At 61.4% G+C, this 230686-nt stretch carries 189 protein-coding genes, 2 tRNA genes, 3 pseudogenes and 1 riboswitch (1 of these 195 running past the window's edge); of the genes and pseudogenes, 87 read left to right on the top strand and 107 right to left on the bottom strand.

Annotated features, from left to right (window positions below; translation table 11 throughout):
• On the top strand, positions 1 to 424 hold the end of the coding sequence (locus ACEN93_RS19710) for a LysR family transcriptional regulator (RefSeq protein WP_074689648.1). The gene continues 482 nt to the left of window position 1, outside the view; only the last 424 of its 906 coding nucleotides appear in the window; the start codon falls outside the window, past its left edge; the stop codon is at positions 422 to 424.
• Between the two features lie 42 nt (positions 425 to 466).
• Here the strand turns inward: ACEN93_RS19710 and ACEN93_RS19705 are convergent, their stop codons facing one another.
• On the bottom strand, positions 467 to 1276 hold the full coding sequence (locus tag ACEN93_RS19705; RefSeq protein WP_074689647.1) for a helix-turn-helix domain-containing protein: 810 nt from the start codon (positions 1274 to 1276) through the stop codon (positions 467 to 469).
• Positions 1277 to 1450: 174 nt separating this feature from the next.
• On the opposite strand from ACEN93_RS19705, the gene ACEN93_RS19700 reads away from it, so the two are divergent.
• The 5 genes from ACEN93_RS19700 to nadE all read left to right on the top strand — a co-directional run bounded on the left by ACEN93_RS19700 (position 1451) and on the right by nadE (position 5676).
• Positions 1451 to 2902 carry an alanine/glycine:cation symporter family protein gene (locus tag ACEN93_RS19700; RefSeq protein WP_495610407.1) on the top strand — a complete coding sequence of 484 codons (1452 nt, stop codon included), beginning with the start codon at positions 1451 to 1453 and terminating at the stop codon, positions 2900 to 2902.
• 146 nt (positions 2903 to 3048) lie between these two features.
• Positions 3049 to 3318 (top strand): hypothetical protein, encoded by a 270-nt coding sequence (locus ACEN93_RS19695; protein ID WP_074689645.1) that lies wholly within the window; start codon positions 3049 to 3051, stop codon positions 3316 to 3318.
• Positions 3311 to 3541 (top strand): hypothetical protein, encoded by a 231-nt coding sequence (locus tag ACEN93_RS19690; RefSeq protein WP_085667731.1) that lies wholly within the window; start codon positions 3311 to 3313, stop codon positions 3539 to 3541. The genes ACEN93_RS19695 and ACEN93_RS19690 overlap by 8 nt, the downstream gene beginning before the upstream one ends.
• 79 nt (positions 3542 to 3620) lie before the next feature.
• Complete coding sequence (gene pncB, locus ACEN93_RS19685; protein WP_085648080.1) at positions 3621 to 4844, top strand: nicotinate phosphoribosyltransferase; 1224 nt, start codon at positions 3621 to 3623, stop codon at positions 4842 to 4844.
• 4 nt (positions 4845 to 4848) lie between these two features.
• Positions 4849 to 5676, top strand: a complete 828-nt coding sequence (nadE, locus tag ACEN93_RS19680; protein WP_039766691.1) for an NAD(+) synthase — start codon at positions 4849 to 4851, stop codon at positions 5674 to 5676.
• A gap of 55 nt (positions 5677 to 5731) precedes the next feature.
• Here the strand turns inward: nadE and azu are convergent, their stop codons facing one another.
• Complete coding sequence (gene azu / locus ACEN93_RS19675; protein WP_007950684.1) at positions 5732 to 6178, bottom strand: azurin; 447 nt, start codon at positions 6176 to 6178, stop codon at positions 5732 to 5734.
• A gap of 340 nt (positions 6179 to 6518) precedes the next feature.
• On the opposite strand from azu, the gene ACEN93_RS19670 reads away from it, so the two are divergent.
• Together ACEN93_RS19670 and ACEN93_RS19665 are read left to right on the top strand one after the other, a co-directional pair.
• Entirely contained in the window at positions 6519 to 7106 is a 588-nt protein-coding gene (locus ACEN93_RS19670; protein ID WP_039766689.1) for a cytokinin riboside 5'-monophosphate phosphoribohydrolase, read from the top strand.
• A gap of 68 nt (positions 7107 to 7174) precedes the next feature.
• Positions 7175 to 7357: a hypothetical protein gene (locus tag ACEN93_RS19665; protein ID WP_495610406.1), complete on the top strand. Its 183-nt coding sequence runs from the start codon at positions 7175 to 7177 to the stop codon at positions 7355 to 7357.
• 72 nt (positions 7358 to 7429) lie between these two features.
• Here the strand turns inward: ACEN93_RS19665 and ACEN93_RS19660 are convergent, their stop codons facing one another.
• The 5 genes from ACEN93_RS19660 to ACEN93_RS19640 all read right to left on the bottom strand — a co-directional run bounded on the left by ACEN93_RS19660 (position 7430) and on the right by ACEN93_RS19640 (position 17254).
• Positions 7430 to 7807 carry an NUDIX hydrolase gene (locus ACEN93_RS19660; protein WP_085667729.1) on the bottom strand — a complete coding sequence of 126 codons (378 nt, stop codon included), beginning with the start codon at positions 7805 to 7807 and terminating at the stop codon, positions 7430 to 7432.
• Between the two features lie 66 nt (positions 7808 to 7873).
• On the bottom strand, positions 7874 to 8764 hold the full coding sequence (locus ACEN93_RS19655; RefSeq protein WP_074689641.1) for a transglutaminase family protein: 891 nt from the start codon (positions 8762 to 8764) through the stop codon (positions 7874 to 7876).
• A complete protein-coding gene (locus ACEN93_RS19650; protein ID WP_495610405.1) occupies positions 8764 to 11250 on the bottom strand; it encodes a circularly permuted type 2 ATP-grasp protein in 2487 nt (828 codons plus the stop codon). The genes ACEN93_RS19655 and ACEN93_RS19650 overlap by 1 nt, the downstream gene beginning before the upstream one ends.
• A gap of 88 nt (positions 11251 to 11338) precedes the next feature.
• Positions 11339 to 14614: a transglutaminase family protein gene (locus ACEN93_RS19645; RefSeq protein WP_495610404.1), complete on the bottom strand. Its 3276-nt coding sequence runs from the start codon at positions 14612 to 14614 to the stop codon at positions 11339 to 11341.
• Between the two features lie 336 nt (positions 14615 to 14950).
• Complete coding sequence (locus ACEN93_RS19640) at positions 14951 to 17254, bottom strand: YgiQ family radical SAM protein (RefSeq protein ID WP_007950699.1); 2304 nt, start codon at positions 17252 to 17254, stop codon at positions 14951 to 14953.
• A 352-nt stretch (positions 17255 to 17606) separates the two neighbouring features.
• On the opposite strand from ACEN93_RS19640, the gene ACEN93_RS19635 reads away from it, so the two are divergent.
• The 3 genes from ACEN93_RS19635 to ACEN93_RS19625 all read left to right on the top strand — a co-directional run bounded on the left by ACEN93_RS19635 (position 17607) and on the right by ACEN93_RS19625 (position 26535).
• Positions 17607 to 20066, top strand: a complete 2460-nt coding sequence (locus tag ACEN93_RS19635; protein ID WP_495610403.1) for a hypothetical protein — start codon at positions 17607 to 17609, stop codon at positions 20064 to 20066.
• Between the two features lie 63 nt (positions 20067 to 20129).
• The gene (locus tag ACEN93_RS19630; protein ID WP_495610402.1) at positions 20130 to 23945 is read left to right on the top strand and encodes an NEL-type E3 ubiquitin ligase domain-containing protein; all 3816 of its coding nucleotides are present in this window, start codon (positions 20130 to 20132) and stop codon (positions 23943 to 23945) included.
• Positions 23946 to 23952: 7 nt separating this feature from the next.
• Positions 23953 to 26535 (top strand): hypothetical protein, encoded by a 2583-nt coding sequence (locus tag ACEN93_RS19625; RefSeq protein WP_495610401.1) that lies wholly within the window; start codon positions 23953 to 23955, stop codon positions 26533 to 26535.
• 96 nt (positions 26536 to 26631) lie between these two features.
• Here ACEN93_RS19625 and dnaB read toward each other — a convergent pair whose 3' ends face one another.
• The 7 genes from dnaB to rnr all read right to left on the bottom strand — a co-directional run bounded on the left by dnaB (position 26632) and on the right by rnr (position 33928).
• Complete coding sequence (dnaB, locus tag ACEN93_RS19620; RefSeq protein ID WP_011332193.1) at positions 26632 to 28029, bottom strand: replicative DNA helicase; 1398 nt, start codon at positions 28027 to 28029, stop codon at positions 26632 to 26634.
• Positions 28030 to 28149: 120 nt separating this feature from the next.
• On the bottom strand, positions 28150 to 28596 hold the full coding sequence (gene rplI / locus ACEN93_RS19615) for a 50S ribosomal protein L9 (RefSeq protein ID WP_003221136.1): 447 nt from the start codon (positions 28594 to 28596) through the stop codon (positions 28150 to 28152).
• A gap of 19 nt (positions 28597 to 28615) precedes the next feature.
• Entirely contained in the window at positions 28616 to 29506 is an 891-nt protein-coding gene (locus ACEN93_RS19610) for a YybS family protein (protein WP_039766674.1), read from the bottom strand.
• 36 nt (positions 29507 to 29542) lie between these two features.
• Complete coding sequence (rpsR, locus tag ACEN93_RS19605; protein WP_002551829.1) at positions 29543 to 29773, bottom strand: 30S ribosomal protein S18; 231 nt, start codon at positions 29771 to 29773, stop codon at positions 29543 to 29545.
• 28 nt (positions 29774 to 29801) lie between these two features.
• A complete protein-coding gene (gene rpsF, locus ACEN93_RS19600) occupies positions 29802 to 30230 on the bottom strand; it encodes a 30S ribosomal protein S6 (protein WP_007950702.1) in 429 nt (142 codons plus the stop codon).
• A gap of 306 nt (positions 30231 to 30536) precedes the next feature.
• Positions 30537 to 31301, bottom strand: coding sequence for a 23S rRNA (guanosine(2251)-2'-O)-methyltransferase RlmB (gene rlmB / locus ACEN93_RS19595; protein ID WP_039766671.1), 765 nt, complete (start codon positions 31299 to 31301; stop codon positions 30537 to 30539).
• A complete protein-coding gene (rnr, locus tag ACEN93_RS19590; protein ID WP_495610400.1) occupies positions 31298 to 33928 on the bottom strand; it encodes a ribonuclease R in 2631 nt (876 codons plus the stop codon). Before rnr ends, rlmB begins: the two co-directional genes overlap by 4 nt.
• Before the next feature lie 224 nt (positions 33929 to 34152).
• Between rnr and ACEN93_RS19585 the strand changes: the two genes are divergently transcribed.
• The 4 genes from ACEN93_RS19585 to ACEN93_RS19570 all read left to right on the top strand — a co-directional run bounded on the left by ACEN93_RS19585 (position 34153) and on the right by ACEN93_RS19570 (position 37273).
• Positions 34153 to 34239: transfer RNA gene (locus ACEN93_RS19585), tRNA-Leu, on the top strand.
• A gap of 180 nt (positions 34240 to 34419) precedes the next feature.
• Positions 34420 to 34506: transfer RNA gene (locus ACEN93_RS19580), tRNA-Leu, on the top strand.
• 191 nt (positions 34507 to 34697) lie between these two features.
• Positions 34698 to 35708 carry an extracellular solute-binding protein gene (locus tag ACEN93_RS19575; protein ID WP_495610399.1) on the top strand — a complete coding sequence of 337 codons (1011 nt, stop codon included), beginning with the start codon at positions 34698 to 34700 and terminating at the stop codon, positions 35706 to 35708.
• Positions 35708 to 37273 carry an ABC transporter permease gene (locus ACEN93_RS19570; protein ID WP_495610398.1) on the top strand — a complete coding sequence of 522 codons (1566 nt, stop codon included), beginning with the start codon at positions 35708 to 35710 and terminating at the stop codon, positions 37271 to 37273. Before ACEN93_RS19575 ends, ACEN93_RS19570 begins: the two co-directional genes overlap by 1 nt.
• 40 nt (positions 37274 to 37313) lie before the next feature.
• Here the strand turns inward: ACEN93_RS19570 and ACEN93_RS19565 are convergent, their stop codons facing one another.
• The 12 genes from ACEN93_RS19565 to ACEN93_RS19510 all read right to left on the bottom strand — a co-directional run bounded on the left by ACEN93_RS19565 (position 37314) and on the right by ACEN93_RS19510 (position 52299).
• Positions 37314 to 39248, bottom strand: a complete 1935-nt coding sequence (locus ACEN93_RS19565) for a methyl-accepting chemotaxis protein (RefSeq protein WP_039766777.1) — start codon at positions 39246 to 39248, stop codon at positions 37314 to 37316.
• Positions 39249 to 39387: 139 nt separating this feature from the next.
• The gene (locus ACEN93_RS19560) at positions 39388 to 40677 is read right to left on the bottom strand and encodes an adenylosuccinate synthase (protein WP_039766659.1); all 1290 of its coding nucleotides are present in this window, start codon (positions 40675 to 40677) and stop codon (positions 39388 to 39390) included.
• Between the two features lie 54 nt (positions 40678 to 40731).
• Entirely contained in the window at positions 40732 to 41919 is a 1188-nt protein-coding gene (locus tag ACEN93_RS19555; protein WP_011332186.1) for an ATP phosphoribosyltransferase regulatory subunit, read from the bottom strand.
• A gap of 313 nt (positions 41920 to 42232) precedes the next feature.
• Positions 42233 to 43102 (bottom strand): protease modulator HflC, encoded by an 870-nt coding sequence (gene hflC, locus ACEN93_RS19550; protein ID WP_495610397.1) that lies wholly within the window; start codon positions 43100 to 43102, stop codon positions 42233 to 42235.
• The gene (gene hflK, locus ACEN93_RS19545; RefSeq protein WP_039766653.1) at positions 43102 to 44271 is read right to left on the bottom strand and encodes an FtsH protease activity modulator HflK; all 1170 of its coding nucleotides are present in this window, start codon (positions 44269 to 44271) and stop codon (positions 43102 to 43104) included. The genes hflC and hflK overlap by 1 nt, the downstream gene beginning before the upstream one ends.
• Before the next feature lie 96 nt (positions 44272 to 44367).
• Positions 44368 to 45669 (bottom strand): ribosome rescue GTPase HflX, encoded by a 1302-nt coding sequence (hflX, locus tag ACEN93_RS19540; RefSeq protein WP_039766650.1) that lies wholly within the window; start codon positions 45667 to 45669, stop codon positions 44368 to 44370.
• A gap of 12 nt (positions 45670 to 45681) precedes the next feature.
• Positions 45682 to 45942: an RNA chaperone Hfq gene (gene hfq, locus ACEN93_RS19535; RefSeq protein ID WP_007902656.1), complete on the bottom strand. Its 261-nt coding sequence runs from the start codon at positions 45940 to 45942 to the stop codon at positions 45682 to 45684.
• Between the two features lie 93 nt (positions 45943 to 46035).
• On the bottom strand, positions 46036 to 47007 hold the full coding sequence (gene miaA / locus ACEN93_RS19530; protein ID WP_039766645.1) for a tRNA (adenosine(37)-N6)-dimethylallyltransferase MiaA: 972 nt from the start codon (positions 47005 to 47007) through the stop codon (positions 46036 to 46038).
• On the bottom strand, positions 47007 to 48914 hold the full coding sequence (gene mutL, locus ACEN93_RS19525; protein WP_074689632.1) for a DNA mismatch repair endonuclease MutL: 1908 nt from the start codon (positions 48912 to 48914) through the stop codon (positions 47007 to 47009). Before mutL ends, miaA begins: the two co-directional genes overlap by 1 nt.
• Positions 48911 to 50290 carry an N-acetylmuramoyl-L-alanine amidase gene (locus ACEN93_RS19520; RefSeq protein ID WP_371855323.1) on the bottom strand — a complete coding sequence of 460 codons (1380 nt, stop codon included), beginning with the start codon at positions 50288 to 50290 and terminating at the stop codon, positions 48911 to 48913. Before ACEN93_RS19520 ends, mutL begins: the two co-directional genes overlap by 4 nt.
• A 51-nt stretch (positions 50291 to 50341) precedes the next feature.
• Positions 50342 to 50812 (bottom strand): tRNA (adenosine(37)-N6)-threonylcarbamoyltransferase complex ATPase subunit type 1 TsaE, encoded by a 471-nt coding sequence (gene tsaE / locus ACEN93_RS19515; RefSeq protein WP_007950729.1) that lies wholly within the window; start codon positions 50810 to 50812, stop codon positions 50342 to 50344.
• Complete coding sequence (locus ACEN93_RS19510) at positions 50800 to 52299, bottom strand: NAD(P)H-hydrate dehydratase (RefSeq protein WP_134333962.1); 1500 nt, start codon at positions 52297 to 52299, stop codon at positions 50800 to 50802. The genes tsaE and ACEN93_RS19510 overlap by 13 nt, the downstream gene beginning before the upstream one ends.
• A 63-nt stretch (positions 52300 to 52362) precedes the next feature.
• Between ACEN93_RS19510 and queG the strand changes: the two genes are divergently transcribed.
• Positions 52363 to 53442, top strand: a complete 1080-nt coding sequence (gene queG / locus ACEN93_RS19505) for a tRNA epoxyqueuosine(34) reductase QueG (protein WP_074689629.1) — start codon at positions 52363 to 52365, stop codon at positions 53440 to 53442.
• Here the strand turns inward: queG and ACEN93_RS19500 are convergent.
• Positions 53424 to 54035, bottom strand: a complete 612-nt coding sequence (locus ACEN93_RS19500) for a trimeric intracellular cation channel family protein (protein ID WP_039766632.1) — start codon at positions 54033 to 54035, stop codon at positions 53424 to 53426. The genes queG and ACEN93_RS19500 overlap by 19 nt on opposite strands.
• 83 nt (positions 54036 to 54118) lie before the next feature.
• The gene (orn, locus tag ACEN93_RS19495) at positions 54119 to 54661 is read right to left on the bottom strand and encodes an oligoribonuclease (protein ID WP_065258764.1); all 543 of its coding nucleotides are present in this window, start codon (positions 54659 to 54661) and stop codon (positions 54119 to 54121) included.
• A 107-nt stretch (positions 54662 to 54768) separates the two neighbouring features.
• On the opposite strand from orn, the gene rsgA reads away from it, so the two are divergent.
• On the top strand, positions 54769 to 55800 hold the full coding sequence (rsgA, locus tag ACEN93_RS19490; protein WP_134333963.1) for a small ribosomal subunit biogenesis GTPase RsgA: 1032 nt from the start codon (positions 54769 to 54771) through the stop codon (positions 55798 to 55800).
• 56 nt (positions 55801 to 55856) lie between these two features.
• Here rsgA and motB read toward each other — a convergent pair whose 3' ends face one another.
• Positions 55857 to 56921 (bottom strand): flagellar motor protein MotB, encoded by a 1065-nt coding sequence (gene motB / locus ACEN93_RS19485; protein WP_163973914.1) that lies wholly within the window; start codon positions 56919 to 56921, stop codon positions 55857 to 55859.
• Between the two features lie 3 nt (positions 56922 to 56924).
• Positions 56925 to 57776 (bottom strand): flagellar motor stator protein MotA, encoded by an 852-nt coding sequence (gene motA, locus ACEN93_RS19480; protein ID WP_007952169.1) that lies wholly within the window; start codon positions 57774 to 57776, stop codon positions 56925 to 56927.
• A 167-nt stretch (positions 57777 to 57943) separates the two neighbouring features.
• Here motA and ACEN93_RS19475 point away from each other — a divergent pair, with 167 nt between their 5' ends.
• From ACEN93_RS19475 to asd, 3 genes are read left to right on the top strand one after another with little or no spacing between them, the layout of a single operon-like run.
• The gene (locus ACEN93_RS19475) at positions 57944 to 59482 is read left to right on the top strand and encodes an HDOD domain-containing protein (protein ID WP_495610396.1); all 1539 of its coding nucleotides are present in this window, start codon (positions 57944 to 57946) and stop codon (positions 59480 to 59482) included.
• Positions 59483 to 59521: 39 nt separating this feature from the next.
• A complete protein-coding gene (locus ACEN93_RS19470) occupies positions 59522 to 60337 on the top strand; it encodes a rhodanese-like domain-containing protein (protein ID WP_039766622.1) in 816 nt (271 codons plus the stop codon).
• A gap of 18 nt (positions 60338 to 60355) precedes the next feature.
• A complete protein-coding gene (asd, locus tag ACEN93_RS19465) occupies positions 60356 to 61216 on the top strand; it encodes an archaetidylserine decarboxylase (RefSeq protein ID WP_007952166.1) in 861 nt (286 codons plus the stop codon).
• Between the two features lie 60 nt (positions 61217 to 61276).
• On the opposite strand, the gene ACEN93_RS19460 is transcribed toward asd, so the two are convergent.
• A complete protein-coding gene (locus tag ACEN93_RS19460) occupies positions 61277 to 61678 on the bottom strand; it encodes a lectin OAA family protein (RefSeq protein WP_039766619.1) in 402 nt (133 codons plus the stop codon).
• A 222-nt stretch (positions 61679 to 61900) separates the two neighbouring features.
• Between ACEN93_RS19460 and ACEN93_RS19455 the strand changes: the two genes are divergently transcribed.
• Positions 61901 to 63655: a cyclic-di-GMP receptor FimW-related protein gene (locus ACEN93_RS19455; RefSeq protein WP_163973913.1), complete on the top strand. Its 1755-nt coding sequence runs from the start codon at positions 61901 to 61903 to the stop codon at positions 63653 to 63655.
• A 39-nt stretch (positions 63656 to 63694) separates the two neighbouring features.
• Here the strand turns inward: ACEN93_RS19455 and serB are convergent, their stop codons facing one another.
• Positions 63695 to 64909 carry a phosphoserine phosphatase SerB gene (gene serB, locus ACEN93_RS19450; protein WP_039766615.1) on the bottom strand — a complete coding sequence of 405 codons (1215 nt, stop codon included), beginning with the start codon at positions 64907 to 64909 and terminating at the stop codon, positions 63695 to 63697.
• A gap of 134 nt (positions 64910 to 65043) precedes the next feature.
• Here serB and ACEN93_RS19445 point away from each other — a divergent pair, with 134 nt between their 5' ends.
• The gene (locus tag ACEN93_RS19445; RefSeq protein WP_490843044.1) at positions 65044 to 66552 is read left to right on the top strand and encodes an AhpA/YtjB family protein; all 1509 of its coding nucleotides are present in this window, start codon (positions 65044 to 65046) and stop codon (positions 66550 to 66552) included.
• 375 nt (positions 66553 to 66927) lie between these two features.
• Here ACEN93_RS19445 and ACEN93_RS19440 read toward each other — a convergent pair whose 3' ends face one another.
• The 9 genes from ACEN93_RS19440 to ACEN93_RS19400 all read right to left on the bottom strand — a co-directional run bounded on the left by ACEN93_RS19440 (position 66928) and on the right by ACEN93_RS19400 (position 76235).
• Entirely contained in the window at positions 66928 to 67638 is a 711-nt protein-coding gene (locus ACEN93_RS19440) for a PqiC family protein (protein ID WP_495610395.1), read from the bottom strand.
• A gap of 177 nt (positions 67639 to 67815) precedes the next feature.
• Positions 67816 to 70080, bottom strand: coding sequence for a DNA topoisomerase IV subunit A (gene parC / locus ACEN93_RS19435; protein ID WP_039766608.1), 2265 nt, complete (start codon positions 70078 to 70080; stop codon positions 67816 to 67818).
• A 7-nt stretch (positions 70081 to 70087) separates the two neighbouring features.
• On the bottom strand, positions 70088 to 70612 hold the full coding sequence (locus ACEN93_RS19430) for a retropepsin-like aspartic protease family protein (protein WP_039766607.1): 525 nt from the start codon (positions 70610 to 70612) through the stop codon (positions 70088 to 70090).
• Positions 70609 to 71598 carry an esterase-like activity of phytase family protein gene (locus ACEN93_RS19425; RefSeq protein ID WP_039766604.1) on the bottom strand — a complete coding sequence of 330 codons (990 nt, stop codon included), beginning with the start codon at positions 71596 to 71598 and terminating at the stop codon, positions 70609 to 70611. Before ACEN93_RS19425 ends, ACEN93_RS19430 begins: the two co-directional genes overlap by 4 nt.
• Positions 71598 to 73505: a DNA topoisomerase IV subunit B gene (gene parE / locus ACEN93_RS19420; protein ID WP_039766602.1), complete on the bottom strand. Its 1908-nt coding sequence runs from the start codon at positions 73503 to 73505 to the stop codon at positions 71598 to 71600. The genes ACEN93_RS19425 and parE overlap by 1 nt, the downstream gene beginning before the upstream one ends.
• A gap of 42 nt (positions 73506 to 73547) precedes the next feature.
• Positions 73548 to 74156 carry a YqiA/YcfP family alpha/beta fold hydrolase gene (locus ACEN93_RS19415; protein WP_039766600.1) on the bottom strand — a complete coding sequence of 203 codons (609 nt, stop codon included), beginning with the start codon at positions 74154 to 74156 and terminating at the stop codon, positions 73548 to 73550.
• A gap of 96 nt (positions 74157 to 74252) precedes the next feature.
• The gene (gene cpdA, locus ACEN93_RS19410) at positions 74253 to 75068 is read right to left on the bottom strand and encodes a 3',5'-cyclic-AMP phosphodiesterase (RefSeq protein WP_495610394.1); all 816 of its coding nucleotides are present in this window, start codon (positions 75066 to 75068) and stop codon (positions 74253 to 74255) included.
• 106 nt (positions 75069 to 75174) lie between these two features.
• Positions 75175 to 75627: a DUF1249 domain-containing protein gene (locus tag ACEN93_RS19405; RefSeq protein ID WP_039766596.1), complete on the bottom strand. Its 453-nt coding sequence runs from the start codon at positions 75625 to 75627 to the stop codon at positions 75175 to 75177.
• The gene (locus ACEN93_RS19400; RefSeq protein WP_007952223.1) at positions 75618 to 76235 is read right to left on the bottom strand and encodes an NUDIX domain-containing protein; all 618 of its coding nucleotides are present in this window, start codon (positions 76233 to 76235) and stop codon (positions 75618 to 75620) included. The genes ACEN93_RS19405 and ACEN93_RS19400 overlap by 10 nt, the downstream gene beginning before the upstream one ends.
• Positions 76236 to 76456: 221 nt before the next feature.
• On the opposite strand from ACEN93_RS19400, the gene ACEN93_RS19395 reads away from it, so the two are divergent.
• The gene (locus tag ACEN93_RS19395) at positions 76457 to 77203 is read left to right on the top strand and encodes an RsiV family protein (RefSeq protein ID WP_074689622.1); all 747 of its coding nucleotides are present in this window, start codon (positions 76457 to 76459) and stop codon (positions 77201 to 77203) included.
• Here ACEN93_RS19395 and cytX read toward each other — a convergent pair.
• Both cytX and thiC read right to left on the bottom strand, forming a co-directional pair.
• Positions 77172 to 78464: a putative hydroxymethylpyrimidine transporter CytX gene (gene cytX, locus ACEN93_RS19390; RefSeq protein WP_039766592.1), complete on the bottom strand. Its 1293-nt coding sequence runs from the start codon at positions 78462 to 78464 to the stop codon at positions 77172 to 77174. The two genes, ACEN93_RS19395 and cytX, sit on opposite strands and share 32 nt — an antisense overlap.
• Positions 78465 to 78573: 109 nt before the next feature.
• A complete protein-coding gene (gene thiC / locus ACEN93_RS19385) occupies positions 78574 to 80463 on the bottom strand; it encodes a phosphomethylpyrimidine synthase ThiC (protein ID WP_085648060.1) in 1890 nt (629 codons plus the stop codon).
• Positions 80464 to 80609: 146 nt separating this feature from the next.
• Positions 80610 to 80715: riboswitch (TPP riboswitch) on the bottom strand.
• A gap of 196 nt (positions 80716 to 80911) precedes the next feature.
• Between thiC and ACEN93_RS19380 the strand changes: the two genes are divergently transcribed.
• The gene (locus ACEN93_RS19380) at positions 80912 to 82345 is read left to right on the top strand and encodes a TolC family outer membrane protein (protein ID WP_039766588.1); all 1434 of its coding nucleotides are present in this window, start codon (positions 80912 to 80914) and stop codon (positions 82343 to 82345) included.
• Positions 82346 to 82376: 31 nt separating this feature from the next.
• Here the strand turns inward: ACEN93_RS19380 and waaA are convergent, their stop codons facing one another.
• Positions 82377 to 83657 carry a lipid IV(A) 3-deoxy-D-manno-octulosonic acid transferase gene (gene waaA / locus ACEN93_RS19375; RefSeq protein WP_039766585.1) on the bottom strand — a complete coding sequence of 427 codons (1281 nt, stop codon included), beginning with the start codon at positions 83655 to 83657 and terminating at the stop codon, positions 82377 to 82379.
• 11 nt (positions 83658 to 83668) lie between these two features.
• Complete coding sequence (locus ACEN93_RS19370) at positions 83669 to 84571, bottom strand: LysR family transcriptional regulator (protein ID WP_414881416.1); 903 nt, start codon at positions 84569 to 84571, stop codon at positions 83669 to 83671.
• 103 nt (positions 84572 to 84674) lie between these two features.
• Between ACEN93_RS19370 and ACEN93_RS19365 the strand changes: the two genes are divergently transcribed.
• The 4 genes from ACEN93_RS19365 to ACEN93_RS19350 all read left to right on the top strand — a co-directional run bounded on the left by ACEN93_RS19365 (position 84675) and on the right by ACEN93_RS19350 (position 88114).
• The gene (locus ACEN93_RS19365) at positions 84675 to 85007 is read left to right on the top strand and encodes a DMT family transporter (RefSeq protein WP_085654394.1); all 333 of its coding nucleotides are present in this window, start codon (positions 84675 to 84677) and stop codon (positions 85005 to 85007) included.
• 122 nt (positions 85008 to 85129) lie between these two features.
• Positions 85130 to 86305, top strand: a complete 1176-nt coding sequence (locus ACEN93_RS19360; RefSeq protein WP_495610393.1) for an NAD(P)/FAD-dependent oxidoreductase — start codon at positions 85130 to 85132, stop codon at positions 86303 to 86305.
• The gene (locus ACEN93_RS19355) at positions 86302 to 87114 is read left to right on the top strand and encodes an aldo/keto reductase (protein WP_103386579.1); all 813 of its coding nucleotides are present in this window, start codon (positions 86302 to 86304) and stop codon (positions 87112 to 87114) included. The genes ACEN93_RS19360 and ACEN93_RS19355 overlap by 4 nt, the downstream gene beginning before the upstream one ends.
• Before the next feature lie 31 nt (positions 87115 to 87145).
• Positions 87146 to 88114, top strand: a complete 969-nt coding sequence (locus tag ACEN93_RS19350; protein WP_495610392.1) for a metal ABC transporter ATPase — start codon at positions 87146 to 87148, stop codon at positions 88112 to 88114.
• A 66-nt stretch (positions 88115 to 88180) separates the two neighbouring features.
• Here ACEN93_RS19350 and hldE read toward each other — a convergent pair whose 3' ends face one another.
• The 4 genes from hldE to msbA all read right to left on the bottom strand — a co-directional run bounded on the left by hldE (position 88181) and on the right by msbA (position 93052).
• Positions 88181 to 89605 (bottom strand): bifunctional D-glycero-beta-D-manno-heptose-7-phosphate kinase/D-glycero-beta-D-manno-heptose 1-phosphate adenylyltransferase HldE, encoded by a 1425-nt coding sequence (gene hldE / locus ACEN93_RS19345; RefSeq protein ID WP_039766576.1) that lies wholly within the window; start codon positions 89603 to 89605, stop codon positions 88181 to 88183.
• 102 nt (positions 89606 to 89707) lie between these two features.
• Entirely contained in the window at positions 89708 to 90319 is a 612-nt protein-coding gene (gene cysC, locus ACEN93_RS19340) for an adenylyl-sulfate kinase (RefSeq protein WP_495610391.1), read from the bottom strand.
• Entirely contained in the window at positions 90312 to 91016 is a 705-nt protein-coding gene (locus ACEN93_RS19335; protein WP_074689613.1) for a sulfotransferase family 2 domain-containing protein, read from the bottom strand. Before ACEN93_RS19335 ends, cysC begins: the two co-directional genes overlap by 8 nt.
• 233 nt (positions 91017 to 91249) lie before the next feature.
• Complete coding sequence (msbA, locus tag ACEN93_RS19330) at positions 91250 to 93052, bottom strand: lipid A export permease/ATP-binding protein MsbA (RefSeq protein WP_039766570.1); 1803 nt, start codon at positions 93050 to 93052, stop codon at positions 91250 to 91252.
• A 154-nt stretch (positions 93053 to 93206) separates the two neighbouring features.
• Between msbA and ACEN93_RS19325 the strand changes: the two genes are divergently transcribed.
• A complete protein-coding gene (locus ACEN93_RS19325; RefSeq protein WP_085667714.1) occupies positions 93207 to 95069 on the top strand; it encodes a bifunctional O-antigen ligase/aminoglycoside phosphotransferase family protein in 1863 nt (620 codons plus the stop codon).
• Positions 95069 to 96286: an acyltransferase family protein gene (locus ACEN93_RS19320; RefSeq protein WP_085667713.1), complete on the top strand. Its 1218-nt coding sequence runs from the start codon at positions 95069 to 95071 to the stop codon at positions 96284 to 96286. Before ACEN93_RS19325 ends, ACEN93_RS19320 begins: the two co-directional genes overlap by 1 nt.
• A gap of 18 nt (positions 96287 to 96304) precedes the next feature.
• On the opposite strand, the gene ACEN93_RS19315 is transcribed toward ACEN93_RS19320, so the two are convergent.
• The 16 genes from ACEN93_RS19315 to ACEN93_RS19240 form a co-directional block, all read right to left on the bottom strand.
• Positions 96305 to 97189 carry a glycosyltransferase gene (locus ACEN93_RS19315; protein WP_039766775.1) on the bottom strand — a complete coding sequence of 295 codons (885 nt, stop codon included), beginning with the start codon at positions 97187 to 97189 and terminating at the stop codon, positions 96305 to 96307.
• 14 nt (positions 97190 to 97203) lie between these two features.
• Positions 97204 to 98358, bottom strand: a complete 1155-nt coding sequence (locus ACEN93_RS19310) for a glycosyltransferase family 4 protein (RefSeq protein ID WP_039766564.1) — start codon at positions 98356 to 98358, stop codon at positions 97204 to 97206.
• Positions 98355 to 99800, bottom strand: a complete 1446-nt coding sequence (locus ACEN93_RS19305) for a PIG-L deacetylase family protein (protein ID WP_495610390.1) — start codon at positions 99798 to 99800, stop codon at positions 98355 to 98357. The genes ACEN93_RS19310 and ACEN93_RS19305 overlap by 4 nt, the downstream gene beginning before the upstream one ends.
• Before the next feature lie 8 nt (positions 99801 to 99808).
• The gene (locus ACEN93_RS19300) at positions 99809 to 100705 is read right to left on the bottom strand and encodes an antimicrobial resistance protein Mig-14 (protein WP_039766559.1); all 897 of its coding nucleotides are present in this window, start codon (positions 100703 to 100705) and stop codon (positions 99809 to 99811) included.
• The gene (locus ACEN93_RS19295; RefSeq protein WP_103386572.1) at positions 100705 to 101835 is read right to left on the bottom strand and encodes a glycosyltransferase; all 1131 of its coding nucleotides are present in this window, start codon (positions 101833 to 101835) and stop codon (positions 100705 to 100707) included. Before ACEN93_RS19295 ends, ACEN93_RS19300 begins: the two co-directional genes overlap by 1 nt.
• Positions 101819 to 103576 carry a carbamoyltransferase family protein gene (locus ACEN93_RS19290; RefSeq protein WP_007952261.1) on the bottom strand — a complete coding sequence of 586 codons (1758 nt, stop codon included), beginning with the start codon at positions 103574 to 103576 and terminating at the stop codon, positions 101819 to 101821. Before ACEN93_RS19290 ends, ACEN93_RS19295 begins: the two co-directional genes overlap by 17 nt.
• Before the next feature lie 172 nt (positions 103577 to 103748).
• The gene (locus ACEN93_RS19285) at positions 103749 to 104084 is read right to left on the bottom strand and encodes a YceK/YidQ family lipoprotein (RefSeq protein ID WP_490841926.1); all 336 of its coding nucleotides are present in this window, start codon (positions 104082 to 104084) and stop codon (positions 103749 to 103751) included.
• 159 nt (positions 104085 to 104243) lie between these two features.
• A complete protein-coding gene (locus tag ACEN93_RS19280) occupies positions 104244 to 105695 on the bottom strand; it encodes a lipopolysaccharide kinase InaA family protein (protein WP_495610389.1) in 1452 nt (483 codons plus the stop codon).
• The gene (locus ACEN93_RS19275; RefSeq protein ID WP_103386570.1) at positions 105695 to 106447 is read right to left on the bottom strand and encodes a lipopolysaccharide kinase InaA family protein; all 753 of its coding nucleotides are present in this window, start codon (positions 106445 to 106447) and stop codon (positions 105695 to 105697) included. The genes ACEN93_RS19280 and ACEN93_RS19275 overlap by 1 nt, the downstream gene beginning before the upstream one ends.
• Entirely contained in the window at positions 106444 to 107178 is a 735-nt protein-coding gene (locus ACEN93_RS19270; RefSeq protein WP_039766546.1) for a lipopolysaccharide kinase InaA family protein, read from the bottom strand. The genes ACEN93_RS19275 and ACEN93_RS19270 overlap by 4 nt, the downstream gene beginning before the upstream one ends.
• Positions 107178 to 107984 (bottom strand): lipopolysaccharide core heptose(I) kinase RfaP, encoded by an 807-nt coding sequence (gene rfaP / locus ACEN93_RS19265; RefSeq protein WP_495610388.1) that lies wholly within the window; start codon positions 107982 to 107984, stop codon positions 107178 to 107180. The genes ACEN93_RS19270 and rfaP overlap by 1 nt, the downstream gene beginning before the upstream one ends.
• Complete coding sequence (locus tag ACEN93_RS19260; RefSeq protein ID WP_039766540.1) at positions 107985 to 109106, bottom strand: glycosyltransferase family 4 protein; 1122 nt, start codon at positions 109104 to 109106, stop codon at positions 107985 to 107987.
• A complete protein-coding gene (gene waaC / locus ACEN93_RS19255) occupies positions 109106 to 110167 on the bottom strand; it encodes a lipopolysaccharide heptosyltransferase I (RefSeq protein WP_495610387.1) in 1062 nt (353 codons plus the stop codon). Before waaC ends, ACEN93_RS19260 begins: the two co-directional genes overlap by 1 nt.
• 1 nt (position 110168) lies before the next feature.
• Positions 110169 to 111203, bottom strand: coding sequence for a lipopolysaccharide heptosyltransferase II (waaF, locus tag ACEN93_RS19250; protein WP_039766536.1), 1035 nt, complete (start codon positions 111201 to 111203; stop codon positions 110169 to 110171).
• A gap of 51 nt (positions 111204 to 111254) precedes the next feature.
• Positions 111255 to 114194, bottom strand: coding sequence for a bifunctional [glutamate--ammonia ligase]-adenylyl-L-tyrosine phosphorylase/[glutamate--ammonia-ligase] adenylyltransferase (glnE, locus tag ACEN93_RS19245; RefSeq protein ID WP_495610386.1), 2940 nt, complete (start codon positions 114192 to 114194; stop codon positions 111255 to 111257).
• Positions 114191 to 114316: a hypothetical protein gene (locus tag ACEN93_RS19240; protein ID WP_256574488.1), complete on the bottom strand. Its 126-nt coding sequence runs from the start codon at positions 114314 to 114316 to the stop codon at positions 114191 to 114193. Before ACEN93_RS19240 ends, glnE begins: the two co-directional genes overlap by 4 nt.
• A 262-nt stretch (positions 114317 to 114578) precedes the next feature.
• Between ACEN93_RS19240 and aceE the strand changes: the two genes are divergently transcribed.
• The 5 genes from aceE to msrA all read left to right on the top strand — a co-directional run bounded on the left by aceE (position 114579) and on the right by msrA (position 124576).
• The gene (gene aceE, locus ACEN93_RS19235) at positions 114579 to 117224 is read left to right on the top strand and encodes a pyruvate dehydrogenase (acetyl-transferring), homodimeric type (protein ID WP_039766531.1); all 2646 of its coding nucleotides are present in this window, start codon (positions 114579 to 114581) and stop codon (positions 117222 to 117224) included.
• Positions 117225 to 117235: 11 nt separating this feature from the next.
• Positions 117236 to 119194, top strand: coding sequence for a dihydrolipoyllysine-residue acetyltransferase (gene aceF, locus ACEN93_RS19230; protein ID WP_495610385.1), 1959 nt, complete (start codon positions 117236 to 117238; stop codon positions 119192 to 119194).
• A 278-nt stretch (positions 119195 to 119472) separates the two neighbouring features.
• On the top strand, positions 119473 to 120870 hold the full coding sequence (locus ACEN93_RS19225; protein WP_495611561.1) for an alkaline phosphatase D family protein: 1398 nt from the start codon (positions 119473 to 119475) through the stop codon (positions 120868 to 120870).
• Between the two features lie 238 nt (positions 120871 to 121108).
• Positions 121109 to 123805, top strand: coding sequence for a putative bifunctional diguanylate cyclase/phosphodiesterase (locus tag ACEN93_RS19220; protein WP_039766525.1), 2697 nt, complete (start codon positions 121109 to 121111; stop codon positions 123803 to 123805).
• A gap of 105 nt (positions 123806 to 123910) precedes the next feature.
• A complete protein-coding gene (msrA, locus tag ACEN93_RS19215) occupies positions 123911 to 124576 on the top strand; it encodes a peptide-methionine (S)-S-oxide reductase MsrA (RefSeq protein WP_103386566.1) in 666 nt (221 codons plus the stop codon).
• A gap of 145 nt (positions 124577 to 124721) precedes the next feature.
• Here msrA and ACEN93_RS19210 read toward each other — a convergent pair whose 3' ends face one another.
• The 6 genes and pseudogenes from ACEN93_RS19210 to putP all read right to left on the bottom strand — a co-directional run bounded on the left by ACEN93_RS19210 (position 124722) and on the right by putP (position 132364).
• Complete coding sequence (locus ACEN93_RS19210) at positions 124722 to 125561, bottom strand: 23S rRNA (adenine(2030)-N(6))-methyltransferase RlmJ (protein WP_074689600.1); 840 nt, start codon at positions 125559 to 125561, stop codon at positions 124722 to 124724.
• A gap of 239 nt (positions 125562 to 125800) precedes the next feature.
• A complete protein-coding gene (locus ACEN93_RS19205; protein WP_074689599.1) occupies positions 125801 to 126121 on the bottom strand; it encodes a hypothetical protein in 321 nt (106 codons plus the stop codon).
• 331 nt (positions 126122 to 126452) lie between these two features.
• The gene (locus ACEN93_RS19200; protein ID WP_371855304.1) at positions 126453 to 127196 is read right to left on the bottom strand and encodes a DUF4123 domain-containing protein; all 744 of its coding nucleotides are present in this window, start codon (positions 127194 to 127196) and stop codon (positions 126453 to 126455) included.
• Positions 127197 to 127202: 6 nt separating this feature from the next.
• The gene (locus ACEN93_RS19195; protein WP_074689598.1) at positions 127203 to 127592 is read right to left on the bottom strand and encodes a hypothetical protein; all 390 of its coding nucleotides are present in this window, start codon (positions 127590 to 127592) and stop codon (positions 127203 to 127205) included.
• A 1052-nt stretch (positions 127593 to 128644) separates the two neighbouring features.
• Positions 128645 to 130651 (bottom strand): annotated as a pseudogene (locus tag ACEN93_RS19190) (type VI secretion system Vgr family protein); the annotation flags it as partial.
• 228 nt (positions 130652 to 130879) lie between these two features.
• The gene (gene putP, locus ACEN93_RS19185; protein WP_039766513.1) at positions 130880 to 132364 is read right to left on the bottom strand and encodes a sodium/proline symporter PutP; all 1485 of its coding nucleotides are present in this window, start codon (positions 132362 to 132364) and stop codon (positions 130880 to 130882) included.
• A gap of 456 nt (positions 132365 to 132820) precedes the next feature.
• Here putP and putA point away from each other — a divergent pair, with 456 nt between their 5' ends.
• Positions 132821 to 136774 (top strand): trifunctional transcriptional regulator/proline dehydrogenase/L-glutamate gamma-semialdehyde dehydrogenase, encoded by a 3954-nt coding sequence (gene putA, locus ACEN93_RS19180; RefSeq protein WP_495610384.1) that lies wholly within the window; start codon positions 132821 to 132823, stop codon positions 136772 to 136774.
• A 278-nt stretch (positions 136775 to 137052) separates the two neighbouring features.
• Entirely contained in the window at positions 137053 to 138855 is a 1803-nt protein-coding gene (locus tag ACEN93_RS19175; protein ID WP_074689596.1) for an acyl-CoA dehydrogenase, read from the top strand.
• A gap of 144 nt (positions 138856 to 138999) precedes the next feature.
• Here ACEN93_RS19175 and ACEN93_RS19170 read toward each other — a convergent pair whose 3' ends face one another.
• The 4 genes and pseudogenes from ACEN93_RS19170 to ACEN93_RS19155 all read right to left on the bottom strand — a co-directional run bounded on the left by ACEN93_RS19170 (position 139000) and on the right by ACEN93_RS19155 (position 141566).
• Entirely contained in the window at positions 139000 to 139731 is a 732-nt protein-coding gene (locus ACEN93_RS19170; RefSeq protein ID WP_428997876.1) for a methyl-accepting chemotaxis protein, read from the bottom strand.
• 135 nt (positions 139732 to 139866) lie between these two features.
• Positions 139867 to 140892 (bottom strand): annotated as a pseudogene (locus ACEN93_RS19165) (cache domain-containing protein); the annotation flags it as partial.
• A gap of 144 nt (positions 140893 to 141036) precedes the next feature.
• Positions 141037 to 141339, bottom strand: a complete 303-nt coding sequence (locus ACEN93_RS19160) for a cell division protein ZapA (RefSeq protein ID WP_064592966.1) — start codon at positions 141337 to 141339, stop codon at positions 141037 to 141039.
• Complete coding sequence (locus tag ACEN93_RS19155; protein WP_007952320.1) at positions 141336 to 141566, bottom strand: hypothetical protein; 231 nt, start codon at positions 141564 to 141566, stop codon at positions 141336 to 141338. Before ACEN93_RS19155 ends, ACEN93_RS19160 begins: the two co-directional genes overlap by 4 nt.
• A 279-nt stretch (positions 141567 to 141845) precedes the next feature.
• Between ACEN93_RS19155 and ACEN93_RS19150 the strand changes: the two genes are divergently transcribed.
• From ACEN93_RS19150 to selO, 4 genes are all read left to right on the top strand, one after another.
• Entirely contained in the window at positions 141846 to 143471 is a 1626-nt protein-coding gene (locus ACEN93_RS19150; protein ID WP_495610383.1) for a methyl-accepting chemotaxis protein, read from the top strand.
• Between the two features lie 262 nt (positions 143472 to 143733).
• The gene (locus ACEN93_RS19145) at positions 143734 to 145476 is read left to right on the top strand and encodes a potassium/proton antiporter (protein ID WP_210709987.1); all 1743 of its coding nucleotides are present in this window, start codon (positions 143734 to 143736) and stop codon (positions 145474 to 145476) included.
• Positions 145477 to 145510: 34 nt separating this feature from the next.
• Complete coding sequence (gene mscK, locus ACEN93_RS19140) at positions 145511 to 148864, top strand: mechanosensitive channel MscK (RefSeq protein ID WP_495610382.1); 3354 nt, start codon at positions 145511 to 145513, stop codon at positions 148862 to 148864.
• Between the two features lie 48 nt (positions 148865 to 148912).
• Entirely contained in the window at positions 148913 to 150376 is a 1464-nt protein-coding gene (selO, locus tag ACEN93_RS19135; protein WP_074689593.1) for a protein adenylyltransferase SelO, read from the top strand.
• A 132-nt stretch (positions 150377 to 150508) separates the two neighbouring features.
• Here selO and ACEN93_RS19130 read toward each other — a convergent pair whose 3' ends face one another.
• Both ACEN93_RS19130 and ACEN93_RS19125 read right to left on the bottom strand, forming a co-directional pair.
• Positions 150509 to 150910 carry a helix-turn-helix domain-containing protein gene (locus ACEN93_RS19130; RefSeq protein ID WP_495610381.1) on the bottom strand — a complete coding sequence of 134 codons (402 nt, stop codon included), beginning with the start codon at positions 150908 to 150910 and terminating at the stop codon, positions 150509 to 150511.
• Positions 150907 to 151203, bottom strand: coding sequence for a type II toxin-antitoxin system HigB family toxin (locus ACEN93_RS19125; RefSeq protein ID WP_074689592.1), 297 nt, complete (start codon positions 151201 to 151203; stop codon positions 150907 to 150909). Before ACEN93_RS19125 ends, ACEN93_RS19130 begins: the two co-directional genes overlap by 4 nt.
• Before the next feature lie 195 nt (positions 151204 to 151398).
• Between ACEN93_RS19125 and trxC the strand changes: the two genes are divergently transcribed.
• Entirely contained in the window at positions 151399 to 151833 is a 435-nt protein-coding gene (trxC, locus tag ACEN93_RS19120) for a thioredoxin TrxC (protein ID WP_064592954.1), read from the top strand.
• A gap of 7 nt (positions 151834 to 151840) precedes the next feature.
• On the opposite strand, the gene ACEN93_RS19115 is transcribed toward trxC, so the two are convergent.
• Complete coding sequence (locus ACEN93_RS19115) at positions 151841 to 152611, bottom strand: ParA family protein (protein ID WP_007952339.1); 771 nt, start codon at positions 152609 to 152611, stop codon at positions 151841 to 151843.
• A 369-nt stretch (positions 152612 to 152980) separates the two neighbouring features.
• Here ACEN93_RS19115 and ACEN93_RS19110 point away from each other — a divergent pair, with 369 nt between their 5' ends.
• From ACEN93_RS19110 to ACEN93_RS19010, 21 genes are read left to right on the top strand one after another with little or no spacing between them, the layout of a single operon-like run.
• On the top strand, positions 152981 to 153706 hold the full coding sequence (locus tag ACEN93_RS19110; RefSeq protein WP_064592952.1) for a beta-ketoacyl synthase chain length factor: 726 nt from the start codon (positions 152981 to 152983) through the stop codon (positions 153704 to 153706).
• The gene (locus ACEN93_RS19105) at positions 153682 to 154491 is read left to right on the top strand and encodes a lysophospholipid acyltransferase family protein (RefSeq protein WP_163973893.1); all 810 of its coding nucleotides are present in this window, start codon (positions 153682 to 153684) and stop codon (positions 154489 to 154491) included. The genes ACEN93_RS19110 and ACEN93_RS19105 overlap by 25 nt, the downstream gene beginning before the upstream one ends.
• Entirely contained in the window at positions 154472 to 154732 is a 261-nt protein-coding gene (locus tag ACEN93_RS19100) for a phosphopantetheine-binding protein (protein ID WP_007952344.1), read from the top strand. The genes ACEN93_RS19105 and ACEN93_RS19100 overlap by 20 nt, the downstream gene beginning before the upstream one ends.
• A gap of 9 nt (positions 154733 to 154741) precedes the next feature.
• Entirely contained in the window at positions 154742 to 154996 is a 255-nt protein-coding gene (locus ACEN93_RS19095) for an acyl carrier protein (protein ID WP_007947135.1), read from the top strand.
• Complete coding sequence (locus ACEN93_RS19090) at positions 154993 to 155538, top strand: COG4648 family protein (RefSeq protein WP_011332105.1); 546 nt, start codon at positions 154993 to 154995, stop codon at positions 155536 to 155538. Before ACEN93_RS19095 ends, ACEN93_RS19090 begins: the two co-directional genes overlap by 4 nt.
• Positions 155535 to 157214, top strand: a complete 1680-nt coding sequence (locus tag ACEN93_RS19085; RefSeq protein WP_495610380.1) for an ApeI family dehydratase — start codon at positions 155535 to 155537, stop codon at positions 157212 to 157214. The genes ACEN93_RS19090 and ACEN93_RS19085 overlap by 4 nt, the downstream gene beginning before the upstream one ends.
• The gene (locus ACEN93_RS19080) at positions 157207 to 157941 is read left to right on the top strand and encodes a glycosyltransferase family 2 protein (protein ID WP_039766475.1); all 735 of its coding nucleotides are present in this window, start codon (positions 157207 to 157209) and stop codon (positions 157939 to 157941) included. The genes ACEN93_RS19085 and ACEN93_RS19080 overlap by 8 nt, the downstream gene beginning before the upstream one ends.
• Positions 157938 to 158885: a lysophospholipid acyltransferase family protein gene (locus ACEN93_RS19075; RefSeq protein WP_039766474.1), complete on the top strand. Its 948-nt coding sequence runs from the start codon at positions 157938 to 157940 to the stop codon at positions 158883 to 158885. The genes ACEN93_RS19080 and ACEN93_RS19075 overlap by 4 nt, the downstream gene beginning before the upstream one ends.
• Complete coding sequence (locus tag ACEN93_RS19070; RefSeq protein WP_495610379.1) at positions 158866 to 160410, top strand: HAL/PAL/TAL family ammonia-lyase; 1545 nt, start codon at positions 158866 to 158868, stop codon at positions 160408 to 160410. Before ACEN93_RS19075 ends, ACEN93_RS19070 begins: the two co-directional genes overlap by 20 nt.
• Positions 160403 to 160828: an acyl-CoA thioesterase gene (locus tag ACEN93_RS19065; RefSeq protein WP_011332100.1), complete on the top strand. Its 426-nt coding sequence runs from the start codon at positions 160403 to 160405 to the stop codon at positions 160826 to 160828. Before ACEN93_RS19070 ends, ACEN93_RS19065 begins: the two co-directional genes overlap by 8 nt.
• The gene (locus tag ACEN93_RS19060; protein ID WP_495610378.1) at positions 160825 to 161427 is read left to right on the top strand and encodes an outer membrane lipoprotein carrier protein LolA; all 603 of its coding nucleotides are present in this window, start codon (positions 160825 to 160827) and stop codon (positions 161425 to 161427) included. The genes ACEN93_RS19065 and ACEN93_RS19060 overlap by 4 nt, the downstream gene beginning before the upstream one ends.
• Positions 161411 to 163750 carry an MMPL family transporter gene (locus ACEN93_RS19055; protein WP_495610377.1) on the top strand — a complete coding sequence of 780 codons (2340 nt, stop codon included), beginning with the start codon at positions 161411 to 161413 and terminating at the stop codon, positions 163748 to 163750. Before ACEN93_RS19060 ends, ACEN93_RS19055 begins: the two co-directional genes overlap by 17 nt.
• Positions 163747 to 164907, top strand: coding sequence for a cation:proton antiporter (locus ACEN93_RS19050; RefSeq protein WP_085667696.1), 1161 nt, complete (start codon positions 163747 to 163749; stop codon positions 164905 to 164907). The genes ACEN93_RS19055 and ACEN93_RS19050 overlap by 4 nt, the downstream gene beginning before the upstream one ends.
• Positions 164894 to 166141 carry an NAD(P)/FAD-dependent oxidoreductase gene (locus tag ACEN93_RS19045; RefSeq protein ID WP_495610376.1) on the top strand — a complete coding sequence of 416 codons (1248 nt, stop codon included), beginning with the start codon at positions 164894 to 164896 and terminating at the stop codon, positions 166139 to 166141. The genes ACEN93_RS19050 and ACEN93_RS19045 overlap by 14 nt, the downstream gene beginning before the upstream one ends.
• The gene (locus ACEN93_RS19040; protein WP_495610375.1) at positions 166138 to 166863 is read left to right on the top strand and encodes a class I SAM-dependent methyltransferase; all 726 of its coding nucleotides are present in this window, start codon (positions 166138 to 166140) and stop codon (positions 166861 to 166863) included. The genes ACEN93_RS19045 and ACEN93_RS19040 overlap by 4 nt, the downstream gene beginning before the upstream one ends.
• Positions 166863 to 167345 carry a hypothetical protein gene (locus tag ACEN93_RS19035; protein WP_495610374.1) on the top strand — a complete coding sequence of 161 codons (483 nt, stop codon included), beginning with the start codon at positions 166863 to 166865 and terminating at the stop codon, positions 167343 to 167345. Before ACEN93_RS19040 ends, ACEN93_RS19035 begins: the two co-directional genes overlap by 1 nt.
• Positions 167342 to 168538: a beta-ketoacyl-[acyl-carrier-protein] synthase family protein gene (locus tag ACEN93_RS19030; protein ID WP_495610373.1), complete on the top strand. Its 1197-nt coding sequence runs from the start codon at positions 167342 to 167344 to the stop codon at positions 168536 to 168538. The genes ACEN93_RS19035 and ACEN93_RS19030 overlap by 4 nt, the downstream gene beginning before the upstream one ends.
• On the top strand, positions 168535 to 169014 hold the full coding sequence (locus ACEN93_RS19025; protein ID WP_039766461.1) for a hotdog family protein: 480 nt from the start codon (positions 168535 to 168537) through the stop codon (positions 169012 to 169014). Before ACEN93_RS19030 ends, ACEN93_RS19025 begins: the two co-directional genes overlap by 4 nt.
• A complete protein-coding gene (fabG, locus tag ACEN93_RS19020; RefSeq protein ID WP_085648023.1) occupies positions 169007 to 169735 on the top strand; it encodes a 3-oxoacyl-ACP reductase FabG in 729 nt (242 codons plus the stop codon). Before ACEN93_RS19025 ends, fabG begins: the two co-directional genes overlap by 8 nt.
• Positions 169735 to 170970 carry a beta-ketoacyl-ACP synthase gene (locus ACEN93_RS19015; protein ID WP_085611127.1) on the top strand — a complete coding sequence of 412 codons (1236 nt, stop codon included), beginning with the start codon at positions 169735 to 169737 and terminating at the stop codon, positions 170968 to 170970. Before fabG ends, ACEN93_RS19015 begins: the two co-directional genes overlap by 1 nt.
• A gap of 20 nt (positions 170971 to 170990) precedes the next feature.
• Positions 170991 to 171431 (top strand): excinuclease, encoded by a 441-nt coding sequence (locus ACEN93_RS19010; protein ID WP_495610372.1) that lies wholly within the window; start codon positions 170991 to 170993, stop codon positions 171429 to 171431.
• A gap of 49 nt (positions 171432 to 171480) precedes the next feature.
• Here ACEN93_RS19010 and ACEN93_RS19005 read toward each other — a convergent pair whose 3' ends face one another.
• Both ACEN93_RS19005 and ACEN93_RS19000 read right to left on the bottom strand, forming a co-directional pair.
• Entirely contained in the window at positions 171481 to 171768 is a 288-nt protein-coding gene (locus tag ACEN93_RS19005) for an addiction module antidote protein (RefSeq protein WP_011332089.1), read from the bottom strand.
• Complete coding sequence (locus ACEN93_RS19000; protein WP_039766452.1) at positions 171765 to 172070, bottom strand: type II toxin-antitoxin system RelE/ParE family toxin; 306 nt, start codon at positions 172068 to 172070, stop codon at positions 171765 to 171767. Before ACEN93_RS19000 ends, ACEN93_RS19005 begins: the two co-directional genes overlap by 4 nt.
• Positions 172071 to 172188: 118 nt before the next feature.
• Between ACEN93_RS19000 and ACEN93_RS18995 the strand changes: the two genes are divergently transcribed.
• Positions 172189 to 172626, top strand: coding sequence for an excinuclease (locus tag ACEN93_RS18995; protein WP_074689573.1), 438 nt, complete (start codon positions 172189 to 172191; stop codon positions 172624 to 172626).
• Here the strand turns inward: ACEN93_RS18995 and ACEN93_RS18990 are convergent, their stop codons facing one another.
• Complete coding sequence (locus tag ACEN93_RS18990; RefSeq protein WP_039766450.1) at positions 172627 to 173523, bottom strand: LysR family transcriptional regulator; 897 nt, start codon at positions 173521 to 173523, stop codon at positions 172627 to 172629.
• Between the two features lie 118 nt (positions 173524 to 173641).
• Here ACEN93_RS18990 and ACEN93_RS18985 point away from each other — a divergent pair, with 118 nt between their 5' ends.
• Positions 173642 to 174916 carry an MFS transporter gene (locus ACEN93_RS18985; protein ID WP_039766449.1) on the top strand — a complete coding sequence of 425 codons (1275 nt, stop codon included), beginning with the start codon at positions 173642 to 173644 and terminating at the stop codon, positions 174914 to 174916.
• Between the two features lie 70 nt (positions 174917 to 174986).
• Here the strand turns inward: ACEN93_RS18985 and hemE are convergent, their stop codons facing one another.
• From hemE to ACEN93_RS18930, 11 genes are all read right to left on the bottom strand, one after another.
• Positions 174987 to 176054 carry a uroporphyrinogen decarboxylase gene (gene hemE / locus ACEN93_RS18980; RefSeq protein ID WP_495610371.1) on the bottom strand — a complete coding sequence of 356 codons (1068 nt, stop codon included), beginning with the start codon at positions 176052 to 176054 and terminating at the stop codon, positions 174987 to 174989.
• A 246-nt stretch (positions 176055 to 176300) separates the two neighbouring features.
• Positions 176301 to 177719, bottom strand: a complete 1419-nt coding sequence (locus ACEN93_RS18975; protein ID WP_007909438.1) for an FAD-dependent oxidoreductase — start codon at positions 177717 to 177719, stop codon at positions 176301 to 176303.
• A gap of 33 nt (positions 177720 to 177752) precedes the next feature.
• Positions 177753 to 182198 carry a glutamate synthase large subunit gene (gene gltB, locus ACEN93_RS18970; protein ID WP_495610370.1) on the bottom strand — a complete coding sequence of 1482 codons (4446 nt, stop codon included), beginning with the start codon at positions 182196 to 182198 and terminating at the stop codon, positions 177753 to 177755.
• Between the two features lie 349 nt (positions 182199 to 182547).
• On the bottom strand, positions 182548 to 184149 hold the full coding sequence (locus ACEN93_RS18965; protein ID WP_495610369.1) for an AAA family ATPase: 1602 nt from the start codon (positions 184147 to 184149) through the stop codon (positions 182548 to 182550).
• A 10-nt stretch (positions 184150 to 184159) separates the two neighbouring features.
• The gene (gene aroB / locus ACEN93_RS18960) at positions 184160 to 185260 is read right to left on the bottom strand and encodes a 3-dehydroquinate synthase (protein ID WP_285413085.1); all 1101 of its coding nucleotides are present in this window, start codon (positions 185258 to 185260) and stop codon (positions 184160 to 184162) included.
• 152 nt (positions 185261 to 185412) lie between these two features.
• Positions 185413 to 185931 (bottom strand): shikimate kinase AroK, encoded by a 519-nt coding sequence (aroK, locus tag ACEN93_RS18955; RefSeq protein ID WP_011332081.1) that lies wholly within the window; start codon positions 185929 to 185931, stop codon positions 185413 to 185415.
• 4 nt (positions 185932 to 185935) lie between these two features.
• Complete coding sequence (locus tag ACEN93_RS18950; protein ID WP_039766429.1) at positions 185936 to 188014, bottom strand: type IV pilus secretin PilQ; 2079 nt, start codon at positions 188012 to 188014, stop codon at positions 185936 to 185938.
• A gap of 14 nt (positions 188015 to 188028) precedes the next feature.
• On the bottom strand, positions 188029 to 188553 hold the full coding sequence (locus tag ACEN93_RS18945) for a pilus assembly protein PilP (protein ID WP_074689563.1): 525 nt from the start codon (positions 188551 to 188553) through the stop codon (positions 188029 to 188031).
• Positions 188550 to 189173 carry a type 4a pilus biogenesis protein PilO gene (gene pilO / locus ACEN93_RS18940; protein ID WP_064382837.1) on the bottom strand — a complete coding sequence of 208 codons (624 nt, stop codon included), beginning with the start codon at positions 189171 to 189173 and terminating at the stop codon, positions 188550 to 188552. Before pilO ends, ACEN93_RS18945 begins: the two co-directional genes overlap by 4 nt.
• On the bottom strand, positions 189170 to 189736 hold the full coding sequence (locus ACEN93_RS18935; RefSeq protein ID WP_074689559.1) for a PilN domain-containing protein: 567 nt from the start codon (positions 189734 to 189736) through the stop codon (positions 189170 to 189172). Before ACEN93_RS18935 ends, pilO begins: the two co-directional genes overlap by 4 nt.
• Positions 189736 to 190800, bottom strand: a complete 1065-nt coding sequence (locus tag ACEN93_RS18930; protein ID WP_007952389.1) for a pilus assembly protein PilM — start codon at positions 190798 to 190800, stop codon at positions 189736 to 189738. The genes ACEN93_RS18935 and ACEN93_RS18930 overlap by 1 nt, the downstream gene beginning before the upstream one ends.
• A 220-nt stretch (positions 190801 to 191020) precedes the next feature.
• Here ACEN93_RS18930 and ACEN93_RS18925 point away from each other — a divergent pair, with 220 nt between their 5' ends.
• The gene (locus ACEN93_RS18925) at positions 191021 to 193465 is read left to right on the top strand and encodes a penicillin-binding protein 1A (RefSeq protein WP_371855321.1); all 2445 of its coding nucleotides are present in this window, start codon (positions 191021 to 191023) and stop codon (positions 193463 to 193465) included.
• Positions 193466 to 193686: 221 nt separating this feature from the next.
• Here ACEN93_RS18925 and ACEN93_RS18920 read toward each other — a convergent pair whose 3' ends face one another.
• The 3 genes from ACEN93_RS18920 to rpmE all read right to left on the bottom strand — a co-directional run bounded on the left by ACEN93_RS18920 (position 193687) and on the right by rpmE (position 196185).
• Positions 193687 to 194955, bottom strand: coding sequence for a malic enzyme-like NAD(P)-binding protein (locus tag ACEN93_RS18920; RefSeq protein ID WP_007952395.1), 1269 nt, complete (start codon positions 194953 to 194955; stop codon positions 193687 to 193689).
• Positions 194956 to 195139: 184 nt separating this feature from the next.
• The gene (locus tag ACEN93_RS18915; protein WP_495610368.1) at positions 195140 to 195922 is read right to left on the bottom strand and encodes a thermonuclease family protein; all 783 of its coding nucleotides are present in this window, start codon (positions 195920 to 195922) and stop codon (positions 195140 to 195142) included.
• 41 nt (positions 195923 to 195963) lie between these two features.
• Positions 195964 to 196185, bottom strand: coding sequence for a 50S ribosomal protein L31 (gene rpmE, locus ACEN93_RS18910; RefSeq protein ID WP_039772434.1), 222 nt, complete (start codon positions 196183 to 196185; stop codon positions 195964 to 195966).
• A 181-nt stretch (positions 196186 to 196366) separates the two neighbouring features.
• Here rpmE and ACEN93_RS18905 point away from each other — a divergent pair, with 181 nt between their 5' ends.
• From ACEN93_RS18905 to ACEN93_RS18860, 10 genes are all read left to right on the top strand, one after another.
• Positions 196367 to 198586 carry a primosomal protein N' gene (locus tag ACEN93_RS18905; protein WP_103386957.1) on the top strand — a complete coding sequence of 740 codons (2220 nt, stop codon included), beginning with the start codon at positions 196367 to 196369 and terminating at the stop codon, positions 198584 to 198586.
• Positions 198587 to 198794: 208 nt separating this feature from the next.
• Positions 198795 to 200531, top strand: coding sequence for an arginine--tRNA ligase (gene argS / locus ACEN93_RS18900; protein ID WP_039772437.1), 1737 nt, complete (start codon positions 198795 to 198797; stop codon positions 200529 to 200531).
• Position 200532: 1 nt separating this feature from the next.
• Entirely contained in the window at positions 200533 to 201249 is a 717-nt protein-coding gene (locus tag ACEN93_RS18895) for an SPOR domain-containing protein (protein ID WP_039772438.1), read from the top strand.
• Positions 201250 to 201506: 257 nt separating this feature from the next.
• On the top strand, positions 201507 to 202037 hold the full coding sequence (gene hslV, locus ACEN93_RS18890) for an ATP-dependent protease subunit HslV (protein ID WP_039772440.1): 531 nt from the start codon (positions 201507 to 201509) through the stop codon (positions 202035 to 202037).
• Positions 202038 to 202092: 55 nt separating this feature from the next.
• On the top strand, positions 202093 to 203430 hold the full coding sequence (hslU, locus tag ACEN93_RS18885) for an ATP-dependent protease ATPase subunit HslU (RefSeq protein ID WP_039772441.1): 1338 nt from the start codon (positions 202093 to 202095) through the stop codon (positions 203428 to 203430).
• Between the two features lie 77 nt (positions 203431 to 203507).
• A complete protein-coding gene (locus ACEN93_RS18880) occupies positions 203508 to 203879 on the top strand; it encodes a gamma-butyrobetaine hydroxylase family protein (protein ID WP_039772444.1) in 372 nt (123 codons plus the stop codon).
• Positions 203880 to 204137: 258 nt separating this feature from the next.
• Positions 204138 to 205817 (top strand): class II poly(R)-hydroxyalkanoic acid synthase, encoded by a 1680-nt coding sequence (gene phaC, locus ACEN93_RS18875; RefSeq protein WP_039772445.1) that lies wholly within the window; start codon positions 204138 to 204140, stop codon positions 205815 to 205817.
• Positions 205818 to 205885: 68 nt separating this feature from the next.
• On the top strand, positions 205886 to 206740 hold the full coding sequence (phaZ, locus tag ACEN93_RS18870; protein WP_007952412.1) for a poly(3-hydroxyalkanoate) depolymerase: 855 nt from the start codon (positions 205886 to 205888) through the stop codon (positions 206738 to 206740).
• Positions 206741 to 206891: 151 nt separating this feature from the next.
• Entirely contained in the window at positions 206892 to 208574 is a 1683-nt protein-coding gene (gene phaC, locus ACEN93_RS18865; protein ID WP_039772447.1) for a class II poly(R)-hydroxyalkanoic acid synthase, read from the top strand.
• Between the two features lie 27 nt (positions 208575 to 208601).
• Positions 208602 to 209222, top strand: a complete 621-nt coding sequence (locus ACEN93_RS18860; protein WP_007952414.1) for a TetR/AcrR family transcriptional regulator — start codon at positions 208602 to 208604, stop codon at positions 209220 to 209222.
• Between the two features lie 70 nt (positions 209223 to 209292).
• On the opposite strand, the gene ACEN93_RS18855 is transcribed toward ACEN93_RS18860, so the two are convergent.
• From ACEN93_RS18855 to ACEN93_RS18845, 3 genes are all read right to left on the bottom strand, one after another.
• On the bottom strand, positions 209293 to 210159 hold the full coding sequence (locus tag ACEN93_RS18855) for a phasin family protein (RefSeq protein ID WP_039772449.1): 867 nt from the start codon (positions 210157 to 210159) through the stop codon (positions 209293 to 209295).
• A 10-nt stretch (positions 210160 to 210169) separates the two neighbouring features.
• The gene (locus tag ACEN93_RS18850; RefSeq protein WP_039772451.1) at positions 210170 to 210592 is read right to left on the bottom strand and encodes a phasin family protein; all 423 of its coding nucleotides are present in this window, start codon (positions 210590 to 210592) and stop codon (positions 210170 to 210172) included.
• 161 nt (positions 210593 to 210753) lie between these two features.
• On the bottom strand, positions 210754 to 211029 hold the full coding sequence (locus ACEN93_RS18845; protein WP_007952417.1) for a polyhydroxyalkanoic acid system family protein: 276 nt from the start codon (positions 211027 to 211029) through the stop codon (positions 210754 to 210756).
• Positions 211030 to 211194: 165 nt separating this feature from the next.
• Between ACEN93_RS18845 and ubiE the strand changes: the two genes are divergently transcribed.
• The 11 genes and pseudogenes from ubiE to ACEN93_RS18790 all read left to right on the top strand — a co-directional run bounded on the left by ubiE (position 211195) and on the right by ACEN93_RS18790 (position 219254).
• The gene (gene ubiE / locus ACEN93_RS18840; RefSeq protein WP_007952418.1) at positions 211195 to 211965 is read left to right on the top strand and encodes a bifunctional demethylmenaquinone methyltransferase/2-methoxy-6-polyprenyl-1,4-benzoquinol methylase UbiE; all 771 of its coding nucleotides are present in this window, start codon (positions 211195 to 211197) and stop codon (positions 211963 to 211965) included.
• On the top strand, positions 211965 to 212588 hold the full coding sequence (locus ACEN93_RS18835) for a ubiquinone biosynthesis accessory factor UbiJ (RefSeq protein WP_039772453.1): 624 nt from the start codon (positions 211965 to 211967) through the stop codon (positions 212586 to 212588). The genes ubiE and ACEN93_RS18835 overlap by 1 nt, the downstream gene beginning before the upstream one ends.
• Positions 212585 to 214189, top strand: coding sequence for a ubiquinone biosynthesis regulatory protein kinase UbiB (gene ubiB / locus ACEN93_RS18830; RefSeq protein WP_039772455.1), 1605 nt, complete (start codon positions 212585 to 212587; stop codon positions 214187 to 214189). The genes ACEN93_RS18835 and ubiB overlap by 4 nt, the downstream gene beginning before the upstream one ends.
• An 80-nt stretch (positions 214190 to 214269) precedes the next feature.
• Complete coding sequence (gene hisI, locus ACEN93_RS18825; protein ID WP_007909357.1) at positions 214270 to 214671, top strand: phosphoribosyl-AMP cyclohydrolase; 402 nt, start codon at positions 214270 to 214272, stop codon at positions 214669 to 214671.
• Complete coding sequence (locus tag ACEN93_RS18820; RefSeq protein WP_007952422.1) at positions 214664 to 214996, top strand: phosphoribosyl-ATP diphosphatase; 333 nt, start codon at positions 214664 to 214666, stop codon at positions 214994 to 214996. Before hisI ends, ACEN93_RS18820 begins: the two co-directional genes overlap by 8 nt.
• A 25-nt stretch (positions 214997 to 215021) precedes the next feature.
• A complete protein-coding gene (locus tag ACEN93_RS18815) occupies positions 215022 to 215300 on the top strand; it encodes a twin-arginine translocase TatA/TatE family subunit (protein WP_007952423.1) in 279 nt (92 codons plus the stop codon).
• 10 nt (positions 215301 to 215310) lie between these two features.
• The gene (gene tatB / locus ACEN93_RS18810; RefSeq protein WP_210710002.1) at positions 215311 to 215757 is read left to right on the top strand and encodes a Sec-independent protein translocase protein TatB; all 447 of its coding nucleotides are present in this window, start codon (positions 215311 to 215313) and stop codon (positions 215755 to 215757) included.
• Positions 215754 to 216542, top strand: a complete 789-nt coding sequence (tatC, locus tag ACEN93_RS18805) for a twin-arginine translocase subunit TatC (RefSeq protein ID WP_007952425.1) — start codon at positions 215754 to 215756, stop codon at positions 216540 to 216542. The genes tatB and tatC overlap by 4 nt, the downstream gene beginning before the upstream one ends.
• Positions 216539 to 217246, top strand: a complete 708-nt coding sequence (locus tag ACEN93_RS18800; protein WP_495610367.1) for a 16S rRNA (uracil(1498)-N(3))-methyltransferase — start codon at positions 216539 to 216541, stop codon at positions 217244 to 217246. The genes tatC and ACEN93_RS18800 overlap by 4 nt, the downstream gene beginning before the upstream one ends.
• Positions 217247 to 217337: 91 nt before the next feature.
• Positions 217338 to 218399: pseudogene (locus ACEN93_RS18795) on the top strand (methyl-accepting chemotaxis protein); the annotation flags it as partial.
• On the top strand, positions 218382 to 219254 hold the full coding sequence (locus ACEN93_RS18790; protein WP_371850981.1) for a methyl-accepting chemotaxis protein: 873 nt from the start codon (positions 218382 to 218384) through the stop codon (positions 219252 to 219254). The pseudogene ACEN93_RS18795 and the gene ACEN93_RS18790, both read left to right, overlap by 18 nt.
• A 190-nt stretch (positions 219255 to 219444) precedes the next feature.
• On the opposite strand, the gene ACEN93_RS18785 is transcribed toward ACEN93_RS18790, so the two are convergent.
• The 9 genes from ACEN93_RS18785 to ACEN93_RS18745 form a co-directional block, all read right to left on the bottom strand.
• Positions 219445 to 220179 carry an amino acid ABC transporter ATP-binding protein gene (locus tag ACEN93_RS18785; protein ID WP_064592877.1) on the bottom strand — a complete coding sequence of 245 codons (735 nt, stop codon included), beginning with the start codon at positions 220177 to 220179 and terminating at the stop codon, positions 219445 to 219447.
• Positions 220172 to 221131 carry an amino acid ABC transporter permease gene (locus ACEN93_RS18780; RefSeq protein ID WP_007952431.1) on the bottom strand — a complete coding sequence of 320 codons (960 nt, stop codon included), beginning with the start codon at positions 221129 to 221131 and terminating at the stop codon, positions 220172 to 220174. Before ACEN93_RS18780 ends, ACEN93_RS18785 begins: the two co-directional genes overlap by 8 nt.
• A 141-nt stretch (positions 221132 to 221272) precedes the next feature.
• Positions 221273 to 222070, bottom strand: a complete 798-nt coding sequence (locus tag ACEN93_RS18775) for a transporter substrate-binding domain-containing protein (RefSeq protein ID WP_011332057.1) — start codon at positions 222068 to 222070, stop codon at positions 221273 to 221275.
• Between the two features lie 372 nt (positions 222071 to 222442).
• Positions 222443 to 225013: a glucans biosynthesis glucosyltransferase MdoH gene (gene mdoH, locus ACEN93_RS18770; protein WP_039764737.1), complete on the bottom strand. Its 2571-nt coding sequence runs from the start codon at positions 225011 to 225013 to the stop codon at positions 222443 to 222445.
• Complete coding sequence (locus ACEN93_RS18765; RefSeq protein ID WP_011332055.1) at positions 225006 to 226820, bottom strand: glucan biosynthesis protein G; 1815 nt, start codon at positions 226818 to 226820, stop codon at positions 225006 to 225008. The genes mdoH and ACEN93_RS18765 overlap by 8 nt, the downstream gene beginning before the upstream one ends.
• Before the next feature lie 321 nt (positions 226821 to 227141).
• Positions 227142 to 227579 carry a D-aminoacyl-tRNA deacylase gene (dtd, locus tag ACEN93_RS18760; RefSeq protein WP_064592873.1) on the bottom strand — a complete coding sequence of 146 codons (438 nt, stop codon included), beginning with the start codon at positions 227577 to 227579 and terminating at the stop codon, positions 227142 to 227144.
• On the bottom strand, positions 227576 to 228547 hold the full coding sequence (gene pip / locus ACEN93_RS18755) for a prolyl aminopeptidase (protein ID WP_007952436.1): 972 nt from the start codon (positions 228545 to 228547) through the stop codon (positions 227576 to 227578). Before pip ends, dtd begins: the two co-directional genes overlap by 4 nt.
• Before the next feature lie 104 nt (positions 228548 to 228651).
• On the bottom strand, positions 228652 to 229569 hold the full coding sequence (locus ACEN93_RS18750) for an alpha/beta hydrolase (protein ID WP_495610366.1): 918 nt from the start codon (positions 229567 to 229569) through the stop codon (positions 228652 to 228654).
• Complete coding sequence (locus tag ACEN93_RS18745; RefSeq protein WP_495610365.1) at positions 229569 to 230516, bottom strand: choline ABC transporter substrate-binding protein; 948 nt, start codon at positions 230514 to 230516, stop codon at positions 229569 to 229571. Before ACEN93_RS18745 ends, ACEN93_RS18750 begins: the two co-directional genes overlap by 1 nt.
• Between the last annotated feature and the right edge of the window lie 170 nt (positions 230517 to 230686).

Genomic DNA, 230686 nt, shown 5'->3' with positions numbered 1-230686 from the left:
GAAGCTGTTCGGCGAAGAACTGGTGCCGGTCTGCGCGCCGAGTAGCCTGCCGGACATTCCGTTGACTGATCCAACGCAACTCACCGATCTGGTCCTGCTGCAGAATGCTTCGCGCCCGCAAGCGTGGCACGACTGGTTCGACAGCCAGGGCTATCAGACCGAACACAGCTACCACGGCCCGCGCTTCGAAACCTTTTATATGTGCATCCGCGCCGCGCAGGTCGGTTGCGGCGTCGCCCTGCTGCCGAGGTTTCTGGTGGAAGAGGAATTGGCCGACGGCAAACTGGTCATTCCCTGGCAGCATGCGATGCCCAGCACCGACGCCTATTACCTGGCCTATCCGGAACACGCGGCAGAAGTGCCCAAGGTGCGGGATTTCGTGAAGTGGATGCTGGAGCAGATCGATAGTACTAATGCCGACTGACCTGAGTGAAAACGCGTTGTATTGCGCCGGCTCGGCGAATCGTCACGCAATTACAAACAGGCCATCAACAAACTTGGTTTGAGTGAGTCGCGCGCGCAGGTCGTCATCGATAACCGGATCATCAACGTCATAAAGTCGCACCCGGCGATAAGCATCGATCCGATTGATTTCCTGCCCCAGATACTCCCAAACGACTCGCGAACAAGCCGGAGCCCGATGGTCAGCGGCGGACACACCCATTTTCAGACCGTTGAGCCGTGTGATGCAGCTCTTGAAGCTTGGTATGAGAATGGTCTGGCTGATCTCGTTCGAGGTCAGTGACTCGTAGTCGATAAGAAACAGGCGATCTCTGAGGTAGTAAGCGAACCCGATGTATCGATACCTTTCAAACTCACCTTCGGCACCCGCAATCTGTAAGCACTCGTTTCGCTCATAGACGATGTCTGATCCATCTTCACAGACGTGCACCAGCGAGCACAGAATCGAGCCAGGCTCCGTCATAGCGTGATAGTACTCATAGTAGTAACCAGTGTGCGCCTTGAGCTCCGGCGAGGAGTGTTGACGCAGGTGTCCAAGCATTCTCTGCGGTGCAGTTTGTTCTTCGACTGTGCCGGGTTTCCTAGACCTCATGCCGATCAGTGTGATGAATTGCTCTGTCGGAAGGGCTATTTCAAACGCCTCGACCCCGAAAAAATCGCAGATTCTTTTCAAGTTGAAAGCTGTAGGTACACTATTCCCACACAGATACTTATTGAATTGCCCGCGATTAATTCGAATCTTCCTACAGACTTCCGCGACAGATCTGTAGTGACTGCACAGAAGTCTTAAGTTAGCTGGAAGAAACTCCCACATAAATATCCTTGAAACAGTTTTAGAAGACGCAACCATAGCAGCAACTCGCATCACTTTTAAGCAACTTGCGAAATTGCGGCCTGCGAAATATGGCTGGATATTACGAGCCCTGATATTTCAGGACTTAACCAGCTAATAAAAAACGCCAGCACTTTCAATAGCAAGGAGCTTTGAATGCTAGACATCATCAACGACTTTCTTACGGGAAAGGTTTTGATCCCTGTAGTCCTTGGACTGGGTAGCTATTTCACCATCCGATCAAGGTTTGTCCAGTTCAGATATTTCCTGCACATGTTTACCGTTTTACAGGGCAGTTGGCGCAGCGGCAGTCGCCATCTGAGTTCGCTTCAGGCATTGACCCTCAGCCTCGCCGGGCGGGTGGGCACGGGCAACATCGTCGGGGTAGGGATTGCAGTGAGCATGGGAGGACCCGGCGCCGTGTTCTGGATGTGGATGACAGCCTTGCTCGGCATGTCGAGTAGCTTCTTCGAATGCACACTGGGCCAACTCTACAAACGTAGCGATGGGAATGGCCTGTTTCGAGGCGGCCCCTCTTGGTACATCGAGCACGGTCTGGACAAACGCTGGCTCGGAACAATTGCAGCGCTTCTACTGCTGGTGACGTTTGGATTTGCAATCAATGGTCTCGAATCGCATGCAGTCTCACATTCGCTGAAAGACGCTTTCGGTCTGGCGCCCATGTGGTCAGGACTCACATTGTCCCTGCTGCTCGGGGCAGTTTTTATTGGTGGGATAAAACGAATAGCTGCCGTAGCCGACTTGTTGGTGCCGTTGAAGGTTCTCGCTTACATCGGCGTTACGAGCTATGTGATCGTGCTGCAGTTCGATCAGGTTCCGCCAATGCTGATGACCATCATCCGAAGCGCATTCGGTCTGGATCAGGCCTTTGGTGGATTGGTCGGCAGCGCAATAGTCATGGGTGTGAGACGCGGTGTGTTTTCCAATGAAGCGGGGCTGGGCAGCGCTCCCAATGTTGCTGCCGTGGCGAAAACCGACCATCCCGTGGCACAGGGCGTGGTGCAGGCATTCAGCGTATTCATCGACACGTTCGTGATTTGTACGTGCACGGCATTACTCATTTTGCTTTCGGGTTTCTACTCGCCTGGATTTGAGGGCGACGGTGTTGCGTTGGCACAAAACTCGTTGGCAGCCGTGGTCGGTGAATGGGGGCGAATGTTCATCAGTGTGGTGCTGGCGCTGTTCGTCTTCACGGCGATGCTCTACAACTATTACCTCGGGGAAAACAGCCTTCGGTTCATGTTTGGCGAGCCTCGAAAAACGCTGTTCTTCTACCGATCGCTGGTATTGGTTTTGGTGTTATGGGGGGCGGTAGAGGATCTTTCGACCGTGCTTGCTTTCGCCGACATCACCATGACGTTGCTGGCGCTGGTCAACCTTGTAGCCATGGCACTGCTGTTTAAAGTTTGCCTCCGGATCTTGCGAGATTACGACGAGCAGCGTCGTATCGGAATCAATACGCCCATTTTCGATTCCAGCAAGTTTCTTGATCTTGATCTCGACCCGTTGGCCTGGCCGCCGCGACCAAGAAAACTACAAACAATAAATCGCAGTTCGTCATCGGCAACCAACGAAGTAACTACATGATCAGTTTAAACAATTAAGCCGAGTGCTAAGCCATTCGACCCCGCAATGGCTCAGCAAACCAATATATAAGAACCTCATCAAATCGACTTGAAGAAGAAAAAACTCTTCTACTCATTAAGCCAAAAACAATTATCAGGACGCCCCCGATGAATCGTTATTTCCCACTTAAAGCCAATGCGACCAACAGTCCAACTTACTTGATAGATACACACTCCGCACCCGGCCAGCTGTTCGAAGATGCCTGCTTCAGAATCCGCGCTGCTGTCAGCCTTCTGGAGACCCTGACATCCGTAACCATCAAGGACATCAATGACTCAGATCTGTACCGACTGATACTTCCCGTTTATGTATTACTTCAAGATGGCGTTGACACACTCGACCAGGTTTCCTTCAAGGGAGACTTCACTCATGGCTGAGAAAGCAACCTATGCAATGCTCAGGGCAGCAATGATCAAAGCGGTTGAAACCAACCTCATCCCTAGGCATTCGCGTCTCGCAGAGTACATAAAAAGTTGGGAACGACTTGAGCTGGTCATTCAAGCCTCCCTCGATGTGTATCCCGAACAAAAAGCGGCTGCAGGAAAAAAAAAGCAAAAGCCGTCAAAAACAAAAGCAGGCCACCGAACAAAAAATCGCTAGCAATCTTCATCCAGGATATGCGCCACTAGCGCCATTGATTGATACCGCGCCAACGCGCGGCCCGCCTGGAGACCCCGTTATGAGCGAGAGTGTGTTTGCCGATCGCATCGTGCAGAACCTGCTCGACACCGACTTCTACAAACTGACGATGATGCAGGCGGTGCTGCACAACTACCCCAACGTCGAAGTCGAATGGGAGTTCCGTTGCCGTAACAGTGAAGATCTGCGCCCGTACCTGGCGGAGATCCGCTTCCAGGTCGAGCGTCTGGCCGAGTTGAGCCTGAGCGCCGATCAGTTGAGTTTTCTCGAGCGCATCTCGTTCCTCAAGCCGGATTTCCTGCGCTTCCTTGGTCTGTTCCGTTTCAACCTGCGCTACCTGCACACCGGCATCGAGAACGGCGAGTTGTTCATCCGCCTGCGCGGGCCGTGGCTGCACGTGATTCTGTTTGAAGTGCCGCTGCTGGCGATCGTCAGCGAAGTGCGCAACCGCTATCGCTACCGTGAAACGCTGCTGGAACAGGCCCGCGAACAGCTTTACCGCAAGTTCGACTGGCTCACCGCCAATGCCTCGGCGGAAGAACTGTCGCAGTTGCAGGTCGCCGATTTCGGCACCCGTCGCAGGTTTTCCTACCGCGTGCAGGAAGAAGTGGTGAACGTGCTCAAGCACGATTTCCCCGGGCGTTTCGTCGGCACCAGCAACGTGCACCTGTCCCGCGAACTGGACATGAAACCGCTGGGCACTATGGCTCATGAGTGGATCATGGCCCACCAGCAACTCGGCCCGCGACTGATCGACAGCCAGATCGCCGCCCTCGATTGCTGGGTTCGCGAATATCGCGGCCTGCTGGGGATCGCCCTGACCGACTGCATTACCACCGACGCTTTCCTCGGCGATTTCGATCTGTTCTTCGCCAAGCTGTTCGACGGTCTGCGCCACGACTCCGGGGACCCGGTGCTGTGGGGCGAAAAATGCATCGCCCACTATCACAAGCTCGGCATCGACCCGATGAGCAAGACGTTGGTGTTCTCCGACAGCCTGACCCTACCCAAGTCGCTGGAGATCTTCCGGGCCCTGCGCGGCCGGATCAACGTCAGCTTCGGCATCGGCACCAACCTGACCTGTGACATTCCGGGTGTCGAACCGATGAGCATCGTGCTTAAAATGACCGCCTGCAACGGCCAACCGGTGGCGAAGATCTCCGACGAGCCGGGCAAGACCCACTGCAAAGACCCGAATTTTGTCGCCTACTTGCGACACGTTTTCCAGGTTCCTGCCGTTTCCAGCCTTTCCAGCAAGGAGTGAATTCATGCAAGCCGTACAGCGTGAGATTGCTGAACAGCTCAACGTTCAGCCGCCGTTCGCCGATCACCAGGCCCTCGAAGCGGAAGTCGCCCGCCGCATCACCTTCATCCAGGATTGCCTGACCAATTCCGGACTCAAGACCCTGGTGCTGGGCATCAGCGGCGGCGTCGATTCGCTGACTGCCGGCCTTTTGGCCCAGCGCGCCATGCGTGAACTGCGCGAGCGCACCGGCGATGAGGCCTACAAGTTCATCGCAGTGCGCCTGCCGTACGACGTGCAGTTCGATGAACACGACGCCCAGGCCTCGGTAGACTTCATCGCCCCGGACGAGCGCCACACCGTCAACATCGGCCCGGCGGTCAAATCCCTGGCCAGCGAAGTCGCAGCCTTCGAAGGCAAGCACGCGGTGTCGGTGGATTTCGTGCTCGGCAACACCAAGGCGCGGATGCGCATGGTCGCCCAGTACACCATCGCCGGCGCGGCCCATGGCTTGGTGATCGGCACCGACCACGCGGCGGAAGCGGTGATGGGATTCTTCACCAAGTTCGGTGACGGCGCCTGCGACCTGGCCCCGCTCAGCGGTCTGGTGAAAAACCAGGTCCGGGCCATCGCCCGCAGCTTCGGCGCACCGGAATCGCTGGTGGAAAAAGTGCCGACCGCGGATCTGGAGGACCTGTCGCCGGGCAAACCGGACGAGGCGTCCCACGGTGTGACCTACGCCGAAATCGACGCGTTCCTGCACGGCGAGCCGGTGCGTCAGGAAGCGTTCGACATCATCGTCAACACCTACAAAAAGACTCATCACAAGCGGGTCATGCCGTTTGCGCCTTGAATCCAGGGCATAAAAAAAGCGTCCTTCGGGACGCTTTTTTTTGACCTTGTGTTGCTTACTTCAGGGTCACGGTGCCTTTCATCATCGAGATGTGGCCCGGGAACGAGCAGAAGAAGCCGTATTTCTCGTCAGCCTTGAGCTTGGACACGTCGATGGTCAACGAATCGGTTTCCTTGGCGCCGATGATCTTGGTGTGAGCGATCACGCGTTCGTCACCGTCCTTCAGGTAGTTCTTGTCGATGCCGGCGGCCAGGCCGTCGGTGGCGATCGGCTGCATGTCGGCTTCTTTGCTGATCACCAGGTTATGGCCCATGACGTTCTTCGGCAGGCTGCCGGAGTGGGTCAGCTCGACGGTGAAGGTCTTGCAGCTCTTGTCGATTTCGATGGCCTTGGTGTTGAAGGACATCTGGTCGGTGGAATCAACGGTGGTTTTGCACTCGGCAGCCATCAATTGGCTGCTGGCCAGCGCCAGCAGGGATACCGCAACAACTTTGGAAAACATGGTGAATCTCCAAGGCAGGGTTAACAAAACACGAATGGTTGGAAGACTGCCTGAAATCTTCGCAAGTTCCTATGACTTGAGTCAAAAATTGTATACAACTTTCAGGCTATGACACTCATCGAAACAATCTAACAGCCAGACGTATGGCCGGGTCGTATCTTCAGGGCTCAACACTCATCTGGAGCATCCGTCATGTCCTTCAACAGCCTGTTGTGCAGTCTGCTCGCTGCTTACGCCTGTGGCGCCAGCGGCACCTGTGAAACCCCGAAACGCGAAGTCTAGCCCTTGGATCAAGGCGTGCCAGCCATTACCCTGTGACCGATTGACCCAGGAGGAAGGCATGTCTCTCACATCCGTTTGTGTATTTTGCGGTGCCAACGCCGGCACCACCCCGGCGTACACCGAAGCCGCCATTGCCCTCGGCACAGCTATTGCCGAGCGTAAGCTGACGCTGGTCTACGGCGGTGGCGCCGTCGGCCTGATGGGGATTGTCGCCGACGCCGCGCTGGCGGCCGGTGGCGAAGTGATCGGCATCATCCCGCAGAGCCTGATGGACAAGGAAATCGGTCACAAGAGCCTGACGCGTCTGGAAGTGGTCGACGGCATGCACGCGCGCAAGGCGCGGATGGCCGAACTCAGCGATGCGTTCATTGCCCTGCCAGGTGGCCTTGGCACCCTGGAGGAGCTGTTCGAAGTCTGGACCTGGGGCCAGCTCGGCTATCACGGCAAGCCACTGGGCCTGCTCGAGGTGAACGGTTTCTACAGCAAACTCACTGCATTTCTCGATCACATCGTCGGCGAAGGCTTCGTTCGCGCGCCGCACCGTGACATGCTGCAAGTGAGTGAATCGCCGCAAACGCTGCTCGAAGCCCTCGACAACTGGAAGCCCACCGTCACCCCAAAATGGGTCGACCAGAAACCCGGTTAACCGCCGGGCACCGATACAGGGCAGAATACGCGCCGCTCAACCTCACCTTCGACCCCAGAGGATCGCCCATGGCCAAACCCAATTACTCCTTCGCCAAACGTCAACGTGACCTGGCCAAGGAACAGAAGAAAGAGGAAAAGCTTCAGCGCAAGAAACAGATGGCTGAAGAGGCGGCACTGAACCCTGAGGGTGAAGTGGCGACTGAAGATGATGATGTTGAGACACCGAAAGACCAGGCGCCCGACGCCTGAGCCACATCGGGCTTGATGATCGAATCAGGCTCCATTGATCCGTGACGGGGCTGGCGGCTTCATTGCCGGCCCTTACAGACCCAGCGCTTTGGCAATCGACTCACGATAGCCCCCAGGCAGGTTAACCGGCAGTTGTGCCGGGTCGAACAGGCCAATCTTCTTGTGCTCGTGACTGATGGTCGGCTTGAACTCGCCCAGCAGCTGGCAGCGATAGGTCGAGATAAAGACATGCTTGCCCGGGATGACTTCAAACAGGTAGGAGTCCACCGGCGTCCTCACTGCCACGTTCACGTCCAGCTCTTCTGCAATTTCCCGAGCCAGACATTCCTGCGCCGTTTCACCCAACTCAATCCGTCCCCCGGGTAATTCCCATTCGTCACGCTCGTTGAGCATCAGCACAACCTTACCTTCCGGGTTTTGCAGAACACCTTTGATTGAAACCGGAAACATTGGAAATCCCTCATCAGCCGTTACAACACAGAACCATTAAGGAGCGGGCCACATTTCTGAACTCCGTTATTCCAGTGGCATCACCGTGACCCGCACCTCCGGATCATGGCTCCCTCCCCCCAGAATCACCCCGCGCAACGGCGAGACATCGGAAAAATCCCGGCCCCAGGCCAGGGTGATGTGCTCCAGTGCCGGCTGCACATTGTTTGTCGGATCAAAATCCACCCAGCCCAGCACCGGGCAAAACACCGAGACCCAGGCATGGGATGCATCGGCGCCGATCAACCGTGGCTGCCCCGGTGGCGGCTGGGTCAGCAGGTAGCCGCTGACGTAACGCGCCGCCAGACCGCGTGATCGCACACAGGCGAGCATCAGGTGCGCGAAGTCCTGACAGACCCCGCGCCGCCGCTCCAGCACCTCCACCAGCGGCGTCGCGACTTGGGTCGCTTCGGCATCAAAGGTGAATTCGCTGAAGATCTTCTGCATCAAGGCCTGCACACCCAGCATCAACGGTCTGCCGGCCGGGAAACAGCTCTCCGAGAACTCGACGAAGCTGCGTTTGAGATGCACGTAGGGCGACTGAAATCGGTAGCGACAGGCTTCCAGCAACGAGGCGGACAGCGGCTGGCTGCTGTAGGTCAGCGCGTTGCGGGTCAATTCCCAGGCCGGCGACTGCTGGAAATCCACCACGGGCCGCGCCAGCACTTCGACCGTCAGCCGTGCGTTGACCTGCAATTCATCGTGGGGCCGTTCGAAGGCCAGGCGGGTCAGCGGATTGCCGAAGACATCCTGCTCGTCACGGCGAGTGGTCGGCTCCGGACTGATCAGCAATTGTTGTTCGGTGCAGCGCTGCCAGTCGCATTCGCGCGGCCACAGATGCGCCAGTTGCTGGGCCAGGGACACCGGGCTGTCGTAGCGATAGCAGGTGTCGTGAAAGATCTGGTAATGGGCGCTCATCAGACGGACACCGTACGCTGGCTGACATCATCGACATGGGCGAAATGGCGCAGGGCCAGACGGTCCGACACCTGACTGCTGGCGTCGGCGATCTCCTGCAGCAGATCCGCCAGACCATCGAGGGCCGCGCGCACGCTGGATTCGCCGAACAGCGGATTCTCCAGACAGCTCAGGTCGAAACGCGCCAGACGCTCGACCAGCGGCGGCAATCCTGCCTCCCTCGGCGCACCGAAGTCATCATTCAGCCGCTTGAGGGTGCGGGTCACCAGCTTCAACTGGAACAGCACCGCATGGGGGTTCTGCTCGTCCAGCAGTAACAGGTCGAGCACCGGAATCAACTGCGCCACCGCCAGATAACGCGAGCGATAGGTGATGCTGCTGTTGCCCAATTCCAGCAACCACTCAAGCCCGGCCTGATCGAACGCCCCGGCGCCACGCAAGAAACCCGCGAGGCTGCTGCTGAGAAATTGCAGGCGCTCGATCCGCCGGCCGATCATCAGGAAGCGCCACCCTTCGTCACGGGTCATGTCGTCGAGGGCAAACCCGGACAGCGCCGCGAGCGACATCACCAGCCGGTTGAGAAAATCCAGCAACTCGCCGAAGTCCGGTTCGTCGGTGTCCAGTTCCGCAGCCTCACGTTGCAGCTCCACCAGCGCCTGCCAGTTTTCCCGGGACAACTTGCCGCGCACTTGCGAAGCCGCCCACTGCAAGCGCTGCAGGTTGGAGCGCAGGCTGAACGACCAGTCCTCGCCGAGCAGCGCCGCAAGCAAGCGTTCCGGCAGTTCGCCTTCATCCGGCAGCAGCATCAGCCGCTCGCCCAGATCCACCGCAGCCTGCAGGGCTTGCGGGTCATCGCCGTCGACGTAGCGCGCGAGCATGATCCGCAGCAGCCGCGCGCTGTCGTCGCAGCGCTCGCAGTAACGGCCGAACCAGAACAGGTTTTCAACCACCCGCGACGGCAGATACGGATCGCGTCGCACCAGATCAGGTACGCCGATATTGCGCTGGGCTTTCCACTGCTCACCGCTCGGCGGCCGATCCCCCAGCACCCAGGTGTCCTTGCTCGCACCACCGCGCTGCATCGACACCACTTCGGCATCGGCTTCGGCCGCGACCCGGGTCAGGCCACCGGGCAGCACCCGATAACCATCGTGACTGGCCACCGCGTACATGCGCATGCCGATTGCCCGGGGCTGCAGTTGCCCGTCCTCGGGCTGCCAGATCGGCGCCTGGGACAACTGGGCGAGTTCTTGCGCAACATACGCATAAGGGCGTGCCTGCATGCGCGCAGCGAGACTTTCACGCTGTTTTTCGCTCAGATCCCGGCCAAAAACCGGAGCGAAGCTTTGCGACGGGAACGCCGGTTTGATCAACAGCTCCGGCAGTTTCTCCAGGGCCTGGGCCAACACTGGCGCTTCGCCGCACCACCACGTGGCAATGGACGGCAGAATCAGCTCTTCGCCGAACAGGTACTGATTGATCTTCGGCAGAAAACCCAGCAGCCCCGGCGACTCCAGCACGCCGCTGCCCAGCGCGTTGGCCACCAGCACCCGGCCCTGACGCACCGCGTCCAGCAATCCGGGAACGCCCAGCGCGGAATCGGTGCGCAACTCCAGCGGATCGCAGAAGTCATCGTCGAGCCGACGCAGGATCGCGTGCACCCGGCGCAGGCCGCTGAGGGTTTTCAGGTAGACCGTGGCATCACGCACCGTCAGGTCACCGCCCTCCACCAGCGGATAACCGAGCTGGCGGGCCAGATAAAGATGTTCGAAATAGCTTTCGTTGAAGCGCCCCGGGGTCAGCAACACCACCAGCGGCGCGTCATCGTCGCAGGGTGCCTGACGGGCCAGGGTTTCCTGCAAGGTGCGGAAGAAGCCGGCCAGGTGCTGCACTTTCAGATCCCGATACAACTCGGGGAAGGCGCGGGACACGATGGTGCGGTTTTCCAGCGCGTAACCGGCACCCGATGGCGCCTGGGTACGATCCGCCGTCACCCACCAGCGCCCGTCCGGCGTGCGCGCCAGATCCACGGCATACAGATGCAGAAAGGCACCGTCCGGCGGCGCAATGCCCTGACAGGGCCAGAGAAAGTTGTTGTGGCCGAACACCAGCTCCGCCGGCAGTAAGCCTTCGCGGATCAACCGCTGCGGGCCGTACAGATCTGCCAGCACCGCATTGAGCAGCCGCGCGCGCTGGGCGATTCCGGCGGACAGCTGTTGCCACTCATCGGCGGCGATCACGTGGGGCAGCAGATCCAGTTCCCACGGACGGTCCGCCCCCTTTGGGTCGGCATAGACGTTGTAGGTAACGCCGTTTTCCTGAATCTGCCGGGTCAGCAACGCCTGACGCTGCACCAGTTGCGCCGGGGTGCTGCGCTGCAATTGGTCGACGAGCCGCCGCCAGTGCGGGCGCACCGCTCCGCTGTCGTCGAGCAGTTCGTGATAGGTGCCCGCCGTCAGCGGGTAGCGGTCAAGCAGGTCAGGCATGGAAAGCTCGGCAGCCGGCAAGGAACGGTCAGACTAACGCAGGCACATGACGCCCGGATATACGAAAAATCCGGGGGTCGTGTACGAATCAAAAACGTCGTAAATCGAGAGTCATCGGTAGCTCGTCGGAGATTGTCAGGTTCGGTATCGGAAGTTTCCCCGGCGTGTGTCCGATGCGGAAGAACCGCGCCATGCGCCGGCTCTCCGCTTCGTTGGCATTGACCGGCAGCGTCTCGTAATTGCGCCCGCCCGGATGCGCGACGTGGTACTGGCAACCGCCCAGCGAGCGCTGCATCCAGGTATCGAGCAAGTCGAACACCAGCGGCGCATGCACCGGGATCGTCGGTTGCAGGCAATTGGCCGGTTGCCACGCGCGGAAACGCACACCCGCGACAAACTCGCCAACCCGTCCGGTCGGTTGCAGCGGCACCGGGATGCCGTTGCAGGTCAGCAAATAACGTTGCGGTGGCAGTCCCGTGAGTTTGACCTGCAAGCGCTCCAGCGATGAGTCAACGTAGCGCACCGTGCCGCCCGCCGCGCCCTCCTCGCCCAGCACGTGCCAGGGTTCAAGGGCCTGGCGCAATTCCAGCTCGATACCGTTGACGGCGTAATCGCCGACCTTGGGAAAACGGAACTCAAGGTGCGCCGCGAACCATTCAGCGCGCAGGGGGTAACCGGCATTGTTGAGTTCGACGATGACGTCGGCGAAGTCCTGCTCGATGAAGTGCGGCAGCATGAAGCGGTCGTGCAGCTCCGTACCCCAGCGCGCCAGTTTCGGCGGCGCATAGGGCTCGCGCCAGAACCGCGCCACCAGCGCTCGCAACAACAGCTGCTGCGCCAGGCTCATGCGCGCATGGGGTGGCATCTCGAAACCACGCAACTCCAGCAACCCGAGGCGCCCGGTGGCGCCGTCCGGTGAATACAGCTTGTCGATGCAGAACTCGGCGCGGTGGGTGTTGCCGGTGACGTCGATCAGCAGATTGCGCAACAGGCGATCGACCAGCCACGGCGGGCATTCCTCTCCCGGCGCCGGCATTTGTGCGAAAGCGATTTCCAGTTCATACAGCGCGTCGTTGCGCGCTTCGTCGACCCGCGGCGCCTGAGAGGTCGGGCCGATGAACAGACCGGAAAACAGGTACGACAATGAAGGATGGTTGTGCCAGTAACTGATCAGGCTACGCAGCAGGTCCGGACGGCGCAGAAACGGTGAATCGCCCGGCGTCGCGCCGCCGAGCACGAAATGGTTACCGCCGCCGGTGCCGGTGTGCCGCCCGTCGACCATGAATTTCTCGGTGGACAGTCGGGTCTGGCGCGCTTCTTCGTACAGAAACTCGGTGCGTTCGACCAACTCGTCCCACGTCGCCGACGGCTGCACGTTGACCTCAATCACGCCGGGATCCGGGGTGATGCGGAAATTGCTCAGGCGCGGATCGCTCGGCGGCTCGTAGCCTTCGAGCAACACCGGACAATGCAGCTCTTCGGCGGTGGCTTCGATGGCCGCGACCAGTTCCAGATAATCCTCGACCCGCTCCAGCGGCGGCATGAACAGGTACAACCGGCCTTCCCGGGCCTCGGCGCACAAGGCGGTGCGGGTCAGCCAGTCGGCGGACTCATCGATCTTCGGTACACGCTCGTCTGCCGGAGCCGGCTCACGGTGGTCGTTGAGCTGCGAGGTTTCGGGCAGCTCGGGGAAATCCTGGTTCGGGTCGTTCGGATGAATGAACGGATACTCCGCTGCCTTCACCCAGGGCTGCGAGCCCAGCGGCAGGCGATAGCCCAGCGGTGAATCCCCCGGCACCAGCCGGCAATGTTCATCGCGCAGATACCAGCGCCCGCTCTGCCATTGATCGCCCTTGGCGGTGCGCGCCAGCGGCAACACCTGGCCGATAACCTTGTCCAGCCCCTGACTGAACACCTTGCGCAGCCGCGCACGTTCCAGCGGCTCCTCCAGACGCGAGTCTTCGGCGCTGACGTTGCTCGGCAAGGCGCCCTCGCGCCAGAGGTAATAGAAGTTGTCTTCGTAGGCCGGGAACACGAAGCGTGTCGGCAGTTTCAGGCGCTCGGCGACACTCGCCAGAAAGCGCCCGGCCAGCTCACCCGTAGCGCCGTAATCCTGCTGCTCATCGGCGATCAGTGCGTTGTTGTGCCAGATCGGCACACCGTCCCGGCGCCAGTAGCAATTCAGTGACCAGCGCGGCAGTTGCTCACCCGGATACCATTTGCCCTGACCGAAATGCACCAGCCCTTTGGGCGCGTAATGTTTGCGCATGCGCTGGAACAGTTCGGCGGAGAGCCGGCGCTTGTCCGGACCCAGCGCGGCGGTGTTCCACTCGGCGCCGTCGGGGTCGTCGATGGACACGAAGGTGGGTTCGCCGCCCATGGTCAGGCGCACATCGCCTTCCAGCAGGTCGGCATCGATCTGCCGGCCCAGCGCCTGGATCGCCAGCCATTGCTCATCGGTGTAGGGCTTGGTGACCCGCGGTGCTTCCCAGATCCGCTCCACGGACATTTCGTGGCTGAACTCGCACTCGCAAGGCTCCACCAAGCCACTGATCGGCGCGGCCGAGGACGGATCAGGACTGCAGGCCAGCGGGATATGCCCTTCACCGGCGAACAACCCCGACGTCGCATCGAGACCGATCCAGCCGGCGCCGGGCAGATACACCTCGCACCACGCGTGCAGGTCGGTGAAGTCCACTTCGGTGCCGGACGGGCCGTCGAGGCTTTTCACGTCGGCGGTCAGTTGAATCAGGTAACCGGAGACAAAACGCGCCGCCAGCCCGAGGTTGCGCAGCAGTTGCACCAGCAGCCACGCCGAATCCCGACAGGAGCCGGAGGCGTGTTCGAGGGTGTGTTCCGGGGTCTGCACACCCGGCTCCATGCGGATCAGGTAATTGATGTCTTCGCTCAGACGCTGGTTGAGCGCCACCAGAAAATCCACGGCCGGCAATGGTGTGCGGTCGATGGCGTCCAGATAGGCCTGGAATTTCGGCGTCAGCGGCAGGGTTTCGAGGTACGGCGCCAGTTCTTTTCGCTCATCGGCGGCGTAGGCGAAGGGGATTTTCTCGGCGTAGGGCTCGAGGAAAAAGTCGAACGGGTTGAACACCGCCATCTCGGCCAGCAGATCGACCTCGATCCGCAGTTCGGCGGTTTTCTCGGGGAACACCAGCCGTGCGAGGTAGTTGCCCTGAGGGTCCTGCTGCCAGTTGATGAAGTGCTGCTCGGGCGAGACTTTCAGTGAATAAGACAGAATCCGCGTGCGGCTGTGGGCAGCCGGGCGCAGACGCACGATCTGCGGGCCGAGTTCGACAGCGCGGTCGTAGCGGTAATGCGTGACGTGATGCAATGCGACATGAATCGACACGGCGTGCCTCCTGCGAGCCCAAGCGTATTCGAAAGCGCGCAAGACTTATGCCATGCAGAGGCTTGGGCGCTTTCCCGGAATGCTTAGGGCAGTACAGCACCAAAATCGGGCGATGCGGTGAAATGGTTTGGCACAGTTGCACGCAAATGTTGCAAAGAGCCCCTTCCCCTGACCCTCTCCCGTGATCGTTCCCACGCTCCTGCGTGGGAATGCAGCCCGTGACGCTCTGCGTCACTGGACGCGGAGCGTCCCTAGAGGCATTCCCACGCATAGCGTGGGAACGATCAGCAAAACGCCAACCCGAAGGTTGGCGTTCTGTTTTGGCTCAAGTGCGTTTCAGCGCGGTACGACCGGCTTGCGTGCCGGTTTCGGACCTTTGCCTTTCGCGGCTTCCTTGCGTTCCTTGGCGGCCTGCTGGTTGCGGGCGAATGCCGCGGCCTTGGCCTGCTCACGCTTGTCCCAAGGATTGCCGCCATCGCTGGCGCGTGGAGGAAGACCGGTGTGCTGGGTGAGGATCTTGGTGGTCTTCTCTTTCGCGACCTTGTGGCTGCCGGCCGGTGTCGAGTTCTTGCGACGGGCACTCTGGTAGCTGTCGGTGGCCGGCTGGTGCAGCGGGATCAACTGGTTCTTGCCCGGCCCGATCAGGTCGGCGCGACCCATGCGGGTCAGCGCTTCACGCAGCATCGGCCAGCCCTTCGGGTCGTGATAACGCAGGAACGCCTTGTGCAGACGACGCTGCTCTTCGCTCTTGACGATGGTCACGCCGTCGCTCTTGTAGGTGACCTTGCGCAGCGGGTTCTTGCCCGAGTGGTACATCGCGGTGGCGGTGGCCATCGGCGACGGATAGAACGCCTGCACCTGATCGGCGCGGAAGCCGTTGCCCTTGAGCCACAGGGCCAGGTTCATCATGTCTTCGTCGGTGGTGCCAGGGTGCGCGGCGATGAAGTACGGGATCAGGTACTGCTCTTTCCCCGCCTCCTTGGTGTACTTCTCGAACATGCGCTTGAAGCGATCGTAGGTGCCGATCCCCGGTTTCATCATCTGGTTGAGCGGACCTTCCTCGGTGTGTTCCGGGGCGATCTTCAGGTAACCGCCGACGTGGTGGGTCACCAGCTCCTTAACGTACTCCGGCGACTCGACCGCAAGGTCGTAACGCAGGCCGGAGGCGATCAGGATCTTCTTCACACCCGGTAACGCACGGGCGCTGCGGTACAGCTGAATCAGCGACGAGTGGTCGGTGTTCAGGTTCGGGCAGATACCCGGGAACACGCAGGACGGCTTGCGGCACGCGGATTCGATTTCCGGGCTCTTGCAGGCGATGCGGTACATGTTTGCGGTCGGGCCACCGAGGTCGGAGATGACGCCGGTGAAGCCCGGCACCTTGTCGCGGATCTCTTCGATTTCGCGAATGATCGACTCTTCGGAGCGGTTCTGGATGATCCGGCCTTCGTGCTCGGTGATCGAGCAGAAGGTGCAGCCACCGAAGCAGCCACGCATGATGTTCACCGAGAAACGGATCATGTCGTAGGCAGGGATTTTTTCCTTGCCGTACGCAGGGTGCGGAACACGTGCGTAAGGCATGCCGAACACGTAGTCCATTTCTTCAGTGGTCATCGGAATCGGCGGCGGGTTGAACCAGACGTCGATCTCGCCATGCTTCTGCACCAGCGCACGGGCGTTGCCCGGGTTGGTTTCCAGGTGCAGCACGCGGTTGGCGTGGGCGTACAGAACCGGGTCGTTACGCACCTTTTCCATCGACGGCAGGCGGATCACGGTCTTGTCGCGGGTCATTTTCGGGCTGGCCAGGATCTGTACGACCTTGGCTTCTTCCGGGTCTTCAACCGGCCCCTTCTCCTGCTCGATCGCGCAAGCCTGAGTGTCCTGAGTGTTGACGTACGGGTTGATGATCTTGTCGATCTTGCCCGGACGGTCGATGCGCGTGGAGTCGACTTCGTACCAGCCCGCCGGCGTGTCACGACGGATGAACGCGGTGCCGCGCACATCGGTGATGTCTTCGATCTTGTGCCCGTAGGACAGACGCTGGGCGACTTCGACAATCGCTCGCTCGGCGTTGCCGTACAGCAGGATGTCGGCGCTGGCGTCGATCAGGATCGAGTTGCGCACGCGATCCTGCCAGTAGTCGTAGTGGGCGATGCGGCGCAGGGAGGCTTCGATGCCGCCGAGCACGATCGGCACGTGCTTGTAGGCTTCCTTGCAGCGCTGGCTGTAGACCAGGCTCGCGCGGTCGGGACGCTTGCCGGCCATGCCGCCCGGGGTGTAGGCGTCGTCGGAACGGATTTTCTTGTCGGCGGTGTAGCGGTTGATCATCGAATCCATGTTGCCGGCCGCGACGCCAAAGAACAGGTTCGGCTCGCCGAGCTTCATGAAGTCGTCTTTGGACTGCCAGTTCGGCTGCGCAATGATCCCGACGCGGAAGCCTTGGGACTCCAGCAGCCGGCCGATGATCGCCATGCCGAACGACGGGTGATCGACGTAGGCATCCCCCGTAACAATGATGATGTCGCAGGAATCCCAGCCAAGCTGATCCATCTCCTCCCTGCTCATCGGCAGGAATGGCGCCGGCCCGAAACATTCGGCCCAGTATTTTGGATAGTCAAATAACGGCTTGGCTGCTTGCATGTCGACGACCGGTGTTGAGATGAAAAATCGCGGGCGCGGAATATAGCACAAATTTTGACCAATTCCGACGACCGTGGTCGGTTTCTCCAATTGCCGTTTCCCGCTCCCGGTCCGCTCCCGATTTGTCGCACCTTTCGGGTTCGCAGCAAAACAAGGCAATGACGCCGACAACTGAATCAGTATTCAAGGATGAAAAGACATGCCCGTAAAACCGCCTCCAAGGGGGATTACTACCGCTGAAGTACATGCTCCGCCCTCGCGCCCGGTCAAAGACCCTCTCTTCAGGAGTGACACTGCCTCGCGATTGCCCCCGATCAACCAACCTCCCGTTCCCGACCAGAAACCGGCCAGATTGCCGACCGTCGGTGACCTGGATGCAATAACACCGGCACCGCCGTTGACTGTCAGCGAAATCCCGAATTCGGCAATACCGGTGATTCCAGCGCCGCTTTCATTGGCGGACTATCGCATCCGTCCTGGCGGCTCGCTGCCGGATCCCGACGATCAGGGTCTCATCCAGCTGAAAGGTCGACTTTTCGTCAATACCGAGGATGGCCACGTCCTGCATGTGGGCCAGGACCCTGACAACGGGTTGTTCCGCGCCAAACTGCCCGGCGAATTGAAACCTTCCGGGCCGATCCTGCTGCAGGATCCATTCAGCCTGCGCTGGTTTTCGCCCGACGACGCTGACCTGATCGGTTACCCGTTGCCACAAAAACGTCTGGAAGGCTTTCGCACCCCCCTGGATTTCGCCGGTGCATCGCCAGACAGCGACGGACTACACGGCTTTGAAGGCAAGCGATACGCGGTCATTGAAGGGCATGCCTATCAGGTCATGCGCGACATCGACGCTTCCTCTCCCGCCAGGAAGGTCTGGCGCATCGTCAATTCGAAGGATCCGGTCGCCCACGATGCCGAGAACACTTATCGCGCAAGCCGTGCCGGTGAAACCCTGGCCATTGTTCGAGACACCGATCACGGCTGGGTTTCGAGCCGCTATGGCCTTCTGGGTGGAATGCCCCGGACCGCCACTGCCCGAGCCAACATTGCGCATTTGCTGCAGCGGTACGAGCCCATCAGGGAAGCCTTTGCTGCGCTGCAAGCCTCGGACGCGCGCTTCAATGAACTCTGGGACGTCGCCAAACATTTGCCGGAAGGCAGCGACCTCGAAAGAGCGGAGCTGATCGGACTTGAAGTCCACACCCTCAAACATATCCGCCTTCAGACCGAGTTCGTCCAGTCACTCATCGACAACAAGGACTGGCTGGTCATGATGAAAGCCGGCGGCGTCTACAAAACCGAGCTGCATGAGCAACAGCTGGCCAGGGTCGACTATTTAAACAAACTGCTCGCCATCATGGATCGCCGGGTTTATCCCTCGGTTGCACTGATGACGGTTGATTCGCTGAAAGGCAACCTCGCTCACATGAACAAAAAACTGCGGGTCCTCGATGACCGCCAGGCCGTGATGGATCAGGTACGCAAGGTATCCCGCAGCGCCACATCCGAAATCGAAGAGCTCAACCGGGGAATACCCGGCGTTGATCAGATCAACTGCGCCCGATACAACCTCTGCCTGCGCCTGCTCGCCGATGATCCGACCATCCCGCCGCCGTTCGGAATGCGCAGCTACATGGCCGTCAACCTGTTTGTAGAAGAGCTGCACAACGTTTCCGGACAGTCCCGGCCAGTTGTCCTGCAATTGGCACTCGATGAAATCAGACTGGAAAAAGGCCGTTTCGAAGAGCTGTTGCCGGCTTTGCCCGCCACGAAGACACCCTACCTGCACGAAGCGATGTCCGTACTCGGAACATTCGAGTCGAGGATCGACGGCCAGCTGAACGATATCTACGCCAGGGTCGACAGCAACACCGAATGGCCCGCACTCGATCAGGACGTCGACCTGGACTTCGTGCCGCAGCAGTCCGTTCCGACCGCCACCCCGAGCGCCCCGCGAAAGATCTTCCGGACCCGCCAGCATGGGACTTATCGGGTTCTGGTAGGGGTCAGGCAAGTCGATCCGGACGGTAGCGTCACCATTGACGTTCCAGACCCGTTCAAACCGGAAGATCCGCCTCAACGCTACGAGAAAAGACAGGGCGAATGGCGCCCCATGCGCTCTGCGTCACCAGCGGCTTCCCCTCCCCAACTGCTCGGCCAGGCAACTCAGCTGCTGGCCAGGATCGATGGATTACTGGACGAGGGACTGGCGATGGAAAGCCGCAAGTCCAATCCGACCAGTATTCGGGAATCACTGGACGAAAGCGCCGACGAGCTTCACGGATTGGCCAGCCGTCTGGAGAGCATCGAGGGTATTGCCAGCGATGCGCAGGCCGCCAGCGTCATCGCTCGCCTGAAAGCAGCCGGTGATTCGCTCAGTACAGCGGGACGCGACATCATGGTCCGCATGTACAAGGACAAGGCAGTACTGGACGTGTTGCGACTGAACTACCTGCTCGAACATTCGCAGCTCAATGTCATCAAGATCGTTGCCCGCAAGCAGCTGGGCAAGGGTAAGGACAAATCATTTCTCGACGTCTATTCGATCAATGACCGCTCCGCCAATACCCCGCTATGGGAGGCCCACTTCCATTACGACCGACAGGATCGCCCGGCGCTGGATTACACGGTCAGGGGAGCACACATGAAAACACTCGCCCAGGCCGGAGTGGGCAGCGCATTTCAGCAACGCCAGGAGCAGGCGGGCCTTGCCCACCAGCCCATCTGGCGGGAATACATCAGCCCGAAAGTTGCGCAAAAGCTCTTCGACTGCGCAAGCGAACCGGCCGCCGGTACACCGGTTCGGCAATAGCCGCCAATGCGCATCACTCCGACCAAGGGAGCTGATGCAACCATGATTCAAGGATGAATAACCATGCCAGTAAAACCGCCCTCCAGGGGCAACACTACCGTAGACGTACATACACCTCCTTCACGCCGAGCAAACGAGTCGCTTCCCGGAGCCGATCCGACTCGGTTCTCCTCGCCGGTGATCCATCATCGCGAACGCCTCGGCGGGTCGGGCAGAACGCAGGCGGATATCGATCTGGATGCCATCGCACCCGCGCCGCAAGTGAACATCAGCGAAATACCTTCCACAACGCAAAACATGCCAGCGACGCGGCCCTCTCTGGAGGAATACCGGATCGCGTCTGATGTCCAGTTGCCTCAGCCCGATGCCCAGGGATTCAGGTGGTTCAAGGGACGGCAGTTTGTCGACATGCTCGACGGCAGCATCTTTCTGGTCGGCCTGGACAGCGAGAGCGGCCTGTACCGCGCCAGGCTGAGCAGTGAGCGAGTCCCGTCCGGCCCGCTGCTTCTGCAAGACCCCGACAGCAGGCTCTGGTACCCGATGGTCGATCTGGAGTCGATGACCTTCAGTCTGAGCAGCCGTCGCCTGGAAGACTTCCGTACCTCTCTGGACTTTTCTAACCAGGTGCCTGACAGCGATGGATTGCATCGTTTCGAAGGCAAGCTCTACCTGGTCATCGACAATCAGGCTTATCAGGCCATGCATGATGTGGAGGCATCCTCGCCGAACCTTCAGGTGATGCGCATCGTCCGGCCCCAGGATGCGGTGGCCCGGGACGAGCACAACCGATATGTCGCCACGCGCCCGGGCAGGTCGGAAGCTGTTTTCTATGATGAGCGGATCGGCTGGAGCGGACTGGTCGTCGGCGGCGCAGGGGGGATGTTTCCGGGACGGGGAAACACCTCAGGCAATCCGTCCGGCGCTCAACTGAACGCCGCGCTCGGCCGGTTCCTGCAAACGCATCTGGGGCGTCTTCGCAAGCTTTACCCGGCCCTTGATGAGCCGGGGCTCAGAGCCGCCATGGATTCACTGGGAAAGGATGTCGAAGGTGGACTGAAACGACTGGAGGCCGAATTAGCGACTCTGAAAGAGGATCTGGTGGCCTGGATCCAGCAAACCGCCGAGGCTTCACAGGCCCACAAGCACTGGGCAGTTCGTGTAAACGATCACATCCTGCGTTGCTGGCGCCGAGAATCAGGCACGATTCTCTGGCTGCCGGAGGGCGGAGGAGGAGCACTTCCGCCCCTGAAGGTGAGTTTTGGGCATATCGAGGTTTTGAAAATCAAAGGCATAGCCTGGCCAGGCACCGGCGATGACTTTCTGACACATTTCCCACGACTTACCCGCCTGAGCATTGTCGAATCGGGGCTCACCGCAGTTCCTGACTCGATCCGCGCGATGCCCGAACTGACCATGCTCGATCTGCACTCCAACCGGATTGTGCTGGATCAAAAAGGTGCGCAAGCACTCGGCAGCATGGTCAGGCTCAAGCAACTTGATCTGTCGGGTAACCCCCTGGGCATGACACCTGACTTCAGCAACATGTCCGAGCTGAGAAATCTCAATCTCAGCCATACAGGAATCGATCAGTGGCCAGCGGGATTACGGACTCAAACCGAAATGGACCAGATCGACCTGCGCTCCAACCGATTGCGCGAGGTCCCGCCCGAGCTGCTCGACCCAAGCGGTGAACAAGGGCTCACCCAAGTCCGGATCAATGCCGTCACACTGCTGGACGGCAATCAGTTCTCCGAGGGCTACTGGCAGCATTTCGACCGCTTCTGGGAGCTCGCCTCGAATCGATATCCCATCAACGAGATCTACACCGTCAAAGATGCCTTCATTCTTCCCAGCCCGTTGGTAAAGCGACTTCAGAACATCCACCCCCATAAAAGCATCCACGAGGCCCGAGAATTCCTGAGCGGCCTGGGGCCGGATACGGAAGCCACAATTACACGGCTCGAACGAGAGTTTCAGACCCTGGAAAGTCAGTTGAATGCCTGGTCGTTTTCCGGTGGCGGTTCCCGGCAGCGCTACGTGCGGGCAAACCAGATGCAACTCGATCCCGACAGACTGGGCGATCGTTACAGGGCGAAAACACGAATACTCGCTTGCTGGAGACGTGAAACACCGCAAAAGTACGCCGCCGATGGAACGCCCATAGGCCTGGAACTGAAACTGAACGGTTTACGCCTGGACAGCGTACCGGATCTGAACGACGTTGATTTCAGTCATGTCGGTTCACTGAAACTGAGCGGCATGAACCTGAGCGTTTCCCCGGATGGTTTCCTGGCGAGGTTTCAGCATGTCCGCTGGCTGGACATGTCGAACAACCAGTTACGCGAGCTTCCTGCCGCGATCGGACAAATGCATGCCATGACGCGGCTGTCCCTGCAAAACAATCGGATCACGCTGACGCCGGAAACAGCTCGCATACTCTCCGAACGCGTAACGCTGCGAGCATTGATGCTCAACGATAATCCACTGGGCATCACTCCGGACTTCAGCGCAATCACGGATATGCGCTCGCTGAACCTGGGCAACACCAGCATTGATACCTGGCCGCCCGGGCTATTGGCACAACCGGCGCTGGAAGACATCCTGCTGTACGACAATCGGATCACGACAATTCCGGACGCAATCATCGACCCTCCCGATGCACTGCTGCTCCAGCAGCTTCGAGTAAACAGTGTGACCGACGTGAGTGGCAACCCGCTGTCAGAAGTCTCCCTGGAGCGCATCCAGCGTTTCCGCGACCGTGTCGCTGCTCAGAGACTGGTCTCGGGTGACTTGAGTCGCTTGCTCTCGATAACTCGCGCCCAGCCGTCGCTGAATACACAAGCATTCCTGGAAAACACTCTTCTCAGAAACGCACTTCCGTCAGCGCATTCACCTTCGGACGGGCTCTTGCGCTGGACTCAAGGCATGCCTGCACAGCAGGTTGCGCTGAAACGGGAACAGTGGCAAAGATTGATCAGCCAACAGGGGGCGCAAGCTTTCTTCACCGTGTTGCAACGCCTGAACGCCGGCCCGGTCGCACACCCGGATTTGCAGCGCAGGGTCTGGAACGTTCTGGATTCGATCAGTGAAAACAGCGCTGAATCGGATCAATTGCGTCGGGATCTTTTCGATCGTGCCGGCGAACCGGCCTGCTGCGATCGAGCGGCCTTCTCCTTTGGCAATCTCGAGGTTCTGACCATGGTCTACAGCGCCCGCAAACAAGCCGGGGATCACGCGCTGGGCCCGCAACTGGTGCATTTGTCGCGCCGTCTGTTCCGTTTGCAGGAAGTCGACAGACTCGCTGCGGAAGATATTCAGCGCAGCGAAGCAATCGTCAGGGATCCGCAGGTTTCCGAGGAGGAAAAACGACCGCACGTCCTGCGTTTGCAGGAAGAGGTCGAAATCAGACTGGCCTATCGATTCGGGCTCAAGGACTCCCTTGAACTTCCGGGCCAGCCAGAAAACGTCAGTTTCATCGGGATGGGTCGCGTTACCCGCGAAATGCTGAGCGGGGTTTATAAAGCCGTGATTGACCTGGATAACTCGCCTGCGGAACGCCAGGCTCTGCTTTCACGCGAATTCTGGAAAGACTACCTGACGAGCAAGTATCGACAGCAATTCGAAGAGCAGCGCGAGCCTTATCAGGCCCGACTCGCCGAGCTGCATGAAAGCCTCGAAGCCAAACAACTGACCATGGAGCAATACCAGGCGAAAAGCGATGATCTGCAAGGACAACTGGCAATAGATGAAGCGACATTGATGCAGACCCTGACCCGTCAGGAGCTGGACCAACCCGCTGCTCCCGATGATTCGCACGTTTCGGGTTCGCAGCCAAACAAGGCAATGACGCCGACGACTGAATCAAGTATTCAAGGATGAACACCCCATGCCAGTAAAACCGCCCTCCAAGGGCAACACTACCGTAGAAGTACATACACCTCCTTCACGCCGAGCAAACGAGTCGCTTCCCGGAGCCGATCCGACTCGGTTCTCCTCGCCGGTGATCCATCATCGCGAACGCCTCGGCGGGTCGGGCAGAACGCAGGCGGATATTGATCTGGATGCCATCACCCCTGCGCCGCAAGTGAACATCAGCGAAATACCTTCCACAACGCAAAACATGCCAGCGACGCGGCCCTCTCTGGAGGAATACCGGATCGCGTCTGATGTCCAGTTGCCTCAGCCCGATGCCCAGGGATTCAGGTGGTTCAAGGGACGGCAGTTTGTCGACATGCTCGACGGCAGCATCTTTCTGGTCGGCCTGGACAGCGAAAGCGGCCTGTACCGCGCCAGGCTGAGCAGTGAGCGAGTCCCGTCCGGCCCGCTGCTTCTGCAAGACCCCGACAGCAGGCTCTGGTACCCGATGCTCGATCCGGAGTCGATGACCTTCAGTCTGAGCAGCCGTCGCCTGGAAGACTTCCGTACCTCTCTGGACTTCACTGACGCGGTGGCGGATGACAACGGGATATACGCGTTCGAAGGCAAGCGTTACGTCGTCATTGAAAATCAGGCCTATCAAGTCATGCAGGATATCGATGCATCCTCTCCTCAACAGAAGGTCTGGCGCATTGTCAAACCCACGGATCCCGTGGCAAACGACGATACAAATATCTACAACGCGAGTCGGCCCGGTGAAACCCTGGCGATTTCCCGCGGCGAGGCGAACGCCTGGTTTGCAGTATCCGTGGGTCTGAAGGGAGGAATGCACCGTCGTCGGGGAGTTCAGATACCCCAGGTCCAACATGTGGGATGGGAACCCTTCGAGGCGGCTCACGCAGCAATCAACCAGTCAACCGATGTCGCCAATGCTCTCTGGGTAAAGGCTTTTGCCCTCCCCGTTGGAAGTGCCGAACGTACCTTGAGCTTTGCCGAACTTGAATTGCTCCTGTTCAAGCACACCCGACTGCATGATGACTTTGCAAAAAGGTTCATCGACCACGAGGACTGGAAGCATCAAATCAAAGAAAGATTCACCACACAGAGCTTGCAGAAAATCTGGATGGACAGAGTGGTGGCCCTGAACAGCCTCCTGCAAATAATGGATTTGCGAATCAAGCCCAGCGTACAGGCCTACAACCTCGATAGTTACAGGAAACTCATTGGGCATTACAACAGGAAGCTCAAGCTGCTCGACATCCGTCAAACGGTGGTGGATCAGATCAAACAAGTTGCACCGAGGCGATCAGTTGAACTGGACGAAATGAACCGCAGCGTTCACGGAGCCGACGAGGTCAATTGCAACAAGCTGATAGCCTACCTGTACCTGTTTGCGAACAACCCCGAAAACCCTGCCGGCACAGGTATGCAATCGGCGCGGGCTGCCCGCCTGTTCAGCGAAGACCTGGAAAATGTGCCCAGGCGAGAGCAACCGCCCGCGCTGCTGTTGGCCCTCGATCAGATCAAGGCAGAGAAGATCCGTTTTGAAGCGCAAGTGGCCTCCGAGACGCCTGAAAACACTGCTCACCTCAGAGAAATCATCGCGCTGACCGATTTGTTCGAGAAGAGAATCGAGAGCACGCTGACCGAGATCTTTGCCACCTTTGACCGCAATACCGAGCTTCCCCGTCTTGATCAGGAGATCGATTTCGATTTTGTTCCTGCACAACCGGTCCATGCGGAAGCGGCGCCTCCCCCTCCTCCAAGGAAAATATTTCGAACCCGCCAGCGCGGCACCTACAAGGTACTGGTGGGAGAACAGGAAATTGCCCCAGACGGCAACGTCACCCTCAAGGTGCCTGATCCTTTCCACCCGAACAATCTGCCTCAGCGATACGAAAAACGCGAAGGTGAATGGTTGCCCGTACGCCCGCCGATTGGCGCAACGACCAGGCTACAGCTGCTTGGCGAAGCGAACCGCTTGTTGGCCGAAGTCAAAACTCATCAGGACGAAGCAAGAGCCAAGGAAACCGGAAAAACCAACCCGACGGAAATCATCGAGTTTCTGGGTACCGAGGCGGACCGACTCAACGAGCAGGCACGTTTGCTTGAACACCACAGCAAGGGAACCGAGGACCGCGAGATCACGGGGCTGGTCGGTCGTCTGCGAAACGCTGGCAATTTATTGACCGCCGAAGGACAGAAGATCCTGATACGGATGTACAAAGATCGGGACGTGCTGGACATACTGCGCCTGAACTATCTGCTGGATCACGCGGAGCTCGGCGCGACCAGGACTGTTGATCGCCAGCCGGTAGGCAAAGGCCAGAACAAATCATTTCTGGACGTTTATTCCATCACTGATCGATCCGACGGTTCACCTTTGTGGGAAGCCCATTTTCACTACGACAGGAAGAACAGCGTCGCGCTGAACTTCACGGTCAAGGGTGCCCATCTCAAAAAGCTTGATCAGGCCAGACGGGGCGCATCGTCCCAGCGCCAGGATGAGCAGGCCGGCTTGCCGCACATCCCGATCTGGCGTGAATCGTTCGACGGCAAAACGGCACGAAAAATATTTGAACTGGCGAAATAGGACCGCCCTTCTCTGACAATTCAGCCGACCTGTAGCAACGATTGTCGGAAGCATCCGTTTCAACCGGCTGATGCAGTCGGTTGAAACGCTTAGTCCTTACTCGTCATCGTCGAAGTTATAGCTACCCGGGGCAAGGTTCTCGAAACGGGTGTATTTGCCGATGAACGCCAGGCGGATGAAGCCGATCGGGCCGTTCCGCTGCTTGCCGATGATGATCTCGGCGATGCCCTTGTGCTCGGTTTCCGGGTGATACACCTCGTCCCGGTACACGAACATGATCACGTCGGCGTCCTGCTCGATCGCTCCGGATTCCCGCAAGTCGGAGTTCACCGGGCGCTTGTTGGGACGTTGTTCCAGGGAACGGTTGAGCTGCGACAGGGCGACTACCGGGCAGTTGAATTCCTTGGCCAGGGCTTTCAGGGATCGGGAGATCTCGGAAATCTCGTTGGTCCGGTTGTCACCGCTGGAACCCGGGATCTGCATCAGCTGCAGGTAGTCGATCATGATCAGGCCGATGTCGCCGTGCTCGCGCACCAGACGCCGGGTCCGGGCACGCATCTCCGACGGGCTGATGCCGGCGGTGTCATCGATGAACAGCTTGCGGTCGTTGAGCAGGTTGACTGCCGAGGTCAGGCGCGGCCAGTCGTCATCTTCCAACTGGCCGGAACGCACCTTGGTCTGGTCGATACGGCCGAGGGACGACAGCATACGCATGATCAGCGATTCGCCTGGCATCTCGAGGGAGTACACCAGCACGACCTTGTCGCTGCGCAACACGGCGTTTTCCACCAGGTTCATCGCGAAAGTCGTCTTACCCATCGACGGACGGCCGGCGACGATGATCAAGTCGGCCGGTTGCAGGCCGCTGGTCTTCTCGTCGAGGTCGGTGTAGCCGGTGGACAGGCCAGTGATCGAGTCGGCGGTGTTGAACAGGGTATCGATGCGGTCGATGGCCTTGGTCAACAGGTCATTCACACCCACCGGGCCGCCGGTTTTTGGCCGGGCTTCGGCAATCGCGAAGATCTGCCGCTCGGCTTCGTCGAGGATTTCCTCGGCTGTGCGACCTTCGGGATTGAAGGCGCTGTCGGCAATTTCGGTACTGATACCGATCAACTGACGCAACGTCGCACGTTGGCGGACGATCTGCGCATAAGCCTTGATGTTGGCGACGGACGGCGTGTTTTTCGCCAGTTCGCCAAGGTAACCGAGGCCGCCGACCTGCGAAGTCTGACCTTCCTTGTCCAGTTGCTCGGCAAGGGTCACGACATCGATCGGCAAGTTCTGATCGGCCAGTTTGGCGATCGCACGGAAAATCAGACGGTGGTCATGTCGGTAGAAATCGCCGTCGGAGACTTGATCGAGCACGCGTTCCCAGGCGTTGTTGTCCAGCATCAGACCACCGAGTACAGCCTGTTCGGCCTCGATGGAATGCGGCGGCACCTTCAGCGCGGCAGTTTGCAGATCGTATTGCTCGGGAGCGGAGATTTCGTTCATGGCCACTTTTTAATCAGGAAAAGCAGGGAGTGCAGAAAGACAAAGGGCACGACCTGTAAACAGGATCGTGCCCGATGTTAACCGTCTGACGGACAGGCCGCCAGTCGATCAGGGTGTTGCTTAAGCTGCTACCACGACAACGCGCACGGTGGCTTCAACTTCGGCGTGCAGGTGCACGGCCACGTCGAATTCACCCACGTTGCGGATGGTGCCGTTCGGCAGACGAACTTCGCTCTTCTGCACTTCAACGCCGGAGGCGGTCAGTGCGTCAGCGATGTCGTGCGTACCGATCGAACCGAACAGCTTGCCTTCGTCGCCAGCGGTGGCAGTGATGGTCACTTCCAGCTCGGCCAGTTGGGCAGCACGGCTTTCAGCCGATGCTTTACGGTCTGCGGCGGCTTTTTCCAGCTCAGCGCGACGCTCTTCGAACGCGGCCAGGTTGGCAGCGGTCGCAGCGGTGGCTTTGCCGAAAGGCAGCAGGTAGTTACGGCCGTAACCGGCCTTAACGTTTACTTTGTCGCCCAGGTTGCCCAGGTTGGCGATTTTTTCCAGAAGGATCAGTTGCATGTGGAAATCCTCTTAACTTTTAACCTTCACCGTTCGCGTTATCGGTGTCTTTCGACACCCGACCGCGAAAATCAATCAGGCTGTCGACAATGGCCAGAACCACGAGCAACGGATAGATCAGCTGCATGAACAGCAACAGCGTCACGTACAACCCCACCAGCCAGAAACCGGCCAGTCGCCTTTGCGCCACCAGCCCGTGAATCAGGGCCAGCCCGGCGAACACCAGCGGTACACTGCACAACGGCGTCAACATGGCCATCTGTGCACCGAGATTCGGGCCCAGAAGCATCAACGCCAGCAGCAACATCGCCGGCCCCAGCGGGATCCGGATGGCGCGAAACTCGCGACCAAAACCACCCGGGTTGTACAACAACGCCTGCCAATAACGCCCGACAATCAGGCTCAGCACGCTGACGATCTGCAACAAGGCCGCAATCAGGCCGGTCAGGACCGGTGCGATCAGCGACGCGAAACGCGCCTGCTCGTCTACCGACAATTGTTGGTAGGCATCACCGAGAAGCGCGGGCATGACCTTTACCAAGGCCTGCGCCAGCATCTCGATCTGGGGCGCGAACGCCGCCCCGAGCACCACTGAAAACACCAGCCCCATGGCTACGCTGACCAGCAGCGTACGGACCCAGGACTCGCTTGCGCGCAACACCAGCGCAAGCCCCGAAGACCCCAGCAGCACCAGAAGTGCCCGTGGGTCATCGGCATACAACCACCAGATCAATGCCGGCAGCAGTCCCAGCGACACGACGCCCAGGGCGTCGGTCAATCCGCGCCGCAGAAGCACCAGGCTCCCGGCGGCAGCACCCAACCAATACAACAACGGCAATGTTGCACACCCGGCCACTACGAGAGTGGCCTGCATACGGCCGCGCATGATGAACTCAGCTAAGGCACGCATGCATTCAATCCTTTGCTACTTGTCGACTGCCCGGTCTCAGCGGCCGTGGCTGTCGGTGTAGGCCAGCAGGGCCAGGAAGCGGGCGCGCTTGATAGCGGTGGCCAGCTGACGCTGATAACGAGCTTTGGTACCGGTGATGCGGCTTGGAACGATTTTGCCGGTCTCGGATACGTAGGCTTTCAGAGTGTTGAGATCTTTGTAATCGATCTCCTTCACGTCTTCAGCGGTGAAGCGGCAGAATTTACGACGACGGAAGAAACGTGCCATTTGATAGGCTCCTTAAAAGGTCCGTGGATTACTCGTCAGCGTTATCGCTGTTGTCGCTGTCGCTATCGCTGTCATCGCCATCGGCGCTGCCATCGTGCTCAGGACGTTCGCGACGCTCACGGCGCTCACTGCGGTTTTCTTCAGCCTTGAGCATCTCGGACTGGCCGGTAACGGCTTCGTCGCGACGGATGACCAGGTTACGGATCACAGCATCGTTGTAGCGGAAGTTGTCTTCCAGCTCGGCCAGGGCCTTGCCAGTGCACTCAACGTTCAGCATCACGTAGTGAGCCTTGTGAACATTGTTGATTGCGTAGGCCAGTTGACGACGGCCCCAGTCTTCCAGACGGTGGATTTTGCCGCCGTCTTCTTCGATCAGCTTGGTGTAACGCTCAACCATGCCGCCGACTTGCTCGCTCTGGTCAGGGTGGACCAGAAAGATGATTTCGTAATGACGCATGAATGCTCCTTACGGGTTGTAGCCTGCCGCTCAAAAACGGTCAGACAAGGAGTGAATGACACTTATGGACTTGCTGGCGCGGGGCACATGCATGCCTGCCGCCACAGCAAGGGGCGCAATTGTAGAGAAGGGACTGAAGAGGTGCAAGGCAATTGGTGATTATTTGAACAGTCGCACTTTCTGCCACACCAGAAAACACTGTGGGAGCGAGCCTGCTCGCGATGACGGCTTAACATCCAACAATGATGCTGAATGTAACTCCGCTTCGCGAGCAGGCTCGCTCCCACATTTATGACGCCGTGAGGCTTAAGCCTTTTTAGCCGCCTTGGCCTTGGCACCGCGCTGACGCTGGGCCTCGAACAGGCACACGCCGGTCGCAACCGAGACGTTGAGACTGCTGACGCTACCGGCCATCGGCAGGTGCACCAGATAATCGCAATGTTCACGGGTCAGACGACGCATGCCTTTGCCTTCGGCACCCATGATCAGGATGGTCGGACCAGTCAGATCCTGGTCATAGATGCTGACTTCGGCCTCACCCGCCGTGCCGACAATCCACAACCCGCGCTGCTGGAGTTTTTCCAGGGTGCGAGCAAGGTTGGTCACCGCCACCAGAGGAATCACCTCCGCCGCGCCGCAAGCCACTTTACGCACCACAGGGGTCAGGGTGGCCGACTTGTCTTTTGGCACGATGACCGCCAGCGCACCGGCGGCATCCGCCGAACGCAGGCAGGCGCCGAGGTTGTGCGGGTCGGTCACGCCGTCGAGCACCAGCAACAGCGGCGCGCCTTCGGTGCGATCGAGCAGCTCGTCCAGCATCGCCTCGCCCCAGACCTGGCTCGGACTGACGTCCGCCACCACGCCTTGGTGCACGCCTTCGACCCAGGCGTCCATTTCGCGGCGCTCGGCCTGACCGATCTGGACCCGGTTTTCGTTGGCCAGCTCGATCAGCGTCTGCACCCGCGGATCGTTGCGACTCTCGGCCAGCCAGATCTGCTTGACGCGTTTAGGGTGGTGACGCAGCAACGCTTCTACCGCGTGAACGCCGTAGATTTTTTCCAACTGACTCATGACTTCGCCTTCGGTTTACGCGCCCCGCCACTTTTGGCTGGAGCGGAACCCGCTTTCGGCGGGCCTTTACGGTGTTTGCTCGGTTTGGCTGGCTTGCCGCCGGAAGCCTTGTCAGGCACCGACCGTCCGGTCTTTCCCCCGGACGCCGCTTTACCACCGTTTTTGGCGTCGGCCAGCAAGGCCTTCTTCATTTCACGGCTTTTGCGCAGTTCGGCGTTTTTCGCCACGGCATCGCTCGGACGATAAGCCTCGACGGCTTTTTCCTTGGCCGGGCGACGGCTGGCGGATTTTGCCGGAGCCTTCTCTTCCAGAACCTTCGCTGCAGGAGCGGTCGTCTCGGTGCCACGCTTTTTGCGGCCGATCGGCGCGCTGATGGTTTTTTCAGCCATCTCGAAGTCGATCTTGCGCTCGTCGAGATCGACGCGCATCACCCGCACCTCAACGGTATCGCCAAGACGGAAGCTGCGACCGGTGCGCTCGCCCGCCAGGCGGTGGTGCACAGGGTCGAAGTGGTAGTAGTCACCCGGCAACGCCGTAACATGCACCAGACCTTCGACGTAAATATCGGTCAGTTCGACGAACAGCCCGAAACCGGTCACGGCAGTGATCACGCCCGGGAACGATTCGCCCACGCGGTCTTTCATGAACTCGCACTTGAGCCAGTTCACCACGTCGCGGGTCGCTTCGTCGGCACGGCGCTCGCTCATCGAGCACTGCTCGCCGAGTTGCTCCAGCGCTGCTTCGTCGTACGGATAGATGCGCGCCTTCGGAATGGTCATCGCACCGGCACGGCGAACGTGCGGGGTGTCCTGTTTCGAATGGATCACGCTGCGGATCGCCCGGTGCGTGAGCAGGTCCGGGTAACGACGGATCGGCGAGGTGAAGTGGGTATAGGCTTCGTAATTCAGGCCGAAGTGGCCTTCGTTCTGGGCGCTGTACACCGCCTGGCTCAGGGAGCGCAGCATCACGGTCTGGATCAGGTGGAAATCCGGACGATCCTTGATGCTGGCCAACAGTGCCTGATAGTCCTTCGGCGACGGACCATCCTTGCCTTTGTGCAGGGACAGGCCGAGTTCGCCGAGGAACGCGCGCAGCTTTTCCAGACGCTCCGGTGGCGGGCCGTCGTGGACGCGGTACAGTGCAGGGATTTCGTGCTTTTTCAGGAACTCAGCGGTGGCCACGTTGGCCGCCAGCATGCATTCCTCGATCAGCTTGTGCGCGTCATTACGGGTAGTCGGACGGATTTCGGCAATCTTGCGCTCGGAACCGAAGATGATCCGGGTTTCCTGCGTTTCGAAATCGATCGCGCCACGCACATGACGGGCAGCCAGCAATACCTTGTACAGCGCGTAGAGTTGCTTGAGGTGCGGCAGGACGTCGGTGTATTCACCGCGAAGCTTGCGCCCTTCGGTCGCCTTCGGCGTTTCCAGCATCGCACTGACCTTGTTATAGGTCAGACGGGCGTGGGAATGGATCACCGCTTCATAGAAGCAGTAGTCGGTCATTTCGCCGGACTTGGAGATGGTCATCTCGCAAACCATGGCCAGACGATCGACGTGCGGGTTCAGCGAGCACAGGCCGTTGGAGAGCTGCTCCGGCAGCATCGGCACCACGCGCTCGGGGAAGTACACCGAGTTGCCGCGCACCTGGGCTTCGTTATCCAGAGCCGAACCGATCTTCACATAGCTGGAAACGTCGGCAATCGCCACGTACAACTTCCAGCCGCCGGAGAACAGGCGCAGCTTGCCTGGCTTGGCTTCGCAGTAGACCGCGTCGTCGAAGTCGCGGGCATCTTCGCCATCGATGGTGACGAACGGCAGATGGCGCAGGTCGACGCGCTTCTCTTTGTCTTTTTCTTCGACTTCCGGCTTGAGCTTGCCGGCTTCCTTCAGAACGGCTTCAGGCCAGACGTGCGGAATGTCGTAGGTGCGCAGGGCGACATCGATTTCCATGCCCGGCGCCATGTAGTTGCCGACCACTTCGATCACATCACCTTGCGGCTGGAAGCGCGGCGTCGGCCAGTGGGTGATTTTCACCTCGACGAACTGACCGATCTGGGCGTTGGCGTTACGGCCCGGCGTCACCAGCACTTCCTGCTGGATCTTCGGGTTGTCCGCGACGACGAAGCCGATACCGCCTTCTTCGAAGTAGCGGCCGACGATGCTTTCGTGGGCACGGGACACCACTTCGACGATCACGCCTTCGCGACGACCGCGACGGTCCAGGCCGGAAACACGCGCCAGGGCACGGTCGCCGTCGAACACCAGACGCATTTGCGCCGGGCTCATGAACAGGTCGTCGGAGCCGTCATCCGGCACCAGGAAGCCGAAGCCGTCCCGGTGACCACTGATGCGACCGAGGATCAGGTCGAGCTTGTCGACCGGCGCATACGTGCCGCGGCGGGTGTAGATCAGTTGAGCGTCGCGCTCCATGGCGCGCAGGCGGCGGCGCAGGGCTTCGATCTGGTCTTCTGTGGTCAGACCAAATTCTTCGACCAGTTGCTCGCGGGCAGCAGGCGAACCTCGATCAGCAAGGTGCTGAAGGATCAGTTCGCGGCTGGGAATAGGGTTTTCATATTTTTCCGCTTCACGAGCGGCCTCGGGATCGAGGGACTGCCAATCGGCCATTAGAGAGTTTTCACCTTGTCTATATGCGGGTTAGTTTGGCATAGGCGCCATCAAACGGGAAATTTCAGACTATAAAGGCCTTTCTAAAGCCCTCTATCGACGTTCGAAAGCCGTTTTGAACACCGCTGGTAAAAAAAATCATTTTTTTTGCCGGCAGGGGTTTACAGTTAAAAAGTCGCTCCGTATAGTGCGCGCCATCGACGACGCACACACGTTGACGAGATGCCCAGGTGGTGAAATTGGTAGACACGCCAGCTTCAGGTGCTGGTGACCTTACGGTCGTGGAAGTTCGAGTCTTCTCCTGGGCACCAATTTCGAGTTTGAGACTAGATCAGTTTCAAGACTCACACAAAAACCCGCGAAAGCGGGTTTTTTGCATTCTGCGCCCCGCTTTTTCTGAAATTGATTTATTAAAATCAAATCAGGGGTTTACAGATCAAAAGGCGCTCCGTATAGTGCGCCACATCAACAGCGGCGACGCTGAAGATGAAGCCCAGATGGTGAAATTGGTAGACACGCCAGCTTCAGGTGCTGGTGACCTTACGGTCGTGGAAGTTCGAGTCTTCTTCTGGGCACCAATTCAAATTCAAGATCACGATCTTGAATCTCACAAAAACCCGCGAAAGCGGTTTTTTGCGTTTCCGGGGTTTGGAAAACCTGAATCCCAACGCCTATCAGACCCACCCCCTCCCCGCAAGGCGCACTTGAGAAACAATATCGTTTATCATTGTTGCAAGTTTTTGCAATGCGACAGTGAGGAACCCTGCGAATGATGTTTCGAAATACCCTGCGCCGCGGCTTGACCTTCACCCTGCTCGGCCTGGCACTCGCCACTCCCCTCACCCAGGCTGCCGACAAGGTTTCCCTGACGCTCTACAACGGTCAACACAAGGAAGTCGGCGACGCGATCGCCAAAGCCTTCGAAGCCAAGACCGGCATTCACGTGAATGTGCGCAAGGGCAGCAGCAACCAGCTGGCCAGCCAGATCATTGAAGAAGGCGACCGCTCGCCCGCCGACGTCATCTACACCGAAGAATCCCCGCCGCTGAACAACCTCGGCAAGCAAGGCCTGCTGGCCAAGGCTGACGATGCGACCCTGGCCGTTCTGCCGAAAAAATACGTCGCCGGCAACGGCACCTGGATCGGCGTCACCGCCCGGGTTCGCGTGGTGGCCTTCAACCCGAAACTGATCGACGAAAAAGACCTGCCGAAATCGGTGCTGGATTTCGCCGATCCGCAGTGGCAAGGCAAGGTCGGCTTCGTCCCGACCAGCGGCGCATTTCAGGAACAGGCTGTCGCCATCATCAAAAAGCACGGTCGCGAAGCCGCCGAAGAATGGCTGACCGGTCTGCGTGCCTTCGGCAAGACCTACAGCAACAACATGGTCGCCCTCAAGGCTGTGGAAAACGGCGAAGTCGCCACCGTGCTGGTGAACAACTATTACTGGTTCGCCCTGCAGCGGGAGAAAGGCCAGCTTGATTCCAAACTGCATTACTTCACCGGCGGCGATGTCGGCGGCCTGATCACCGTATCCAGCGCAGCGGTGCTGAAATCCAGCAAACATCCAAAAGAAGCCCAGCAATTTCTCGCCTACATGGCCAGCGAAGAAGGCCAGCGCGTGATCACCCAGACCACCGCCGAATACCCGCTGCACAAAGGCATGGAATCGGATCGCGGCCTCAAGCCGTTCAGCGAACTGGAAGCGCCGGACGTCACGCCGGCCGATCTGGGCAACGCCGAAGAAGCGCTGGAGCTGGAACGTGAAGTTGGCCTGAACTGATGACCGCATCGTTATCCGCCCCCTCTACACGCGGGGGTTACGTGCCACGGCGCAAGCGGCCGTCGATCTGGCTGGTGCTGCCGGTGTTGTTGCTGGTGGTCATGAGCCTGTTGCCGCTGGCCTACGTCGGGCTCAAAGCCTGGCAGGCGGGCTGGACCGAAGCGCTGCATTTACTGTGGCGCCCCTATGTGTTCGGCCTGCTGCGCAACACGCTGGCGCTGATGGTTGGCGTGACCGTGACTTGCGGCGTGATCGGTCTGTCGCTGGCGTGGCTGCTGGAGCGCAGCAACTTGCCGGGGCGACGGCTGTGGGGCGTGATTCTTTGCCTGCCGTTCGCGGTGCCGGCATTCGTCAGCAGCTTTACCTGGGTTTCGCTCAGCGCACAGTTCGAAGGACTCGGCGGGGCGATCCTGGTGATGAGCCTGTCGAAGTACCCGCTGATCTTCCTACCGGTAGCCGCCACGCTGCGCAATCTTGATCCTTCTCTTGAGGAGTCCGCTCGCACCCTGGGACAGAATCGCTGGGGCGTGTTTTTCCGCGTCACCCTGCCGCTGCTCTGGCCTTCGCTGCTGGCCGGCTCGTTGCTGATCGCATTGCACATGCTCGTGGAGTTCGGCGCACTGTCGATCATTGGCCTGCAAACCTTCACCACTGCGATCTATCAGCAATTCGAACTGGAATTCAGCAATGCCAACGCGGCGATGCTGTCGGCAGTGTTGCTGGCGCTGTGCCTGATGCTGTTGTGGCTGGAGTTGCGGGTGCGCGGCAAGGGACGACATGTACGTACCGGCCAAGGTGCGGCGCGTCGAGCTGAACAAGTGCGACTGGGCCCTTGGGCGATTGCCGGTCAGCTGTATTGCCTGATGCTGGCGATTGTCGGCAGCGGGATTCCGCTGGGCATGCTGGCCTACTGGCTCGCCGTGGGATCGTCAGCGGCATTCCCGGTTGCGGCGATCACTGAAGCCTTGCTGTCCTCATTGGCACTTTCGCTCGGTGGCGCTGGATTGTGTCTGGTGCTGGCGGTGCCGGTCGGACTGCTGGTGGTGCGCTACAAGGGCCAACTGGCGATCTGGGCCGAACGCCTGCCCTATCTGCTGCACGCCCTGCCGGGATTGGTAATCGCGTTGACGCTGGTGTATTTCGCCCTGCATTACGTGCCGGCGCTGTACCAGACTTCCGCGCTATTGCTGATTGCGTATGCACTGCTGTTTCTGCCGCTGGCTCAGGCGCCGATCCGCACGGCGTTGAACAAGGCTGCCCCGCAACTCGAAGAAGCCGCCCGCACCCTCGGCGCCTCTTCGTTCACGGCGTTCTGCCGGGTGACTTTACCGATCATCTTCCCGGCACTGGGCGCAGCGTTTGCGCTGGTGTTTCTGGATGCCATGAAAGAACTGACGGCTACATTGCTGCTGAGTCCGACCGGGCTCAACACATTGGCGACTGAAGTCTGGGCGCATACCGCAAATGTCGAGTTCGCAGCGGCGGCGCCTTATGCGGCGTTGTTGATTGTGGTGTCGGGATTGCCCGTCTACCTGCTGACAACTCGGATGTATTTGAGCCGATAAAAAAATCGCAGCCGAAGCTGCGATTTTTTTGCCCGCTACATCAAGCTCGGAACTGCCCCAGACTGGCCTTGAGTTGCGCCGCCAGACCATCCAGCACCTTGCCGCTGGCCGTGGTCTCGACGACCGCCTGTGCGGCTTTCTCGGCCTGGGCATGAATCGTTTCGACGCGCCCCCGCACAGCCTGCGCGCCTTGCGCCTGATGCGCCGCTGCCTGAGTCGCCAGGCCAATCGCCGCATGCACCTGCTCGACCGACGCCTGCACCGATTGCTGCAACCGCGCACTGTCACGCAGCACCAGCAAACCTTCGCTGGCCTGACGCCCGGCCTGACCGATCGCCTCGACCGCTTCACGGGCGCCCTGCTGCAGAGCCACGATGTGCGCTTGAATGTCTCCGGTGGAGCTTTGGGTCTTGCTCGCCAGCGCTCGGACTTCGTCCGCCACCACTGCAAACCCGCGACCGGTCTCGCCGGCCCGGGCCGCTTCGATGGCAGCGTTTAGCGCCAACAGGTTGGTTTGCTCGGCGATGCCGTGAATCACGGTCAGCACCACTTCGATCTGTTCGCTCTGCTGCGCCAGCCGCTCGATGACTTTCGCCCCGGTGTCGACCTGCCCCGCCAGCGCCTCGATCAGGCTGCCGACCTTGGCCGAGGTGCGAGTGTTCTCGTCAGTGGCCTGACGAATATCGACCACCTGCTTCAACGCCGCCTGCATCGCATGGCTTTCCGACTGAGCCTCATCGGCCATTTGCGACAGCGCCCGCAGACTTTCGGCCACTTCATCACGCTGCATCCCGGCCGCTGCGTCGGCCCCGGCGTTGCGCAGGGTCATGGCGCCGATTTCCACACCGGTGCGCTGAGCCACATCCCCGGCCTCGCGCACGATCGGCTGCAACTTGTCCACAAAGCGATTGACCGCCGAAGCCATGTCGCCGATTTCGTCCTTGCTGTTGATCTGCACGCGCTTGGTCAGATCGCCCTCGCCGGCTGCCAGATCATCCATGGCAGCGTTGAGCATTTTCAGGCGATTGACCACTCGATGACCGAGCACCACCGCCAGCAGCAACAGCACCCCGGCACCGACCAGCGCCAGGCCCATACCGATACGCCAGCGCAGAGTTGCTGCAGCGTCCTGTACGGTACTGGTGGTGTTGGCCTTCATTTCGGCAGCCGTGGACTGCGCCGATTGCAGGCGAGCCTGCATGGCGGTGGCACTGTCGGCAGCAGCGCCTTTGAGGCTGTCGCCGACCAGTTGATCGCTGCTGGCAATCAACGCCGTGAAGCGCTGATCGAGCGCCGCCAGATCGGTTTCAACCGAGGCGGTCGAGACGCCCATCAGCACTTTGCCGATTTCCACGCCATTGGGATTGATCGAAGCTTCAAGGTAGTAGACCGACGGATCGTTCTTCGCCGCATCCAGCACTTTATCCAGCGCCCGCTCGCCCTGACCCTTTTCCAAAAGGGCCTTGTTGATCGGGTTTTCGCGGTTGAGGTAGCGAGTCAGATGCTGGCCGGTGGCGTCGTCATACACCACGAACAGCACGTTGGGATTACGCTGGGCCCGGCGGGCGAATTCGGAAAGGGTCGGTACGTCGCTGTCCCACATGGCACGGGGCGCCACGGAGGCCAGCAACTGAGCCATGTCATTGGCCGAATCCTTCAGGTCTTTTTCCAACGTCGCACGCAGTTGCGCCTGCTCTTCCTTCAGACGCGAGGAAAGACCGGCGGTAAGACGCTGACGGGTACTCGAGGAGAGGTTGTCGAGACTCGACGTGACTTCGCGCCCGGCCTGCTCCAGCTCACCGGACAACTTCTGGCTATCGGCGCCCAGGCGAGTGCCGAGATCGGCTTCCAGCGCGGTCACGGTGCTCCGCGTCAGGGCGACGGCCACCAGCACTTGCACCAAAAGAGCGATACCAAGGGTAACGAACACGGGCCGCAACAGACGGCTTTGTAACAGTGAGAGAACGGCTGACACTTTGAATCCCTCTACGTCTGACGCCATTAATTTGATGGCACTCTTGTAGACAGAATCACAGCAAAGGTCATGCCGTCCAACAGGCATAAACGACAAAGGCCCCGATGAAGGGGCCTTTGTTTTTTACATCAACGACTTATCAAGCGAACGGATGACGCAGAACGATGGTTTCGTTGCGGTCCGGCCCCGTCGAAATAATGTCGATCGGCGCGCCGATCAACTCTTCAACGCGTTTGATGTAGGCACGAGCGTTAGCCGGCAGCTCTTCCAGGGTCTTGGCACCCACGGTCGACTCGCTCCAGCCTGGCACTTCTTCGTACACAGGCTGCAGGCCCACGTAGCTGTCAGCGTCAGTCGGAGCAACGGCGTTGCCTTGTGCATCCTTGTAGCCGGTGCAGATGTTGATGGTTTCCAGACCGTCGAGTACGTCCAGCTTGGTCAGGCAGATGCCCGAGATGCTGTTCACATCGATAGCGCGACGCAGGATAACGGCGTCAAACCAGCCGCAACGACGGGCACGGCCGGTGGTAGCGCCGAATTCGTGACCTTGCTTGGCCAGGTGCGCACCGACTTCGTCGAACAGCTCGGTCGGGAATGGGCCCGAACCTACGCGAGTGGTGTAAGCCTTGGTGATGCCCAGGATGTAGTCCAGGAACATCGGACCAACGCCCGAACCGGTCGCCACGCCACCCGCGGTGGTGTTGGAGCTGGTCACGTACGGGTAGGTGCCGTGGTCGATGTCGAGCAACGAACCCTGGGCGCCTTCGAACATGATGTCTTTGCCGGCGCGACGCAGGTCGTGCAGCTCGGCAGTCACGTCCAGCATCAGCGGCTTGAGCAGCTCGGCGTATTCCTTGCACTCGGCCAGAGTCTTTTCGTACTCGATGGCAGCCTCTTTGTAGTAACCGACCAGCATGAAGTTGTGGTAGTCCACCAGCTCACGCAGCTTGTCTTCAAAGCGCGGCATGTTGAGCAGGTCGCCGACACGCAGACCGCGACGTGCAACCTTGTCTTCGTAAGCCGGGCCGATGCCGCGACCGGTCGTACCGATCTTCAGCTCGCCGCGGGCCTTTTCACGGGCCTGGTCCAGCGCCACGTGGAAGGACAGGATCAGCGGGCAGGAAGGGCTGATGCGCAGGCGCTCGCGCACCGGTACGCCTTTCTCTTCCAGCTTGGTGATCTCGCGCAGCAGGGCGTCAGGTGCAACCACCACGCCGTTGCCGATCAGGCACTGCACGCCTTCGCGCAGCACGCCCGACGGGATCAGGTGCAAGACGGTTTTTTCACCGTCGATCACCAGAGTGTGACCGGCGTTGTGGCCACCCTGGTAGCGCACTACGGCGGCAGCATGTTCGGTCAGCAGATCAACGATCTTGCCTTTGCCCTCATCACCCCATTGGGTGCCCAGGACTACGACATTCTTACCCATAACACTTGTCCTCATTCGCGCAAACTTGGTGCCGGCGTCAGCCGGCAGGAAAACTCAAGAAGCCAGTGGCGATACTTGCCAAAGCCCGTTCTGCTGGATCAATTGCCGGTCGCAGTCCGCATCACGGGCGGCGGCCAAAGGTTGTCCAGGCAACGCCTGAACGACACGCTGACCCTCACTGCGCAACTGGCAAACCTGCTGCCAGAGTGCCGCATCCGTACTGTCAGGCATCCAGATACCGCCAGACGGTAGCTCGATCTCAGCACGCCCCAGGGTCACCAGGGTTTTCAAATCGGTGGAGAAGCCCGTAGCCGGACGGGCGCGACCGAAGTCGGCGCCGATGTCGTCGTAGCGACCGCCCTGGGCGATGGACTGGCCAACACCTGGCACGAACACCGCGAACACCACACCGGTGTGGTAGTGATAACCGCGAAGCTCGCCGAGGTCGAAGTACAGCGGCAGCTCCGGGAAGCGCACCGACAGACGCTCGGCGATCGCCAGCAAATCTTCCAGCGCCGCCAGTACCGGTGCCGGCGCATTGGCCAGACGCTCGCGGGCAGCGCTCAGCACCTCACGGCCGCCGCACAGGTCGACCAGCGCACGCAGCATGCCGGACAGATCGGCCGGCAGGCCTTCGGTCAGGGTAATGACCTCGTCGATGGCCTTGCGTTGCAACGCATCGAACAACTGCTGCTCGACTTCACCCGAAAGGCCAGCCGCCTGGGCCAGACCGCGATAGATGCCGACATGCCCGAGGTCCATGTGCACGTCCGGCACATCGGCCAGTTGCAGCATGGCCAGCATCAGGCTGATGACTTCGACGTCGCTGCTCGGGCTGGCATCGCCGTACAACTCGGCGCCCAACTGGATCGGGCTGCGCGAGGACGACAAGGCACGCGGCTGGGCATGCAGCACGCTGCCGGCGTAGCACAGACGGCTCGGGCCTTCGCGACGCAGGGTGTGCGCATCGATGCGCGCCACTTGCGGCGTGATGTCGGCACGGAAACCCATCTGCCGGCCCGATTGCGGGTCGATGACCTTGAAGGTACGCAGATCCAGGTCCTGGCCCGCGCCGGTCAACAGGGATTCCAGGTACTCGATATGGGGAGTCACGACAAACTCGTAACCCCAGCTCTGGAACAGATCCAACACCTGACGACGCGCAACTTCAATGCGCGCCGCTTCCGGTGGCAGTACTTCTTCGATGCCATCTGGCAGCAGCCAGCGGTCTACCGTTGCCATTACGCCATTCCCCTTAGATCCGGGCGGCCAGCCCGAGGGCGAGCCTTGAGTGAAGCAGAAAATGACCGGCCCGTTCAAAACGCACGCGCATGAACGACGCGGCGAAAGGCCTGTTACCGGCTTCGCCCATCACTTTCCTCGAAAAACTGTCGGGCCATTCAACCCGATCTTCTGCAACAAAAACAGCAATCAAACGTGCAGACGCAAAAAAGCCGGGAATTTCCCGGCTGCCGCATCATACACACGTTTTCCCAAAGGATCACCCCGCCCGAGATATTAGCCGCCGGGCGGAATGATTCAGGTCAACGTCGTATCAAGGCTTGGACTTTTCCAGGTAACGGAAGAAGTCGCTGCTTGGGTCGAGGACCAGGACGTCGGATTTGTTCGCGAAGCTTTCACGGTAGGCACGCAGGCTACGGTAGAAACCGTAGAATTCCTGATCCTGGCCGTAGGCCTTGGAGTAGATCGCAGCGGCCTGGGCATCACCGTCACCGCGAATCTCTTCGGATTCACGATAGGCTTCAGCCAGCAGCACACGGCGTTGACGATCGGCGTCGGCACGGATGCCTTCGGCCAGCTCGTTACCCTTGGCGCGGTGCTCGCGAGCTTCACGCTCACGCTCGGTGCTCATACGTTCGAACACGCTGCGGTTCACTTCTTTCGGCAGATCGATGGCCTTGACCCGGACATCGACCACTTCGATACCCAGCTCTTTTTCCGCCATCTTGTTCAGCGATGCGGTGATGTCAGCCATCAGTGCATCACGCTCACCGGACACGACTTCGTGCAGGGTGCGCTTACCGAACTGGTCACGCAGACCCGATTCCAGTCGACGGGACAGACGCTCGTCGGCGATCTGCTTGAGGCCGGACGTTGCGGTGTAGAAGCGCTCGGCATCTTTCACGCGCCACTTGGCGTAGGCATCGACCATCACGGCTTTCTTTTCCAGCGTCAGAAAACGCTGTGTCGGTGCATCCAGCGTCATCAGACGTGCGTCGAATTTACGCACCTGGTTAACGTAAGGAACCTTCACATGCAGACCTGGCTGAACATCAGCCTGAACCACGCGACCGAATTGCAGCAACACCGCGCGCTCGGTCTGAGCGACGATGTAGAAGCAGTTCCAGCCAACCAATACCACAAAAACGCCAACGATCAGGGCGATCAGCGATTTATTGCTCATCAGCGGGTCTCCCTTGTACGCGACTGCGGCACGTCAGTGACATGCGGCGTGACGTCCGTGTTGTTACTGGCGGCAGCCGAACCGGTGACCGGTGCATTGCTGCCCGAGCTGTTCTGAATCATCTTGTCCAGCGGCAGGTAAAGCAGGTTGCTCTGGCCGTTCTTGTTGCCGGTCACGAGCACCTTGCTGGTGCTGCTGAAGACTTCCTGCATGGTGTCCAGGTACAGACGCTGGCGAGTGACCTCGGGCGCCTTGCGATACTCGGCAACCAGTTTGGTGAAACGATCTGCCTCACCCTTGGCGCGCGAGACCGTTTCGTCACGGTAACCGTTGGCATCTTCAAGGATACGCTGGGCCTGACCACGGGCTTCCGGCACCACGCCGTTGGCGTAGGTTTCAGCCTGGTTGCGCGAACGCTGCTCGTCTTCACGGGCGCGGATCACGTCATCGAAGGCTTCCTGCACTTCACGCGGTGCCGCTGCGCTCTGTACGTTGACCTGGGTGACGGTGATACCGGTGCGATAGGTATCGAGGAAACGTTGCAGACGCTCCTTGATCTCGCTGGCCATCAGCTCACGACCTTCGGTCAGCACCTGGTCCATTGCAGTGGAGCCCACCACATGGCGCAGCGCACTGTCGGTCGCATGTTGCAGGCTGATTTCCGGCTGGTCGACGTTCAGCACGAAGTCCTGCAGGTTGCTGATCTTGTACTGCACGGTCAGCGGCACTTCGACGATGTTCTCGTCTTCGGTCAGCATCTGGCCCTGCTTGGTGTAGGCACGCTCACGCGTGACGTTCTCCATGTACTTCTTGTCGATCGGCGGGAAGTAGATGTTCAGGCCGGGACCGACAGTCTCGTAGTACTTGCCGAAGCGCAGCACCACGGCCTGCTCCTGCTCGTCCACGACGTACACCGCGCTGTACAGCCAGACGGCCGCCAGCACGACCAGGCCGATGCCGAGCAGGCCGCCGAAGCCGCCGCTCTTGCCCGAGCCACCACCGTCATCACCGCGTTTTTTTCCACCACCGAACAACCCGTTCAGGCTTTCCTGCAGCTTTCGGAAGGCCTCGTCGAGATCCGGCGGTCCCTTGCGGTCGCCGTTGTTGCGACGCTTGCCACCCCAAGGATCCTGATTGTTCGAGTTGCCACCCGGCTCATTCCAAGCCATAGCGCTCTCCATCTGATAAAGCAAAGACGCACCCACGGCGCGCCGACCAATGCTACAGAATGCCTGCCGTTGCGGCACAACCGCTTTGTCAGGCTTTTATTGCAAAGTGTGTTGCTCGATGAACTCCGTCGGCACAACGCCTTCACGACTGACCAGTCGATTGAGCTCCGAGCGTGGCAATCGAACGGCCAGCAAGCTGACACCTTCTTCGTCGTATTCTTCTTTCTGTACCGCGCCCAACTCGAAAAACTGTGCACGCAGACGCGCAAACCGCTGAGGCAAACGCAAGGTACCCACGAACAAATCGCTGCCGAGCAATTCGGCAATGGCTTGCTCAAGCAATTCCAGACCGGTGCCATCACGGGCTGACAACCAGACCCGCTGGGGCTTGCCGTTTTCATCGCGCTGGATTTGTGGCTCAACGCCTTCAAGCAAATCGAGTTTGTTATAGACCTCGAGGATCGGCAAGTCCTGGGCACCGATCTCGCCCAGTACCACCATCACCTGCTCGATCTGCAACATGCGATCCGGTTCGGCCGCATCGATCACGTGCAACAGCAGGTCGGAGTTGCTCGACTCTTCGAGCGTAGACCGAAATGCCTCGACCAGTTTGTGCGGCAAATGGCGAATGAAACCCACGGTGTCGGCCAGGACAATCGGCCCCAGGTCGTCCAGATCCAGACGGCGCAGGGTCGGGTCGAGCGTGGCGAACAGCTGGTCAGCAGCGTACACGTCGGACCTGGTCACGTTATTGAACAGCGTGGATTTACCGGCGTTGGTATATCCCACCAGAGACACGGTAGGGATATCCGCACGCGAGCGGCCGCGACGCGACTGTTCGCGCTGGCTGCGCACTTTTTCCAGTCGGCCCTTGATCTGGCGCAGGCGTACCCGCAGCAGTCGCCGGTCGGTTTCGAGCTGGGTTTCACCCGGGCCGCGCATGCCGATACCGCCACCCTGACGCTCAAGGTGAGTCCAGCCGCGGACCAGCCGGGTGCTCATGTGGTCAAGCTGGGCCAGTTCTACCTGGAGCTTGCCCTCATGGGTACGGGCGCGTTGGGCGAAAATATCGAGAATCAGACCGGTACGGTCGATCACGCGACACTCGAAAACACGTTCGAGGTTACGTTCCTGACTGGGCGTGAGGACGTGATTGAAGATCACCAGATCGGCTTCTTCGGCGTGGACCAGGTCGCGCAGTTCCTCGACCTTGCCGCTGCCAATCAGGTATTTGGCGGTTGGCCGATGACGCGGCACGTTAAAAAACGCAACGGTCTCGGCGCCAGCCGAATTTGCCAGTTCCTGAAACTCCTGCGGATCTTCGCGCGCCTCAGGGTCCTGTCCATCCAAGTGAACGAGGATGACTCGTTCACCACCACCGTGGCGCTCAAAGAACAAAGGAGACTCCTATCAGGCGTTACCTGGCTCAGCGTCACCTGCTTCGGATTCGGTTGCGCTTGGCAGACGAATTGGACGAACCGGCACCACTGTAGAGATAGCGTGTTTGTAAACCATCTGGCTGACGGTGTTCTTCAGCAGGATAACGAACTGGTCGAACGACTCGATCGTGCCTTGCAGTTTGATCCCGTTCACCAGGTAGATGGAAACCCCCACTTTCTCTTTACGTAAAGTATTCAAGTAAGGGTCTTGTAGCGAATGCCCTTTTGACATGTGCCGCACTCCTTTAAGGATTCAATATAAAAAATAGGTAAACAGATGGCTTTTGCCGCCACACCCCCAAGGATAGACGGCAATTGCAAGGACTCAGCTCAATATGGAGATCGTCCCAAGGTATTTCAAGGCGCGTGGCAGATTGTCGCAATCCAGACTGTCGAGCCAGTGTAAATCTTTCCAGCTGCGCAGCCAGGTGAACTGGCGTTTGGCCAATTGGCGCGTGGCGATGATGCCCCGCTCCTGCATCTCGGCCGACGTCAGCTTGCCATCCAGGAAGTCCCAGACCTGGCGGTAGCCTACCGCACGTATAGACGGCAACCCGGCATGCAGGTCACTTCTATTACGCAGGGCTACGACCTCGTCGATGAATCCCTGTTCCAGCATACTTGTGAATCTTTGTTTAATGCGCTCGTGCAGTACCTGGCGATTAGTTGGTGCAATCGCCAGGTTCGCGACAGTATAGGGCAATTGTTGCAGTCCCGATGCGGCCGCTTCAGCACTTTGCGCAGATTGTTGCAGGCGTAGCGCAGTCATGCTCTGACCGCTGACCCGGTAAACTTCCAGCGCACGACTCAGTCGCTGTGGATCGTTCGGATGGATGCGTGCCGCCGACTCGGGATCGATGACCGCCAGTTGCTCGTGCAGGGCTTGCCAGCCAAGGCGTGCAGCCTCTTCTTCAATCTGCGCGCGAACCTCGGGATCGGCCGCCGGCATGTCCGCCAAACCGTCGATCAAAGCCTTGTAATAGAGCATCGTGCCGCCCACCAGCAGCGGAATTTTTCCGCGTGCGGTGATCTCGGCCATGGCCTCCAGCGCATCACGACGGAAATCCGCTGCCGAATAGGCTTCGGCCGGATCGAGAATGTCGATCAGTCGATGAGGGAATTCGGCCAGCAGTTCTTTGGAAGGCTTGGCGGTGCCGATGTCCATGCCGCGATAGACCAGCGCCGAATCGACGCTGATCAGCTCGCACGGCAGCACCTTGGTCAGCTCGATGGCCAGGTCGGTCTTGCCCGCAGCGGTCGGGCCCATCAGGAAAATCGCTGGAGGAAGCTGGCTCATCAACGACCGCGCAGGAACAGTTTGTCCAGATCGTCCAGGCCCAGTTGGGTCCAGGTCGGTCGGCCATGGTTGCATTGACCGCTGCGTTCAGTGTTTTCCATGTCACGCAGCAGGCCGTTCATTTCCGGCAGGGCCAGACGCCGGTTGGCGCGGATCGCGCCGTGGCAGGCCATGGTGCCGAGCAGTTCGTTCAGATGCGCCTGAATCCGGTCGCTGGTGCCGTATTCCATCAAGTCCGACAGCACATCGCCCACCAGTCGGTTGGCTTCGGCCTGTTTGAGCAAGGCCGGGATCTGCCGGATGGCCAGGGTTTCCGGGCCAAGGCGCTGCAATTCAAAACCGAGGCGCTGGAACCATGCCGCATGTTCTTCGGCGCAATCGGCCTCGCGCTGACTGACCGCCAGCGATTCCGGCACCAGCAGCGGCTGGCCGCTCAGGCCTTCGCTGGCCATGGCAATCTTCAGGCGCTCATACATGATCCGCTCGTGAGCGGCGTGCATGTCCACCAAAACCAGGCCCTGGGCGTTCTCGGACAGAATATAGATGCCCTTGAGCTGCGCCAGCGCATAACCCAGCGGCGGGATGTCTTCCTGACCGGCCGGCAGCGCGTTGGCATTCGCTTCAGGCAGCGGCGCAAAAAACTCGCGATACGCGGCCTGGGCCTCGGCAACCGGCACGGTCGATTGCGGACGCGGCGTGTATTGATACTGATAAGCGCCGCCCGCACTGGCGCCCGACGAGGTATTGAACGCCGGCTGCGCTTGCGGCTGCTCCAGCAACGCATTGGCCGCCAGACGCATTTCGCCCTGCGGTCCGAATTCACCGGCTTCAAGGCCGGTCGGCCGGACGATCGCGGTGGTCACCGCACCGGCAAGCTGATCTTCCGGGCGCACATCACCGAGGGCCCGGTGCAAGGTGCCATACAGGAAGTCATGCACCATGCGCCCGTCACGGAAGCGCACTTCGTGTTTGGTCGGGTGCACGTTGACGTCGACCGCTGCCGGATCAACCTCGAAAAACAGTGCGAACGTCGGATGCCGGCCGTTGAACAGCACATCGCGATAAGCCTGACGCACCGCGTGGGCCACCAGCTTGTCGCGCACCGCACGGCCATTGACGAAGAAATACTGCAAGTCCGCCTGACTGCGGTTGAAGGTCGGCAGACCGACCCAGCCCCACAAATGCAGGCCATTGCGTTCGATTTCGATCGGCAACGCCTGCTCGAGGAAGCCCGAACCGCAGATCGCCGCTACACGCCGGGCGCGGGCCGCGTCATCGTGGGCTTCGTGCAGGCTGAGGATGGTCTTGCCGTTGTGGCGCAGATGGAACGCCACGTCGAAACGCGCCAGCGCCAGACGCTTGATCACTTCCTGCAGGTGATCGAATTCGGTTTTTTCAGTCTTGAGGAATTTGCGGCGTGCCGGGGTGTTGAAGAACAGGTCACGGACTTCCACCGACGTGCCGACCGGGTGCGCCGCTGGCTGCACGCGAGGCGCCATGTCGCGGCCTTCAGTCTCGACCTGCCAGGCCTGATCGGCGTCGCGGGTACGCGAGGTCAGGGTCAGACGCGCCACGGAGCTGATCGAAGCCAAAGCCTCGCCCCGGAAACCCAGGCTCATCACCTGTTCGAGGTCTTCCAGGTTACGGATCTTGCTGGTGGCGTGACGGGCCAGGGCCAGCGGCAGGTCATCAGCGGAAATGCCGCTGCCGTCGTCACGCACTCGCAGCAGTTTGACGCCGCCCTGCTCGACATCGACGTCGATACGCTTGGCGCCGGAGTCGAGGCTGTTTTCCAGCAGCTCCTTGATCACCGAGGCCGGGCGTTCGACTACCTCACCGGCGGCGATCTGGTTCGCCAGCCGCGGGCTGAGCAGTTCAATGCGGGCAGCGTTCAGGACCTGGTTCATTCTTTGGACGCCAGTTCGGTGCCGGGAATGGTCAGGTGCTGACCGACTTTCAGATCATCGCTTTTCAGATTGTTGGCACTACGCAGTGTGGCCGGCGAAATCTGATAACGCACGGCAATCATCGCCACGGTCTCACCCGGACCTACCCGGTGATCACGCGGTCCCTGAGCGATCTTGCCCGAATCACGCAGCCAGGCGATGTAAGTGCCCGGTGGCGGATTCTGCTGGAAGAACTGGCGCACGCCGCTGCTGATCGAGCGCGCCAGCGCCTGCTGGTGGCTCGCTGCCGAGAGTTTGCTCGCTTCGTTGGCGTTGGAGATGAAGCCGGTTTCCACCAGGATCGACGGGATGTCCGGCGATTTCAGCACCATGAATCCGGCCTGTTCCACGCGCTGCTTGTGCAGCGGGGTGACCCGGCCAATGTTGGTCAGGACTTTCTGACCGACGTTGAGGCTGGAGGTCAGCGAGGCGGTCATCGACAGGTCGAGCAGAACGCCGGCCAGCATCCGGTCCTTGTCGTCGAGGCTGACGTTGCCGGCACCACCGATCAGGTCGGAACGGTTTTCGCTGTCGGCCAGCCAACGGGCGGTTTCCGAGGTGGCTCCACGATCAGACAGGGCAAACACCGACGCACCGAACGCGGCCGCAGACGGCGCAGCGTCAGCGTGGATCGAGACGAACAGGTCGGCGCCCTTCTTGCGGGCAATCTCGGTACGACCGCGCAGCGGGATGAAGTAGTCGCCGGTACGGGTCAGTTCGGCGCGGAAGCCTTTCATGCCGTTGACCTGACGCTGCAACTCGCGGGCGATCTGCAGTACCACGTCTTTTTCGCGCTGGCCGCGAGAACCCGATGCTCCCGGGTCTTCACCGCCGTGACCGGCGTCGATGACCACGATGATGTCGCGCTTTCCGGCCGGGGCCGGTGGCAGTTTGATCGCAGGTTCAGCCGGCGTGACAGGCACCGCCGGTACGGTAGCGACCGACGGCGTCGGCGCAGGCGGTGGTGCCGCGTCTGCCGGGTTGTCGAACAGGTCGACCACCAGACGGTTGCCATACTGGGCGTTCGGCGCCAGCGAGAAGCTTTTCGGAGTGACCGCTTTTTTCAGGTCGATGACCACCCGCAGGTCGGTCGGCGTGCGCTGGGCCGAACGCATCGCAGTGATCGGCGTGTTGGCGGTCTGCACATTCAGCGGCGCGCCGAGGGTGGCGCCGTTGATGTCGATCACCAGACGATCCGGCGCGGTCAGCGTGAAGACGCTGTGCTGCACCGGGCCTGTCAGGTCGAACACCAGTCGCGTGTTGTCCGGCGCCCGCCACAGGCGCACGCTGTTGACCTTCGTCTCGGCCACAGCGTTGACGGTTACTGCCATCAACATCAGTCCAGCGGCAGCCACCAACGCGCGAAAGCGCATACCTAACCCCATCATTCAATTGGTTTCCAATGCCAAAGCGGCACACCAGGCCTCGCCGCGCGAGCCCTGGGATAAAATGGTCAGCGAACGTCCGCTGTCTTGCGGGCTAATGGTAATGGTCAGGTCAGGCTTTGGCAAAAAGCCTGCACCTTTATCGGGCCATTCGATCAGGCACAGGGCGTCGTCTTCGAAATAGTCGCGGATGCCGAGAAACTCCAGTTCCTCCGGATCGACCAGACGATACAGGTCGAAGTGAAACGCCCGGACGTCACCGATCTCGTAGGGCTCGACCAGGGTGAAGGTCGGACTTTTCACCGCCCCCACGTGCCCCAGACCGCGAATGATGCCCCGCGACAGCGTGGTTTTGCCCATCCCGAGATTGCCTTCGAGAAAGATCAGGCCATGGCCCTGGGTGATACGGGCGATGCGTGCGCCAAAGTCGCTCATGGCCTGTTCATCGGCCAGGTACAGGGTTACTTCAGACACGGTGCATGCTCCTCCAACAACTGACGAATGGCTGGAATAAGATCACTGGCCGCCAGCCCACGGCCGAATTTACCTTGTTGCAGACCGGCGTTGGCGTGCAGCCAGACTGCCAGACTCGCGGCGTCAAAACCGTCCATGCCCTGGGCCAGCAGTGCGCCGATCAGGCCCGCCAGCACATCGCCGAGCCCGGCAGTGGCCATCGCCGGATGGCCTTGATGACACAGCGCCAGACGACCATCGGGATGAGCAATCAGACTGCCCGCGCCTTTGAGCACCACCACCGCTGTATATTTTTTGCTCAACGCCAGCGTGGCCGCCGGACGATCAGCCTGCACTTCGGCTGTACTGATCCCCAATAAACGCGCTGCCTCCCCCGGATGCGGCGTGATCACGCAATCCTTGGGCAAACTGACAAAACCCGAGGCCAGCAGGTTCAGCGCATCCGCGTCCCATACTTGAGGCAGCGCTGCATTGGCAGCGGCCGACAACAGCGCTCGCCCCCAACTGGCCTGCCCAAGCCCCGGCCCGACCACCAGCACGGACACCTTGTCCAGCAGCCCCATCAGTTGATTGGCCGAAGAAGTGCCCAGCGCCATGGCTTCCGGTACCCGGCTCAGCGCCGCCGGCACATGTTCCGGGCGAGTCGCGACCGAGACCATCCCGGCACCACTGCGCAACGCGCTTTCGGTGCTCAGCAGGATCGCCCCGCCAAAGCCGTGATCGCCGCCGATCAGCAGCACATGGCCGAAACGCCCCTTGTGGGCAGCCGGCGCACGGGCAGCCGGACGCGGCAGGTTAATCGCGTTGAGCCGTTGAGCGACGGCAGAAATGTCACTGAAATTTTCGGCCGTGGCCTGCAGGTCGTTAAACAGCAGTTCGCCGACATGATCCACCGCCTCGCCCGTGAACAGCCCGAGTTTCAGCCCGATAAAAGTCACGGTGAGGTCGGCGTGCACCGCTTCACCCAGCGCATGGCCGGTGTCGGCGCATAATCCGGAAGGGATATCGACCGCCACCACTGGCAGCCCGCTGGCATTGATCGACGCAATCGCAGCGGCATAAGGCTCACGCACCTCGCCGCTCAGGCCGGTGCCGAGCAACGCGTCAACGACGATGCCGCGCAACTCACAGGACAGATCCCATGGGGCAATCGATACACCCTCGGCCACAGCTTCGGCGTGCGCCACAGCGGCATCGCCCTTCAAACGCTGCGGCTCACCGACAGCCAGCACCTGAACCTGCCAACCCGCCCGATGGGCCAGCGCCGCCACCAGATAACCATCGCCGGCGTTGTTGCCGTGTCCGGCCAGCACCGTCATTTCATTCGCGGCCGGCCATTGGCGCACCAGCGCGCGCCACGTGGCATGGGCGGCACGCTGCATCAATTCGAAGCCCGGCGTGCCGGCGGCGATCAGCCGAGCATCGAGTTCGCGCACTTGCGCGGCACGGTACAGCACGTCGGGTAATTGATCTTTAGTGTGCGGCATGCGTCTTCGGGCTCCGATGTCTGGCAGAATTATACGCACCTCAGCTCCGGTTTCTCTCGCCTCATGTCCGCCATCACCACCGATCTTCCCGCCCTCGCCCAATCCATCAAGGACTGGGGCCGCGAGTTGGGCTTCCAGCAAGTCGGCATCAGCGGTCTGGACCTGGCCGAGCATGAACAGCACCTGCAACGCTGGCTCGAGGCCGGCTACCACGGCGAAATGGAGTACATGGGCGCCCACGGCAGCAAACGCTCGCACCCCGAAGAACTGGTGCCGGGCACCCTGCGTGTGGTGTCGCTGCGCATGGACTACCTGCCGGGCGACACACAAATGGCGCAATTGCTGGGCAAACCGGAAAAAGCCTACATCTCGCGTTACGCCTTGGGCCGCGATTATCACAAGTTGATCCGTAAACGCGTTCAACAACTGGCGGACAGGATTCAGTCCGAAATCGGCCCGTTCGGTTTCCGAGCCTTCGTCGACAGCGCCCCGGTGCTGGAAAAAGCCATCGCCGAGCAGGCCGGGCTGGGCTGGATCGGCAAAAACACTCTGGTGCTCAATCGCAAGGCCGGCAGTTATTTCTTTCTCGCTGAACTGTTCGTCGATCTGCCGTTGCCGGTGGATGAACCGCATAGCACCGAACATTGCGGCCGATGCACCGCATGCCTCGACATCTGCCCGACCAACGCTTTCGTAGGCCCGTACGTGCTGGACGCGCGACGCTGCATTTCCTACCTGACCATCGAACTGAAGAACGCCATCCCCGAAGATCTGCGACCGCTGATCGGTAACCGTGTGTTCGGCTGCGACGATTGCCAGATCTGCTGCCCGTGGAACCGCTTCGCCCGCCCGTCCGGCGAAAGCGATTTCAAGCCACGGCACAATCTGGACAACGCAGAACTGGCCGAACTGTTTATGTGGGATGAAGACAAATTCCTCAGCAGCACCGAGGGTTCGCCGCTACGTCGGGCCGGTTACGAGCGCTGGCTGCGAAATCTGGCGGTGGGACTGGGAAATGCACCGTCAAGCATTCCAGTGCTGGAAGCACTCAAGGCGCGGCGCGAATACCCGTCAGAGCTGGTGCGAGAACATGTGGAATGGGCTTTGAAACAGCACGCCGACCGTCAAGGCGCGTCGTTATAGACGAACTTCGGCATTTCCCAATGGAAGCGAATCGCCAACAGCCGCAATAGAAAGCCACCGAACAACGTGATCAGAATCGCCTGCTCGCTCGGCACATTGAGGAACAGACAGAGCATGTAGCACCACGCCGCAGCGAACGAGACACTGGCGTAGAGTTCGCGGCGGAAGATCAGCGGGATGTCGTTGCAGAAGATATCGCGCAGGATGCCGCCGAACACACCCGTGATCACGCCGCTGACCGAAGCCACCAGCATGCCGTGGCCCATTTCCAGGGCGGTCATGCAGCCGATCAGGGTGAATGCCACCAGACCGACCGCGTCGAGCACGAGAAACAGCGAGCGCAGGTGACGCATCCAGCGTGCGGTAAACACGGTGATCATCGCCGCAATCGTCGTCAGTACCAGATATTCCGGATGTTTGACCCAGGTCAGCGGGTAATGCCCGAGCAGCACGTCGCGCACCGAACCGCCGCCCAATGCGGTGACGCAGGCGATCAGCACCACGCCGAACCAGTCCATGCCGCGACGGCCCGCAGACAGGGCGCCGGTCATGGCTTCGGCAGTAATGGCGACGAGGTAGAGCATCAGCAACATGGTGGCGATCCTGGCAGGAAGGCGCGCAGTCTACTCACTTCACCGAGGCACCAAAAGAGGGCACCCCGGCGTAGGTGCCGATCTCAGAACTTGATGAAATGCTTACGGTAATGCTGCAGCTCGGCAATGGATTCGCGGATGTCGTCCAGCGCCAGGTGAGTGCTGCCCTTCTTGAAACTGTCACGCACGTCCGGCGCCCAGCGCGCGGCCAGTTCCTTGAGCGTGGAGACGTCGAGGTTGCGGTAGTGGAAGTAGCTTTCCAGCGACTTCATGTGGGTATAAAGGAAGCGCCGATCCTGGCAGATGCTGTTGCCACAGATCGGCGACTTGCCCTTCGGCACCCACTTTTCCAGGAAGGCAATGGTCTCGGCCTCGGCCTCGGCCATGCTCACGCGGCTTTCACGTACGCGCTGGGTCAGGCCGGAGTTGCCGTGGGTGCGGGTGTTCCACTCGTCCATGCGGGCGAGGACTTCGTCGCTGTGGTGGATGGCGATCACCGGGCCTTCGGCCAGGGTGTTCAGGTCACTGTCGGTGACGATGGTGGCCATTTCGATGATGACGTCGTTTTCCGGATCGAGACCGGTCATTTCCAGGTCGATCCAGATCAGATTCTGCGGGTTTTGCATTTTTCGGCTCCTGAGCAATGCTGCGCAGTTTAGCCTAGGCAGCCTGCCGGGCGTGCTAAACTCGCGGCCGTTTTACCTAATCGCTGCATTCTTCAGACGGAACACCCATGGCCAAACGCCAACTCAATCGTCGTCAAAACTGGCGCATCGAAAAGATTCAGGGCGAGCGCGCCGCCCGCGCCGCCAAACGCGAGTCCTCGGCTGTCGAGGCGCTCGAAGGCGGCGACCTCGGCCCGGAACAGCACGGCCTGGTGATCGCCCACTTCGGTGTGCAGGTCGAGGTCGAGGCCGTTGACGGTGAGCTGGCCGGCCAGGTCTTCCGCTGCCATCTGCGGGCCAACCTGCCGGCGCTGGTCACCGGCGACCGGGTAGTATGGCGCGCCGGCAACCAGGGCATCGGCGTGATCGTCGCGCAACTGCCGCGCACCACCGAGCTGTGCCGTCCGGACAGCCGTGGCCAGCTCAAGCCGGTGGCCGCCAACGTCGACATGATCGTCATCGTCTTCGCCCCGCTGCCCGAACCTCATGCGAACCTGATCGACCGTTATCTGGTCGCCGCCGAACATGCCGGCATCCGCCCGTTGCTGCTGCTGAACAAATTCGACCTGATCGACGAGCAGAACGCCCCGGCGCTGAATGCGCTGCTGGAGGTCTACCGCACACTGGGTTATCCGGTGCTGGAAGTCTCGGCGCACCACGGCAACGGCATGGAGCAATTGCAAAAGCAGCTCGACGGACGCATCAGCGTGTTCGTCGGCCAGTCCGGTGTCGGCAAGTCGTCGCTGGTCAACAGTCTGCTGCCGGAAGTCGAAACCCGCGTCGGCCCGCTGTCCGAGCTGTCGGGTCAGGGCACCCACACTACGACCACCGCACGCCTGTTCCACTTCCCCGGCGGCGGTGAACTGATCGACTCCCCGGGCATCCGTGAATTCGGCCTCGGCCACGTCAGCCGCGCCGACGTCGAAGCCGGTTTCATCGAGTTCAACGACCTGCTCGGCACCTGCCGCTTCCGCGACTGCAAGCACGATCGCGAACCCGGTTGTGCACTCCTCAAGGCCTTGGAAGACGGCCGCGTGCAGCAGCAGCGAATGAACAGCTACCGCTCGATCATCGCCAGCCTGCCGGAAAACGGTTACTAGACTTTCAAGTAACCAGACACAAAAAAGCCGCGATCATCTCGCGGCTTTTTTGTGGGTCACTGTTTCGGCGCGGGGGCCGGTGCAGGCGCCGGAGCTGGTGCCGCTGCGCCCGGCTCGGTCGGTTTCGGCAGCGGGTCATCGAACAGGTTCAGCCGTTCGCGCAACTCGTGGGCCGGTACCGGTTGCTGATCCGCCGGCAAGGCGTTCGGGTCGACCGGGGTAGCCGGCGCGGCGCCGTTCTGACCTTGATCCGTCGGTTTCGACGGGTCGGCGCCTTGCGCACCTTCGATGGCTGCCTGGGCTTTCTTGGTCAACACCACGATGTCGATGCGGCGGTTGACCGGGTTGAACGGGTTCTCCTTGTCGAACAGCGCCGACGAGGCGTAACCCACCACACGCGCCACTTGCGAGTCCGGATAACTGCCCGCCACCAGCGCACGCCGGGCGGCGTTGGCACGGTTGGCCGAAAGCTCCCAGTTGCCGAAGTCGCCATTGCCTACATAAGGCTTGGCATCGGTGTGGCCGCTGATACTGATCTTGTTCGGCACCGCTTTGATCGTGTCGGCCATGGCCAGCAGGATGTCTTCGAAGTACGGCTTCAGCCGTGCGGAACCTGAGTCGAACATCGGCCGGTTCTCGGCGTCCATGATCTGGATGCGCAAGCCGTTCGGCGTGATCTCGAAGAGGATCTGGTCCTTGAACTTCTGCAGTTGCGGGTTCTCGTCGACCTTGTTCTGCAGTTCTTGCAGCAGCAGTTCCAGGCGTTCCTTCTCGACCTGTTCGGCCATGCCTTCAACCTGTTCGGTGTCGACCGTGACCTTGTCCGGTTGCGGTTGCGACTTCACTTCAGGGTTGAGGGTGTTTTCCGGCGCCAGGGTCGGCGTACCGCCCAGGTCGATGATGTACGGCGTGCCGCTCTCGGAGAAACCGACCGGGTCCTTGAAGTAACCGGCGATGGCGATCTTCTGTTCCGGGGTCGCGGTGGACAGCAGCCACAACACCAGGAAGAACGCCATCATCGCCGTCGCGAAGTCGGCGAAGGCGATCTTCCACGCCCCGCCGTGATGCCCGCCGGCGATGCGCTTGACGCGCTTGATGATTATCGGCTGGTTATTTTCCATGACTTAGCGACCGCGAACGGCTTGTTCCAGCTCGGCAAAGCTTGGACGGTGAGCCGGGTACAGAACCTTGCGACCGAACTCGACAGCCAGTGACGGCGGCATGCCGGAAGCCGAAGCCACCAGCGAGGCCTTGATGGCTTCGTAAACGTTCAGCTCTTCCTTGGCATCGTGGGCCAGGGAGTGCGCCAGCGGGCCGAAGAAACCGTACGCCGCGAGAATACCGAAGAAGGTACCCACGAGTGCCGCACCTACGTGCAGACCGATGGATTTCTGATCGCCTTCACCCAGGGAGGCCATGGTCACCACGATACCCAGTACCGCCGCAACGATACCGAAACCCGGCATGGCGTCGGCAATGCCGTTCACCGCGTGGGACGGATGCTCGAGGTCTTCCTTCAGGCTGTACAGTTCCATGTCGAACAGGCCTTCCAGCTCGTGGGGAGCCATGTTGCCGGACGACATGATGCGCAGGTAGTCGCAGATGAACGCGGTCATGCGCTCGTCTTTCAGTACCGCCGGGTACTTGGCGAAGATCGGGCTCGCGGCGGCATCTTCGATGTCGCCCTCGATGGCCATCATGCCTTCGCGGCGGCTCTTGTTGAGGATCTCGTAGATCAGGCCCAGCACTTCCAGATAGAACGTGTGGCTGAAACGCGAACTGAACATGCTCAGGGATTTCTTGAGCACGTGCATCGTCATGTAGCCGGGGTTGGCCTGGAGGAATGCACCGAGTGCAGCACCACCGATGATCATTACCTCGAAAGGCTGGATCAGGGCGGCAATCTTGCCGTGGGAGAGCACGTATCCGCCGAGCACGCTCGCGAATACGACGATGATGCCGATAATTTTAGCCATAGGTAGAAAGGTACTTGTTTAAGTCGGGTTCAAGGTCATATTCGGAAGTTAAAAAATCTCTTCTTCTACTTATCGGCAAAACTGCGCCAGACTATAGCCAGTTCAGGCGAAAAGCCAATTTAGCCCATGCCGGGCGCGTCTACAGTCAGTGAAGATCTCGTCCAGACATGGCTAATGAAACGAACGTCCCACACGTGAAACCGACCACACTCGATGGTTGGGTGAAGCTGCTCGACAGCGTTCGCCTGCCGGTGCCGCAAGACGCCCATGACCGGGTCTGCCGGGCGATTCGCGATGACCGCAGCTCGTTGCGCGACATCGCCGACCTGATGCAGGACAGCCCGGCGCTGGCCCTGAGCATCATCCGCGAAGCCAACCGCCACACCCACGGCAACATGAGCGCGCCGGCGGAAAACCTCGAAGTGGCGATCAATCGCCTCGGCCTTGCCCGCACCGAAGAATTGCTGGCTCGCCTGCCCGCCGAACCTGCCGCGCAGATCCCCCAGCCCCTGCGCCAGTTGCAGATGATCAGCCAGCACGCCACGCAACAGGCCAACGGTTTTTTCGCCAGTCGCCTGGCGCGACTGTGGCAGGACATTCATTGGGGCAGCCTGCTGTTTCTGTCGCCGCTGTGGCCGTTGGCGCTGACCTTTCCCAAATTGCTTGAAGAGTGGGAACTGCGGGTTATCCACAAAGGCGAATCAGCGCGAGTCGTGGAAAAGCAGCTGTTCGGTGTATGCCTGCTGAAAATCGGCGAAGCACTGGTGGAAGCCTGGCGTCTGCCGATCTGGGTCCAGCAAGGTTACCGGCTGCTGCTGACCGAACAGCGCGAACTGGTCAAGGTCCTGCGTATCGCCCGCGACGTCGATCATCCGCTGCGCCAGCAAAACCGCCTCGACGACGATCCGACCCTGCGCCGCTGGCTCAACCAGCCGGCCAACACCGTGTTGCTGGCCAACGGCCTGGCACTCTCGGCGCAACAGGCCTGGGACAGTCCGCACAGTGAGCGCTGGCAATACCTGACCAGCCTCTACCTGCAAATCTCGATGGACGAGGTGCAACAGCAGTTGCACCAACAGGCCGCCGTCAGCGCTCGCCATCATTCCATGCCGGACCTGTGGCACCCGGCGGTTTCGCTGTTGTGGCCTTGGGGCGCCCGACGCCTGCCCGCCGGAATGCTGCCGGCTGCGGCGCCTTCCGCTGACGACCTGACCCAGTGGCGCCGGCAATGCGCCGAGCTGCTGGCCGTGCCAAGCCGCTTCACCAACGCCATGAGCCTGACCGTCGCCGCCCGCGATGCGCTGGTCGCCAGTGGCATGCGCCGGGTGATGATCCTGATGGCCGACCGCAGCCACGCCAATCTGCGCGTCCATCAAACCTCGGGGTTGCCGAAGGAAGCCGCTGCGCTCAATTTCGTCGTCAGCCAGAGTTCGGTGCTGCAACGCTTGCTCACGCAGCAGGCGCAAGTGCGGATCACCCCGGACAACAACGCCCAGTTTTCCGCCCTGTTGCCGCCCTCGCTGCGCACGCTGTTTCGTGGCGAACACCTGTTCCTGCGTTCACTGGTGAACAACGGCCGGGTGATCATGATCGTGGTCGCCGACCAGGGTGGCGGGCCGTTCGCCGACATCACTGTGCAAGCCTTCGGCAAAACCGCGCAGTGCATCGAGAAAGCCCTGCACAGTTTTAGCCAGCGCGGCCAATGACAGCTACAATCCTTCCCCTTTGTGCTCTGGAGACCTCACATGTCTGATTTCTCTGGCCTGGCCCTGGTGATCGAGCCGAGCGACCTGCTGCCGCGCCTCGAATCCCGCGATCTGATTCTGGTGGATCTGACCAGTGCCGCCCGCTACGCCGAGGGACACATTCCCGGCGCACGTTTTGTTGATCCGAAACGCACCCAGCTGGGTCAGGCGCCGGCTCCGGGGCTGTTGCCGAGCAAGGAAAAACTCGAAGAACTGTTCGGTGAGCTGGGTCATCGCAAAGATGCGGTCTACGTGGTCTATGACGACGAAGGCGGCGGCTGGGCCGGGCGCTTCATCTGGCTGCTCGACGTGATCGGCCACGACAAGTATCACTACCTCGACGGCGGACTGCCGGCGTGGCTGGCGGAAGGTTCGCCGATGTCGATCCAGATTCCTCCGGCGGCGGGTGGCCCGGTTGCCCTGACCCTGCACGAGGAACCGACCGCCACCCGCGAATACCTGCAAAGCCGTCTCGGCGCCGCCGACCTGGCAATCTGGGACGCTCGCGGGCCGCTGGAGTATTCCGGCGAGAAGGTCCTGGCAGCCAAGGGCGGGCACATCCCCGGCGCGGTCAATTTCGAATGGACGGCGGGCATGGATCAGGCGCGCCAGTTGCGCATCCGCACCGACATGCCGCAGATCCTGGAAAGCCTCGGGATCACCAAAGACAAAGAAATCATTACCCACTGCCAGACCCATCACCGGTCCGGTTTCACTTATCTGGTGGCCAAGGCCCTCGGTTATCCGCGGGTCAAGGGCTACGCCGGTTCCTGGGGCGAATGGGGCAACCACCCCGACACCCCCGTCGAGCTTTAAGGATTTTTAAGGACAGTCATGAAAGAGCGTTTGTTTATCATCAGCCAGTACCTGCTGCCTCATCACCTGCTGTCGCGCCTGGCCGGCTGCGTCGCAGAGTGCCGCGTGCGCTGGTTCAAGAATGCCTTCACCACCTGGTTCGCCAAGCGTTATCAAGTGGACATGTCGCAGGCACTGGTTGAAGACGTCACCGCTTACGAGCACTTCAACGCCTTCTTCACCCGTGCCCTGAAAGACGGCGCACGTCCACTGGACCAGACTCCGGGCGCGATCCTCAGCCCGGCCGACGGTGCGATCAGCCAGCTCGGCCCGATCGAACACGGCCGAATTTTCCAGGCCAAGGGCCACAGCTTCAGCGTGCTGGAACTGCTGGGCGGCGACGCGGCCAATGCGGCGCCGTTCATGGGCGGTGAATTCGCCACTGTTTACCTGTCGCCGAAGGACTACCACCGCGTGCACATGCCGCTGGCCGGCACCCTGCGCGAAATGGTCTACATTCCGGGCCGGATCTTCTCGGTCAACCAGACCACCGCGGAAAACGTTCCGGAACTGTTCGCCCGCAACGAGCGCGTAGCGTGCATCTTCGACACCGAGCGCGGGCCGATGGCCGTGGTGCTGGTGGGCGCGATGATCGTGGCATCGATCGAAACCGTGTGGGCCGGTCTGGTCACGCCGCCGAAGCGCGAACTGAAAACCTTCCGTTACGACGAAGCCGCCCGTGCGCCGATCCATCTGGAAAAAGGTGCGGAACTGGGGCGCTTCAAACTGGGTTCGACCGCGATCGTGCTGTTCGGGCCGGATCAGGTGAAGTGGGTTGAAGAACTGAAGGCCGGCTCGCCGGTACAGATGGGCCAGGCCCTGGCACTGTCGAACGCCTGAACCGGTTGATCCGCCCTTTCGCACGTCTGCGAAGGGGCGGACACGACCTGGGTGGCGCCGTTACTCTATCTGCCCACGGAAGCCGATCGGCCCTTCGTTGGCGTAGGTATTGGTGCCACTGAGGTTTTTCCCGCCGTCACTCGACGTGACGCTCAACGCGATAACGTTCTGGTTATCCCGCCCGCCGATCACCCACTTGCCACCTGGATGCCAGGGGGCATCGTTGCCACCCCACTGATTCTCGACGTTGTACTGGTTCTGGCCAGTGCGCTGAGCCTTGAAGCCAATAGGGCCTTCACCGGCGTAGGTCATGGTGCCGGTAAAGGTTTTGCCACCGTCGCCGGACTTGATCTCGATCGCGACGACGTTCTGGTTGTCCCGCGCGCCCAGCACCCAGGTTCCACCCGGATGCCAAGGTGCCGAACTACCGCCCCATTGATTTGCCACTGCGTATTTAGACATGAACCTCATCTCCTTGAAGTTTCGGGAGACCTGCCCCGACGTTGACGGCAGGCCGTGCAACCGTGCGTTTCCGATCGCACGTCTGAGAGACTAGTAGCGCCTGCGGGAATGGCACCAGGCCAGTAGACCAACGGTAAAAAACCCTGACAAACACCTGCGAAACAGACCACAACTGCTAGAGTTTTGGGCATTGCCCTATTCGCCGCCGGAGCTTGTCACGGCATGAGTGAGCCACGATCCCGACCACCACTGAGCGCCCCGACGCCCACGCAGTTGCGCCTGTCCTTCTGTGAAGCCACCCCGCGCGACCTCAAACGCTGGATCGCCGACCTGCCCAAGGCCAACATCGGCGAAACCGCGCGCCTGCTGTATCAAGGCCTCAACGAACTCAATCAACTGCTGACCCCCAGCGACAACCGCCTGCATCTGTTGGAGCTTCTGCGGCCCGAGGTGTATTTCGTCTGCCAGCATCTGGAACGGCATTTTCTGCATCAGGCGATCATGCTCGATGAGCGCTCACGCAAGATCAGCAATCTGTGCCAGGCCCTGCAAAGTCAGCTGGCCATCGGTTACAAACACATCATTCTGCGGATCGCGCCCAAGTACTCCCGGGATCGCGCAGCCCTGGTGAGCGAAGCGTTGCAGCGGGCGGCCCACGCGCTGAAAGGGCAACTGGTTCGCGCCACGCAGTTGTACAGCCCGGCGCCGGAACAGCTGTGGTTCGAACTGCATCAATTGTTTCGCTGCGCCTGCGAGCTGCAACTTCAGCATCGCCGGGTACGCGACGACCTCGCCAGCCTGACCGCAGAGCTGAGCGTCGAGCAGACCTACCTCGCGGCCCTGTTGCTGGGCAGCGCCCGCTGCAATCAGTTGCGACAGAATCAGATCGCGCGCCTGGCCCAGGTGGTGGAACCCTGGAGCGCGTGGCTGAAGCTGCAGCCCGCCAATCCGGGCGCGGGCTTGTTCGCGGTCTCGGCAGACATCGACGCCGGCCCGCGTTACCGCTCGCAGTTTCGCAGCGAGCAACAGGCAGGGTTGCTCGGTTTTGATCCGCAACCGCTGGTGAATGCCATCGAGGCGCACCTTCAGCATCAGGACACAACGACGCCGCTGCCCGTGCCGGCCGGCCTGACCCTCGACACCCTGCAACACCTGCACGCGACCTGGGGCGAAACCGCCGAGCGCAGCTTTCAGCGCACCGTCGGCCAGGGCAACCTGACCGTGTGCGTCGGTATGAGCGCCCTGCACTTCTACCTCGGCGGCGAACGCACTTTCAGCGAATTGCTCAAGCACCCCGGCGCCCGTGCGGCGAATTTCAGCCGCGCGGTGGTTCAGGGGGAAAAGGACAGCTGGAGCCAGGCGTTCGATGCCGCGCCACAGGGTACGTCCGAGGAATTGCTGCCCTACGAGGAAATCCGCTACGAACCGCTGGCCGACGACGAAAGCGGCACCGACAGCCCGCCGCATTATCCGACCTATGCCTTGCCCGTCATCAACCACAGCCCCGGCGGTTACTGCCTGGCCTGGCCAAAAGAAGTACCTGCCGAATTGCAGGCCGGGGAAATGGTCGGGATTCAGGACAGCCTCAATCAGGGCTGGAGCATTGCCGTGGTGCGCTGGATCCGCCAGGTGCGCGGCGCCGGTACGCAAATGGGCATCGAACTGGTGGCGCCCCACGCTCAGCCCTGCGGCTTGCAGCTGGTGCGCACCCGGGATGATCACAGCCATTACCTTCGAGGGTTGTTATTGCCGGAAATCAGTGCGATCGACTTGCCGGCGACGTTACTGGCGCCACGGCTGCCGTTTCAGGAAGGCAATAAAGTGCTGATCAACACCCAGGGTGAAGAGCACCGCGCCGGGCTGGATCGGCGGGTGGCAAGCACTCACAGTTTCAATCAGTTTGCCTATCGCTCGCTGGAGGCCGCGCAGAATGGCGGAAGCGAGGAAGATTTCGACTCGTTGTGGAAATCCCTTTGAGCCAGGACCGCAGCCGAGGGCTGCGATCCTGCGCCGACGTCAGAGCTGTCCGTCGCGATCGCGGAAGCCCAGCAGGTACAGCACGCCATCCAGCCCCAGGGTCGAGATCGCCTGCTTCGCCGACTGCTTGACCAGCGGCTTGGCGCGGAACGCCACGCCCAGACCGGCAATCGCCAGCATCGGCAGGTCGTTGGCGCCGTCGCCCACGGCGATGGTCTGCTCCAGACGCAAACCTTCTTTTTCAGCCAGCTGTTTCAGCAGATCGGCCTTGCGCTGGGCATCGACGATCGGCTCGATTGCCACGCCGGTGCACTTGCCGTCGACCACTTCCAGTTCGTTGGCGAACACGTAGTCGATACCGAGTTTTGCCTGCAATTGCTTGGCGAAGTAGGTGAAGCCGCCCGACAGAATCGCGGTCTTGTAGCCCAGACGCTTGAGTTCGGCGAACAGGGTTTCGGCGCCCTCGGTCAGGCGCAGCGAGGCGCCGATCGAATCGAGCACGCTGACATCCAGGCCCTTGAGCAACGCCAGGCGCTCTTTGAAGCTGGCGCGGAAGTCCAGCTCGCCGGCCATTGCCCGCTCGGTGATTTGCGAAACCTGATCGCCGACGCCGGCGGCTTTGGCCAGTTCGTCGATGACTTCGGCTTCGATCAGGGTCGAGTCCATGTCGAACACCGCCAGACGACGGTTGCGACGGAACAGCGAATCTTCCTGGAAGGCGATGTCGACGTTCAGCTCCTGAGCCACGCTGAGGAATTCGGCGCGCAGGGCCTGCGGGTCGGCCGCTTCGCCTCGTACGGAGAACTCGATGCAGCCCTTGCCCTTGTCAGCCGGGGTGTCCAGCGGCATGCGACCCGACAGACGGTCGATATGGTCGATGTTCAGGCCGTATTTGGCGGTGATCGAGCTCACGGCCTGCAACTGGCCGGCGGTGACCTTGCGAGTCAGCAGGGTAACGATGTGGCGTTTCTTGCCCTGATTGCCCACCCATTGCTGGTAATCCTCTTCGGACACCGGGGTGAAACGCACCTGCTGGTCAAGCTCATAGCCCTTGAACAGGATATCCTTGAGCACCGACTTGCCTTGCTCGGAATCGGGGATTTCCACGAGGATGCCGAACGACAGCATGTCGTGGATCACCGCCTGACCGATGTCGAGGATATTCACACCACCCTGGGCCAGAACACCGGTAATGGCCGCCGTCAGACCCGGACGGTCGACTCCCGTGATGTTAATCAGGACGATTTCGCGCAACGCGCACCCCCGCAACTGGAAAAAAACCGCATTCTACCCACTTTCAGTGACCATCGGGCACCGCCAGCGCTTTGCCGGTCTAGGGCCTGTCGCTATACTGCGCGTCAACTTCACGGACAAAAGAGCCGAGCTCAGTGAACCGGCCCACGCCAGTTAAAACCGATAACTTCTTTCTGCTGATCTTCCGTGCACTGCGCCACCGCCGTGTACCGATTGCATTGCGCATCGCCAGCCATAACGTGATCCTGGTCGCCCTGGCCCTGGTGATCTATGCCTGCGTGATGGGCCTGCAGTTCAAGCAGGCCATGCACGAGCAGGCCGATGCGCTGGGCGAAAGCCTGACTACGCAGACCGCCACCTCTGCCACCGAACTGCTGGTGTCCAACGACATCCTCAGCCTCAACGTGCTGCTCAACAACCTGACCAAGAACAAACTGGTGGCCCACGCCGCCATCTACAGTGTGGACAACCGCATCCTCGCCGAGTCCGGTCAGCGGCCCAAGCACGGCCTGCTGGGCGAAGCCGAGGGCATGTACGAGAGCAAGATCACCTTCCAGGACGTGACCGCCGGACAACTGCGCATCAGCCTGGACATGGATCAGTTCCAGCAGCCGATGACCATCAGCCTGCAAAGCATGGGCATCCTGAGTGCAATCCTGCTGGCACTGTCCCTGGCCCTGAGCCTGCGTCTGGGCCGGCACATCTCCACGCCGCTGCTGCAATTGCGCGTGTGGCTGCGCCGGATCGACGAATACACGCCGGGTATCGAGCGTCAGGACGAGATCGGCGATCTTGCCCGCCAGTTGCACGCCAACTACGCCCCGGAGCCGGCCGAACCGGAGCCGGAACCGGAACCCGAGTTCGAGGACGACGAGCCGGAATTCGAAGTGCGCAACCTGCGTGATCCGAGTTTCGACGAAAGCCGCCCGATGGCTGCGCAGAAGCCTGCGCCACGCCATGTGGTCAGCACCGTTGAAGACGACGATGACGAAGACCCGTTCGCCGATCTGCGTGACGAATCGCTGAGCGATACCGCGCAACCGGCCGTGCGCCGACCGACCCCGAGCGTGCCGCAACACACGGCGGTGCTGGCGGTGCAATTGGGCTCGCAGGAACAACTGCGCCGTTTGCCGCGCGCACGTCTGGATGAGTTGCAGGATCGCTATCGCGACTGCCTGGAGCAGGCCGCTTCGCTGTATCAGGGCGAAATCGAAACCCTGAACGACGGCAGCACGCTGATGCTGTTCCACACCGAAGACAGCGGCGACGATTACCTGACCAACGCCATCTGCTGCGGCGAGCTGCTGCGGGCGCTGGGCCATCAGTTGCAGATCGAAGTCGCCGACAGCGGCATCACCCTGCAATTGCAGTTGGGCCTGACCCTCGGCGACGAGCTGTTCGGCCTGAGCCAGATCGACCTGTTGCTGACCGACTCCGCCCAGGACGCCCTGGCTCTGTCGCAACACAGCCGCAACCTGCTGCTGGTGGAGCGCAAGATCGGTGACGACGCGCTGATTCGCCAGCGCGCACGAATCCGGCCGATTGCCAGCCCTGAGGGGGCTTGCTGCGTGGAGCGGTTGATGGAGCCTTATCCGTCAATGCTTGAGCGGCAACTGGCGCGGATGCATGAGCGTCGGGCCTGAGGCCCTGCCCTTGATGTGAAGAAGCCCGCAGACGAGTGATTGTCTGCGGGCTTTTTTGTGCGTGGGGTTTTCGTGATTGCGCCAGGCTTTGGAGCCCCCTCACCCTAGCCCTCTCCCAGAGGGAGAGGGGACTGATAGGAGAATATTGGGTATCTACACCGACCTGAACGTGCCGTGCCGAATCCACAATCGTAAGACCGCACTGCGCCAAATCCATAATCGCCAAGATCTTTCAGGTCGATGGATAACGCCAGACACCTCGGTCGGCCCCCTCTCCCTCCGGGAGAGGGCGGGGGTGAGGGGCTTTTGACTTTTCACCGCTCTAGACACAACAAAGCCCGCACAAGGCGGGCTCTGTCCTGACTCATTCCAGCCTTAGAAGCGAAACACTTCCATATCCGTACGAATCGGCGAAGCCATCGGTATCTTCGGCTGTTTCTCGGCTTCCGACGCCGGCGCTGCCGGTTTCGGTGCCGACTTGCGTGGCGCCTCGGCGACCGGTGGCTGATTGGCCAACGGTTTGAGCGCTACCGACAGTTGCTCGGCCAGACGCTGCAACAACACGCCCTGCGCCTGCACCTGTGCGGCGGTGGTACCGGCATGTTGCTCCTGCAGATGGACGATGCGGTTGTCACGCACCTGGCCACGGCGGTCGATCAGGCGCCATTGCGCGTCCAGAATCGCCGGTTGCTTGGCACCGGAATCCAGACGAGTGATGGTCAACAGCACCTGCACATCCGGGGTGAAGCCCAGGGTCGCTGGCGCCAGCACCACGCGCTGACTGTCCAGATGCCCGGCAACCTGACGCAACAGCAACTGATCGATGTCCGATGAAAGGCTACCGGCCCAGCGACCATCGGTCGAGGCCTGCAGGCTGCCGTCCGGCTGACGCTGCAACAGGGTTTCCCGTTGCAGGTAATCGGCAACGATCACAGGGCCCAGCAAAACTGCCATGCCCGCGCTTTGCGCAGGCTGGGCCGGACTTCCGCTGTCCAGCTGATACAGCGACACCGGCTGGTGAACGCTGCAACCCGCCAGACCAAGAACGCCGGCGAGCAGGAAAATAAGGGGGCGCAGAGAAGTCATCATCCCGTCCAGGTGGCCGCCACAAGGCTGACCACAGTGAAAATACTCAATAAATATGAATAACGCTCGGCCACGCCGGCGCTTGGAAAGGCCATATCATCCGTGAATATGCGTTCCGACTCCAGCGCCAAAGCGCCGATCTACGGGTTAAATCGTAGATCGGAGCGTCTAGGACGCCTAATTGAGGTTTTCGACGAGCAGCGCATCCACTCGCTGGAAGCCACGTGGCAGTTTGTTACCACGGCGACCACGTTCACCTTTGTAGTGTTCGAGGTCGTCGGCCTTCAGCGACAAGGTGCGTTTTCCGGCCTGCAGCACCAAGGTGGCGCCTTCCGGAAGAACGGCGATGTCCGTGACATATTCTTCGCGACTGGCCACACGCTCACCGGAAATACCGATGATCTTGTTGCCTTTGCCCTTCCCTAATTGTGGCAGATCGCTGATCTTGAAGATCAGCAGGCGACCCTCGGTCGTTACCGAAGCCAGCCAGTTGTGTTCGCGATCGGCAACCGGACGCGGCGCGATCACCTTGGCGTTGTTCGGCAGGCTCAACAGGGCCTTGCCGGCTTTGTTCTTGGCTTGCAGGTCTTCGCCTTTCACCACGAAACCGTAGCCGGCGTCGGAGGCGATCACGTACAGCGAGTCCTCTTCAGGCATCAGCACGCATTCGAACGTTGCGCCCGGCGGTGGCGTCAGACGGCCGGTCAACGGCTCGCCCTGACCCCGTGCCGATGGCAGGGTGTGGGTGGCCAGCGAGTAACTGCGGCCCGTGGAGTCGATGACCACGGCCGACTGGTTCGAACGCCCCGCCGCCGAAGTCTTGAAGCCGTCGCCGGCCTTGTACGACAGGCCGGTGGCGTCGATATCGTGGCCCTTCGCCGAACGGATCCAGCCTTTTTCCGACAGCACAACGGTCACTTTCTCGTTCGGCAGCAGATCGTGCTCGGTCAGCGCCTTGGCTTCGGCGCGCTCGACGATTGGCGACCGACGGTCATCGCCGTAAGTTTCGGCATCTTTCAACAGTTCGCTGCGCACAAGTTTCTTCAACTTGGCTTCGCTGCCCAGCAGGGCTTGCAGCTTGGCCTGTTCCTTGAGCAGTTCGTCCTGCTCGTCGCGCAGCTTCATCTCTTCCAGTCGCGCCAACTGACGCAGACGGGTGTCGAGGATGTAGTCGGCCTGGATTTCGCTGAGGGCAAAACGCTCGATCAGTTTGGCTTTCGGATGCTCCTCGGTACGGATGATGTGGATCACTTCATCCAGGTTGAGGTAGGCAATCAGCAAACCGTCCAACAGGTGCAGGCGACGCTCGACCTTGTCGAGGCGAAATTGCAAGCGGCGACGCACGGTCAGCACGCGGAATTCCAGCCACTCCACCAGCAACGCACGGAGGTTTTTCAGCTGCGGCTTGCCGTCCAGACCGATGATGTTGACGTTGACCCGGTAGGTCGACTCCAGCTCGGTGCTGGCGAACAGGTGCTGCATCAGCGCTTCGTGATCGACACGGCTGTTGACCGGGATGATCACGATGCGGCACGGGTTTTCGTGGTCGGATTCATCACGCAGGTCGGCGATCTGCGGGGCTTTCGATGGTTTGGCCTGCATCAGCGCGGCGATCTGTTCCAGCACCTTGGCCCCGGAGACCTGGTGCGGCAGCGCGGTGACGATGATGTCGCCGTCCTCGACGTGGTACACGGCGCGCATGCGCACCGAGCCCTTGCCGGTTTCGTACATTTTCAGCAGGTCGGCGCGCGGGGTGATGATTTCCGCTTCGGTCGGGTAGTCCGGGCCCTGAATGTGTTCGCAGAGCTGTTCGACCGTGGCTTTCGGCTCATCGAGCAGGCGCACGCAGGCGGTGGCGACTTCGCGCAGGTTGTGCGGCGGCACGTCGGTGGCCATGCCCACGGCGATCCCGGTGGTGCCGTTGAGCAGGATGTTCGGCAAACGTGCCGGCAACACCAGCGGTTCCTGCAGGGTGCCGTCGAAGTTCGGGCCCCAGTCTGCGGTGCCCTGGCCCAATTCGCTGAGCAGCACTTCGGAGTAACGCGACAGCCGCGCTTCGGTGTAACGCATGGCGGCGAAGGACTTCGGATCGTCCGGCGCACCCCAGTTGCCCTGGCCGTCCACCAGCGTGTAGCGATAGCTGAACGGCTGGGCCATCAGCACCATCGCTTCGTAGCACGCCGAGTCGCCGTGCGGGTGGAATTTGCCGAGCACGTCGCCGACGGTACGCGCCGACTTCTTGTGCTTGGAATCGGCATCCAGCCCCAGCTCGCTCATGGCGTAGACGATACGCCGCTGTACCGGTTTCAGGCCGTCGCCGATATGCGGCAGGGCGCGGTCCATGATCACGTACATGGAGTAGTTGAGGTAGGCATTTTCGGTGAAGTCAGCCAGCGAGCGGCGTTCTACACCGTCCAGGCTGAGATCAAGGGAGTCGCTCATGCGGGCCTCATCGGTTCGTTGTCTGGCGCAGCAGCATGGTGCCACCGCGCTGGGTAAATTCAAGTTTGTTCAGGGCGCTCATGCCGAGCAGCACCTGATCGCCATGCAGGCCGGGCGCCACCAGTGCGCGGACATCCCGCAACACGATGTCGCCCAGTTGCAGGCGGTCGATACGGGTGCGATAGCCCTGGCTCAGGCCATTGGCCGTGCTCAGGGTCACACCGAAACCTTCTTCCAGCCTGAGGTCTTTCGCCACCTCGGCCGGGATTGCCACATCGGTCGCGCCGGTGTCGAGCATGAACTCCACCGGCCGACCGTTGATCAGGCCGCTGGCGACAAAATGTCCCTGGGCGTTGCCGATCAATTTCACTTCGATAAAGCCGTTGCCCTGCTGCGAAGCCACTTCCACATTGGGATTACGCTGGCGTTCTTCCCACTGGCTGAAAAACCGCGTGGCCAGAAACAGCGCCGCGCACCACGCCAGAATCATCAGCACCCGACCGGCGCGCTTGCCCGGCGGTTGCTGGCTCACGGCTTGGCGCTCCAGCCACCCTCAGGCGCGGCGAAACGCCAGATGATCGGGCGAACCTCGCCGTCGGCGCGAGGGCCGAAATTGTTGTCGACGCCGATCCAGGCGCCTTGAGCATCGACCACCAGCGCCTCTTCCAGGCCGAAGTTCTGTGAATAACGCCGATTGGCCTGCAACAGCTCGGCCGCATACGACCAGCAGAGCTCGACCCTGGCCGTCTGCGCATCGCGACGACAGATCTGGTACGCGTTGCGCTCAAGGGTAAACAGCTTGCCGTTGAACAGGGAGATATCGGAAAAATCCCGATTGACCGGACGGGCTTTCGGGAACTGCGGCGGTTGCATTTCCATGCCGCCTTCACTGAGCAGCACGCAGCGACCGTCACAATCCCACACCGTCTGCTGGCGTTTGATCAGCAACAAACCGCGACTTTGCCGCTCGGCAGCCAGCCACATCTGATCGCCCGCCGGGTTGATCGCCAGCCCTTCGAATAACGCGTTGAATTGCAGCAGCATGCCGCTGGCCCGCGCCTCGCGAACCATCATCGGCGAGATTTTCAGCCACGACGACGGCCCCTGCGGCGGCACTTGCAGCACGGCCGCGTGGGCTTCGCTGACGATGTAGCGGTTGCCTGCGCTGTCACAGCTGATGCCTTCGAAATCCAGATCCCCGCCCCGAATGAACGACGCCGCCCAGGTGCGCGAACTGATGCCCCACGGCAAGCCGCTGTCCGGCACTTTCGGCGGATCGATGCGTACGGCCGTAGCCTGCCAGACCCGGTCGCGGATATCGAGACGGTAGATCTGATCATCGTCGCGGTCCGAAACGGTCCACAGGTCATTGCCGCACAAGGCCAGCCCCGACAGGTTGCCGCCGCGCATGCCTTCGACCGGGTGTTCGGCGAGCACGCGCAATTCTTGCACAGGCTCCGCCGACACCGTCATCGAACCCAGCAGCAATGCACCCGCCAAGGCCCAGCCAAACCGCATCAGGCCAGAACCTCGGCAAGGTTACCCTTGGATTCGAGCCAGGTCTTGCGGTCGCCGGCGCGTTTTTTCGCCAGCAACATGTCCATCATTTCCGAGGTCTGGGCGAAGTCGTCCCCGAGGGTCAACTGCACCAGGCGCCGGGTGTTCGGGTCCATGGTGGTTTCGCGCAGTTGCGGCGGGTTCATTTCACCCAGGCCTTTGAATCGGGTGACCTGCGGCTTGCCGCGCTTCTTCTCGGCCACCAGACGGTCGAGGATCCCGTCGCGCTCGGCTTCGTCGAGGGCGTAGTAGATTTCTTTGCCCAGATCGATGCGGTACAGCGGCGGCATTGCCACGTAGACATGACCGGCATCCACCAGTGGGCGGAAATGCTGGACGAACAAGGCGCAGAGCAAGGTTGCGATGTGCAGACCGTCGGAGTCGGCGTCGGCGAGGATGCAGATCTTGCCGTAGCGCAGCTGGCTCATGTCCTCGGCGCCCGGATCGACACCGATGGCCACGGCGATGTTGTGCACTTCCTGGCTGGCCAGCACTTCGCTGCCGTCGACTTCCCAGGTGTTGAGGATCTTGCCGCGCAACGGCAGGATCGCCTGAAATTCCTTGTCTCGCGCCTGCTTGGCCGAACCGCCGGCGGAATCACCTTCCACCAGGAACAGCTCGGAACGCATCGGGTCCTGCCCGGCGCAATCGGCCAGCTTGCCCGGCAATGCCGGGCCCTGGGTGATGCGCTTGCGTTCAACTTTCTTGCTGGCTTTCAGGCGCCGGCCAGCGTTGCTGATCGCCAGTTCCGCCAGGGCCAGACCGGTTTCCGGGTTGGCGTTGAGCCACAGGCTGAACGCATCCTTGACCACGCCGGAGACAAACGCCGCCGCTTCACGGGACGACAGACGTTCCTTGGTCTGACCGGAGAATTGCGGTTCCTGCATCTTCATCGACAGAACGAAAGCGATGCGCTCCCAGACGTCTTCCGGTGCCAGCTTCACGCCGCGCGGCAGCAGGCTGCGGAATTCGCAGAACTCGCGCATCGCGTCGAGCAGACCCTGACGCAGACCGTTGACGTGGGTACCGCCCTGCTCCGTCGGGATCAGGTTGACGTAGCTTTCAGTGACCGAGGTGCCGCCTTCCGGCAGCCAAAGCAGGGCCCACTCGACCGCTTCCTTGGTGCCGGCCAGGTTGCCGCAGAACGGCGCATCCGGCAGACGCTCGAATTCGCTGACCGCATCCACCAGATAGGAGCGCAAGCCATCCTCGTAATGCCACTCGACCTTTTCGCCGGTGCCTTTGTCTTCGAAGCTGATCAGCAGCCCCGGGCACAGAACGGCCTTGGCCTTGAGCACATGCTTGAGGCGGCTGATGGAGAATTTCGGCGAGTCGAAGTATTTCGGGTCCGGCGCGAAGTACACGCTGGTCCCGGTATTGCGCTTGCCGACGGTGCCGATCACTTGCAGATCGGTGGCCTTGAAGCCGTCGGCAAAGGTCATTTCATATTCGTTGCCGTCACGCTTGACCCGCACCCGCACCTGGGTCGACAAGGCGTTGACCACGGAAATACCCACCCCGTGCAGACCGCCGGAGAACTGGTAGTTCTTGTTGGAAAACTTGCCGCCCGCATGGAGCTTGGTGAGGATCAGTTCAACGCCCGAAACACCCTCTTCCGGGTGGATGTCAACCGGCATGCCACGGCCATCGTCGCAGACTTCCAGCGAGTGGTCGGCGTGGAGGATGACCTGGATCGATTTGGCGTGGCCGGCCAGGGCTTCGTCGACACTGTTGTCGATGACTTCCTGGGCAAGGTGGTTCGGCCGACTGGTGTCGGTGTACATGCCGGGGCGTTTGCGCACCGGGTCGAGGCCCGAGAGGACTTCGATGGCGTCGGCGTTATAGGAGCTAGCGCTGGGAGTGGCCATAGGGTCTCGTCGTCAGTGATTCAATGAAAATGGGGCAAGACTTCACAGTGCGGTGAAATCGATTGCCTGATAGGTATCGGCGCCAATCCCGGCAAAGCCGAGCAATGCCGGCAATCGTGTAACAAATCCCTGGAAACTGTGGTCGCCGCCGGCCTGAATGCGCAAGGCACAGGCCCGGTAATACTGCTGGGCAAGGCGATAATCCAGCGTTTCATCCCCGGTCTGCAACCATACCTGATATCGCTGCGGATCCTGCGGCGCCGGCACTTCCAGCTCGGCCAGGGCCGTCACGTGGTCGTGGGTCAGCTCCCAGGTTTCGTCGGTGTACAGGTTTTTCTGGGTGCCCAGGTGTCCGTCGAACATCCGGTGCGGGCTGACGGCCGGGTTGACCAGCAGGGCTTTCAGGCCATGGCGCTCGGCCAGGTGAGTCGCATAGTAGCCGCCGAGCGAGCTTCCCACCAGCAATGGCCGGCCGAGTTCGGCGATTGCCTGTTCCAGCTGACCGATGGCTTCGCGTGGGTGGTGATGCAGCGCCGGCACACGCAGTTGGTCGCTCAACCCCAGCCGCTCCATCACCTCGACCAGCTGACAGGCCTTTTTCGAGGCCGGCGCGCTGTTGAAACCATGGATATAGAGAATCGAACCGGACATTTGAGCTCCCTGGGCGTCGGCTGAAGAAAGCGGAGTTTACAGGGAGTCAGGGGATGTTGGGCCAGCACCCGAGGAAATCAGCGCTGCATCCGTCAATCAGTAACCGTTGGAGCCGTAATCCACCTGAAAATCAAAACCGGTGACACGCTCCACGCCGGTCTCCAGCCGCCCATCCGGCAACAAGCGCAACCAGCGATACCCCGGTGCCTGCTCGCCGACCTTGAAATCTTCACTGCCTGGCTCGAACTGAATGCAGGTCGACGGCGAGGCAATCAGCCTTACGCCGTTGCGTTCGCGGTCGATTTCCTGATGGACATGTCCCCACAGTACGGCGCGGGCCTGCGGGAAACGGTCGAGCACGTCGAAAAACGCTTCCGGATTGCGCAAGCCGATCGGCTCCATCCAGGCGCAACCGATCGACACAGGATGATGGTGAAAGCACACCAGATGATGGCGATCCGGCGCTTCACTCAGGGAGCGGGCGAGCAATTGCAGTTGGTCATCCTGCAAATACCCCGGCACCGATCCGGGCACCGCCGAATCGAGCAGGGTCACACGCCAGTTGCCGACATCCACCACAGACTCCAGCAATGCACTCTTCACCGTCGCCTGCGCCATGATTTGCGGTTCGTCGTGGTTGCCGGGGATCCAGCGGGCCGGCGCGTCGATCTGCGCCGTCATCTGCCGGAATTGCTGGTAGGACTCCAGCGTACCGTCCTGGGACAGGTCGCCGCTGGCCACGATCAGGTCGATCCGCGGTTGCTGCTCGAGCACCAGCTCGATGACTTTTTGCAGACTCTCACGGGTGTTCATGCCCAGCAGCGTTCCTTCCGCCTCGGCGAACAGATGGCTGTCAGAGAGTTGCACCAGCAACGCCGTGTCGGCGGTGGTCAAAGTCGATACGCTCGGCAAGGCGTTCTCCCCCGGGATCGCGGGACTGGATAGGTGCGGCAATTATGCGGGGGGGACACCACAAAGAGAAACCGGCGAACCGGACGCAGTTCACAACTTGCGCTGGTTATCGGACTGCCGCGTATTCGTGTCCGCACGCCAGACAATGACTCAGCCATTCACCCAGGAACAGATTGAGCTGGGCTTTTTCGTCCGGCTGGTGCATGGCCGCATTCGGGTAAGGATAGACGCCGCGAAAGCGTCGCGCATGCTCGGCACTGATCACCTCGGCCATACGCGCGTCGTGATAGACCTGCACCTCCAGTTGCGGCACCGGCAGCCATGGCAGGCTGTGTTCCTGACGCACCTGCAGAGTCGTGGTGTACGGACAGGCCTGCAGCACTTCCAGAGTCAGCACGCCGAGCATCTGGTCGCCCTGGGTTACCGCGATGCGCCGCGCTTCGGGGTCGCTGCGCATGTCCGGCAAGAGTCGCATCAGGCGCGCGTAGTTCGCCTCGCAGGCGGCTTGCAGCCCTGCGAGGTCGACGCGGTAGCGATCGCGCAACTTGTTTACGACCATAGCCCCCTCACTTCGGCGCGATTGAGCGCCAGCCACTGCAAGGCGATGATGCTCGCCGCATTGGCAATCCGTCCGTCACGTACGGCCTGCAAGGCATCTTCAAAGGCCCAGACCGTGACGCGAATATCTTCGGCTTCTTCCTCCAGCCCATGCAGGCCGCCCGCGCCTTCGGTGCTGCAACGCCCCAGATACAAATGTACGAACTCGTTGCTGCCACCCGGCGATGGAAAGTATTTGGTCATCGGCCACAGGGCTTTGATGTCCAGCCCAGCTTCCTCCTGCGCCTCGCGGTGAGCAACTTCTTCCGGCTGTTCGTCCTTGTCGATCAGACCGGCGACCAGTTCCACCAGCCACGGGTTGTCCGCCTTGCCCAGAGCCCCGACGCGAAACTGCTCGATCAGCACCACTTCATCGCGCTGCGGATCGTAGGGCAGCATGCACACCGCATCGTGGCGCACGAACACTTCACGATTGATTTCGCGGCTCATGCCACCGGCGAACAGTTCGTGGCGCAAGTGCAGACGGTCGAGCTTGTAGAAGCCCTTGTAGCACTGCTCGCGTCGCACGATATCGACGGCGGTCGGAATGGCTTTGGCAAAATCGGTCATGAGCATCCTCTTTACTGCAAATCCAATACGAGGCGCCTTACCTGCGACCTCGACTTCGCGCCATCCTAACGCGCCGGTGACGTTTGATGCAGCCCCTTTGCTGTCAGCGGGATGGACGGTGGAGGCGAAACCCACTCTAATTAGCTTAGTGGCGAACTGACCGCTTCGTTGAGAGTCGAAGCGGTAACTTTTTGCCTTCCCCTGCTTCAGAAAGGACGCCCATGTCGCTTTTCAAAATTGCCTCCGTGGCCGCCATCGCCCTGACCCTGGGCGCCTGCGCCAGCCTGTTCCAGCCCAACCTGCGCACGCCGCTGGAAACCACCCGCGACGCCTCGGAAACGCTGAAACCCGGTTGTTCCAACCAGGACTGTCCGTTGGTAAACATCGATACGTTGCGCTTCCCGGCAGAACCGGCGCTGGACGGCATCATCGAAAAACGCCTGCTGCAAATGACCCGCACCGCACCGAACGCCCCGGTGGCGCCGACGCTGGCAGCGTATCGCGAGCAGTTCCTGGCCAACGCCGGCCCGCGCAACAGCAGCTATTTGCAGGCGAAAGTACGCGAGCAGCATGACGGTCTGGTGATCATCGAAACCTCGAGCTACCTGGACACCGGCGGTGCCCACGGTACGCCGGGACGCGGTTTCATCAACTATTCGCGTCAGCAACACAAGGTGCTGACCCTGGCGGACATGCTGCTGCCGGGTCAGGAAGAGGCATTTTGGAAAGCGGCGCAAGTGGCGCACAACAGCTGGCTGATCAGCACCAAGCTCGATCAGGAACCGGAATTCGTGAAGAGCTGGCCGTTCGTCAAAACCCCGAACGTGGCGCTGACCTACGGCGGCGTGATCCTCAAGTACGACGTGACCACCATCGCGCCTTATGCGCTGGGCCACGTCGAACTGAAGATCCCTTACCCGCGCCTGAACGGCATTCTCAAGCCCGAGCTGTTTCCCGGCCGTAACTGAAAGCCCGGCCGAGCACCAGTTGCAGCAGCCCTGCCAGCACCAGCGCCGGCAGGGTCGCGCCGACATCCGGATACAGATTGGCCAACAAGTGATAGGTGCTGATGCCACCCAGCCAGGCCAATAGTGCCGGCCAGCGCAACGCGGCCGGCGCCACTTGGGCACTGCGCTTGCGCAGGATGAAGTGATCCACCAGCACCACGCCGAACAGCGGTGCGAACACCGAGCCGATCAGCAACAGGAAGTTCTGGTACTGCGCCAACGGCGCGAGCAAGGCGATCAGGGTGCAGATCACCCCGATGGCCAGCGCCAGATGCTCGACTTTCAGACGCAACAGAATCCCACTGGAAACCGCTGCCGAGTGAATGTCGGCGAAAGCGTTCTCCGACTCGTCCAGCAGAATCAGCAACAGCGGAATCCCCAGACCGGCGCCGGCCAGTGCCAGCAGCAGCGCGTTGACTTCACCGCTCGGCGCGAATGCCAGCGTGTAGGCCACGCCGAGGCTCATCAGCCAGAAGTTGCCGATGAAGAAACCGATCGCCGTACCACCGAACACGTTCTTCGCCTTCTTGCCGAAACGCGAGTAGTCGGCAATCAGCGGCAGCCACGACAGCGGCATCGCGATGGCGATGTCGAAGCCCACGGCGAGCGGCATCGAGCCATCCCCGGCCTGTGCCCACAAGGCGGCGAGATCGGCCTTGGCGAACAGATTCCAGGTCAGCCAGATGCACGCGGCCAGAATCAGCCAGATGCCCCACTTGCGCAGAATCTTGCGCACGAACGTCAACGGCCCGCTGACCGCGAGCAATGTCGCCAATGCGCCGAAGCACAGCGTCCACAGCATCGGACTGGCCCACAGCGAACCTTCGCTGAACGCACGGGTGCCGAGCAGGCTGGCCGCATCGCGCATGACGATGATTTCGAACGAACCCCAACCGATCAGTTGCAGCAGGTTGAGCAGCGCCGGCAGGCTCGCGCCTTTGCTGCCGAGGCTGAGTTTCAGCGCGGCCATCGACGACAGGCCGGTGTCACTGCCGATCACGCCAACGGCGGCCAGCAACAGAACGCCGACCAGGGTGCCGAGAAAGATCGCCAGCAGCGATCCCGACAGGCCCAGCCCCGGCGCCAGCAACGCACCGGTCTGCAACACCATCAGGCCGATGCCGAGGGAAAACCACAGGGAAAACAGATCGCGACCGCCGAACACACGCTGGTTGGCGGGCACGGCGAGGTCGGGGGAATAAGTACCGGGTTGAATGCTCAAGGACGTTTCTCACAGAGAAGCAGAAAAAAAGCTGCAAGCTGCAAGCTACAAGTCAGAAGCGATATGCGGACTGCTTCTCCTCTTGTAGCTTGTAGCTTGCCGCTCGTGGCTAGACTTTCTTGTACAGCTGACTGCCTTCCTTCCTGAACCGCTCGGCCTGTTCCGCCAGGCCCTGGGCGACATCCACGTCGACCGCGTCGATCCGCTGGTTGGCCGCGTATTCGCGGACTTCCTGAGTGATCTTCATCGAGCAGAATTTCGGCCCGCACATCGAACAGAAATGCGCGACCTTCGCCGAGTCCTTCGGCAGGGTTTCATCGTGATACGAACGGGCGGTGTCCGGGTCCAGACCGAGGTTGAACTGGTCTTCCCAGCGGAATTCGAAACGCGCCTTGCTCAAGGCGTTGTCGCGGATCTGCGCGCCCGGATGTCCTTTGGCCAAGTCAGCTGCGTGAGCGGCGATCTTGTAGGTGATGATCCCGGTCTTCACGTCATCCTTGTTCGGCAGACCCAAGTGTTCCTTCGGCGTCACGTAGCAAAGCATCGCGCAACCGAACCAGCCGATCATCGCCGCACCGATACCCGAGGTGATGTGGTCGTAACCCGGTGCGATGTCGGTGGTCAGCGGGCCGAGAGTGTAGAACGGCGCCTCGTCGCAGCACTCCAGCTGCTTGTCCATGTTCTCTTTGATCAACTGCATCGGCACGTGGCCGGGGCCTTCGATCATGCATTGCACGTCGTGCTTCCAGGCGATCTTGGTCAGCTCGCCGAGGGTCTCCAGTTCGCCGAATTGCGCTTCGTCGTTGGCGTCGGCAATCGAGCCCGGACGCAGACCGTCGCCCAGCGAGAAGCTGACGTCGTAGGCCTTCATGATTTCGCAGATTTCGTCGAAGTGGGTGTAGAGGAAGTTCTCTTTGTGGTGCGCCAGGCACCACTTGGCCATGATCGAACCGCCACGGGACACAATGCCGGTCACACGTTTGGCGGTCAGCGGCACGTAGCGCAGCAACACGCCGGCGTGGATGGTGAAGTAGTCGACGCCCTGCTCCGCCTGCTCGATCAGCGTGTCGCGGAACAGCTCCCAGGTCAGGTCTTCGGCGACGCCATTCACTTTTTCCAGCGCCTGATAAATCGGCACGGTGCCGATCGGAACCGGCGAGTTGCGGATGATCCACTCGCGGGTTTCGTGAATGTGTTTGCCGGTGGACAAGTCCATCACGGTGTCCGAGCCCCAGCGAATGCCCCAGGTCAGTTTCGCCACTTCTTCTTCGATGGACGAACCCAGCGCGCTGTTGCCGATGTTGCCGTTGATCTTCACCAGGAAGTTACGGCCGATGATCATCGGTTCCAGTTCGACGTGGTTGATGTTGGCCGGAATGATCGCGCGGCCACGGGCGATTTCTTCGCGCACGAACTCAGGGGTGATTTCTTTCGGAATGCTCGCACCGAAGCTGTGGCCGGCGTGCTGCTGTTTCAACAGGCCGGCAGCGCGGGCTTCTTGCAGCTTCATGTTTTCGCGGATGGCGACGTATTCCATCTCGGCGGTGATGATGCCTTTGCGCGCGTAGTGCATCTGGCTGACGTTGGCCCCGGCCTTGGCGCGGCGCGGGTTGTTGACGTGGGCGAAACGCAGTTTGGTCAGCTCAGGATCGGCCAGACGCTCCTGACCGAAATTCGAGCTCAGGCCTGGCAGGCGCTCGGTGTCGCCACGGTCGTCGATCCACGCCGAACGCACGTCGCCCAGACCTTTGCGCACGTCGATCACCACGTTCGGATCGGTGTACGGGCCGGAGGTGTCGTAGACGGTGACCGGCGCGTTGATTTCGCCGCCGAAGTCGGTCGGGGTCACATCGAGGGTGATTTCGCGCATCGGCACGCGGATGTCCGGGCGGGAGCCCTGAACGTAGACTTTTTGCGAACGGGTGAACGGTTGAACCGACTGCTCGTCGACCTTGGCCGAGTCACTCAGGTTGATCGCGCTTTTAGATTTTGTAGTCATCACGGGCTCTCCAGACAGCATCCAGGCAGTGGATTGTCGGAGCAGAACCTGAAAGGCACGGACGCACCAGGACTGGTGCTGTGCATCGTCGTCGAGCGTTCGATTGTCGAACAATTTCCCGGACGAAGCACAAGAGGACTCGCCGGGTGACGAGAAATCTTGTTCCCTACGCAGGCGCTAACCTGATCAGGTTCAACGGGATCCGAAATTATTCGATCTCAGCCTCATAGCAAGGCACCCCGACAAGAACCCGGCCAGTCTAGACACAACCGGCAAAGAACGCCAACACCGTGGCAAACACCATGATGAATGGCGCAATTGGCAGATTGTTGCCTGCCGCCGGCGCTACTACACTCGCTACGCCATGCTGCGCCTTGACGCTGCATGGGCCGCGCCTTACCTTTGGCGCCCGGATTATTTCCATAATATTCATGCTAGGGATCGCCTCATGCTGCGCAAACTCTCACTGGCTGTCGCCGTGTCTTGTGCGTCCACCGCAACGGCCTGGGCAGCAGAAGCGCCTTTATCGACCAGGACCGATCTGGTCAGCGTTTATCAGGAAGCCGTCGACAACAACGCCGACCTGGCCGCCGCCCGCGCCCAGTACGGTGCGCAGAAAGAAGTGGTGCCCCAGGCCCGCGCCGGGCTGCTGCCGAACCTGTCGGGCGGCGCTGAAGTCGCCAATGTGCGCACCTCGATCGACCAGCCCTCGGCCATCGCCAATCGCAGCGCGCACTCCTATCAGGCGACGCTGGCGCAACCGCTGTTCCGCGCCGATCGCTGGTTCCAGTACCAGGCCGCCAAGGACGTCAATGAGCAGGCCGCGCTGCAACTCTCGGCCACCGAGCAGAACCTGATCCTGCAAACCGCCGAAAGCTACTTCAACGTGCTGCGCAGCCAGGACAACCTGGCCTCGACCAAGGCCGAGGAAGCCGCGTTCAAGCGCCAGCTCGACCAGTCCAACGAGCGCTTCGATGTGGGTCTGTCGGACAAGACCGACGTGCTGCAATCGCAAGCCAGCTACGACACCGCGCGGGCCAACCGGATCGTCGCCCAGCGTCAGGTCGATGATGCGTTCCAAGCGCTGATCACCCTGACCAACCGCCAGTACAACTCGATCCAGGGCATCGTCCACACGTTGCCGATCCTGCCGCCGGCGCCGAACGACGCCAAGGCCTGGGTCGATACCGCCGCGAAACAGAACCTCAATCTGCTGGCCAGCAACTACGCGGTCAGCTCCGCCGAACAGACCCTGAAACAGCGCAAGGCCGGCCACCTGCCGACCCTCGACGCCGTGGCCAAATACGAAAAGGGCGACAACGACGCCCTCGGCTTCTCCAACCCGAACGCGTTCGGTACGCCGTACAGTGGCAACGTCGAGCAGAGCACCGTGGGCCTGCAACTGAACATCCCGATCTACAGTGGCGGATTGACCAGCTCCCAGGTGCGCGAGTCCTACTCGCGGCTGGACCAGACCGAGCAGCAGCGTGAAGGCCTGCGCCGGCAAGTGGTGGAGAACACCCGCAACCTGCACCGCGCGGTGAACACCGACGTCGAGCAGGTGCAGGCGCGCCGCCAGTCGATCATCTCCAACCAGAGCGCGGTGGAAGCCACGGAAATCGGTTACCAGGTGGGGACGCGCAACATCGTCGATGTGCTCGACGCCCAGCGTCAGCTCTACACCTCGGTGCGCAACTACAACAACACCCGCTACGACTACATCCTCGACAACCTGCGTCTGAAGCAGGCAGCGGGGACATTGAACCCAGGCGACCTGCAGGATCTGACGCGTTATCTGAAGGCCGACTACAACCCGGACAAGGATTTCCTGCCGCCGGATCTGGCCAAGGCTGCGGAAGCCCAGCTCAAGGCCCGGCCTTAAACAAAAAACGCAGCCCCGAGGCTGCGTTTTTTTATGCGCGGTCGATCAACCTTCCCAGGCCATCGAGCAAGCGCTGCAACGCGCCCTGATTACGGCGCATCACGCTCAGCCCGGCATCGGCCATGCGCTGTGCGTCGCGCGGCAGTTCGAACAGACGCTGCACTTCTGTCGCCAGACCTTCAGCGTCATCGACCTCGGCCAGCGCCCCGGCGCTGCGCAGTTGCGCGGCGATGTCGAGGAAGTTGAACAGGTGAGGGCCGCTGATCACCGGTTTCGCCAAGGCTGCCGGTTCCAGCAGATTGTGTCCGCCGTTGGGCACCAGACTGCCGCCAACAAACGCGCTGTCGGCCAGGGCGTAGAGAAACAGCAACTCGCCCATGGTGTCGCCGAGCAGCACCGAAGTCTGCGCATCGACGCTCGCGCCGGTGGAACGGCGCACCGTGGCAAAGCCTTCACGCTGGCACAACTCGAACACCGAGTTGAAACGCTCGGGGTGACGCGGCACCAGAATCAGCAGTGCATCGGGATGGTTGGCCAGCAAACGGCGATGGGCATTCAGCACCACTTCGTCTTCGCCTTCATGGGTGCTGGCGGCGATCCATACCGGCCGTTCCAGCGCCTGCCATTGGCCGCGCAGTTCAGCGGCGCGTTGCAGCAGTTGCGGGTCGATGGTCAGGTCGAACTTGATCGAGCCGGTGACTTCAACTGTCTCCGCACGCGCACCGAGATCACGGAAGCGCTGGGCTTCGGCCTCGGTCTGCACGGCGAACAGGCTCATCTCGGCGAGCATCGGCGCGGTCAGTTTGCTGAAGCGGCCATAGCCTTTGGCCGAACGCTCGGACAGGCGTCCGTTGGCCAGCGCCACCGGAATCCCGCGTTTGGCGCATTGGTGAATGTGGTTGGGCCAAAGCTCGGTTTCCATGATCACTGCCAGTTTCGGCTGCACGCGATCCAGAAAACGCGCCGCCGCGCAGGGCAAGTCGTAAGGCAGGTAGCAATGCTGGATGCGCGGCTCGTTGGCGAACATTGCGTGAATGCGTTCCGACCCGGTCGGCGTCATGCAGGTCACGGTGATCGGCAGTTGTGGATAACGTTGCAGCAGCGCACGGATCATCGGCGCAGCCGCGATGCTCTCGCCCACCGAGACGGCGTGAACCCAGATACCTCCGGGCTGCAAGGTCGGCAGGCCATAGGAGAAACGTTCGCCAATCCGCTTGGCATACGCCGGCGCCTTGCGCGAACGCAGCCACAGCCGAATCGCCACCAATGGCAGCCCCAGGTAAAACAGCGCGGTGTAGAGAGTTCTATTCATGGCGGCGGAGTTTATCGGCTTTTGCCGCCGATCGCCCGCAGGTGTATGGCAAATCGCTCCGCCAGCCAGCGCGCCGCCGGTCCAAGCGGTTCATCACGGCGCCAGACCAGTTCCACCACCAGCGCCGGCGGCGTCCATTCGCTGTCCAGTTCCACCATCAGGCCCTGATACGCCGAGTACTGCACCACGTGGCGCGGCAGCCAGGCCCAGCCGAGGTCACGCACCAGCCATTCGGCCATCACGTAGAAACTGTCAGCGCGCCATACCTGCGGACTGGCCGGTTCGTTGCCGGGATAAATGCTGGTCTGGGTCGACATCAACAACTGCCGATGCTGCGCCAGTTGCTGGCAGGTGACGTAAGCCTGCGCTGCCAAGGGATGGTTGACGCCGCAGACCGTGACCATTTCCACACTGCCCAGCACCCGGCGCTCCAGCGCTTCAGGGATTTCATCGTGATAGAACAGCAGCCCGAGATCGGCCCGGCGCTCCACCAGTTTGCGTGAAACCTCACCTTGGGCGGCGCTGGTCAGTTGGACTTCCAGACTGGGAAACTGCTCGGCCAGGGCGGCGAAGCTTTCCACCAGCGCCTGATAGGGCATCGCCTCATCCTGGGCCACCCGCAGCTGCGCTTCCTGCCCGCGCATCATGGCCACGGCCCGGCCGTTCAGGCGCTCGCACTGGCGTAACACTTCACGCGCCTCCTCCAGCAACGCCTCCCCTGCTTCGGTAAGAATCGGCTGGCGACCACTGCTACGCTCGAACAGGCTGACACCGAGGTCGTCCTCGAGCATGGCAATCGCGCTGCTGATCGCCGACTGCGCCTTGCGCTGCTGACGTGCCACGGCGGAAAACGAGCGCTGCTCGGCAACGCCGACAAACACCCGCAACTGCTCCAGATTCCATTGCATGCTCATCAGGCCAACCCATCTTTTAAACAGATAGGTAATGACTTTACCCCATCTGGGGAGTCACTAGAATGCCGCCTCAGCAAGCAATGCTACACACGAGGATTTGAACATGAACGCTTACGTCTACCTGGCCATCGCCATCTGTGCCGAAGTGATCGCGACCGTTTCGATGAAAGCCGTCAAAGGCTTCAGCACGCCTTTGCCGCTGCTGCTGGTCATCGTCGGTTATGGCATCGCGTTCTGGATGCTGACCCTGGTGGTACGCAGCGTGCCGGTGGGCGTGGCCTACGCGGTGTGGGCCGGCATGGGCATCGTGATGGTCAGTGTCGCGGCGCTGTTCATCTACGGGCAGAAGCTGGATATCCCGGCGATGCTCGGAATGGCGCTGATCGTGCTCGGCGTGGTGGTGATTCAACTCTTCTCGAAAACCGCCGGCCATTAACAGCAGCGACAGGCTTCAAGCCACAAGCTGCAAGCCAAGCCAAGCCGATTTTTCCCCTTCGGGTTGCAGCTTGCAGCTTGAAGCTTGAAACTTGCGGCTTATTTGAGCCTTGAGGTCGTTGCATGCCATCTCCAATTTCCACCGACGTGCTGATTGTCGGCGCGGGTGTCGCCGGTCTCTGGCTGAACGCGCGCCTGCGTCGCCAGGGTTTCTCGACCGTGCTGGTGGAAAGTGCCAGCCTCGGCGGCGGGCAGAGTGTGAAGTCCCAGGGCATCATCCACGGCGGCGCCAAGTACGCGCTGCACGGTGCGCTGACCGGTGCCTCGGAAGCCATCGCCGACATGCCGCGCCGCTGGCGTGAAGCCCTGGCCGGCAACGGCGAACTGGACCTGACCGGCGTGCGCCTGTTGTCCGAAGCCCATTACCTGTGGTCGCCGGGCACACTGGCCGGCAATCTGACCAGTTTCTTCGCCAGCAAAGCGGTGCGTGGCCGGGTCGATCAGGTCAAGGGCGATCAACTGCCGCCGGCCCTGCAAGACAAACGCTTCAAGGGCAAGGTCTACCGTCTCGCCGAGCTGGTGATCGACGTGCCAAGCCTGATCCAGCGTCTGGCGGATTTGTCGGGTGACGGTCTGCTCGCCGGCCACGACATCGAGCCGTTACTGGAAAGCGGTGTGCTGGTCGGTCTGAAAGTCGATGGCCGCGAGATTCGTGCCCAGCGCATCGTCCTCAGCGCCGGTGCCGGTACCGCCGACCTGCTGACTGCTTTGGGCCTGACTCATCCGGCCATGCAACGCCGGCCGCTGCACATGATCATCGCCAAGGGCCCGGGCCTGAAGCCGCTGTACGCGCACTGCCTCGGTGGCGGCACCAAACCGCGCATCACCGTGACCACCCACCCGGCCGCTGACGGTCAGTGGGTCTGGTATCTGGGCGGCGACATTGCCGAATCCGAAGGCGTGGCCCGTGAGCCGGCCGAACAGATCGCCACCGCCCAGAAAGAACTTGGCCAGTTGTTGCCATGGATCGACCTGAGCACCGTGCAATGGGCGACCCTGCGCGTCGATCGCGCCGAACCGCTGCAAACCGGTCTTACCCGCCCGGACAACGCGTTCCTCGCCGAAGAAGGTCGCCTGCTGGTCGGCTGGCCAACCAAGCTCGCATTGGCCCCGGACTTCGCTGACCGGGTGATTGCCTCCCTGGAACGCGACGGCATCCAGCCAAGCCACGTAGCTCCGTTGCCCGAGCTGCCAAAACCACCGATGGGCGTTCCCGCCTGGGAGCAACTGCTGCCATGAGCCTGCCGACCCTGCACGATCTGCATCGCCCGCTGGGCAGCACAGGCCTGCTGGTTTCGCCGCTGGGCCTGGGCACCGTCAAACTTGGCCGCGACCAGGGCGTGAAATATCCCAACGGCTTCCAGATCCCCGACGACGACGCTGCGCGCATGCTGCTCAAGCAGGCGCGGGAGCTGGGCATCAACCTGATCGACACCGCCCCGGCCTATGGCCGCAGCGAAGAACGCCTCGGCCCACTGCTGCGCGGTCAGCGTCAGGACTGGGTGATCGTCAGCAAGGTCGGCGAAGAATTCGTCGACGGCCAGTCGAGTCACGACTTCAGCGCCGCTCACACGCGGATGTCGGTGGAGCGCAGCCTGCAACGTCTTGAAACCGATTTTATCGATCTGGTGCTGGTGCACTCCGACGGCAACGATCTGGCGATTCTCAACGACAGCGAAGTCTACGCAACCCTCGCGGCACTGAAGGCCGAGGGCAAGATTCGCGGCTTCGGTTTCTCCGGCAAGACGGTCGATGGTGGTTTGAAAGCACTGGAGCAAGGCGACTGCGCGATGGTCACCTACAATCTGAACGAACAAAACGAGAAGGCGGTCATTGACTATGCTGCTGCCCACGGTAAAGCCATTCTGGTGAAGAAGGCCCTGGCCAGCGGTCATGTGTGCCTGAGTCCCGGCGTGGATCCGGTGCGCGCCAGCTTCGAATTGCTGTTCGCCCAGCCCGGCGTGGCCAGTGCCATCGTCGGGACAATCAATCCGCTGCACCTCGCCCATAACGTTGCGACCGTTGCCCAGGTCCTTCGTGGTCACTGACGCCGCCTCGCGGCCTTAAGCAGGAGCCGACATGCCGCGTACGCTCATCAGAAAGAACCCGAGCAACTTCAAGACGCTGCCGCTGTTCGTCGAAGCCACGCCGGAAGGCCTGACCTACCAGAGCGTGGGCATGCCGTTGAATTTCGCCCAGACCCTGCAGCGGCGCAAGCCGGTCAGCGTGGCCGATGCCGAGCGCTTTGCGCTGGAGCTGGCCAACCTCGGCGTCTCGGTGCGCCTGACCCTGCACTGGCAGAATCGCGATTATTGGGTGCTGGTACGCCAGCGGCGGCAGGATCGCGGCGATGTGGTGCTCAAGCTGATCTCCGGCTACGTGCCGGCCCATGAGCTGAACATTCCGCTGCACACGGCGATCCAGGAAATTGCCGAAGAATGCCTGCTGGAAACACCGGAAGGCTGGCTCGGCGGGCGTTTCAACGACACCTGGCTGCCGGCGCCGTACTCATCGGCGCTGCATTATCGCGAGGCCCTGCCCTTTCGCCTGACGCCGCTGTCCGGCTCGGCGCGGCCGGTGCGCTGCGCCAATCTGCAATTGCTCGAACGGCCGAGGGCTTACGTGCACTTGCCGACCGCGTCCCTGCAATTGATCTACGACCTGCGGCTGGACGTGCCCAAGGAAGCCAAGAACCTCAGCCTGTTCCATGTCGATGAACGGCTGGAAGGCGATCAATTGGTCGCCCGGCTCGACCGCAAGCGCCCCGATCTGTACTTGATGCCGTTGCAGGACGGCGAACCGCTGCCTGAGTTGTATACGCTGAAGAAAGGTCAGTTGTACCCGGCGGGCACTCGCGGTCTTTATCTGGCGGAAAGTTTCGCCCGGCAGGACGGCTGGCTGGTGCGCGATGAGCGGATTCGCTGGAAAGACTGGTTGCGCCAGCAGGGTTTGACGCCGCCACCCAAGGACTCGGGGCTCGCGCGGTTGCGCGGCAAGGCGAAGCAGCTGCTGAAGAAAATCGTGCCGCGCAAGAAAGTGAATTCCTGAACGGCAAAAGACCGCGCCTGCGAGTAACTCCGGAGAGTCGTCGCAGGCGCGGTCTTTATGTTTGCATCACTCGGACTTGCGGATTTTTTCCACAATCGCCGTGGTCGAGCTGTTTTCCACCAGCCCCAGCACTTTAACGGTGCCGCCATAGGCTTTGACGATATCGGCGCCGACCACTTGATCGATGCCGTAATCGCCACCCTTCACCAGCACGTCCGGCTTGACCTCGCGCAGCAGGTTTTCCGGGGTGCCTTCGGCGAAGCTGATCACCCAGTCCACCGCGCCGAGACCGGCGAGAACCGCCATGCGCCGGTCAACACTGTTGATCGGCCGGCCCGGCCCTTTCAGGCGGCTGACCGAAGCATCGTCGTTGATCGCGACGATCAGCCGATCGCCCTGCGCTCGCGCCTGCTCGAGGTAGGTCACGTGGCCGGCGTGCAGGATGTCGAAGCAGCCATTGGTGAACACGATCCGCTCGTTGTGCGCCCGGGCATCGGCAACTGCCAGCAGCAGTTGCTCCAGACCCAGCACGCCACGCTCGGAACCTTCTTCACGCTGAATGGCGCGACGCAGTTCCGGGGCGCTGATCGCCGCAGTACCCAGCTTGCCGACCACGATGCCCGCTGCCAGGTTGGCCAGCGCTACCGCGTGCGGCAATTCTTCGCCAGCGGCAATCGCGGCTGCCAAGGTAGAAATCACCGTATCGCCAGCACCGGTCACGTCGAACACTTCACGGGCCCGCGCAGGCAGATGCAGGGCCGGATGATCCGGACGCAGCAGGGTCATGCCGTGTTCGCCACGGGTCACCAGCAGCGCGCCGAGATCCAGGTCATGCATCAGCGTCGCGCCCTTGGCCACCAGCTCGTGCTCATCGGCGCAACCGCCGACGATGGCTTCGAATTCGCTGAGGTTCGGGGTGATCAGGCTCGCGCCACGGTAGATCGAGAAATCCTTGCCCTTCGGGTCGGCCAGCACCGGAATGCCTTTGGCACGAGCGGCCCGGATCAGCGCCTGATGGTTTTTCAGGGCACCTTTGCCGTAGTCGGACAGCACCAGCACCTTGATGCCTTCGAGCAGATCATCGACCTGCGCGCCGAGGGCCAGGGCGTCGGTGGCGAACGGTTCTTCGAAGTCGATACGCAGCAATTGCTGGTGCCGGCTCATGACCCGCAGCTTGACGATGGTCGGCTGGTGCGCGATGCGTTGAAACAAGGCTCGCACGCCCGCACCCTTGAGGCTGTTGCTCAGGCTGTCGGCGGCTTCGTCGTCACCGGTCACACCGACCAGCGACGCCGGCGCACCCAGCGCGGCAATGTTCAAGGCAACGTTGGCGGCACCGCCCGGACGGTCTTCGATTTGCTCGACTTTAACGACAGGAACCGGCGCCTCAGGGGAAATCCGTGAGGTACCACCATGCCAGTAACGGTCGAGCATGACATCGCCGACCACCAAGACAGGGGCTTGATCGAATCGCGGCATGGACAACTTCATGGAGCAACCCACATACAAAATGAACAGGGGCGCGATATTAACACAGGGTTGGCGAAGGCTTGTGCGGTGGCTGCAACAGGATGAAACAGCTGGCTTTTTTGCTCATTTTTTAAGCAGAAAAGTTGCCAACCGCTCGCAGGCTTCGCTCAACTCGAGGGCTTGCGTGTCGATCCGGCACTCCGCCGCCAACGGCGCCTCGTAAGGGCTGTCGATACCAGTGAAATGCTGGATACGGCCCTGACGTACGGCCTGATACAAGCCTTTAGGATCACGACGCTCACACTCTTTGAGCGAAGTGCTCACATGCACTTCGATGAAGTCGCCCTTGGCAAACAGTTGCCGCGCAGCGTCTCGCTCGGCACGAAATGGCGAGATCGCTGCGACGATGACAATCAGGCCGGCATCGACCATCAGCCGGGCGACTTCCGCCATGCGCCGGATGTTTTCCCGGCGGCCGGCATCGTCCATGCCCAGATCACGACACAATCCGTTGCGTACGTTGTCGCCATCGAGCAGAAATGTGTGCAGCCCGAACTGATGCAAGTGCAGGTCCAGCGAATTGGCCAGGGTCGACTTGCCGGCGCCGGACAGTCCGGTCAGCCACAGGCAACGCGGCCGCTGCCCCTTGAGCGCGGCTCGCGCCTGGCGAGACAGCGCAAGGCTATAGGGGCTGATGACAGGCAATGTCGCCAGACTGCGCAGAGCCTCATTCATAACCGAGCAACTCGTAGTCACGCTGATAGGCCCGACGCACCAGCCGACGGGTTCGCGCCGTGCAGAACTCCCGCGCCTTCAGCGGTTGGCGCTGCCGGGAGCTGTTGACGTGCGGCAACTGACACACCATCCCCAAGCGCTCGCAGACCTGTTTGAAATCCTGCTCGAGATGCTCCTGGTAACCGATGAAGTCCAGGGCCAGATGCCCCAGTGAATCGGTGAGAAAGTCGGTTTGCGCAGCAAAGTGCAGTTGCCGCGAGATCGTCTCCGGGTGCAGCCAGCGTGCGACAAAGTCATCAAAATCCCGATACTGGCGAACCATTTGCTGAGCGGCGTGATCGCGCCCGCTCAAGGTGTTGCCATGCAAAAAGGCGTAAGCCGAATAGGCGCGCTCCAGCGGGTCGCGCACAAAGGCGAACTTGTAGGCGGCGGCATATTGCTCGGGAAATTGCTCTTCGTACCAGTACAACGGCAAGTGTCCCGGACGCCAGCCGTCGAACATCGCCGCACACAAGCTGCTGCCGGCGCATTTGGGCACGTGGATAAACAGACAGTCGCGCTGCTCGAAGGCAGCGGGAAACGCCAGACTGGCCGACATCGACTTGTTCACCACTTGCCGGTCGACCACCGACAGGCGCCCCAGCAGAAAGGCCCGCTGCGGCTTGGGCAGCAATTTCCACAGATAACGTTGCAGCATGCCAGCACCCGCGCGAAGAGGATGGCCCCTTCGATTGAAGTCAGAGTTCGTTCAGGAACCTTAACAAGCGCGACGGCCGGTTTTATGCCGGTTTGGTCAAGAAGGGTAAAGGACTGGATACAAATGAATGTGGGAGCGAGCCTGCTCGCGATGACGCATGCACCTTCAACATTGATGTTGACTGTTGCACCGCTGTCGCGAGCAGGCTCGCTCCCACAAGGTTTTCCGGGGGATCAGGCGATGTCTTCGGCCGGGGCGTCAAGGCCCATGGCGTTGAGACGCGCGTAATAGCCGTTCTGTGCCAGCAGGTCGTCGTGAGTGCCGCGCTCGACGATCCGACCCTGATCCATGACCAGAATCAGGTCGGCTTTCTCGATGGTCGACAGACGGTGAGCGATCACCAGCGTGGTACGGCCCTTCATCACTTGATCCAGGGCAGCTTGAATGTGTCGCTCGGATTCGGTGTCGAGGGCCGAGGTGGCCTCGTCGAGAATCAGCAGCGGCGCGTTCTTGAGCAAGGCCCGGGCAATCGCCAGACGCTGGCGCTGGCCGCCGGAAAGCAGCACGCCGTTCTCGCCGACCTGAGTGTCCAGGCCTTCGGGCAGTTGCGAAATGAAGTCCATCGCGTAGGCATCACGCGCTGCTTTTTCGATGTCTTCGCGCGGTGCCCCTGCCAGATCGCCATAGGCGATATTGTTGGCCACGGTGTCGCTGAACAGCGTGACGTGCTGGGTGACCTGAGCAATGTGGCGACGCAGATTGAGCAGCTTGTATTGCTCGACTTCCACACCGTCGATCAGGATCTCGCCCTTGTCGTGGTGATAGAAGCGCGGGATCAGGTTGGCCAGGGTCGACTTGCCGCTGCCCGAACGCCCCACCAGCGCCACCATCTGCCCCGGCTCGACCGAGAAACTGATGTCATCGAGCACCTGACGCTCGGTGCCCGGATAGGTGAAGCTCAGGTTGCGTACATCGAGGCGACCGCTGACCGAGTCGCGCTCGACCGTGCCGGTATCGACTTCCGGCTCGACGTCCAGTTGCTCGAAAATGCTTTCGGCCCCGGCCACGCCTTTCTGGATGGTCGAACTGACTTCGGACAACTGACGGATCGGTTTGGGCAGCAGGCCCGCGAGCGTGATGTAGGCGACCATGTCACCGGCCGAGGCGTCGCCGCGAAGGTACAGCACGAGGAACATCAGGATCGCCATAGCGCTGTAGATCACCAGTTGCAGCAGCGGCGTGTAGATAGCCCCGGTGCGGGTCATGCGCAGCTGCTTGTCGGTATTGCCCTGGCTGGCATCGAGGAAGCGCTTTTCCTCGTAGGCTTCGCCGCCAAAGCTGCGTACCACGCGATAGCCCTGGATGGTTTCCGACGCCACGTGGGTCACGTCGCCCATGGCCAGCTGGATTTTCTTGCTCTGCTTGCGGAATTTCTTGCTGGCGGTGCGCACCATCACGGCGATCAGCGGCAGGATCGCAACCATCACCAGCGTCAGCTTCCAGTTCATGAACAGCAGGGAGGCGAACAGGAAGATCACCGTCATGCCTTCACGGATTACGACCTTGATCGCATCTGTTGCCGCCCCCGTGACCATTGTCACGTTGAAGGTGATGCGCGAAATCAGGTGACCGGAGTTATGCTTGTCGAAATAACGGTTGGGCAGGACCAGCAGGTTGTTGAAGAGCTGTACCCGCAGGTCATGCACCAGGCCCAGGGAAACCTTGGCCAGGAAATAGTTGCCCAGATAAGATCCCAGCCCCTGCCAGGCGGCGATCAGGATGATCAGCAGCGGTACGGCCTGCAGCAGTTGCAGGTCGCGCAGGTAAGGCACGGTGGGAAACAGTACTGCCTCGGGATTGGACAGACCGTCGACAAAGTACTTGAGGATGTAGCCGAGCATCGGCTGGGTCGAGGCAAAAATCAGAAAACCGACGATGCTGATCAGGAACAGACTGATGTACGGCCGGACATAGCCGAGCAGGCGGAAGTAGATTTTCAAGCTCGAAGGGCTTGCGGCGGGACTGGAGTCGGTCATATCACGCGAAAGTCGATAAAAAGGACGCTGACTTTAGCACAGCTTCTTCAGGGTTCTGGCAATCGGCCAAAGGCTGTTATTGTTATGCGTCTTTTTCAGCGTCAAATAGCCATCATCGAAATGGCCGATCAACTTCAGGATTGAATCTCTCAGCATGCAACTTCGCGGCTTCAGCAGTACGTCCAATCGAATTTTCGATTTCATCAGCCTGTGGATACTTCCCGTCGGCTACTTCCTGCTCTTGTGCGCGCTGTTTTTCCTGCCGGGTCGCAGTATTCATCACAAGCTGTTTTACGGTTTGTTCAGCATTCCGACGCTGATTGCACTGTGCCTGCGCCCCAGGGAACTCAAGGAAATGCTGCGTGAGCCAGTATTCATTGCGTTGCTGCTGTTTGCCGCCTGGGCACTGCTGAGCCTTTGCTGGGGGCCGCAGGGGGAGCCGATAGGCGGCATGTTCAAACCCCCGCTGCATACCCTGATGCTGTTCGCCGGGTGTTTCCTGCTGGTTCGTTACCGCAGCGACATTCTTTCGCCATTACTGTTCGGCGCCGCGCTGGTGGCCCTGGTCGCAACGATCATTTTCCTGATTCCATTCGTGCTCCACTCTGCACCCGGCGAGCGCCTGATCGGCGGCGGCGCGTTTGACAACCCGTTGCTCAGCTCCCATCTGTTCGGATTTTTCTGCGCCTACTGGCTCAGCCTGAGCATGACCTGCAAGAATCGCCGGCTGTACTGGCTCAGCATCCCCGCGATGCTGATCATGTTCATGGCCGTGATCGGGACCGGCTCGCGCACCCCGCTGGTGGCGCTGACCATGGCGGCATTGTGGCTGAGCCTGATTTGCTGGAACCGACGCTCGCTGGTGCTGCTGGGGACATTGGCGGTCGCTGGTGCAGCCGTGTCGGTGCTGTTCTCGAAGATGATCATCGAACGCGGTGACTCCTACCGTTTCGAAATCTGGCAGCAAGCCCTGGAAAAAATCGCCGAACACCCATGGATCGGCCACGGCTACAACGCAGCACTGGCGATTGACCCGGGTGTCGGTTACAACTTTCAGGAACCGCACAGTTTTGCGCTGGGCGTGCTTTATTACGTCGGCATCCTCGGCATGCTGCCCTGGCTGTTTTTTCAGGCCTGGGGGTTGCTGAGCAGTTGGCGCCAGCGCGTGCAGCCGCTGCTGATCATCGCCTCGACCTGGCTGGTCTTCGGCATCGGTGCCGGACTGACCGAGGGTGGCGGGATCATCTCGAGACCCAAGGAGCACTGGTTCCTGCTGTGGATTCCGCTGGCACTGATTGCAGCCCTGAGCATCAATCAGCGTGCCCGACGCCTTTTGACGATGCCGGTCCGGAAGCTTTCGGCATCCGCGCTGCAACAGCTGAGTACTGACGCTCAGGTGATTGAAGAGGACGGTCTGGGGCCGAAGGTGCTGCGCCTGTCCGATGGCAGCTTTCTCAAGCTGTTTCGCCGCCGCCGCTGGTATACCTCGGGCAGTTTCAATCCGTATTCCGAGCGGTTTGCCGTCAACAGCGAGCAATTGCGCCGGATGGGCATTCCCACGCCCCAGGTGCTGAACCTGTATCGCCTCGACGACGGCAGCAGTGCCGTACATTACACGCCGCTGCCAGGCCATACCCTGCGCCAGGTCTTGCAGGGAATCACCGCGCCGGCCGTGCGACAGGCGCTGGTGGAGCGTTTTGGCAAATTCATGGCCGGCCTGCATGAGCAGGGTGTGTATTTCCGCTCGCTGCATCTGGGCAATGTGCTGGTGCTGGAGGATGGCGAGTTCGGGCTGATCGATCTGGCCGACCTGCGGATCTACCCTTCACCCCTCAGCCTGTCACTGCGCCAGCGTAATCTGCGCCACATGCAACGCTACACCGTCGACAAACGCTGGCTGTTCGAGGATCACCTCGAAGCGCTGCTCCAGGGGTACGCCGTAACGGCGTCGAAATCCGCCGTAGACAATCTGCACAGGCAAGTGCTGGCCGGCAACACGCCGGCTCGGGTTCATTGATGATTCAGACCAGTCCGTTCATTGCGCCGGCCGCCTATCTGCTGGCCACCGTCACCGCCGCGTTGCTGCTGCGGGCCGTGCCGAAAATCGCACGCCATCTGCAGCATTCGGGTGAAAGCCGCTATGCCAGCATCGATGGCCTGCGCGGCTATCTGGCATTCGGTGTATTCGTGCATCACTCGATCATTACCTGGATCTTTCTGCGCACGGGCGTGTTCGAATTTCCGCCGAGCAATTTCTACTCGATGCTGGGCCAGGGCAGCGTGGCCCTGTTCTTCATGATTACCGGTTTTCTGTTCTGGAGTCGTCTGTTGGCCCAGGGCCGTCAGCACGACTGGCTGGCCTTCGGTATTTCGCGAGTGTTCCGGTTGTATCCGCTGTATCTGCCATTGATGCTGGCGGTGTTCGTCACCGTGTTCTACCTGCAGGACTGGCAACTGAAGGAGCCGGTGTCACAGCTGTTCAAACAGGGCCTGCTGTGGCTGACGTTCGATCGCCCCGACGTCAACCAGTACCCGCAAACCGGCATGCTGATCTCCAACGTCACCTGGACGCTGGCCTATGAAGTGTTTTTCTATCTGGCGCTGCCACTGGCGGCCCTGGTATTCGTCTATCGCGGCAACTGGCTGCAAGTAGTGCTGTGCCTGATCGGGATTTACGCGCTGTACCAGTTGGTCGGCTGGGAGCATTCGCTCAAGAAGCATTTCCTGGCCAGTTTTCTCGGCGGAATTGCCGCCGCCTATTGGGTCCGGCGCCCGCAGCTGGTGGCCTGGAGCCGCACGACGCTGGCCAGCGTAATTGCCCTGGTGGCGCTGGCATTGGCGTTCACCGTGTTCAACCGGGCGTTCAAAACCGCTCCGCTGTTTCTGCTGTCGCTGTTTTTTGTGATCGTGGCTTCGGGCAACACCCTGTTCGGCGCCTTGAAACCGCGCAGCATCCGCTGGCTGGGGGAGATCAGCTACAGCACTTACCTGCTCCATGGTTTCGTGCTCTGGCTGATGGTTCAGCGCCTGCCGCTGGCGCTGGACCTCGATGCCCGTGAGACCTGGGTTTACCTGCCGTTGATGGCTGCCTGCACGTGCCTGTTGATTCTGATCAGCAGCGCGACATTCCTTTACATCGAGCAACCCGGCATGAATGCGGGCAGGAACGTGGTGCAATGGATTCGCCAGCGTCAGAAAGGCAGCAAGAAACTGTCGGAAAAAGTCGCTCGCTGACCGCGAGCGACAACGACCTCAGTCCTTTTCCAGCGGCGAGAACAGCAACCGGCCCAAACCGCGCCAGGTCTTCTTGTTCCAGGCCTTGAAAGGAATCTGCGCCAGCAGCTCCCGCGCCAGTTTGCGATCGCGGTTGGCGGTTTTCAGGAACATCGAGTTGAGCGACTTGTAGCGCACTTCGTCGTACAGCGGATGATCGCTGAACAGCGCATAGGTGCGCAGAATGTTTTCGATCATGAAACGGTGGTTCTTGTAGGAATTGGTGGCGTGCTTGCGATAGCGCGCCATCACCACGTTCAGGCCATCGATGAAGTACCCGGCGCGGGTCACTTTCAGCTCGATGTACAGATCTTCAAGACGAATCGTCGGGTCGAACCCGCCCACCTTGTCCAGCGCCTCACGGCGGATCATCAGGGTCGGCGCCGGCGGATACGGTTTGCGCTCCAGGAACATGTCATCAAAATCCAGGCGCCGGAACGGCACGTCCCGGCGCTGACGCTTTTCCGGATAGAGATTGCCGTCGGCGTCCATCAGCTCGATGTTGCCGGCGCAGATGCCCACTTCCGGTTTGCCGTCCATATAGGCGACCTGGGTGGCGATCCGGTCCGGGTACATGATGTCGTCGGAGCCGAACGGTACGATCAGGCTGCCCTTGGCCCGCGCGATGGCGCCGTTGAGCGTATTGGTCAGGCCCTGGTTCTGCTGCACACGAAAATCGAAGCCGTGCTTTTCCTGCAGGGCCTTGATGCGCTCAACGCTGTCGTCCTTGGAACCGTCGTCGACCACCAGCAGCTCGATGTTCCGGTAGGTCTGATTGATGACACTGAGGATGCTTTCCTCGATGTACGGCCCGTGGTTGTAGGACGCGATGATGACGGTGACGAGGGGCTGGGCACCGCTCAGGGCACTTGTATCGCTCATGGCTGTTCCTTGCGGGCCTGCTCCAGGCCGGAGTCGATCAGGTTCAGGTATTCCTGGCGGAAGACCTCGATGTCGTGCTGTTCCTGCAAATAGCGGTAGGCCTGCTCGCCCTTGGCCTTGAGCTCGTCATCCGACAGCGCGAGGTAGGTGTCCAGCGCCGCCACCAGGCTCGGTACGTCCTTGGGGGTGATAGACAGGCCACCGGCACCTTCGATCAGCGGCAGCATGGCCGGCACGTTCGAGGCGATCACCGGCAGATGCCCGCTCATGCCTTCCAGCAAGGCCAGGCCCAGACCTTCGGCCAGCGACGGCATGGTCCAGATATCGAACGCGCGCACGTATTGCAGGGCGTTTTCCTTGAAGCCCAGCAGGTGCGCCCGGCCGCTCAGTCCCAACTGTTCGATCTCGGCCGCCAGCGGCGCCTGCAGGCGTCCGGCACCGATGATTGCCAGTTGGGTGTTCGGGTATTTGTCCTTGAGTTGGGCGAAGGCCTGCAACAGGTAAGTGTGGCCCTTGACCGACACCAGCCGCCCCAGCGCACCGATCAGGCGCACCTTCGGATCGATCCCCAGCAATTCGCGCGCACGTTCGCGGCTGTGCTGCAAACCCTCGGCCTGCTCGATGTCGATGGCATTGGTGATCGCGTACGTGTTCTGGTCAGTGAAACCGCAATCGCAGTCCAGCAGGTACTGTTTGACCGCCGGCGAAACGCCGACGAAACGCCAGTGGCGGTCGATCAGGCGCTGAGTCTGGCGACGACGGTAGAAGCGGTCGTACTCGCCGAAGCCGTGGGAAATACCGATGCACAACGGCACTTTCAACCAGCGGTTGAGCGTCAGCATCATGTTCACCGGTTTGAAGCGGTTGCAGATCACCACGTCGAACTTTTCCCGGCGGCAGAACTTGTACAGCTGCCACATCGCCCGCAGGCGCATGCCTTTGAGGGACTTGTCGGAAAACTCGAAATACACCGAACGGTCGGCACGGCTGACCGCCTCGCCCGGTCCGGGTTTACCGCGCAGGAAGGCGGCGGTCACTTCGTAACGATCGGTCGGCAGCGCCTTGACGATTTGCTCGGCAAGGTCGGCGAAATCATGGGATTTGACGTTGTAATCGGGCTGCAGCTGCAGCACCTTTGCGCGTTGACTCATACCTCTCCCCGGTGCGATCCCGTCGCGCCTGTTTCGCTCTGCTTCAGTACCCAGAACAACTCCTGGCGTCTGACCGCTTTGCGGAAAAATTCGTTCTCGCCGTAGACCGATGGACGCCGACCAGCCAGCAGTCGCTGAAACAGCCGGCGCAGGCGACGCTTGAACGGCGCCGGTGGCTGCAGGTCATGCATCATGCCCAGCGCCATGGCCTTGTCCCGCTGCAGTTCGATCGACAGCGGCAGGCACAGCGGCTGCATCGCGAGGGTCGCATCGAACGTCGGCGGCAGGGCAATGCCCTGCCCGCTGTCGCCCATCGGCCAACGGTCGTTGTCGTGCAAGTGGTTGGCGTAACCGAGCAGCGTCGGTTGGTAATCGAGACCGCGCAAGGCTGCCAGCACCGCCTCTTGGGCGCAGATATGGTCGGGATGCGGATCGAGCGTTGGGTGCGGCAGCACGATCACATCCGGGCGCGCACGCAACAGCACATCACGCAGGTCGGCCAGCAGATTGTTCCAGGTCGGCGCGCCGTCGGCATCGCCGGGCAAGGCAAACGGATTCAGCTGACGGAACAGGCGTGTGTCGCTCAGATCGGCTTCCCGCGAGCCAACGGGTTGATTCGGCGCAGCCTGCATCGCCGCCAGTTGCAGGCAGAAATACCCGAGTTGCACGCAATGCTCCTGCGGCACCCCGGCCCAGCGCGGTACGGCAAGACTGTCCCAGGCACGCAAGCGGCCCTTGAGCCGTGCCGCGTCGACCTTGTTCAGGCCCATCTGTTGATAATGTTCGGCTTCGATCTCGCCGGCGGTCAGGGTCACGATCCAGGCTTCTTTGGCCTGGCTGTACAGTCCGTAGGCGGCCAGTTCGGCATCGTCGGCGTGAGGGGCGATGACCATCACCCGCTGCTGACGGTAGTCCGGTTGCTCCAGCGCCCACAGCACCGGCTCGCCGGAGACCCGGCAAAAGCGCCCGCGCAGACGCAACTGGCCTTGCGACAGCGCCTGCGCCTGTCCACTGAGGTTCAGATAACGCAGACCGTTGACGCCGCGCTCGAACGTCTGCACGTCGGGATGGGCGCCATCGGCCAACTCGACCCGAGGATCGAAGAAGCGTCCCAGGAAGCTGCTTTTGACCTTCACGGCGAGGATCAGTGTGGCGTCGTCCACCAGCATCACGCCCTCGTCGAGGCGCAATTGCTCACCGTTCAAATGCACTTTTGGCTGCGGAGTGAACGGCGGAAAGCTGTATTGGTAATCGTCTTTCGGCGAATAGAACAGGTGATCGGCGAACCACGCTTCGTGGGCAATCCAGCCGACCACCGCCAGCACCAGCGGCAACCACCAGGCCACCAGCACGCCGAGGATGATCAACACGATCAGTGCGATCAGCAGGCCGATGCGTTTATTGCGCCGGTGACGTTTGAGCAGTTGCTGTTTGCGGCTCATGGGCTGACTCATACGGTGAAGACCGGCACAGGATTGCACCAGCGATCCTTGTATTCACGGTCGGCGCGACCGAAGGAAAAGCGCAGCGGCTTGTTCAGTGCCCGCGCCTGCTCCCAGGCACTTTGCGTATTGAGAAAACTCAGGACGCTGCCGGGGCTGAATTCACGGGTTTCGGGGTCGACGCCGCCGTTGATGTACTCGACGCTGATCCACTCCGGGGCTTCGACGCGGTACACCAGTTGGATGGCGATCGGTGCGTCGTTGAGGAAGATCACCGAGCCGATCAACAGCTCGCGCAACAGTTCGATGACTTCGGCCATGCGTGCCGCGCCAGTGGCCGGGAAACCCCAGCGACGCTGGAACAGGTCGCAGTAGATCGCCGCCAACTCCGCACTGGAGAAGTCGCTGACCGGCCGCACCACGCCGCCCGCCTCTTCCAGCAGGCGCAGTTCACGGCGCTGGTTGTAGCGAAACTTCTTCGACAGTTCTTCGGGGGTACGGGCCATAGCCAGTTGTTCGGGCTGCAACTTGAGGCCGCTGAAGCGGTTTTCGTTGAGCGCCGACAGGTAGCGCCCACGATGGCGCAGCGGGGCCTGAGCATCGGCGGCGGCCGGCAGGATCAGCTCGGCGTTGCCCAGGTCGAACAGGCCTTTCTTGCCGTTGCGCTTGAGCACGTCCTTGGACAAGGCCAGGTCGCGGCCCCAGGTCGGGATCGCGGCTTTGATTTCGCCCTGCTGCTCCCAGGCCAGATAGCGCACCGGGATGCCGGCCAGATCCGCCAGACGCTCGACGACCATGGGATGAGTCGCGACGCTGCCGCCAAATCGCTGCCAGGCCTGTGCATAAGTTGAGGCGTCAACGGGCGACCAGCCACGTTCGCGCCAGCCTTGAAATCGGTTGAGCATCAGCCCCTCGGTGCCAGATCGGTAACTTGCGGCAAATGCCAGAAGGTGTCGCGTACGGCGCGGTCGGAGAAGCGCTCGCGCAGGCGGTCGAACATCATCTCGGCGCACTGACGACGCTGCTGCTCGTCCATACCGGCCAGATGTTTCAGGCCCTGGGCCAGATGCTCGGCGTCACCCAGCGGAAACAGGATCCCGACGCCTTCGACCACTTCCTTCGCCCCGCCGCACGCCGTGGCCAGCAACGGCACGCCGGCGGCCATGGCCTCCAGCAGCACCATGCCGAACGGTTCGTGGTCGGAACTCAGGGCAAACACATCGAACGCCCGGAAGTAATTGCGTGCGTCCGGCACCTGGCCGAGGAACAACACGCGATCACCGATGCCCAGTTCACGGGCCAGTTCCTTGAGGTCTTGTTCCAGACGCCCTTTGCCGAGAATCACCAGTTGGCTGTTGGCCGGCAGACCGGACAATGCCGCAGCAAAACCGTGCAGCAGCGTGGCCTGATCCTTGTCCGGGTGCAGACGACCGACGTTGCCGACAATGAACGCATCCGCTGACAGACCGAGGGTCTCGCGGGCTTCACGGGCCGACACCTGACTCATCTGCAACGCCGAGACATCGATGCGGTTGTAGAGGGTCTGGATGCGCGCCGCCGGCCATTTCGGCAGGCAACGGCGCATGTCGTCGCGCACTGCATCGGACACGCCGAGCAGGCTCAAACGCTTGCGGAAAATCTGCGCAAAGAGTTTGCGCGAGCCGCGTTTGTAATCGCCAAACGCGTGATGCACGCCAATCACCGGCAGCGAAGTGCCGAGCAAGGCGATGTAGATCGGCTTGAAGCGATGGGCGATGCAGAAACTGAAATTGCGTGAAGCGGCGATCTTGCGCAGATCGCCGATGGCGCCCAGCTTCAGGCCACGAATGGCCTTGGAGCTGTATTCCATGAACAACACTTCATCGGAGGCGCAGGCTGCGGCCACCTCGCTATCGGCAGCCCCGGTCAAAAAAACCGTGGTGACCCGATAACCGGTGCCCGCGAACAGGCTGGCGTACTGCCGCGCGCAGTCGAGGAACGGCCCGTCATAGCCGTGACAGAACTGCAGCACATGGCGTTCAGCCGAGCGTGTCATAAGCGTTTGCGCCTTCTTTGACCACCAGGATGTCTTCCATGATCAGGTACTGCAGATCCGAGCCGAAGAACATGTTCAGGGCATCGGTCGGCGAGCAGATCATCGGTTCACCGCGGCGGTTGAGCGAGGTGTTCAGGGACACGCCGTTGCCGGTCAGCACTTCCAGCGCCTTCATCATGTCGTAGTAGCGCGGGTTGTATTCGCGCTTGAGCACCTGAGCCCGGGACGTACCGTCTTCGTGGACGACTTCCGGCACGCGGGTCTTCCACTCTTCCGCCACTTCGAAGGTGAAGGTCATGAACGGCGCCGGGTGATCGATCTTGATCATCTGCGGCGCAACGGTGTCGAGCATCGACGGGCAGAAAGGCCTCCAGCGCTCGCGGAACTTGATCTGGTGGTTGATGCGGTCAGCCACGCCAGCCACGCTCGGGCAGCCGATGATCGAACGACCGCCCAGTGCACGCGGACCGAACTCCATGCGGCCCTGGAACCAGGCCACCGGGTTGCCATCGACCATGATTTTGGCGATCTGCTCCGGCATGTTGTCGAGCTTGCGCCAGGTCGGCTTGTTCTCGTGACGGGCGCACGCGGCGATCACGTCTTCGTTGCTGTACGACGGGCCGAGGTAGACGTGTTCCATCTTCTCGACCGGCACGCCACGGGCGTTGGACACGTAAGCTGCTGCGCCGACTGCGGTGCCAGCATCGCCGGAGGCAGGCTGTACGAACAGTTCCTTGACGTCATCACGGGCGATGATTTTCTGGTTGAGCTTGACGTTCAACGCACAGCCACCGGCATAGGCCAGTTTGCCGGTTTCCTTGAGCACGTCGCCCAGGTAGTAGTCGATCATCTGCAGCGCGATTTTTTCGAACAGCGCCTGAATGCTGGCGGCGTAATGGATGTACGGCTCGTCGGCAATATCGCCTTCGCGCTTCGGACCCAGCCACTCGATCAGCTTCGGCGAGAAGTAGTAACCCTTGCCCTTCTCTTTATAGCGACGCAGGCCGATCACGTTGGCGTAGTCGGTGTTGATCACCAGCTCGCCGTTCTCGAACGAAGCCAGGCGCGAGAAATCATATTTGCTGGCGTCACCGTACGGCGCCATGCCCATGACCTTGAACTCGCCGTCGAGCATGTCGAAACCGAGGAACTCGGTGATCGCACCGTACAGGCCGCCGAGGGAGTCCGGATCGAAGAATTCCTTGATCTTGTGGATCTTGCCGTTCTCGCCATAACCGAAGAAGGTCGTGGCGTACTCGCCCTTGCCGTCGATGCCGAGGATCGCGGTTTTCTCTTTGAAACCCGAGCAGTGGTAGGCGCTGGAAGCGTGGGCCAAGTGGTGTTCAACCGGCTCGATCTTGATTTTCTTCGGATCGAAGCCCAGTTGCTCCAGACACCAGACGATCTTGTTGCGATAGCGCTTGTAGCGACGGTTGCCCATCAGGATCGCGTCGAGTGCACGGTCCGGGGCGTACCAGTAACGCTTGGCGTACTGCCAGCGGGCCTTGCCGAAAATGCTGATCGGAGCGAACGGAATCGCGACCACGTCTACGTCGGACGGTTTGATGCCTGCCTGCTCCAGGCAGAACTTCGCCGATTCGTAGGGCATGCGGTTCTTTGCATGTTTATCGCGCACGAAGCGCTCTTCCTCAGCCGCCGCGACCAGCTTGCCGTCGATGTACAAGGCTGCTGAAGGATCATGGCTAAGGGCGCCGGACAGGCCAAGAATCGTCAATGCCACAGGGGTCTAGCCTCTTTAGTCTGCATTCAGGCGCGATGCGCCTTGAAAAATGATGTGCCCTCGCACCGGGCGAGAGACAGCTAAAGGGCGGGATTATAGCGTAAACGTGGCGGGAATGACCCTGCGCGAATTGCCCCATGTCGTTCAACCCACAGAACCCTTGTCCATGGGACTATCCACGGCTTGATCGCCAATAAACACTGATATTCCCGTCCACCGCCTGGCGATAGATCGTGTACGGCAGGAAAGCCGTGTCGAAGACGCCGGACAGGGTCAGGTCGAGCAGGACGACCGGTACCAGAATGCCGGTAGGATCGGGCGGCGCGTGCAGCAGGCAGAAATCATGGGCAAGCCCGCTGTAGATGCGCGGAATCGACTGACAGTAGGTCTTCTGTTTGCGCAGGCCGCGCGTGGCGCCGTCGTCGTCCTGCAACACCGTGACGGCGGTGCCGCAGCCGGACAGTGCCAGGGATAATGCGCCGATCGTGATAGCGTTTTTGATGGTCAAGATTTGCCCTCCGGGAACGTCGGGGCAAACTAGCATCGGGGTTTTGCGAGGGGCAGTTCATGGCTTCCGGAAAGGCCGTAGGACAAATCACAAGGATTTGTCGCCACATGCCTTACCCGAATTCAACTGCAGAAACGTCTTACGCGCTGGCGAAAATAATCACGCAGCGCCCGCTACATCCCTGGGCAAGCGCTGATCAATTACCTGATACAGCGCACTGCTCTCAGGCCAGTTGCGCATGAACCGCGCACGATCCCGGGCATAGGCCGGAGCGAAGCTGCTCACCGAGCCGTGCTGGCACATCGAGTCCAGATCGATCAGCGCCCAGCGGTCTTCCTGCCAGAACAGGTTATGACCCTTGAAGTCGCCATGGCTGATGCGTTCGGCGATCAACCGTGCAAACAGCTGATCCAGCGCCTGCAACTCGCTTTCCGGCGCCGCACCGCTTTCAACATACGGCGCAAAACGCTCGATGATGTCCGGTCCGGCCAGGTACTCGGTGATCAGATAAGCCTTGCTGCGCAGCCAGAGAAAGCGGGTTTCCAGCACTGCCAGCGGTTTTGGTGTGGCAATGCCGAGAAACGCCAGGCGATTGCCTTCGCGCCAGGAATGCCAGGCGCGGCTTGGACGCCAGAAGCGCTTGAGCCAATGGGCAAAATTCTTGATGTTGTAACGCTTGATCACCAGAGGACGCCCGGCAACCTCGACCTTGCCGACACTGGCCGCGCCGCCGGTCTTGTACAGATGGCCCTGATCGAGCAAGGCATCGGCCTGTTCCAGCACCGGCAGCATCGCGGGCTCTTCCTCGCGGCGAATCGACCGCAGACCGAACGCGCCGCGCTTGACGCTGAACAGCGTGCATTCACGACCGACCTTGATCAGGAAGTCCTTCAAGCGCCAGGCGCGCACCTTGTCGATCTGCTTTTGCAAGGCCTCCAGCGGCAGCGCGTGTTCACTGTTGCTCAGCAGGTAATACACCAGCAATTCTTCGGTGAACGGCTCGAGCGACTTGGGCAACTGGGCGAAAAACACCCCGAGGTTTTCCAGCACTTTCTGCCGGGACAATGGCTGGCCGGCACTTTCTGCACAGATGCCGGCGCCATCGATCAGATACAGCTGACCACCGTGGCGCAACAGGTTGTCCAGGTGCAGGTCTTCCTGCCACAAACCTTTGCCGTGTAACTGACCAATGGCACCAAGCGCTTCGGCCAGCACCGCCGATTGTTCGTCGGCCAGCACCGGCAAGGATTCGACCTTGTTCCAGGCATCGCCCAGGCTTTCGGCACCTTCGAGGAACTCGAACAGCAGCCAGCCACCCTCGCCCTCCGTCAATCCATCAGCCAGCAGCAACGGCGTGGTCATGCCCTGAGCAGCGAGCAGTTTCACCCCTTCCAGCTCACGCTGAAAATGCCGCGCAGCCTTGTTGCCGACCAGTAACTTGGCCAGCACCGGACGCCCGCGCCACACACCGGCACCGACGTAACGCTGCCCCGGCAACACCCGCAACAGACTGAGCAACTGCAAATCGGCGGCGCCCGCCGCATCGGCCAGCGAAACCGTGAGCGGCAGACTCGGCGTGCGCCCGGCATTTTTCAGGTCGGACAGCTGCATCAGCGGGTCTCCTTGCGACTGCGCCGCGCGGTCAGCCGCGTGACCCAGGCATCCACCAGCGAACTGCCCGTCGGCTGATCGAGATACGCCGCCAGCAACTCACGCAATTGCGCGTCACTCCACTCCGGCGCTCGGCGCAGCAGTGGTTCCAAGTCCTTGACCCGGTCACGCAGACCGAACAGCAACGGCCGGGTCTTTTCCAGGTCGATCAACTGCGCCTGATAGCCGTCGCCCTCGGCGCGCAGGAAAATGTGCTTTGGATAGAAGCAGCCGTGCACCTGACGCATGCTGTGGAGATGGCGCGCCAACAGGCCGCAAGACTTGAGAATCGCCGATTGCTGCGCGGCATCGAGGTCCGACCAGCGCTGCAACAGCGAATCGAGATCGTCCCAGCCATCCAGCGCCCGGGTCAGCAGGATCGCACGGACTTCGCCGTTGACCTTGCGCTCACCGAAGAACGCCGCCTGCAACGCCGGGATGCCGAGCTTGTTGTAACGACTGATGTTGCGAAATTCCCGGGCGAACGTCGGCTCGCCGAAGGGCGCGTGCAGGGTGCGGGTCAGGTAATTGCACTGGCGCTTGAGGTAATAGCCATGCCCCTCCAGCTCCAGACGAAACACGCTGCTCCAGCCCCCGCCATCGGTGTTGGGCTCATCCACGGCGTCGAGCTGCTTGGACCACAGCGCATCGAACGTGCCGAGACCGTGGCGTTCCAGCAGCGCACGGTCTTCAGCGGCCAGAAAATCAGTCATTCGCGTCCCTCGAAAAATCTCACCACGTGGCGAATCCGTTGCTTGTCGGCGGCATTCAGCCGGTCACGCTGGCGGTATTGCAGGTAGAAGCGCAGGCGCTGGGTGTTCGACAGGTGATACTTGGCCACCTTGTCGAGACAGGCCAGATCCTTGGTGATCCGGTATTTGAGCCAGAAACCGCGCCAGAAATCGCCGTTCGGGCAGTCGATCAGATACAACTGCGCCTGATCGTCGATCAGCAGGTTGCGCCACTTCAGATCGTTATGGGTAAAGCGGTGGTCGTGCATGACACGTGTATAACCGGCCAGTTGCCGGCTGACGCCGTCGACCCAGGCACGATCCCTGAGCTTCGGATCGTTGCGTTCGGCCAGTGCCGACAGGTCTTCGGTGCGCGGCAGTTCACGGGTGATCATCGCCCCGCGATCGTAGGCCATGCCGTTGCGCTCCAGACCCCACGCCACCACTTCGGCGGTGGGAATGCCCCACTTGGCGAAGCGCTTGAGGTTCTGCCATTCCATCTTCACCCGGGGCTTGCCCAGATAACGCCGCAGGCCCTTGCCGGCACCGCTGTAGCGCTTGACGTAATAGTTGACGCCGTTGAGCTGCACGCGAATGACTTCGGACAAGGGATCGCGGGTCAGGCGCTCGCCCTGCAGAGCAAATACCGCTTCGAGGCTACCGAAATACTGCGCAAGTTCACTGTACTCAGGCTCCAGATTCCAACCCGCCATCAGAGCGCATCCCCGTAACGTTGCTTGCGTGCGTAGAGCTTGTTGGCCTTGCCTTCGAGCCAGCTCAGCAACGGCGCTTCTTCGGCCAGGATCTGGCGCAGCGGTTGCTGGAAATAGCCTTTGAGGAAGCGCAATTTGTCGCGGCGGGTCAGACCGATGTCCAGCGCGGAAAAGTACAGCGCCGCCAGGTCCTTGTTGCGCCAGCGCTGGGTGATCGCCGGGCGGGTCTGGGCACGGTGCAGGTCGATCACCGAGAGTTTGAAGTCTTCCGGGGTCACCGGTTTGTCGGTGTGCAGCAGAAAGTGGCAGATGTAGCAATCGCGGTGGTTGACCCCGGCGCGGTGCATCATGCCGGTCATGCGCGCGACCTCGGCGATCAGCGCCCGCTTGAGTTTCGGCTCCGGCGGTTGCTTGACCCAGTCGATGCTGAAGTCTTCGAGACTGATGGTCGGCGCCAGCTCTTCGGTGACGATGAACGAATGCTGATCCGCCGGGTTGCTGCCCTTCTCGCCGTACGCGACGGCGGTCATGGTCGGCACGCCGACTTCCTGCAAGCGCTGGATGGCTCTCCATTCCTGGCCCGCGCCGAGTACCGGCAGCTTGGCGGTCAGCAGGTTCTTGAAGATCTCTCCCCAGCCGATACCGCGGTGAATCTTGACGAAAAAGCCATTGCCGTCGACTTCCGTGCGCAACGTCCGGCGGGCTTCCAGCTCGCGGTACACCTCACCCTGCAAGCCCTCGACCTCGGCGAACGGGTCGCGTCCGGCCCACAGGCTCTTGAACGGTTCAGCCAGCATCAACTTCATTTAAGCGTGCTCCGCCAGAATCACATCGGCCGCGTGCTGCGGCATGCTGTAGAGGTCGGCCGTCTCGGCGAAGGCCAGACCGTTGCGGCTCCAGGCCGCCCGTGCAGCGTCGTCGTTCAACATGTCAGTCAGGTATTGCGTCAGTTGCGCCTGATCGAACGGCTCGTCCAGCACTCGTCCGGCGTCGGCCTCGGCGATGTAATGGGCATAACCGCAGACCGCGCTGACCAGCACCGGCAACCCGGCGACCAGCGCTTCAAGCAGCACCGTACCGGTGTTTTCGTTGTACGCCGGGTGGATCAACAGGTCGGCGCCGAGCAGGAAACGCGGGATATCGCTGCGCCCCTTGAGGAACGTCACGTTGTCACCCAGGCCCAATGTTGCACTCTGCATCTGGAACAATTTGGGGTCATCCTGGCCGATTACAAACAGCCGGGTGCGTTTCTTCAGCTCGGCGGGCAATGCGGCCAGTGCTTTGAGGCTGCGATCGACACCTTTGGTCTTGAACCCGGAACCGATCTGCACCAGCAGCAGTTCGTCGTCCTTGAGGTTGAATTCGGCGCGGAAACCGGCGCGAATCTGGTCGGCATCCGCCGGACGGCGGCGATCCTGGGCGATGCCAGGCGGCAGCAGGTGGAAGCGCTCAAGTGGCGTGTCGTAATACTTGATGAACAGCGGCTGCTGCACTTCGGAAATCATCAGCACTTCGGTCTTCGCGTCTTTGGCGAACACCGCACGCTCGTATTCGGCGAAGTGGCGGTAGCGGCCCCAACGGCGATACAGCGAATGGCGCAGGTTCTGCGCCTTGTCTTCGAAGCAACCGTCGGCGGCGTAGTAGACGTCCAGCCCCGGCATCTTGTTGAAGCCGATCAGGCGATCCACCGGACGCTTGGCCAGGTCCGCTTCCATCCACGCGCTGAGCTTTTCGTTGCGCCGGTGATTGAAGAACGCCTTGACCGGCGCCACCAGCACTTCGAAGCCGGGTGGCACGTCGCCTTCCCAGATCAGGGTGTAGACGCGGATCTGGTGCCCGCGCTTCTGGCATTCGAGGGCGATGCGCATGAAATCGCGCTGCAAACCGCCGAACGGGAAATATTTGTACAGGACAAAAGCCAATTGCATCAGCGCAGCTCCTCAGCCATCAACAACGTGCTCAGTCGGCTGGCAACACGCTCGGGATTCAGACGCGTGAAGCACAGGGGCCACTCGCGTTTCAGGTCAAACTGACGGGCATCCTGCGCGGTCGGTTGATACGTACATTTCTTTTGCAGGCACGGCGCGCACGGGAAATCGCTGCCGAGGTGAATCTGCAGCTTGCCGTAGGCGCCGGTCAGGCCCGGATTGGTCGGGCCGAACAGGGAAATCGTCGGCACATACAAAGCGGCGGCAAGGTGACCGAGGCCGGTGTCCACCGCGACGCAGGCCTGGGCGCCGGCCAATACCTTGCCGACCCCGGCCAGGTTCAGCTTCGGCAGCACTTCGGCGTGCTTGAAACCGGCGGCGATGCGCTCGGCCCGGGCCTTCTCCAGCGGATTGCCCCACGGCAGCTTGATCCCGACGCCGAGGTAGCCGACCCGTTCGGTCAGCTCGCGCCAGTAGGCTTCCGGCCAGTGCTTGGTGTCCCAGGTGGTGCCGTGGAGGAACACCACGTAGGCATTCTTGCGCGGCAGCTCGACCAGACGCTCGACGTTGAGGCCGTAATCGCCCAGGCCTTTGGGCAAGTCGTAACCCAAAGCAATCGCAAACAACTGGCGCACGCGCTCGACGGCGTGCTGCCCACGGGCCACCGCCAGTTTGCGGTCATAAAAACGCGCGGCGATCGGCTCGCGGGCCGAGCCCTTGTCGAGACCGGCCACCGGGGCTTTGACGTAGCGGGTCAGCCAGGCGCTTTTCAGCAGGCCTTGAGCGTCGATCACCAGGTCATATTTGTTCGCCCGAACGGATTGCTTGAAGCGTTTCCACTCGCCGCTGGTGATGGTTTTCCAGATGTTTTTGCGCCAGCGGCGGATCGCCACCGGAATCACTTTGCCTACGGCCGGGTGCCAGGTCGGAATCTCGGCGAAGCCTTCTTCCACCACCCAGTCGAACTTGATCCCGGGAATCGCCCGGGCGGCGTCGCTCAGCGCCGGCAACGCGTGAATCACGTCGCCCAGCGATGAAGTCTTGATCAGCAATACCCGCAAGTTAATGGACCTCGACCACAGAGCCCTGCAAACGCTGCAAGGCATCGTTGACCGCGTCCGGCATCAGCTGGCGCAGGCAGTTGTAATGGCCGAAACGGCAGGTGCGATCGAAGCAAGGGCTGCAATCGAGACCCAGGCGGACGATTTCCACATGCTCGGCCAGCGGCGGGGTGAAACCCGGCGAGGTCGAACCGTAGACCGCCACCAACGGGCGATTGAGCGCAGCGGCCACGTGCATCAGACCGGAATCGTTCGAGACCACCGAGTCGGCGCAGGACATCAGGTCGATGGCCTCGGCCAGCGAAGTGCCGCCACTGAGATTCACGGACTCTTCGCGCAGGCCCGGAATCAGCCGCGCGCGAATGTCTTCGCCCACCGCGTGATCGTTCTTCGAACCGAACAGCCAGACCTGCCAGCCTTCACGGATGCGCGCCTCGGCGACCTTGGCGTAATGCTCGGACGGCCAGCGTTTGGCTTCACCGAATTCGGCGCCGGGGCACAGCACCAGCACCGGGCGGTCGAGGGTCAGGCCGAACTTGGCCAATGCGGCCTCGCGGGTCACCGGATCGATCTGCAGGCTCGGGCGCGGATAAGGTTTTGGCAGCTCGGCGTTCGGCTCGTAAGCCAGCGCCATGAAACGCTCGATCATCAGCGGATAACGCTCTTTATCCAGCGTGCGCACGTCGTTGAGCAGGCCGTAGCGGAATTCGCCGCGCCAGCCGGTGCGTTTCGGGATGCCGGCGAAGAACGGCACCAGCGCCGACTTCAACGAGTTCGGCAGCAGGATCGCCTGGTCGTACTGACCGGCCAGGGATTTGCCGATTCGCCGACGGGTCGCCAGCTCCAGCGCGCCGTGGCCGAGCGGGAAGCTCAAGGCCTTGCGCACTTCGGGCATGCGTTCGAGGATCGGCCGGCTCCACTCCGGGGCCAGCACGTCGATTTCGCACTGTGGGTGGCGCTGCTTGAGACACTGAAACAGTGTCTGCGCCATCACCATGTCACCGACCCAACTGGGCCCAACGATCAGAATATTCATGTGGTTTCCATAAACGAACCGGGGAGGCTTCACGCCTCCCCGTCTCGAGAATCAGCTTAGCCCCAGCTCACGCCAGATCCGCATCACCTGCCGCCGTTCGTCCGCGAACTGATCGCCCGGTATCACCCCGGCGTCCTTCTGCAAGGCCTGCCGGTGGGCGGCGGAACGATAGGCCTTGTAGGCCTCGCGCAACAGGCTGGCGTCTTCGGCCGGCATCAGCCCTTCGTGTTCCAGCTCTTCCAGAATGCGGATATTGTCCGTCCAGCGCAGCAACGGCGGGTGGGTCTGCGACCACGCCAGGGCCGCGTATTGCACCATAAATTCAATATCGACGATACCTCCGGCGTCCTGCTTGAGGTCGAACGGCGCCGTGGCCTCGAAGGCATTCGCCCCGGTACCGGCGGCGGTGCTCTTGCTGCCGAGGTTGTCGCGCATCTTGGCGCGCATCTCGCTCACTTCCTGTTGCAGTTTCACCAGATCCCGCGCCTTGCCCAGCACCTGGGCCCGCACGCTCTCGAACGCCTGGCCGACATCCTTGCTGCCCACCAGCACCCGCGCCCGCACCAGCGCCTGATGCTCCCAGGTCCAGGCTTCATTTTCCTGATAGCGGGCAAACGCGCCGAGCGAACTGACCAGCAGCCCGGACGCCCCGGACGGACGCAGGCGCATGTCCACTTCGTACAGCTGGCCGGAGTTGGTCTGCGCCGTCAGCAAGTGAATGATCCGCTGGCCGAGCCGGGTGAAAAACTGCGTGCCATCGATGGGTTTCGGGCCATCGGTTTCGGCCTGCTGATCGCCATCGTGGATGAACACCAGATCCAGATCCGAACCATGCCCCAACTCGATCCCGCCGACTTTTCCATAACCGACAATGATGAAGCCGGGATCGCACAGCGTGCCATCGGTGCGCAGTGGCGTGCCGTATTTGGCCACGGTCTGGCGCCAGGCCAGGGCCAGCACTTGCTCAAGAATTGCTTCGGCCAGCCAGGTCAGGTAATCGCTGACTTTCATCAATGGCAGGCTGCCGGCGATTTCCGAGGCGGCGACGCGCAAGCGGTGCGCCAGTTTGAAATGACGCAGCGCTTCCATCTGTTGTTCGAGGTCGTCTTCCGGGATCCGCGTCAAACGCTCACGCAACTCGGCGGCCAGCTCCGGCGCCAACGGCGGCTTGAACAGCCGGCCCTCGTTGAGCAGTTCATCGAGCAGCAGCGGGAAACGGGTGATCTGCTCGGCGATCCACGGGCTGGCGGCGCACAGCGTCAGCAAGCGCCGCAGTGCCCCGGGGTTTTCGGTCAGCAGCACCAGATAAGCCGAACGCCGGGCCACCGCTTCCACCAGCGGCAGCACCCGCTCCAGCACCAGATCGGGATTTTCGTGCTCCACCGCCTGAGCCAGCAGGCGCGGAATAAAGGCATCGAGACGTTCGCGCCCCAGACGCTGCATCGCTCGCAACTGCGGGCTGGCGCGCAGGCTCGCCAGCGCCTTCAGGGCCTTGGTCGCGTCGGCGAAACCGCCCTCCTCCAGCTGGCGACAGGCCGCTTCTTCGTCTTGAGCCTCTTCCCACAGCGGCAGCCATTCTCCGCCGACCACCACTTCACTCTCGGCGCCTTCGTCCTCATCCGGATCGGCGATCACCTGCGCGAAGTGCCAGGCTACTCGGCCGCGCCAGAACATCAGCTTCTCGTGGAACGCTTCCCAGTCGGCGAAACCAAGCATGAATGCGATACGCGCCTGATCCTGAGCGCTGTCCGGCAGCATCTGGGTCTGGCGGTCGGCAATCGCCTGGATCGCGTGTTCGGTGTAACGCAGGAATTCGTAGCCTTCGCGCAGCTCGCTGATGACCGCTGGCGGCAGATAGCCCTGCCCTTCGAGCGTGCTCAACACCTTTAATAGAGGGCGCTGTTGCAGACTCAGGTCGCGACCACCGTGAATCAATTGAAAAGCCTGGGCGATGAACTCGACTTCACGGATACCGCCGGAACCCAGCTTGATGTTGTCGGCCATGCCCTTGCGCCGCACTTCCTGCTGGATCAGCTGCTTCATGGTGCGCAGCGCTTCGATCGCCGAGAAGTCCAGATAGCGCCGGTAAACGAACGGCCGCAGCATTTCCTGCAACTGCTCGCCCGCCACCTGATCGCCGGCCACCACCCGCGACTTGATCATCGCGTAGCGTTCCCAGTCGCGGCCCTGATCCTGGTAATACTGCTCCAGCGCATTGAAGCTCAGCACCAGCGCGCCGGACGAGCCGTACGGGCGCAGACGCATGTCGACGCGAAACACGAAACCGTCGACGGTGATCGGGTCGAGGGCCTTGATCAGGCGCTGGCCGAGACGAATGAAAAATTCCTGGTTGTCCAGCGGGCGCTTCACGCCGACGGTTTCGCCGCCCTCGGGGTAGGCGAAGATAAGGTCGATGTCCGACGACAGGTTCAGCTCGACCGCGCCGAGCTTGCCCATGCCGAGGATGACCATTTGCTGTGGTTCGCCGCTGCGCCGGCCGGTCGGCGTGCCGAACTGCTCGCAATGGCGGCGGTACAACCATTGATAGGCCTGATCGATGCTGGCGTCGGCCATGTCCGAGAGATCGCGGCAGGTCTGCACCAGATCGGCCTGACGGTTGAGGTCGCGCCAGATGATCCGCACCTGATGCCGGGTGCGCTGACGGCGCAGGACGCGGCCCAATTCGTCTTCGGTCTGCGCGGTGGCGACCGCATCCGCCATCTGCCCGCACAACTCACCGGGAGCGAATGCCCGGTCGAGTTCGCCGGACTGCACCAGCGACAACAACATCAAAGGGTCACGAACGCTCTGTTCAATGACGAAATCGCTGGCGGCGCTGACGCGGGCGAACTGCGCCCAGCGTTCCGGCGTCCAGGACGAGAAGCCGTGATCGTCTTCCAGTTGCGCGACGGCCGCACGGAACGACTGCTCCGATCGGCTGACCAACGGCAGGAGAATGGCGGGCAGTTCGGCAAGCGCGGGCAGGGTCATGGTCTATCCTTGATCGGCGTGTAAATGGCCGCTTGTAGTGATGAATGAAAAACCGCTACGCGAAGGACTGTCGAACAAAAGTGAGAAATAGCTGAAATTTCTTTTTCTTTGGCAGCCAGCATCAAACTTTCACCTTTTTCGGATGGCTAAAGACCAACCTTAACGATTATTCTCACAACGCAGTCGGAGGCCACAAGCCTTTCATCTGTAGTTTTACTACTCGTCTATACATTCGAAAGGCTGAAATGCCGGATGATTTGTAGTAAAACTACACGCCGCCGGAACAACCTGTCGGCAATCCAAGAATTTTAAATCGTCTGCCCACAAGGCCAGTCGCAAACTCAGGCAACCGATTCTGGAAGCCTTTCCGCCCTGGAGCAAGCCATGCAAGACCTCGATCCCGTCGAAACCCAGGAATGGCTGGACGCCCTGGAATCGGTTCTCGACAAAGAAGGCGAAGACCGTGCTCACTATCTGATGACCCGTATGGGTGAACTGGCAACCCGCAGCGGTTCGCAGCTCCCTTACGCCATCACCACGCCTTACCGCAACACGATCCCCGTTACCCACGAAGCACGCATGCCTGGCGACCTGTTCATGGAACGCCGCATTCGCTCGCTGGTACGCTGGAACGCGATGGCCATGGTAATGCGTACGAACCTGAAAGATTCTGACCTGGGTGGTCACATCTCCAGCTTCGCTTCCAGTGCGACCCTGTACGACATCGGCTTCAACTACTTCTTCCAGGCCCCGACCGACGAACACGGCGGCGACCTGATCTACTTCCAGGGCCACACCTCGCCAGGCGTCTACGCCCGCGCATTCATGGAAGGCCGCATCACCGAAGACCAGATGAACAACTTCCGCCAGGAAGTCGACGGTCAGGGCCTGTCGTCCTACCCGCACCCTTGGCTGATGCCTGACTTCTGGCAGTTCCCGACCGTATCCATGGGTCTGGGCCCGATCCAGGCGATCTACCAGGCACGCTTCATGAAGTACCTGGAACACCGCGGCTTCATCCAGCCGGGCAAACAGAAAGTCTGGTGCTTCCTGGGCGACGGCGAGTGCGACGAGCCGGAATCCCTGGGCGCGATCTCCCTGGCCGGCCGCGAGAAGCTGGACAACCTGATCTTCGTCATCAACTGCAACCTGCAGCGCCTCGACGGCCCGGTTCGCGGCAACGGCAAGATCATCCAGGAACTCGAAGGCGTGTTCCGCGGTGCTCAGTGGAACGTGACCAAAGTCATCTGGGGCCGTTTCTGGGACCCACTGCTGGCCAAGGACACCGACGGCATCCTGCAACGTCGCATGGACGAAGTCATCGACGGCGAGTACCAGAACTACAAAGCCAAAGACGGCGCGTTCGTGCGTGAACACTTCTTCAACACGCCAGAACTCAAGGCGATGGTTGCTGATCTGTCCGACGACGAGATCTGGAAACTCAACCGTGGCGGCCACGACCCGTACAAGGTCTACGCGGCGTACCACGAAGCGGTCAACCACAAAGAACAACCGACCGTCATCCTGGCCAAGACCATCAAGGGTTACGGTACCGGTGCGGGCGAAGCGAAGAACACCGCGCACAACACCAAGAAAGTCGACGTCGACAGCCTGAAGCTGTTCCGCGACCGCTTCGACATCCCGGTGAAAGACGAAGAGCTGGAAAACCTGCCGTTCTTCAAGCCGGAGCCAAACAGCGCCGAAGCCCGTTACCTGGCCGAGCGTCGTGCCGCACTGGGCGGTTTCGTGCCTCAGCGTCGCGCCCAGAGCTTCAGCGTACCGACTCCGGATCTGGACACCCTCAAGGCAATCCTCGATGGTTCCGGCGACCGTGAAATTTCCACCACCATGGCGTTCGTGCGGATCCTCGCGCAACTGGTCAAGGACAAGGAAATCGGCCCGCGCATCGTTCCGATCATCCCGGACGAAGCCCGTACCTTCGGTATGGAAGGCATGTTCCGTCAGCTGGGCATCTACTCGTCCGTCGGCCAGCTCTACGAGCCAGTCGATAAAGACCAGGTGATGTTCTACAAGGAAGACCAGAAAGGTCAGATCCTTGAAGAAGGCATCAACGAAGCAGGCGCCATGAGCTCCTTCATCGCCGCCGGTACTTCGTACTCCAGCCACAACCAGCCAATGCTGCCGTTCTACATCTTCTACTCGATGTTCGGCTTCCAGCGTATCGGCGACCTGGCATGGGCCGCTGGCGACAGCCGTACCCGTGGCTTCCTGATCGGCGGCACCGCCGGCCGTACCACCCTGAACGGTGAAGGCCTGCAGCACGAAGACGGTCACAGCCACCTGCTGGCTGCCACCATCCCGAACTGCCGCACCTACGATCCGACCTACGGCTACGAGCTGGCGGTGATCATTCAGGACGGCATGAAGAAGATGACCGAAGAGCAACAGGACATCTTCTATTACATCACCGTGATGAACGAGTCCTACCAGCAGCCAGCCATGCCGGCCGGTGCCGAAGAAGGCATCAAGAAAGGCATGTACCTGCTCGAAGAAGACACCCGCGATGCGGCGCACCACGTACAGCTGATGGGCTCCGGCACCATCCTGCGTGAAGTCCGTGAAGCGGCGAAGATCCTGCGTGAAGAGTTCAACATCGGCGCCGATGTGTGGAGCGTCACCAGCTTCAACGAACTGCGTCGCGACGGCCTGGCCGTAGAGCGCAGCAACCGTCTGAAACCTGGCCAGAAGCCTCAGCGCAGCTACGTCGAAGAATGCCTGAGCGGCCGTAAGGGTCCGGTCATCGCATCGACCGACTACATGAAGCTGTTCGCCGAGCAGATCCGTCAGTGGGTACCGTCCAAGGAATTCAAAGTCCTGGGCACCGACGGTTTCGGCCGCAGCGACAGCCGCAAGAAACTGCGTCATTTCTTCGAAGTCGACCGTCATTTCGTGGTGTTGGCAGCCCTGGAAGCACTGGCTGACCGTGGTGATATCGAACCTAAAGTCGTGGCCGAGGCCATTACCAAGTTCGGCATCGACCCGGAAAAACGCAACCCACTGGACTGCTGAGGAGAAACTCTGTGAGCGAACTCATTCGCGTACCTGACATCGGCAGCGGTGAAGGTGAAGTAATCGAACTGTTTGTGAAGGTCGGCGACCGTATCGAAGCCGACCAGAGCATCCTGACCCTGGAATCGGACAAGGCCAGCATGGAAGTGCCGGCCCCGAAAGCCGGCGTCATCAAGAGCCTGAAAGTGAAGCTGGGCGATCGCCTGAAAGAAGGCGACGAACTGCTGGAACTGGAAGTCGAGGGTGCCGCAGCTGCGGCCCCTGCTCCGGCTGCTGCGCCTGCCGCCAAGGCTGAAGCTGCACCGGCTGCCGCTCCTGCACCGGCTGCTCCAGCTGCTGCCCCTGCTGCCGCTTCGGTTCAGCAAGTGCACGTGCCGGACATCGGTTCGTCGGGCAAGGCCCAGATCATCGAGATCCAGGTCAAGGTCGGCGACACTGTCGAGGCTGATCAGTCGCTGATCACCCTGGAATCCGACAAGGCGAGCATGGAAATCCCGTCGCCTGCCGCTGGCGTGGTCAAGGCCATCAGCGTCAAGTTGAACGACGAAGTCGGCACCGGCGACCTGATCCTGGATCTGGAAGTGGCGGGTGCTGCGGCCCCTGCTGCGGCCGCTCCGGCCCAGGCTGCTGCTCCGGCCGCTGCGGCCGCACCAGCACCGGCCGCCGCGCCAGCTGCCCCGGTTGCCGACAGCGTTCAGGACATCCACGTTCCGGACATCGGTTCGGCCGGCAAGGCCAAGATCATCGAAGTGCTGGTCAAGGCTGGCGACAGCGTTGAAGCCGACCAGTCGCTGATCACCCTGGAATCCGACAAGGCGAGCATGGAAATCCCGTCGCCTGCCGCTGGCGTGGTGGAAAGCGTTTCCATCAAGCTGGACGACGAAGTCGGCACCGGCGACCTGATCCTCAAGCTGAAAGTCAAAGGCGCCGCTCCAGCTGCTGCCCCGGCTCCAGCTGCCGCTGCTGCTCCGAGTGCTCCGGCGCCAGCCGCTGCTCCGGCTGCCGCTGCACCTGCTGCCGCTCCGGTTGCTGCTCCAGCCAAGCCTGGTGCGAAAGTTCACGCCGGCCCTGCCGTGCGTCAACTGGCTCGCGAGTTCGGCGTCGAGCTGAGCGCTGTCGGCGCCAGCGGTCCGCACGGTCGCATCCTGAAAGAAGACGTGCAGGTTTACGTCAAAGCCATGATGCAGAAGGCCAAGGAAGCACCGGCCGCTGCTGCTGGCGCAACCGGTGGCGCGGGCATTCCGCCGATTCCGGTCGTTGACTTCAGCCGTTTCGGCGAAATCGAAGAAGTGCCGATGACCCGCCTGATGCAGGTCGGCGCCGCCAACCTGCACCGCAGCTGGCTGAACGTGCCGCACGTAACGCAATTCGACTCGGCGGATATCACCGAGCTGGAAGCGTTCCGCACCGCACAGAAAGCTGTCGCAGAGAAGGCCGGCGTCAAGCTGACCATCCTGCCGCTGCTGCTCAAGTCCTGCGCGCACCTGCTCAAGGAACTGCCGGACTTCAATAGCTCGCTGGCACCAAGCGGCAAGGCGATCATCCGCAAGAAATACGTGAACATCGGCTTCGCCGTCGACACCCCGGATGGCCTGCTCGTACCGGTCATCAAGAACGTCGACCAGAAGAGCCTGCTGCAACTGGCCGCCGAGGCCGCTTCCCTGGCTGAAAAAGCCCGGACCAAGAAGCTCTCGTCGGACGAGATGCAAGGCGCCTGCTTCACCATTTCCAGCCTCGGTCACATTGGCGGCACCGGCTTCACGCCGATCGTCAACGCGCCGGAAGTGGCGATCCTCGGTGTTTCCAAGGCAACCATCCAGCCAGTCTGGGACGGCAAAGCCTTCCAGCCGAAACTGATGCTGCCACTGTCGCTGTCCTACGATCACCGTGTGATCAACGGCGCCGCTGCTGCACGCTTCACCAAGCGTCTGAGCGACCTGCTGGCGGACATCCGCACCATTCTGCTGTAAAGCGTTCGGCCCTCCGGCAACGGAGGGCCGACTGCGTTCCACGTTTTCGAGCGCCACACGCTCGTACCTCAACCCCGTCAGTTTGGCGGGGCTTTTTTTTGCCTGAAATAACTGCCACCTGAACTTTTCCCACAACTTGCGCTGAGATAGGCCACGACTCTAGTCCACTTCCTGTCAATATTTTCCAGCGACAGGCAACTAACCTTGGCGCATCAAAGTTGCACCAACAAGCCAGGCAACTTTATTACTCACCAACACTTATTCGAATGGATTCGAACATGCTTAAACCTACTGTCGGCCCGATCATTGGCCACACCACAACTAACCAGGCGCGAATTTTCATTCGTGGCGGACTGCAACATAATGCGTCCGTATTTGCCGGCATTCGTTACCGCCCCCTGGATTCGAAACAATGGCAACCCGCCCAGTTTGTCAAACTTGATTCAACCCGCGACATGACGGAAGTATTCGTAATCGATCATCTGAAGGCAGACACCGAATACGAATACCAGACCGGCTGGTTCAGCCCGATGAGTCCCGTCCACACCATCCACAGCGTGGCGGAGTTGCCGCTGCAATGGCCACGGGAGATTTACCGCCTGCGCACCCGCAGCAGCCAGCCTTTGCAGCCGCGCGCTTACATCCTCGGCTCCTGCCGTTACCTGCGCATGACCGCCGGCGTCCCGGTGCTCCCGCATCTGGGCGACCGGATCTTCGCGTCCATCAGCCAGTTGATCGAGGGTGCACAACCGGCAATCAGCGCAATCATGATGTGTGGCGATCAGATCTACGCCGACGACTTGAACCTGTTCGCCCCGGATCGCGACTATGACGAGTTCATTGCAAAGTATCGCGCGGCGTTTTCCCTGCCTAATATTCGACGATTGATGTCCGGCACTTCGACCTACATGATCCTGGACGATCACGAAATAGAAGATAACTGGCCAATGAACGCCCATGAGTCCGATAAAACGCTCTATCGCAACGCAATGGCGACTTACGATATTTATCAAGCGAGTCATAGCCCGATCTGTTCAACAACAACTAGCGGAACAATTGATCGCACGACACTGAAGCACTATTGGTATCAATTCAGCGATGGCGATATCGAATGGTTTGTGACGGACAGTCGAACTTGCCGCAACTTGTCGAATGACAACCGGCGCATCCTCGATGAAGAACAGGAACAGGTGCTGTGCAAGTGGTTGATCAATAGCCCGGCGCGGGTCAAGTTTGTAGTCACCAGCGTCATGTTCTATCCCGACCGCAAAATGAACGGCGATGATGCCTGGATGGGCTTTCCCGAACAGCGTCTGCGCCTGCTGGAAACCATCCGCCAGCATCGGATCAGGAACGTCGTGTTCATTTCCGGTGATGTGCATGGCTCGCTGACTGCACGCCTGACACACAGCGAAGACCCAGAGTTTGAAGTGCACACGGTCGTTTCCTCACCGCTGAGCAACAGCAAACTGCTGCCCTACGCCACCGCCGCGACCTTCACGCTCGACCAGGCGCTGGCGCAAACCGAGTCAGGCGAATACCGGCACGAACTGACCAGCGAGGTCGTCAGCCAGGACAACTTCGCGCACATGGTGGTTGAAGCCGGGCGAATCCAGGTCAACTATCACGATCGGGATGGCAGGCACCTGCAATCCATCGATATTCCGTTGCGATAAATCCAGCGGTACGAACGTTCCGGATGCCGGAAGGCTCTGGAACGGCCATTTTCACGCTTGGTAGCATTAGTTTCCGGCGGGTGCTGGAGAAATGTTCACTGCAGCCGACATATTCTTATAGCACTTGGCCTTCATGTCTCTTGTCAGTCAGTGCCGCAATGATGCAACCTTGCCGCAGGCAACAGTAAAGAGGGCGCGAGCCCGGCGCGTTCAGCAAATTTCCAAGCGAGTTCCCTTCATGAAGAGCCAACCCGATGCCGCCAGCCGTATGGTGGCCGAGGTAGTGACGCAGTTGCCTGTGCCCTCGCGGCTCGGCATGCTGCGTTTCGAGCGCTTGAATGAAGCCAGTTGGGCCATGTTGTTTCTCGATCCCAACTGTGAACGCCAGTTCGGCCAGCCCGCCGTCGAACTCTGCGCTCTGGTCGGCTCGCCCTATGCCAGCCTGATGGAACCCGAAGCGCGTTATCAACTGCACGACGCGATCCAGCAACAACTCGGTCACAGCCCGCATTATCTGGTGCGCTACACCCTGCACACCGCCGCTGGTGCGCTGAGCATTCTCGAACTCGGCGAAGCCTACAGACAGCACAACCGCCACTTGCTGCGCGGTTACCTGCTGGCGGTCGACAACGTGTTTGACGAGGCACCTTCGCTGCCGTCCGTCGACCTTGAAACCCAGAATTCACGCCTGCAAATCGCCCTGGAGCTCAATCAGCGCGCCCAGCAGGAACAACTGCAGCATCTGGAGCGGGTGCGCGCCCAGCAGGACCTGATCCTGTTGCTGGCCCGCCAGCGCTACAGCAGCCAGAACTCCCTGCAGGAAGCTGCCGAGCTGATCACCCGCTGCGCCTGCGATATCTACGAAATCGACTGTGCCAGCCTGTGGAACCTCGAAGGCCAGAAGCTGGTGCCGATTTCGGCCTACCACCGCGCCACCCAGGAATACATCCTGCCGGAGGTGATCGACGTCAGCGGCTTCCCCGATTACATGGAAGCCCTGCACGGCAGCCGTGCCATCGACGCGCACAACGCGATGCGCGACCCGCGTACCCGGGAAATGGCCGAAGCCCTTCGCCCGCGCGACGTCAACGCCATGCTCGACGCCAGCATCCGCGTCGACGGCCAGGTGGTCGGCGTGTTGTGCCTGGAGCAGACCGGCGTCACCCGCGCCTGGCAGTCCGACGAAATCGCCTTTGCCGGCGAGCTGGCCGACCAGTTCGCCCAGGTCATCAACAACCACAACCGCCGCACTGCCACCAGCGCCCTGCACCTGTTCCAGCGCGCGGTCGAGCAGAGTGCCAACGCCTTCTTGCTGGTCAACTGCGACGGCGTGGTCGAGTACGTCAACCCGAGCTTCACCGCGATCACCCAGTACACCACCGAGGAAGTCCACGGCCAGCGCCTGTCGGAGTTGCCAGCCCTGGAAAACTTAAGCGAGCTGCTGTTCGACGCGCCGTCGGCGCTGGCCAAGAGCAACAGCTGGCAAGGCGAATTCAAGAGCCGCCGCAAGAACCTCGAACCCTACTGGGGCCAACTGTCGATCTCCAAGGTCTACGGCGACAACCGTGAGCTGACGCATTACATCGGCATCTACGAAGACATCACCCAGACCAAGCTGGCGCAGCAGCGCATCGAGCGCCTGGCGTATACCGACAACCTGACCAACCTCGGTAACCGGCCTGCATTTATCCGCAATCTGGATGAACGCTTCGCCCGGGATAGCGATACCCCGATCAGCCTGCTGCTGGTGGACATCGACAACTTCAAGCGGATCAACGATAGCCTCGGCCACCAGACCGGCGACAAACTGTTGATCAGCCTGGCCCGGCGCCTGCGCAACAGCCTGAGCCCGAGCGGCAGTCTGGCGCGGTTCGCCAGTAACGAATTCGCGGTGTTGCTCGACGACACTGACCTTGCCACCGGGCAGCAGATCGCCAACCAATTGCTGGCGACGCTGGATAAACCGATGTTCGTCGACAACCAGCTCATCAGCGTCACCGGCTCCGTGGGCCTGGCCTGCGCGCCGCTGCACGGCCGCGACCCGCAGACCCTGATGCGCAACGCCGGCCTCGCTCTGCACAAGGCCAAGGCCAACGGCAAACACCAGGTGCAGGTGTTCACCGAAGCGCTGAACGCCGAGGCCAGCTATAAGCTGTTCGTCGAGAACAACCTGCGCCGCGCCCTGACCCAAAACGAGCTGGACGTGTTCTACCAGCCCAAGCTGTGCCTGCGCAGCGGTCGTCTGCTGGGCATGGAAGCGCTGCTGCGCTGGAATCACCCGGAGCGCGGCATGATCCGCCCGGACCAGTTCATCAGCGTCGCCGAAGAAACCGGTCTGATCATTCCGATCGGCAAGTGGATCGCCCGCCAGGCCTGCCGCATGAGCAAAGCGCTGACCGCTGCGGGCATGGGCAATCTGCAGGTGGCGATCAACCTGTCGCCCAAACAGTTCTCCGACCCGGATCTGGTGGCCTCGATCGCCAACATTCTCAAGGAAGAAGCGTTGCCGGCCAATCTGCTGGAACTGGAGCTGACCGAAGGCCTGCTGCTGGAAGCCACCGAAGACACCCACTTGCAGCTCGACCAGCTCAAGCGTCTGGGCCTGACCCTGGCCATGGACGACTTCGGCACCGGCTACTCGTCGCTCAGCTACCTGAAGAAATTCCCGATCGACATCATCAAGATCGATCGCAGCTTCATCCATGAAATCCCGGACAACCAGGACGACATGGAAATCACTTCCGCCGTAATCGCGATGGCCCACAACCTGAAACTCAAGGTCGTGGCCGAAGGCATCGAGACCGCCGAGCAGCTGGCGTTCCTGCGTCGGCACCGCTGCGACGTCGGCCAGGGCTACCTGTTCGACCGGCCGATTCCGGGCGGCGAGCTGATCCAGGCGCTCAAGCGCTACCCGCGCGGTCCGCTCTCTCTGTAACCCACAGGACACTATCCGCACATTTTGCCTGGTGATTAACCGGGCATCATTGGGCACACTGTGGGTCAGCTTATAGACATCCCATCCTGACTGAGAGGAACGATCATGGTTCTGCGCTCGGAAATTCTGGTGAACAAAAACGTGCTACCGACTAAAGAACAAGCTCTGCCTGGCCGCGAAACCGCAATGACCCTGCCTGAAAAACACTTTGTTTTCACCGAAACGCCGTTGCTTGGTCCGTTCTTTCAGGACGTCGACTTCGCGATCTTCGGCCTGGGCTGCTTCTGGGGTGCCGAGCGCCGCTTCTGGCAGCGCGAAGGCGTGGTCAGCACCGTGGTCGGTTACGCCGGCGGTTACACGCCGAACCCGACCTACGAAGAAGTCTGCTCGGGCCTGACCGGCCATGCTGAAGTGGTGCTGGTGGTGTTCGACAAGGCCAAGGTCAGCTACGAAGAGCTGCTGGCGATGTTCTGGGAATTGCACAACCCGACACAGGGCATGCGCCAGGGCAATGACATCGGCACCCAGTACCGTTCGGTGATCTACGCGACCCATCCGGAGCAACTGGAGGCGGCGTTGAAGAGCAAGGCTGTTTATCAGGCGGAATTGTCGAAGGCGGGTCTGGGTGAAATCAGCACCGAGATTGAACAGGCGCCGACCGTTTACTTCGCCGAGGCCTATCACCAGCAGTATCTGGCGAAAAATCCGGAAGGCTACTGCGGGATTGGCGGCACGGGCGTTTGCATGCCACCGAGTCTGGCGGGTAACTGACCGCGGCCACTGATCGTTCCCACGCTCCGCGTGGGAATGCAGCCCGGGACGCTCCGCGTCCCAATAGCGGACGCAGAGCGTCCATTGAGGCATTCCCACGCGGACGGTTCGACGCCTCGACGTGGGAACGATCATTGACGGTTGATCAGCTTTCGGCGATCAACCAGTCCATCTGCCACCCACCCTGGGTCTGCCCAAGTTTCCTGGACAGCCACGGCAGCAGCTCACGCAATTCTTCCTCCAGCCCCCACGGCGGATTGGCAATCGCCAGCCCGGAGCCGTTCAGGCTGTTCGGCGTATCCAGCGGATGCACCAGCAGCTCGACCCGCAACAACTTCGGCGCACCGGTGCCGGCCAGATCCTGATAGAAACGACGCAATGCGCGCTGATCCTTCACCGGATACCAGATCGCCGCGACGGTCTGGCGCATCCGGCCGATGGCCTCTTTCATCGACGCCGCACAACGCTGCATTTCATCGAGCTGTTCGAACGGCGGATCAATCAGCATCACCGCGCGTTTCTCCTGCACCGGCAACATCGCCCGGGCGACATGCCAGCCCTCGCCCAGATGCACTTTGACCCGACGATCACCGGCCATGTTGTCCTTGAGCAGGACGCCGTCTTCGGGGTGCTTCTCGTTGAGCATCACCCGATCCTGGGAACGAGTCAGACGCCGCGCCAGCTCCGGCGAACCCGGGTAATAACGCAACTGGCCATCCGGGTTCATCTCGTGCAGCACTTTCATGTAGTCGGCAGTCAGCGCCGGCAGATCCGGCTGATCCCACAACCGCGCGATGCCTTCCAGGTACTCGCCGGTACGGTTGGCCTGATCGCCCTGCAGGTCATACAGACCGATGCCGGCGTGGCTGTCGAGATAGGCAAACGGCTGCTCCTTGCGCGACATCAGGGCGATGAGGCGGGTCAAGGTCAGGTGTTTGAACACATCGGCGTGATTGCCGGCATGGAAGGCGTGACGATAATTCATGGCTGCTCCTGCGAGGGCCGTGAAGTTTACCTTTTACCGGGCGGCAAGTCAGGGGCTCGCAGCTGAGTGGCGTGCCGCTGCACTAATGATCGTTCCCACGCTCTGCGTGGGAATGCAGCCCGTGACGCTCCGCGTCCATGGGGTATCAGCCCCAATTGCGGTGGACGCCTGGAACGCGGTGCATCCCTGGAGGCATTCCCACGTAGACGGTTTGACGCCTCGACGTGGGAACGATCGAGTCAGGACGGTATGGCGTGTAGGCGTTTGCCAATCACATCCAAGACATCACAGCCGTCACGCAGCGGAATTACGCAGAGTTGGGCGAAGTCGCTGAGGATGACCGAGTCGCACTCGACCGAGCCGCGCATGCACATGTTTTCTAGGACCTGAATCACGGCGCGGATGCGGTAGTTGGCGGCGTCCATCAGGATGTCGAGCGGGGCGTGGGTGTCGATGAACAGGGTGGGCATGTCGTTGCAGTTGCTGGTCAGCGCCATGAGGCGGTTGTCGGGGTGGGGGATGAAGGGTTCGTAGGGTGGATCTGGATGAAGCGTGCTCATTGTTTAATCCTCTGGTAGTGAAAGAGGCGCACACCGTTTCCCTCCTACAGGATTGGGTGGCAGCCATGCGCGGGGTAGGAGGACTGAGACCAGAGCACTCAGCCACGCCGAAGCGTGCCCGCGCATAACCGCCGCAAAAGATCTTACGGTCGAGCGAAGACTGCCGCAAATCGGGCAACGACGCTTATGCACTGCTCTGAAATCAGGGCTCCTACGCCCTGTCTCCACACTTGCGGAGACAACCAAAGACTATCCCCGCACCACCTCGCCCACCAGTTCACGCAAACCGCCGCAACTCGCAGGAAACGTCCGAAGCCTTTGCCCGGAAATTTCACTCTGACTCGTCCCGCAAGTAGTCCAGCAATGCCGAAGCCGACGATTCGTCCGACGCTGAAACCGCAAAAAACCTGACAACCTTGCAGCGCAAGACATCGGCGGGAAGCGCCTCGAACAACGCCGGTTGTTCCTCGCTCAACCACTGCAAGGCATTGTTGATTCGGGCATCACTACCGAATTGCGCCAGCAGCTTTTCCGGCACCGACCACCAGGGAAACTCCCGACCCGAGACCCGCGCCCTGCCCCCGATCTCGACGGCCTGACCGTTGATCAAGCCTCGCGTGAGAACCGGCAGCAATTGCCCGGCATCCACCTCGGACGACTCAAGGATCGGCAACAAAAACCGCCCATCCCAAAAGCGGAAGAACACCGCTTTCCCGTCCGGCATCAGCACCTGGGTCAAACTGCGAAAGTGCTCGACCACCGCCTCAAGCCCCGCCGAAGAAACCGCCAGCCAACCCCAGTCGCGAGACTCCGTGGTCGCCACCCAATCCAGAAACTCACTGCCCGCGTCGACGATTCCCACGTAGGGCATCACCGCATCCCACTCGGTATAGATCGTATCCGCCCAAACAGGGCTAGGTGCCGACGCAAACTTCGAGCGTTGCCAAACTTTGAACGGCTCGGCGATGCTCGCATTGCAGAAGATGGCGAAGAGTTGTTCAGCACTGTCAAGGGGGTGGGTTTGAAGCCAATTTCTAACAGAATCGTCTCTCATAAACCTATAACTGCCAGTCATTCAATTTCATTCAATCCACCCCATAAAGTTCGTAACCAATAAAAAAACAACCATCACTACGAAACTTCCAAATGCCGATAAATACACAAAGCGAATCAAACGCAACAAACCCTTCGGAAAATTCAGTAAGTCACTCCCATCCAAAGCCCCCCCCTTGATTGCCCGGGATGGCAGGAGCAGGTACGAGCCTATGCACGCCAACATGAAATAAGCACCCAAAACCCCACCACTCAGAGGCTTACGCACTGACACGCCTTGCGAATTACTGAGAAAACGAAAAATCGCCTCCTTTCTGAATAGAGCCAGATAGACCTGACCGACAACAGATATGAAAGCAAGACCAAAGAACACTCCGCCAAAAGTCAAAACGAACCAGATTTCATCAGCCTTCGTCATGTGCCGACTCCCTCATAAATGACCTCACCAACCTTTTCACCCAAAATCTCGCCACCCACTCCCCCTCCAAAAGTTCCAGCCCCGACCAGAACCAATGAGCAAAGCACCCCACCTGTTCCTGCAGTACCCAGGCCAATGCCAACGCATACAAGAGAGCCCGCGATACCACCACCGAGGCTTCCCCCAAATGCACCGGCAAATTTCGCCGTCTCGGTGAACTTCACTTTCCTGCAAGCTTCCTCCGTACCTAGCCGGCAAGTCTCCCTGACCTTTAACCCCGAAGCCGTCGCCCCCAGACCAACCCCAACCCAACCACCTAACTTGATCACCTTGCTGGCCTTACTTACGCCTTGAATATGCGTTGCGTATCCGGGAATCTCACCCGCAATACCAGCCTTGCTCCAATGGTGAACGAGACTCCGGCTGGAAATACCCAACGTTTTTTTCAGGTTTGGATGATCGGGCAAACCAGCCGTTTTACGCACTAGCGGGCTAAGACTGCCATCCAGCTGCGCCATCAACTTTTTGCGCTTGGAAAAGAAATCAGCGCCCTGAAGCTTTCCGTGTTTATCAAAGGTTTGCTTATGCAGTATCTCCAGCTCTGCCAGCGTCTTGCCAAGATTGTCCAGATGATTACTGAACATCGCCGAGCCGATCCCCACGGCCGTCGAACCCTGAGATAAAAACGACTGAATCTCACCGTGATGTCGAACCATAAACTCAGCCTCCGCATCACTCATTGGCGTCAGCGCCGCATCAACCTTCTGCGCCGCCTCCATCAACAACGCTTCTTCGCGCGTGCACTGCGTATTACGTGGATCACTCAGGACAATAAGTTGACCGGGTTTTGCGTATTGCGTGAGTTGTGGATTAAGACTGCGGAATTTATCCAGCACGGCAGGATCCGGCTGCGGGAACAACGTTGATTCAAGCGCTGCCCGAGACATTCCCTGTTCAACAATATGAAAGCCCGGCTCAACGCCGGAAGGCGTCGGCCGGGCCGAGGGCTTTGGGGAGTCGGTCAAGCTACTCGGGGGCAGAGTCGGAGTTGGGCACACACCGTCCTTGCAGCGCTCGCATTCTTCGCAGAACGGCGCATCACCTTTAAGGCTCATGATTTGCGCGGCAGTCAGAATCGCAGCCGGGGCCGCCACCAGTTTCTCCGGCAACCCCGGCACTGTCGGCGCCGCACTCATCGCCGCCATCGGCGCACCACCCACAACGATCGGCACGCTGCTGAAGATCCCGCCGGGGCCGATGTTGATCCACTGCCCGCCCGCCTGAATCGTCGCGCTCGCACCGCCGTCGATCACCACTTGCTGGCCGGCGCTGACGTGGAATTGAGCACTGGCGTTGATCGCCTGATTGCTCACACGGATGTGCCGGTCGCCGGTCACCGTGAGATGGTCGTCCTGCCTCACCTCGGTCTGGCGCTGGCCGTGGGTGATGCGCTGCTCATCGGCTTTCAGCTCGTGTTTGGCGAGGCCGGTGACGACAACACTGCGCTGGTTATCCACCTGTACCTGTTGATCATTCAGTACATGCTGCGTCCAGTTTCGCTGGGCGCGCAGGTAGATTTCCTCGGCGCCCTTGCGATCTTCGATACGCAATTCGTTGTAGCCCCCACCACCGGGACTACTCTGGCTGCGGAAAATACTGCGGGTCTTGTCGGCCGGCAGATCCAGCGGCACCGGAGTGGCGGCGTTCGGCAGGCAACCCATGACCAACGGTTTGTCGGCATCCGAATCGATGAACCCCACCAGCACTTCCATGCCGACCCGCGGGATCAGCACGCTGCCATAACGATCATGGGCCCAGCCGCTGGCGACCCGCAGCCAGCAGCTGGAATGCTCATTGAGCTCACCGTCGCGATCCCAGGCCAGTTGCACCTTGACCCGGCCATACTCGTCGCAATGGATTTCACTGTCTTGCGGGCCGGTGACCACGGCCGGTTGATAGCCGAGCATCCGTGGTTTTTCCGGGCCCATCGGCGGGCGGAAGAACACGTCCCACGGCGTGGCGAGAAAGGTATTACGGTAACCCTGGAATTCATCACCGTCGCTGGTGACCGATTCCTCCAGCACTTGCGGCTGTCGGCCATGGTGTTCGAGAGAGGTCAGCAGCCAGAGGTCGTTCAAATCCTGGCGCGGATGCTCGGTCAGTTGCAGGAAATGTCCACTGACCAAGGCAGATTGATCGCTGCGGCCCTCGGCCTGACGATAGTCGGCGACATGCCGCTCAAGGGTGCGCTGGGCCAGTTGCTTGCCGGTTTCGCGCTCGGTGAACTGGCCGGGAAAGTGGTAATCCTCCAGCACCGGGCGCTGCTCGCTTTCGGCGCGACTTTGCAGCGCCAGCCGGGGTTTGGTGAAGTCGTAATCACGCCGGGTGACCACACTGGTGCGGGTTTCCACTCGAACGGTGAAGCGCTTGATCGCCGGCGCCGCCGCAGCCATGCCACTGCCCGGCAGGTACAGCGTCGGCTCGGCCAGACGGGGGAATACCGTTTGATCGTCGCCGAATACGAGTAGATGCCCATCGGGACTGTGCTGAAAATGGAAATGAATGCCGACTTCGGCACACAGCCGCTGGATGAACGCCAGATCGCTCTCGGCGTACTGCACGCAATATTCACGCGCCGGGTAATCACTGCCGAGGCGAAATTCAAAGGCATCGCGCAGGATCGCGTGATCCTTGAGGATCTGCGTCACGATCTGCGGCACGCTCTGATGCTGGAAAATTCGCTGATTGATCCGGTGACCCAAATAGGCCAGACGCGGAACAAGACTGACGTGATAGCGGGTCAGACGCTTGCCGGAATCCCCCTGCCCAACCCGATAGATCTGACCGTGGATACCGGAACCGTCTTCATCAAAACTCAGAAAAGCCTGACAGTGCAGCAGGCTTTCCAGATCCAGGTCCGGCCGCTCACTGACCAGCTCCAGGTCAAAGCGGAAGGGTTGGCTGATGGCTTCCTTGCCCGTGAACTCAAGGACTTTGAGGTCAAACTGGGCGCCTTCGACGGTCAACGTGAAACGCGGTTGATTGGCAGGCGCGAACATCCGATGTCTCTCTGCAGATTGAGGGCGGGCGATTCTGCATGAGGGGCAAGGGATGCAGGTTGGGTGACTGAAAAATCAGATTTTCCCTACTTGAAACTTCGATCTCCCCTTCAAGAATCGGCGCATTCGACTACAGACTTTTCCTTCGGAAAAATCGCAGGCAATAAAAAACGGCCCGCTTCCTGGCAGGAAGCGGGCCGTTTTCTTGTGAGCCTCAGCTCATTCCCATCACTTGTTCAAATGGAAGTCCTTCTCGGCCGCTTCAAAGCGCTGAACCATGCCGGCGCTCGGCTGGCCCATCAGGCTGACCAGGTAGATCGCCAGGCTGGCGAAGATGAAGCCCGGGATGATTTCGTACAGACCCAGCAGCTCGAAATGCTTCCACACGATCACGGTGATCGCGCCGACCAGGATGCCGGCCAGAGCGCCGTCACGGGTCATCTTCTTCCAGATCACCGAGATCAGCACCACAGGACCGAACGCTGCACCGAAACCGGCCCAGGCGTAGGACACCAGACCCAGCACACGGTTGTCCGGGTTGGCGGCCATCGCGATGGCGATCAGTGCAACCAGCAACACCATGGCACGACCGACCCAGACCAGCTCAACCTGGGAAGCGTTTTTGCGCAGGAAAGCCTTGTAGAAGTCTTCGGTCAGGGCGCTCGAGCACACCAGCAACTGGCAGCTCAGGGTGCTCATCACGGCAGCCAGAATGGCCGACAGCAGTACACCGGCGATCCACGGGTTGAACAGCAGCTTCGCCAGTTCGATGAACACACGCTCGTGGTTCTCGGTCACTGGACCCGCGACTTCCGGGTGCGCCGAGAAGTAGGCGATACCGAAGAAGCCCACGGCCACGGTGCCGCCCAGGCACAGGATCATCCAGGTCATGGAGATGCGACGGGCGTTGGCGATCGATTTCACCGAATCAGCGGCCATGAAGCGCGCAAGGATGTGCGGCTGGCCGAAGTAGCCCAGACCCCAACCCATCAGCGAGATGATGCCGATGAAAGTGGTGCCTTTGAGCATGTCGAAGTTGCTCGGGTCCTGTGCTTCGATGGCCAGGAACGTGGTGTCGACGCCGCCGGTAGCCAGCAGCACGATGATCGGCGTCAGCAGCAGGGCGAAGATCATCAGGGTGGCTTGTACGGTATCGGTCCAGCTCACCGCGAGGAAACCGCCGACGAAGGTGTAGGCAATCGTCGCCGCAGCACCGGCCCACAACGCGGTCTCGTAGGACATACCGAAGGTGCTTTCGAACAGGCGGGCACCGGCCACGATGCCGGAAGCGCAGTAGATGGTGAAGAACACCAGAATCACTACCGCCGAAATGATGCGCAGCAGACCGCTTTTATCTTCGAAACGGCTGGAGAAGTAGTCCGGCAGGGTCAGCGCATCGCCGTTGTGCTCGGTTTGAACACGCAGGCGACCGGCAACGAACAGCCAGTTCAGGTAGGCACCGACGATCAGGCCGATGGCGATCCAGCTTTCGGACAGGCCGGACATGTAGATGGCGCCCGGCAGGCCCATCAGCAACCAGCCGCTCATGTCGGAAGCGCCGGCGGACAATGCCGTCACCACGCTGCCCAGGCTGCGGCCACCGAGAATGTAGTCAGAAAGGTTGTTGGTGGAGCGATAGGCCATGAAGCCGATCAGCACCATTGCTGCGATGTAGATCACGAACGTGATCAGGGTTGGATTGCTTGCGCTCATTACGTACGTGCCCTGGCTTTGTTTTTATGTAGCGGCGGCGGTTGCACCGTTTGCAGACTGATGCCTGACAGACGATTCGCACGGCCGCGCATTTATGACCAATGTTTCCCCAGGAAAGCCATTGGCCGGTGCGTCGGGTTTCCCCGGTTGCACCTTGGGCGCGAATCCTATGCAACAAAGCAAAACAGGTGCAACCAGTTTCTTGAGAATTAGTTGCACCCAGTCGGATTTATCCTACGGAAGTGGCTTTTTGCTCCCTTTTAACGCAGTGACAACGCTTTTCTAGAAGCAAAAGCACCAAGCAAGAGCAGCACTTTCGTACCAGAAATTATTTCCTGACGAGCTGCAGAATATTCCGACAAAAAAGGGTTGCACCCGGTTGCACCTGTTTCGGCTCGCGGCTAATCTTGCCGCCAGCTGTTGTCGCGCAACTGCGGCACCTATGAGGATAAAAATATGGCTACCACCACCCTTGGGGTCAAACTTGACGACCCGACCCGCGAGCGCCTGAAGGCCGCCGCAACCTCGATTGATCGCACACCGCACTGGCTGATCAAGCAGGCAATTTTCAATTACCTGGAAAAACTCGAGGGTGGTGCAACCCTGACCGAGCTGAACGGTTTGTCCGCCAAGGACACCGACGACGCAGGTGAAGTCCACACCGATCACGCTCACCAATGCTTCCTCGAATTCGCTGAAAGCATCCTGCCGCAATCGGTGCTGCGCGCCTCGATCACCGCCGCTTACCGTCGCCCCGAGCCGGAAGTGGTGCCGATGCTGATCGAGCAGGCGCGCCTGCCGGCGCCGATGGCCGAAGCCACCAACAAACTCGCCGCAACCATCGCGGAAAAACTGCGTAACCAGAAGAGTGCCGGCGGTCGTGCAGGCATTGTTCAAGGCCTGTTGCAGGAATTTTCCCTGTCGTCCCAGGAAGGCGTGGCGCTGATGTGCCTGGCCGAAGCGCTGCTGCGGATCCCGGACAAAGGCACTCGCGATGCGCTGATCCGCGACAAGATCAGCACCGGCAACTGGCAGCCGCACTTGGGCAACAGCCCGTCGCTGTTCGTCAACGCTGCGACCTGGGGCCTGCTGCTGACCGGCAAACTGGTATCCACCCACAACGAAGCCGGCCTGACTTCGTCCCTGAGCCGCATCATCGGCAAGAGCGGCGAGCCGATGATCCGCAAGGGCGTCGACATGGCCATGCGCCTGATGGGCGAGCAGTTCGTCACCGGCGAAACCATCGCCGAAGCCCTGGCCAACGCGAGCAAGTTCGAAGCCAAGGGCTTCCGCTATTCCTACGACATGCTCGGTGAAGCGGCGCTGACCGAACACGACGCCCAGAAGTACCTGGCCTCGTACGAACAAGCCATTCACTCGATCGGCAAAGCGTCCCACGGCCGTGGGATTTATGAAGGCCCGGGCATCTCGATCAAACTGTCGGCCCTGCACCCGCGTTATAGCCGTGCCCAGTACGAGCGCGTGATGGACGAGCTGTACCCGCGCCTGCTGTCGCTGACCCTGCTGGCCAAGCAATACGACATCGGCCTGAACATCGACGCTGAAGAAGCCGACCGCCTGGAGCTGTCGCTGGATCTGCTCGAGCGCCTGTGCTTCGAGCCGCAACTGACCGGCTGGAACGGCATCGGTTTCGTGATCCAGGCTTACCAGAAGCGCTGCCCGTACGTGATCGACTACGTGATCGACCTCGCTCGCCGCAGCCGTCATCGCCTGATGATCCGCCTGGTGAAAGGCGCGTACTGGGACAGCGAAATCAAGCGTGCCCAGGTCGAAGGCCTGGAAGGCTATCCGGTCTACACCCGCAAGGTGTACACCGACGTTTCCTACATCGCCTGCGCACGCAAACTGCTGTCGGTGCCGGAAGTCATCTACCCGCAGTTCGCCACGCACAACGCCCACACCCTGTCGGCGATTTATCACATTGCCGGTCAGAACTATTACCCGGGCCAGTACGAATTCCAGTGCCTGCACGGCATGGGCGAACCTTTGTACGAGCAGGTTGTAGGCAAAGTTTCCGAAGGCAAGCTGAACCGTCCGTGCCGCGTGTACGCTCCGGTCGGCACCCACGAAACCCTGCTGGCGTACCTCGTACGTCGCCTGCTGGAAAACGGCGCCAACACTTCGTTCGTCAACCGCATCGCCGACCAGTCGATTTCGATTCAGGAACTGGTGGCCGATCCAGTTGCGCAGATCGAGCAGATGGCAACCGTGGAAGGTGGTTTCGGCCTGCCGCACCCGCGCATTCCGCTGCCGCGTGACCTGTATGGTTCCGAGCGCGCCAACTCCGCCGGCATCGACATGGCCAACGAACATCGTCTGGCCTCACTGTCCTGCGCCCTGCTGGCGACTGCGCACAACAACTGGAAAGCCGCGCCGATGCTCGGTTGCGCCTCCAGCAACGAAGCGCCGGCACCGGTGCTGAACCCGTCCGATCTGCGTGACGTGGTCGGCCACGTGCAGGAAGCCACGGTCGAAGACGTCGACAACGCCATTCAATACGCCCTCAACGCCGCGCCGATCTGGCAGGCCACCCCGCCCGCCGAACGTGCCGCGATTCTGGAACGTGCCGCTGACTTGATGGAAGGCGAGATCCAGCCGCTGATGGGCCTGCTGGCCCGCGAAGCCGGCAAGACCTTCGCCAACGCCATCGCCGAAGTCCGCGAAGCGGTCGACTTCCTGCGTTATTACGCGGTGCAGGCACGCAACGATTTCAGCAACGACGCCCACCGCCCACTGGGCCCGGTGGTGTGCATCAGCCCGTGGAACTTCCCGCTGGCGATCTTCAGCGGTCAGGTTGCCGCCGCACTGGCCGCCGGTAACCCGGTGCTGGCCAAACCGGCCGAACAGACTCCGCTGGTCGCCGCACAAGCCGTGCGCCTGCTGCTCGAAGCCGGGATTCCGGAAGGCGTGCTGCAACTGCTGCCGGGTCGCGGTGAAACCGTCGGCGCCGGTCTGGTGGGCGATGAGCGCGTCAAAGGCGTGATGTTCACCGGCTCCACTGAAGTCGCCCGTCTGCTGCAACGCAACATCGCCGGTCGCCTCGACAACCAGGGCCGTCCAATCCCGCTGATCGCCGAAACCGGTGGCCAGAACGCGATGATCGTCGACTCTTCGGCACTGACCGAACAGGTGGTGATTGACGTGGTGTCGTCGGCCTTCGACAGCGCCGGTCAGCGTTGCTCGGCCCTGCGCGTCCTGTGCTTGCAGGAAGATTCCGCCGATCGCGTCATCGAAATGCTCAAAGGCGCGATGGCTGAAAGCCGTCTCGGCAACCCGGAGCGTCTGTCCGTGGACATCGGCCCGGTGATCGACGCCGAAGCCAAGGCCGGCATCGAGAAGCACATCCAGGGCATGCGCGACAAAGGTCGCAACGTGTACCAGGTGGCCATCGCCGACACGGAGGAAGTCAAACGCGGCACCTTCGTCATGCCGACCCTGATCGAGCTGGAAAGCTTCGACGAGCTGCAACGCGAGATCTTCGGCCCGGTGCTGCACGTGGTGCGCTACAAGCGTAAAGAGATCGACCAGTTGATCGCCCAGATCAACGCCTCCGGTTACGGCCTGACCCTCGGCGTGCACACCCGCATCGACGAGACCATCGCCAAGGTGATCGACAACGTCAACGCCGGTAACGTCTACGTCAACCGCAACATTGTGGGTGCGGTGGTCGGCGTCCAGCCGTTCGGTGGTGAAGGCTTGTCGGGTACGGGCCCGAAAGCCGGTGGCCCGCTGTACCTGTACCGTCTGCTGTCGACGCGTCCTACCGATGCCATCGAACAGTCCTTCGCTCGCGGTGATGCTGCCGTGGCGCCGGACGTTCGTCTGCGCGATGCGATGAGCAAACCGCTGACCGCCCTGAAAGCCTGGGCCGACAGCAATAAGTTCGCCGACCTGAGCACCCTGTGCGTGCAGTACGCGGCGCAGTCGCAAAGCGGTATCACCCGCGTACTGGCCGGCCCGACCGGCGAGAAGAACAGCTACGCGATCCTGCCGCGCGAGCACGTGCTGTGCCTGGCGGACATCGAAGGTGATCTGCTGACCCAACTCGCGGCGGTACTGGCGGTGGGCGGTTCGGCGGTCTGGCCGGAATCCGACACCAGCAAGGCATTGTTCGCACGCCTGCCGAAGGAAATTCAGGCGCGGATCAAACTGGTTTCCGACTGGAACAAGGACGACGTGGTGTTCGATGCGGTTCTGCATCACGGCCACTCCGACCAGTTGCGCGCAGTCTGCCAGCAGATCGCCAAGCGTGCCGGAGCCATCGTTGGGGTTCAGGGTCTGTCCCAGGGCGAGACCAACATTGCGCTGGAGCGTCTGGTGATCGAGCGCGCGTTGAGCGTCAACACCGCGGCAGCAGGCGGTAACGCCAGCCTGATGACCATCGGCTGACTCTCGCGAGATCGTTCCCACGCTCCGCGTGGGAATGCAGCCCGGGACGCTCCGCGTCCCATCGGTGTCAGACTTGAAGTTGGCAGCGCGGCTGGAACGCGGAGCGTCCCTTGAGGCATTCCCACGCAGAGCGTGGGAACGATCAGCACAGGAACATAGAAATGGGCGCCCTCACCGGCGCCCATTTTTTTGGCCTCTCCATCACCGTTATCAATCTTCCTGTTCAGGCTTTATTCGCACGCCTAGACTCGGCCCATTCCAAAAAAAGGTAGGCCGCCATGTCCGAGACGCTGCTCAGTTCCCGCAATCTGGCTTTCGAGCTGTACGAAGTCCTCGATGCCGAGGGCCTGACCCGGCGCGAGCGGTTTGCCGAGCACAATCGCGAAACCTTCGATGCCGCCATCGGCACGGCACGCAACATTGCCGAGAAGTACTTCGCGCCGCACAACCGCAAGGGCGACGAGAACGAACCGCGCTACGAGAACGGTCAGGCGATTCTTATTCCCGAGGTGAAACCGGCGGTGGATGCCTTCCTCGAGGCCGGATTCCTCAACGCGGCGCGCAGTTTCGACGCTGGCGGCATGCAACTTCCTACACTGTTGTCCCAGGCCTGCTTTGCCCACTTTCAATCGGCCAACGCGGCGTCGACTTCCTATCCGTTCCTGACCATGGGCGCGGCCAACCTGATCGAAAGCTTCGGCACCGAAGAGCAGAAACAGCGCTTCCTGCAACCGATGATCGACGGCCGCTTCTTCGGCACCATGGCCCTGACCGAGCCCCACGCCGGCTCGTCGCTGTCGGATATTCGTACCCGCGCCGAGCCTGCGTCCGACGGCACTTATCGCCTCAAGGGCAACAAGATCTTCATTTCCGGCGGCGATCACCCGCTCTCGGAAAACATCGTGCACATGGTGCTGGCCAAACTGCCGGACGCACCGGCCGGGGTGAAAGGCATTTCGCTGTTTATCGTGCCGAAGTTTCTGGTCAACGATGACGGCAGTCTGGGCAAACGTAATGACGTGTTGCTGGCCGGGCTGTTCCACAAGATGGGTTGGCGCGGCACCACGTCAACGGCGCTGAACTTCGGCGATAACGGCGAGTGCGTCGGTTATCTGGTGGGCAAGCCGCATCACGGCTTGAGCTACATGTTCCAGATGATGAACGAGGCGCGGATCGGCGTCGGCATGGGCGCGGTGATGCTCGGTTATGCCGGTTATCTGTACTCGCTGGAATACGCTCGCGAACGTCCGCAGGGCCGAGTGCCGGACAGCAAGGATCCGACGACGGCGCCGGTAGCGATCATTCAGCACGCGGATGTCAGACGCATGCTGTTGACGCAGAAATCCTACGTCGAAGGTGCGTTCGATCTAGGCCTGTATGCGGCGCGATTGTTCGATGACACCACCACGCTGGAAACCGAGACCGAGCGCAAACAGGCCCATGAACTGCTGGATTTGCTGACCCCGATCGTCAAATCCTGGCCATCGGAGTTCTGCCTCAAGGCCAACGAACTGGCGATCCAGATTCTCGGCGGCCACGGTTACACCCGCGAATACCCGGTGGAGCAGTACTACCGCGACAACCGTTTGAACCCGATCCACGAAGGCACCCACGGCATTCAGTCGCTGGACTTGCTGGGACGCAAACTGGCGCAGAACGGCGGCGCCGGACTCAAGCAACTGATCCGCCTGATCGCCGACACCGCCGAGCGCGCGGTGGCGTACGAATCGTTGACCGCATTGCGTGAGCCGCTGGAGAAACTGGTGGCGCGCCTACAGACGGTGACCATCGGTCTGCTGACCGATCTGGCACAGGGCAAGGTCAACAGCAGTCTGGCGAACTCGGCGTTGTACCTGAAGGTGTTCGGGCATGCAGTGATTGGCTGGCGCTGGCTGGAGCAGGCGATTCGCGCCGAGGAAGGGTTGGCCAAAGGGAATGCGGCGGATGCCGACTTCTATAAGGGCAAGTTGCAGGCGGCGCGTTATTTCCTGACGTGGGAAGTGCCGGGGTGCCAGCATGAACTGGCGTTGCTGGAGGCGCGGGATGATACGTGTCTGGCAATGCAGGATGCGTGGTTCTGACCTCTTAATGATCGTTCCCACGCTCTGCGTGGGAATGCAGCCCGGGACGCTCCGCGTCCCTTTGAGATCGTGACGCAGAGCGTCACAGGAGGCATTCCCACGCGGAGCATGGGAACGATCGGTGCCTCGACAGGGAACGATCAGTCAGCTCAACTTGAACCCACCCATCTGCCGCGCCAGATCATCCGCCAGCCGCTGCAACATCTGACAATCCTCACGACAGGCGCGGACCTCCCCCGCCGTCGCCCGTGCCAGATCGGAAATGCCCTGCACGTTGCGGTTGATCTCCTCGGTCACCGCCGACTGTTCCTCAGTCGCCGTCGCCACCTGATGGTTCATGTCGCTGATGCGCTCGACCTGCCCGGTAATCGCAGTCAAAGACGCCCCGGTACGCTGGCTCGATTCGACTCCGGTGCCCGTCGCGGCCTGCCCGGTGCGCATCGACGACACCGCATTCTCCGCCCCCTGCTTGAGGCTGCCGATCATCTGCTGAATTTCGTCGGTAGACGCCTGAGTCCGGCGCGCCAATGTCCGCACCTCGTCGGCCACCACTGCAAAACCACGCCCCATGTCCCCGGCCCGCGCCGCTTCAATCGCCGCGTTCAGCGCCAGCAGATTGGTCTGCTCGGACACCCCGCGAATCACCGCCAGCACCTGATCGATCGACGCCACCTGGTGCGCCAGCTCACCCACCGCGCCGGCCGCGACGCCAATTTCATCGGACATGCTTTCGATATGGCGAATCGAACCGCCGACCACTTCCCGCGCCTGCAGCGCTTCATCGCGGGCGGTTTGCGAGGCGAGCGCGGCGTTGCCAGCGTTCTGCGCGATCTCCTGCACGGTCAGGCCCATTTCGTGGACGGCAGTGGCGACCATGTCGGTCATTTCCTGCTGGCGACCGGAGCGTTCGGCGGTGTTATCCACAACCCTGGCCACCTGGCCGACGGCAATGCGCAGACGTTCGCTGGTGGTCAGCACTTCGCCGATCATCCCGCGCTGGCTGTCGAGGAAACGGTTGAAGCCCCGCGCAAGGTCGCCCAGTTCATCGGCGCGGCTGGAATCTAACCGATGGGTCAAATCTCCACCACCGCTACCGATTGCTACCAGCGCCGCTGTTACCTGACGAATCGGTCGCACCAATCCCTGAGCCAGCCAGATCACCAGCGCCAGGCAAACCAGCGCCACCACCAGGCCGATGCCGCTGCTCATCCACATCGCCCGGCGGGCTTCGGCGTAGATCTGCGACTGTGGCACTTCGGCCACCAAGGTCCAGCCGAGGTCGCGCAGGGGCAGACTGAAGGCGAGAAAATCTTCGCCGTCGCGCTGGAAGCTGCTGTTGCTCGCCGCTTTATGGCCCATGACTGCTTGTGCTGCCGAGGAGCCGATCTGCTCGCTCAAGGTGCGCTTGCCGCTGAACTGCGCCTCGGGATGGACCTGGATCAAGCCGTCGGAACGCACGAGATAGACCTTGCCGCGCTCCCCGAAGCTGAAGTTGTGGATCAGCTCCGACAGCTCTTTCATGCTCAGCCCGAGCCCCGCGACACCGACCACTTTGCCGGCCTGCTGCACTTTCAAATCGATAAACAGCGCCAGCTCTCCGGTGGCCCCGTCGTTGTCGATGTTCAGGGTTCGCTGCTGATTACTGTCGAGGAAAGAGTAAAACCACGCATCGGCCGGCTTGGATCGACTGAGGGTGCGATCCAGGCCTTTTTCGGTGATGTAGTGATTGGATTCAGTACCGATGATCAGCGCAGTGAACGCCTTGTGTTCGGCGCGGATGCCTTCCAGATACTGCGCAAAGCCTGCCGTTTTGCCGGAGTCTTCACCGTTGGCCAGCCAGTCGCGGACCATGGTGTTACTGGCGATGTCTTTAGCAGCGGTGAGGGGTTGAACGAGGATTCGTTCGATGTCGTTGCGCGTCGCTTCGATGCTCGACGGCAGCGCCTGTTCGACCAGATAGCTCTGGGCGAGGCGGTTGACCACCAGGGTATAAATGCCAACCACGATCAGAATGCTGACCAGCAGGGCGGTGCCCATACCGAGGATCAGCTGCCATTGAATACTGCGACGCCAGAACTGCATGGAGCACCCCCAAAGAATAAGAGGCTGAAACACTGCAACAGCCGTGCCGATTGTATACAGCGAAATCGACAATCTTATTCTTTGGTTGTGCGCAATCCATCAACCCTGATTGATGGTCTTGGCGATGGTCTCGACCGTGGCGCTGACTTGCTCTTGGTAACGCTCGAGTTCTTCCTGATGCTGCTTCTTCATTTCAATCTGCTGCGAGCACAGATTCATCGCCGCCAGCACCAGCAGGCGGTCACCGATCAGGGTCGGGTATTTCTTCTTGGTGTCGGCCAGTGCGGCCTTGAGCATCAACGCAGCGTCCAGCAGGGTCTGTTCTTCCCCGGCCGGTGCCTTGATCGAATAGTCCTCCCCCATGATGGAGATGACTTTTACCCCTGCTGTGCCGTGGTTCATGCGCTGACAGGACCTGCGTTGACGCGATCAACCAGGGCCTGGATGCGCGCGGCGGTGGCGCCGTGCTTTTCTTCCTGTTCCATCAGGCTCAGTTGCAGGCTTTCGTTTTCATCCTTGGCCTGGGCCAGTTCCGTGGACAGGGTCTGGTTGGTTTCCGACAGGGTCTGGTTCTGTTGCACCAGGTCGCTGACGAGCTGTTCCAATTGGCTGAGGGATGCTTCCAACATTTTGATCTTCCAGGGCTTTTTCAAAGGGCGCGTACGATAAAGAAAAGTCATCGTTGACGCCAGGGTTAAACCGGCGCAAGGCCTTGATTTTCCTGGCGGCCGACCGTTCTTGCGAGTGTTAGAGACTGTGATCTGCCGATCTGGTTCCTGCACTTCGTCGCCCGACGCCCCGTGCGACAAATACGCACACCGCCTCAAGACTTTAGTCGTATGACCGATAAGTCACCCAACAGCAGTCTCAGCCCGCACGGATGCGGCCCTTCCCTGGTATCCGCCTCCATGTCCCTTCGCAATATGAACATCGCCCCCCGGACGTTCACCGGTTTCGCCCTGATCGGCGGCCTGATGCTGATTCTCGGCGTGTTCGCCCTGAATCAGATGAGCAAGATCCGCGCAGCAGGCGAAGACATCGCCACCGCCAGCGTGCCTTCGATCAAGGCCCTCGACGAATTCACCCAGTTGACCCTGCGCCTGCGCGTGCTGTCGTATCGGTTGCTGATCAACCGAGAGCCAGACGTCCAGCAAAAAACCATCGAACTGTTCGATTTGCGCAACCGGCAGATCGCCGACGCGCAACGCGCCTACGAGCCGCTGATCGATGGCCCGCAAGAACGCGCCGCTTACGATCAGTACGTGCAGTTGCTGGCGCAGTACCGTCAACTCGAAGACCGCATGAAAACCCTGTCGCGCAACAATCAGGTCGACGAACTGCGACAGATGCTCAACACCGATTTGCTCGCCAACTCCGAAGCGGTGAATACCGCCCTCGCGCGTTTGCTGGAGATCAACACCCAACAGATCGCCGAGACCAATCAGGGCGCCACTGATCAGTATTCGATGTCGTTCAATCTGGTGGTGACCCTGTTGGTGATTGCCACCGGCCTGACCTTGCTGTTCGCCTGGCTGTTGACCAGCAGCATCACCAAGCCGATCGCCAAGGCGCTGGATGCAGCGGAAACCATCGCCGAGGGCAACCTGACCCAGCCAATACACGTGGATGGCACCGACGAAGCCGGACGCCTGCTGGCGGCCATGGCCAAGATGCAGTCGAAGCTGCGCGACACCCTGCAACGGATTTCCGGCTCGGCCACGCAACTGGCCTCCGCCGCCGAAGAGCTGAACAGCGTCACCGACGAAAGCGCCCGTGGGCTGACCCAGCAGAACAACGAAATCGAACAGGCTGCCACCGCGGTCAACGAGATGACCAGCGCCGTGGAAGAAGTCGCGCGCAACGCGGTCAGCACCTCGGAAGCCTCGAAGAACGCCACCACCTCCGCCGGCGACGGTCGTGATCTGGTGCAGGAAACCGTCAGCGCCATCGAACGCATGAGCGCCGACGTGCAGAGCACTGCGACCCTGATCGGCGATCTGGCCAACGAATCCCGCGACATCGGCAAGGTGCTGGACGTGATCCGTGGCCTGGCTGACCAGACCAACCTGCTCGCGCTCAACGCCGCCATCGAAGCCGCCCGTGCCGGTGAAGCCGGTCGTGGTTTTGCCGTGGTGGCTGACGAAGTCCGTGCACTGGCGCACCGCACTCAGCAATCGACCAGCGAAATCGAGCGCATGATCGGCAGCATCCAGAGCGGCACCGAACACGCCGTGGATTCGATGCGCAACAGCACCGAGCGTGCAGAGTCGACCCTGAACATCGCCCGTGGCGCCGGTCTGTCGCTGGACACCATCAACACGGCCATCGTCGAAATCAACGAGCGCAACCTGGTGATCGCCAGCGCCGCTGAAGAGCAGGCGCAAGTGGCGCGGGAGGTGGATCGCAATCTGGTGAACATCCGCGATCTGTCGGTGCAATCGGCGACCGGAGCGAATCAGACCAGTGCGGCGAGTAACGAGCTGTCGCGCCTGGCGCTGGATCTGAACAATATGGTTGGGCGGTTTAGCCTCTGAGATAGAAGCCCCCTTTTGATCATTCTCACATCGAGAGGTTGATCGTTCCCACGCTCCGCGTGGGAATGCAGCCCGGGACGCTCCGCGTCCCAAAAGCGGACGCAGAGCGTCCATTGAGGCGTTCCCACGCGGAGCGTGGGAACGATCGCCTCCTCTGGTGCAAAAGCTTTTTGACAGCATCACATTTCAACAGGTTAGAATCGCTGGCACGCAGACTGCATGGTCAGTTTGTGCCCGTCTTTCCGCTTCTGGAGTACTGCCTTTGAATGCGACGACCATCAACAGCCTGTTCTTGATCGGCGCGTTGCTGGTAGGCGCAAGTATTCTTGTCAGCTCCCTGTCTTCCCGTCTCGGCATCCCGATTCTGGTGATCATCCTCGCGGTCGGCATGACTGCCGGGGTCGATGGCGGCGGCATCATTTTCGATAACTACCCGACGGCCTATCTGGTCGGCAACCTCGCGCTGGCGGTGATCCTGCTCGACGGCGGCTTGCGCACCCGGGTGTCCAGTTTCCGTGTGGCCCTGTGGCCGGCCTTGTCGCTGGCGACGGTCGGAGTTCTTATCACCACCGGCCTCACCGGCATGGCCGCCGCCTGGCTGTTCGACCTCAATCTGATTCAAGGCCTGCTGATCGGCGCCATCGTCGGTTCCACGGACGCCGCGGCGGTGTTCTCGTTGCTCGGTGGCAAGGGCCTGAACGAACGGGTGACCGCCAGCCTGGAAATCGAATCCGGCAGCAACGACCCGATGGCGGTGTTCCTCACCGTGACCCTGATCGACATGCTCGCCAGCGGCCAGACCGGCCTGCACTGGAGCCTGCTGACCCACCTGATCCGCGAGTTCGGCATTGGCGGTGTGATCGGTCTGGGCGGTGGCTGGCTGATGCTGCAACTGGTCAACCGGATCAATCTGGCCGCCGGCCTGTATCCGATTCTGGTGATCGCCGGCGGTCTGGTGGTGTTCGCCCTGACCAACGCCCTGCACGGCAGCGGTTTCCTCGCCGTGTACCTGTGTGGTCTGGTGATCGGCAACCGCCCGGTGCGCAGCCGTCACGGCATCCTGCACATGCTCGACGGCATGGCGTGGCTGGCGCAGATCGGCATGTTCCTGGTGCTGGGTTTGCTGGTCACTCCTCACGACTTGCTGCCGATCGCCCTGCCTGCTCTGGGCCTGGCACTGTGGATGATTCTGTTCGCGCGGCCGCTGTCGGTGGTGGTCGGGTTGCTGCCGTTCAAGGCCTTCCACGGTCGCGAGAAAGCCTTCATTTCCTGGGTCGGCCTGCGTGGCGCGGTACCGATCATTCTGGCGGTGTTCCCGCTGATGGCCGGGCTGCCGAATGCGCAGCTGTACTTCAACCTCGCGTTCTTCATCGTGCTGGTGTCGCTCCTGGTGCAGGGCACGAGCCTGCCGTGGGTGGCCAAGCTGCTCAAGGTGACGGTGCCGCCGGAGCCGGCGCCGATCTCCCGCGCGGCCCTCGAAGTCCACGTCACCAGCGAGTGGGAGCTGTTCGTCTACAAGCTCGGCGCGGAAAAATGGTGCATCGGTTCGCCCCTGCGCGAGCTGAAAATGCCCGAAGGCACACGTATCGCTGCCCTGTTTCGCGGTCAACAACTGCTCCATCCGTCGGGTAGTACGGTGCTGGAAGTCGATGATTTGCTGTGTGTTATCGGCCATGAACACAACCTTCCGGCCCTCGGAAAACTGTTCAGCCAGGCGCCGCAACGCGGCCTCGATCTGCGCTTCTTCGGCGACTTCGTACTCGAAGGAGACGCCCAGCTCAAAGCGGTTGCCGCCCTGTACGGCTTGCCCGCCGAAGGCATCGATCCGGACATGACCCTGGGCCACTTCATTGCCCAGAAAGTCGGCGGTGCACCGATCGTTGGCGACCAGGTGGAATGGAACAACACCCACTGGACGGTTGCGGTCATGGACGGGAACAAGATCGCCAAAGTGGGCGTCAGATTCCCCGAAGGAAGTCGCCCGGGCCCCGGACTCTTCCTCTAAACTGCGTCCACTCTCACTTGCTTGACCGGTCTCTATGCCTACCCTGCGCTCCTTTTTCCTCGCGGCCCTGCTGGGCCTGAGTCTTTCCGTCGGCCCGCTGCAAGCCGCCGAACCGCCGTCCAGCGACGCCGTGCAGGCCAGCCTGAACAAGCTCACCGACAGCAAACTGCCCGAAGCCGACAAGAAGGCCCTGCAGACAGTCCTGCAAAACACGCTGAACCAGCTCAACAACCGGCGTGACTACGAGCAGAAGCTGATCGACCTCAAGCAGCAACTGGCCACTGCGCCGAAGCAGACCATCGAGAATTCGCGCGAACTGACCCGCCTCAAGGCCAGCGCCGTGGTGCCGGTGGCGCAGCGCTTCCCCAAGGAAAACATCCAGCAGCTGGAGCAGATGCTCACCGAGCGCTCGACCCAGCAAAGCGATCTGCAAAAAGCCCTGGCCGACGCCAATAGCCTGATCATCACCGCCCAGACCCGTCCCGAGCGTGCCCAGGCCGAGATTTCCAGCAGCCAGACGCGCATCCAGCAGATCAATAACATCCTCAAGACCGGCAAGGACGCCGGCAAAACCGTCAGCGCCGAGCAGCGCGACCTGCTCAACGCCGAACTGGCCGCCTTGAACGCGCTGATCCCGCTGCGCCGTCAGGAACTGGCCGGCAACAACCAGTTGCAGGATCTGGGCAACAGTCAGCATGACCTGCTTTCGGAAAAATCCGACCGTCTGGACCGCGAGATCCAGGAACTGCAAACCCTGATCAACCAGAAGCGCTTGACCCTGTCGCAGGAAACCGTGACGCAGCAGTCGATCGAGGCCCAAAAGTCCGGCAGCAGCGCCCTGCTCGCCACGGAAAGCGCGGCCAACCTCAAGCTCTCCGACTACCTGCTCAAAAGCACCGACCGTCTCAACGAACTGACCCAGCAGAACCTGCAGACCAAGCAGCAACTGGACAGCGTGACCCAGAGCGACTCGGCCCTCGACGAGCAGATCAACGTGCTCAAGGGCAGCCTGCTGCTGTCGAAGATTCTCTATAAGCAGAAGCAAGCGCTGCCGCGCCTCAAGGTCGACCGCGATCTGGCGGACCAGATCGCCGACATTCGCCTGTACCAGTTCGAAATCAACCAACAGCGCGAACAGCTGAGCAATCCGGCGACGTACGTCGACAACCTGCTGTCCACCCAGCCGCCGGAGCAAGTCACGCCACAACTGCGCAAAAGTCTGCTGGAGCTGGCCAACACCCGCGTCGATCTGCTGGAACGACTGAGTCGCGAACTGAGCGCGATGCTCAACGAGTCGATCACCCTGCAACTGAACCAGAAGCAACTGCTGAGCACCGCGCAAAGCCTGCGCGCGACCCTCGACGAGCAGATGTTCTGGATTCCGAGCAACAAGCCGCTGGACACCGAATGGATGCGCGGCGTGCCGGAGCGCCTGAAGCGTCAGATCGACACCTTGCCGCTGGCCTCAAGCCTCAGCGAACTGACCGACGGCCTGACCCAGCGACCGCTGTTGTTCCTGCCGCTGGCGCTGCTGATCGGCGCGCTGCTGTGGCGGCGCAAGCAACTCTATTCGCGCCTGAACAAGGTTCACCAGGACATCGGCCACTTCAAGCGTGACAGCCAGTGGCACACGCCGCAGGCGATCCTGATCAATATTCTGCTGGCGATGCCGGTGGCGCTGGGCCTGGCCCTGTGCGGGCTGGCGTTGCAGATCGACGCCCGCGGGCAGAACGCGAACATGGGCGCGGCGCTGCTGCAAATGGCCCAGGCGTGGCTGGTGTTCTACACCGCCTATCGGATCCTCGCGCCGGGTGGCGTGGCCGAATTGCACTTCCGCTGGGAGAAGCCGCAGGTCGAATTCCTGCAAGGCTGGGTGCGTCGCCTCGGACTGGTGGTCATGGCGTTGGTGGCGGTGGTGGCGGTTGCCGAACTGCAACCGGCGGCACTGGCCGACGATGTGCTGGGCATGCCGGTGGTGCTGACCTGCTATGCGCTGATGGCGTGGCTGCTCAGCCGCTTGCTGATCAGCAGCCCGACCCACGAAAACGCCTCGCTGTTCCGCAAGGCCGTGGGCGTGATGTTCACCCTGCTGCCCATCGCGCTGTTCGTCGCCGTGTGCTTCGGCTACTACTACACCGCGCTGAAGCTCAGCGACCGCCTGATCAACACGTTGTACCTGCTGATGTTCTGGCTGGTGATCGAAGCCACCTTCGTCCGTGGCCTTGCGGTCGCGGCACGTCGTCTGGCTTACCAGCGCGCCCTGGCCAAACGTCAGGCAGCCAAGGAAGCCGGCGACGGCGAAGCGGTGATCGAAGAACCGACCCTGGACATCGAAAAGGTCAACGAACAGTCTCTGCGCCTGATCCGTCTGGCACTGCTCGGCGGCTTCATCGCCGCGCTGTACTGGGTCTGGGCCGACCTGATCACGGTGTTTTCGTACCTCGACAACATCACCCTCTACGAATACACCAGCGGCACCGGCGCCAACATGAGCATGGTGCCGATCAGCATCGGCGACATGCTCGGCGCGCTGATCATCATCGGCATCACCTTTGCCCTCGCCCGCAACTTGCCGGGCCTGCTTGAAGTGTTCGTACTGTCGAAACTCAATCTGGCCCAGGGCAGTGCCTACGCGACGACCACGCTGCTGTCGTACGTGATCGCCGGGGTCGGTTTCGTCTCGACCCTGTCGACCCTCGGCGTCAGCTGGGACAAGTTGCAGTGGCTGGTGGCGGCGCTGTCGGTGGGTCTCGGCTTCGGTATGCAGGAGATCTTCGCAAACTTCATCTCCGGTATCATGATCCTGTTCGAACGCCCGGTGCGGATCGGCGACACCATCACCATCGGCAACCTCTCGGGTACGGTGAGCAAGATCCGCATCCGCGCCACGACCATCACCGACTTCGACCGCAAGGACATCATTGTCCCGAACAAGACGTTCATCACCGGGCAACTGATCAACTGGTCGCTGACCGACACCATCACCCGGGTGACCCTGAAACTGGGCGTCGATTACGGTTCGGATCTGGATCTGGTCAAGGAACTGCTGCTCAAGGCCGCCCGGGAAAACCCGCGCGTGCTCAAGGAACCCGAGCCGCATGTGTACTTCCTCAATTTCGGCGAAAGCACCCTCGACCACGAACTGCGCATGCATGTGCGTGATCTCGGCGACCGCAACCCGGTGCTCGATGAGGTCAACCGCTTCATCAACCGCGAGTTCAAGAAGCAGCACATCAACATCTCGTTCCGCCAGATGGAGGTTTACCTGAAGAACCTGCACGGCCAGGAATACAAGATGGTGCCGATCGAGCCGGAAACCAAAACCATCGTGCCGGTCAGCGACGACCAGAAACCGTTGCAGGAACCGCCGCCGGCCAAACTCGACTAACCCGGCTAATCCCAGCAGAATGCTCGGACATTCTGCTGGAGCCGGTCCTTGAAAGCCCTCGACGAACTGACCTTCGACAACCGCTTCGCCCGCTTGGGCGATGCGTTCTCGGCCCACGTGCTGCCCGAACCGATCGACAATCCGCGGCTGGTGGTGGCCAGCCCTGCGGCCCTGGCGCTGCTGGATCTCGACCCGGCGGTGGCCGACACCCAGGAATTTGCCGAGCTGTTTGGCGGCCACAAGCTGTGGGCCGACGCCGAGCCGCGGGCGATGGTCTATTCCGGACATCAGTTCGGCGGCTACACCCCGCAACTGGGCGATGGGCGCGGACTGTTGCTGGGCGAGGTCTACAACGCAGCCGGCGAGCACTGGGACTTGCATCTGAAGGGCGCCGGGCAGACACCGTTCTCGCGCATGGGCGACGGTCGCGCGGTGCTGCGTTCGTCGATCCGCGAGTTTCTCGCCTCCGAAGCGCTGCATGCGCTGAACATTCCTTCGTCACGCGCCGCCTGCGTGATCGGCTCCGACACTCCAGTCTGGCGTGAGAAACAGGAGCGCGCCGCGATGGTGCTGCGCCTGGCGCCGAGCCACATCCGTTTCGGCCACTTCGAATACTTCTATTACACCAAGCGCCCCGAACAGCAGAAGCAACTCGGCGAACACGTGTTGGCGATGCACTACCCCGAGTGTCTGGAACAGCCGGAACCTTATCTGGCGATGTTCCGCGAAATCGTCGAGCGCAACGCCGAACTGATCGCCAAGTGGCAGGCCTACGGTTTCTGCCACGGGGTGATGAACACCGACAACATGTCGATACTCGGCATCACCTTCGACTTCGGCCCGTTCGCCTTCCTCGACGATTTCGACGCGAACTTCATCTGCAACCACTCCGACGATCAGGGCCGCTACTCCTTCAGCAATCAGGTGCCGGTCGGCCAATGGAACCTCAGCGCCCTGGCCCAGGCCCTGACGCCGTTCATCAGCGTTGAAGCCCTGCGCGAAACCCTCGGCCTGTACCTGCCACTGTTCCAGGCCCATTACCTCGACCTGATGCGCCGCCGCTTCGGCTTCACCACCGCCGAGGACGACGACCAGCAACTGTTGGAACAACTGCTGCAACTGATGCAGAACAGCGGAGTCGATTACACGCTGTTCTTCCGCCGCCTGGGCGAAGAGTCAGCCGAACAGGCCGTCGCCCGCCTGCGCGATGACTTCGTCGATATCAAGGGTTTCGATGCCTGGGGCGAGCGCTATGTCGCCCGCGTCGCACGCGATGGCGCGGCCGATCAGGAACAGCGCCGTGCGCGCATGCATGCGGTGAATCCGCTGTACATCCTGCGCAACTATCTGGCGCAGAAGGCGATTGATGCTGCCGAGCAGGGTGACTATTCAGAAGTGCGCAGATTGCATGCGGTGTTGAGCAATCCATTCGAGGAACAGTCTGGAATGGAGAGTTACGCGCAACGGCCGCCGGAGTGGGGCAAGCATTTGGAGATCAGTTGTTCCTCATGAAGCGCACGGTCTCCTGTCTTGGAGCCGTGCACCCTCCCGTCAGGCAACCTGCTAGATGACAGCGCCGCCTGAAAAAGCCGCGCGACATGCTCAGAGTGCAAATGCCACGACTCTGAACACACTGGTTTCCTTTCAGATAAACACGTCCACAGGTAGCTTGAAGTGCTCGGCCAGCCAGCGGACCTGCCGCAGATTCAACTGGCGCTTTCCACTGAGGATTTCCGAAACAACAGACTGAGTGCCCACACCCGGCAAATCGCTCTGGGTCAAACCATGCTCACGCATCAAATACCCCAGTACTTCAAAACCGGGCGGTTTAGGCGTCGGGTGATGCACGCGATCCCATTCGTCAATCCAGTCACCGATGATATCCACCAGACTCATTAAAGGATGAGACTCATCATCGCCCGTCATTTCGAGCAGCTCGTCAAGGGCTTGAACGAGCCTGTCGTAGTCGTCTTCGCTTTTCGGCTTGCGCAGCAAAGGCGAAACGAACTCCCAGTGCTCAGCGGCTTTTTTGATCAGAACACTCATGCCTTAGCCTCCTTCCATTTACCGCGGTCATATTCGCGATGATCCAACACATGTCTGATGTACAACTTTTGAGGTCGATATCTGACATAGGCGATCAACCTGAGCTTGTTACCGCCAATATCGAAAACATGAAAGTCACCCACTTTGTCGACAGCTGGAAACAAGGCCTTCAGCGCCGCAAAATCTGGCGATTTGCTTCCTTTCGCCACTTCAAACCAGTGGTCCAGTGCTGTAGCTGCGCTGGGCCATTTGGCCTTCGCTTCTCGTATTCGTTTTCCGGTGATGACATGCATGCAACATCCTTATCGCATTCTGCTATGGGGAGTTAATCACAAATCAAAATTATCGCAAGTTGCGATATGACCGAGCAGACCAACGGGTCTCGACCGATCGATCTCAGCCTAGGCTCACAGCCAAACACTGCACGATTGAAAATATGAGCAAACGTCTCCAACTAGGAGATATCAGCTTTCCACTGGATCCCGATCATGACCGACCCACTCCTCATCCCCTGCCCCTCCTGCAACGGCCTCAACCGCATCCCCGCCGAGCGCCTCAACGACCACCCGAAATGCGGGCGCTGCAAGTCCGAGGTGCTGTTGAACAAGCCGTTTGAGCTCAAGCAAGGCGATTACGCCAGTCAGATCAAGGGTGATCTGCCGTTGCTGGTGGACGTTTGGGCGGACTGGTGTGGGCCGTGCAAGTCATTTGCGCCGGTGTTCGAGCAGGCGGCTGCGCAGTTGGCGGGCAAGTGCCGGCTGGCCAAGCTGGACAGCGAAGCCAATCAGCAATTATCGGCACAGTTGGGGATTCGTTCGATTCCGAGCCTTATTCTGTTCCGCAACGGCCGGGAAGTGGCCCGTCAGAGTGGGGCCTTCCCGTTGCCGCAGTTGATGGCCTGGCTGCGCAGCCAGGGCATCTGACAAGGTTTCAGGCGTCTTCGAGCAGGTTATGCAGTTCGACGAACTGCTGCGTCAGCTTGTGCCGTGGGTCGAGGTGTATCAGCGGCGTGTTGGCCTGATGCGATTCGCGCATGCGCACTGAACTGGCGAGGTAGACCGGCAGTACCGGCAGGCCCTCGGCGATCAGTTCGTCGAGGATTTGCTGCGGCAGGCTGGCCCGGGCCTGGAACTGGTTGACCACAATGCCTTCGACTTCCAGGCCTTCGTTGTGGTCTTCCTTCAACTCGTCGATCTCGGCGATCAGACCGTAGAGGGCCTGACGCGAGAAGCTGTCGCAGTCAAAGGGAATCAGTACCCGATCGGCGGCAATCAGTGCCGAGACCGCATAGAAATTCAGCGCCGGCGGCGTATCCAGATAGATCCGGTCGTAATCCTCCGACAACTCGTCGAGCAGCTTTCGCAGCTTGTTGATCTTGTGTTTGGCCTCGAGCTTGGGCTGCAGGTCGGCCAGTTCGGCAGTGGCGGTAATGATGTGGAGGTTGTCGAAAGGCGTTTCGTAGATATCCGCCTGGTTCTTTTTCGAGAACGGTCCGGAAGACAGGGTCTGCTTGAAGAAATCGGCAATGCCCATCGGAATGTCATCACCCGTGAGCCCGGTCAGATACTGAGTGGAATTGGCCTGGGCATCGAGGTCGACCAACAGCGTGCGATAACCCTCGCTGGCGCTTACCGCCGCCAGATTGCAGGCAATGCTGGATTTGCCCACGCCACCTTTCTGATTGAACACCACGCGCCGCATGACAAAACCTCCGTGTATCAAAGAATGACCGAGTGTAGTGGTGCCCGGTGCCGGTTCGCTACCTCGATGGACGCGGACTACAAAGTCAGGCGCCAATCTCCCAATGAATACGGCGGAAAGAGACCCGTTGATCGCGGATTCGCCTGACAGACAGCCACCCGACAATCTGGATAATGGCCAAGTGACAGCTCTTGCTGCGTACCATTCGGTTCATTTCGTCGTTCAAAACGTAACCAGCATTTGCTACACACTCGTCGCACCGGGATAATGCGCGCCACCCGGCGCCACGCGCCATGCCATTTCAGGCTAAATCAGCTCAGCGGCGACGTTGGCGAAACCGCGTCAACTCAGCCCGCAGGGGCGGGATAAATGTCCGTGATCAACTTCAACATCGCCCAATGGCGCGCCTGGGCTCCCGGGCTCGACAGTGTGGAAGCCTGGCAAGCCTGGAGCCGACAGCCGGTCGTGCTCGAAGGCAGCGATGCCGCACCCGATGTTTCGTTTCTGCCGGCCATGCAGCGCCGTCGTCTCAGCCGTCTGGCGCGGATGGCGTTCAGTGTCGGCTGGCCGCTGGCCGACGGTCGGGAAAACCTGCCGCTGGTGTTCGTCTCCCGGCACGGCGAAACCCCGCGCACCTTTGAAATTCTCAGTGATCTGGCCAACGAACAGCCGCTGTCGCCCACCCAGTTCAGCCTGTCGGTGCACAACGCGATCATCGGCCTGTGGTCGATCATGCGTGGCGAAACCAGCGAAATGACCGCGCTCGCCGCGGCCGGCGACGGCCTCGAACACGGCATGCTCGAAGCGGCGACGTTGTTGAACGAAGGGGCCCCCGCCGTGCTGCTGGTGATCACCGAGGAACAACCGCCCGAAGCCTATTCGACGTGGATCGACGACGTACCGTTTCCCTACGCGGTCGGGCTGTTGCTCACCCCCGGTACCGACTGGCGGCTGACCCTGAACAGCGCCCCGCAAGCACGGTCAAAACCGCAGTGGCCCCACGCACTGAATCTGCTGCGAACCCTGCTCGGTCAGCAACCCCATTGCCAACATGCCTGGAAGAATCGTCTATGGACCTGGCAACGCAACCCGTGATCGGAAAAAACCGCGACGCCTATTACTGGCGTCTGCTGGCCACTGCCACCAGCTTCGCCCTGTTCGGGCTCGGTGGTCTGTGCCTGCGCCTGCTGGTATTTCCATTGCTCGGTTGCCTGCCGGGCGACGCCATTACGCATCGCGAGCGGGCACGCCAGACCGTCAGTCGGCTGTTCTGGTTTTTCGTCCGGTTCATGGCCCGTACCGGCGTGCTGACCTACGACATCCAGGGCGCCGAACGGCTCGGCCGTCCGGGGCAGATGATCATCGCCAACCACCCGTCGCTGATCGACGTGGTATTCCTGATCGGTCTGGTGCGCGGGGCCAATTGCGTGGTGAAGAAAAGCCTGTGGGAAAACCCCTTCACTCGCGGCCCGCTGCGCAGCACCGAATACATCAGCAACGACGGCAGCATGGACATGCTCGACGCCGCCGCCGGCGCATTGCAGAGCGGGCAGACCCTGATCATTTTTCCCGAAGGCACCCGCACCCAGCCAGGTCAGGCGCCGGCCTTTCATCGGGGCGCGGCGGCCATCGCGCTGCGCGGTGCGAAAATCCTCACCCCGGTGGTGATCAAGGTCAATCCGACCACCCTGACCAAAGCCGAGCCCTGGTATCGCATTCCCAGTCGCCGCGTGCACTTCAGTTTTCACGTCGGGGCCGATATAGACCCACAGACTTTCGCCGCGCAGGGGCCAGCGCCACAGGCTTCGCGCAAGCTCAACGACTATTTGCACCAATTCTTTATCAAGGAGCTCGCCGAAGATGAGCGATCTAAACCGTGACATCAAAGAGCTGATCATCGACGCCCTGGGCCTCGAAGACATCAGCGCAGAGGACATCGGCGACGACCAGACGCTGTTCGGCGAAGGCCTGGGCCTGGATTCCGTCGACGCCCTGGAGCTCGGCCTGGCGATCCAGAAAAAGTACGGCATCAAGATCGACGCCGACGCCAAGGACACCCGTAACCATTTCTCCAACGTGGCGAGCCTTGCGGCGTTCGTCACGGCAAAACAGGCAGCTTGAGACCGGACCATGCAAACTCGTGACGACATTTTCAACACCCTGCGCGATGCCCTGGTCGAGCTGTTCGAACTGGACCCGGCCCGCGTGAGCCTGGAATCCAACCTGTATCAGGATCTGGAAATCGACAGCATCGACGCCGTCGACCTGATCGATCACATCAAGCGCCAGACCGGCAAGAAAATCGCTGCCGAGGAGTTCAAGTCGGTGCGCACCGTCAGCGACGTGGTCGAGGCGGTCTACCGTCTGGTTCAACCGGCCGCATGAGCCGACTGATCGGCCTCGGCCTGCTGCTGGCAGGCCTGCTTTACCCCTTTGCGGTGTATTTCGGCATGGAGCATTTCGCACCATGGCAGTTCGGCCTGCTGCTGGGCGGCCTGTGGCTGGCCCGGGCGCTGACCGGCGAACGCAAGCCCGGCAGCCTGTGGATGGCCTTCGTGGCGATCGTGTTCTGCCTGCTGCTGGCAGTGTTCGACAGCCCTTTGCTGTTGCGCTGGTACCCGGTGCTGATCAGCGGCTTCATGCTGGTGCTGTTCAGCCTGAGCCTGAAATACGGCCCGCCGATGGTCGAGCGTCTGGCGCGCCTGCGTGAACCGCAACTGCCGCCCAAGGCGATTCGTTACACCCGCCAGGTCACCGTGGCCTGGAGCGTGTTTTTCTTTTGCAACGGTTTGTGCGCCGCCCTGCTGACACTGTGGGCGCCGCTGAACTGGTGGATGTTGTACACCGGCCTGATCTCCTACGGATTGATCGGCCTGATGTTTGCCATTGAATGGCTGATACGACAACGGGTAAGAGGTCGCCCATGAATTGGATAAAACTTGAGCAGCTGTTGCTCAAGGCCCTGCCGGCGCGTGCTGTAACAAGCGCACCGGCACTCGATCACGCACAACTGCGCGAACAGGCCCTGGGCCTGGCCGCCGGTCTGCAAGCCAAGGGCGTGCAGCGTCTGGCCGTGCATCTTGAAGATGCCGCCGATCTGGCTATCGCCCTGCTCGGTGCCTGGCGCGCCGGGGTCAGCGTATTGCTGCCTTCGGATCTGCAAGCGCAAACCCGCCAGCGCTGGTCGAACGACGTCGATCTGTGGCTGACCGATCAGGCCGGTGACGCTCGCCTGAGCGATCTGCTGCAACCGGCCCTGCCCGCCGCCGAACTGGATCTCGACCAGTGCCGCCTGAGTCTGTGCACCTCCGGCTCCAGCGGCGAACCAAAGCGCATCGACAAATCCCTGCGGCAACTGGCCAACGAAGTCGAAGCCCTTGAGCAACTCTGGGGCGCCGATCTCGGTGAGGCCTGCATTCTTGGCAGCGTCGCCACCCAGCACATTTACGGTTTGCTGTTCCGCGTGCTGTGGCCGCTGTGCGCCGGGCGTCCGTTCCTGCGCAAGCAACTGGCTTTCCCGGAAGACCTGCAACGCGCCAGCCGCGAGCACCCGACCTTTGCCTGGGTCGCCAGCCCGGCGCTGCTCAAACGTATGGGCGACAACCTCGACTGGCCGGCCCTGAGCGCCGTGCGCCGGGTGTTTTCCTCCGGCGGCGCACTGCCGGCAGGCGCCGCACAAAGCCTGCATCAACGCCTGGGACAATGGCCGACGGAAATCCTCGGCAGCTCGGAAACCGGCGGCATCGCCTGGCGTCAGGGCGAATCGTTGTGGCAGCCGTTTGCCGGCGTCGAGTTGAGCCAGGACAGCGACGGTGCCTTGCTGATCGCATCGCCCTATCTGCCCGCCGGGCATGTCGAACACACCGCCGATGCGGCGCGCATTCAGGCCGATGGCCGCTTTGAATTGCTCGGTCGGCTCGACCGGATCGTCAAACTCGAAGAAAAACGTATTTCCCTGCCGATGCTTGAACAGGCGCTGGTGGCTCACGACTGGGTTGCCGAAGCGCGTCTGGGCGTGGTGCAGGAAAACCGCGCATCCCTCGGCGCTCTGCTGGTGCTCAGCGAATCGGGCCTGTTTGCCCTGCGCGAACACGGTCGCCGCAGCCTGACCGAAACCCTGCGCCGTCATCTCGGCGACCACTGCGAAGCCCTGGCCCTGCCCCGCCGCTGGCGCCTGCTGCGACAGTTGCCGCTGAACTCGCAGGGCAAGTTGCCTCAGGCCGACGTCGAAGCCTTGCTGCTGGCACCACGGCCGAAAGCGCCGGAGATTCTGGAACAGGCCGAAACCGAGGGCGAATGGAACCTGCAATTGAGCGTTCCGCCGGACCTGGCCTACTTCAGCGGCCACTTCCCCAAGGCCCCGGTGCTGCCCGGCGTGGTGCAGGTCGAATGGGCGCTGAACCTGGGTCGGCAACTGCTGAACCTGTCCGGCGCGTTCGCCGGCATGGAAGTGCTGAAATTCCAGCAACTGGTGCGCCCCGGCGATGAAATCCAGTTGCACCTGCGCTTCGACCCGGAGCGCGGCAAATTGTATTTCGCCTATCGCAACGACACCGCCACCTGCTCCAGCGGGCGGATTCTGCTGGGGGCTGGCGATGCATAACCCTTGCGCCGTGATCCCGGTCTACAACCACGAAACCGCCATCGGCACGGTGGTCGACGCCCTGCTCGCCGAGGATCTGCCGTGCATTCTGGTGGACGATGCCAGCAGCAAATCCTGCGCGGCGGTGCTGGACGCGCTGGCCGAGCGCGAGCGGGTTTATCTGGTGCGCCTCACTGCCAATCAGGGCAAGGGCGGCGCGGTGATGACCGGTCTGCGTGAAGCGGCGCGGCTGGGCTTCAGCCATGCCTTGCAGGTCGATGCCGACGGTCAGCACGACTTGCAGGATGTCGCGCGGTTCATCGAAGAATCCCGCGCCCACCCCGAGTCACTGGTCTGTGGTTATCCGCTGTACGACGCCAGCGTGCCCAAGGGCCGTTTGTATGCGCGTTATCTGACCCACGTGATGGTGTGGATCAACACCCTGTCGCTGCAGATCCGCGACTCGATGTGCGGCTTCCGGGTGTATCCGCTGGAACCGACGCTGGGCGTGATCGACTCGGCGCGGATCGGCAAGCGCATGGATTTCGACTCGGACATTCTGGTGCGCCTGGCCTGGCGCAATCAGCCGATGCGCTGGTTGCAGACCAGCGTGCATTACCCGCTGGACGGCGTGTCGCACTTTCGCCTGTTCCACGACAACGTGCTGATCTCGAGCATGCACACGCGCCTGTTCTTCGGCATGTTGCTGCGCTTGCCCGTGATCCTCTGGCGACGGTGGCGCGCATGACCGTCGAGACCGACAAGAAGCACTGGGCCGACCGCGAAGAGCGCGGCAGTTTCCTGCTGATGAAATTCACCGCGTTCGCCGCCAAGGTCCTTGGCCGACGCCTGCTGAGCCCGTTGCTGTACGGCATCGTCCTGTACTTTTTCCTGTTCGGCCGCACCGCCCGGCGCAGTGCCTGGCAGTATCAGCAGCGCCTCGCCGACTGGAGCGGTCGCCACGAATTGCGTCCGACCCGCTGGCGGGTATTCCGCCAGTTCATGGCATTCGCCGATTCGCTGCTCGACAAGCTCGACGTGTGGAACGGCAAGCTGAAGATCGAGCAGATCGAAATCATCGACCCGGCGCTGTTGCGCAATCAGTTGCGCGGCAGTCGCGGGCAAATGCTGGTGGGCGCGCATCTGGGCAACCTCGAAGTGTGCCGGGCGCTGGCGGAGCTGGGCGAAAAGGTCACCATGAACGTGCTGGTGCACACCAAGCACGCCGAGCAATTCAATCGCCTGCTGGGCGAGGCCGGGGCGACCAACCTGCGACTGATTCAGGTCAGCGAGCTGGACCCGGTGATCATGCTGCAACTGCACGAACGGCTGGAGCGCGGCGAGTGGCTGGCGATTGCCGGCGACCGCGTGCCACTGCATGGCGGGCGCAGCGTGACCGTGGACTTTCTCGGTCACCCGGCGCCGTTCCCGCAAGGGCCGTGGCTGCTGGCCGGCCTGCTGAAATGCCCGGTCAACCTGCTGATGTGCCTGAAACAGCCCGACGGCCACTATCGCCTGACTCTCGAGCCGTTCGCCGATGCCGTGGTGTGGTCACGCCGCGAGCGCGAACAGGTCATTCATCAGTGGGCCACCCGCTATGCGCAACGCCTGAGTCACTATTGCCTCGAAGCACCGTGCCAATGGTTCAACTTTTACCCATTCTGGAAAACCGATGACAACGCCAACTCCTGAGCCGGTCACCTTCGGCGAACGCCCTTTGCGCATCGAAGACGTGCTGGCCCTGGCCAACCGTCAGGCGCCCGTGCAGTTGCAGAGCGACGCGCCTTATCGCGAACGCATCGCCAAGGGCGCGCGGTTCCTCGATTCGCTGCTGGACAAGGAAGGCGTGATCTATGGCGTGACCACCGGTTACGGCGATTCCTGCGTGGTCGCGGTGCCGCTGCATCACGTCGAGGCGCTGCCGCGTCATCTCTACACGTTCCACGGTTGCGGACTGGGCAAATTGCTCGACGCCCAGGCCACCCGCGCGGTGCTGGCGGCGCGTTTGCAGTCGCTGTGCCACGGCGTGTCCGGGGTGCGCATCGAACTGCTGGAACGCCTGCATGCGTTTCTCGAGCACGACATTCTGCCGCTGATCCCCGAAGAGGGTTCGGTGGGCGCCAGCGGCGATCTGACGCCGTTGTCCTACGTCGCCGCGACCCTGTCCGGCGAGCGTGAAGTGATGTTCCGTGGCGAACGCCGCCAGGCTGCCGACGTGCACCGCGAACTGGGCTGGACGCCGTTGGTGCTGCGCCCGAAAGAAGCGCTGGCACTGATGAACGGCACCGCCGTGATGACCGGTCTGGCCTGCCTGGCTTACGCCCGCGCCGATTACCTGCTGCAACTGGCCACCCGCATCACCGCGCTGAACGTGGTGGCGCTGCAAGGCAATCCGGAGCACTTCGACGAGCGCCTGTTCGCCGCCAAGCCGCATCCGGGGCAGATGCAGGTCGCCGCGTGGCTGCGCAAGGATCTGGCGATCGACGCGCCGACCGCGCCGCTGCACCGTTTGCAGGATCGCTACTCGCTGCGCTGCGCACCGCACGTGCTCGGCGTGCTGGCCGACAGCCTGAACTGGCTGCGCTCGTTCATCGAGACCGAACTCAACAGCGCCAACGACAACCCGATCATCGACGCCGAAGCCGAGCGCGTGCTACACGGCGGGCACTTCTACGGCGGACATATCGCGTTCGCCATGGACAGCCTGAAAAACCTCGTGGCCAACGTCGCCGACCTGCTCGACCGACAACTCGCGCTGCTGGTGGACGAACGTTACAACCACGGCTTGCCGAGCAACCTGTCCGGCGCCAGCGTCGATCGCGCGATGCTCAACCACGGCTTCAAGGCCGTGCAGATCGGCGCCAGTGCCTGGACTGCCGAAGCGTTGAAAAACACCATGCCGGCCAGCGTGTTCTCGCGCTCCACCGAGTGCCACAACCAGGACAAGGTGAGCATGGGTACCATCGCCGCCCGCGACGCCATTCGCGTGCTGGAGCTGACCGAACAGGTCGCCGCCGCCACGTTGCTGGCGGCCAATCAAGGCGTGTGGCTGCGTGGTCGCGATGCAGACGCGCGTCCGCTGCCGCCATCGCTGGCCACCATGCACGAACAACTGGCCCAGGACTTCCCGCCGGTGATCGAAGACCGCGCCTTGGAAGGCGAATTGCGCCTGTGCCTGCAACGCATCGCCGAGCAACACTGGAGGCTGCATGCGTAGTGCCGGAGTGCTTCACGCCGATACGGAAATCCTCGTGCCGTTCTTTGACGTCGACACCATGCACGTCGTCTGGCACGGCCATTACGTGAAATACCTGGAAGTGGCGCGTTGCGCATTGCTCGACAAGATCGGCCACAACTACAACCAGATGGTCGACTCGGGCTATGCCTGGCCGGTGATCGACCTGCAACTGCGATACGTGCGCGGCGCGGTGTTCGGCCAACGGCTGAACGTGCGCGCCAGTCTGGTGGAGTGGGAAAACCGCCTGAAGATCCACTACCTGATCACCGACGCCCAGACAGGCGAACGCCTGACCCGCGCCAGCTCGGTGCAGGTCGCCGTCGAAGTGAGCAGCCGCGAGATGCAACTGGCTTCGCCAAAAGTCTTCACCGATGCCGTGGAAAGGATGCTGCGATGAATGTGTGGTTGAAATCCCTTGGGGCCGTGGCGCTGCTGACGCTGTCGTCGCTGGCCGACGCCTTCGACCTGCAACAGTTGAGCGAGCAACTGGCGAAGCCGGACGTGATCCACGGCCGGTTCATCCAGGAAAAACACCTGCGCGCCCTGCCCCAGCCGCTGATCAGCAAGGGCAGTTTTGTCCTTGCCAAAAACCACGGCTTGCTGTGGCTGCTGAAAACCCCGCTGCAACAGGATTACCGGATCAGCGCCAAGGGTATCGCCCGGCGTGATGCCACCGGCTGGCAACTGCTGCCGAACAAGAGCGCCGGGGCCGAGCAGAACCGCTTGTTCCTGGCGGTGCTGCAAGGCGACAGCAGCGGTCTGCAACGGGATTTCGAACTGGCCCTGAGCGGCGATGCGCAGCAATGGCAACTGACCCTGACCCCGCGCTCGGTGCTGCTCAAGCAGGTGTTCAATCAGATCAACATCAGCGGCGGCGCGTTGGTGAACACCATCGAACTGCTGGAAACCCAGGGTGACAGCACCGTGCTGCGCATGCAGGACAGCACTGCCGGCCAACCTCTGAGCGACGCGGAGCAACATGACTTTGCCGAGTGAACGCAGGCTGCCCTGGCTGTTCCTGATCCTGCTGCTGGCGGTTGTCGCACTGGGCGCCTGGCAGTGGCGCGACGGTGCGCCGCTGTCGGCCAACCTGATGGAACTGGTGCCCGGCACCCACCCGGACGCCCTCGAACTGCGCGCCGAACAACGCATGCAGGAACCGCTCAACCGCGACATGCTGGTGCTGGTCGGCCACGCCGATCGCCAGCAAGCCGTCGCCATGGCCCAGACCCTGGGCGAGCAATGGCAGGCCAGCGGGTTGTTCGAAAAGGTCCAATGGAATCTGCAAGCCGATCTGCCGGCCCTGCGCACGCAACTGCTGCAAGGACGGCTGGCGATGCTCTCGGCGGATGACCGACAACTGCTGATCGAACATCCCGACGCCTTTATCCAGCAACGGGTACAGGCGCTGTTCGACCCGTTCACCGGGTTCAGTCTGGTGCCGAGCCAGGACGACTGGCTGGGCCTGACCGGACGCATCCAGAACAGCCAGCCGCAACATGGCGCGGTGCAACTGGACATCGGCAGCGGCGCGTTGATCGCCGACGCCGATGGCAAGAGCTGGGTGCTGCTGCGCGCACGCACCACCGGCAGCGCCTTCGACATGAATCAACCGCTGCAAGTCGCCGCCCTGTTGCAACACAGCCGAGAGCAAGCGGCTCGCGCGGACGTGCAATTGCTGGCCGCCAGCGGCCTGCTGTACGCCGCCAACGGTCAGCAGCAGGCGACCCGGGAAATGACCTGGGTCGGCGGCGGCGCCACCATCGGCATCCTGTTGCTGTTGCTGCTCGCCTTCCGCCGCTGGCGGGTGCTGCTGGCGTTCATTCCGGTGCTGGTCGGCATGCTGTTCGGCGCAGTGGCCTGTGTCGCGCTGTTCGGGCACATGCACGTGATGACCCTGGTGCTCGGTTCCAGCCTGATCGGCGTGGCAGTGGATTACCCGCTGCACTACCTGTCCAAGAGCTGGAGCCTCAAGCCGTGGCACAGCTGGCCGGCGTTGCGCCTGACCCTGTCCGGGCTGACATTGAGCCTGATCACCAGCGCCATCGGTTACCTGGCACTGGCCTGGACGCCCTTCCCGGCCCTGACCCAGATCGCCGTGTTCTCCGCCGCCGGTTTGCTCGGCGCCTACCTGTCGGCGGTGTGCCTGTTGCCGGCGCTGCTGAAAAACGTCGAACTGCGCCCGGCGCAATGGCCGCTGCAACTGGCCGAGCGCTTGGTGCGGTTGCGGGAAAACCTGCTCGACCACGTCAGAACGCCGGTATTGCTGGCCCTGCTGATCGCCTTCTGCGTCGGTGGCCTGCTGCAACTGGAGAGCAGGAACGACATCCGCCAGTGGGTCGGTGCGCCGCAACGTCTGACCGATGAGGCGCAGACCATCGCGCGGATTACCGGCTATCAGCCGACCAGCCAGTTCTTCCTGGTGCGCGCCGCCGATCAGCAGCAATTGCTGGAACGGCAAGCAGCCCTGAGCGAGCGGCTGGATCAACTGGTCAACCTCGACAAGTTGCAGGGTTATCTGGCGCTCAATCAACTGGTCAGCCCGCCGTCTCAGCAGCAACAAGTGCGTGAGGCGCTGAGCAAGTTGCCGCAGTTCTGGCAGCCGTTGCTGGAGGTCGGCGTGCCGCTGGCGGCGCTGCAAACCGAGCTGCAACAGTTGCAGGCCCTGCCCGCCGAGGACATCGATGCAGCACTGGCCGGACCGCTCGGCGAGCCCTACCGCACGCTGTGGCTCGGCCCGACCGAGGACGGCGTGGCAGCGATGGTCAGCCTGCAAGGCCTGAACAATCCGTCGCTGCTGCGGGTGCAGGCGCTGGACCTGCCCGGCGTGATGCTGGTGGACCGGCTCGGCGATCTGAACAAGGTGTTCGCCCAGACCCAGATCAGCGCTGCTGAGCTGAAACTCGCGTCCTGCGTATTGATCGTGCTGGTGCTGATGCTGCCGTTCGGTCTCGGCGGCGCGCTGCGGATCGTCGCCCTGCCGCTGCTCGCTGCGCTGTGCAGCCTCGCAAGCCTGGGCTGGCTCGGCCAGCCGCTGACCCTGTTCAGCCTGTTCGGCCTGTTGCTGGTAACGGCGATCAGCGTCGACTACGCGATCCTCATGCGCGAGCAGGTCGGCGGCGCAGCCGTCAGCCTGCTCGGCACCTTGCTCGCGGCCGCCACCACCTGGCTGTCGTTCGGCCTGCTGGCGGTGTCGAGCACCCCGGCGGTGAGCAACTTCGGTCTGTCGGTGAGCCTCGGTCTGGCGTTCAGCTTCATGCTCGCGCCGTGGGCCGGGCGTCAGGCCCATGCGGTTGCCGTCACGGAGCCTGCAGCATGATGGTGATGATTTTCTGGCTGATGGCCCTGGCACTGTTCTTCGTCGCCACCCGGGTCGGCCGGCATTTCGGGCTGATCCCGATCGTCAGTCAATTGCTGCTGGCCAGCTTCGGCCTGCCGCTGCTGATGTACTTCTGGATCGAACCCGGCTGGCAACTCAACGGCGCCGAACTGATCGCGCCGGGCTGGCTGAAAAACCTCTACAGCCTGAGCTTCGCCCTGTTGCTGGGGCACATCCTCAGTGACGTGATCGACCTGCGCCTGGACCGTCAGAGCGTGAAGATCGCCCTGCCGAGTTTCGCCGTGCCGTTCGCCTGCGGTCTGGCGACGGCGTACTGGCTGTTGCCGACGCAGCCGTGGATCAACTCGCTGGCGATCGGTCTGGTGTTCGCCATCACTGCGATCCCGGTGTTGTATCTGTACCTGCGTCACATCGACTACCCGCCCGCCGCCACTCGGCGTCTGGTGCAGACCGCGATCCTGATCGACCTGACCTGCTGGACCCTGTTCGGCCTCGCTCAGGGCAGCCTGCACCTGAGCAGTCTGTTGCTGCCGCTGGGGATGGCCTGCGTACCCGTGCTGCTGCGGGTGTTCGGCATCCGCCGTCCATTGACCTACAGCCTCGGCTTCTTTGCGCTGTTGGTGCTGGCCGAACACTACAAACTCAACGCACTGATTTTCGGCATCGGTTATCTGCTGTGCATGGCCGCGCTCAAGGTGCCATTGGTGTTGCCGCTGCCGGCGCACTGGATGAACCGCTTGCAGACGTGGGTCGCAATTCCGCTGATCCTGACTTTCGGCATCGTCCAGATCGACGTGCACAGCGCCCTTGCCAGCCTCGGTACCGTGCAATGGGCGGCGCTGCTGCTGTTGCCGGTCGCCAGCAAAATCCTGGGCAACTGGCTCGGCCTCGGCTGGGCCGGCGCGTCATTCGCAGGCGCCAGCCGCTGGCGCGAAAGCGTGCTGCTGAATATTCGCGGCTTGAGCGAAATCGTTTTTCTCAACCTGCTGTTGCAACAACAACTCATCAGCCCGGCGCTGTACTTTGCGCTGATGCTGATGGGTCTGATCGCGACGCTGTTGCCGGCCTTCATCGGCCTGCACCGGGCGTCACTGAACCCTATTGCCGTACCCAGGAGCTCACGTGCCAATCGTTGAAATGGAATCCCGTCAGGTCGTGATCATCGGCGCCGGCCCCTCCGGCGCCATCGCCGCCGCATTGCTCAAGCGCAAGGGGCACGACGTGCTGGTGATCGAGCGTCAGCATTTCCCGAGGTTCTCCATCGGTGAAAGCCTGCTCTGCCATTGCCTGGATTTCGTCGAAGAGGCCGGCATGCTCGAGGCGGTGAATGCCGCCGGTTTCCAACACAAGAACGGTGCGGCGTTCGCCTGGGGCGAGCGCTACAGCGCCTTCGATTTTGGCGACACCTTCACCGCCGGCAAGCCCACGACGCTGCAGGTGCAACGCGCCGACTTCGACAAGTTGCTGGCCGATCAGGCGGCATTGCAGGGCGCGGAAATCCGCTACGGCGACGCGATTGTCAGCGTCGACTTCGAACGTCCGCGACCACAGCTGAATGTGCGCCGCGAAGACGCCAGCGAGTACCGCGTCGAAGCCGATTTTGTCCTCGATGCCAGCGGCTACGGCCGCGTGCTGTCACGCCTGCTCGACCTGGAAGCGCCGTCGAATTTCCCGGTTCGCCAGGCCGTGTTCACTCACGTCGAGGACCACATCGATCACCCCGGTTTCGACCGGGAAAAAATCCTCATCACCACCCACCCGCAGCACCGCGATATCTGGTTCTGGTCGATCCCGTTCAGCAACGGTCGCTGCTCCGTCGGCGTGGTGGCTGCCGCTGAACATTTCGCAGGTCGCGATGCCGACCTCGACGCCTGCCTGCGCGGTTTCATCGCCGAAACCCCGAGCCTGGCCAAGGTGCTGAACAACGCCGTGTGGGACACCCCGGCGCGCACTCTCGGCGGCTATGCGGCCAACGTCAAAACCCTGCACGGCCCGGGTTTTGCGCTGCTGGGTAACGCGGCGGAATTTCTCGACCCGGTTTTCTCTTCGGGCGTGACCATCGCCATGCGTTCGGCGAGCATGGCCGCCGCTGTGCTGCATCGACAGTTGCAGGGCGAAACGGTGGACTGGCAACGGGAATTCGCCGAGCCGCTGAAACGCGGGGTCGACACGTTCCGCTGCTACGTCGAAGGCTGGTACGCCGGCACTTTCCAGGACGTGATTTTCCACGAGCAAGGCTCGCCGGAAATCCGCCGCATGATCTGCTCGATCCTCGCCGGCTACGCCTGGGACGAACGCAACCCGTTCGTCAGTGAAGCGCGCCGTCGGTTGAAGACGATCTCCGAACTCTGTGCAAGGGACGACACATGAATTACCTGAGCGACAACTACGTCGAGGAAACCCGCTTCGGCTTCTGGTTCCTGCGCAGCCACACTTGGCAGCACCATGTGCTGCGCGTGGCAATCAACGATCTGCGCGGGCTGTTCAGCGAATCGTTGCCAGACAATCCGGTGCTGCTGGATGCCGGCTGCGGTCAGGGCAAGTCGTTCGGTCACCTGCGCCAGACCTTCGCGCCACAGCGCCTGATCGGCGTCGATGCCGACCCGCACAGCCTTGAACTGAGCGCCGCCGAGGCGGCGCGTCTGGGCTTCGACGTCGAGCTGATCGGCAGCGACTGCGCGACCCTCAATGTCCCGGACGCCAGCGTCGACCTGCTGTTCTGTCACCAGACCTTCCATCATCTGGTGGAGCAGGAAAAGGCCCTGGCCGAGTTCTATCGGGTGCTCAAGCCGGGTGGTTATCTGCTGTTCGCCGAGTCCACCGAGGCTTACATTGATACGTGGGTGATTCGCTGGCTGTTCCGTCATCCGATGCACGTGCAAAAGAGCGCGGCGCAGTACCTGGAGATGATTCGCCAGCAGGGTTTCGAGTTCGGCGAACAGAACGTTTCGTACCCGTATCTGTGGTGGAGCCGGTCGAAGGATTTCGGTCTGCTCGAACGTTTCGGTCTGCGCCAGCCCAAGCCCTTTGGCCAGCGGGAAGAAACCCTGGTCAACGTGGTGGCCCGCAAATCCTTGAACGAGGCTGTCTGATGTTGCGTGTTCTGCTGCTCGCCTGCGTCCTGCTGCTCGGTGCCTGCGCCAGTCAGGCGCCGCTGCCGGCCGGCAACCCGAACCTGCCGCTGCCGATGCAATTGCATATCGAACGTCACCTGGCCGGGCAACAGCAAGACTGGTTGCTGGTGATCCAGCGCGAAGGGCCCGGCATCCGCTGGTCGATGATGGATCCGCTGGGCATTCCCCAGGCCCGTCAGCAATTGATCGACGGACACTGGCAGGCCGACGGCCTGCTGCCGCCCAACCCGGAAGCCCGGGAGCTGTTCGCCGCGCTGCTGTTCGCCCTGACCCCGGCGGGCGAGCTGTCGCGCAACTACCCCGACGCGCAGCAACAGGACGGCCAACGTTCCCTGCCGGCGCGCTGGGACATCCGTTACACCCAACCCTTGAGCTTCGAATTGAACCTGCCACAAGGCCCGCACTATCGCGTAACGCCACTCGGTGAACCGACGTCATGACCGCCTACCTCAATGCCCTCGGCGTGATCTGCGCCCTGGGGCGCGACAAGCCAGCCGTGGCACGCAACCTGTTTGCCGGCGACTGTTCAGGCATGCGCCGCGAGTCCGGCTGGGTGCCGGAGCGCGAGCTGCCGGTGGCCGCCGTGCACGGCGATCTGGCGCCGATTCCCGATGCATTGGCCGACCAGCGCAGCCGCAACAACCAACTGCTGCTGGAAGCCGCGTTGCAGATTCGCGATGACATCGAGCAGGCGATCCAGACTTACGGCCGCGACCGCATCGGCGTGGTGCTCGGCACCAGCACTTCCGGTATCGACGAAGCCAGCCGTGGCCTGGCGCACTACATTCGTGACCACCAGTTCCCGGCGGATTACGACTACCGGCAACAGGAGCTCGGCGCACCGGCGAACTTCCTCGCCGACTGGCTGCAACTGAGCGGCCCGACCTATGTGATTTCCACTGCCTGCACCTCCAGCGCACGCGCGCTGATGAGCGCCCGACGCCTGCTCGATCTGGGCCTGTGCGACGCGGTGCTGTGCGGCGGTGTCGACAGCCTGTGCAAACTGACCCTCAACGGTTTCAGTGCGCTGGAAGCGGTGTCGGACGAGCGCTGCAATCCGTTTTCCGCCAACCGCAACGGCATCAACATCGGCGAAGCGGCGGTGCTGTTCGTGATGAGCAAACAGCGCGGTGCTGGGCCGGGCATCGCCCTGCTCGGCGCCGGCGCCAGCTCCGACGCGCACCACATTTCCGCACCGGAACCGACCGGCCGTGGCGCCCTGCAATCGATGCAGAAGGCGCTCGACCAAGCCCATCTGCAAGCCGGCGACATCAGTTACCTGAACCTGCACGGCACCGCGACCCAGCACAACGACGCGATGGAAAGTCTGGCCGTCGCCGCGCTGTTTCCCGAAGGCGTACCGTGTTCCTCGACCAAACCGATGACCGGCCACACCCTCGGCGCCGCCGGCGCACTGGAAGCGGCGTTCTGCTGGTTGAGCCTGAGTGCCGACAACCCCGACCACGCCTTGCCGCCGCACGTCTGGGATGGCCAGCCAGATCCCGACCTGCCAGCGCTGAAGTGGGTGACCGCAAGCGAACGCCTGGCGTCCATTGCTCCCCGCTACCTGATGAGCAACTCGTTTGCCTTCGGTGGCAATAACGTCAGCCTGATTATCGGAGATGCCCCATGAGCCACTGGCCGCTCGCCGAACTGCTGCCCCACGCTGGCGACATGATCCTGATCGACCGGATCCTGAGCTTTGACGACGAACAGATCCACACCACCCTCACCGTCCGCCCCGGCGGCCTGTTCAGCCTGCCCGACGGCAGCCTGCCGGCGTGGGTCGGCATCGAGCTGATGGCGCAAAGCGTCGCCGCGTTCGCCGGCTGCCATGCGCGGCAGAAAGGCAACCCGGTGGAGCTGGGCTTTCTGCTCGGCACACGCAAGTTCGAATGCAATGTCGCGGCCTTTCCGGTTGGCAGCGAACTGACCATCCATGGCCTGCGCTCGCTGGAAGACGACAACGGCATGGGCGTATTCGAATGCCATATCAACGCGCCCGGCATCGAGGCCAGCGCCCGGCTGAACGTGTTCCGCCCGCCCCATGCGGCGGACTATCTGGAACAAACCCGCGACGAAACCAACAAGGAGTCGAACGATGACTGAATCAATACTGGTCACCGGCTCCAGCCGTGGCATCGGCCGCGCCATCGCCCTGCGTCTGGCTCAGGCCGGGCATGACATCGTCGTGCATTGCCGCAGTGGTCTGAGCGACGCGCAGGCGGTGCAGGCTGAAATCCAGGCCCTGGGCCGCCAAGCGCGCATCCTGCAATTCGACGTGGCTGACCGCGAAACCTGTAAAGCCATCCTCGAAGCCGATGTCGAAGCCCACGGCGCCTACTACGGCGTGGTGCTCAATGCCGGCCTGACCCGCGACGGCGCCTTTCCGGCTCTGAGCGACGACGACTGGGACGTGGTGCTGCGTACCAACCTCGACGGTTTCTACAACGTCCTGCACCCGGTGATGATGCCGATGATCCGCCGCCGCGCCGCGGGTCGCATCGTGTGCATTACCTCGGTGTCGGGGCTGATCGGCAACCGTGGCCAGGTCAATTACAGCGCCTCGAAGGCCGGTGTGATCGGCGCCGCGAAAGCCTTGGCGATCGAACTGGCCAAGCGCAAGATCACGGTCAATTGCGTCGCGCCGGGCTTGATCGACACGGCGATGCTCGATGAAAACGTGCCGGTGGAAGAACTGCTGAAAATGATCCCCGCACAACGCATGGGCACGCCTGAAGAGGTGGCCGGTGCGGTGAATTTCCTGATGTCGGCGGAAGCGTCGTACATCACCCGCCAGGTGCTGGCGGTCAACGGAGGCTTGTGTTGATGAAGCGCGTCGTCGTCACCGGCATGGCCGGCATTACCTCGCTGGGCAGCGACTGGGACACCATCGCCGGCAATTTTGCCGCCAACCGCAGCGGCATCCGCCGGATGGACGAGTGGGATCGCTTCAGCGAACTCAACACCCGTCTGGCCGGGCCCATCGACGATTTCCAGGTGCCGGCGCACTGGACTCGCAAACAATTGCGCAGCATGGGCCGGGTCTCGCGCCTGGCTGTCGGCGCGGCGGAAAAAGCGCTGGCCGATGCCGGCCTGCTCGGCGACGAGTCGATCAAGGACGGGCGCATGGGCGTGGCCTGCGGTTCGTCCACCGGCAGCACCGACGAGATCAAGGCGTTCGGCAACATGCTGCTCAACTCGGTGGCCGAAGGCCTCAACGCAAACTCCTATGTGCGGATGATGCCGCACACCACGGCGGCGAACATCAGCATCTTCTTCGGCCTCACCGGCCGCTTGATCCCGACCTCCAGCGCCTGCACCAGCGGCAGCCAGGGCATCGGTTATGCCTACGAGGCGATCAAGTTCGGTCGTCTGCCACTGATGCTCGCCGGCGGCGCCGAAGAGCTGTGCCCGACCGAAGCCATGGTGTTCGACGCGCTGTACGCCACCAGCCTGAAAAATGATGCACCGCACACCTCGCCACGCCCGTACGACAAGGGCCGCGACGGTCTGGTGATCGGCGAGGGCGGCGGCATGCTGGTGCTCGAAGAGCTGGAACACGCCCTGGCTCGCGGTGCGCACATTCACGCCGAGATCGTCGGTTTCGGCAGCAACGCCGACGGCCAGCACACCACCCGCCCCGAACAAGTCACCATGCGCCGGGCAATGGAACTGGCGCTGGAAGACGCAGGCCTTGCGCCGGACGTCATCGGCTACGTCAACGGCCACGGCACCGCCACCGAACAGGGCGATGTCGCCGAAACCCTGGCCACCAGTGCCCTGTTCGGCGAACGCATGCCGATCAGTTCGCAAAAGAGCTTCCTGGGCCACACCCTCGGCGCCTGCGGGGCGCTGGAATCGTGGTTCAGCATCGAGATGCTCAACCGCGACCTGTATGTGCACACGCTCAACCTCGACGAGGTCGATCCGCACTGCGGCAAGCTCGACTACCTGCGCGGCGAGTTCCGCCAGATGAGCCACGAATACGTGATGAACAACAACTTCGCTTTCGGCGGGGTCAACACCTCGCTGATTTTCCGTCGCTGGCCACAACCGAATTAATCCAGGTCAAGGAGACCTCCATGCACTTCAAGAAACTCGCTGCCACCCTGCTCATCTGCGCCATGCCGGCCGTCAGCCAGGCCCGTGACACGGCGGTCGACCTGCCGTTCGACAAGGCCGTCGCCGAAGCGACCCGCACCGGCAAGATCGACGGCAGCGTGAAGTTCTATCTGGCGGGCAATGCCCCGGCCGGCAAAGTCACCGTCGTCAGCCCCGGCGCCGTGACCAACAAGAAGACCAACGCCTTCAACAAGACCGACCAGGAAGCCTGCGAGTGGGTCGTGCAATCGGCGATCATCAGCCTGCACCAGGCCGCAAAAAACGCCGGCGCCAACGCCGTGACCAACATCGTCAGCTTCTACAAGAGCAACGAGCGCAAGGATGCGAAAACCTACGAATGCCACGCGGGCGCCATCATGGCCGGCGTAGCGTTGAAGGGCGATCTGGCGACGGTTCAGTAACGGCCGGAAACGACATAAGGGCGCCTTTCGGCGCCCTTTTCAATTCAGATCATGTGCTGGCATGCAACTTCAGCCCCAGCGCTTTCATGACTTTGAGGATCGTTCCAAACTCGGGATTTACCTCGCCTGACAGTGCGCGATAAAGACTTTCCCTTGATAGCCCCGCATCCCGCGCGACCTGGGTCATGCCACGCGCCCGAGCAATTGTGCCAAGTGCCTTGGCAATAAAAGCCGGGTCATCCCCCGCCTCTTCCATGCAGGCATCCAGATAGTTGGCCATGTCCTCTTCTGTCTTGAGGTACTCGGCTGAGTCCCAACGAGTGAATTGTTCGGTCATGGGTTTTGCTCCTGCCAGGATTCCGCGATGAGCCTGGCTTGCTTGATGTCTCGAGATTGACTGCTCTTGTCTCCACCACAAAGGAGGATGACCAGCTGACGACCTTGCTGCATGAAATAGACCCGATATCCCGGGCCATAGTCAATTCGGGCTTCGCTGATCCCTTCGCCAATGGCTTTGACATCACCGAAGTTTCCCTCAGCCATACGATCAATTCGCACCTGAATACGCATCCTGGCGCGACTATCAGCCAGCTTCACAAGCCAGCTCGAGAATGTGGAGCTTCGAAGTATCTCAGTCATGGTTGCAAGTGTAGCCGTTGAGCTACACGCACTCTACATGGACTTCTCTCTGTCCGATATACGGCGTCTACACTCGTCATACCCATGATTTGCTGCGCGTTACGTCAAGGAGACGACCATGCAAGCGAAAGCCCTGATCGCTGCCGCCCTTTTCAGCCTGCTCCCCAGCGCCAGCCACGCCACCAATCTGATGTACATGCCGTTCGAAACCGTTGTGTCGGATGCGATGCGCGCCGGGCGGCTGGATGGCAGTGTGAAGTTTTATCTGGTCGGCAACGGGCCTCAGGGCACTCAGCGGTTGTTGCGGCGCGGGGTGGTCAGCGATCTGAAGACCAACGGCTTCAACAAGAGCGATCACGACTCCTGCGAGTGGGTGTTGCAGTCGAATCTGATTGCGCTGCAGGCCGAGGCCAAGCGTGTCGGGGCCAATGCGGTAACCAATATCGTCAGCTACTACGACCAGCATGTGCGCAAGGATCTGAACACTTACGAATGTCGGGCCGGCATCTTTGTCACGCGGGTGGCGTTGAAGGGTGATCTGGTACGGCTGCCCTGATCAACCGGCTTCGACCTTGCGCGTGAGCAGTTCGACAAACGCCTTGGCCATCGGCGATTTCTGGTCCTTGCGCTGCACCAGCCACACCGCCGTCACGGCCTCGGGATCGAGCAGCGGTCGATAGACCACGCCGTCGATGCGCATCCGCTGATACGACGCCGGCATCACTGACACGCCCAGACCCGCTGCCACCAGACCGATGATGGTCATGGCTTCGCCGGCTTCCTGGGCGAAGTGCGGGCTGAAACCCGCGTCTCGGGCCAGGCTTATCAACTGCGAATACAGCCCACTGCCGTAGCTGCGCGGGAAGAACACGAACGGCTCAAGTGCCAGCGCCGAGAGGAATAGTCCCTCTTCAGAGCCCTGCGCCAGCGGATGTTTGGAGCTGAGCACAGCCACCAAAGGCTCGCGCATCAGTTCGACCACGCTGAGCGAATCCGGCAACCCCAGCGGTCGCATGATGCCGACTTCGATCGATTCGTCCACCAACGCGTCGGCCACCATGGTGCTGCTCATCTCGCGCAGGTTCAGGTGCACGGCCGGAAAGCGCTGGCGAAAAGAGAAGATCGCCTGGGGAATGGTCGAGTTGAAAGGCGCCGACGAGGTGAAGCCGATCTTCAACTCCCCTAGTTCACCGAGTTGCGCCCGGCGGGCCACGTCCGCCGCTTTGTCGACTTGCGCGAGCACCAGCCGCGCTTCCTCCAGAAACAGTCGCCCGGCCTCGCTGAGCTCGACCCGACGATTGGTACGCTCGAACAGTCGCGCGCCGACTTCCTGTTCCAGCGCCTGAATCTGCTGGCTCAGCGGTGGCTGGGAGATGCCCAGCACCTGTGCGGCGCGGCCGAAGTGCAGTTCTTCGGCAACGGCGATGAAGTAGCGCAGATGACGCAATTCCATGAACACCCCATTAGGTCGTGAAAGCTATCAAACAGGTCGAACAATATATTGGATAGAAATATTAGCCAGCTATATGATTTTTTCATTGCCTGCCTGCCCGCGCCCTCCGAGGTCTGATGTGAAAACCGCCGTCGCTCCACTGGCCCATGAAGTTCCGCCCGCTGCGGCGGACGATGTACTGACCGAACTGCAAGAGATCTACATCGAGAAAGGCACGCCCGCGTTCATGCGCACGGTACTCGCGCTGTTCAGCGGCGGCTTCGCCACCTTCGCCCTGCTGTACTGCGTGCAGCCGATGATGCCGCTGCTGTCCCACGAATATTCGATCAACGCCGCGCAGAGCAGCCTGATCCTGTCGGTGGCCACCGGCATGCTGGCGTTCGGTCTGCTGATCACTGGCCCGATTTCAGATCGGGTCGGGCGTAAACCGGTGATGGTCGCCGCGCTGTTTGCCGCGGCGCTGTGCACCATCGCCAGTTCGATGATGCCGAGCTGGCACGGCGTATTGATCATGCGCGCGCTGATCGGATTGTCATTGAGCGGTCTGGCAGCGGTGGCAATGACTTATCTCAGCGAGGAAATCCATCCGCAGCACATCGGCCTGGCGATGGGTCTGTACATCGGCGGCAACGCGATTGGCGGCATGAGCGGGCGGTTGATCACCGGTGTGCTGATCGACTTCGTCAGCTGGCACACGGCGATGATGGTGATTGGCGGCCTGGCGCTGATCGCAGCGGCGGTGTTCTGGAAAATCCTGCCGGAGTCGCGCAACTTCCGCTCCCGCTCGCTGCACCCGCGCAGCCTGCTCGACGGCTTCACCATGCACTTTCGCGATGCCGGCCTGCCATTGCTGTTCCTTGAGGCGTTTGTGCTGATGGGCGCGTTCGTCACCCTGTTCAACTACATCGGTTACCGCCTGCTGGCCGAGCCGTACCACATGGATCAGGTGTTTGTGGGGCTGCTATCGGTGGTGTATCTGTCGGGCATCTACAGCTCGGCGAAAATCGGTTCGCTGGCCGACAAACTGGGCCGTCGCAAAGTGCTGTGGGCCACCATCGCCCTGATGTTCGCCGGCCTCGCCCTGACGATGTTCACACCGCTGCCGCTGGTGATCATCGGCATGCTGATCTTCACCTTCGGCTTCTTCGCCGCCCACTCGGTCGCCAGCAGCTGGATCGGCCGCCGGGCGCTCAAGGCCAAGGGCCAGGCGTCGTCGTTGTACCTGTTCAGCTATTACGCCGGGTCGAGCATCGCGGGGACGGCGGGCGGGGTGTTCTGGCACCTGGCGGGATGGAACGGGATCGGGTTGTTCATCGGCGCGCTGTTGCTGGTGGCGCTGTTGGTGGCGTTGAAGCTGGCGAAGTTGCCGCCGCTGGGTGGCGTCAAAGCCTGATTCGCGCCCACAAAAAACGCCCGGCATAAGCCGGGCGTTTTTGTTTTCTACCCTTAGAGCTGAGCGCCGATTACTCGTGATACTGCGCCGACAACTCGTGCACCGCACGCAGGAACGCGCCAGCGTGCTCCGGATCGACTTCCGGGGTGATGCCGTGGCCGAGGTTGAAGACGTGGCCGCTGCCCTTGCCGTAGCTGGCGAGGATGCGCCCGACTTCGGTGCGGATCGCTTCAGGTTTGGCGTAGAGCACGGTCGGGTCCATGTTGCCTTGCAGCGCGACCTTGTCACCCACGCGGGCGCGGGCGTTGCCGATGTCGCAGGTCCAGTCCAGGCCCAATGCGTCAGCGCCGGCGTCGGCGATGCTTTCCAGCCACAGGCCGCCGTTCTTGGTGAACAGGATCACCGGCACTTTGCGACCGTCGTGCTCGCGGATCAGGCCGCTGACGATTTTCTTCATGTAGGCCAGGGAGAACTCTTCGTACGCCGCCGCGGACAGGTTGCCGCCCCAGGTATCGAAGATCTGCACCGCTTGCGCACCGGCCTGGATCTGGCCGTTGAGGTACGAAGTCACCGACTGTGCCAGCTTGTCCAGCAGCAGGTGCATGGCTTGCGGGTTGTCGTAGAGCATCGCCTTGGTCTTGCGGAAGTCTTTCGACGAGCCGCCTTCGACCATGTACGTGGCGAGGGTCCACGGGCTGCCGGAGAAACCGATCAGCGGCACGCGGCCGTTCAGTTCGCGGCGGATGGTGCTGACCGCGTCCATCACGTAGCCGAGGTCTTTGTGCGGATCCGGGATCGGCAGGGCTTCGATGTCGGCCAGGGTGCTGACGACTTTCTTGAAGCGCGGACCTTCACCGGTCTCGAAGTACAGGCCCTGGCCCATGGCATCGGGAATGGTGAGGATGTCGGAGAACAGGATCGCCGCATCCAGTTGCGGATAGCGGTCGAGGGGTTGCAGCGTGACTTCGCAGGCGAATTCCGGATTCATGCACAGGCTCATGAAATCACCGGCCTGGGCGCGGCTGGCGCGGTATTCCGGCAGGTAGCGGCCGGCCTGGCGCATCATCCACACTGGGGTGACGTCTACGGGTTGCTTGAGCAGGGCGCGGAGGAAACGGTCGTTCTTCAGGGCAGTCATGTCGGCATCCGGAAAAAAAGTGCGGGCATTTTCTCAGAGCGCGACGCAAAAGGCACGGATGCAGGTCAGCCTTTTGTCTATCGGGTCAATTTGTCGCGTTTTTTTCACAGAAGATCGTTCCCACGCTCCGCGTGGTAACGCCGCCAGTGACGCTCCGCGTCACGCCTTTTGGGACGCAGAGCGTCCCGGGAGGCATTCCCACGCAGACGGTTCGACGCCTCGACGTGGGAACGATCAGAGGAAGGTTTAGACGCCCAGGTAGTCGAGGATCCCTTCCGCTGCATTGCGGCCTTCGAAGATCGCCGTCACCACCAGGTCGGAACCGCGCACCATATCGCCACCGGCGAAGATTTTCGGGTTGCTGGTCTGGTGCTTGTACTGACCTTGCTCCGGTGCCACCACGCGGCCCTGGCTGTCGGTCTGGATTTCGAACTGCTCGAACCACGGCGCCGGGCTCGGGCGGAAACCGAACGCGATGACCACGGCATCGGCCGGGATGATCTCTTCGGAGCCCGGGATCGGCTCGGGGCTGCGACGGCCACGGGCATCCGGTTCGCCGAGACGGGTCTCGACCACCTTCACGCCTTCGACCTTGTCCTCGCCGACGATGGCGATCGGCTGGCGGTTGTAGAGGAATTTCACGCCTTCTTCCTTGGCGTTTTTCACCTCTTTGCGCGAGCCAGGCATGTTCGCTTCGTCACGACGATAGGCGCAGGTCACCGATTTGGCGCCCTGGCGGATCGACGTGCGGTTGCAGTCCATCGCCGTGTCGCCGCCACCCAGCACCACGACCTTCTTGCCCTTCATGTCGACGAAATCTTCCGGCGACTTTTCAAAGCCCAGGTTGCGGTTGACGTTGGCGATCAGGAAGTCCAGCGCGTCGTAGACACCCGGCAGGTCCTCACCGGCAAAACCGCCCTTCATGTAGGTGTAGGTGCCCATGCCCATGAACACGGCATCGTATTCGGCGAGCAGCTGCTCCATGGTCACGTCCTTGCCGACCTCGGTGTTGAGGCGGAATTCGATGCCCATGCCGGTGAAGACTTCGCGGCGATTGCTCAGCACGGTCTTCTCAAGCTTGAACTCGGGGATGCCGAAGGTCAGCAGACCGCCGATTTCCGGGTTCTTGTCGAACACCACCGGGGTCACGCCGCCGCGCACCAGCACGTCGGCACAACCGAGGCCCGCCGGGCCTGCGCCGATGATCGCGACACGCTTGCCGGTCGGTTTGACCTTGGACATGTCCGGGCGCCAGCCCATGGCGAACGCGGTGTCGGTGATGTACTTCTCGACCGAACCGATGGTCACCGCGCCGAAGCCGTCGTTAAGGGTGCAGGCACCCTCACACAGACGATCCTGCGGGCACACCCGGCCGCAGACTTCCGGCAGGGTGTTGGTCTGGTGCGACAGCTCGGCGGCCTGGAGGATGTTGCCCTCGGCCACCAGCTTCAGCCAGTTCGGAATGAAGTTGTGCACCGGGCACTTCCATTCGCAGTACGGGTTGCCGCAACCCAGGCAGCGGTGGGCCTGGTCGGCCGACTGCTGGGGTTTGAACGGTTCGTAGATTTCCACGAACTCTTTCTTGCGTTGACGCAACAGTTTCTTCTTCGGATCCTTGCGCCCGACATCGATGAACTGGAAGTCGTTATTCAGACGTTCAGCCATTGTTAAAACCTCATCAAACTCTTCAGGCGCATATCACTGCGGGTTGGCACGGGTGCTGGAAAGCAACGACTTCAGGTTGGCAGCCTTCGGCTTGACCAGCCAGAAACGGCGCAAGTAGTCATCGAGGTTCTCGGCGAGTTCACGACCCCACTCGCTGTCGGTTTCCGCGACATACTCGTTCAGCACGTTCTGCAGGTGGCTGCGATAGGCTTCCATCGCCTCGCCGCTGATCCGCTGGATTTCCACCAGTTCGTGGTTGACCCGGTCAACGAAGGTGTTGTCCTGGTCGAGCACGTAGGCGAAACCGCCGGTCATGCCAGAGCCGAAGTTGTAACCGGTCTTGCCCAGAACGCAGACAAAACCACCGGTCATGTACTCACAGCAGTGATCGCCAGTGCCTTCCACAACCGTGTGGGCACCGGAGTTGCGCACGGCGAAACGCTCGCCTGCGGTGCCGGCGGCGAACAGCTTGCCACCCGTGGCGCCGTACAGGCAGGTGTTGCCGATGATGGCGCTTTCCTGAGTCTTATAAACGCTGCCCTTCGGCGGCACGATGACCAGTTTGCCGCCGGTCATGCCTTTGCCGACGTAGTCGTTGGCATCGCCTTCCAGGTACATGTTCAGACCACCGGCGTTCCACACGCCGAAGCTCTGGCCCGCCGTGCCCTTGAAGCGGAAGGTGATCGGCGCGTTGGCCATACCCTGGTTGCCGTGCTTGCGCGCGATTTCGCCGGAGATCCGCGCGCCGATCGAACGGTCGCAGTTGCAGATGTCCAGATCGAACTCGGCGCCACTGAGGTCGTTGATCGCCGACGTCGCCATCTCGACCATTTTCTCGGCCAGCAGGCCCTGGTCGAAGGGCGGGTTGCGCTCGACGCCGCAGAACTGAGGCTTGTCCGCCGGAATGTGATCGCTGCCCAGCAGCGGGGTCAGATCCAGGTGATGCTGCTTGGCGGTCTGGCCTTCGAGGATTTCCAGCAGATCGGTACGGCCGATCAGCTCTTCGAGGGAGCGCACGCCGAGCTTGGCCAGCCACTCACGGGTTTCTTCGGCGACGTAGGTGAAGAAATTCACCACCATGTCGACGGTGCCGATGTAGTGATCCTTGCGCAGCTTCTCGTTCTGGGTCGCGACGCCGGTGGCGCAGTTGTTCAGGTGGCAAATACGCAGGTATTTGCAGCCCAGCGCGATCATCGGCGCGGTGCCGAAACCGAAGCTTTCGGCGCCAAGGATCGCAGCCTTGATCACGTCGAGGCCGGTTTTCAGGCCGCCGTCGGTCTGTACGCGAACCTTGCCGCGCAGGTCGTTGCCGCGCAGGGTCTGGTGGGTTTCGGCCAAGCCAAGTTCCCACGGAGCGCCGGCGTATTTGATCGAGGTCAGCGGCGAAGCACCGGTGCCACCGTCGTAGCCGGAGATGGTGATCAAGTCCGCATAAGCCTTGGCGACACCGGCGGCGATGGTGCCGACGCCTGCTTCAGCCACGAGTTTCACCGAAACCAGCGCCTTCGGGTTGACCTGTTTCAGGTCAAAGATCAACTGCGACAAGTCTTCAATCGAATAGATGTCGTGGTGCGGTGGTGGCGAAATCAGGGTCACGCCCGGCACTGCGTAACGCAGCTTGGCGATCAGCCCGTTCACTTTGCCGCCCGGCAGTTGCCCGCCCTCGCCCGGCTTGGCGCCCTGGGCGACCTTGATCTGCAGCACTTCGGCGTTGACCAGATATTCCGGGGTCACCCCGAAACGGCCGGTCGCGACCTGCTTGATTTTCGAGCTCTTGATGGTGCCGTAGCGCGCCGGGTCTTCGCCGCCTTCGCCGGAGTTGGAACGCGCACCGAGGCGGTTCATGGCTTCGGCCAGGGCTTCGTGAGCTTCCGGCGACAGGGCGCCCAGCGAGATACCGGCGGAGTCGAAGCGCTTGAGCACCGACTCCAGCGGCTCGACTTCACTGATGTCCAGCGGGGTGTCGAGGGTCTTGACCTTGAACAGGTCGCGGATCATCGACACCGGACGGTTGTCCACCAGCGAGGTGTATTCCTTGAATTTGGCGTAGTCGCCCTGCTGCACGGCGGCTTGCAGGGTGTTGACCACGTCCGGGTTGTACGCGTGATATTCGCCACCGTGGACGAACTTCAGCAGACCGCCCTGCTGGATCGGCTTGCGCGGACTCCAGGCTTCGGCGGCCAGGGCTTTCTGTTCGGCTTCGATGTCGACGAAACGCGCACCCTTGATTCGGCTCGGCACGCCACGGAAGCTCAGCTCGCAGACTTCCTCGGAAAGACCGATCGCTTCGAACAACTGAGCACCGCGGTACGAGGCGATGGTCGAGATGCCCATCTTCGACAGGATCTTCAACAGACCTTTGGTGATGCCTTTGCGGTAGTTCTTGAACACCTCGTAGAGGTCGCCCAGGACTTCACCGGTCCGGATCAGGTCGCCCAGCACTTCGTAGGCCAGGAACGGATAGACCGCCGAGGCGCCAAAGCCGATCAGCACCGCGAAGTGGTGCGGATCCCGTGCGGTGGCGGTTTCAACCAGGATGTTGGAGTCGCAGCGCAGGCCTTTTTCGGTCAGGCGGTGGTGCACCGCGCCGGTGGCCAGCGAGGCGTGGATCGGCAGCTTGCCCGGAGCGATATGACGGTCGCTCAGAACGATCTGGGTACGACCGGCACGCACGGCTTCTTCAGCCTGATCCGCGACGTTGCGGATTGCCGCTTCGAGGCCGACGCTTTCGTCGTAGTTGAGGTCGATGATCTGCCGCTCGAAACCCGGGCGGTCGAGGTTCATCAGCGAACGCCACTTGGCCGGGGAAATGACCGGAGAGCTGAGGATCACGCGCGAAGCGTGTTCCGGCGATTCCTGGAAGATGTTGCGCTCGGCACCGAGGCAGATTTCCAGCGACATCACGATCGCTTCACGCAGCGGGTCGATCGGCGGGTTGGTCACCTGTGCGAACTGCTGACGGAAATAGTCGTACGGCGTGCGCACGCGCTGGGACAGCACGGCCATCGGCGTGTCGTCGCCCATCGAGCCGACGGCTTCGTAGCCTTGCTCGCCAAGCGGACGCAGTACCTGATCGCGCTCTTCGAACGTGACCTGATACATCTTCATGTATTGCTTGAGCTGATCGACGTCGTAGAAAGCCGAACCGTGATCGTTGTCTTCCATGGTCGCCTGGATGCGCAGGGCGTTCTTGCGCAGCCATTGCTTGTACGGATGACGGGATTTCAGACGATTGTCGATCGCGTCGGTGTCGAGGATCTGCCCGGTTTCGGTGTCCACGGCGAAGATCTGGCCCGGGCCGACACGGCCCTTGGCGAGCACGTCTTCAGGCTGGTAGTTCCAGACGCCGATTTCCGAAGCCAGGGTGATGAAACCGTTCTTGGTGGTGACCCAGCGCGCCGGGCGCAGACCGTTACGGTCGAGCAGGCACACCGCGTAGCGACCGTCGGTCATGACCACGCCGGCCGGACCGTCCCACGGTTCCATGTGCATCGAGTTGTACTCGTAGAACGCACGCAGATCCGGGTCCATGGTTTCAACGTTCTGCCACGCTGGCGGAATGATCATCCGCACGCCACGGAACAGGTCGATGCCGCCGGTGACCATCAGTTCGAGCATGTTGTCCATGCTCGAGGAGTCGGAACCGACGCGGTTGACCAGTGGGCCGAGTTCTTCCAGATCCATCAGATCGTTGGTGAACTTGGTCCGACGGGCCTGAGCCCAGTTGCGGTTGCCGGTGATGGTGTTGATCTCGCCGTTGTGGGCGAGGAAGCGGAATGGCTGAGCCAGCGGCCATTTCGGCAGGGTGTTGGTGGAGAAGCGCTGGTGGAACACGCAGATCGCGGTTTGCAGGCGCTGGTCACCCAGGTCCGGATAGAACGCGGCCAGGTCGGCCGGCATCATCAGGCCTTTATAGATGATGGTCTTGTGGGAAAAGCTGCAGATGTAGTGGTCGGTGTCGGCGGCATTGGCCACGGACGAGCGACGACGGGCGCTGAACAGCTTGACCGCCATGTCCTGATCGCTCAGGCCTTCGCCGCCGATGTACACCTGCTCGATCTGCGGCAGGCGCTCAAGGGCCAGGCGGCCGAGGACGCTGGTGTCGATCGGCACTTTGCGCCAGCCGATCAGTTGCAGGCCTTCGGCCAGGATCTCGCGGTTCATGTTCTCGCGAGCGGCTTCGGCCTTGGCCGGATCCTGATTGAAGAAGACCATGCCCACGGCATATTGCTTGGGCAGCTCGACGCTGAAGGCTTCCTGGGCAATGGCACGCAGGAAGGCGTCGGGCTTTTGAATCAGCAGACCGCAACCGTCACCGGTCTTGCCGTCGGCATTAATCCCACCGCGGTGGGTCATGCAGGTCAGGGCCTCGATGGCCGTTTGCAAAAGGGTATGACTGGGTTCGCCCTGCATATGGGCTATCAGGCCGAAACCGCAGTTATCCTTGAATTCATCTGGTTGGTACAGACCTGCTTTCATAGACACTTTCTCACCAGGCTGCCTCTTAACGAGGCAAATTTCTTTTCAATTCAACCACTTGCTTTCCGCGCCGAACGTACGCCGGCTTTGCGGGGGCAAAAGGGTGGTCATTGTACACAGCGACACAGAGGCTCACAAATTTGACGACGAAATGTCGCAAATTCATGTCGCATTTGTGAAAGGTTTAAAGCGATCTGCTGTGCTAGTCAAAACTTTTTTAATTTTGACCGCAACGACTCAAAGACTACTGTGACGCAGACACCACAAGGCACGCGACCTGAAAGGAAGCGCGCACTTGTAGAAATTTTGAGGTGCTTGGAGAGGCGGCCTGGGTAAGGCCGCCGAATCTTCAGCGAGTTGTTGACAGTTCCTGTTGGACGCTGGCGACAGTGCGAGGCCAAGGTTTACCAGCCTGAACCTTCGCTGGCAAGGCCTTGATGGCAGAAACGGCTGCATCACGATTGGCGAAGTTGCCGTAGGTGATCACGTAGAGAGGCTTGCCGTTGAGGACTTTCTTGAAATAACGGTACTCGCCGCCCTGCTCCTTGACGAAGTTTTGCGCGGTCGCTTCGGAGCTGGTGCCGAGGATCTGTACCACGTAGTTGCTGGTCGGCTGACCGGCGTACCAGCTGCCACCGGCGGCCTTGGCGACGGTGACCGGCTTCTCGGCAGGTTTGGCGGCGGCAACAGGCTTGGCAGGTGCCGGAGCCGGTTTGGCCACTGGAGCGGCCGGAGCAGGCTTGGCGGTAGCGACCTGGGTCGGTGCCGGGGTCGGTTTGGCCGCCGGGGCCGGAACCGGAACCGGGGTTGGCGCGGGGCCGGCCTGAACGCCCGCGGGTGGCGCGGTAGTCGTCACGGTCGGTGGCGTGTTGCTGGAGCCTTCGACCGGCACACCGTCGTCGCCCTCGGTGATACCACCCGCCGCTTCAGCCAGCGGACCACGCATCACCGGCTGCGAGTTGCCGACCAGCGGCAGCGGCATCGGCTGGGTATTGCCGTTGAATTCGACGGACGGCGCGCCACCCGCCTGCGGTGTGCCCTGGCCCAATGGCAGTTGCGCCTGCTCGTTGGCCGGCGCACCGCTGGTCGGTGCCTTGTTGCGACCCGGCATCAGCCAGGCGGCAGCGACCGCGACCACAACGACGGCGGAAATCGCCAATACGTGTTTCTTCGGCATGTTGAACCCCATACTTGGACGCTTGACCGCAGAGCGGCTGGCAATCATGACTTCGATCAGAGCATCGCGAGCGACCTGGTTGATGTTGCCGGGCCAACCCTCGGAGCTTTCGTGAATATCAGAGATCTGATCCGCGGTGAAAAGTTCGACACCCCGGCCCGCGCCTTCGAGCCGCTGGTCGAGATACTCGCGGGTTTCTTCTTCGGTGTACGGCTGCAATTCGATGACGTGGAAGCGCTCTTCCTCAAGGTGCAAAGCCTCGAGCTGGGCGATCAGCGAGGACTCACCGAACAGGAACACGTGCGGGCGGCCTTCCGGCGCGCCGGCGCCCAGCGCCATCAGCGCTTCAAGCGCGGACTCGTCGAGCTGTTCGGCATCGTCCACCAGCAGATAGACCTCCTGACCGGTCAGCGCGAGCTGCACGACCTGATCGAGGATCGCCCCGACCTCGGCCTGCGCCACGTCCAGCGCCTGGGCGATCTGGCGCAGCACACCGGCGGCATCGCCGGCGCCACGGGCGGAAACGACGACGCTCTGCACCGATTGCTTGTTGGTGCTGGCAACCAGCGCTTGGCGCAGCAGGGTCTTGCCGCTGCCCTGCGGGCCGGTGACCACCAGCAGCAACTGGCTGTAACGCGCCAGGTGATGCAGCTGACCCAGCACCGGCTTGCGCTGGGCCGGGAAGAACTTGAAGCCCGGCACCCGCGGCGCGAAAGGGTCGTGACTTAACTGGAAATGGCCGAGGAACGCCTCGTCGGCATGCAAACTAGTCATCGGAATCTTATTAACCTTTAAGCTGAGCCAGAGCGCGGTAATCCGCTCCCAGCGTGGCCTGTAGAACCTCTTTCGGATAATCGTCGGTCACCACCGCTTCGCCCATCCGGCGCAGCAGCACCAGGCGCAAGCGACCGTCGATCACTTTTTTGTCAATTGCCATGTGTTCAAGAAAATCGGCTTCGGTCATCTCTTCCGGCGGGATCACCGGCAGACCGGCCCGCTGGAACAGGCGAATGCCGCGATCACGCTCCTGCTCGCTGATCCAGCCCAGGCGCGTGGACATTTCCAGCGCCATCACGGTGCCAGCAGCGACTGCCTCGCCATGCAACCAGACACCATAGCCCATGTGGGTTTCGATGGCGTGGCCAAAGGTGTGGCCGAGGTTGAGTGTGGCCCGTACACCGGTTTCCTTCTCATCGGCGCCGACCACTGCAGCCTTGGCGGCGCAAGAGCGCTCGATGGCATAGGTCAGGGCCGTTTGATCCAGTGCACGCAGGGCGTCGACGTTGTCTTCGAGCCAGGTCAGGAACGGCTCGTCGCAGATCAGGCCGTACTTGATGACTTCCGCAAGCCCTGCCGACAGCTCGCGCGCTGGCAGGGTTTTCAGGGACGCGGTATCGATCAGCACCACGTTCGGCTGATAGAACGCGCCGACCATGTTCTTGCCCAGCGGATGGTTGATCCCGGTCTTGCCGCCCACCGACGAATCGACCTGGGATAGCAGCGTGGTAGGGATCTGGATGAAATCGACGCCGCGCTGATAGCAGGCGGCCGCGAAACCGGCCATGTCGCCGATCACACCGCCACCGAGGGCGATCACCGTGGTGCGGCGGTCATGACGGGCGGTCAGCAGGCCGTCGAAGATCAGTTGCAGGGTTTCCCAGTTCTTGAAGGCTTCGCCGTCGGGCAACACCACGGAAACCACTGAAAACTGCGCCAGGCTCCGGGTCAGACGCTCGAGATAGAGCGGCGCAACGGTCTCGTTGGAGATGATTGCCACTTGCCGCCCATGGATATGCGGGGCCAACAGATCTGGCTGGTCCAGCAGTCCCTCGCCAATGTGAATCGGGTAGCTGCGCTCGCCTAGGTCGACCTTGAGTGTCTGCATGTGTCCCCACAGTGAAGATGGAAGCAGGCGTCCTGCCCTGAATTATTGGTTGTCTGCGGCCTATAGCGGGTATGACGCCGCTCGCACGCCATCCGCCACAACCTCGGCGGGCTGTGACAGGACGCCGAGGATAGCGCATTTCGAGCAATGCTTTAACGGGGCGGAAGCTGCGCCAGGCGGTCGAGAATATCGAGCACGACCATGCGCGGTGGCCGCTCGTCGGTTTCCACCACCAAGTCGGCGATTTCCCGATAAAGCGGATCACGGATCGCCAGCAGATCGCGCAAGGTTTTCTCCGGATTGGCGGTGCGCAGCAACGGCCGGTTGCGATCGCGAGAGGTACGACCGACCTGCTGCTCGACGGAGGCGTGCAGATACACCACCCGCCCGCCCTCGTGCAGGGCCTTGCGGTTGGCATCGCGCATCACCGCGCCGCCGCCAGTCGCCAGCACTACGCCGTCGAACGCGCACAGTTCGGCAATCATCGCCTGCTCACGGTCACGAAAGCCGGGCTCGCCTTCCTTGTCGAAGATCCACGGAATATTGGCGCCCGTACGCAGTTCAATTTCCTTGTCGGAATCCTTGAACGGCAGGCGCAGCTCTTTGGCCAGTAATCGGCCGATGGTGCTTTTTCCAGCCCCCATCGGTCCTACAAGAATCAAATTTCGCACAGAATCAACGACTCACAGCAATCGCCTGGTTATTCATGATACGCGGAGTGAGAAATACCAGCAGCTCGGATTTTTTCTCCGAAACCACATCACGCCGGAAAAGGCGGCCAAGATACGGCACATCGCCAAGAAATGGCACCTTATCTACAACCTTGCTTTGAGTATTTGAGAACACGCCCCCAATCACGATGGTCTCGCCGTCGTTCACCAGCACCTTGGCATTGACCTCGTTTTTCTTGATCGGCGGTACATCCTGCACTTTGTTCAGGTAGTCCGGTTCGTCCTTGGTGACCTTGACCTCCATGATGATGCGGTTGTCCGGGGTGATCTGCGGCGTCACTTCCAGCGACAGCGACGCCTCCTTGAAGGACACCGACGTAGCGCCGCTGGAGCTGGCTTCCTGGTACGGAATCTCGGTGCCCTTGAGGATCTTCGCGGTTTCCTTGTCGGAGGTGACCACCTTGGGCTGCGAGACGATTTCGCCGTTGCCGGTCTTCTCCATCGCGGTCAGTTCAAGGTCGAGCAAGACGTTGTCGGTGATGAACGCGATGCCGATCCCGGAGGTATTGTTGACCGTGCCCATGTCGACGAACGGCGAGTTGGTACTGGTGCTGCCCGGCGTGCCGATGGTGGTCGAGGAACCGTTACTGACCCCGGAAGTGTTCCAGTTGCCCTTGTTCTGGATCGAGCCGCCCCAGCGCACGCCCAGACTCTTGTCGTAATCGACGTTGGCCTCGACGATCCGCGCCTCGATCATCACCTGACGCACCGGAATATCCAGCTGCGCCACGATCCGCCGCAGTTCGTCGAGGCGATCCTGGGTCTGGTAGGCAATGATGTTGTTGGTGCGCTCATCGACGGTGATCGAACCCCGTTCGTCGACCTTGGCCTCGGCGCTGGTGACCGACTGGAACAGCTTGGCGATGTCCGCGGCCTTGGCGTAGTTCACCTGCAACAGCTCACGACGCAGCGGCGCCAGTTCGGCGATCTGTTTCTGCGATTCCAGTTCCTGCCGCTCACGCGCAGCGATTTCATCGGCCGGCGCCACCAGCAACACGTTGCCGACCTTGCGCTTGTCCAGGCCTTTGGTCTTGAGCACCAGATCCAGCGCCTGATCCCACGGCACGTTCTGCAGGCGCAAGGTAATGCCGCCCTGCACGGTATCGCTGGCCACCAGATTGAGGTTGGTGAAGTCGGCGATCAGTTGCAGCACCGAACGCACATCGATGTCCTGAAAGTTGAGCGAGAGCTTTTCGCCGTTATAGCTGTTGCGGTCGGCGTTGCGTTTTTGCAGGTCATCGACGGTCAACGGCCGGATGCTGACGGTCAGCTTGTTGTCGGTCTGGTAAGTGGAATAGTCGAAAGTACCGCTGGGTTCGACGGTGATCGTCGCCCGATCACCGCTGACCCCGGCATTGACGAACTGCACCGGGGTGGCGAAGTCCTTGACGTCGAGGCGCACTCGTAGCGGTTCCGGCAATTGGGTACGGGCGAAATTGAGGATGATCTTGCCGTCGTGCTCCTGGATGTCCGGGGCGATAGCCGGGTCGGACAAGTCGATGACCACGTTGCCCTCGCCCGCCGTACCACGCTGGAAATCCACGCCGCGAATGGCTCTGGCGGTCGGCGTAAACGTGCGGACCGGCGCTGCCGCAGGTGCTGCGCGCGGTGCACGAGCGGCTGTACGTGGGGCAGCGGCTTTGCTGCCCTGCCCGACCACCACGAACACCGTATTGCCCTCGACCCGGGTGTCGTACGGCGCCAGTTGCGTCAGGCTGATGATCAGCCGCGTCCGGTTATTGGCCTCGACCACCGTGGCCGTACGGGCATTGCCACTGCCCAGGTCACGGGTCTTGCTTGCCAGCTGACTGGCGACACCCGGCAGATCGAGGGCAATCCGTGCCGGCGAGTCGGTGGTGTAGCCCTTGGGCTGCGGGGGCGGGCCGTCGAACGACAGCTTCAGCTCGACCCGGTCGCCCGGCAGTGCCGCAACGTCCAGCGCCTTCAGATTGGCTGCCTGTACCATCGGCGAAAGCAGCGCTATCCATAGCGAAAAACCGAGGGTGGAGAAAATCCTGTTCATTGTTCGACTTCCACTTATGAATGCTCTTTCAAAGGAATGGTGCGCGGCCGCTCAAGCCAGGCGCCCTGGCCATCGGGAACGATTTCCACCACTTCGACCTGTGAAGCGCTGATGGCGACGATGCGCCCGTCGTTGCGCCCCAGATAGTCGCCGACCTTGAGCCGATGGACCCCGCCCGCGCCTCGCAGCAGGGCGAAGGAACCGGAGGCGTTGGCAATCGTGCCGACCATTTCAAACTGCTCGATGTTGAAACCTTCGAGGTATTGCTTGACCCGGTTGGGATCGGGTTTCACGTCGCGCGAGCCGTGTTTCTGTCCGGCCAGATCGACCCGCAACTGGCGTGAAAACGGACTGCGCAGGTTGGCGGCGCTGTAGGTGAATGTCGGGAAGGAGCGGAAGGTCGGGGTCGGCTCGATCTTCCCCGGCGGACGCAGGCGCACTTCATTCATGTAGGCGTCGAGGTCGCTGAAGTCATCGCCACCACAGCCACCGAGCACCAATAACAATGCCGACAAAGCAATAAAACGGATCGGGCTCATTTCTGCAGCCCCTTGTCGTTATAGCGGTAGGTCTTGGCGAGGATGCTCATGCGCAGCTTCGGCCCGCCTTCAGGATTGGCTGGCGCCAGCTCGAAATCGTGCAGGGTGACGATCCGTGGCAGCCCGGCCACGCCACTGACGAAGGTCGCGAGGTCGTGATAGGCCCCGGTCACGGTGATCTGGATGGGCAGCTCGATGTAGAACTGCTGGGTAACCTCAGGCAGCAGTTTGATCTCTTCGAACTCAAGGCCACTGCCCAGTCCGGTGCGGGTGATGTCTTCCAGCAACCCCGGCACTTCGGTGTCACTGGGCAGTTGTCGCAACAGCACGCCGAACGAGTTTTCCATCTCTTTCATCTGCTGGGTGTACAGCTCCAGATTGGCCGCCATGCGCGCCTTGCTCGCGAACTGCTCCTTGAGGGTGATTTCCTCCTCACGTTTGAGTTCGAGCTGGTTCTCCAGGTCACTGATGAAAAAGTTATAGCCAAGCGCCAGGACCAGCACCATCAACAGCCCGCCGGCCAGGGTTTTGACTACAGGCGGCCAGGAGCCAATGTTGCTGGTGTCCAGGTCGTTGAAATCGACATTGCGCAGGCTGTCCAGCCACTCGGACGGCTTCATTGGTCGTCCTCCTCGAGCCGGGGTCGAGTCTGGCGAACGGTCAGTTGGAAGACGTTGGCCTGATCCACCTGGCCAGCGGTGGTGGCTTTCACTTCATTGAGGTTGGGCGCATCGAACCAGTCGGAGGCGTCGAGATTGCGCATCAGGTCGGACACTCGATTGTTCGATTCCGCCGCGCCGCTGATCGACAGGGTCTTGCCGACCATTTTCACGTCGGTGAAATACACCCCGTCAGGCAAGGTGCGCGCCAGCTGATCGAAGATCCGCCCGCTGATCTGCCGGTTGCCCTGCAAGTCCTGGATGATGCGCATGCGCTCCACCAGTTGCTGGCGATGGGCCTTGAGGTCGCTGATCTGCTTGATCCTCTCGTCGACCACGGAGATCTGCTTGCCGATGTAGTCATTGCGCGCAACCTGCCGAGCAATGGCGCCGCTGATGATCTGATCAGCGATGAGCACCGCCCCCACCGAACCGACCACCACACCGATCAAGACCAGCAGGAAGCGTTTGCGCCGCTCCTCGCGTCGCTCCTCGCGCCAGGGTAAAAGGTTGATCCGCGCCATCAGTCGAAACTCCTGAGCGCGAGCCCGCAGGCAATCATCAGGGCCGGCGCATCGCTCGCCAAAGCCCCGGCGTTGACCTTGCTGCTCAAGGCCATGTCGGAAAACGGGTTGGCGACCTGGGTCGGGGTGTTCAAACGTTCTTCGATCAGCCGGTCGAGCCCGGGCACCGATGCCGTGCCGCCGGCCAGCAGAATGTGGTCGACGGCGTTGTACTGGCCGGAGGCAAAAAAGAACTGCAGGGAGCGTGACACCTGCTGCACCAGCGCCTCGCGAAATGGTTGCAATACCTCGCTGACGTAATCGTCCGGCAGGCCGCCTTGTTTCTTGGCGAGCCCCGCCTGCTCTAAGGTCAGGCCATAACGGCGCTGGATTTCCTCGGTCAACTGCCGACCGCCGAACAGCTGTTCACGGGTGTAGATGATCCGGCCATTGTGCAGGACGCTTAGCGTGGTCATGGTGGCGCCGATGTCGACCACGGCCACCGTCAGCCGATCCTGGGACGCAGCCAGTTGCGTGGCCAGCAGGCCGAACGAGCGCTCCAGCGCATACGCCTCTACATCTACCACCCGCGCGGTCAGCCCGGCGAGAGCGAGCGCCGCTTCGCGGACTTCGACGTTTTCCTTGCGACAGGCGGCCAGCAGTACGTTGACCCGCTCGGGGTTGCGCGGCGAAACGCCTTGAACTTCGAAGTCGATGGCGACCTCGTCCAGCGGGTAGGGAATGTATTGATCGGCCTCGATCTTGAGCTGGTTTTCCAGTTCATCGTCGGACAGCCCGGCGTCCATCTCGATGACCTTGGTGATCACCGCCGAGCCGGCCACCGCCACCGCCACGGTTTTCAACCCGGTACGCGCCTTGACCAGCACCCGGGACAGGGCCTGGCCGACGCCCTCGAGTTCGGCGATGTTCTTTTCGACCACGGCACTCGCCGGCAACGGCTCCACCGCATACGCCTCGACCCGGTAGCGTTCACCCTGACGGCTCAGCTCCAGCAGCTTCACCGACGTGGAGCTGATGTCGATCCCCAGTAACGTATTGGCCTTTTTATTGAAGAGTCCTAGCACTACCAATTCCCTATGACTTTCCGTGAGTTACGGACTCTGTAATGCGCATTGCGTTCCCTCGCCCCGTCTTGACAGAAGCGCAAATGACGCCCCCTGCGGAAAAGTGCTTATAATGCCCAGCGATTTTTTCCGCCTTTTACTGCCGGCGCGGGTCGTTCTGTGTGTTACCCGGAACCCTGTCGCCCAATTCATTCTTTGCCGTGGATGTCCAAAAGCCTTGATTCGTCTGCTGAAATTTTTCGGTTGGTCCATCGTCGCCGTTTTCTGCGGACTGCTTTTAGGTCTCAGCGGCGCGTTTCTTTACCTTAGTCCGGGTTTGCCATCTGTGGAGGCGCTGAGAAGCATTCAGTTGCAGATTCCCCTGCGGGTGTACAGCAGCGACAACAAGTTGATCGCAGAATTTGGCGAAATGCGCCGCACACCGATCCGTTTCGCCGACATTCCCCCCAATTTCATCAATGCGTTACTAAGTGCTGAAGACGACAACTTCGCCAATCACTATGGCGTCGATCCGAGCAGCCTGATGCGTGCCGCGACCCAACTGGTCAAGAGCGGGCACATCCAGTCCGGCGGCAGCACCATCACCATGCAGGTGGCGAAGAACTTCTTCCTGACCAGCGAACGCAGCTTCTCGCGCAAGACCACTGAAATCCTTCTGGCGCTGCAGATCGAACGCCAGCTGACCAAGGACGAGATCCTTGAGCTGTACGTGAACAAGATCTATCTGGGCAACCGCGCCTACGGCATCGAGGCGGCGGCGCAGGTGTATTACGGCAAGTCGATCCGCGAAGTCAGCCTGGCACAGATGGCGATGATCGCCGGCCTGCCGAAAGCCCCGTCGCGCTTCAACCCGCTGGCCAACCCGGCGCGCAGCAAGGAGCGTCGCGACTGGATCCTCGGCCGCATGTACAAGCTCGGCAAGATCACCGAAGCCGACTACACCGCCGCGATCAACGAACCGCTGAACGCCAGTTATCACGTGCCGACCCCGGAAGTGAACGCGCCGTACATCGCCGAGATGGCTCGCGCGGAAATGGTCGGCCGCTACGGCAGCGACGCCTATACCGAAGGTTTCCGCGTCACCACCACGGTGCCGAGCAACCTCCAGGAGATGGCCAACACCGCGCTGCACGAAGGCCTGATGACCTACGATCAGCGTCACGGCTACCGTGGCCCCGAGTCGCGCCTGCCGGGCAAGACCCGCGAAGCCTGGGCCACTGAACTGACCAAGCAGCGCACCATCAGCAGCCTCGAGCCGGCCATCGTCACCCAGGTCGACAAGAACGGCCTGCAAGTGCTGACCCGCACCGGCGAAGAGCACGTGGCGTGGGACACCATGAAATGGGCGCGACCGTTCCTCAATACCAACAGCATGGGTGCCGCGCCGCGCCAGCCGTCGGATGTGGCACAGATCGGCGATCTGATTCGCGTGCAGCGCCAGCCGAACAATTCGCTGAAGTTCAGCCAGATTCCACAGGCGCAGGGCGCACTGGTGTCGCTGGATCCACAGAACGGCGCGATCCGTTCGCTGGTCGGCGGCTTCGCCTTCGAGCAGAGCAACTACAACCGTGCGATGCAGGCCAAGCGTCAGCCGGGTTCGAGCTTCAAGCCGTTCGTCTACAGCGCCGCACTGGATAACGGCTACACCGCCGCCAGCCTGGTCAACGACGCGCCGATCGTGTTCGTCGACGAGTACCTGGACAAGGTCTGGCGTCCGAAGAACGACACCAACACCTTCCTCGGCCCGATCCGTCTGCGTGAGGCGCTGTACAAGTCGCGCAACCTGGTTTCGATCCGCCTGCTGCAGGCGATGGGCGTGGGCAAGACCATCGATTACATCACCCGCTTCGGCTTCAACAAGCAGGACCTGCCGCCAAACCTGTCCCTGGCGCTGGGCACCGCGACCCTGACGCCGATGGAAATTGCCACCGGCTGGAGCACCTTCGCCAACGGCGGCTACAAGATCACCCCGTACATCATCGACAAGATCGAAAGCCGCAACGGCGATACGCTGTTCGTCGCCAACCCGCCGACCGTACCGCAGGGCGGCGCGGCCACCGATGGCATCGCGGCCCCCGCTACCGAATCGTTTACCGTCAATGCAGCGCCGGTTCCGGGTGAAGCGCCGGGCAACGCCGCCGTGCCGCAAGCACCGGCAGTTGCCGAGCGCATCGTCGATGGCCGTACTACTTACATCCTCAACAGCATGTTGCAGGACGTGATCAAGCTCGGCACCGGTCGTCGTGCACTGGCCCTGGGCCGCAGCGACATCGCCGGCAAGACCGGTACCACCAACGAATCCAAGGATGCGTGGTTCTCCGGTTACAACGCCGACTACGTGACCACCGTGTGGACCGGTTTCGACCAGCCGGAAAGCCTCGGTCGCCGTGAGTTCGGCGGTACCGTGGCACTGCCGATCTGGATGAACTACATGGCCGCCGCGCTCAAGGACAAGCCACCGCATGTCCAGCCGGAGCCGGAAGGCATTCTCAGCCTGCGGGTGGATCCGGTCAGCGGTCGCGCGGCATCGCCGAGCACACCGGGCGCGTACTTCGAGCTGTTCAAGGCCGAAGACACGCCACCGTCGGTCAACGAGATCGGCAATGGCACCGTACCGGGCAGCCCGCTGCCGGCGGATGAACAGGCGCCGATCGATTTGTTCTGATCCGCAACTGCCAAAAAGCCCCGCCTTCGTGAGAAGTGCGGGGCTTTTTGTTTTCTGTCGTACTGAGAATGGCGTTTCACATCAAAGGCCGCCCTCACCCTAGCCCTCTCCCAGGGGGAGAGGGTTAGGGTGAGGGCCGCCCTTGAAGCCGGAACGCATTTTCACGACCAAAAAAAAACCCCGCTTAAAAAGCGGGGCTCTTCATGAAGCGCTACAACGACTTAGCCGTTGAACACGTCATCCACGCTTTTCAGCGGGTAGTTCTTCGGATACGGCAGGGTCGCCACACCGGTCTCGATCGCAGCCTTGGCCACGGCGTCGGAGATCACGGTGATCAGGCGCTTGTCCATTGGCTTCGGAATGATGTACTCACGACCGAATTCCAGGGAGATACCGCCGTAGGCGTCGCACACTTCCTGAGGCACCGGCAGCTTGGCCAGTTCGCGCAGGGCGTTGGCGGCAGCGATCTTCATTTCTTCGTTGATGCGCTTGGCGCGAACGTCCAGGGCACCACGGAAGATGAACGGGAAGCCCAGTACGTTGTTGACCTGGTTCGGGTAGTCCGAACGGCCGGTGGCCATGATCACGTCGTTACGGGTGGCGTGAGCCAGTTCCGGGGAGATTTCCGGATCCGGGTTGGAGCAGGCGAAAACGATCGGGTTGGCCGCCATGCGCTTGAGTTGCTCGGCGCTCAGCAGGTTCGGGCCCGACAGGCCGACGAATACGTCAGCGCCTTCGATGGCGTCGTCCAGGGTGCGCTTCTCGGTAGGGTGAGCGAACACAGCCTTGTACTGGTTCAGGTCGTCACGGCCAGCGTGGATCACGCCAGTACGGTCAACCATGAAGATGTTCTCGACCTTGGCGCCCATGCTCACCAGCAATTTCATGCAGGAGATGGCGGCTGCGCCAGCGCCCAGGCAGACGATCTTGGCGTCGGCCAGGGTTTTGCCAGCGATTTCCAGGGCGTTGATCATGCCCGCAGCGGTCACGATCGCGGTGCCGTGCTGGTCATCGTGGAATACCGGAATGTCGCACTGCTCGATCAGAGCGCGTTCGATCTCAAAGCACTCAGGCGCCTTGATGTCTTCCAGGTTGATGCCACCGAAGGTGATGGAAATGCGTTTTACGGTGTCGATGAAGGCTTGCGGGCTTTCGGAGTCGACTTCGATGTCGAAGACATCGATGCCGGCGAAGCGCTTGAACAGCACGCCTTTACCTTCCATCACAGGCTTGGAAGCCAGTGGGCCGAGGTTACCCAGGCCCAGAATCGCGGTGCCATCGGAAATGACTGCAACCAGGTTGCCCTTGCCGGTGTACTTGTAGGCCAGTTCAGGATCGCGGGCGATCTCGCGCACTGGTTCAGCTACGCCGGGGCTGTAGGCCAGCGACAGGTCGCGGGCGGTAGCAGTGGCCTTGGTGAGCTCGACACTCAGCTTTCCTGGACGAGGATTGGCATGATATTCGAGAGCGGCAGTTTTCAGATCAGACATTTTGGCATTCCGCTTTTTACTGTTGGACAGACTGGTCAGCGAGGATACGCGCCTCGCAAAGTCCCCACAAGACTGCCCGGTCACCCCTGTCAAGCGCCCTGCCCTACGACTTTGGGCCAAGAGCCACGGCGCACAAGGGTTAGACTGTTCACAATCGACAGAAAAAATGTCTACAATTTTTTCTTCAGCGGGACGACTGGAGCATCGAAGGATCGGTCAACGGCAACAGCCAGCGCGCCTGACCTGATTTCAATCCACCACGCCGGGAACGGTCGACCACCCAGCCACGGGCCTCGATCTGCCTGCCCTTCAACGCCTGCAGAGCGGCGCTATCGAAGCGTTCCAGCAGATTGGGTGCAACGCGCAGTACAAGCTTGTCCTGCAACTCGATCCAGATTCCACCGCGATTGCGCTGAACCTTGCTCACACGACCGCTGACCAGCGCGAAACCCGAGCGCTCGATCTGCTCCGCTTTCAGTACAGGTGAACGCTTCCACAGGCCAAGCCCGGCCTGTCGCGCGCGGCGTTCGGCAGCTTGCTGGCAATCGACCAGATCGACATTCGGCGCCACCGCGACCTGGAAACCGAGACCATCGGCGAGCATCTGCGCTTCGAGGTTCTCACCCCTGGCGCTGAAAACATGGGCCAGGGTCCGGCCGTAATGGTCTTTGGACTGGGCGCCAAGGCGCAGGCCGACCCGCCCGTCGCTCTCGGCGACCAGGGCTTCGAGGCGCTTGCGTGCAGCCACCGCAAACGGCTCGTCGCTGCGACCCTGCTTGCCGAGCTCGGGCGTATTGAGGCCGATCATCCGCACATTGCGCCCGTCGCTCAGGCGCAGGGTGTCGCCGTCGACCACCCGCTGCACCGTGGCGTTGTCCAGCCCTACAGGTGCCGGGCAGAAGGCCTGGGCGGCGGAGAGCCAAATCGCGGACACAAAAAAGGCGCCCGCAAGGGACGCCTTTTTCATCAGTCTGGAGAAGCCGATATGACTTTCCAAAATGATCAGCCTCAGGCTTTTTTGCCGACGCCGAAAGTAGCGAAACGGTCTGCGAACTTCTGCACACGGCCGCCGGTGTCCAGAGTCTTCTGCTTACCGGTGTAGAACGGGTGGCATTCGTTGCAAACGTCGATCGCCAGGGCTTTGCCGAAGGTCGAACGAGTTTCGAACTTGTTACCGCAGGAGCAGGTAACAGCGATTTCTGGGTAATTCGGGTGAATTTCGGCTTTCATGGTGTCTTCCTCAGGCTAGCGTGCCGCCACCCAACACTATTGTTGAATACCGCACGTAATTAGGCCGCGGATTCTACCAGACAATGTCAATCGCGCAAGCTGTCACTGAGACCGACCGTCTGCTAGGCTCCCGGCCCAAACATCATCCCCGCTGCCTGTTAGCTTCTTATCGAGATCCCGCGTGCCCGACGCCATTCTGCGCCTCGCCCTGCCTTCGCCCCTGCGCCGCCTGTTCGACTATCGGGCCCCGGCCGGCGTGCTGCGTTCGCAGTTGCAACCGGGCATGCGCCTGCGGGTACCGTTCGGCCGGCGGGAGATGATCGGGATTCTGGTGGAAGTCACCGACACCAGCGAAGTGCCGGTGGAAAAGCTCAAACCGGCGCTGGCGCTGCTAGACGCTACCGCCCCACTGCCGCCAGCGCTGTTCAAGCTGTGCCTGTGGACGGCTCAGTATTATCAGCACAGCCTCGGCGACACCCTGAGCTGGGCGCTGCCGGTGCTGTTGCGCCAGGGCGAACTGGCCGAAGCCCGTCAGGAACGGTTCTGGTCGGCGGCTCCCGGCGCCAGCCTCGATGACCCGCGCATCGCCCGCGCCCCGCGCCAGCGTGAAGCCCTCGCGACTTTGGCCCAGCACCCTCACGGCGTCGCCCATCAGTTGCTGAGCAAACTGATGCTGAGCAAGGACAGCCTCGACCTGTTGCTGGCCAAGGATCTGGTGCAGGTCGAAGTGCGCCGCCACGCCCCCGGCGCGCGCCATGAGCACTGGCTGGCCCAGCCGGAGCTGCCGCTCAACAACGAACAGCGCGCTGCGTATGAGGCGATTCGCGCCGGGTTCGACAGTTATCACGCGTTCCTGCTGGCCGGGGTCACCGGCAGCGGCAAGACCGAAGTCTATTTGCAACTGATCCGCGAAACCCTTGAGGCCGGTAAGCAGGCGCTGGTGCTGATCCCGGAAATCAACCTCGGCCCGCAGACCCTCGCCCGCTTCGAGCAACGCTTCAACGCCCGCATCGCCTTGCTGCACTCGGCGGTCAACGATCGTGATCGTCTGGACGCGTGGCTCGCCGCCCGTGACGGCGAGGCCGACATTATTATCGGCACCCGCTCGGCGCTGTTCACCCCGATGAAAAATCCGGGGCTGATCATCATCGACGAAGAACACGATGGCTCCTATAAACAGCAGGAAGGTCTGCGCTACCACGCACGGGACCTGGCGCTGGTGCGGGCGCGACAGGAAAACATCCCGATCGTGCTCGGCTCCGCGACGCCATCCCTGGAAAGCCTGCACAACGCCTACACCGGCCGTTACGGACTCCTGCGCCTGAACGAACGGGCCGGAGGCGCCAAGCAGCCACGTTTCCTGCGCCTGGATGTGAAAAGTCGTCCCCTGGACAGCGGCATTTCCGGGCCGATGCAGCAAGCCATCGGCCAGACCCTCGCCGCCGGCCAGCAGGTATTGGTGTTCCTCAACCGCCGGGGTTTTGCCCCGACGCTGCTGTGCCACGATTGTGGCTGGATGTCCGAATGCCAGCGCTGCGATGCGCGAATGACCGTGCACCAGCGCTACGGCGAGCTGCGCTGCCACCACTGCGGTTACGTGGAACGTGTGCCGCGCCAGTGCCCGAAGTGCAACAAGGTCGATCTGCGCCCGGTGGGCGCCGGCACCGAGCGGGCTGAGGAACGGCTGGCAATTCTGTTCCCGGACTATCCGGTGTTGCGCGTCGACCGTGACAGCACGTCGCGCAAGGATGCGATGAACCAGTTGTTCGCCACGATCCAGAAAGGCCAGCCGTGCATTCTGGTCGGCACCCAGATGTTGGCCAAGGGGCACCACTTCCCCCGGGTGACGCTGGTGTCGATCCTCGATGCCGACGGTGGGCTGTTCTCCGGCGACTTCCGCGCCAGCGAGCGCATGGCGCAGCTGATCGTGCAGGTTGCCGGCCGTGCCGGGCGGGCGGAAGAACCGGGCAAGGTGATCATCCAGACCCACCTCGCCGACCATCCTTTATTGGTGCAACTGACCGAGCAGGGTTACTTCGCCTTCGCCGAACAGGCGCTGAGCGAACGCCGCGCCGCCGGCCTGCCGCCGTTCGCCCATCTCGCCCTGCTGCGCGCCGAAGCCCACAAGCCGGGGCAGGCCGAAGGTTTTCTCGATGAGGCATGCAGCGAGGCCGAGCGCTTGCTGGCCGAACAGAACCTGAGCGGCATCGAATTGCTGGGGCCGGTGCCGGCACCGATGGAACGTCGGGCCGGACGCTTCCGCGCGCAGCTGCTGTTGCAGGCCACGGCCCGGGCGCCGCTGCACCGATTGCTGGCGAGCTGGCTGCTGGTGCTGGAGCAGATGCCAAGCGGCCGGGCGGTGCGCTGGTCGCTGGATGTCGATCCCGTCGATTTGTATTGATTGATCGATCGCTATCGCTGGCAAGCCAGCTCCCACAGGGAAATGTATTCAAGGGTGGGCGAGCCTGCTCGCGAAAGCAGTCTATTTGTCACCACACATCCACATCCTGCCTGCTAAGGTTGGCAAGCCCGTCTTCGCAACGGATAATGCCCAGTTTTTCCACCCGCGCATCGATGCGCCGCCGCGCTTGCGGTCGAAAGAGAAGACCATGAAAGACACCATTCGCCAGCTGATCCAACAAGCCCTCACCCAACTCGTCAACGAAGGTGTGTTGCCTGAAGGCCTGACGCCGGCGATCCAGGTGGAAAACGCCCGGGACAAGACCCACGGCGACTTTGCCAGCAACATCGCGATGATGCTGGCCAAGCCTGCGGGCATGAAGCCGCGCGATCTGGCGGAAAAAATCATCGCCGCCCTGCCGGCTGACGAAAACGTCACCAAGGCCGAAATCGCCGGCCCCGGCTTCATCAACTTCTTCCAGAACACTCAAGCACTGGCCTCGCGCCTCGACGCCGCCCTGGCCGACGATCACATTGGCGTGCGCAAGGCCGGCCCGGCACAACGCACCGTGGTCGACCTGTCGGCACCGAACCTGGCCAAAGAGATGCACGTCGGCCATCTGCGCTCGACCATCATCGGCGATGGCGTGGCGCGGGTACTCGAATTCCTCGGCGACACCGTGATCCGTCAGAACCACGTCGGCGACTGGGGTACCCAGTTCGGCATGCTGATGGCCTACCTGCAGGAAAATCCGATCACCAGCGACGAGCTGTCGGACCTGGAAAACTTCTACCGCGCCGCCAAGCAACGCTTCGACGAATCTCCGGAATTCGCCGACCGCGCCCGTGGTCTGGTGGTCAAGTTGCAGGCCGGCGACGCTGAATGCCTGGCGCTGTGGACCAGGTTCAAGGACATCTCGCTGTCGCACTGCCAGAAGATCTACGAACTGCTCAACGTCAAACTGACCATGGCCGACGTAATGGGCGAAAGCGCCTACAACGACGACCTGATCAACGTGGTCAACGACCTGAAGGCCGCCGGCATGCTGGTCGAAAGCAACGGCGCACAGTGCGTGTTCCTCGACGAATTCAAGAACGCCGAAGGCGAGCCGCTGCCGGTGATCATCGTCAAGGCCGACGGCGGCTACCTGTACGCCACCACCGACCTGGCGGCTGTGCGCTACCGCAGCGGCAAATTGAAGGCCGACCGCGCGCTGTACTTCGTCGACCAGCGTCAGGCCCTGCACTTCCAGCAAGTGTTCGCCGTGGCGCGCAAGGCCGGTTTCGTGACCCATCCGATGGAAATGGAGCACATGGGGTTCGGCACCATGAACGGCGCCGACGGCCGTCCGTTCAAGACCCGTGACGGCGGCACCGTGAAGCTGATCGATCTTCTGACCGAAGCGCAGGAACGTGCCTACGCATTGGTAAAAGAGAAAAACCCGACACTGGCCGACGACGAACTGCGCAGCATCGCCAAGGTTGTGGGCATCGGCGCGGTGAAATACGCCGACCTTTCGAAGCACCGCACCAGCGACTACAGCTTCAACTTCGACCAGATGCTCAACCTCGAAGGCAACACCGCCCCGTACCTGCTGTACGCCTACACTCGCGTGGCCGGGGTGTTCCGCAAGCTTGACAAGGATTACAGCGAAGTCGATGGCCAGATCGTCCTCGAAGCGCCGCAGGAACACGATCTGGCAGCCAAACTGGCGCAGTTCGGTGAAGTGCTGAACAACGTTGCGGAAAAGGGCACGCCACACACCCTGTGCACCTACCTGTACGAGGTCGCCGGCCTGTTCTCCAGCTTCTACGAGAACTGCCCGATCCTCACCGCCGACACTCCGGCACAAATGCAAAGCCGCCTGCGCCTTGCCGCGCTGACCGGCCGTACCCTCAAGCAAGGCCTGGAACTGCTCGGCCTGGAAACCCTGGAGCGCATGTAAGTTGGCTGCCAAGAAAAAACCTGCACCCAAGCGTGGCGCCAGCCGTTACCAGGCTCCAGCGAAGCAGCCGATTCCGGGCTGGCTGTGGATGGCCATCGGCCTGACGGTCGGCGCGTTCATCGTGTTCCTGATGAAGCTGGAGCCGGGCAAGGGCAGCGACACGGTCAAGCGCGAGAAGGTCGAGCAACAGCAACAACAGAAAGCCAGCAAGATCGCCGAGGCCAACAAGACCCCGCCGAGCCCGACGCAACCGGTGAAGCCGAAGTACGACTTCTACACCCTGCTGCCGGAATCGGAAGTGATCGTGCCGCCGGACGCGGTGCCGGAGAAAACCCTGCCGACGCCACAAGTGCCGGCAATCCCGACCACGCCGGTGACCCCGGCGGAAGCGGCGAAGATCGACACGGCGCGCGCGCAGGCTGCACTGGCCGGGATCACCCCGCCGCCAGCGCCGCCGGTGACCAAGGCTGCACCGGTGACCAAGTTCTTCCTCCAGGCCGGCTCGTTCCGCAAAGAGACGGATGCCGACAAGGTGCGCGCGCAGATCATTCTGCTCGGCCAGGCGGTCGCGGTTGAGTCCGGGACGGTCAAGGATGAAACCTGGTATCGCGTACTGGTAGGCCCGTTCAGCAACCGCGAACAGCTGACCACCGCCCAGAAACAACTGGCGGGCGCGGGCTTCAGCAACCTGCTGTTACAACAACGCCAGAGCCGCTGATCCTCCTCACCGATCGTTCCCACGCTCTGCGTGGGAATGCCTCAATGGACGCTCCGCGTCACTGCGGCAAGGGCCGCGGAGCGTCCCGGGCTGCATTCCCATGCAGAGCGTGGGAACGATCATGTCGTTCTGCGTGGGAACGACCCCGCGCAAACCACCGCTCGTCCCCTCTCCCGCCCCGCAGTTGAAATCCTCTCCACCACCCCCATATGAATGGGCATAAGGCATTTTCGCCCCGCAGTGTGGAGACTCTTCCCTTGACCACCATCGTTTCAGTCCGCCGCCACGGCAAAGTCGTCATGGGCGGCGACGGCCAGGTTTCTCTCGGCAACACCGTGATGAAAGGCAACGCGAAGAAAGTTCGTCGCCTGTACCACGGCGAAGTCATCGCCGGTTTCGCCGGTGCCACCGCCGACGCCTTCACCCTGTTCGAACGCTTCGAAGGCCAGCTCGAAAAACACCAGGGCCACCTGATCCGCGCCGCCGTCGAACTCGCCAAAGAATGGCGCACCGACCGCTCCCTGAGCCGCCTCGAAGCGATGCTCGCGGTCGCCAACAAGGACGCCTCGCTGATCATCACCGGCAACGGTGACGTGGTCGAACCCGAAGACGGCCTGATCGCCATGGGTTCCGGTGGTGCCTATGCGCAAGCCGCCGCCAGCGCCCTGCTGAAGAAGACCGATCTGTCGGCCCGCGAAATCGTCGAGACCGCTCTCGGCATCGCCGGCGACATCTGTGTATTCACCAACCACACCCAGACCATTGAGGAGCAGGATCTCGCTGAATAAGCCTGACGCGGCCCCAGTGCCACGGCTTGTTTCTGCTTGAGGACCGTCAATTATTATGTCCATGACTCCCCGCGAAATCGTCCACGAACTCAACCGCCACATCATCGGCCAGGACGATGCCAAGCGCGCCGTCGCGATTGCTCTGCGCAACCGCTGGCGCCGCATGCAGCTGCCTGAAGAGCTGCGCGTTGAAGTGACCCCGAAGAACATTCTGATGATCGGCCCGACCGGCGTCGGTAAAACCGAGATCGCCCGTCGCCTGGCCAAACTGGCCAACGCGCCGTTCATCAAGGTCGAAGCGACCAAGTTCACCGAAGTCGGCTACGTCGGCCGTGACGTCGAATCGATCATCCGTGATCTGGCCGATGCTGCGATCAAGATGCTGCGCGAGCAGGAAATGACCCGCGTTCGCCACCGCGCCGAAGACGCCGCCGAGGACCGAATCCTCGACGCCCTGCTGCCACCGGCACGCATGGGCTTCAGCAATGAAGAAGCGCCGACCCAGGATTCCAACACTCGCCAACTGTTCCGCAAGCGCCTGCGCGAAGGTCAGCTGGACGACAAGGAAATCGAGATCGAAGTCGCCGAAATGGCCGGCATCGAGATCGCCACGCCTCCGGGCATGGAAGAAATGACCAACCAGTTGCAGAACCTGTTCGCCAACATGGGCAAGGGCAAGAAGAAGGCCCGCAAGCTCAAGGTCAAGGAAGCGCTGAAACTGGTACGCGACGAAGAAGCCGGTCGCCTGGTCAACGAAGAAGAGTTGAAGGCCAAGGCTCTGGAAGCCGTCGAGCAGCACGGCATCGTGTTCATCGACGAAATCGACAAGGTCGCCAAGCGCGGCAATGTCGGCGGCGCCGATGTGTCCCGCGAGGGCGTGCAACGTGACCTGCTGCCGCTGATCGAAGGCTGCACCGTCAACACCAAGCTGGGCATGGTCAAGACCGACCACATCCTGTTCATCGCCTCCGGTGCGTTCCACCTGAGCAAGCCGAGCGATCTGGTGCCGGAGCTGCAAGGCCGTCTGCCGATCCGTGTGGAACTCAAGGCCCTGAGCCCGCAGGACTTCGAACGCATCCTCAGCGAACCGCACGCCTCGCTCACCGAGCAATACTGCGCGCTGCTGAAAACCGAAGGCCTGAACATCCAGTTCCAGCCGGAAGGCATCAAGCGTCTGGCGGAGATCGCCTGGCAGGTCAACGAGAAGACCGAGAACATCGGTGCCCGTCGCCTGCACACGCTGCTCGAGCGTCTGCTGGAAGAGGTGTCGTTCAGTGCCGGCGACCTGGCCAGCGCTCACGACGACAAGGCGATCGAGATCGACGCCGAATACGTCAACAGCCACCTGGGCGAATTGGCGCAGAACGAAGACCTGTCCCGTTATATTCTGTAGAGCTGCCAGCTCCGAGCTACAAGCGGCAAGCTGAGTTAAGCTTGCCGCTTGTAGCTTGCAGCTAAAGGCTTTTTTCTATGCTTCCCACCGACATCAAACTGCACAAAGCCTCGAAAACCCTGTCGCTCAAATACGCGTCCGGCGAGGAATACACCCTGCCCGCCGAATTCCTGCGCGTGCACTCCCCCTCCGCCGAGGTCCAGGGCCACGGCAAACCGATCCTGCAATTCGGCAAGCTGCACGTCGGCCTGACCAAAGTAGAACCGGCCGGTCAGTACGCACTGAAACTGACCTTCGACGACGGTCACGACAGCGGCCTGTTCACCTGGGATTACCTGTACGAGCTAGGGCGACGTCATGACGCACTCTGGGCCGATTATCTGGCCGAACTCAAAGCCGCCGGCAAAACCCGCGACCCGGACCAGTCCGTCGTCAAGCTGATGCTCTAGTCCGCGCCTCGGACTGTTTAGAGGGCATTTTCTAGATTCATCTGTTTGAATGCTCCGCTAAAGCGGCCCGGGATCGGCTGCTTGCGAAAAAAATCAATCTCGGGTAACCAATGGAACTGGCAAGTTCCCTGCAGTGCTCTACGACTGTAAAGCAGCTATGCAGAATCAACGGTCACCCGAGCAGTAGTACCTGGCATTGGCTGTGGAACTGCACAGCAGAAAACCGGGTACTCGTCTCAGGACAATGGAGCGTCGTAGATGAGTAACAAGAATAACGATGATTTGAAGTACCAGGCCTCGGAGAACACCCTGGGGCTGAATCCTGTCGTTGGGCTACGCGGAAAGGATCTGCTGGCCTCTGCTCGAATGGTGCTGACCCAGGCCATCAAACAACCTATCCATAGTGTCAAACACGTCACCCAGTTCGGCCTTGAACTGAAGAACGTGCTGTTCGGCAAATCAGATCTGCAACCGGCGGGCGATGACCGTCGCTTCGTCGATCCGGCGTGGAGTCAGAACCCGCTGTACAAACGTTATCTGCAAACCTATCTGGCGTGGCGCAAGGAACTCCACGCCTGGATCGACGACAGCAGCCTCTCGCCCAAGGACATCGCGCGCGGCCACTTCGTGATCAACCTGATGACCGAGGCCATGGCGCCGACCAACACCGCGGCCAACCCGGCGGCGGTCAAACGTTTCTTCGAGACCGGCGGCAAGAGCCTGCTCGATGGCCTCTCGCATCTGGCCAAGGATCTGGTGCACAACGGCGGCATGCCGAGCCAGGTCAACATGGGTGCGTTCGAGGTCGGCAAGAGCCTGGGTGTGACCGAAGGTGCGGTGGTGTTTCGCAACGACGTGCTGGAGCTGATCCAGTACAAGCCGATCACCGAACAAGTGCACGAGCGCCCGCTGCTGGTGGTGCCGCCGCAGATCAACAAGTTTTACGTATTCGATTTGAGCCCGGACAAGAGCCTGGCGCGCTTCTGCCTGCGCAACAATGTGCAGACCTTCATCGTCAGCTGGCGCAACCCGACCAAGGAACAGCGCGAGTGGGGCCTTTCCACCTACATCGAGGCCCTGAAGGAAGCGGTCGATGTGGTCACCGCGATCACCGGCAGCAAGGACGTCAACATGCTCGGCGCCTGCTCCGGCGGCATCACCTGCACCGCCCTGCTCGGCCACTACGCGGCGATCGGCGAGAACAAGGTCAACGCCCTGACCCTGCTGGTCAGCGTGCTCGATACAACGCTGGACAGCGACGTCGCGCTGTTCGTCGACGAGCAGACCCTGGAGACCGCCAAGCGCCATTCGTACCAGGCCGGCGTGCTCGAAGGCAAAGACATGGCCAAGGTCTTCGCCTGGATGCGCCCCAACGACCTGATCTGGAACTATTGGGTCAACAATTACCTGCTCGGCAACGAACCGCCGGTGTTCGACATCCTGTTCTGGAACAACGATACGACTCGACTGCCGGCCGCGTTCCACGGCGACCTGATCGAGATGTTCAAAAACAACCCACTGATCCGCCCCAATGCACTGGAAGTGTGCGGCACGCCGATCGACCTCAAGCAGGTGACCGCCGACATTTTCTCGCTGGCGGGCACCAACGACCACATCACGCCGTGGAAGTCCTGCTACAAGTCGGCGCAGCTGTTTGGTGGCAAGGTCGAATTCGTGCTGTCCAGCAGCGGGCATATCCAGAGCATTCTGAACCCGCCGGGCAACCCGAAATCGCGCTACATGACCAGCGACGAAATGACCGCCAATGCCGATGACTGGCAGGAAAACTCGACCAAGCATGCCGACTCCTGGTGGCTGTACTGGCAGGCGTGGCAGGCGGCCCGTTCGGGCGAATTGAAGAAAGCACCAACGAAACTGGGCAACAAGGCGTATCCGGCAGGCGAAGCTTCACCGGGCACTTACGTTCACGAGCGGTAACCGACACACCTCACTCCCTTTCGGGAGTGAGGTGAACACTGAGATTGCGACCCACAGGGCCTTGAAGCATGCCGCACCCGTTCATCTTTCGAACCGTCGAGCTGGATGGCCAGACCATCCGCACGGCGGTCCGCCCCGGCAAGCCTCACTTGACGCCCTTGCTGATATTCAACGGCATCGGCGCCAACCTGGAGCTGGTGTTTCCTTTTGTCGCGGCGCTGGATCCGGACCTGGAAGTGATCGCCTTCGACGTGCCCGGTGTCGGTGGCTCTTCGACGCCGAGCCGGCCGTATCGCTTTCCGGGGCTGGCGAAGCTCACCGCACGGATGCTCGATTACCTCGACTACGGACAGGTCAACGTGATCGGCGTGTCCTGGGGTGGCGCGCTGGCGCAGCAGTTTGCCTACGACTATCCCGAGCGCTGCAAGAAGCTGGTGCTGGCAGCGACCGCTGCCGGTGCAGTGATGGTGCCGGGCAAGCCGAAGGTGCTGTGGATGATGGCCAGCCCACGGCGCTACATCCAGCCGTCCCATGTGATCCGCATCGCCCCGATGATCTACGGCGGCTCGTTCCGCCGCGACCCGACACTCGCCGCCAGCCATGCGGCCAAGGTGCGTTCGGCGGGCAAACTCGGCTACTACTGGCAACTGTTCGCGGGCCTGGGCTGGACCAGCATTCACTGGCTGCACAAGATCCACCAGCCGACGCTGGTGCTGGCCGGTGATGACGATCCGCTGATCCCGCTGATCAACATGCGCATGCTCGCCTGGCGAATCCCCAACGCGCAGCTGCACATCATTGACGACGGGCATCTGTTCCTGATTACCCGGGCCGAGGCGGTGGCGCCGATCATCATGAAATTCCTCCAGGAGGAACGTCAGCGTGCGGTGATGCATCCGCACCCGACACCGCTGGGCGGATAACCGTCCCGGCACGGACTTCTGGACAGCGTTTTGCAACGCGTCTGGACAGGTGCGTGGCAGGGAGCCACGCAGGCAACAACCCGCAACAGCGTCTATGGTGTTCTGGTTCGGTGTGTTTGTTTTTGGCCTGAAGACGAAGGAGTGTTGAGTCATGCGTGACAAACCAGCGACGGGCGTCGTGCCCAGCCCCGCCGTGTTCATCAATGCACAGAGTGCCATGACCGGTCTGCGCGGCCGGGACCTGATCTCGACCTTGCGCAACGTCGCGGCCCACGGGCTGCGCAATCCGATCCACAGTGCAAAACACGCCTTGAAGCTGGGAGGCGCGCTCGGACGCGTGCTGCTCGGCGAAACCCTGCACCCGACCAATCCGCAGGACAGCCGCTTCGCCGATCCGGCGTGGAGCCTGAACCCGTTCTACCGGCGCAGCCTGCAGGCTTATCTGGCCTGGCAGAAACAGGTCAAGAGCTGGATCGACGAGAGCAGCATGAGCGACGACGACCGCGCCCGCGCGCACTTCGCCTTCACCCTGCTCAACGACGCCGTGGCGCCCTCCAACACCCTGCTCAATCCGCTGGCGGTGAAGGAGCTGTTCAACTCCGGCGGCCACAGTCTGGTGCGCGGTCTCAGCCATCTGTTCGATGATCTGCTGCACAACGACGGCCTGCCACGCCAGGTGACCAAACAGGCTTTCGAAGTCGGCAAGACCGTCGCCACCACCACAGGGTCAGTGGTGTTTCGCAACGAAATGCTCGAGCTGATCCAGTACCGGCCGATGAGCGAAAAACAGTATTCGAAACCGCTGCTGGTGGTGCCGCCGCAAATCAACAAGTACTACATTTTCGACCTCAGCCCGAGCAACAGCTTCGTCCAGTTCGCCCTGAAGAACGGTTTACAGACCTTCATGATCAGCTGGCGCAACCCGGATGTGCGGCATCGCGAATGGGGCCTGTCGACCTACGTCGAAGCCGTGGAAGAAGCGATGAACATCTGCCGGGCGATCACCGGCGCCCGCGAGGTCAACCTGATGGGCGCCTGCGCCGGCGGGCTGACCATCGCGGCGCTGCAAGGGCATCTGCAGGCCAAGCGGCAGTTGCGGCGCGTCTCCAGCGCCACCTATCTGGTGAGCCTGCTCGACAGTGAAATGAACACCCCGGCCACCCTGTTCGCCGATGAGCAAACGCTCGAAGCGGCCAAGCGGCGCTCCTATCAGAAAGGCGTGCTGGAGGGTCGCGACATGGCCAAGGTGTTCGCCTGGATGCGCCCCAACGATCTGATCTGGAGTTACTTCGTCAACAACTACCTGCTGGGCAAGGAGCCGCCGGCGTTCGATATCCTCTACTGGAACAACGACAGCACCCGCCTGCCCGCCGCGTTTCACGGCGACATTCTGGACTTCTTCAAGCACAACCCGTTGACCCATCCCGGTGGGCTGGAAGTGTGCGGCACGCCGATCGACCTGCAGAAGGTCACGGTCGACAGCTTCAGCGTGGCCGGCATGAACGACCACATCACGCCGTGGGACGCGGTGTATCGCTCGACGCTGTTGCTGGGCGGCGAGCGGCGCTTCGTGCTGTCCAACAGCGGCCACGTGCAGAGCATCCTCAACCCGCCAGGCAACCCGAAAGCCCATTACGTCGAGAACGGAAAGCTCAGCGGCGATCCGCGTGCCTGGTACTACGACGCCAAGAAAGTCGACGGCAGCTGGTGGCCGCAATGGCTGGAGTGGGTGCAGCAGCGCTCCGGCACCCTGCACGAAACCCAGATGACCCTCGGCAACGCCAATTACCCACCGATGGAAGCTGCACCGGGCACCTATGTGCGTGTGCGCTGACTGACTCAAGCCCTTTAAGAAGACTGGATGAAAACAAGCGAACGGATCCTCGAATGTGCCCTGCAGTTGTTCAACGAAAAGGGCGAGCCGAACGTCTCCACCATGGAGGTTGCCAATGAAATGGGGATCAGCCCCGGCAACCTCTACTACCACTTCCACGGCAAGGAGCCGCTGATTCTCGGACTGTTCGAGCGCTTCCAGAACGACCTCGCCCCGCTGCTCGACCCGCCCGCCGATGTCGAACTGGCGCCGGAGGATTACTGGCTGTTCCTGCACCTGATCGTCGAACGGCTGGCGCAGTACCGCTTCCTGTTCCAGGACCTGTCGAACCTGGCCGGCCGCCTGCCGAAACTGGCCAAGGGCATTCGCCAGTTCCTCAACGTGCTCAAGCGTACGCTGGCGTCGTTGCTGGCGCGGTTGAAGGCGTCGGGGCAGTTGGTCAGCGACACCCAGGCGCTGGGGCAACTGGTGGAGCAGATCACCATGACGCTGCTGTTCTCGCTGGACTATCAGCGGATTCTTGATCGCGAAGGGGAAGTGCGGCTGGTGGTGTACCAGATCATGATGCTGGTGGCGCCGCATCTGTTGCCGCCGGTGAAGGTGGCGACGGAGAGGATGGCTTTGCAGTATCTCGAAGATCACGAGTAATCCGACGGCTTTTACCCAAACAAAAACGCCCGACCTTCACAGGCCGGGCGTTTTCTTGAGCCCTGAAAAATCAGGACTGACTGGTTGGCGTCGACGGCGTCGATGCAGCAGTCGGAGCAGGCGCCGGGGTTGGAGCCGAGGCCGAGTTCGACGTGCTTGCCAGTGCTTGCGGTGTGGTCACCGGTTTTGGAGCAGCAGCTTTCGGCGCAGCGGCTTTCGGCGCGGCCGGTTTTTTCACTGCCGGTTTTTTCGCCGCAGCCGGTTTGGCGGCAGGCTTGGCAGCGGGTTTGGCGGCAGCGGTTTTCGCTGCTGGCTTGGCCGCCGGTTTGGCAGCTGGTTTTGCTGCCGTTTTTGCAGCTGGCTTGGCGGCGGCCTTGGCGGCAACCGGTTTGGCCGCGGCTTTCGCTGCAGGCTTGGCGGCAGCGGTTTTGGCTGCTGGTTTGGCAGCGGCTTTAGCCAGTGGCTTGGCAGCGGTTTTGGCCGCAGGCTTGGCTGCTGCGGTTTTGGCCGAGACAGGCTGGGCTTTCAGGCCGGTAAGTTTTTCGATCTGCCTGGTCAGGGTATCGACCTTCTTGTGCAGATCCTTCACCTCGTTGCGGCTCGGTACGCCCAGGCGCGAAATCGCACTGTTCAGGCGCTTGTCGAAAGCCCCCTCCAGCTGATCCCAGGTGCCCAGTGCGCGATCTTTCACGCCGCTGATGCGCGATTTTGCCGAGCTTGCAGAGTCCTTGGCAGCATCGACTTTCTTGCCGACTGCAGCCTTGGTGAGCTTCTCGGCTTTCTCGCCGTCTTTGACCAATGTATCGAAGAGCTTGCTGCCGTCAGTGTCGATCTTCGAGTACACGCCTAAACCAGCCAGCCAGATCTTGCGGGAATAGTCTTCGACTTTTCCGATCCACGAGCTGCCTTCTTTATCGGTGTTCTTTTTACCAGCCATCCCGTTCTCCTTAAGATTTACGCGCGACGCGTTCGAGCAATGCCGTCAGCTCATCGAGCTTAGCAGAGAGTGTCTCAACGTCATGTTTAGACGGAATGCCGATACGATTCAAGGCACTGGCGACACGTGTGTCGAACGCCTTCTCGACCTTGTCGAGCTGAACTTCGACCCGGCCTTTGAAGGAGCTGACTTCGCTCTTGGCTTCATCGATCTCGGCGTTGGCCGCTTCGAGTTTTTCGGTGACGGCTTTTTTGCCTTTCTTTTCAACAGTTTGACCAGCCTTGATCAACTCCTGAAAGTACTCGCTGCCCTCCTGACCGACCTTGGTGTAGGCACCCAGGCCTGCCAGCCAGATCTTGCGGGCATAGGATTTGACGTCGCTCAGAGCGGAAGTCGAAGCGTCGATTTTTTTCTTCAAAATGACTTTGGCCATGGTGCACCTCACGCGCAGAAGGTTTGAGGAACTGCCCTGACGAGTGTCGGGCTCAGGCACAAAGTAGGGAGAAAAATTAGAAACGGCACCCTAACAACTGACATAAAAGGCAGGTGCAGGAGAAAAAAACGGGGAGCCCGAAGCTCCCCGTTTTGTCCTGATCAGACCAGCGCTTTATCCAGCGCCTTTTCGATCTCGGCTTTGATCATGCCGCTCATGGCCGACATCATCAGGCCCAGTTCCACGTCGACCCGGATCGAATCCTCGGCCACATGCACGGCGCCCTTCACGCCCGAACGCTTGAGGTTCAGGACATCGCCCGACCACTGCGGCTCCAGGCCATATTGATCGGAGAGTTTCTGCGCCAGTTTGTCGGCTTTCTCGCGGGCCGCTTCCTTGCCCAGGCTGTGGGCACGCTCAACACTGATATGGGCCATTGAATGACTCCTGCTTTTTGAATGGGGCTATGAATGCCTGCAACGAATCTTGACCGCCACTGCGGCAAATCGTCCCGAAGGTTGCCCATCTTACCTTTAGCCATTCCAAGACAAAGCATGGCTTGGGGATTAGAATGTCGCGCATTCTCTTTTGGTGACAGCGATATGACTGATCAGCGCAAAGGCAGCGATGCCGAACCCACCACTCACTTCGGCTTCAAAAACGTTCCGGAAAGCCAGAAAGCGGAAAAAGTCGCTGAGGTGTTCCACTCCGTGGCCGCCAAGTACGACCTGATGAACGACCTTCTGTCGGGCGGCATGCACCGTCTGTGGAAGCGTTTCGCGATCGAACTGTCGGGCGTACGCGCCGGCAATCGCGTGCTGGACATCGCCGGTGGCACGGGCGACCTGACCAAGAAATTCTCGCACCTGGTCGGCCCGACCGGTCAGGTGGTTCTCGCGGACATCAACGAATCCATGCTCAAGGTCGGTCGTGACCGCCTGCTGGATGTCGGTGTTTCGGGCAACGTCGAGTTCGTCCAGGCCGACGCGGAAAAGCTGCCGTTCCCGGACAACCATTTCGACTGCGTGACCATCGCCTTCGGCCTGCGCAACGTGACGCACAAGGAAGACGCCCTGCGTTCGATGCTGCGCGTACTCAAGCCGGGCGGCCGCCTGCTGGTGCTGGAATTCTCCAAGCCGACCAACGCGCTGATGTCCAAGGCCTACGACGCCTACTCGTTCGCCTTCATGCCGCTGATGGGCAAGCTGATCACTAACGACTCGGAAAGCTATCGCTACCTGGCTGAATCGATCCGCATGCACCCGAATCAGGAAACTTTGAAGTCGATGATGGTCGACGCCGGTTTCGACCGCGTGACCTATCACAACATGACCGCAGGCATCGTCGCCCTGCACCGCGGCATCAAACCCTGATGCTGCTGACCGGGCTGCTCGCCAGCGTCGAACTCGGCCTGAACCGCGTGCTGCGTCTCGACAGCACGGCGCTGCCGCGACTGGCGCATCTGACCGGCAAAGTGATTGCCGTGGATTGCCGCAGCCCGGCGCTGCAACTGTTTATCCTGCCGAGCGACGAAGGCCTGATGCTGGCGTCCCGTTGGGAAACCGGCGTCGACTGCACCCTGCGCGCCCCGGCCTCGAGTCTGGTGAAACTGGCCCTGAGCAAGGACAAGACGGCGGTGCTGCACGCGCCGGAAGTCGAACTCGACGGCGACAGCGGCGTGCTGCTGGAGCTGGCGGGCGTGCTGCAGGACCTGGAGCTGGACTGGGAGTACGAACTCTCGCGCTGGCTGGGACCTGTCGCCACGCAACTGGTCGGCGGTCACCTGCGCAGCCGCGCCCGCTGGTATCAACAAGGATTTGCCAGCCTCAACCAGAACCTCGCCGAATACCTGGCCGAAGAATCGCGCACCCTCGTCGGGCAGCGCGAAGCCGAAGCCCGTTTCAGCGAACTGGACCGGATCAAACTCGATCTGGAACGTCTCGAGGCGCGCTTCGAGCGCCTTTCCCGATCCCTCGACCCAAGCGATAACGCATGAAGCTGCTCGCCGTCCGCCGTCTGTTGCGCATCCAGCGCGTCGTGATCCGCTACCGCCTCGATGACCTGCTGTTCGACCTGCCTTTGCCGTGGTTCCTGCTGGCGCTGCGCTATGTCCTGCCTTGGCGCTGGTTCCCGCGCAAGCCGCTGGACCTGAGCCGTGGCGCACGCCTGCGCCTGGCGTTGCAGGACCTGGGGCCGATCTTCATCAAGTTCGGGCAGATCCTTTCGACCCGCCGCGACCTGCTGCCGGAAGACATCGCCGATGAGCTGATGCGGTTGCAGGACCGCGTGCCGCCGTTCGATTCGCAGCTGTCGGTCAAACTGATCGAAGAGCAACTGGGCAAGAAGATCAGCGAAGTGTTCAGCCGCTTCGACGTCGAACCGCTGGCCTCGGCCTCGGTGGCGCAGGTGCACGCCGCGCAACTGAAGACCGGTGAAGAAGTGGTGGTCAAGGTGATCCGCCCGGGCCTGAAACCGATCATCGCTCAGGATCTGGCGTGGCTGTTCATCCTCGCCCGCGCCGCCGAAAAAGTCTCCGCCGACGCCCGTCTGCTGCACCCGGTGGACGTGGTCAGCGACTACGAAAAAACCATCTACGACGAACTCGACCTGTTGCGCGAGGCGGCCAACGCCAGCCAGTTGAAGCGCAACTTCGAAGGCTCGCCGCTGCTCTACGTGCCGCAAGTCTATTGGGACTGGTGCCGGCCGAAAGTGCTGGTGATGGAGCGCATCTACGGGATTCAGGTGACCGATCTGGCGACCCTCGCCGACCAGCGCACCGACATGAAAATGCTCGCCGAGCGCGGCGTGGAGATCTTCTTCACCCAGGTGTTTCGCGACAGTTTCTTCCACGCCGACATGCACCCGGGCAACATCTTCGTCAGCACCGTCAACCCGTGGAGCCCGCAGTACATCGCGATCGACTGCGGCATCGTCGGCAGCCTGACCCCGGAAGACCAGGATTATCTGGCCCGCAACCTGTTCGCCTTCTTCAAGCGCGACTACCGTCGCGTGGCGCAATTGCACATCGATTCGGGCTGGGTGCCGGCGGAAACCAAATTGAATGAATTCGAAGCGGCGATCCGTACCGTGTGCGAGCCGATCTTCGAAAAACCATTAAAAGATATTTCATTTGGCCAGGTGCTGATGCGCCTGTTCCAGACCGCGCGCCGCTTCAACATGGAAGTGCAGCCGCAACTCGTATTGCTGCAAAAGACCCTGCTGAACATCGAAGGCCTGGGCCGTCAGCTGTACCCGGACCTCGATCTGTGGAACACCGCGCAGCCGTTCCTCGAACGCTGGATGCGCGAGCGCGTCAGCCCGAAAGCCTTGCTCGGCAACGTCCAGAGCCAGTTCGAACAACTGCCGCACCTGGCCAACATGGCCCGCGATCTGCTCGAACGCATGTCCCAACCCCACGCCAACGACCCGCCACCGCCGTGGAAAAAGCGCAAGGACGACTGGTTCCTGCGCCTGCTCGGCAGCGCCCATCTGGCAGGCGGTACGATCCTCGCCGCCGGGGGCCCGATGCACGAACTGGGGCATTGGCCCGCCGGGATCATGGTGGCCGTCGGCTTGTATCTGGTCGTTCGCCGATAGCCAGTTCCGTGATCGGCTGGCACACTGTTTCAACGCCTGAGCCCGACTATTGAAGTGTGGGTTCGCTGTCGGAGTCGAAGATGAAAAACTGGCTGGACGAGATCAAGTGGGACGCCGATGGCCTGGTGCCGGCGATTGCTCAGGATCACAAGACCGGACGCGTATTGATGATGGCCTGGATGAACCGCGAAGCCCTGGAGCTGACCGCGGCGGAAAACCGTGCCATCTATTGGTCACGTTCCCGTGGCAAGCTGTGGCGCAAGGGCGAAGAGTCCGGCCATGTACAGACGCTGCATGAAATGCGTCTGGACTGCGACGCCGACGTCATCATCCTGATGGTCGAACAGATCGGCGACATCGCTTGCCATACCGGCCGTCAAAGCTGCTTCTACCGCGTCTTCGAAAACGGCGACTGGAAAACGGTCGACCCGGTCCTGAAAGACCCGCACGCTATTTACTCCGCAGGACACAAACATGAGTGACACTCTGACCCGCCTTGCTCAGGTGCTGGAAGAGCGCAAAGGCGCAGCCGCCGACAGCTCGTATGTCGCCAGTCTGTACCACAAGGGTCTGAACAAGATTCTGGAAAAAGTCGGCGAAGAATCGGTCGAAACGATCATTGCCGCCAAGGACGCCGCCGTCAGCGGCGACTGCAGCGACGTGATCTACGAGACCGCCGACCTGTGGTTCCACAGCATGGTCATGCTTGCCCAGCTGGGGCAGCATCCGCAGGCGGTGCTGGATGAACTGGATCGCCGTTTCGGCCTGTCCGGACACGTCGAGAAAGCCTCGCGCCCGTCCGCCTGAACAACTTCAAAAGAGGAACAGCAACATGGGCATTTTTGACTGGAAACACTGGATCGTCATCCTGGTGGTCGTGGTACTGGTGTTCGGTACCAAGAAACTGAAGAACCTCGGCACCGACGTTGGCGAGTCGATCAAGGGCTTCCGTAAAGCCATGAACGACGACGAAAAACCGGCCGATCCGACCGTCACGCCTGCTCAACCGGTACCGCCGGTACAGCCGCAAGCCACCGCTCAGGCCAACCCGCCACACACCATCGACGTGCAGGCGCAGAAAGTCGAAGAGCCGATCCGCAAAGACGTGTGAGCACTGACTAATGTTTGGTATCAGCTTCTCTGAACTGCTGCTCGTCGGCCTCGTCGCCCTGCTGGTGCTGGGCCCCGAGCGTCTGCCGGGCGCTGCACGCACCGCCGGCCTGTGGGTCGGACGGCTGAAGCGCAGCTTCAACGCGATCAAACAGGAAGTTGAGCGTGAAATCGGTGCCGACGAAATCCGTCGGCAACTGCACAACGAGCACATCCTGTCGCTGGAACAGGAGGCGCGGAAGATTTTCACGCCGGTTCAGCAGGAGCCGACGCCGGTAGAGCCTGTGGGTGAGCAGACGATTCACAGCCCTGCCGCTCCAACGCCAGCGGCACCTGCTGTAGCGCCAACCGAACCAGCGCCTGTCGTCGCGCCAGCCTCGGTTGAACACGTAGCCCCAACCGCCGCGCCGACCACACCAGCGCCTCACGACCCAACATTGCCGCCGCGAGCCCCATGAGCGATCTCCCCGAAAACGACCAGCACATGCCGCTGGTTTCGCACCTCACCGAGTTGCGCACCCGCCTGCTGCGTTGCGTCGCGGCGATCTTCATCATCTTCGCCGGGCTGTTTGCCTTCACCCAGCAGATCTACACCTTCGTCTCGACGCCGCTGCGTGAATACCTGCCCGCCGGCGCGACGATGATCGCCACCGACGTGTCGTCGCCGTTCCTGACGCCGTTGAAGCTGACGATGATGGTCTCGCTGTTCCTAGCGATTCCGGTGATCCTGCATCAGATCTGGGGCTTCATCGCACCGGGCCTGTACAAGCACGAGAAGCGTGTCGCAGTGCCGTTGCTGATCTCCAGCATCCTGCTGTTCTACACCGGCATGGCATTCGCCTACTTCTTCGTGTTCCCGCTGATCTTCAAGTTCTTCGCCTCGGCTACCCCGGCCGGCGTGGAAATGATGACCGACATCACCAGTTACCTCGATTTCGTCATGACGCTGTTCTTCGCTTTCGGCGTGGCGTTCGAAATCCCGGTGGCCGTGGTGCTGCTGGTGTGGATCGGCGTGGTCGACGTCAAATACCTGAAGAAGATCCGTCCGTACGTGATCATCGGCTGCTTCGTGGTCGGCATGATCCTGACCCCGCCGGACATCTTCTCCCAGACCCTGCTGGCCGTGCCGATGTGGATGCTGTTCGAAGTCGGCATCCTGTTCGGCAGTCTGGTCAGCAAACGCGAGCGCCCGGAAGAAACCGCCGACGATCACAACGACCAGCCGCCAGCGACTCAGCCATGAACCTGCTGCTGCTCGAAGAGGCCGACTTCATTGCGGCCGACCGCGTCGTGCTGCGTGATCGGCGCCTGACCCACATGCAGGAAGTCCACCGCTCGGAAGTCGGCGACAGCCTGCGGGTCGGGCGCATCAACGGGCTGATGGGCCCGGCCGAGCTGCTGCGCCTGGACGCGGGCGAAGCCGAGCTGCGGGTCACCCTCGATCAACCGCCACCGGCCAAACTGCCGCTGACCCTGGTACTCGCCCTGCCCCGCCCTAAGATGCTGCGCCGGGTGTTCCAGACCGTGGCGACCATGGGCGTGTCGAAGGTGATTCTGGTCAACAGCTACCGGGTCGAGAAAAGCTTCTGGCAGACGCCGTTCCTCGAACCGGAAGCGATCCGCGAACAGTTGATCCTGGGCTTGGAACAGGCCCGGGACACGGTGCTGCCGGAAATCATCATCGAGAAGCGCTTCAAGCCGTTCGTCGAAGATCGCCTGCCGGCCATCACCGACGGCACCCTCGGTCTGGTCGGCCATCCGGGCAACTTTCCGCCCTGCCCCCGCGCCCTGAACGAACAGGTAACCCTGGCCATCGGCCCCGAGGGTGGCTGGATTCCCTACGAAATCGATCTGCTGGCCAAGGCCGGGCTGCAACCGGTGCAACTGGGCGAGCGAATCCTGCGGGTCGAAACCGCCGTCACCGCACTGCTCGCCCGGCTGTTCTGAAGTCTTCGTCAGACAAAAGGCGTTACAGATTGCCATCATCCGGCCGATACCCTCCCCATAAGTCCAATTAGTGGTCCGAGGGAGTCGTCGCATGTACCGTTGGTTAGCCGAGAGTCTTGGAAACGTCAGCGTTAAACGTAAACTTGGAATCGGTTTCGGCCTGGTGCTGCTGCTGACCCTGTTGATCACCTTCACCGGCTGGACCGGCATGAGCGGAATCATCAGCCGGGGCGACAAGCTCGGCTTCATCTCCGGCCTCAACGAGCTGACCAAAGACCTGCGCCTTGCGCGCCTGGACTATGAAGCCCGTCGTGGCGAACAGGGCCCTGGCGCGGTCAACGACCTGCTTGGCAAACTCGACAGCGGCCTGCAAAGCGCCCGCAACATGATCGAGCAACCGTCCGACGTGGCCATGATCGATCAGCAACTGGCAGCGGTCGCCGAGTACAAACGCGCCTTTGCCGACATGACCCAGGCAACCGTGCAGCGGGAAGACGCCCGCAGCAAACTCGGCGCCAGCGCCGACAATGCCGTGGCCAAGGTCAGCGAAGTCGAGAAATCCCTGCTGCAAGGCGACAGCGTTGCGCAATTCAACAGCGTGATCGAGCTGAGCAAACTGCTGCAGCAGGCGCGCTATCAGGTGCGCGGCTACACCTACAGCGGCAAGGCCGAGGCCGAACAACCGGCGCTGGATGCCATCGCCGCCGCCCTGAACAATCTGGAAAGCCTGCCGAGCAAACTGCCCGATCAACACATCGCCAACCTGCAGCAGGCCACCGAATCGCTCAAGGCTTACCGCGCCGCCGTCAGCCAGTTCCGCGACTCCCAGGTGAACAACGCCAAAGCGCTGGCTCGCATGTCGGCCCAGGGCGACATCCTGCTCGACGTCAGCAAGAAACTCACCGAATCCCAGACCATCGTCCGCGACACCGATGCCGCACACGCCAAAAACATGCTGATGATCGCCACCCTGCTGGCCCTGGCCTTCGGTCTGCTCGCGGCCTGGGCGATCACCCGGCAGATCATCATTCCGCTGGAGCAGACCCTGAAAGTCGCCGAACGCGTGGCCGCCGGTGACCTGACCCACAATCTGGTGTCCCTGCGCCGCGATGAACTTGGTCAACTGCAACGCTCGATGCAGAGCATGACCCAGGGCCTGCGCGAATTGATCGGTGGCATCAGCGACGGCGTGACCCAGATCGCCAGCGCCGCCGAAGAGTTGTCCGCGGTGACCGAGCAGACCAGCGCCGGCGTGAATAATCAGAAAATCGAGACCGACCAGGTCGCGACCGCCATGAACGAAATGGCCGCCACCGTGCAGGAAGTCGCACGCAACGCCGAGGAAGCTTCGGAAGCAGCGGTCGCTGCTGACCAGCAGGCCCGTGAAGGCGACAAGGTTGTCGGTGAAGCCATCGCCCAGATCGAACGTCTGGCCGCTGAAGTCGGCCACTCCACCGAGGCCATGGGCGAGCTCAAGCGCGAAAGCGACAAGATCGGCAGCGTGCTTGACGTGATCAAGTCCGTGGCCCAGCAAACCAACCTGCTGGCCCTCAACGCCGCCATCGAAGCCGCCCGTGCCGGTGAAGCCGGACGTGGCTTTGCGGTGGTCGCCGATGAAGTCCGCAGCCTGGCCCAGCGCACTCAGAAGTCCACGGAAGAGATCGAAGAGCTGATCGTCGGCCTGCAGAACGGCACCCAGCAAGTGGCGACGATCATGGACAACAGCCGCACCCTGACCGACAGCAGTGTCGAGCTGACCCGGCGTGCCGGTGGTTCGCTGGAAAGCATCACCCGCACCGTTTCGGCAATTCAGGCGATGAACCAGCAGATTGCCGCGGCAGCCGAGCAGCAGAGCGCTGTGGCTGAAGAGATCAACCGCAGCGTGCTGAACGTGCGGGACGTGTCGGACCAGACCTCGGCGGCCAGTGAAGAGACGGCGGCCTCCAGCGTCGAGTTGGCGCGCCTGGGCACTCACCTGCAAACGCTGGTGGGCCGGTTCAAGGTGTAAGGGATGCTTGATCGCTTGATCGTTCCCACGCTCTGCGTGGGAATGCATCCTGTGACGCTCCGCGTCACGCTTGCGAAGGGACGCAGAGCGTCCTGAGCGGCATTCCCACGCAGACGGTTCGACGCCTCGACGTGGGAACGATCAGTGATAAAAAAACGCAGCCAATGGCTGCGTTTTTTTTGCCCTGCGTTTAGAGAACTTGCCGCAGGAACGCCTGGGCTCGCGGATCCTTCGGCGCATCGAAGAACTCCGCCGGCGAGGCGTCCTCCAGCAGTTTGCCGTGATCGAAGAACAGCACCCGATCCGCCACTTCCCGGGCGAAGCCCATTTCGTGGGTCACGCAGACCATGGTCATGCCTTCCACAGCCAGGTTTTTCATCACGTCCAACACTTCGCCGACCATTTCCGGGTCGAGGGCCGAGGTCGGCTCGTCGAACAGCATGACCTTGGGGTCCATCGCCAACGCCCGGGCAATCGCCACCCGCTGTTGCTGACCGCCGGACAGGCGCGACGGGTATTCGCGGGCCTTCTGGGCGATGCCGACCTTCTCCAGCAATGCCAGAGCCTTGGCTTCGCTTTCCTTCTGGCCGCGCTTGCGCACGACTTTCTGCGCCAGGCACAGGTTCTCCAGCACGGTCATGTGCGGGAACAGATTGAAATGCTGGAACACCATGCCGACTTCGCGGCGGTAGGCGTTGACGTCGGTTTTCGGGTCGGCCAGTTGCAGGCCGTCGATGCTCACCGAGCCGGAATCGAATTCTTCCAGACCATTAAGGCAACGCAGAAAGGTCGATTTGCCGGAACCGGACGGGCCAATCACCACCAGCACTTCACCCTTGGCCACGGACGTGCTGACGTTATCCACCGCGCGCACCACTTGCCCACGGGTGTCGAAGACTTTTACCAGATCGCGGACTTCAATCACTTTGCGCGAGCCTCCGCTCAAGCCGGCTGGCGATTTTCGACAGCGGCAGGTTGATCAACAGGTACAGGCCGGCGACGCAGAACAGGATCTCGAACGGCGAGAACGACGTGGTGATGACTTCACGGCCGCTTTTCAGCAGCTCGGTGATGGCGATCACCGACACCAGCGAGGTGTCTTTGACCAGACTGATGAACTGCCCGGCCAGCGGCGGCAGCACGCGTTTGAACGCCTGCGGCAACACCACATGACGCATCGACTGGCCGGCACTCAGACCCAGCGAACGCGCCGCTTCGTTCTGGCCACGGGCAATCGACTGCACACCGGAACGGATGATTTCCGCCACGTAGGCGCCGGTGAACAGCGACAGCGCGGCGATCCCGGCGAACTCCCGGGACAGGTTCATCACCGTGCCGATGAAGAAATAGAAAATGAAGATCTGCACCAGCAGCGGCGTGCCGCGCACCAGTTCGACATAGATCGTCGACAGGTCGCGCAGGGTCGGGTTGCTCGACAGCCGGCACAGCCCGGTGGCCAGACCGATCAGCAAGCCCAGCACGCCGGACACCACCGACAGCCAAAGCGTGGTCCACAGGCCCCACAACAGCGGACCCGCCGCCCAATGCCGCGTCACGCCCACGACGTCGCCTTCGGCCACATCGTCGCCCTGAGCGAATTGCAGGCTGTTTTCGTCGACGGTCAGGTGCTGCTCGTCACCGGCATCATTGCGCAGGGTGACCTGCGCGCTGCCGCCCTTGCGAACCAGTTCGCTGACGGTGGAAATATCGGTCGCGCGCTGGGTTTCCTCGGCCTGATAGGCGAAGTACTGCGGCACACGGTTCCAGCGCCATTCGTAGGACATCAGCGACGTGGCGTAATACAACGCGCCGGCCAGGCCGACCAGCACCAGCACGGTCAGGACGTGCCAGGGCCATTGGGCTTTTTTCTGTTTCATTGAATGTTTCTCTGATTCGCTCGTTCCCACGCTCTGCGTGGGAATGCATCCTGTGACGCTCTGCGTCACGCTTGCGAAGGGACGCGGAGCGTCCCGGGCGGCGTTCCCACGCAAAGCGTGGGAACGATCAGCGGGCGGGCCTTATTCCATGTCCTTGAGCCACTCGGTGCTCTTGAACCACTTGTCATGGATGCGATCGTAGGTGCCGTCTTCGTGGATCTGGTGCAGGAAGTTGTTGATGAAGTTGAGGCTGTCGTAGTCACCCTTCTTCAGACCGAAGGCCAGTGGCTCGTAGGTGAACGGCTTGTCGAGGAACACCAGTTTGCCGGCGCCGACCTTGTTCACCGCGACCACGTTGTACGGCGCGTCGTAGATGAAGGCATCAGCCTTGCCGTTGACCACGTCGAGCACGGCTTCCTGCTCGTTGTCGTAGCCGTGGTACTTGGCTTTGGAGATCAGCTTCTTGGCGACCATCTCGCCGGTGGTGCCGAGCTTGGAGGTGATGCGGTAGTCGGCGGTGTTCAGGTCTTTATAGGACTTGATGGTGCCTTCCAGCTCCTTGCGGATCAGCAGGGTCTGGCCGACCACGATGAACGGTTCGCTGAAGTTCAGGCGCAGGTTGCGTTCCTGGGTCAGGGTCATGCCGCTGCCGATCATGTCGAACTTGTCGGTCATCAGCGCCGGGATGATCCCGTCGTAGCCGGTGGAGACCAGCTCCAGCTTGACGCCCATGGCCTTGGTCATGGCTTTGAGGATGTCGACTTCGAAACCGATGATTTCGCCGCGCTTGTTGGTCATTTCGAACGGCATGTAGGTCGGATCCATGCCGACCTTCAACGAGCCACGCTTGACCGCGTCGTCGATTGCGCCGGCCTGCGCCGCATTGACTGCAACCAGTGCCGTGACGCCGACCAGCAGCATCGACAGATACTTCTTCATCTTCAAGTCCCCAAAACCATTGCGTTTGCGGCGCGAAAACCGACAGAAATGGACAAGATTGTCCGGGTGCGCCAATTCGGGGACGGATGCTAACGCACTCGATTTTTTGCACAAGGTTTAATGGACGATTTGTTTAACATTCAAGATTTACCCCCTCACCCCAACCCTCTCCCCCAAGGGGGGCGAGGGGGAAAGGGAGCCGATCTCTGTAAATTTCAAATCTGAGTTCGACCGAGATCTGTCAGGTCGATGTATTTCGAGAGAACAACTCAGTCAGTCCCCTCTCCCTCCGGGAGAGGGTTAGGCGGGCGGCGTTCCGATGAGGGGCTTTTCGGCAGGCAAAAAAAACCCCGCTTTCGCGGGGTTTCTTCATCAGGCCGGTTGCGCCTGCAAGCTCACAGGCTTGAGCGGCAGCAGCGGCGCGTGGGGATCGGCTTTCACCGAAGCCCGCCATGCGTCCAGCCACTCGGCGTGACCTTCAGCCCACACCTGCTCGTGCAGACGGGCCAGGGCCACCGGATCGCTCAGCAGTTGCAGGCGATCATGGTTGTTCAGCCCGGCCGGGCCGACCTTGATCGCGTGACGCACACGTTCCTGGCGCAGCCATTCGATCGGCTCGGCCTGACCGTGACGCGAGGTCGCCAGCGAGCACGCCAGGGCGTTCTGCTGTGGGTCGACCACCGCGCGGATGAAGCCGTCATTCAGTGCGTGCCAGCGGTTTTCGTGGGTGTACTGATCGGTGGCCAGCAGCGCCTGTGGCGGATTGTATTCCTCGGGGATGAGGAACAGGCTCTCGTCACGGGATTTGAGGCCCAGACCGACGCGGCTGGAAATCACCGACACCGGAATCGACAGCATCAGCGAACCGACGATCGGCACCAGCCACCACAGGAAGCTCGGGTTCAGCCAGATCACCAGCAGCGCCCAGAAGAAGCCCAGCAGGGTCTGCGGACCGTGACGCTTGACCGCTTCGCTCCACGGCGTGGAGTCGTCGTCACGCTGCGGCGAGTTCCAGGTCGCGGCCCAGCCGAGGAACGCGGCCAGAACGAAACGGGTGTGGAAAATCATCCGCACCGGCGCCAGCAGCATGGAGAACAGCATCTCCAGCAGCATCGACAGGGTCACCTTGAACTTGCCGCCAAACTCTTTCGCACCCTTGGCCCAGATCAGGATGATGCTCAACAGCTTCGGCAGGAACAGCAGCACGATGGTCGTCGAGAACAGCGCGATCGCCTTGTCCGGGTGCCATTGCGGCCACAGCGGATAGAGCTGACGCGGTTCGAGGAAGTACTGCGGCTCCATCAGCGTGTTCACCGCCAGCAGCGCGGTCGACAACACCAGGAAGAAGAACCACAGCGGCGCCGACAGGTAAGACATCACGCCGGTCAGGAACACCGCGCGGTGCACCGGGTGCATGCCTTTGACCAGGAACAGACGGAAGTTCATCAGGTTGCCGTGGCACCAGCGACGGTCACGCTTGAGTTCGTCGAGCAGGTTCGGCGGCAGTTCTTCGTAGCTGCCCGGCAGATCGTAGGCAATCCACACGCCCCAGCCGGCACGGCGCATCAGCGCCGCTTCAACGAAGTCGTGAGAGAGAATCGCACCGGAGAACGCACCCTTGCCCGGCAACGGCGCCAGGGCGCAGTGGTCGATGAACGGCTTCATGCGGATGATCGCGTTGTGTCCCCAGTAGTGGGATTCACCCAGCTGCCAGAAGTGCAGGCCGGCGGTGAACAGCGGACCGTACACGCGAGTGGCGAACTGCTGCATGCGTGCATACAGCGTGTCCATGCCCGAAGCGCGCGGCGCGGTCTGGATGATGCCGGCGTCCGGCGTGGCCTCCATCAGGCGCACCAGACTGGTCAGGCACTCGCCGCTCATGACCGAGTCGGCGTCGAGTACGACCATGTACTTGTAGTCACCGCCCCAGCGACGGCAGAAGTCGTCGAGGTTGCCGCTCTTGCGTTTTACGCGGCGACGACGGCGGCGATAGAAGATCTTGCCGAAGCCCTTGGCTTCGCGGCAGACGTCCAGCCAGGCCTGTTGCTCGGCAACGCAGATGTCGGTGTCGTTACTGTCACTGAGGACGAAGAAGTCGAAACGGTCCAAGTCACCGGTAGCGGCGACCGACTCGAACGTCGCGCGCAGACCGGCGAACACCCGAGGCACGTCTTCGTTGCAGATCGGCATCACCAGTGCGGTGCGCGCGTCTTTCGGAATCGGCTCGTTGCCGGCACTTTTACCGGAGATCCGGTATTTATCGTGGCCGGTGAGCAACTCGAGGAAGCCCATCAGCGCGGTCCAGAAACCGGCCGACACCCAGCAGAACAGAATCCCGAACATGATCAGGATGCTGGTCTGCAGCGCATACGGCAGCACTTGCGTGGCGGTTTGCAGCAGCGGTTGATGCAGGACTTCTTCCAGATCGACGAACGACCAGCCCTGGTACGGCATGATGCCTTTCATGTACCAGCCGGCGACGATGGTCTGGCCCAGCATCAGCACCAGCAGAATGTAGCGACGGATCGAACCGACCGTGCGCCAGCGCGCCGCCGGCAGCACGTTGGCGTCCTTCGGCGGTTGCGGCGGGTTGGTGCGGCCGGTCAGGCGGCGCCAGCCACGCACCAGGATGTTGGTGCGCCACGGCTCCGGCACGACCTTGGTCCGACGGATCGGCGGCGTGGCCTTCATGCTGACCCGGCCGCTGGCGTCGAGCACCAGCATTTCCGCGTCTTGCAGCTCTTCGGCGGTGCTCAGGATCAGGCGCTTGCCCACCGAAGCCTGGGCGGCTTCGGTCGGTGCGTCAAAGGTCTTGGACGACAGGCGTTCATGCAATTCGCTGAAGGACTGGCAGCCCGCGAGTTCCGCGCGCTGCTCGTCGGTCATCGGCAGATGCGCCAGGTACTCGGACAGAGTCTCTGGCTGTACTTGAGAGTTACTCATCGGCAGGCAACTGATAGCTCCAGGTCTCGGTCAGGACTTCTTCAGTCGGTGCCGATTCCGGTGTGGCTGGGGCCGCGTCCGCAGCGGCTGGCTGCTTGGCGTCTTTGTTGGCCTTGTCCTTGGCATCTGCAACCGGCTTGGCGTCGGCCTGTTTGGCCTCGGCGGCCTTGGCTTCCTTGTCGGCTTTCTCTTGTTGCTTGGCGGCAACCTTGTCGGCCTTGGCTACCGACGAATTGGACGTCGGTACCGAAGACTTGGCCAGATCAGCGGTCACCACTGGCTGCACCAGGGCTGCGCGCATCTCGGTGGACTTGCTCGGGTCCTTGATCTTCATCCGCAGGGTCAGGCGCCAGCCCTTGGTTTCCGGGTTGTAGCGCACGCTGTTCTCGACCAGTTCGGCGTTGTCGCCGACGCTGACCTGGCTGCGAACGTCCGCATCCGGAGCCAAAGCGGCCAGAGACGGGCCTTCGAAGTCGACCAGGTAGGCAACGCTGCCATCCGGCTGACGGATCAGGTTCGATTGCTTGACGTCACCGGTCGAACGCAGGGTCTGGTTGACCCAGGCGCTGTCCGGCGCGTGCAGCGCGGCTTCGTCGATGGTCCAGTGCATACGGTAGGCGAAGTCCAGCGGCTGGCCAGGCTCCGGCAGTTTTTCCGGGTTCCAGAACGCAACGATGTTGTCGTTGGTTTCGTCCGCAGTCGGGATCTCGACCAGATCAACCGTGCCCTTGCCCCAGTCGCCCTTCGGCTCGATCCAGGCGCTTGGGCGCTTGTCGTAGCGATCGTCGAGGTCTTCGTAGTGGCTGAAGTCACGGCCACGTTGCAGCAGACCGAAACCACGCGGGTTCTCGACGCTGAACTGGCTGACAGCCAAATGTTTCGGGTTGTTCAACGGGCGCCAGATCCACTCGCCGTTGCCGGCATGGATCGACAGACCGCTGGAGTCGTGCAGTTCACGACGGTAGTTGAGCACTTTCGACGGCTGGTTGGCGCCGAACAGGAACATGCTGGTCAGCGGCGCGATGCCGAGCTTGCCGACCTTGTCACGCAGGTACATCTGGCCCTTGACGTCGACAATGGTGTCGCTGCCCGGACGCAGGATCAGACGGTAGGCGCCGGTCGCACGTGGCGAATCCAGCAGGGCGAAGATCACCAGGTGTTTGTCACCCGGCTTCGGCTGCTGAATCCAGAACTCGCGAAAACGCGGGAATTCTTCGCCGGACGGCAAAGCGGTATCGATCGCCAGGCCACGGGCCGACAGACCGTAGGTGTGACCCTTGCCGACGACGCGGAAGTAGCTCGCGCCCAGCATGGTCATGATTTCGTCTTGCTTGTCCGCCTTGTTGATCGGGTACAGCACACGGAAACCGGCGTAGCCCAGTTGTTCGGTGGCCTTCGGATCGAACTGCAGGTCGCCGAAATCGAAACGGCTCGGATCGTATTTGATCTCTTCGACGGTGTTCGCGGTGATTTCGTTGATTTTCACCGGCGTATCGAAGTGCATGCCCTGGTGATAGAAGGACAGCTTGAACGGGGTCTTCTGGTCGGCCCATTCGGCCTTTTCGGTGCGGAAACGAATCTTCTGATAGTCCGCGAATTTCATTTCACGGAATTCGTTCGGCAGGTTGCTGCGCGGGGCTTCGAACTTCTGCCCGGCCAGCTCTTTGGCCTTGGCCGACACATCGTCAAGATTGAATGCCCAAAGCTGGCCGGCGCTGAGCAGGCAGAGTACTGCCGAGCCCGCTACCAGAGCGCTGCGCAAGCGTTTGGCAGACAATTTTGCTGCATTACAGGGACTAACAATCACGAGCAACCCTCGCCGAAAACAGATCAATAAACCAACGGCCAGATGAAGTGCCTGTGAGGGATTCGGTACAAAAAAACCGACCTTTCAGGACACCCTTGCCAAGTTGGCGAGCATTGTTCCGACTCCGCTGGGTCAAAATGATTCCCCAATCGGATCCGGACAAGTCTCTACCTAAGTCAAAATGGACCAACGAACGCTGATCCCCGTAGCGCGCGATTATCTAGTAGCCCGCGTGACAACGCATCAGGGGTAACAAAGTATTTATCGCGAAAATTCCCTGTTTTCAGTCGAAAAGCCCTTAAAAAGTTGTTTCAAGCACTTTCATGTCTGTAACAGGAAGGTTACCGGGCCATCGTTGACCAGGTGCACCTGCATATCCGCGCCGAATCTACCTGATGCCACTGTGCCATGCATCTGTTTCGCTTTGCTTAATAGATAGTCGAATAATTCTTCGCCCAGCGCCGGAGGGGCGGCGGTCGAGAAACTCGGGCGCAACCCGCTTTTGGTGTCGGCAGCGAGGGTGAACTGAGAGACCAGCAGCAACCCGCCGCCCACATCCGCCAGGGACAGATTCATCTTGCCCTCGGCGTCACTGAACACTCGATAGTTAAGCAGCTTATGCAGAAGTTTGTCGGCGCTGGCCGGCGTGTCGTCGGGTTCTACCGCCACCAGCACCAGCAAACCCTGATCGACACTGCCAACCACCTCGCCCGCCACTTCGACTCGCGCGCCTTTCACGCGCTGTAAAAGACCCTTCATGCTTCTTCGGGCGGCAGGTCGAGCAGACGACGGGCCATTTTGCTGGCGGCGCGCACCAGTGCATCGGTGATGCCCGGTTCCGAGGCAGCGTGGCCGGCATCGCGGATCACCTGCAGCTCGCTGTTCGGCCAGGCCTGATGCAGTTCCCAGGCGTTGTCGAGCGGGCAGATCACGTCGTAGCGGCCGTGGATGATCACGCCCGGCAGATGGGCGATCTTGCCCATGTCGCGAATCAGCTGGTTCGGCTCAAGGAACGCGTTGTTGGTGAAGTAGTGGCATTCGATCCGCGCGATCGACAAGGCGCGCTGCGGCTCGGAGAAGCGGTCGACCACCAGCGGGTTCGGCCGCAGGGTCGCGGTGCGCCCTTCCCACGTCGACCACGCCTTGGCCGCGTGCATCTGGGCGATCTGATCGTTGCCGGTCAGGCGTTTGTGGAACGCGCTGAGCAGGTCGTCGCGCTCGTCCAGCGGGATCGGCGCGAGGTAGTCCTGCCAGTAATCGGGGAACAGACGGCTGGCGCCGGCCTGGTAGAACCATTCGATTTCCTGCGGACGGCAGAGAAAGATCCCGCGCAGGATCAGGCCATGTACGCGCTCCGGGTGGGTCTGCGCGTAGGCCAGCGCCAGGGTCGAACCCCAGGAACCGCCGAACAGCACCCATTTGTCGATGCCCAGGTGTTTACGAATGCGCTCGAGGTCTTCGACCAGATCCCAGGTGGTGTTGTTTTCCAGGCTGGCGTGGGGCGTGGAGCGACCGCAGCCGCGCTGGTCGAAGGTGACAATGCGATACAGGTTCGGATCGAAGTAGCGGCGACTCTGGGCGTCGCACCCGGCGCCGGGACCTCCGTGGATGAACACCACCGGCAAACCTTCCGGTGAACCGCTTTCGTCGACGTACAGCGTATGGGTGTCATCGACGGCCAGATCGTGCCGTGCGTGAGGTTTGATCTGCGGAAACAAAGTCTGCATTGCGCGCTCCGTAAGGGGTCGAGGTCATCCCTGAGGGGACTTCTATTATTCTGCCGTCCGGCATCATAAACCCGATTTACGTCAATGAGCATGCCCGTGCGCTGTCACATTTTGTCAGCCATGAACCCCAGCAGGTTCTCAAAGAGACGATCGACCTCGGCGACCTGATTTCGCGCCCGCAGGCAGCCGTGAACCAGCCCTTCGCCGTAATGCAGCGCCGCGTCGACGCCCGCCGCGTTCAGCCGTTCGGCGTAGCACACGCCGTCGTCACGCAGCGGATCGAACTGCGCCACGGCAATCCAGGCCGGGGGCAAACCGCTGAAGTCCCCGGCCAGCAACGGCATCGCATAGGCGTTCGGCTTGGCGGTGCCGCGCAGGTACAAGGCGTGATAACAGTCGAGATCGCTGCTGGCGAGCAACGGCGCATCGGCACATTCGCTGCGCGACGGTAACTGCACGTCGCCTCCCAGCCCCGGATAGATCAAGACCTGCGCACCCGGCAGCGGCTCGCCGGCATCGCGCAGCGCCAGGCACAGCGCCGCCGCCAGATTGCCCCCGGCACTGTCGCCGGCCACCAGCATCCGTCCGGGATCGAACCAGAACGGCCCGCTGCGCAACGCGCGCCAGACGCTCAGGCAATCCTCGAAACCGGCCGGGAACGGATGCTCCGGCGCCAGCCGATAGTCCACCGCCACCACCATCGCCCCGAGCGCCATGGCCAGCTCGCAGCAGATGAAGTCATGGGAATCCAGCCCGCCGACCACCCAGCCGCCGCCGTGCAGGTACAACACGCACGGCCAGCCACTGGCCGATGGCCGGACAGGCGGGCGATACGAACGCACCGCCACCCCGCTCAACTGGAAATCCACCACCTCCAGACCCGCCGGCCGTTCGGGCGTGAAGGCGCGGCACATGGCGTCATAGGATTTGCGCAATCCGCCGAGGCTGCTGTCCTCGCTGGCAAAGCCTTCGGTTCTGGAAACGAAGGCTGCCATCGCCGGTGAAAGTGGATAAGTGCTCATCAGTTTTTCAGGCTGGCCTGAACCGTGGCCACGCCGTCCTTGCCGTCGAAACTGCTGACACCCGCCAGCCAGCGTTGCAGGTCTTCGGGATACTCACGCAGCCAGGTCTTCGCCACTTCCTGAGGTGTCTTGCGCTCCATGATCGGCACCATCAACTGGCTTTCCTGGGCGGCGGTAAAGGTCAGGTTTTCCAGCAGTCGATGGACGTTAGGGCAGCGCTCGGCGTAGTCCGGCGCGGTGACGGTGGAAACGGTGGCGGCGCCTTCGTTGGGGCCGTAGACGTCTTCACTGCCGGTCAGGTAGGTGATTTTCATGTTGATGTTCATCGGGTGCGGCGTCCAGCCGACGAACACCACGAACTCCCTGCGGTTCACCGCCCGCTGCACGGCGGCGAGCATGCCGGCCTCACCGGATTCGACGATCTTGAAATCCTTCAGGCCGAAATGGTTGGTTTCGATCATGGTCTTGATCGTGGTGTTGGCGCCACTGCCGGGCTCGATGCCGTAAATCTTGCCGCCGAGCTGATCCTTGAATTTCGCGATGTCGCCGAAGGTTTTCAGGCCTGCCGCCGCTACGTAATCCGGCACTGCCAACGTCGCCTGGGCGTCGGCCAGGCTGGGTTTGTCCATGACCTTGACCTGATTGGCGGCGAGGAACGGCGCAATATTCTTGTCCATCGCCGGTTTCCAGTAGCCGAGGAAGATATCCAGACGCTTGTCGCGGATGCCGGCAAAGATGATTTGCTGCACGGCGCTGGTCTGCTTGCTTTCGTAGCCGAGGCCGTTGAGCAGCACGTCGGCCATGCCGCTGGTGGCGATCACGTCGGTCCAGTTGACGACGCCCATGCGCACGGTTTTGCAGGAAGCATCATCGGAAGCCATGGCGCCGGCGCTGAGCAGCGCACTGCCGGTCAGGATTAACGCACAACGAGTGAACAGTCTTTTCATGTGGGATCGTCTCGTGCGGCAGCGGGTTATTGTTCGGATCGGTGTCTTCTTGCACCGTGGCCGAAACATTACGCAGCAGACGAGCGGGAAAAGCGAACTGTGGCGACCGGGATTTGCACGGTGGCGACGTCTCCCGATCGTTCCCACGCTCCGCGTGGGAATGCAGCCCG

It is taken from the genome of Pseudomonas sp. Pseusp21, assembly GCF_059492145.1.
This window is presented reverse-complemented; position numbering and strand designations above follow the sequence as displayed.

What these genes read in the sequence shown, in the direction of transcription:
- ACEN93_RS19090 (WP_011332105.1), top strand. Translation starts at nt 154,993, where the DNA reads ATGAGCCGACTGATCGGCCTCGGCCTGCTGCTGGCAGGCCTGCTTTAC.
- ACEN93_RS18990 (WP_039766450.1), bottom strand. Translation starts at nt 173,523, where the DNA reads ATGGAATTGCGTCATCTGCGCTACTTCATCGCCGTTGCCGAAGAACTG.
- ACEN93_RS19625 (WP_495610401.1), top strand. Translation starts at nt 23,953, where the DNA reads ATGCCAGTAAAACCGCCCTCCAAGGGCAACACTACCGTAGAAGTACAT.
- ACEN93_RS19425 (WP_039766604.1), bottom strand. Translation starts at nt 71,598, where the DNA reads ATGCGGTTTGGCTGGGCCTTGGCGGGTGCATTGCTGCTGGGTTCGATG.
- ACEN93_RS19015 (WP_085611127.1), top strand. Translation starts at nt 169,735, where the DNA reads ATGAAGCGCGTCGTCGTCACCGGCATGGCCGGCATTACCTCGCTGGGC.
- pilO (WP_064382837.1), bottom strand. Translation starts at nt 189,173, where the DNA reads ATGAAGCCGTCCGAGTGGCTGGACAGCCTGCGCAATGTCGATTTCAAC.
- ACEN93_RS19100 (WP_007952344.1), top strand. Translation starts at nt 154,472, where the DNA reads ATGAGCGATCTAAACCGTGACATCAAAGAGCTGATCATCGACGCCCTG.
- rsgA (WP_134333963.1), top strand. Translation starts at nt 54,769, where the DNA reads ATGGCCAAACGCCAACTCAATCGTCGTCAAAACTGGCGCATCGAAAAG.
- ACEN93_RS19085 (WP_495610380.1), top strand. Translation starts at nt 155,535, where the DNA reads ATGAATTGGATAAAACTTGAGCAGCTGTTGCTCAAGGCCCTGCCGGCG.
- ACEN93_RS18975 (WP_007909438.1), bottom strand. Translation starts at nt 177,719, where the DNA reads ATGGCTGAACGTCTGAATAACGACTTCCAGTTCATCGATGTCGGGCGC.
- ACEN93_RS19105 (WP_163973893.1), top strand. Translation starts at nt 153,682, where the DNA reads ATGGACCTGGCAACGCAACCCGTGATCGGAAAAAACCGCGACGCCTAT.
- ACEN93_RS19440 (WP_495610395.1), bottom strand. Translation starts at nt 67,638, where the DNA reads ATGACTTCTCTGCGCCCCCTTATTTTCCTGCTCGCCGGCGTTCTTGGT.
- ACEN93_RS18845 (WP_007952417.1), bottom strand. Translation starts at nt 211,029, where the DNA reads ATGGCCCATATCAGTGTTGAGCGTGCCCACAGCCTGGGCAAGGAAGCG.
- rlmB (WP_039766671.1), bottom strand. Translation starts at nt 31,301, where the DNA reads ATGAGTCAGTTGGAAAAAATCTACGGCGTTCACGCGGTAGAAGCGTTG.
- ACEN93_RS19080 (WP_039766475.1), top strand. Translation starts at nt 157,207, where the DNA reads ATGCATAACCCTTGCGCCGTGATCCCGGTCTACAACCACGAAACCGCC.
- ACEN93_RS19415 (WP_039766600.1), bottom strand. Translation starts at nt 74,156, where the DNA reads ATGTCCGGTTCGATTCTCTATATCCATGGTTTCAACAGCGCGCCGGCC.
- ACEN93_RS19075 (WP_039766474.1), top strand. Translation starts at nt 157,938, where the DNA reads ATGACCGTCGAGACCGACAAGAAGCACTGGGCCGACCGCGAAGAGCGC.
- ACEN93_RS18815 (WP_007952423.1), top strand. Translation starts at nt 215,022, where the DNA reads ATGGGCATTTTTGACTGGAAACACTGGATCGTCATCCTGGTGGTCGTG.
- ACEN93_RS19220 (WP_039766525.1), top strand. Translation starts at nt 121,109, where the DNA reads ATGAAGAGCCAACCCGATGCCGCCAGCCGTATGGTGGCCGAGGTAGTG.
- ACEN93_RS18945 (WP_074689563.1), bottom strand. Translation starts at nt 188,553, where the DNA reads ATGAGCCCGATCCGTTTTATTGCTTTGTCGGCATTGTTATTGGTGCTC.
- ACEN93_RS18995 (WP_074689573.1), top strand. Translation starts at nt 172,189, where the DNA reads ATGCAAGCGAAAGCCCTGATCGCTGCCGCCCTTTTCAGCCTGCTCCCC.
- ACEN93_RS19195 (WP_074689598.1), bottom strand. Translation starts at nt 127,592, where the DNA reads ATGACGAAGGCTGATGAAATCTGGTTCGTTTTGACTTTTGGCGGAGTG.
- ACEN93_RS19610 (WP_039766674.1), bottom strand. Translation starts at nt 29,506, where the DNA reads ATGCGTGCCTTAGCTGAGTTCATCATGCGCGGCCGTATGCAGGCCACT.
- ACEN93_RS19510 (WP_134333962.1), bottom strand. Translation starts at nt 52,299, where the DNA reads ATGCCGCACACTAAAGATCAATTACCCGACGTGCTGTACCGTGCCGCG.
- ACEN93_RS19355 (WP_103386579.1), top strand. Translation starts at nt 86,302, where the DNA reads ATGAGCCTGCCGACCCTGCACGATCTGCATCGCCCGCTGGGCAGCACA.
- ACEN93_RS19475 (WP_495610396.1), top strand. Translation starts at nt 57,944, where the DNA reads ATGGCTAATGAAACGAACGTCCCACACGTGAAACCGACCACACTCGAT.
- ACEN93_RS19270 (WP_039766546.1), bottom strand. Translation starts at nt 107,178, where the DNA reads ATGGCGGGTTGGAATCTGGAGCCTGAGTACAGTGAACTTGCGCAGTAT.
- ACEN93_RS18920 (WP_007952395.1), bottom strand. Translation starts at nt 194,955, where the DNA reads ATGTCTGATCTGAAAACTGCCGCTCTCGAATATCATGCCAATCCTCGT.
- ubiE (WP_007952418.1), top strand. Translation starts at nt 211,195, where the DNA reads ATGACTGATCAGCGCAAAGGCAGCGATGCCGAACCCACCACTCACTTC.
- ACEN93_RS19380 (WP_039766588.1), top strand. Translation starts at nt 80,912, where the DNA reads ATGCTGCGCAAACTCTCACTGGCTGTCGCCGTGTCTTGTGCGTCCACC.
- dnaB (WP_011332193.1), bottom strand. Translation starts at nt 28,029, where the DNA reads ATGAACGAAATCTCCGCTCCCGAGCAATACGATCTGCAAACTGCCGCG.
- ACEN93_RS19110 (WP_064592952.1), top strand. Translation starts at nt 152,981, where the DNA reads ATGTCCGTGATCAACTTCAACATCGCCCAATGGCGCGCCTGGGCTCCC.
- ACEN93_RS18750 (WP_495610366.1), bottom strand. Translation starts at nt 229,569, where the DNA reads ATGAGCACTTATCCACTTTCACCGGCGATGGCAGCCTTCGTTTCCAGA.
- ACEN93_RS19275 (WP_103386570.1), bottom strand. Translation starts at nt 106,447, where the DNA reads ATGACTGATTTTCTGGCCGCTGAAGACCGTGCGCTGCTGGAACGCCAC.
- ACEN93_RS19395 (WP_074689622.1), top strand. Translation starts at nt 76,457, where the DNA reads ATGTCGCTTTTCAAAATTGCCTCCGTGGCCGCCATCGCCCTGACCCTG.
- tatB (WP_210710002.1), top strand. Translation starts at nt 215,311, where the DNA reads ATGTTTGGTATCAGCTTCTCTGAACTGCTGCTCGTCGGCCTCGTCGCC.
- ACEN93_RS18775 (WP_011332057.1), bottom strand. Translation starts at nt 222,070, where the DNA reads ATGAAGAAGTATCTGTCGATGCTGCTGGTCGGCGTCACGGCACTGGTT.
- rpmE (WP_039772434.1), bottom strand. Translation starts at nt 196,185, where the DNA reads ATGAAAGCCGAAATTCACCCGAATTACCCAGAAATCGCTGTTACCTGC.
- ACEN93_RS19700 (WP_495610407.1), top strand. Translation starts at nt 1,451, where the DNA reads ATGCTAGACATCATCAACGACTTTCTTACGGGAAAGGTTTTGATCCCT.
- ACEN93_RS19405 (WP_039766596.1), bottom strand. Translation starts at nt 75,627, where the DNA reads ATGGTCGTAAACAAGTTGCGCGATCGCTACCGCGTCGACCTCGCAGGG.
- ACEN93_RS18935 (WP_074689559.1), bottom strand. Translation starts at nt 189,736, where the DNA reads ATGGCGCGGATCAACCTTTTACCCTGGCGCGAGGAGCGACGCGAGGAG.
- msrA (WP_103386566.1), top strand. Translation starts at nt 123,911, where the DNA reads ATGGTTCTGCGCTCGGAAATTCTGGTGAACAAAAACGTGCTACCGACT.
- ACEN93_RS19365 (WP_085654394.1), top strand. Translation starts at nt 84,675, where the DNA reads ATGAACGCTTACGTCTACCTGGCCATCGCCATCTGTGCCGAAGTGATC.
- ACEN93_RS19370 (WP_414881416.1), bottom strand. Translation starts at nt 84,571, where the DNA reads ATGAGCATGCAATGGAATCTGGAGCAGTTGCGGGTGTTTGTCGGCGTT.
- dtd (WP_064592873.1), bottom strand. Translation starts at nt 227,579, where the DNA reads ATGAAGGGTCTTTTACAGCGCGTGAAAGGCGCGCGAGTCGAAGTGGCG.
- parC (WP_039766608.1), bottom strand. Translation starts at nt 70,080, where the DNA reads ATGAGCGACTCCCTTGATCTCAGCCTGGACGGTGTAGAACGCCGCTCG.
- ACEN93_RS19030 (WP_495610373.1), top strand. Translation starts at nt 167,342, where the DNA reads ATGACCGCCTACCTCAATGCCCTCGGCGTGATCTGCGCCCTGGGGCGC.
- rplI (WP_003221136.1), bottom strand. Translation starts at nt 28,596, where the DNA reads ATGCAACTGATCCTTCTGGAAAAAATCGCCAACCTGGGCAACCTGGGC.
- cysC (WP_495610391.1), bottom strand. Translation starts at nt 90,319, where the DNA reads ATGAATGAGGCTCTGCGCAGTCTGGCGACATTGCCTGTCATCAGCCCC.
- ACEN93_RS19500 (WP_039766632.1), bottom strand. Translation starts at nt 54,035, where the DNA reads ATGTTGCTGATGCTCTACCTCGTCGCCATTACTGCCGAAGCCATGACC.
- ACEN93_RS19570 (WP_495610398.1), top strand. Translation starts at nt 35,708, where the DNA reads ATGACCGCATCGTTATCCGCCCCCTCTACACGCGGGGGTTACGTGCCA.
- ACEN93_RS19520 (WP_371855323.1), bottom strand. Translation starts at nt 50,290, where the DNA reads ATGTTGATGGCAGTAACCGTCAACGCTGTGGCCGAGACGAAGGTCAAC.
- mscK (WP_495610382.1), top strand. Translation starts at nt 145,511, where the DNA reads ATGCCTACCCTGCGCTCCTTTTTCCTCGCGGCCCTGCTGGGCCTGAGT.
- trxC (WP_064592954.1), top strand. Translation starts at nt 151,399, where the DNA reads ATGACCGACCCACTCCTCATCCCCTGCCCCTCCTGCAACGGCCTCAAC.
- glnE (WP_495610386.1), bottom strand. Translation starts at nt 114,194, where the DNA reads ATGACCCTGCCCGCGCTTGCCGAACTGCCCGCCATTCTCCTGCCGTTG.
- ACEN93_RS19310 (WP_039766564.1), bottom strand. Translation starts at nt 98,358, where the DNA reads ATGAGTCAACGCGCAAAGGTGCTGCAGCTGCAGCCCGATTACAACGTC.
- hflC (WP_495610397.1), bottom strand. Translation starts at nt 43,102, where the DNA reads ATGAGCAATAAATCGCTGATCGCCCTGATCGTTGGCGTTTTTGTGGTA.
- ACEN93_RS19240 (WP_256574488.1), bottom strand. Translation starts at nt 114,316, where the DNA reads ATGCTGGCTGCCAAAGAAAAAGAAATTTCAGCTATTTCTCACTTTTGT.
- argS (WP_039772437.1), top strand. Translation starts at nt 198,795, where the DNA reads ATGAAAGACACCATTCGCCAGCTGATCCAACAAGCCCTCACCCAACTC.
- ACEN93_RS19155 (WP_007952320.1), bottom strand. Translation starts at nt 141,566, where the DNA reads ATGTTGGAAGCATCCCTCAGCCAATTGGAACAGCTCGTCAGCGACCTG.
- mdoH (WP_039764737.1), bottom strand. Translation starts at nt 225,013, where the DNA reads ATGAGTAACTCTCAAGTACAGCCAGAGACTCTGTCCGAGTACCTGGCG.
- ACEN93_RS18820 (WP_007952422.1), top strand. Translation starts at nt 214,664, where the DNA reads ATGAGTGACACTCTGACCCGCCTTGCTCAGGTGCTGGAAGAGCGCAAA.
- rpsF (WP_007950702.1), bottom strand. Translation starts at nt 30,230, where the DNA reads ATGCGTCATTACGAAATCATCTTTCTGGTCCACCCTGACCAGAGCGAG.
- ACEN93_RS19170 (WP_428997876.1), bottom strand. Translation starts at nt 139,731, where the DNA reads ATGGTCGCCACTGCCGTCCACGAAATGGGCCTGACCGTGCAGGAGATC.
- ACEN93_RS19150 (WP_495610383.1), top strand. Translation starts at nt 141,846, where the DNA reads ATGTCCCTTCGCAATATGAACATCGCCCCCCGGACGTTCACCGGTTTC.
- hfq (WP_007902656.1), bottom strand. Translation starts at nt 45,942, where the DNA reads ATGTCAAAAGGGCATTCGCTACAAGACCCTTACTTGAATACTTTACGT.
- ACEN93_RS19000 (WP_039766452.1), bottom strand. Translation starts at nt 172,070, where the DNA reads ATGACTGAGATACTTCGAAGCTCCACATTCTCGAGCTGGCTTGTGAAG.
- ACEN93_RS19005 (WP_011332089.1), bottom strand. Translation starts at nt 171,768, where the DNA reads ATGACCGAACAATTCACTCGTTGGGACTCAGCCGAGTACCTCAAGACA.
- ACEN93_RS18860 (WP_007952414.1), top strand. Translation starts at nt 208,602, where the DNA reads ATGAAAACAAGCGAACGGATCCTCGAATGTGCCCTGCAGTTGTTCAAC.
- ACEN93_RS19630 (WP_495610402.1), top strand. Translation starts at nt 20,130, where the DNA reads ATGCCAGTAAAACCGCCCTCCAGGGGCAACACTACCGTAGACGTACAT.
- phaZ (WP_007952412.1), top strand. Translation starts at nt 205,886, where the DNA reads ATGCCGCACCCGTTCATCTTTCGAACCGTCGAGCTGGATGGCCAGACC.
- aroB (WP_285413085.1), bottom strand. Translation starts at nt 185,260, where the DNA reads ATGCAGACACTCAAGGTCGACCTAGGCGAGCGCAGCTACCCGATTCAC.
- ACEN93_RS18855 (WP_039772449.1), bottom strand. Translation starts at nt 210,159, where the DNA reads ATGGCTGGTAAAAAGAACACCGATAAAGAAGGCAGCTCGTGGATCGGA.
- ACEN93_RS19025 (WP_039766461.1), top strand. Translation starts at nt 168,535, where the DNA reads ATGAGCCACTGGCCGCTCGCCGAACTGCTGCCCCACGCTGGCGACATG.
- ACEN93_RS19640 (WP_007950699.1), bottom strand. Translation starts at nt 17,254, where the DNA reads ATGCAAGCAGCCAAGCCGTTATTTGACTATCCAAAATACTGGGCCGAA.
- ACEN93_RS19705 (WP_074689647.1), bottom strand. Translation starts at nt 1,276, where the DNA reads ATGTGGGAGTTTCTTCCAGCTAACTTAAGACTTCTGTGCAGTCACTAC.
- ACEN93_RS19260 (WP_039766540.1), bottom strand. Translation starts at nt 109,106, where the DNA reads ATGCAATTGGCTTTTGTCCTGTACAAATATTTCCCGTTCGGCGGTTTG.
- waaF (WP_039766536.1), bottom strand. Translation starts at nt 111,203, where the DNA reads ATGAATATTCTGATCGTTGGGCCCAGTTGGGTCGGTGACATGGTGATG.
- gltB (WP_495610370.1), bottom strand. Translation starts at nt 182,198, where the DNA reads ATGAAAGCAGGTCTGTACCAACCAGATGAATTCAAGGATAACTGCGGT.
- hslU (WP_039772441.1), top strand. Translation starts at nt 202,093, where the DNA reads ATGTCCATGACTCCCCGCGAAATCGTCCACGAACTCAACCGCCACATC.
- hflK (WP_039766653.1), bottom strand. Translation starts at nt 44,271, where the DNA reads ATGGCTTGGAATGAGCCGGGTGGCAACTCGAACAATCAGGATCCTTGG.
- ACEN93_RS19035 (WP_495610374.1), top strand. Translation starts at nt 166,863, where the DNA reads ATGTTGCGTGTTCTGCTGCTCGCCTGCGTCCTGCTGCTCGGTGCCTGC.
- miaA (WP_039766645.1), bottom strand. Translation starts at nt 47,007, where the DNA reads ATGAGCCAGCTTCCTCCAGCGATTTTCCTGATGGGCCCGACCGCTGCG.
- ACEN93_RS18835 (WP_039772453.1), top strand. Translation starts at nt 211,965, where the DNA reads ATGCTGCTGACCGGGCTGCTCGCCAGCGTCGAACTCGGCCTGAACCGC.
- ACEN93_RS18950 (WP_039766429.1), bottom strand. Translation starts at nt 188,014, where the DNA reads ATGAACAGGATTTTCTCCACCCTCGGTTTTTCGCTATGGATAGCGCTG.
- ACEN93_RS19460 (WP_039766619.1), bottom strand. Translation starts at nt 61,678, where the DNA reads ATGTCTAAATACGCAGTGGCAAATCAATGGGGCGGTAGTTCGGCACCT.
- mutL (WP_074689632.1), bottom strand. Translation starts at nt 48,914, where the DNA reads ATGAACCAGGTCCTGAACGCTGCCCGCATTGAACTGCTCAGCCCGCGG.
- parE (WP_039766602.1), bottom strand. Translation starts at nt 73,505, where the DNA reads ATGGCCACTCCCAGCGCTAGCTCCTATAACGCCGACGCCATCGAAGTC.
- phaC (WP_039772447.1), top strand. Translation starts at nt 206,892, where the DNA reads ATGCGTGACAAACCAGCGACGGGCGTCGTGCCCAGCCCCGCCGTGTTC.
- ACEN93_RS19070 (WP_495610379.1), top strand. Translation starts at nt 158,866, where the DNA reads ATGACAACGCCAACTCCTGAGCCGGTCACCTTCGGCGAACGCCCTTTG.
- ACEN93_RS18780 (WP_007952431.1), bottom strand. Translation starts at nt 221,131, where the DNA reads ATGAAACAGAAAAAAGCCCAATGGCCCTGGCACGTCCTGACCGTGCTG.
- ACEN93_RS19320 (WP_085667713.1), top strand. Translation starts at nt 95,069, where the DNA reads ATGATTCAGACCAGTCCGTTCATTGCGCCGGCCGCCTATCTGCTGGCC.
- fabG (WP_085648023.1), top strand. Translation starts at nt 169,007, where the DNA reads ATGACTGAATCAATACTGGTCACCGGCTCCAGCCGTGGCATCGGCCGC.
- ACEN93_RS18915 (WP_495610368.1), bottom strand. Translation starts at nt 195,922, where the DNA reads ATGAAAAAGGCGTCCCTTGCGGGCGCCTTTTTTGTGTCCGCGATTTGG.
- orn (WP_065258764.1), bottom strand. Translation starts at nt 54,661, where the DNA reads ATGCAAAACCCGCAGAATCTGATCTGGATCGACCTGGAAATGACCGGT.
- ACEN93_RS19050 (WP_085667696.1), top strand. Translation starts at nt 163,747, where the DNA reads ATGATGGTGATGATTTTCTGGCTGATGGCCCTGGCACTGTTCTTCGTC.
- ACEN93_RS18790 (WP_371850981.1), top strand. Translation starts at nt 218,382, where the DNA reads ATGCAGAGCATGACCCAGGGCCTGCGCGAATTGATCGGTGGCATCAGC.
- ACEN93_RS19210 (WP_074689600.1), bottom strand. Translation starts at nt 125,561, where the DNA reads ATGAATTATCGTCACGCCTTCCATGCCGGCAATCACGCCGATGTGTTC.
- ACEN93_RS19040 (WP_495610375.1), top strand. Translation starts at nt 166,138, where the DNA reads ATGAATTACCTGAGCGACAACTACGTCGAGGAAACCCGCTTCGGCTTC.
- msbA (WP_039766570.1), bottom strand. Translation starts at nt 93,052, where the DNA reads ATGACCGACTCCAGTCCCGCCGCAAGCCCTTCGAGCTTGAAAATCTAC.
- ACEN93_RS18880 (WP_039772444.1), top strand. Translation starts at nt 203,508, where the DNA reads ATGCTTCCCACCGACATCAAACTGCACAAAGCCTCGAAAACCCTGTCG.
- ACEN93_RS19360 (WP_495610393.1), top strand. Translation starts at nt 85,130, where the DNA reads ATGCCATCTCCAATTTCCACCGACGTGCTGATTGTCGGCGCGGGTGTC.
- ACEN93_RS19175 (WP_074689596.1), top strand. Translation starts at nt 137,053, where the DNA reads ATGTCCGAGACGCTGCTCAGTTCCCGCAATCTGGCTTTCGAGCTGTAC.
- hisI (WP_007909357.1), top strand. Translation starts at nt 214,270, where the DNA reads ATGAAAAACTGGCTGGACGAGATCAAGTGGGACGCCGATGGCCTGGTG.
- ACEN93_RS19010 (WP_495610372.1), top strand. Translation starts at nt 170,991, where the DNA reads ATGCACTTCAAGAAACTCGCTGCCACCCTGCTCATCTGCGCCATGCCG.
- ACEN93_RS19115 (WP_007952339.1), bottom strand. Translation starts at nt 152,611, where the DNA reads ATGCGGCGCGTGGTGTTCAATCAGAAAGGTGGCGTGGGCAAATCCAGC.
- ACEN93_RS19650 (WP_495610405.1), bottom strand. Translation starts at nt 11,250, where the DNA reads ATGCCTGACCTGCTTGACCGCTACCCGCTGACGGCGGGCACCTATCAC.
- ACEN93_RS19560 (WP_039766659.1), bottom strand. Translation starts at nt 40,677, where the DNA reads ATGGGTAAGAATGTCGTAGTCCTGGGCACCCAATGGGGTGATGAGGGC.
- ACEN93_RS19295 (WP_103386572.1), bottom strand. Translation starts at nt 101,835, where the DNA reads ATGACACGCTCGGCTGAACGCCATGTGCTGCAGTTCTGTCACGGCTAT.
- ACEN93_RS19060 (WP_495610378.1), top strand. Translation starts at nt 160,825, where the DNA reads ATGAATGTGTGGTTGAAATCCCTTGGGGCCGTGGCGCTGCTGACGCTG.
- ACEN93_RS19695 (WP_074689645.1), top strand. Translation starts at nt 3,049, where the DNA reads ATGAATCGTTATTTCCCACTTAAAGCCAATGCGACCAACAGTCCAACT.
- ACEN93_RS19160 (WP_064592966.1), bottom strand. Translation starts at nt 141,339, where the DNA reads ATGAACCACGGCACAGCAGGGGTAAAAGTCATCTCCATCATGGGGGAG.
- ACEN93_RS19575 (WP_495610399.1), top strand. Translation starts at nt 34,698, where the DNA reads ATGATGTTTCGAAATACCCTGCGCCGCGGCTTGACCTTCACCCTGCTC.
- ACEN93_RS19325 (WP_085667714.1), top strand. Translation starts at nt 93,207, where the DNA reads ATGCAACTTCGCGGCTTCAGCAGTACGTCCAATCGAATTTTCGATTTC.
- ACEN93_RS19130 (WP_495610381.1), bottom strand. Translation starts at nt 150,910, where the DNA reads ATGAGTGTTCTGATCAAAAAAGCCGCTGAGCACTGGGAGTTCGTTTCG.
- ACEN93_RS19065 (WP_011332100.1), top strand. Translation starts at nt 160,403, where the DNA reads ATGCGTAGTGCCGGAGTGCTTCACGCCGATACGGAAATCCTCGTGCCG.
- ACEN93_RS19455 (WP_163973913.1), top strand. Translation starts at nt 61,901, where the DNA reads ATGAGTGAGCCACGATCCCGACCACCACTGAGCGCCCCGACGCCCACG.
- hemE (WP_495610371.1), bottom strand. Translation starts at nt 176,054, where the DNA reads ATGACTGCCCTGAAGAACGACCGTTTCCTCCGCGCCCTGCTCAAGCAA.
- motB (WP_163973914.1), bottom strand. Translation starts at nt 56,921, where the DNA reads ATGGAAAATAACCAGCCGATAATCATCAAGCGCGTCAAGCGCATCGCC.
- ACEN93_RS19400 (WP_007952223.1), bottom strand. Translation starts at nt 76,235, where the DNA reads ATGACCGATTTTGCCAAAGCCATTCCGACCGCCGTCGATATCGTGCGA.
- rpsR (WP_002551829.1), bottom strand. Translation starts at nt 29,773, where the DNA reads ATGGCACGTTTCTTCCGTCGTCGTAAATTCTGCCGCTTCACCGCTGAA.
- ACEN93_RS19200 (WP_371855304.1), bottom strand. Translation starts at nt 127,196, where the DNA reads ATGACTGGCAGTTATAGGTTTATGAGAGACGATTCTGTTAGAAATTGG.
- ACEN93_RS19350 (WP_495610392.1), top strand. Translation starts at nt 87,146, where the DNA reads ATGCCGCGTACGCTCATCAGAAAGAACCCGAGCAACTTCAAGACGCTG.
- ubiB (WP_039772455.1), top strand. Translation starts at nt 212,585, where the DNA reads ATGAAGCTGCTCGCCGTCCGCCGTCTGTTGCGCATCCAGCGCGTCGTG.
- thiC (WP_085648060.1), bottom strand. Translation starts at nt 80,463, where the DNA reads ATGACTACAAAATCTAAAAGCGCGATCAACCTGAGTGACTCGGCCAAG.
- hldE (WP_039766576.1), bottom strand. Translation starts at nt 89,605, where the DNA reads ATGAAGTTGTCCATGCCGCGATTCGATCAAGCCCCTGTCTTGGTGGTC.
- putP (WP_039766513.1), bottom strand. Translation starts at nt 132,364, where the DNA reads ATGAGCGCAAGCAATCCAACCCTGATCACGTTCGTGATCTACATCGCA.
- ACEN93_RS19095 (WP_007947135.1), top strand. Translation starts at nt 154,742, where the DNA reads ATGCAAACTCGTGACGACATTTTCAACACCCTGCGCGATGCCCTGGTC.
- aceE (WP_039766531.1), top strand. Translation starts at nt 114,579, where the DNA reads ATGCAAGACCTCGATCCCGTCGAAACCCAGGAATGGCTGGACGCCCTG.
- ACEN93_RS19670 (WP_039766689.1), top strand. Translation starts at nt 6,519, where the DNA reads ATGTCTCTCACATCCGTTTGTGTATTTTGCGGTGCCAACGCCGGCACC.
- motA (WP_007952169.1), bottom strand. Translation starts at nt 57,776, where the DNA reads ATGGCTAAAATTATCGGCATCATCGTCGTATTCGCGAGCGTGCTCGGC.
- asd (WP_007952166.1), top strand. Translation starts at nt 60,356, where the DNA reads ATGAAAGAGCGTTTGTTTATCATCAGCCAGTACCTGCTGCCTCATCAC.
- ACEN93_RS19225 (WP_495611561.1), top strand. Translation starts at nt 119,473, where the DNA reads ATGCTTAAACCTACTGTCGGCCCGATCATTGGCCACACCACAACTAAC.
- ACEN93_RS19690 (WP_085667731.1), top strand. Translation starts at nt 3,311, where the DNA reads ATGGCTGAGAAAGCAACCTATGCAATGCTCAGGGCAGCAATGATCAAA.
- rfaP (WP_495610388.1), bottom strand. Translation starts at nt 107,984, where the DNA reads ATGAAGTTGATGCTGGCTGAACCGTTCAAGAGCCTGTGGGCCGGACGC.
- azu (WP_007950684.1), bottom strand. Translation starts at nt 6,178, where the DNA reads ATGTTTTCCAAAGTTGTTGCGGTATCCCTGCTGGCGCTGGCCAGCAGC.
- queG (WP_074689629.1), top strand. Translation starts at nt 52,363, where the DNA reads ATGTCCGCCATCACCACCGATCTTCCCGCCCTCGCCCAATCCATCAAG.
- ACEN93_RS18800 (WP_495610367.1), top strand. Translation starts at nt 216,539, where the DNA reads ATGAACCTGCTGCTGCTCGAAGAGGCCGACTTCATTGCGGCCGACCGC.
- pncB (WP_085648080.1), top strand. Translation starts at nt 3,621, where the DNA reads ATGAGCGAGAGTGTGTTTGCCGATCGCATCGTGCAGAACCTGCTCGAC.
- ACEN93_RS18965 (WP_495610369.1), bottom strand. Translation starts at nt 184,149, where the DNA reads ATGACTAGTTTGCATGCCGACGAGGCGTTCCTCGGCCATTTCCAGTTA.
- rnr (WP_495610400.1), bottom strand. Translation starts at nt 33,928, where the DNA reads ATGGCCGATTGGCAGTCCCTCGATCCCGAGGCCGCTCGTGAAGCGGAA.
- ACEN93_RS19280 (WP_495610389.1), bottom strand. Translation starts at nt 105,695, where the DNA reads ATGCAGCTGTCCGACCTGAAAAATGCCGGGCGCACGCCGAGTCTGCCG.
- nadE (WP_039766691.1), top strand. Translation starts at nt 4,849, where the DNA reads ATGCAAGCCGTACAGCGTGAGATTGCTGAACAGCTCAACGTTCAGCCG.
- ACEN93_RS19125 (WP_074689592.1), bottom strand. Translation starts at nt 151,203, where the DNA reads ATGCATGTCATCACCGGAAAACGAATACGAGAAGCGAAGGCCAAATGG.
- ACEN93_RS19055 (WP_495610377.1), top strand. Translation starts at nt 161,411, where the DNA reads ATGACTTTGCCGAGTGAACGCAGGCTGCCCTGGCTGTTCCTGATCCTG.
- ACEN93_RS19665 (WP_495610406.1), top strand. Translation starts at nt 7,175, where the DNA reads ATGGCCAAACCCAATTACTCCTTCGCCAAACGTCAACGTGACCTGGCC.
- ACEN93_RS19205 (WP_074689599.1), bottom strand. Translation starts at nt 126,121, where the DNA reads ATGAGCACGCTTCATCCAGATCCACCCTACGAACCCTTCATCCCCCAC.
- tatC (WP_007952425.1), top strand. Translation starts at nt 215,754, where the DNA reads ATGAGCGATCTCCCCGAAAACGACCAGCACATGCCGCTGGTTTCGCAC.
- pip (WP_007952436.1), bottom strand. Translation starts at nt 228,547, where the DNA reads ATGCAGACTTTGTTTCCGCAGATCAAACCTCACGCACGGCACGATCTG.
- phaC (WP_039772445.1), top strand. Translation starts at nt 204,138, where the DNA reads ATGAGTAACAAGAATAACGATGATTTGAAGTACCAGGCCTCGGAGAAC.
- ACEN93_RS18745 (WP_495610365.1), bottom strand. Translation starts at nt 230,516, where the DNA reads ATGAAAAGACTGTTCACTCGTTGTGCGTTAATCCTGACCGGCAGTGCG.
- ACEN93_RS19305 (WP_495610390.1), bottom strand. Translation starts at nt 99,800, where the DNA reads ATGAGCCGCAAACAGCAACTGCTCAAACGTCACCGGCGCAATAAACGC.
- waaA (WP_039766585.1), bottom strand. Translation starts at nt 83,657, where the DNA reads ATGAATAGAACTCTCTACACCGCGCTGTTTTACCTGGGGCTGCCATTG.
- ACEN93_RS18850 (WP_039772451.1), bottom strand. Translation starts at nt 210,592, where the DNA reads ATGGCCAAAGTCATTTTGAAGAAAAAAATCGACGCTTCGACTTCCGCT.
- putA (WP_495610384.1), top strand. Translation starts at nt 132,821, where the DNA reads ATGGCTACCACCACCCTTGGGGTCAAACTTGACGACCCGACCCGCGAG.
- ACEN93_RS19660 (WP_085667729.1), bottom strand. Translation starts at nt 7,807, where the DNA reads ATGTTTCCGGTTTCAATCAAAGGTGTTCTGCAAAACCCGGAAGGTAAG.
- ACEN93_RS19470 (WP_039766622.1), top strand. Translation starts at nt 59,522, where the DNA reads ATGTCTGATTTCTCTGGCCTGGCCCTGGTGATCGAGCCGAGCGACCTG.
- ACEN93_RS19300 (WP_039766559.1), bottom strand. Translation starts at nt 100,705, where the DNA reads ATGCTCAACCGATTTCAAGGCTGGCGCGAACGTGGCTGGTCGCCCGTT.
- ACEN93_RS19335 (WP_074689613.1), bottom strand. Translation starts at nt 91,016, where the DNA reads ATGCTGCAACGTTATCTGTGGAAATTGCTGCCCAAGCCGCAGCGGGCC.
- ACEN93_RS19655 (WP_074689641.1), bottom strand. Translation starts at nt 8,764, where the DNA reads ATGAGCGCCCATTACCAGATCTTTCACGACACCTGCTATCGCTACGAC.
- ACEN93_RS19555 (WP_011332186.1), bottom strand. Translation starts at nt 41,919, where the DNA reads ATGGCAACGGTAGACCGCTGGCTGCTGCCAGATGGCATCGAAGAAGTA.